Origin of the sequence: Psychrobacillus sp. MER TA 171, from assembly GCF_023713305.1 — a bacterium.
In the GTDB taxonomy this organism is placed as follows: domain Bacteria; phylum Bacillota; class Bacilli; order Bacillales_A; family Planococcaceae; genus Psychrobacillus.
On record NZ_JAMAWN010000002.1, the window covers coordinates 57,672 to 288,357 of the forward strand.

General features: G+C 37.6%; 225 protein-coding genes, 2 pseudogenes and 1 other annotated feature (2 of these 228 only partly in view). Of the genes and pseudogenes, 19 read left to right on the forward strand and 208 right to left on the reverse strand.

Annotation, left to right across the window (positions count from 1 at the left end):
* The 20 genes from M3627_RS02410 to dapA all read right to left on the reverse strand — a co-directional run.
* Window positions 1-644, reverse strand: the start of a protein-coding gene (locus M3627_RS02410; RefSeq protein ID WP_169358658.1) for a 2-oxoacid:acceptor oxidoreductase subunit alpha. It extends 1,111 nt beyond the left edge of the window; the window shows 644 of its 1,755 coding nt (coding positions 1-644); it begins with the start codon at window positions 642-644; its stop codon lies off the left edge, out of view.
* Between the two features lie 251 nt (window positions 645-895).
* The gene (locus M3627_RS02415) at window positions 896-1,162 is read right to left on the reverse strand and encodes a stage V sporulation protein S (RefSeq protein WP_169358657.1); all 267 of its coding nucleotides are present in this window, start codon (window positions 1,160-1,162) and stop codon (window positions 896-898) included.
* Between the two features lie 86 nt (window positions 1,163-1,248).
* A complete protein-coding gene (locus tag M3627_RS02420; protein WP_169358656.1) occupies window positions 1,249-2,046 on the reverse strand; it encodes a TIGR00282 family metallophosphoesterase in 798 nt (265 codons plus the stop codon).
* Window positions 2,047-2,124: 78 nt separating this feature from the next.
* Window positions 2,125-3,684: a ribonuclease Y gene (gene rny / locus M3627_RS02425; protein ID WP_169358655.1), complete on the reverse strand. Its 1,560-nt coding sequence runs from the start codon at window positions 3,682-3,684 to the stop codon at window positions 2,125-2,127.
* Between the two features lie 576 nt (window positions 3,685-4,260).
* A complete protein-coding gene (recA, locus tag M3627_RS02430; protein ID WP_277347068.1) occupies window positions 4,261-5,325 on the reverse strand; it encodes a recombinase RecA in 1,065 nt (354 codons plus the stop codon).
* A gap of 172 nt (window positions 5,326-5,497) precedes the next feature.
* Complete coding sequence (locus M3627_RS02435) at window positions 5,498-6,754, reverse strand: competence/damage-inducible protein A (RefSeq protein WP_251552871.1); 1,257 nt, start codon at window positions 6,752-6,754, stop codon at window positions 5,498-5,500.
* 15 nt (window positions 6,755-6,769) lie between these two features.
* A complete protein-coding gene (pgsA, locus tag M3627_RS02440) occupies window positions 6,770-7,348 on the reverse strand; it encodes a CDP-diacylglycerol--glycerol-3-phosphate 3-phosphatidyltransferase (RefSeq protein WP_169358719.1) in 579 nt (192 codons plus the stop codon).
* Between the two features lie 56 nt (window positions 7,349-7,404).
* Complete coding sequence (locus M3627_RS02445; protein ID WP_251552872.1) at window positions 7,405-8,259, reverse strand: helix-turn-helix domain-containing protein; 855 nt, start codon at window positions 8,257-8,259, stop codon at window positions 7,405-7,407.
* Between the two features lie 17 nt (window positions 8,260-8,276).
* Window positions 8,277-9,083 carry a DUF3388 domain-containing protein gene (locus M3627_RS02450; protein ID WP_169358718.1) on the reverse strand — a complete coding sequence of 269 codons (807 nt, stop codon included), beginning with the start codon at window positions 9,081-9,083 and terminating at the stop codon, window positions 8,277-8,279.
* A gap of 119 nt (window positions 9,084-9,202) precedes the next feature.
* Entirely contained in the window at window positions 9,203-9,934 is a 732-nt protein-coding gene (gene ymfI / locus M3627_RS02455; protein WP_251552873.1) for an elongation factor P 5-aminopentanone reductase, read from the reverse strand.
* Window positions 9,927-11,231 carry an EF-P 5-aminopentanol modification-associated protein YfmH gene (gene yfmH / locus M3627_RS02460; RefSeq protein ID WP_251552874.1) on the reverse strand — a complete coding sequence of 435 codons (1,305 nt, stop codon included), beginning with the start codon at window positions 11,229-11,231 and terminating at the stop codon, window positions 9,927-9,929. Before yfmH ends, ymfI begins: the two co-directional genes overlap by 8 nt.
* Window positions 11,224-12,501: an EF-P 5-aminopentanol modification-associated protein YfmF gene (gene yfmF, locus M3627_RS02465; protein ID WP_251552875.1), complete on the reverse strand. Its 1,278-nt coding sequence runs from the start codon at window positions 12,499-12,501 to the stop codon at window positions 11,224-11,226. The genes yfmH and yfmF overlap by 8 nt, the downstream gene beginning before the upstream one ends.
* A 157-nt stretch (window positions 12,502-12,658) precedes the next feature.
* Window positions 12,659-13,618: an ABC transporter permease gene (locus M3627_RS02470; RefSeq protein WP_169358649.1), complete on the reverse strand. Its 960-nt coding sequence runs from the start codon at window positions 13,616-13,618 to the stop codon at window positions 12,659-12,661.
* The gene (locus M3627_RS02475; RefSeq protein ID WP_169358648.1) at window positions 13,619-14,665 is read right to left on the reverse strand and encodes an ABC transporter permease; all 1,047 of its coding nucleotides are present in this window, start codon (window positions 14,663-14,665) and stop codon (window positions 13,619-13,621) included. It lies immediately after the preceding gene.
* Window positions 14,655-16,202 carry an ABC transporter ATP-binding protein gene (locus M3627_RS02480; RefSeq protein ID WP_169358647.1) on the reverse strand — a complete coding sequence of 516 codons (1,548 nt, stop codon included), beginning with the start codon at window positions 16,200-16,202 and terminating at the stop codon, window positions 14,655-14,657. Before M3627_RS02480 ends, M3627_RS02475 begins: the two co-directional genes overlap by 11 nt.
* A 133-nt stretch (window positions 16,203-16,335) precedes the next feature.
* Window positions 16,336-17,415 (reverse strand): BMP family lipoprotein, encoded by a 1,080-nt coding sequence (locus M3627_RS02485; RefSeq protein WP_251552876.1) that lies wholly within the window; start codon window positions 17,413-17,415, stop codon window positions 16,336-16,338.
* A gap of 47 nt (window positions 17,416-17,462) precedes the next feature.
* A complete protein-coding gene (locus tag M3627_RS02490; RefSeq protein WP_251552877.1) occupies window positions 17,463-18,191 on the reverse strand; it encodes a GntR family transcriptional regulator in 729 nt (242 codons plus the stop codon).
* Between the two features lie 553 nt (window positions 18,192-18,744).
* Complete coding sequence (locus M3627_RS02495; protein ID WP_251552878.1) at window positions 18,745-21,051, reverse strand: DNA translocase FtsK; 2,307 nt, start codon at window positions 21,049-21,051, stop codon at window positions 18,745-18,747.
* A gap of 124 nt (window positions 21,052-21,175) precedes the next feature.
* Entirely contained in the window at window positions 21,176-22,843 is a 1,668-nt protein-coding gene (locus M3627_RS02500) for a ribonuclease J (RefSeq protein WP_251552879.1), read from the reverse strand.
* A 115-nt stretch (window positions 22,844-22,958) separates the two neighbouring features.
* Window positions 22,959-23,840, reverse strand: a complete 882-nt coding sequence (gene dapA / locus M3627_RS02505) for a 4-hydroxy-tetrahydrodipicolinate synthase (RefSeq protein WP_251552880.1) — start codon at window positions 23,838-23,840, stop codon at window positions 22,959-22,961.
* 82 nt (window positions 23,841-23,922) lie between these two features.
* Between dapA and M3627_RS02510 the strand changes: the two genes are divergently transcribed.
* Window positions 23,923-24,087, forward strand: coding sequence for a hypothetical protein (locus M3627_RS02510; RefSeq protein WP_251552881.1), 165 nt, complete (start codon window positions 23,923-23,925; stop codon window positions 24,085-24,087).
* Between the two features lie 258 nt (window positions 24,088-24,345).
* On the opposite strand, the gene M3627_RS02515 is transcribed toward M3627_RS02510, so the two are convergent.
* From M3627_RS02515 to M3627_RS02985, 96 genes are all read right to left on the reverse strand, one after another.
* The gene (locus tag M3627_RS02515) at window positions 24,346-25,383 is read right to left on the reverse strand and encodes an aspartate-semialdehyde dehydrogenase (protein ID WP_251552882.1); all 1,038 of its coding nucleotides are present in this window, start codon (window positions 25,381-25,383) and stop codon (window positions 24,346-24,348) included.
* Window positions 25,384-25,463: 80 nt separating this feature from the next.
* Window positions 25,464-26,051 (reverse strand): dipicolinate synthase subunit B, encoded by a 588-nt coding sequence (locus tag M3627_RS02520; protein WP_169358640.1) that lies wholly within the window; start codon window positions 26,049-26,051, stop codon window positions 25,464-25,466.
* A gap of 13 nt (window positions 26,052-26,064) precedes the next feature.
* Window positions 26,065-26,847: an NAD(P)-dependent oxidoreductase gene (locus M3627_RS02525; RefSeq protein ID WP_251552883.1), complete on the reverse strand. Its 783-nt coding sequence runs from the start codon at window positions 26,845-26,847 to the stop codon at window positions 26,065-26,067.
* Entirely contained in the window at window positions 26,844-27,116 is a 273-nt protein-coding gene (locus M3627_RS02530; RefSeq protein WP_169358638.1) for a YlmC/YmxH family sporulation protein, read from the reverse strand. Before M3627_RS02530 ends, M3627_RS02525 begins: the two co-directional genes overlap by 4 nt.
* Window positions 27,117-27,303: 187 nt before the next feature.
* Complete coding sequence (locus tag M3627_RS20745; RefSeq protein ID WP_285841620.1) at window positions 27,304-27,435, reverse strand: hypothetical protein; 132 nt, start codon at window positions 27,433-27,435, stop codon at window positions 27,304-27,306.
* A 103-nt stretch (window positions 27,436-27,538) separates the two neighbouring features.
* Complete coding sequence (locus M3627_RS02535; RefSeq protein WP_483315273.1) at window positions 27,539-28,795, reverse strand: M16 family metallopeptidase; 1,257 nt, start codon at window positions 28,793-28,795, stop codon at window positions 27,539-27,541.
* Window positions 28,796-28,844: 49 nt separating this feature from the next.
* The gene (locus M3627_RS02540; protein ID WP_251552884.1) at window positions 28,845-29,012 is read right to left on the reverse strand and encodes a hypothetical protein; all 168 of its coding nucleotides are present in this window, start codon (window positions 29,010-29,012) and stop codon (window positions 28,845-28,847) included.
* Between the two features lie 233 nt (window positions 29,013-29,245).
* A complete protein-coding gene (gene pnp, locus M3627_RS02545; RefSeq protein WP_169358636.1) occupies window positions 29,246-31,363 on the reverse strand; it encodes a polyribonucleotide nucleotidyltransferase in 2,118 nt (705 codons plus the stop codon).
* A gap of 338 nt (window positions 31,364-31,701) precedes the next feature.
* Window positions 31,702-31,971, reverse strand: a complete 270-nt coding sequence (gene rpsO, locus M3627_RS02550) for a 30S ribosomal protein S15 (protein WP_169358635.1) — start codon at window positions 31,969-31,971, stop codon at window positions 31,702-31,704.
* A gap of 190 nt (window positions 31,972-32,161) precedes the next feature.
* Window positions 32,162-33,106, reverse strand: coding sequence for a riboflavin biosynthesis protein RibF (gene ribF / locus M3627_RS02555; RefSeq protein WP_251552885.1), 945 nt, complete (start codon window positions 33,104-33,106; stop codon window positions 32,162-32,164).
* Between the two features lies 1 nt (window position 33,107).
* Window positions 33,108-34,028: a tRNA pseudouridine(55) synthase TruB gene (gene truB, locus M3627_RS02560; protein WP_251552886.1), complete on the reverse strand. Its 921-nt coding sequence runs from the start codon at window positions 34,026-34,028 to the stop codon at window positions 33,108-33,110.
* A 73-nt stretch (window positions 34,029-34,101) separates the two neighbouring features.
* Complete coding sequence (gene rbfA, locus M3627_RS02565) at window positions 34,102-34,452, reverse strand: 30S ribosome-binding factor RbfA (RefSeq protein WP_251552887.1); 351 nt, start codon at window positions 34,450-34,452, stop codon at window positions 34,102-34,104.
* Window positions 34,453-34,473: 21 nt separating this feature from the next.
* Window positions 34,474-34,752: a DUF503 domain-containing protein gene (locus M3627_RS02570; protein WP_251552888.1), complete on the reverse strand. Its 279-nt coding sequence runs from the start codon at window positions 34,750-34,752 to the stop codon at window positions 34,474-34,476.
* Window positions 34,752-37,181, reverse strand: coding sequence for a translation initiation factor IF-2 (gene infB / locus M3627_RS02575; RefSeq protein ID WP_169358631.1), 2,430 nt, complete (start codon window positions 37,179-37,181; stop codon window positions 34,752-34,754). Before infB ends, M3627_RS02570 begins: the two co-directional genes overlap by 1 nt.
* A gap of 4 nt (window positions 37,182-37,185) precedes the next feature.
* On the reverse strand, window positions 37,186-37,506 hold the full coding sequence (locus M3627_RS02580) for a YlxQ family RNA-binding protein (RefSeq protein WP_169358630.1): 321 nt from the start codon (window positions 37,504-37,506) through the stop codon (window positions 37,186-37,188).
* Complete coding sequence (rnpM, locus tag M3627_RS02585) at window positions 37,503-37,781, reverse strand: RNase P modulator RnpM (RefSeq protein WP_251552889.1); 279 nt, start codon at window positions 37,779-37,781, stop codon at window positions 37,503-37,505. Before rnpM ends, M3627_RS02580 begins: the two co-directional genes overlap by 4 nt.
* A 20-nt stretch (window positions 37,782-37,801) precedes the next feature.
* On the reverse strand, window positions 37,802-38,932 hold the full coding sequence (nusA, locus tag M3627_RS02590) for a transcription termination factor NusA (protein ID WP_169358628.1): 1,131 nt from the start codon (window positions 38,930-38,932) through the stop codon (window positions 37,802-37,804).
* A gap of 22 nt (window positions 38,933-38,954) precedes the next feature.
* Window positions 38,955-39,434 (reverse strand): ribosome maturation factor RimP, encoded by a 480-nt coding sequence (gene rimP, locus M3627_RS02595; RefSeq protein WP_169358627.1) that lies wholly within the window; start codon window positions 39,432-39,434, stop codon window positions 38,955-38,957.
* Between the two features lie 135 nt (window positions 39,435-39,569).
* Window positions 39,570-43,889 carry a PolC-type DNA polymerase III gene (locus M3627_RS02600; protein ID WP_251552964.1) on the reverse strand — a complete coding sequence of 1,440 codons (4,320 nt, stop codon included), beginning with the start codon at window positions 43,887-43,889 and terminating at the stop codon, window positions 39,570-39,572.
* 601 nt (window positions 43,890-44,490) lie between these two features.
* Window positions 44,491-45,750, reverse strand: coding sequence for an RIP metalloprotease RseP (gene rseP, locus M3627_RS02605; protein ID WP_251552890.1), 1,260 nt, complete (start codon window positions 45,748-45,750; stop codon window positions 44,491-44,493).
* Window positions 45,751-45,791: 41 nt separating this feature from the next.
* Window positions 45,792-46,940, reverse strand: a complete 1,149-nt coding sequence (gene dxr / locus M3627_RS02610) for a 1-deoxy-D-xylulose-5-phosphate reductoisomerase (RefSeq protein ID WP_251552891.1) — start codon at window positions 46,938-46,940, stop codon at window positions 45,792-45,794.
* Between the two features lie 18 nt (window positions 46,941-46,958).
* A complete protein-coding gene (locus M3627_RS02615; protein WP_169358624.1) occupies window positions 46,959-47,756 on the reverse strand; it encodes a phosphatidate cytidylyltransferase in 798 nt (265 codons plus the stop codon).
* Window positions 47,753-48,547 carry an undecaprenyl pyrophosphate synthase gene (locus M3627_RS02620; protein ID WP_169358623.1) on the reverse strand — a complete coding sequence of 265 codons (795 nt, stop codon included), beginning with the start codon at window positions 48,545-48,547 and terminating at the stop codon, window positions 47,753-47,755. The genes M3627_RS02615 and M3627_RS02620 overlap by 4 nt, the downstream gene beginning before the upstream one ends.
* Before the next feature lie 134 nt (window positions 48,548-48,681).
* Window positions 48,682-49,239: a ribosome recycling factor gene (gene frr, locus M3627_RS02625; RefSeq protein ID WP_169358622.1), complete on the reverse strand. Its 558-nt coding sequence runs from the start codon at window positions 49,237-49,239 to the stop codon at window positions 48,682-48,684.
* A complete protein-coding gene (pyrH, locus tag M3627_RS02630) occupies window positions 49,239-49,961 on the reverse strand; it encodes a UMP kinase (RefSeq protein WP_169358621.1) in 723 nt (240 codons plus the stop codon). Before pyrH ends, frr begins: the two co-directional genes overlap by 1 nt.
* Window positions 49,962-50,055: 94 nt before the next feature.
* On the reverse strand, window positions 50,056-50,943 hold the full coding sequence (gene tsf, locus M3627_RS02635) for a translation elongation factor Ts (RefSeq protein ID WP_251552892.1): 888 nt from the start codon (window positions 50,941-50,943) through the stop codon (window positions 50,056-50,058).
* An 88-nt stretch (window positions 50,944-51,031) separates the two neighbouring features.
* Window positions 51,032-51,754, reverse strand: coding sequence for a 30S ribosomal protein S2 (gene rpsB / locus M3627_RS02640; protein ID WP_169358619.1), 723 nt, complete (start codon window positions 51,752-51,754; stop codon window positions 51,032-51,034).
* Window positions 51,755-51,906: 152 nt separating this feature from the next.
* Window positions 51,907-52,398 (reverse strand): DUF6115 domain-containing protein, encoded by a 492-nt coding sequence (locus M3627_RS02645; RefSeq protein WP_251552893.1) that lies wholly within the window; start codon window positions 52,396-52,398, stop codon window positions 51,907-51,909.
* A gap of 8 nt (window positions 52,399-52,406) precedes the next feature.
* A complete protein-coding gene (locus tag M3627_RS02650; protein WP_169358617.1) occupies window positions 52,407-52,703 on the reverse strand; it encodes an RNA polymerase subunit sigma in 297 nt (98 codons plus the stop codon).
* An 18-nt stretch (window positions 52,704-52,721) separates the two neighbouring features.
* Entirely contained in the window at window positions 52,722-53,495 is a 774-nt protein-coding gene (locus M3627_RS02655; protein ID WP_169358616.1) for a FliA/WhiG family RNA polymerase sigma factor, read from the reverse strand.
* A 94-nt stretch (window positions 53,496-53,589) separates the two neighbouring features.
* Complete coding sequence (locus M3627_RS02660) at window positions 53,590-53,886, reverse strand: hypothetical protein (RefSeq protein ID WP_251552894.1); 297 nt, start codon at window positions 53,884-53,886, stop codon at window positions 53,590-53,592.
* Window positions 53,886-54,392, reverse strand: a complete 507-nt coding sequence (locus tag M3627_RS02665; protein ID WP_481900275.1) for a chemotaxis protein CheD — start codon at window positions 54,390-54,392, stop codon at window positions 53,886-53,888. Before M3627_RS02665 ends, M3627_RS02660 begins: the two co-directional genes overlap by 1 nt.
* 1 nt (window position 54,393) lies before the next feature.
* Window positions 54,394-55,023: a chemotaxis protein CheC gene (locus tag M3627_RS02670; protein ID WP_169358614.1), complete on the reverse strand. Its 630-nt coding sequence runs from the start codon at window positions 55,021-55,023 to the stop codon at window positions 54,394-54,396.
* 4 nt (window positions 55,024-55,027) lie between these two features.
* Window positions 55,028-55,483 carry a chemotaxis protein CheW gene (locus M3627_RS02675; protein ID WP_251552895.1) on the reverse strand — a complete coding sequence of 152 codons (456 nt, stop codon included), beginning with the start codon at window positions 55,481-55,483 and terminating at the stop codon, window positions 55,028-55,030.
* Window positions 55,484-55,494: 11 nt separating this feature from the next.
* Complete coding sequence (locus M3627_RS02680; protein WP_251552896.1) at window positions 55,495-57,534, reverse strand: chemotaxis protein CheA; 2,040 nt, start codon at window positions 57,532-57,534, stop codon at window positions 55,495-55,497.
* A 15-nt stretch (window positions 57,535-57,549) separates the two neighbouring features.
* Window positions 57,550-58,617: a protein-glutamate methylesterase/protein-glutamine glutaminase gene (locus M3627_RS02685; RefSeq protein ID WP_251552897.1), complete on the reverse strand. Its 1,068-nt coding sequence runs from the start codon at window positions 58,615-58,617 to the stop codon at window positions 57,550-57,552.
* Between the two features lies 1 nt (window position 58,618).
* Complete coding sequence (locus M3627_RS02690) at window positions 58,619-59,485, reverse strand: MinD/ParA family protein (protein ID WP_251552898.1); 867 nt, start codon at window positions 59,483-59,485, stop codon at window positions 58,619-58,621.
* On the reverse strand, window positions 59,469-60,569 hold the full coding sequence (flhF, locus tag M3627_RS02695) for a flagellar biosynthesis GTPase FlhF (protein WP_251552899.1): 1,101 nt from the start codon (window positions 60,567-60,569) through the stop codon (window positions 59,469-59,471). Before flhF ends, M3627_RS02690 begins: the two co-directional genes overlap by 17 nt.
* The gene (flhA, locus tag M3627_RS02700) at window positions 60,566-62,599 is read right to left on the reverse strand and encodes a flagellar biosynthesis protein FlhA (RefSeq protein ID WP_169358608.1); all 2,034 of its coding nucleotides are present in this window, start codon (window positions 62,597-62,599) and stop codon (window positions 60,566-60,568) included. The genes flhF and flhA overlap by 4 nt, the downstream gene beginning before the upstream one ends.
* Window positions 62,600-62,617: 18 nt before the next feature.
* A complete protein-coding gene (flhB, locus tag M3627_RS02705; RefSeq protein WP_251552900.1) occupies window positions 62,618-63,703 on the reverse strand; it encodes a flagellar biosynthesis protein FlhB in 1,086 nt (361 codons plus the stop codon).
* A gap of 1 nt (window position 63,704) precedes the next feature.
* Window positions 63,705-64,481 carry a flagellar biosynthetic protein FliR gene (gene fliR / locus M3627_RS02710; protein WP_251552965.1) on the reverse strand — a complete coding sequence of 259 codons (777 nt, stop codon included), beginning with the start codon at window positions 64,479-64,481 and terminating at the stop codon, window positions 63,705-63,707.
* A 4-nt stretch (window positions 64,482-64,485) separates the two neighbouring features.
* On the reverse strand, window positions 64,486-64,755 hold the full coding sequence (gene fliQ / locus M3627_RS02715) for a flagellar biosynthesis protein FliQ (RefSeq protein ID WP_144538065.1): 270 nt from the start codon (window positions 64,753-64,755) through the stop codon (window positions 64,486-64,488).
* 12 nt (window positions 64,756-64,767) lie between these two features.
* A complete protein-coding gene (fliP, locus tag M3627_RS02720; RefSeq protein ID WP_169358606.1) occupies window positions 64,768-65,433 on the reverse strand; it encodes a flagellar type III secretion system pore protein FliP in 666 nt (221 codons plus the stop codon).
* Complete coding sequence (locus M3627_RS02725) at window positions 65,426-66,088, reverse strand: flagellar biosynthetic protein FliO (RefSeq protein WP_251552901.1); 663 nt, start codon at window positions 66,086-66,088, stop codon at window positions 65,426-65,428. Before M3627_RS02725 ends, fliP begins: the two co-directional genes overlap by 8 nt.
* Window positions 66,089-66,121: 33 nt before the next feature.
* On the reverse strand, window positions 66,122-66,484 hold the full coding sequence (locus M3627_RS02730) for a response regulator (protein ID WP_251552902.1): 363 nt from the start codon (window positions 66,482-66,484) through the stop codon (window positions 66,122-66,124).
* A 19-nt stretch (window positions 66,485-66,503) separates the two neighbouring features.
* Window positions 66,504-67,688 (reverse strand): flagellar motor switch phosphatase FliY, encoded by a 1,185-nt coding sequence (fliY, locus tag M3627_RS02735; RefSeq protein WP_251552966.1) that lies wholly within the window; start codon window positions 67,686-67,688, stop codon window positions 66,504-66,506.
* On the reverse strand, window positions 67,681-68,679 hold the full coding sequence (gene fliM / locus M3627_RS02740) for a flagellar motor switch protein FliM (protein WP_169358603.1): 999 nt from the start codon (window positions 68,677-68,679) through the stop codon (window positions 67,681-67,683). The genes fliY and fliM overlap by 8 nt, the downstream gene beginning before the upstream one ends.
* Before the next feature lie 28 nt (window positions 68,680-68,707).
* A complete protein-coding gene (gene fliL, locus M3627_RS02745) occupies window positions 68,708-69,139 on the reverse strand; it encodes a flagellar basal body-associated protein FliL (RefSeq protein WP_251552903.1) in 432 nt (143 codons plus the stop codon).
* On the reverse strand, window positions 69,129-69,350 hold the full coding sequence (locus M3627_RS02750) for a flagellar FlbD family protein (RefSeq protein WP_251552904.1): 222 nt from the start codon (window positions 69,348-69,350) through the stop codon (window positions 69,129-69,131). The genes fliL and M3627_RS02750 overlap by 11 nt, the downstream gene beginning before the upstream one ends.
* Window positions 69,351-69,419: 69 nt before the next feature.
* Window positions 69,420-70,382, reverse strand: coding sequence for a flagellar hook-basal body complex protein (locus tag M3627_RS02755; protein ID WP_251552905.1), 963 nt, complete (start codon window positions 70,380-70,382; stop codon window positions 69,420-69,422).
* A 74-nt stretch (window positions 70,383-70,456) separates the two neighbouring features.
* Window positions 70,457-70,837, reverse strand: a complete 381-nt coding sequence (locus M3627_RS02760) for a TIGR02530 family flagellar biosynthesis protein (protein WP_251552906.1) — start codon at window positions 70,835-70,837, stop codon at window positions 70,457-70,459.
* 21 nt (window positions 70,838-70,858) lie between these two features.
* Window positions 70,859-71,497, reverse strand: a complete 639-nt coding sequence (gene flgD, locus M3627_RS02765; RefSeq protein WP_251552907.1) for a flagellar hook assembly protein FlgD — start codon at window positions 71,495-71,497, stop codon at window positions 70,859-70,861.
* Window positions 71,498-71,499: 2 nt separating this feature from the next.
* A complete protein-coding gene (locus M3627_RS02770) occupies window positions 71,500-72,708 on the reverse strand; it encodes a flagellar hook-length control protein FliK (protein ID WP_251552908.1) in 1,209 nt (402 codons plus the stop codon).
* Between the two features lie 33 nt (window positions 72,709-72,741).
* Entirely contained in the window at window positions 72,742-73,341 is a 600-nt protein-coding gene (locus M3627_RS02775) for a MotE family protein (protein ID WP_251552909.1), read from the reverse strand.
* Window positions 73,342-73,348: 7 nt separating this feature from the next.
* On the reverse strand, window positions 73,349-73,798 hold the full coding sequence (gene fliJ / locus M3627_RS02780; RefSeq protein ID WP_251552910.1) for a flagellar export protein FliJ: 450 nt from the start codon (window positions 73,796-73,798) through the stop codon (window positions 73,349-73,351).
* A 1-nt stretch (window position 73,799) separates the two neighbouring features.
* Window positions 73,800-75,122 carry a flagellar protein export ATPase FliI gene (fliI, locus tag M3627_RS02785; protein ID WP_251552911.1) on the reverse strand — a complete coding sequence of 441 codons (1,323 nt, stop codon included), beginning with the start codon at window positions 75,120-75,122 and terminating at the stop codon, window positions 73,800-73,802.
* Window positions 75,123-75,127: 5 nt separating this feature from the next.
* Window positions 75,128-75,907, reverse strand: coding sequence for a flagellar assembly protein FliH (gene fliH, locus M3627_RS02790; RefSeq protein WP_251552912.1), 780 nt, complete (start codon window positions 75,905-75,907; stop codon window positions 75,128-75,130).
* A complete protein-coding gene (gene fliG, locus M3627_RS02795; protein ID WP_169358592.1) occupies window positions 75,891-76,910 on the reverse strand; it encodes a flagellar motor switch protein FliG in 1,020 nt (339 codons plus the stop codon). Before fliG ends, fliH begins: the two co-directional genes overlap by 17 nt.
* 12 nt (window positions 76,911-76,922) lie before the next feature.
* Window positions 76,923-78,509 (reverse strand): flagellar basal-body MS-ring/collar protein FliF, encoded by a 1,587-nt coding sequence (gene fliF, locus M3627_RS02800; RefSeq protein ID WP_169358591.1) that lies wholly within the window; start codon window positions 78,507-78,509, stop codon window positions 76,923-76,925.
* Window positions 78,510-78,565: 56 nt separating this feature from the next.
* Window positions 78,566-78,871: a flagellar hook-basal body complex protein FliE gene (gene fliE / locus M3627_RS02805; RefSeq protein WP_169358590.1), complete on the reverse strand. Its 306-nt coding sequence runs from the start codon at window positions 78,869-78,871 to the stop codon at window positions 78,566-78,568.
* Window positions 78,872-78,890: 19 nt separating this feature from the next.
* Window positions 78,891-79,352, reverse strand: coding sequence for a flagellar basal body rod protein FlgC (gene flgC, locus M3627_RS02810; RefSeq protein WP_169358589.1), 462 nt, complete (start codon window positions 79,350-79,352; stop codon window positions 78,891-78,893).
* A 2-nt stretch (window positions 79,353-79,354) separates the two neighbouring features.
* Window positions 79,355-79,747, reverse strand: a complete 393-nt coding sequence (flgB, locus tag M3627_RS02815) for a flagellar basal body rod protein FlgB (RefSeq protein WP_169358588.1) — start codon at window positions 79,745-79,747, stop codon at window positions 79,355-79,357.
* 280 nt (window positions 79,748-80,027) lie between these two features.
* On the reverse strand, window positions 80,028-80,807 hold the full coding sequence (gene codY, locus M3627_RS02820) for a GTP-sensing pleiotropic transcriptional regulator CodY (protein WP_169358587.1): 780 nt from the start codon (window positions 80,805-80,807) through the stop codon (window positions 80,028-80,030).
* Between the two features lie 87 nt (window positions 80,808-80,894).
* Window positions 80,895-82,289, reverse strand: a complete 1,395-nt coding sequence (gene hslU, locus M3627_RS02825) for an ATP-dependent protease ATPase subunit HslU (protein ID WP_169358712.1) — start codon at window positions 82,287-82,289, stop codon at window positions 80,895-80,897.
* Window positions 82,276-82,836: an ATP-dependent protease subunit HslV gene (gene hslV / locus M3627_RS02830; protein WP_169358586.1), complete on the reverse strand. Its 561-nt coding sequence runs from the start codon at window positions 82,834-82,836 to the stop codon at window positions 82,276-82,278. Before hslV ends, hslU begins: the two co-directional genes overlap by 14 nt.
* 17 nt (window positions 82,837-82,853) lie before the next feature.
* Window positions 82,854-83,762, reverse strand: coding sequence for a tyrosine recombinase XerC (gene xerC, locus M3627_RS02835; RefSeq protein ID WP_251552913.1), 909 nt, complete (start codon window positions 83,760-83,762; stop codon window positions 82,854-82,856).
* Window positions 83,763-83,817: 55 nt separating this feature from the next.
* On the reverse strand, window positions 83,818-85,128 hold the full coding sequence (trmFO, locus tag M3627_RS02840; RefSeq protein WP_169358585.1) for an FADH(2)-oxidizing methylenetetrahydrofolate--tRNA-(uracil(54)-C(5))-methyltransferase TrmFO: 1,311 nt from the start codon (window positions 85,126-85,128) through the stop codon (window positions 83,818-83,820).
* Window positions 85,129-85,143: 15 nt separating this feature from the next.
* The gene (gene topA / locus M3627_RS02845; protein WP_251552914.1) at window positions 85,144-87,219 is read right to left on the reverse strand and encodes a type I DNA topoisomerase; all 2,076 of its coding nucleotides are present in this window, start codon (window positions 87,217-87,219) and stop codon (window positions 85,144-85,146) included.
* 124 nt (window positions 87,220-87,343) lie between these two features.
* Window positions 87,344-88,222, reverse strand: a complete 879-nt coding sequence (gene dprA / locus M3627_RS02850) for a DNA-processing protein DprA (RefSeq protein WP_251552915.1) — start codon at window positions 88,220-88,222, stop codon at window positions 87,344-87,346.
* A 118-nt stretch (window positions 88,223-88,340) separates the two neighbouring features.
* Complete coding sequence (gene sucD / locus M3627_RS02855) at window positions 88,341-89,243, reverse strand: succinate--CoA ligase subunit alpha (protein ID WP_169358582.1); 903 nt, start codon at window positions 89,241-89,243, stop codon at window positions 88,341-88,343.
* A gap of 18 nt (window positions 89,244-89,261) precedes the next feature.
* Window positions 89,262-90,422 (reverse strand): ADP-forming succinate--CoA ligase subunit beta, encoded by a 1,161-nt coding sequence (gene sucC, locus M3627_RS02860; RefSeq protein WP_169358581.1) that lies wholly within the window; start codon window positions 90,420-90,422, stop codon window positions 89,262-89,264.
* 277 nt (window positions 90,423-90,699) lie between these two features.
* The gene (locus M3627_RS02865; RefSeq protein WP_169358580.1) at window positions 90,700-90,981 is read right to left on the reverse strand and encodes an EscU/YscU/HrcU family type III secretion system export apparatus switch protein; all 282 of its coding nucleotides are present in this window, start codon (window positions 90,979-90,981) and stop codon (window positions 90,700-90,702) included.
* Window positions 90,978-92,816, reverse strand: coding sequence for a hypothetical protein (locus M3627_RS02870; protein WP_251552916.1), 1,839 nt, complete (start codon window positions 92,814-92,816; stop codon window positions 90,978-90,980). Before M3627_RS02870 ends, M3627_RS02865 begins: the two co-directional genes overlap by 4 nt.
* A complete protein-coding gene (locus M3627_RS02875) occupies window positions 92,813-93,592 on the reverse strand; it encodes a ribonuclease HII (protein WP_251552917.1) in 780 nt (259 codons plus the stop codon). Before M3627_RS02875 ends, M3627_RS02870 begins: the two co-directional genes overlap by 4 nt.
* 99 nt (window positions 93,593-93,691) lie before the next feature.
* On the reverse strand, window positions 93,692-94,546 hold the full coding sequence (gene ylqF, locus M3627_RS02880) for a ribosome biogenesis GTPase YlqF (RefSeq protein WP_169358577.1): 855 nt from the start codon (window positions 94,544-94,546) through the stop codon (window positions 93,692-93,694).
* A gap of 77 nt (window positions 94,547-94,623) precedes the next feature.
* On the reverse strand, window positions 94,624-95,184 hold the full coding sequence (gene lepB, locus M3627_RS02885) for a signal peptidase I (protein ID WP_169358576.1): 561 nt from the start codon (window positions 95,182-95,184) through the stop codon (window positions 94,624-94,626).
* Between the two features lie 704 nt (window positions 95,185-95,888).
* Window positions 95,889-96,233, reverse strand: a complete 345-nt coding sequence (rplS, locus tag M3627_RS02890) for a 50S ribosomal protein L19 (protein ID WP_169358710.1) — start codon at window positions 96,231-96,233, stop codon at window positions 95,889-95,891.
* Between the two features lie 127 nt (window positions 96,234-96,360).
* Window positions 96,361-97,089: a tRNA (guanosine(37)-N1)-methyltransferase TrmD gene (gene trmD / locus M3627_RS02895; protein ID WP_169358709.1), complete on the reverse strand. Its 729-nt coding sequence runs from the start codon at window positions 97,087-97,089 to the stop codon at window positions 96,361-96,363.
* Window positions 97,089-97,604, reverse strand: a complete 516-nt coding sequence (gene rimM, locus M3627_RS02900) for a ribosome maturation factor RimM (RefSeq protein ID WP_251552918.1) — start codon at window positions 97,602-97,604, stop codon at window positions 97,089-97,091. Before rimM ends, trmD begins: the two co-directional genes overlap by 1 nt.
* Window positions 97,605-97,714: 110 nt before the next feature.
* The gene (locus tag M3627_RS02905) at window positions 97,715-97,945 is read right to left on the reverse strand and encodes a KH domain-containing protein (RefSeq protein ID WP_169358574.1); all 231 of its coding nucleotides are present in this window, start codon (window positions 97,943-97,945) and stop codon (window positions 97,715-97,717) included.
* 14 nt (window positions 97,946-97,959) lie between these two features.
* Complete coding sequence (gene rpsP / locus M3627_RS02910; RefSeq protein WP_053590001.1) at window positions 97,960-98,232, reverse strand: 30S ribosomal protein S16; 273 nt, start codon at window positions 98,230-98,232, stop codon at window positions 97,960-97,962.
* Between the two features lie 102 nt (window positions 98,233-98,334).
* On the reverse strand, window positions 98,335-99,690 hold the full coding sequence (ffh, locus tag M3627_RS02915; RefSeq protein ID WP_169358573.1) for a signal recognition particle protein: 1,356 nt from the start codon (window positions 99,688-99,690) through the stop codon (window positions 98,335-98,337).
* Between the two features lie 13 nt (window positions 99,691-99,703).
* Window positions 99,704-100,030 (reverse strand): putative DNA-binding protein, encoded by a 327-nt coding sequence (locus tag M3627_RS02920; RefSeq protein WP_169358572.1) that lies wholly within the window; start codon window positions 100,028-100,030, stop codon window positions 99,704-99,706.
* Window positions 100,031-100,100: 70 nt separating this feature from the next.
* Entirely contained in the window at window positions 100,101-101,120 is a 1,020-nt protein-coding gene (gene ftsY / locus M3627_RS02925; protein ID WP_251552919.1) for a signal recognition particle-docking protein FtsY, read from the reverse strand.
* Between the two features lie 15 nt (window positions 101,121-101,135).
* Window positions 101,136-104,690: a chromosome segregation protein SMC gene (gene smc / locus M3627_RS02930; protein ID WP_169358570.1), complete on the reverse strand. Its 3,555-nt coding sequence runs from the start codon at window positions 104,688-104,690 to the stop codon at window positions 101,136-101,138.
* Between the two features lie 3 nt (window positions 104,691-104,693).
* Window positions 104,694-105,452, reverse strand: a complete 759-nt coding sequence (gene rnc / locus M3627_RS02935) for a ribonuclease III (RefSeq protein WP_169358569.1) — start codon at window positions 105,450-105,452, stop codon at window positions 104,694-104,696.
* Between the two features lie 180 nt (window positions 105,453-105,632).
* Complete coding sequence (gene acpP, locus M3627_RS02940; protein WP_169358568.1) at window positions 105,633-105,869, reverse strand: acyl carrier protein; 237 nt, start codon at window positions 105,867-105,869, stop codon at window positions 105,633-105,635.
* 113 nt (window positions 105,870-105,982) lie between these two features.
* Window positions 105,983-106,729 carry a 3-oxoacyl-[acyl-carrier-protein] reductase gene (fabG, locus tag M3627_RS02945; protein WP_169358567.1) on the reverse strand — a complete coding sequence of 249 codons (747 nt, stop codon included), beginning with the start codon at window positions 106,727-106,729 and terminating at the stop codon, window positions 105,983-105,985.
* On the reverse strand, window positions 106,722-107,672 hold the full coding sequence (fabD, locus tag M3627_RS02950; RefSeq protein WP_169358566.1) for an ACP S-malonyltransferase: 951 nt from the start codon (window positions 107,670-107,672) through the stop codon (window positions 106,722-106,724). Before fabD ends, fabG begins: the two co-directional genes overlap by 8 nt.
* Window positions 107,665-108,660: a phosphate acyltransferase PlsX gene (gene plsX, locus M3627_RS02955; RefSeq protein ID WP_169358565.1), complete on the reverse strand. Its 996-nt coding sequence runs from the start codon at window positions 108,658-108,660 to the stop codon at window positions 107,665-107,667. The genes fabD and plsX overlap by 8 nt, the downstream gene beginning before the upstream one ends.
* 14 nt (window positions 108,661-108,674) lie before the next feature.
* Window positions 108,675-109,241, reverse strand: a complete 567-nt coding sequence (gene fapR, locus M3627_RS02960; RefSeq protein WP_169358564.1) for a transcription factor FapR — start codon at window positions 109,239-109,241, stop codon at window positions 108,675-108,677.
* A gap of 96 nt (window positions 109,242-109,337) precedes the next feature.
* Entirely contained in the window at window positions 109,338-111,386 is a 2,049-nt protein-coding gene (gene recG, locus M3627_RS02965) for an ATP-dependent DNA helicase RecG (RefSeq protein WP_251552920.1), read from the reverse strand.
* Window positions 111,376-112,275, reverse strand: coding sequence for an L-serine ammonia-lyase, iron-sulfur-dependent, subunit alpha (sdaAA, locus tag M3627_RS02970; protein WP_169358562.1), 900 nt, complete (start codon window positions 112,273-112,275; stop codon window positions 111,376-111,378). Before sdaAA ends, recG begins: the two co-directional genes overlap by 11 nt.
* Window positions 112,276-112,286: 11 nt before the next feature.
* Entirely contained in the window at window positions 112,287-112,949 is a 663-nt protein-coding gene (gene sdaAB, locus M3627_RS02975; protein ID WP_251552921.1) for an L-serine ammonia-lyase, iron-sulfur-dependent subunit beta, read from the reverse strand.
* Window positions 112,950-113,099: 150 nt separating this feature from the next.
* Window positions 113,100-114,752, reverse strand: a complete 1,653-nt coding sequence (locus tag M3627_RS02980) for a DAK2 domain-containing protein (protein WP_251552922.1) — start codon at window positions 114,750-114,752, stop codon at window positions 113,100-113,102.
* A gap of 16 nt (window positions 114,753-114,768) precedes the next feature.
* Window positions 114,769-115,131, reverse strand: coding sequence for an Asp23/Gls24 family envelope stress response protein (locus tag M3627_RS02985; RefSeq protein ID WP_169358559.1), 363 nt, complete (start codon window positions 115,129-115,131; stop codon window positions 114,769-114,771).
* A 591-nt stretch (window positions 115,132-115,722) separates the two neighbouring features.
* Between M3627_RS02985 and rpmB the strand changes: the two genes are divergently transcribed.
* A complete protein-coding gene (rpmB, locus tag M3627_RS02990) occupies window positions 115,723-115,911 on the forward strand; it encodes a 50S ribosomal protein L28 (protein WP_142605779.1) in 189 nt (62 codons plus the stop codon).
* A 61-nt stretch (window positions 115,912-115,972) separates the two neighbouring features.
* Here rpmB and spoVM read toward each other — a convergent pair whose 3' ends face one another.
* The 13 genes from spoVM to gmk all read right to left on the reverse strand — a co-directional run bounded on the left by spoVM (window position 115,973) and on the right by gmk (window position 128,497).
* Complete coding sequence (gene spoVM, locus M3627_RS21020) at window positions 115,973-116,089, reverse strand: stage V sporulation protein SpoVM (protein ID WP_353056450.1); 117 nt, start codon at window positions 116,087-116,089, stop codon at window positions 115,973-115,975.
* Complete coding sequence (locus M3627_RS02995; protein ID WP_251552923.1) at window positions 116,082-116,738, reverse strand: thiamine diphosphokinase; 657 nt, start codon at window positions 116,736-116,738, stop codon at window positions 116,082-116,084. Before M3627_RS02995 ends, spoVM begins: the two co-directional genes overlap by 8 nt.
* On the reverse strand, window positions 116,735-117,403 hold the full coding sequence (rpe, locus tag M3627_RS03000; protein WP_169358556.1) for a ribulose-phosphate 3-epimerase: 669 nt from the start codon (window positions 117,401-117,403) through the stop codon (window positions 116,735-116,737). Before rpe ends, M3627_RS02995 begins: the two co-directional genes overlap by 4 nt.
* Before the next feature lie 3 nt (window positions 117,404-117,406).
* On the reverse strand, window positions 117,407-118,288 hold the full coding sequence (rsgA, locus tag M3627_RS03005) for a ribosome small subunit-dependent GTPase A (protein WP_169358555.1): 882 nt from the start codon (window positions 118,286-118,288) through the stop codon (window positions 117,407-117,409).
* 11 nt (window positions 118,289-118,299) lie between these two features.
* A complete protein-coding gene (gene pknB / locus M3627_RS03010; protein ID WP_251552924.1) occupies window positions 118,300-120,294 on the reverse strand; it encodes a Stk1 family PASTA domain-containing Ser/Thr kinase in 1,995 nt (664 codons plus the stop codon).
* Between the two features lie 2 nt (window positions 120,295-120,296).
* A complete protein-coding gene (locus M3627_RS03015) occupies window positions 120,297-121,034 on the reverse strand; it encodes a Stp1/IreP family PP2C-type Ser/Thr phosphatase (RefSeq protein ID WP_169358553.1) in 738 nt (245 codons plus the stop codon).
* A 38-nt stretch (window positions 121,035-121,072) separates the two neighbouring features.
* Window positions 121,073-122,425 carry a 16S rRNA (cytosine(967)-C(5))-methyltransferase RsmB gene (gene rsmB / locus M3627_RS03020; protein WP_169358552.1) on the reverse strand — a complete coding sequence of 451 codons (1,353 nt, stop codon included), beginning with the start codon at window positions 122,423-122,425 and terminating at the stop codon, window positions 121,073-121,075.
* Window positions 122,422-123,363: a methionyl-tRNA formyltransferase gene (gene fmt, locus M3627_RS03025; protein ID WP_169358551.1), complete on the reverse strand. Its 942-nt coding sequence runs from the start codon at window positions 123,361-123,363 to the stop codon at window positions 122,422-122,424. Before fmt ends, rsmB begins: the two co-directional genes overlap by 4 nt.
* On the reverse strand, window positions 123,360-123,851 hold the full coding sequence (gene def / locus M3627_RS03030) for a peptide deformylase (protein WP_251552925.1): 492 nt from the start codon (window positions 123,849-123,851) through the stop codon (window positions 123,360-123,362). Before def ends, fmt begins: the two co-directional genes overlap by 4 nt.
* Before the next feature lie 25 nt (window positions 123,852-123,876).
* Window positions 123,877-126,288: a primosomal protein N' gene (priA, locus tag M3627_RS03035; RefSeq protein ID WP_251552926.1), complete on the reverse strand. Its 2,412-nt coding sequence runs from the start codon at window positions 126,286-126,288 to the stop codon at window positions 123,877-123,879.
* The gene (gene coaBC, locus M3627_RS03040) at window positions 126,285-127,493 is read right to left on the reverse strand and encodes a bifunctional phosphopantothenoylcysteine decarboxylase/phosphopantothenate--cysteine ligase CoaBC (protein ID WP_169358548.1); all 1,209 of its coding nucleotides are present in this window, start codon (window positions 127,491-127,493) and stop codon (window positions 126,285-126,287) included. Before coaBC ends, priA begins: the two co-directional genes overlap by 4 nt.
* Window positions 127,494-127,650: 157 nt before the next feature.
* A complete protein-coding gene (gene rpoZ, locus M3627_RS03045; protein ID WP_169358547.1) occupies window positions 127,651-127,875 on the reverse strand; it encodes a DNA-directed RNA polymerase subunit omega in 225 nt (74 codons plus the stop codon).
* A gap of 1 nt (window position 127,876) precedes the next feature.
* Window positions 127,877-128,497 (reverse strand): guanylate kinase, encoded by a 621-nt coding sequence (gene gmk, locus M3627_RS03050; protein ID WP_169358546.1) that lies wholly within the window; start codon window positions 128,495-128,497, stop codon window positions 127,877-127,879.
* Window positions 128,498-128,876: 379 nt separating this feature from the next.
* On the opposite strand from gmk, the gene M3627_RS03055 reads away from it, so the two are divergent.
* The 3 genes from M3627_RS03055 to M3627_RS03065 all read left to right on the forward strand — a co-directional run bounded on the left by M3627_RS03055 (window position 128,877) and on the right by M3627_RS03065 (window position 132,485).
* On the forward strand, window positions 128,877-130,571 hold the full coding sequence (locus tag M3627_RS03055) for an Rqc2 family fibronectin-binding protein (RefSeq protein WP_169358545.1): 1,695 nt from the start codon (window positions 128,877-128,879) through the stop codon (window positions 130,569-130,571).
* Between the two features lie 134 nt (window positions 130,572-130,705).
* Window positions 130,706-131,188, forward strand: a complete 483-nt coding sequence (gene rraA, locus M3627_RS03060; RefSeq protein WP_169358544.1) for a ribonuclease E activity regulator RraA — start codon at window positions 130,706-130,708, stop codon at window positions 131,186-131,188.
* Between the two features lie 106 nt (window positions 131,189-131,294).
* Complete coding sequence (locus tag M3627_RS03065; RefSeq protein WP_169358543.1) at window positions 131,295-132,485, forward strand: M14 family metallopeptidase; 1,191 nt, start codon at window positions 131,295-131,297, stop codon at window positions 132,483-132,485.
* A gap of 297 nt (window positions 132,486-132,782) precedes the next feature.
* Here M3627_RS03065 and M3627_RS03070 read toward each other — a convergent pair whose 3' ends face one another.
* The 12 genes from M3627_RS03070 to M3627_RS03125 all read right to left on the reverse strand — a co-directional run bounded on the left by M3627_RS03070 (window position 132,783) and on the right by M3627_RS03125 (window position 148,931).
* Entirely contained in the window at window positions 132,783-133,721 is a 939-nt protein-coding gene (locus tag M3627_RS03070; RefSeq protein WP_251552927.1) for a Gfo/Idh/MocA family protein, read from the reverse strand.
* Window position 133,722: 1 nt separating this feature from the next.
* The gene (locus tag M3627_RS03075; RefSeq protein WP_169358541.1) at window positions 133,723-134,589 is read right to left on the reverse strand and encodes an alpha/beta fold hydrolase; all 867 of its coding nucleotides are present in this window, start codon (window positions 134,587-134,589) and stop codon (window positions 133,723-133,725) included.
* Between the two features lie 121 nt (window positions 134,590-134,710).
* Window positions 134,711-135,433, reverse strand: a complete 723-nt coding sequence (locus M3627_RS03080) for an exonuclease domain-containing protein (RefSeq protein ID WP_169358540.1) — start codon at window positions 135,431-135,433, stop codon at window positions 134,711-134,713.
* A gap of 16 nt (window positions 135,434-135,449) precedes the next feature.
* The gene (locus M3627_RS03085) at window positions 135,450-136,400 is read right to left on the reverse strand and encodes a DUF294 nucleotidyltransferase-like domain-containing protein (protein ID WP_169358539.1); all 951 of its coding nucleotides are present in this window, start codon (window positions 136,398-136,400) and stop codon (window positions 135,450-135,452) included.
* A gap of 65 nt (window positions 136,401-136,465) precedes the next feature.
* Entirely contained in the window at window positions 136,466-137,734 is a 1,269-nt protein-coding gene (locus M3627_RS03090) for an ammonium transporter (protein WP_169358538.1), read from the reverse strand.
* Between the two features lie 186 nt (window positions 137,735-137,920).
* Window positions 137,921-138,070, reverse strand: a complete 150-nt coding sequence (locus M3627_RS03095; protein WP_169358537.1) for a hypothetical protein — start codon at window positions 138,068-138,070, stop codon at window positions 137,921-137,923.
* A 100-nt stretch (window positions 138,071-138,170) separates the two neighbouring features.
* Window positions 138,171-140,093 (reverse strand): glycoside hydrolase family 68 protein, encoded by a 1,923-nt coding sequence (locus tag M3627_RS03100; RefSeq protein WP_169358536.1) that lies wholly within the window; start codon window positions 140,091-140,093, stop codon window positions 138,171-138,173.
* Between the two features lie 122 nt (window positions 140,094-140,215).
* Entirely contained in the window at window positions 140,216-141,772 is a 1,557-nt protein-coding gene (locus M3627_RS03105) for a glycoside hydrolase family 68 protein (protein WP_169358535.1), read from the reverse strand.
* 328 nt (window positions 141,773-142,100) lie between these two features.
* Window positions 142,101-142,850, reverse strand: coding sequence for a class I SAM-dependent methyltransferase (locus M3627_RS03110; protein WP_169358534.1), 750 nt, complete (start codon window positions 142,848-142,850; stop codon window positions 142,101-142,103).
* 173 nt (window positions 142,851-143,023) lie between these two features.
* Entirely contained in the window at window positions 143,024-144,247 is a 1,224-nt protein-coding gene (gene odhB, locus M3627_RS03115; protein WP_169358533.1) for a 2-oxoglutarate dehydrogenase complex dihydrolipoyllysine-residue succinyltransferase, read from the reverse strand.
* Between the two features lie 28 nt (window positions 144,248-144,275).
* Entirely contained in the window at window positions 144,276-147,071 is a 2,796-nt protein-coding gene (locus tag M3627_RS03120; RefSeq protein ID WP_169358532.1) for a 2-oxoglutarate dehydrogenase E1 component, read from the reverse strand.
* Between the two features lie 402 nt (window positions 147,072-147,473).
* On the reverse strand, window positions 147,474-148,931 hold the full coding sequence (locus tag M3627_RS03125; protein ID WP_169358531.1) for a DASS family sodium-coupled anion symporter: 1,458 nt from the start codon (window positions 148,929-148,931) through the stop codon (window positions 147,474-147,476).
* A 766-nt stretch (window positions 148,932-149,697) separates the two neighbouring features.
* Between M3627_RS03125 and M3627_RS03130 the strand changes: the two genes are divergently transcribed.
* A complete protein-coding gene (locus M3627_RS03130; protein WP_169358530.1) occupies window positions 149,698-151,407 on the forward strand; it encodes a transglutaminase domain-containing protein in 1,710 nt (569 codons plus the stop codon).
* A 307-nt stretch (window positions 151,408-151,714) separates the two neighbouring features.
* On the opposite strand, the gene M3627_RS03135 is transcribed toward M3627_RS03130, so the two are convergent.
* Together M3627_RS03135 and M3627_RS03140 are read right to left on the reverse strand one after the other, a co-directional pair.
* Complete coding sequence (locus M3627_RS03135; RefSeq protein WP_169358529.1) at window positions 151,715-152,188, reverse strand: phosphate-starvation-inducible protein PsiE; 474 nt, start codon at window positions 152,186-152,188, stop codon at window positions 151,715-151,717.
* A 191-nt stretch (window positions 152,189-152,379) separates the two neighbouring features.
* A complete protein-coding gene (locus M3627_RS03140) occupies window positions 152,380-153,258 on the reverse strand; it encodes a LysR family transcriptional regulator (protein WP_251552928.1) in 879 nt (292 codons plus the stop codon).
* Window positions 153,259-153,370: 112 nt separating this feature from the next.
* Here M3627_RS03140 and M3627_RS03145 point away from each other — a divergent pair, with 112 nt between their 5' ends.
* Window positions 153,371-154,561 (forward strand): coenzyme F420-0:L-glutamate ligase, encoded by a 1,191-nt coding sequence (locus M3627_RS03145; RefSeq protein ID WP_169361542.1) that lies wholly within the window; start codon window positions 153,371-153,373, stop codon window positions 154,559-154,561.
* 189 nt (window positions 154,562-154,750) lie between these two features.
* Here the strand turns inward: M3627_RS03145 and M3627_RS03150 are convergent, their stop codons facing one another.
* A complete protein-coding gene (locus M3627_RS03150) occupies window positions 154,751-155,071 on the reverse strand; it encodes a hypothetical protein (protein WP_169361541.1) in 321 nt (106 codons plus the stop codon).
* A gap of 347 nt (window positions 155,072-155,418) precedes the next feature.
* Between M3627_RS03150 and M3627_RS03155 the strand changes: the two genes are divergently transcribed.
* The gene (locus M3627_RS03155; RefSeq protein WP_169361246.1) at window positions 155,419-156,807 is read left to right on the forward strand and encodes a TldD/PmbA family protein; all 1,389 of its coding nucleotides are present in this window, start codon (window positions 155,419-155,421) and stop codon (window positions 156,805-156,807) included.
* A 2-nt stretch (window positions 156,808-156,809) separates the two neighbouring features.
* Entirely contained in the window at window positions 156,810-158,153 is a 1,344-nt protein-coding gene (locus M3627_RS03160; RefSeq protein WP_169361247.1) for a TldD/PmbA family protein, read from the forward strand.
* A gap of 304 nt (window positions 158,154-158,457) precedes the next feature.
* Here M3627_RS03160 and M3627_RS03165 read toward each other — a convergent pair.
* The 37 genes and pseudogenes from M3627_RS03165 to mraZ form a co-directional block, all read right to left on the reverse strand.
* Window positions 158,458-158,760: pseudogene (locus M3627_RS03165) on the reverse strand (transposase); the annotation flags it as partial.
* Between the two features lie 158 nt (window positions 158,761-158,918).
* A complete protein-coding gene (gene pyrE, locus M3627_RS03170) occupies window positions 158,919-159,551 on the reverse strand; it encodes an orotate phosphoribosyltransferase (protein WP_169361244.1) in 633 nt (210 codons plus the stop codon).
* A complete protein-coding gene (pyrF, locus tag M3627_RS03175) occupies window positions 159,548-160,258 on the reverse strand; it encodes an orotidine-5'-phosphate decarboxylase (protein WP_251552929.1) in 711 nt (236 codons plus the stop codon). The genes pyrE and pyrF overlap by 4 nt, the downstream gene beginning before the upstream one ends.
* On the reverse strand, window positions 160,255-161,169 hold the full coding sequence (locus tag M3627_RS03180; protein ID WP_251552930.1) for a dihydroorotate dehydrogenase: 915 nt from the start codon (window positions 161,167-161,169) through the stop codon (window positions 160,255-160,257). The genes pyrF and M3627_RS03180 overlap by 4 nt, the downstream gene beginning before the upstream one ends.
* A complete protein-coding gene (locus M3627_RS03185; protein WP_251552931.1) occupies window positions 161,166-161,942 on the reverse strand; it encodes a dihydroorotate dehydrogenase electron transfer subunit in 777 nt (258 codons plus the stop codon). Before M3627_RS03185 ends, M3627_RS03180 begins: the two co-directional genes overlap by 4 nt.
* A complete protein-coding gene (gene carB, locus M3627_RS03190) occupies window positions 161,939-165,136 on the reverse strand; it encodes a carbamoyl-phosphate synthase large subunit (RefSeq protein ID WP_251552932.1) in 3,198 nt (1,065 codons plus the stop codon). The genes M3627_RS03185 and carB overlap by 4 nt, the downstream gene beginning before the upstream one ends.
* Window positions 165,129-166,229 carry a carbamoyl phosphate synthase small subunit gene (locus tag M3627_RS03195; RefSeq protein WP_251552933.1) on the reverse strand — a complete coding sequence of 367 codons (1,101 nt, stop codon included), beginning with the start codon at window positions 166,227-166,229 and terminating at the stop codon, window positions 165,129-165,131. Before M3627_RS03195 ends, carB begins: the two co-directional genes overlap by 8 nt.
* Window positions 166,226-167,506 (reverse strand): dihydroorotase, encoded by a 1,281-nt coding sequence (locus tag M3627_RS03200; RefSeq protein WP_251552934.1) that lies wholly within the window; start codon window positions 167,504-167,506, stop codon window positions 166,226-166,228. The genes M3627_RS03195 and M3627_RS03200 overlap by 4 nt, the downstream gene beginning before the upstream one ends.
* 1 nt (window position 167,507) lies before the next feature.
* Window positions 167,508-168,386, reverse strand: a complete 879-nt coding sequence (locus M3627_RS03205) for an aspartate carbamoyltransferase catalytic subunit (protein WP_251552935.1) — start codon at window positions 168,384-168,386, stop codon at window positions 167,508-167,510.
* A 145-nt stretch (window positions 168,387-168,531) separates the two neighbouring features.
* Window positions 168,532-169,854 carry a uracil-xanthine permease family protein gene (locus M3627_RS03210; protein ID WP_251552936.1) on the reverse strand — a complete coding sequence of 441 codons (1,323 nt, stop codon included), beginning with the start codon at window positions 169,852-169,854 and terminating at the stop codon, window positions 168,532-168,534.
* A 22-nt stretch (window positions 169,855-169,876) separates the two neighbouring features.
* Complete coding sequence (gene pyrR / locus M3627_RS03215; protein WP_169361235.1) at window positions 169,877-170,416, reverse strand: bifunctional pyr operon transcriptional regulator/uracil phosphoribosyltransferase PyrR; 540 nt, start codon at window positions 170,414-170,416, stop codon at window positions 169,877-169,879.
* 198 nt (window positions 170,417-170,614) lie between these two features.
* Window positions 170,615-171,541 (reverse strand): RluA family pseudouridine synthase, encoded by a 927-nt coding sequence (locus tag M3627_RS03220; protein ID WP_169361234.1) that lies wholly within the window; start codon window positions 171,539-171,541, stop codon window positions 170,615-170,617.
* The gene (gene lspA, locus M3627_RS03225; protein ID WP_169361233.1) at window positions 171,541-172,017 is read right to left on the reverse strand and encodes a signal peptidase II; all 477 of its coding nucleotides are present in this window, start codon (window positions 172,015-172,017) and stop codon (window positions 171,541-171,543) included. The genes M3627_RS03220 and lspA overlap by 1 nt, the downstream gene beginning before the upstream one ends.
* A gap of 416 nt (window positions 172,018-172,433) precedes the next feature.
* Window positions 172,434-175,196: an isoleucine--tRNA ligase gene (gene ileS / locus M3627_RS03230; protein WP_251552937.1), complete on the reverse strand. Its 2,763-nt coding sequence runs from the start codon at window positions 175,194-175,196 to the stop codon at window positions 172,434-172,436.
* A gap of 66 nt (window positions 175,197-175,262) precedes the next feature.
* Window positions 175,263-175,480, reverse strand: a binding site (T-box leader).
* 52 nt (window positions 175,481-175,532) lie between these two features.
* Window positions 175,533-176,042, reverse strand: a complete 510-nt coding sequence (locus tag M3627_RS03235) for a DivIVA domain-containing protein (RefSeq protein WP_169361231.1) — start codon at window positions 176,040-176,042, stop codon at window positions 175,533-175,535.
* A 94-nt stretch (window positions 176,043-176,136) separates the two neighbouring features.
* On the reverse strand, window positions 176,137-176,925 hold the full coding sequence (locus tag M3627_RS03240; protein WP_169361230.1) for a YlmH family RNA-binding protein: 789 nt from the start codon (window positions 176,923-176,925) through the stop codon (window positions 176,137-176,139).
* An 827-nt stretch (window positions 176,926-177,752) separates the two neighbouring features.
* Entirely contained in the window at window positions 177,753-178,013 is a 261-nt protein-coding gene (locus tag M3627_RS03245) for a YggT family protein (protein WP_169358996.1), read from the reverse strand.
* 16 nt (window positions 178,014-178,029) lie between these two features.
* Window positions 178,030-178,512, reverse strand: a complete 483-nt coding sequence (locus M3627_RS03250; RefSeq protein WP_169358995.1) for a cell division protein SepF — start codon at window positions 178,510-178,512, stop codon at window positions 178,030-178,032.
* A complete protein-coding gene (locus M3627_RS03255) occupies window positions 178,509-179,198 on the reverse strand; it encodes a YggS family pyridoxal phosphate-dependent enzyme (protein WP_251552938.1) in 690 nt (229 codons plus the stop codon). Before M3627_RS03255 ends, M3627_RS03250 begins: the two co-directional genes overlap by 4 nt.
* Before the next feature lie 74 nt (window positions 179,199-179,272).
* A complete protein-coding gene (locus tag M3627_RS03260; RefSeq protein WP_169358993.1) occupies window positions 179,273-179,512 on the reverse strand; it encodes a YlmC/YmxH family sporulation protein in 240 nt (79 codons plus the stop codon).
* An 80-nt stretch (window positions 179,513-179,592) separates the two neighbouring features.
* Window positions 179,593-180,375 carry an RNA polymerase sporulation sigma factor SigG gene (sigG, locus tag M3627_RS03265; protein ID WP_169358992.1) on the reverse strand — a complete coding sequence of 261 codons (783 nt, stop codon included), beginning with the start codon at window positions 180,373-180,375 and terminating at the stop codon, window positions 179,593-179,595.
* An 89-nt stretch (window positions 180,376-180,464) separates the two neighbouring features.
* Complete coding sequence (gene sigE, locus M3627_RS03270; protein WP_240949634.1) at window positions 180,465-181,172, reverse strand: RNA polymerase sporulation sigma factor SigE; 708 nt, start codon at window positions 181,170-181,172, stop codon at window positions 180,465-180,467.
* Entirely contained in the window at window positions 181,172-182,014 is an 843-nt protein-coding gene (locus M3627_RS03275) for a sigma-E processing peptidase SpoIIGA (protein ID WP_251552939.1), read from the reverse strand. Before M3627_RS03275 ends, sigE begins: the two co-directional genes overlap by 1 nt.
* A 369-nt stretch (window positions 182,015-182,383) precedes the next feature.
* Complete coding sequence (gene ftsZ, locus M3627_RS03280; RefSeq protein WP_169358990.1) at window positions 182,384-183,547, reverse strand: cell division protein FtsZ; 1,164 nt, start codon at window positions 183,545-183,547, stop codon at window positions 182,384-182,386.
* A 41-nt stretch (window positions 183,548-183,588) separates the two neighbouring features.
* The gene (ftsA, locus tag M3627_RS03285; protein ID WP_169358989.1) at window positions 183,589-184,881 is read right to left on the reverse strand and encodes a cell division protein FtsA; all 1,293 of its coding nucleotides are present in this window, start codon (window positions 184,879-184,881) and stop codon (window positions 183,589-183,591) included.
* Between the two features lie 99 nt (window positions 184,882-184,980).
* Window positions 184,981-185,331, reverse strand: coding sequence for a small basic family protein (locus tag M3627_RS03290; RefSeq protein WP_169358988.1), 351 nt, complete (start codon window positions 185,329-185,331; stop codon window positions 184,981-184,983).
* Between the two features lie 2 nt (window positions 185,332-185,333).
* Window positions 185,334-186,053, reverse strand: coding sequence for a DUF881 domain-containing protein (locus M3627_RS03295; RefSeq protein ID WP_251552940.1), 720 nt, complete (start codon window positions 186,051-186,053; stop codon window positions 185,334-185,336).
* A gap of 24 nt (window positions 186,054-186,077) precedes the next feature.
* On the reverse strand, window positions 186,078-186,797 hold the full coding sequence (locus tag M3627_RS03300) for a DUF881 domain-containing protein (protein WP_169358986.1): 720 nt from the start codon (window positions 186,795-186,797) through the stop codon (window positions 186,078-186,080).
* The gene (locus tag M3627_RS03305; protein ID WP_169358985.1) at window positions 186,775-187,572 is read right to left on the reverse strand and encodes a cell division protein FtsQ/DivIB; all 798 of its coding nucleotides are present in this window, start codon (window positions 187,570-187,572) and stop codon (window positions 186,775-186,777) included. Before M3627_RS03305 ends, M3627_RS03300 begins: the two co-directional genes overlap by 23 nt.
* Window position 187,573: 1 nt before the next feature.
* A pseudogene (locus tag M3627_RS03310) lies at window positions 187,574-188,632 on the reverse strand (FtsW/RodA/SpoVE family cell cycle protein); the annotation flags it as partial.
* A gap of 49 nt (window positions 188,633-188,681) precedes the next feature.
* Window positions 188,682-190,040: a UDP-N-acetylmuramoyl-L-alanine--D-glutamate ligase gene (gene murD / locus M3627_RS03315; protein ID WP_169358984.1), complete on the reverse strand. Its 1,359-nt coding sequence runs from the start codon at window positions 190,038-190,040 to the stop codon at window positions 188,682-188,684.
* Between the two features lies 1 nt (window position 190,041).
* Window positions 190,042-191,013, reverse strand: a complete 972-nt coding sequence (gene mraY / locus M3627_RS03320) for a phospho-N-acetylmuramoyl-pentapeptide-transferase (RefSeq protein WP_169358983.1) — start codon at window positions 191,011-191,013, stop codon at window positions 190,042-190,044.
* A gap of 53 nt (window positions 191,014-191,066) precedes the next feature.
* Entirely contained in the window at window positions 191,067-192,932 is a 1,866-nt protein-coding gene (locus M3627_RS03325; RefSeq protein WP_169358982.1) for a penicillin-binding transpeptidase domain-containing protein, read from the reverse strand.
* Between the two features lie 102 nt (window positions 192,933-193,034).
* Window positions 193,035-195,200 carry a penicillin-binding transpeptidase domain-containing protein gene (locus M3627_RS03330; protein ID WP_251552941.1) on the reverse strand — a complete coding sequence of 722 codons (2,166 nt, stop codon included), beginning with the start codon at window positions 195,198-195,200 and terminating at the stop codon, window positions 193,035-193,037.
* 35 nt (window positions 195,201-195,235) lie between these two features.
* Window positions 195,236-195,607, reverse strand: a complete 372-nt coding sequence (gene ftsL, locus M3627_RS03335) for a cell division protein FtsL (RefSeq protein WP_251552942.1) — start codon at window positions 195,605-195,607, stop codon at window positions 195,236-195,238.
* The gene (gene rsmH, locus M3627_RS03340) at window positions 195,608-196,558 is read right to left on the reverse strand and encodes a 16S rRNA (cytosine(1402)-N(4))-methyltransferase RsmH (protein WP_251552943.1); all 951 of its coding nucleotides are present in this window, start codon (window positions 196,556-196,558) and stop codon (window positions 195,608-195,610) included.
* A gap of 17 nt (window positions 196,559-196,575) precedes the next feature.
* Window positions 196,576-197,007, reverse strand: a complete 432-nt coding sequence (gene mraZ, locus M3627_RS03345; protein WP_169358978.1) for a division/cell wall cluster transcriptional repressor MraZ — start codon at window positions 197,005-197,007, stop codon at window positions 196,576-196,578.
* Between the two features lie 518 nt (window positions 197,008-197,525).
* On the opposite strand from mraZ, the gene M3627_RS03350 reads away from it, so the two are divergent.
* Window positions 197,526-197,759 carry a hypothetical protein gene (locus M3627_RS03350; protein ID WP_251552945.1) on the forward strand — a complete coding sequence of 78 codons (234 nt, stop codon included), beginning with the start codon at window positions 197,526-197,528 and terminating at the stop codon, window positions 197,757-197,759.
* 114 nt (window positions 197,760-197,873) lie between these two features.
* Here M3627_RS03350 and bshC read toward each other — a convergent pair whose 3' ends face one another.
* The 11 genes from bshC to M3627_RS03405 form a co-directional block, all read right to left on the reverse strand.
* The gene (gene bshC, locus M3627_RS03355) at window positions 197,874-199,490 is read right to left on the reverse strand and encodes a bacillithiol biosynthesis cysteine-adding enzyme BshC (protein ID WP_251552946.1); all 1,617 of its coding nucleotides are present in this window, start codon (window positions 199,488-199,490) and stop codon (window positions 197,874-197,876) included.
* A gap of 66 nt (window positions 199,491-199,556) precedes the next feature.
* Window positions 199,557-199,934: a DUF3397 domain-containing protein gene (locus M3627_RS03360; protein ID WP_251552967.1), complete on the reverse strand. Its 378-nt coding sequence runs from the start codon at window positions 199,932-199,934 to the stop codon at window positions 199,557-199,559.
* Window position 199,935: 1 nt separating this feature from the next.
* On the reverse strand, window positions 199,936-200,811 hold the full coding sequence (locus tag M3627_RS03365) for a ketopantoate reductase family protein (protein ID WP_251552947.1): 876 nt from the start codon (window positions 200,809-200,811) through the stop codon (window positions 199,936-199,938).
* A 201-nt stretch (window positions 200,812-201,012) separates the two neighbouring features.
* On the reverse strand, window positions 201,013-201,192 hold the full coding sequence (locus M3627_RS03370; protein WP_251552948.1) for a hypothetical protein: 180 nt from the start codon (window positions 201,190-201,192) through the stop codon (window positions 201,013-201,015).
* Window positions 201,193-201,287: 95 nt separating this feature from the next.
* Window positions 201,288-202,829 carry an acyl-CoA carboxylase subunit beta gene (locus M3627_RS03375; RefSeq protein WP_251552949.1) on the reverse strand — a complete coding sequence of 514 codons (1,542 nt, stop codon included), beginning with the start codon at window positions 202,827-202,829 and terminating at the stop codon, window positions 201,288-201,290.
* Between the two features lie 200 nt (window positions 202,830-203,029).
* A complete protein-coding gene (locus M3627_RS03380) occupies window positions 203,030-203,242 on the reverse strand; it encodes an acyl-CoA carboxylase biotin carboxyl carrier protein subunit (protein ID WP_169358972.1) in 213 nt (70 codons plus the stop codon).
* Window positions 203,239-204,600, reverse strand: coding sequence for an acetyl-CoA carboxylase biotin carboxylase subunit (locus tag M3627_RS03385; RefSeq protein WP_251552950.1), 1,362 nt, complete (start codon window positions 204,598-204,600; stop codon window positions 203,239-203,241). Before M3627_RS03385 ends, M3627_RS03380 begins: the two co-directional genes overlap by 4 nt.
* A gap of 225 nt (window positions 204,601-204,825) precedes the next feature.
* Window positions 204,826-205,227, reverse strand: coding sequence for a hypothetical protein (locus M3627_RS03390; protein WP_169358970.1), 402 nt, complete (start codon window positions 205,225-205,227; stop codon window positions 204,826-204,828).
* Between the two features lie 59 nt (window positions 205,228-205,286).
* The gene (locus tag M3627_RS03395; RefSeq protein ID WP_169358969.1) at window positions 205,287-206,048 is read right to left on the reverse strand and encodes an enoyl-CoA hydratase/isomerase family protein; all 762 of its coding nucleotides are present in this window, start codon (window positions 206,046-206,048) and stop codon (window positions 205,287-205,289) included.
* 88 nt (window positions 206,049-206,136) lie between these two features.
* Window positions 206,137-206,310 carry a 50S ribosomal protein L32 gene (gene rpmF, locus M3627_RS03400; RefSeq protein WP_144537945.1) on the reverse strand — a complete coding sequence of 58 codons (174 nt, stop codon included), beginning with the start codon at window positions 206,308-206,310 and terminating at the stop codon, window positions 206,137-206,139.
* Window positions 206,311-206,334: 24 nt separating this feature from the next.
* Entirely contained in the window at window positions 206,335-206,874 is a 540-nt protein-coding gene (locus M3627_RS03405) for a YceD family protein (RefSeq protein ID WP_169358968.1), read from the reverse strand.
* A gap of 201 nt (window positions 206,875-207,075) precedes the next feature.
* Here M3627_RS03405 and M3627_RS03410 point away from each other — a divergent pair, with 201 nt between their 5' ends.
* On the forward strand, window positions 207,076-208,290 hold the full coding sequence (locus M3627_RS03410) for a nucleotidyltransferase (RefSeq protein ID WP_169358967.1): 1,215 nt from the start codon (window positions 207,076-207,078) through the stop codon (window positions 208,288-208,290).
* On the opposite strand, the gene M3627_RS03415 is transcribed toward M3627_RS03410, so the two are convergent.
* Window positions 208,291-209,337 (reverse strand): SepM family pheromone-processing serine protease, encoded by a 1,047-nt coding sequence (locus tag M3627_RS03415; RefSeq protein WP_169358966.1) that lies wholly within the window; start codon window positions 209,335-209,337, stop codon window positions 208,291-208,293. It abuts the gene before it with no gap.
* A 202-nt stretch (window positions 209,338-209,539) separates the two neighbouring features.
* On the opposite strand from M3627_RS03415, the gene M3627_RS03420 reads away from it, so the two are divergent.
* Complete coding sequence (locus tag M3627_RS03420; RefSeq protein ID WP_169358965.1) at window positions 209,540-210,418, forward strand: hypothetical protein; 879 nt, start codon at window positions 209,540-209,542, stop codon at window positions 210,416-210,418.
* 89 nt (window positions 210,419-210,507) lie between these two features.
* On the opposite strand, the gene coaD is transcribed toward M3627_RS03420, so the two are convergent.
* From coaD to M3627_RS03435, 3 genes are read right to left on the reverse strand one after another with little or no spacing between them, the layout of a single operon-like run.
* Complete coding sequence (gene coaD / locus M3627_RS03425; protein ID WP_169358964.1) at window positions 210,508-210,996, reverse strand: pantetheine-phosphate adenylyltransferase; 489 nt, start codon at window positions 210,994-210,996, stop codon at window positions 210,508-210,510.
* Window positions 210,989-211,564 carry a 16S rRNA (guanine(966)-N(2))-methyltransferase RsmD gene (rsmD, locus tag M3627_RS03430; protein ID WP_169358963.1) on the reverse strand — a complete coding sequence of 192 codons (576 nt, stop codon included), beginning with the start codon at window positions 211,562-211,564 and terminating at the stop codon, window positions 210,989-210,991. Before rsmD ends, coaD begins: the two co-directional genes overlap by 8 nt.
* 16 nt (window positions 211,565-211,580) lie before the next feature.
* Entirely contained in the window at window positions 211,581-212,996 is a 1,416-nt protein-coding gene (locus M3627_RS03435; protein ID WP_169358962.1) for a hypothetical protein, read from the reverse strand.
* Between the two features lie 43 nt (window positions 212,997-213,039).
* Between M3627_RS03435 and M3627_RS03440 the strand changes: the two genes are divergently transcribed.
* Window positions 213,040-213,435, forward strand: a complete 396-nt coding sequence (locus tag M3627_RS03440) for a DUF7147 family protein (RefSeq protein WP_340884320.1) — start codon at window positions 213,040-213,042, stop codon at window positions 213,433-213,435.
* A 4-nt stretch (window positions 213,436-213,439) separates the two neighbouring features.
* Here M3627_RS03440 and M3627_RS03445 read toward each other — a convergent pair whose 3' ends face one another.
* Window positions 213,440-213,712 (reverse strand): YlbG family protein, encoded by a 273-nt coding sequence (locus M3627_RS03445; RefSeq protein ID WP_169358960.1) that lies wholly within the window; start codon window positions 213,710-213,712, stop codon window positions 213,440-213,442.
* 178 nt (window positions 213,713-213,890) lie between these two features.
* Here M3627_RS03445 and M3627_RS03450 point away from each other — a divergent pair, with 178 nt between their 5' ends.
* The gene (locus M3627_RS03450) at window positions 213,891-214,793 is read left to right on the forward strand and encodes a glycerophosphodiester phosphodiesterase family protein (RefSeq protein WP_169358959.1); all 903 of its coding nucleotides are present in this window, start codon (window positions 213,891-213,893) and stop codon (window positions 214,791-214,793) included.
* A 111-nt stretch (window positions 214,794-214,904) separates the two neighbouring features.
* Here the strand turns inward: M3627_RS03450 and M3627_RS03455 are convergent, their stop codons facing one another.
* The gene (locus tag M3627_RS03455) at window positions 214,905-215,354 is read right to left on the reverse strand and encodes a YlbF/YmcA family competence regulator (RefSeq protein WP_169358958.1); all 450 of its coding nucleotides are present in this window, start codon (window positions 215,352-215,354) and stop codon (window positions 214,905-214,907) included.
* A gap of 84 nt (window positions 215,355-215,438) precedes the next feature.
* On the opposite strand from M3627_RS03455, the gene M3627_RS03460 reads away from it, so the two are divergent.
* Window positions 215,439-215,930, forward strand: a complete 492-nt coding sequence (locus M3627_RS03460; protein WP_169358957.1) for a PaaI family thioesterase — start codon at window positions 215,439-215,441, stop codon at window positions 215,928-215,930.
* Here the strand turns inward: M3627_RS03460 and M3627_RS03465 are convergent.
* A complete protein-coding gene (locus M3627_RS03465) occupies window positions 215,885-217,339 on the reverse strand; it encodes a UDP-N-acetylmuramoyl-L-alanyl-D-glutamate--2,6-diaminopimelate ligase (RefSeq protein WP_353056451.1) in 1,455 nt (484 codons plus the stop codon). The two genes, M3627_RS03460 and M3627_RS03465, sit on opposite strands and share 46 nt — an antisense overlap.
* A 108-nt stretch (window positions 217,340-217,447) precedes the next feature.
* Between M3627_RS03465 and M3627_RS03470 the strand changes: the two genes are divergently transcribed.
* Window positions 217,448-218,179 carry an amino acid kinase family protein gene (locus M3627_RS03470; protein ID WP_277347072.1) on the forward strand — a complete coding sequence of 244 codons (732 nt, stop codon included), beginning with the start codon at window positions 217,448-217,450 and terminating at the stop codon, window positions 218,177-218,179.
* Here M3627_RS03470 and M3627_RS03475 read toward each other — a convergent pair whose 3' ends face one another.
* On the reverse strand, window positions 218,180-219,247 hold the full coding sequence (locus M3627_RS03475) for a CAP domain-containing protein (protein WP_169358955.1): 1,068 nt from the start codon (window positions 219,245-219,247) through the stop codon (window positions 218,180-218,182).
* Window positions 219,248-219,400: 153 nt separating this feature from the next.
* Here M3627_RS03475 and M3627_RS03480 point away from each other — a divergent pair, with 153 nt between their 5' ends.
* A complete protein-coding gene (locus M3627_RS03480; RefSeq protein WP_169358954.1) occupies window positions 219,401-219,766 on the forward strand; it encodes a YugN family protein in 366 nt (121 codons plus the stop codon).
* Between the two features lie 104 nt (window positions 219,767-219,870).
* The gene (ytvI, locus tag M3627_RS03485; protein ID WP_169358953.1) at window positions 219,871-220,935 is read left to right on the forward strand and encodes a sporulation integral membrane protein YtvI; all 1,065 of its coding nucleotides are present in this window, start codon (window positions 219,871-219,873) and stop codon (window positions 220,933-220,935) included.
* Between the two features lie 161 nt (window positions 220,936-221,096).
* Here ytvI and M3627_RS03490 read toward each other — a convergent pair whose 3' ends face one another.
* The 7 genes from M3627_RS03490 to cyoE all read right to left on the reverse strand — a co-directional run bounded on the left by M3627_RS03490 (window position 221,097) and on the right by cyoE (window position 227,831).
* The gene (locus M3627_RS03490) at window positions 221,097-221,558 is read right to left on the reverse strand and encodes a DUF420 domain-containing protein (protein WP_169358952.1); all 462 of its coding nucleotides are present in this window, start codon (window positions 221,556-221,558) and stop codon (window positions 221,097-221,099) included.
* A 24-nt stretch (window positions 221,559-221,582) separates the two neighbouring features.
* Window positions 221,583-222,494 carry a cytochrome c oxidase assembly factor CtaG gene (ctaG, locus tag M3627_RS03495; protein ID WP_251552951.1) on the reverse strand — a complete coding sequence of 304 codons (912 nt, stop codon included), beginning with the start codon at window positions 222,492-222,494 and terminating at the stop codon, window positions 221,583-221,585.
* 371 nt (window positions 222,495-222,865) lie between these two features.
* Window positions 222,866-223,201, reverse strand: coding sequence for a cytochrome c oxidase subunit IVB (gene ctaF, locus M3627_RS03500; RefSeq protein WP_169358950.1), 336 nt, complete (start codon window positions 223,199-223,201; stop codon window positions 222,866-222,868).
* Window positions 223,201-223,827, reverse strand: a complete 627-nt coding sequence (locus M3627_RS03505; RefSeq protein WP_169358949.1) for a cytochrome c oxidase subunit 3 — start codon at window positions 223,825-223,827, stop codon at window positions 223,201-223,203. Before M3627_RS03505 ends, ctaF begins: the two co-directional genes overlap by 1 nt.
* 1 nt (window position 223,828) lies before the next feature.
* Window positions 223,829-225,691: a cbb3-type cytochrome c oxidase subunit I gene (locus M3627_RS03510; RefSeq protein ID WP_169358948.1), complete on the reverse strand. Its 1,863-nt coding sequence runs from the start codon at window positions 225,689-225,691 to the stop codon at window positions 223,829-223,831.
* 33 nt (window positions 225,692-225,724) lie between these two features.
* Window positions 225,725-226,810: a cytochrome c oxidase subunit II gene (gene coxB / locus M3627_RS03515; RefSeq protein ID WP_169358947.1), complete on the reverse strand. Its 1,086-nt coding sequence runs from the start codon at window positions 226,808-226,810 to the stop codon at window positions 225,725-225,727.
* A gap of 97 nt (window positions 226,811-226,907) precedes the next feature.
* Window positions 226,908-227,831: a heme o synthase gene (cyoE, locus tag M3627_RS03520; protein WP_169358946.1), complete on the reverse strand. Its 924-nt coding sequence runs from the start codon at window positions 227,829-227,831 to the stop codon at window positions 226,908-226,910.
* A 325-nt stretch (window positions 227,832-228,156) separates the two neighbouring features.
* Between cyoE and M3627_RS03525 the strand changes: the two genes are divergently transcribed.
* Window positions 228,157-229,068 carry a COX15/CtaA family protein gene (locus M3627_RS03525; protein WP_205964009.1) on the forward strand — a complete coding sequence of 304 codons (912 nt, stop codon included), beginning with the start codon at window positions 228,157-228,159 and terminating at the stop codon, window positions 229,066-229,068.
* A 311-nt stretch (window positions 229,069-229,379) separates the two neighbouring features.
* Here the strand turns inward: M3627_RS03525 and pyc are convergent, their stop codons facing one another.
* Window positions 229,380-230,686, reverse strand: partial view of a pyruvate carboxylase gene (gene pyc, locus M3627_RS03530; protein ID WP_251552952.1) — the 3' end only. The gene runs 2,131 nt beyond the window's last position; the window shows 1,307 of its 3,438 coding nt (coding positions 2,132-3,438); its start codon lies beyond the right edge, outside the window; it ends in the stop codon at window positions 229,380-229,382.

Genomic DNA, 230,686 nt, shown 5'->3' on the forward strand with positions numbered 1-230,686 from the left:
CCTGCAGTTAATGCGCCCATAGCTATTGCATCATTACCAATCATGAATAAACGCTGTTTGCCGTCAGCTGGAGCTATTTCCCACTCTCCAAGACGGTCCCCAAGCTGCTCAGCCATCGTGTCATATCCTTGTTGAATAGCCTGCATATTTTTTTCTACAACTTCTTCACCTTTTTTACCAAAGATTTCATCAACGACTCCTTGGAAAACGGCTTTGTCTAGGTTTAATAAAGCAGATGTAGCTCCAATTGCCACCATGTTCTTCATGAGAGAGGTTCCAAGGCTAGAAGCAATCTCTGTAAAAGGTACGATATACATTGGTGCTAAACAGTCCTCTGGTGCCTCTGGTGAAAATTTAGCATCTGCTAGTATGATACTTTTTTCTGTAAGCTCTTTATAATTGACTTCAATCGTTTCTTGATCGAATGCCACTAAAATATCTAAGTTATCTGGAATGGTACGTACTTGAGTAGGACGCACACAAATTTTATTATTAGTATGTCCGCCTTTAATTCGAGAAGAGAAATGACGGTATCCATATAAGTAGTACCCAAGGCGATTCATAGCCATAGAGAATATTTCGCCTGTACTCTCAATACCCTCTCCTTGCTGCCCTCCTACTTTCCAAGAAAGCTGTTGCAACATATAAACATCTCCTTACTGTTCTCTTTAAATGCTTTTTTCCTTCATTAGTTTATCACGAAGTAGCGATATACACTATGTATTACCTGTACTTTTATGGAATTTCAGACCTTTGACGGAACCCCTCCGTCACGATTTATTCAAAAAAGTATGGAAACGCAAATTATAAGCCGCTACTAAAGACAGTAGCGGCTTTTTGTGAAACTTTATATAGAGTACCAAGCCTTTTGTGAAGAAAGTCTTGCTGCTATATATTATTTTGATTTCTTTTCTACCAATAATTTCAAAGCAGTTCGATCTTCACCAGAAATAATAATATCTGTGAACGCCGGTGAGCAAGTTAGGTCTGTTCCACTAGGAGCAACAAATCCTCTTGCAATAGCAATAGCTTTTATAGCTTGGTTTAATGCTCCTGCGCCTACTGCCTGCATTTCTGCGTAACCTTGTTCTCTTATAACTGCAACTAATGCACCAGCAACTGAATTGGGGTTTGAACGAGAAGATACTTTTAAAGAATCCACTATCATTTCTCCTTTTATCGCTATATTTATGAACTTGCTTTCGTTCATAAACTAACTTATGCTCGGAAGAAATTTTTTAGACTTTTTTATGCTTCAAATGGATAATCTTCGTTAATATATATTCTCTCTTGATGTGTCGCTTTACCAGTTTGGTTATCCACCTCTACGAAAAATCCACTTAGCACAGAACGACCGCTCTTCGGTACTTCAAAGCGAGTTGGCATATTTGTTTGGAAACGGTATAGTACGTCCTCTTTTTTCATCCCTAATACTTCGTCATAAGGGCCTGTCATCCCAACATCTGTAATATAAGCAGTGCCGCCAGGAAGAATGCGAGAATCCGCTGTTTGTACATGCGTATGAGTGCCCACTACAACAGAGGCCTTGCCGTCTAAATGCCATCCAAAGGCAATTTTTTCACTTGTCGCTTCTGCATGAAAGTCTACAAATACAATTGGGGATAGCTGCTTAGCTTCTTCAACCATTTCAGTTGCCATTTTAAATGGATCATCGTGTGGCGGTAAGAATGTTCTACCATGCATATTGATGACAGAAATAGTGTGGCCGTTTTTCGTTACAGAGGTCATTCCTTTACCCGGAGCGTCTTCTGAAAAATTGGCAGGACGAATTAAATAATCTGTATCATCGATGAAGTCCATAATTTCTTTTTGATCCCATGTATGGTTTCCCATCGTCACTACGTCTACTCCCATATGTAAAAGAGAGTTAAATATAGTTTTCGTAATGCCTCTACCAGCAGCTGCATTCTCCCCATTGGCAATTACAACATCTGGCATATATTTTCTTTTTAGTCTTGGTAAGTAGCTTTCCAACGTATCTCTACCAATTGATCCTACAATATCACCGATAAATAGTATTTTCATTTTTACAATAACGTCCTTTCACGAAAAAAAGGCTTCATTTCGAAGCCTTTTGTTTTCAATGTTATGATTGCTTTTACTTTATTTTGCGTATTCTACGGCTCTAGTTTCTCTGATTACAGTTACTTTTATGTGACCAGGATAATCGAGCTCTTCTTCAATTCGCTTACGGATATCTCTTGCCAAGCGATGAGCTGTAATGTCATCAATTTGATCAGGACGAACCATAATGCGGATTTCTCTACCCGCTTGAATAGCAAAGGATTTTTCAACACCTTCATAGGATTCTGAAATTTCCTCTAGTTTTTCAAGGCGGCGAATGTAATTTTCTAATGTTTCACTTCTTGCACCAGGTCTAGCTGCAGATAAAGCATCTGCTGCTGCTACTAATACGGCAATGACAGAAGTAGCTTCTGTATCTCCGTGATGGGAAGCAATACTATTAATTACTACCGGATGTTCTTTATACTTTCTTGCAAGTTCTACACCTATTTCAACGTGACTTCCTTCCACTTCATGGTCAATTGCTTTTCCGATGTCGTGTAATAAGCCTGCACGTCTAGCAAGTGTTACGTCTTCTCCAAGCTCTGCAGCTAAGAGACCAGCTAAATAGGCAACTTCAGTAGAATGTTTTAATACGTTTTGACCATAACTTGTACGGTATCTTAAACGGCCTAAAATCTTCATCAAATCTGGATGTAGGTTATGAACACCTATATCAAAAGTAGTTTGTTCGCCAATTTCGCGAATTTGTTCATCTACTTCTCTTCTAGACTTCTCTACCATTTCTTCAATTCGAGCAGGATGGATACGTCCATCTTGCACTAATTTTTCAAGGGCTAATCGAGCAGTCTCTCTTCTAATCGGATCGAACCCGGAAAGAATTACAGCCTCTGGTGTGTCGTCAATGATAAGATCGATACCAGTCAATGTTTCGAGTGTACGAATGTTTCGTCCTTCACGTCCGATAATTCGTCCTTTCATCTCGTCATTCGGTAAGTTTACAACTGAAACGGTAGTTTCCGCAACGTGATCTGCTGCAAACCTTTGTAAAGCAAGTGAAAGTATTTCTCTCGATTTCTTGTCAGCTTCTTCTTTGGCTCTTGTTTCAGATTCTTTAGTCATTACAGCAATATCAGTAGCCAATTCATTTTCTACCTCTTGAAGAATGATAGTTTTTGCTTCTTCACGAGTAAGAGTAGAAATACGTTGTAGCTCTGTTTGTTGCTCTTCAACTAGTTCATCCACTTTACTTTCCTTTTGTTCGATATGCTGTTGTCTTTGTGTTAGAGCATCTTCTTTACGCTCAAGACTTACTTCTCTCTTGTTTAGAGCATCATCTTTACGATCTAGATTCTCTTCTCTTTGTAATAACCGATTTTCCTGTTTTTGCAGTTCCATGCGGCGTTCTCGGATGTCAGATTCAGCTTCATTTCGTAATTGGTGAGTTTCATCTTTGGCCTCTAAAAGTGCTTCTTTCTTTAATGCTTCTGCCTCTCGCTTTGCTTCCTCTATAATGAGTACAGAAGATTGTTTTGCACCAGTCACTTTTGAATCATTCACTTTTTTCAGATAACCGTAACCAACAGCGCCACCGATAATAAGACCAAGCAAAGCGGAGATGATAATTTCCCATGTCATTTCGAACACCCCCTCTTGCTATACTTTTAAGTTTCAGTCGGCACATATATGCTAATTGAATGCATATTTGTACTGCTTTTTAGTCATTTAATAAAGAAATTATACAATTTTAATTGTATAGATGTAGAAATACTCTGTCAAGGAAACGGAAGAATATTATTAGTTTTAGAGAGAGGATATCTATTACTTTAGGTATTGCCTAAATAATATGATTTCATAATTCCTATTTGAAACAATTTCATATTTTCTTTTATTATGTAAAACCACAAGGAACAATCAATAAAAAAATCATGATATTTATCTGCTCAGCAAAGAGAATTATAATTAGTTTCAGCTCTGGTTGTCCTTTTCTGAAGAATGATCAATGTTCATTCAACCGACTAGATTCATTGCCTGTCGTTTCAACGAACGCTTTTAATAGGTAAAGCTTCTAATTTTGAATTTAGATCATTCACAACTACTAAAGTTCAAGTAAAATGGACTTTGTGATAAGTTTAAACTACAAAAAATATTAGAAATAGATTTTAAAAAAAGATACCAAGAGAGAGTCTCTTGATATCTTTTTAACTTTACCTATTATTCATCTTCTAAAAGTAGCTCGAACTCGCCATCTTCGTCCTCTGGCTCATGCGCTGCAATAACAAGTGCACCAGCAGACATACCTAGAGATTGACGTATTTTTAATGCCACTTCTTCTTTAATAGCAGGGTTTTCTTTCAAGAATTGCTTAGCGTTTTCTCGCCCTTGGCCAATACGTTCTTCATTGTAAGCATACCAAGAACCACTTTTTTGGATAATATCGTATTCAGAACCTATATCAACGATTTCTCCTTCTTGAGAGATTCCTTCTCCGTACATAATATCTACTTCTGCAGTTTTAAATGGTGGAGCAACTTTGTTTTTTACTACTTTAATTTTCGTTTTGTTACCCATAATGTCTGTACCTTGTTTAATAGCTTCAGCACGTCTTACTTCTAAGCGGACAGAGCTGTAGAATTTAAGTGCGCGACCACCAGGCGTTACCTCCGGGTTACCAAACATTACTCCAACCTTTTCACGAATCTGGTTAATAAAGATTGCTATAGTGTTAGATTTGTTAATAACTCCTGATAGCTTACGTAATGCTTGAGACATTAAGCGAGCTTGAAGACCAATATGAGAGTCTCCCATTTCTCCTTCTATCTCTGCTTTTGGTACTAATGCTGCAACAGAGTCGATAACAATGATTTCAACCGCACCACTGCGGACTAGAGCTTCTGCGATTTCAAGGGCTTGCTCTCCAGTGTCGGGTTGAGATAATAATAATTCATCTATGTTAACGCCTAGTTTTTGTGCATATACAGGATCCAACGCATGCTCTGCATCAATAAATGCCGCTTGCCCACCTGTTTTTTGTATTTCTGCAATAGCGTGAAGCGCTACAGTTGTTTTACCTGAGCTCTCTGGGCCATAAATTTCAATAATACGACCTCTTGGATATCCGCCTATTCCAAGTGCTGCATCAAGAGCTAGGGAACCACTTGAAGAGGTAGAGATTTCACGGTCTGTTTTCTCTCCTAATTTCATTACGGAACCTTTACCAAATTGTTTCTCTATTTGTTTTAAAGCCATTTCTAACGCTGCTTTACGATCATTAGCCAAATGTATTTCCTCCTAGAAACTATCATTTTTTTTACTATCTTTAGTATACTCGGTCTTTGAGAAATTTACAAGAAAAAAGCGAACATCTATTCGTTTATTTTTTAACACTATTAGATTTTGATAGGAAAAAACAGCACAAAATGATAATTTGAGCCGTTTTCCTTTGTTAAAATTAAATTTTCGATAATCCTTCTTCTCTTAAAAGACGAATCAAATAATGAATAGTAAACTTAACTGTTCTTAAACGATTTGTGTTTCTCATACCGGATAGATTCAATTTATAAGAAATTGGAGCGACGTCTCCATACGCTATTCCAATCCACACCGTTCCTGCCGGTTGATCTCCGTGTCCATCTGGCCCAGCTGCTCCAGTAATACCTACACCTATCGTTGTTTCAAACTTTTCTTTGACTCGACTAGCCATTTCTTCTGCAACCTGACTAGAAACGACGCTATGTTCATCAATCGTTTCTCTCTTAACACCAAGCTGATTGATTTTCACTTCTTCTGTATAGGTGATAATGCCACCTACAAGTGCTACGCCCATTCCTGGGACTGCAGCCAACTCCGATTGAAAAAGTCCAGCAGTCATACTTTCTGCAGCAGAAATTGTTAGCTCATTGTCAATTAGTATATCTCTAAGCTTGGAGGCTAACGATTCGTTATTATATCCATACACATATTTGCCCACGCGGTTTAAGATTTCAGCTTGTAGCTTTTCAATCCTTTTCCAAGCTTCTTCCTCCGTATCTGCTTTCGCAGTAAGTCGTAAGGTTACCTCGCCGTCAGAAGCTAGCGGCGCAAGGGTCGGATTTGTTTGATTGTCCAATAAATCCTGGACCTCATTCTCCAACTCTGCTTCGCCAATACCATAAAAGCGAATGACATGGGACATAATTACATTTTCTTTGTAAAGCAGTTTAGGTAACAGCGGCTTAGCCTCAAATTGGAACATCGGCTCTAATTCTTTTGGAGGGCCAGGCAATAACATATATGTATGTTTCTCTGTGGAAAGCAGCATCCCCGGAGCCATCCCATGCTTGTTTTCAAGGACAGTACAGCCTTCTAAAACTAATGCTTGTTTTTTATTGTTCTCCGTCATTACTTTTCCAGCTCTTTTAAAGAAATCCTCTATATAAATGATTGCATGATCATCTAATACAAGATTTTTGTTAAGGTGTTTAGAAATTGTTTCTTTTGTAAGATCGTCTTTAGTAGGTCCTAAACCTCCTGAAAAAATAATGAGGTCAGCTCGATTTTCTGCGATTTTTATGGCTTCTAACAAACGATTAGGATTGTCTCCAACTACTGTGTGGTAATACACATCGATCCCTAATTCTGCCAGCTGGGAGGATATATATCTTGCGTTCGTATTGGAAATTTGCCCTAACAATAATTCTGATCCTACCGCAATAATCTCTGCTTTCATCCCAAAACTTCCTTCCTATTTTGAGTCAAGTAACACTTTGCGATTCAAATAGAAATAATCAAATCCCGACCATAAAGTAAAGAATAGACAAACGTATAGCATGATCATATCAAATGGGAAATTGAACATTTCAAAAAATACATTTCCTAAAAGTAATGATGAAATCGCGATAATTTGTGTCCACATTTTTATTTTACCGAGTTGGTTTGCTGCAACTACCTCTCCTGTATTCGCTAATATTAAGCGTAAACCAGTCACTGCAAATTCACGGCTGATAATTAATATAACTACCCACGCTGGTGCAACTCCAAACTGCACTAATATAATTAATGCTGCTGAAACTAGCAATTTGTCCGCTAGAGGATCTAAAAACTTACCCATATTGGTTACTAAATTATATTTACGAGCATAATAACCATCGATAAAATCAGTAATAGAGGCGATAATAAAAATAATAGCTCCAATTAGGTGATTTACTGGAATAGTTGCGCCTAAAAAACTAGCTTCCCCCCAGTTAAAATCAATTAGCATAAAAATCATAAATACTGGAATCAAAAATATGCGGAACATAGAAATTTGGTTTGGTATATTCATTTTCATCAAAAAATACTCCTTTCATATTTCAAACAAAATAGCCATCTAATCGATGACTATTTGCTGAATTTTATAACTAAATTTTGAGGACTCTTATCTGTTGGGAATTCCACTAGCTCATCATTAATAAAGACTTGCGTAACTGGAACGTTACCCACTCTCACGCGAATTTGATCCGTTGTAGTTACATCTAGCTCATATGGCGTTCCAGTGTTAACCCAGCTATCATATAAAGTTTTGTTTGCTTGGTCTTTTAAGTTTAACCATGTCTTGTCGCTGCTAGCCATTAACTTTAGCTGATAAGTTTCTGCACCAGATACAGTATATGTTGAAGTTTCCCCTTGAGTCCCCTCTAACGTGAAAGCTAGTTTAGGCACGGGTTCTTCCTCAATTTCTTCTTCCACAGCCTCTTCCTCTTCTTCATTATCTGTAGCTGTTTGATCCGAAGGTGGAGGTGTGATATCCATTGTCACTGGTTCTTCTGTTTCTACTGCAGGTGACTCTTCCGTCTCTGGAGAGTTCTGTCTAAGTGTCCATACAATCACAATTATCGCCACAACAAACAATGCCACTATAATCATCGGCATAATTTCCATAAATCTGTTCGATGCTCGGCCACCCAAAGTTCTTCTAGACGGTGTTGCAGGGATAGTTTTTGCAACATCCTCATTTGTAGGACTTGGAAGCTCTGATTTGTATGTCTCTAAAAGCTCATCCCCATTTAAGCCAACTGCCTCTGCGTATTGCTTGATAAAAGCTCGCACATAAAAAGCACCAGGAATTGTAGAATAATTCCCTTCCTCAATGTTAGCTAAATACCTTTTTTGGATTTTTGTTATTTCTTGCAAATCCTCGATACTATATCCTTTTGCTGTTCTCGCTTCTTTTAAACGAGTACCAAGTTCAGTCAATTAAAACACCTACTTCGTTAAAAATTAAATTCACCGAATCCGCCAAATCCACCCATGCCTTTGTCGGTCATCGCATGATTTTTTTCCATCATTTCGTACGTTATTTCTTCCTCTGGACTATGACGAAGCTCAATTATATAGTCAAAATCCTCTATAGAATATTCGGAATGCTTGATGAACATATCTGGGTGCTCCACTACTTTAATAGTAGGCATTCTCATCATTTCCCTAACAAGTTGTAGATGCTTTTCATCATTTGACTTTCTTGTAACAATTCCATCCAGAATAAAGATATTGCGATCGCTGAATTCATCCCCAGCGAGTTGATTTCTAATCGTTTGCTTAATCATTGTGGAAGAAAGGAAAATCCACTTTTTGTTCGCACAAACACTTGCGGCAACTACAGATTCTGTTTTCCCTACTCTAGGCATACCTCTGATACCGATTAGCTTATGTCCTTCCTGTTTAAAGATCTCAGCCATGAAATCTACTAGTAGACCAAGCTCATCTCTTACGAATCGAAAAGTCTTTCTGTCATCAGCATCTCTTTGTATGTATCTTCCGTGACGCACAGCTAAACGATCTCTTAGCTTCGGCTCACGAAACTTAGTTAAATGAATTGTTTCCATTGTGGAAATGATATGTTCAAAGCGTTCAATATTTTCTTTTTTTTCAGCTTTAATGAGCATACCACGTCTACCCTCATCTACTCCATTAATAGTGACTATATTTACTCGCAGCATACCCAATAGAGAAGAAATGTCTCCTAAAAGTCCAGGACGATTTACTTGAATTTCGTATTCAAAAAACCATTCACTTGCCATCATGTATTCCTCCCTTTATAGAATGACGTTCTCAATGCATTAATAGTTCTATCATATATGATTTTATAACCGAATAAAAGGGAAAAAGAAAAGAGAGTTAACTTCCCCCTTTTCTTTTCCTAAATATACCAACCACCATTAACTCGAATGACCTGACCAGTAATATAATATGCATGCTCACTTGCTAAAAAAACAACCACATTGGCTACATCCTGTGGTTTGCCAAATATACCTGCAGGAATCTCTTCTAATATAAACTCTCGAGATTCATCATCTAAATGAGCGTTCATTTTTGTATCGATAAAACCTGGCGCGACGACATTAACGTTTGTCTTTTGCATGGCAACCTCTTTCGCATAGGCTTTCACAAACGCATGCTGAGCCCCTTTAGCAGCAGAATAGGCTGCCTCATAGGAAGCACCTGTTTCTCCCCATATAGAGCCAATAAAGATAATAGAGCTATGCTCATGCTTACGTAGCTTAGACGCTAATCTTCCCGCTAAAAACATTGGATGCTCTACATGTACTTGAAAGAGATGTCGTATTTCTTCCAGAGAGGTCTCTTCTATACCTTTATAAAGACTTTGGCCTTGGGCAAAGACTATCGATTGAAGAGAGTAAATAGAATTCACAATGACTTCAATTGCACTTGTATCTAATAGGTCTGCTTGAATAGGTATAAATTCCTGTTCTGGATAGGCAAGATCGAGGGCAACTATAAGTTCATCCACTTTTTCTTTGTTACTCGCAAAATGAAGGTACAGGGACCATCCAGCCTCCGCCATACTTAGGCTAGTAGCAATCCCTATTTCTCCAGACGCACCTACCACTAGAGCAAACTTTTTAGCCATTATCTGTTTCCTTCGAAGGAATAATCTTAAATACAGTATGTGTATTCTCATCCTTAAAGGCTTCAAATGCCTTCTTGACTTGTTCCACACCTAAGTTCTCTAAGGCTGGTACTACATCAAATAAATTCATATCGTTAAACTTATAACGAGTAAATTGGTTTGCAATATATTCAATTGAATTTAAAGAACGTAAGAAATGACCAATTTTCTTTCTAGTAATTCGTTTCATGTCCTCTTCTTCTAATGTCCAATTTGTTGCAAATTTAGTGATAGTTTCTTTGATCTTCTGACCAAGCTCTTCTGGATTCCCTGTATCGGAGCCTATCATCGCAAAACCGTAGCCTTCTTCCATAGAGAAGTCTGCACTATAGGATTCATCGATCAACCCTTTTTCATAGACCTCTTGGAAAAACGAGGATGTTCTACCGAATATCAGTTCAACAGCCACTTGCATAGCCAACTCATAATTTAACATTTCTTCACCGGTAATATTAACATTGTTCGATTTAATGCCATATAAAAGCTTAGACTTTTGAACGTCCATTTTTAATGTTCGTTCTTTTTTATCTACTTGTGGCTGCTCTTCTGGGTAAAAACGAACAATTTCCTCTGGAGCCTTAAATTCTTTTTTAGCCTGATTTTCTTTTACAAAGTCCATCATTTCTTTAGGATTTACTGCCCCAACAACGAACAACACCATATTCGAAGGGTGGTAAAACGTGTTATAGCATTCGTAAAGATGCTCAGCTGTAATATGACTAATAGACTCTATTGTGCCCGCGATATCAATTTTCACTGGATGTTCTTTGTACATATTTTCAATCGTACCAAAGTATAACCTCCAGTCCGGCTGGTCGTCATACATGGTAATTTCTTGCCCAATAATACCCTTTTCCTTTTCAACAGTTTGTTCTGTGAAATATGGCTCCTGTACAAAATTAAGAAGAGTATTAGTGTTTTCTAATATATTATCTGTTGAGGAGAATAAATAAGAAGTTCTTGTAAATGACGTGAATGCATTGGCAGAAGCCCCATTTTCACTGAACTTCTGGAAAACATCTCCTTCTTCCTTTTCAAACATTTTATGCTCTAGAAAATGGGCGATCCCGTCTGGTACTGTAACAGGCTCTTTTTTACCTAGAGGAATAAATTCTCGGTCAATAGAACCGTATTTTGTAGTAAAGGTTACATATGTTTTGGAAAAGCCTTTTTTAGGCAAAATATAGACATTTAATCCATTGGAAAGTTCTTCGTGATATAGTGTTTCTTCTAGCTGTTCAAAGTAAGTTTCATTCATTGTCTGCACCGTCCTTACCAGATAAGAAATAGACAAATTCCTTTTCGATATTTGAAGCCATTTCTTGAATTTGCTCCTTCGTGACATCTTCCCATTTAGCGGTCCAGTTTTTCACTGTAAAGGATTCATCGAGTTCTTTATATTGATCGTAAATTTCTATTTGTCCTCTAGCAGAATCCAAAGATTCCTTAAGCTGGTTTTTAAGCATGGATTTTGTCTGATTGATCTCTAAATCAGATATATTTCCTTCTTGCATTTCCTTTAGCTGTTCGTCTATTAATGCAACAGCTTTTTCCTGTAGGTTGGCATCAATTCCCGCAAATACAAAAATGCGACCATAAAGGGAGGAAAAGCTACTTGAGGCATAGTATGCCATACTTTCTTTTTCACGAACATTCATGAAAATCTTGGAATGGGCAAAGCCACCAAGAATACCATTAGTAATTTGCATAATTGGGAATTCATTAGAGTAAAACGTGACTGGAGTTCGATAAGAGATATGTAATTTCCCTTGCTTCATGTCCTGTTTTTCATGTAAAAACTCGTTGTCGTTTGTTGAAACAGCACTTTCTGTTTCTTTTGGAATGTCTGCAGAACGAGCTTCAAACGGGAAAAATTCACTAATTTTAGCTTTCATTTCATCTACATCTACATCACCTACAATATAGATAGATAATGGTTCTTTTGTAAGCAGGTTTTGATGCATTTCTAATAACTGTTCGTTTGTTACTGCCTTCACTGTTTCCACCGTACCATTAGCGCTAATAGAAGCAGGATGATCGGGTAAAATATTTTCTAATAATCGTTGCTGTGCATAACGAGTTTTATCATCGTACATAGACTGAATACGTTCTATCACTTGTTCTTTTTCTCGCTTCACAACCGACTCAACAAATTTTCCATTTTCTAAGTTAGGTTGGAAAAGCACTGTTTGTAATAATGAAAGTACTTCATCTACCACAGTTTCATTAGACAGATAAGCATCGTTAACAGTTTCGGCATTTAAAGAAAAAATATGATTTAAACCCTTTTTAGATGTGTCAAAATATAATACCGCTCCGAATAATTCATCTAAACGTTTTCTAAAAGATGCATATGTTGGATATTTGGCATTGCTATATTGCTGTACATTGGAAAGTACCGCTCTTACTGCAGCAGACTCTACAGTTAATGGCTGCTTCCATTTAAATGAAATATTAATGGTTTTAAATTGTTCTGTAGGTCTTATATAAAGCTGGACACCTTTGGCTAATTCAAAATGTTGAAACATGAAAAGAATTCCCCCTTTTTCTTTCTAGTGTTACTCATATACCTTTTCACTATACATCTTCTAATTATATCAATACAAACAAAAGGGACCAAACTTAATTGGTCCCTTTTTAATCGCTATATTTTTTATTATTAATTGGTAAATTCTAAGCAAAAATTTATCTTTTTCCTTTAATATAAGGAATACCGCTCGCTTTAGGAGCATTTGCTTTCCCTATAAATCCTGCTACTGCAAGAATAGTTAATGCATATGGTAAAATGTGCAAGTAATAGCTTGGAATCTGATCAATGTATGGTATTTGTCCACCAACGATACTTAAAGCTTGCGCAAATCCGAAGAAAAGTGCTGCTCCAAGTGCTCCTAGCGGATGCCATTTACCAAAAATCATGGCTGCAAGAGCCATAAATCCTTGTCCATTAATTGTAGTGTGACTGAACTCTCCTGAAATCGATTGAGCATATACAGCTCCACCAATACCAGCCAGCATACCAGAAATAATTACTGCAATGTATCGCATTTTCTTTACATTAACTCCCATTGTATCTGCTGCCATAGGATGCTCACCTACTGCACGAAGGCGAAGACCAAATGGAGTTTTGTAAATAACAAACCATGCTAGAATAGCTACTGCAACAGCTAAAATAGAAGTAGAGTAGACATCCTTAAATAACATTGGTCCGATGATTGGTATTTCACTTAAACCAGGAATATCAAAGCGTATAAAACGTTCTTGAATATAATCTGTTTGTCCTTTGTCATAGATCATTTTTACTGTGAACAATGCAATAGCGACACCTAACATATTAATCGCTACCCCAGAAATGGTTTGGTCTGCTCTAAACGATACAGATGCTACCGCATGTAGCAAAGCAAATATACCTGAAACAATCATGGCTGCAATAACTGCAACCCATGGTGTCATAGCGCCAAACGTACTAACGAAAGTCAGGTTAAAAATGATGGAAATAAAGGCACCCATAACCATCATACCTTCTAGACCAATATTAATTACACCAGATCTTTCAGAGAAAACTCCACCTATAGCAGTGAAAACTAAAGGGGCTGCATAGAAAATTGCTGATGGAACGATGAAATATAATACATCTAAAAAGCTCATTTAATTCGCCTCCTTTTTCTTACTAATCTTTTCAAGGAAATAGCGAATGACATATCCACAGGCAACGAAGAAAATAATAATCGCAATAACAATCGATACAATTTCTATCGGAACTCCTGCAGCGTTAGGCATATTAGTTGCTCCATATTTTAGAGATCCAAATAGTGTAGCACCAAAAATTACTCCTAGAGGTGTATTCGCCCCCAGTAAAGCCACGGCGATTCCATCAAACCCGATACCTGTGAAGGCACCTTTAGAACTTGCGTAACCAAATGTACCTAATGCCTCCATAGCACCAGCTAGACCGGCAAAAGCACCTGAGATAACCATAGATAAGATGATATTCTTAGAGACATTCATACCAGCATACTCTGAAGCATGCTTGTTAAATCCTACTGACTTCAATTCATATCCAGTAGTTGTTTTCTCTAAAATGAACCACATTAATAAAACCATTGCTAACGCAATAAATATTCCATAATGTAAACGAGAATAGTCTGTCATGCTTTGGAAGAAAGCAGACGTCAGTGAAGCGGTTGGTTTAATAGATTCCGTACTGTCGCCACCATCAGCAACGATTTTAATAAGCGCATTCGTTGTATGAAGTGCAATGTAGTTCATCATGATCGTTACTATTACTTCATGCACCTGAAGTTTTGCTTTTAATAATCCTGGTAGGAAAGCCCACAATCCTCCTGCAACGGCTGCAGCAAGTATTGCTAGTGGTAGATGTATGTACATTGGCAGATCAAATGCAATACCGACGTAAGCCGCTGCAAACCAGCCTACAAGTAATTGCCCCTCCACTCCAATGTTAAACAGCCCAGTGCGGAAAGCAAACGCCACCGCAAGCCCTGATAATAGGTATGGTGTTATTTGACGTACAGTTTCACCCATTCTATAGGCATCTCCAAATATACCTTCCCATAGCGCAGCGTATCCCAAGATAGGATCGTATCCGCTTATTAGCATGACAATCGCACCCACGATTAACCCTAGTATTACGGAAATAACAGGGACAAGTATATTTACTACTCTATTCGACATGCTCTACATCCCCCTGCTTCTTATCTTTTTCTCTTGTTTGTCCTGCCATTAATAGACCAAGCTCTTGCTCTGTCGTTTCTTTAGGTAAAAGAGAATCAACAATTTGTCCATCATATATAACAGCAATTCGATCCGATACGTTCATAACTTCATCAAGTTCAAACGACAGAAGTAAAACAGCTTTCCCTTTGTCTCTTTGTTCTATTAAACGCTGATGAATAAATTCGATTGCCCCTACATCTAAACCACGAGTAGGAAGCGCCGCGATCAACAATTCAGGGTCACGTATAACCTCACGACCGATAATGGCCTTCTGTTGGTTACCTCCTGATAATGCTCGAGCCAATGTATGCTCACCTTGTGTACGTACATCATATTCTTTAATAATTTTTTGCGCTAAGTTAGATACTTTTTTGTAATTTATAATTCCTCTTTTAGAGATAGGCTCTAAATAATAGGTTTGAAGAGCAATATTGTGACCAATTGGAAAATCTAAAACTAAACCATGTCTATGTCTATCCTGTGGAATATGTCCAACTCCCGCCTCTGTCACTTTACGAGGTTTTTTGTTTGTAATATCTATTCCATTTAGATTTATAGATCCACTCTTAGACTTACGAAGACCAGTAATTGCCTCAATTAGCTCGCTTTGACCATTTCCGTCAATCCCTGCTAAACCGAGAATTTCACCTTTGCGAACAGTTAAGTTTAACCCTTTAACCTTTTCAATACCTCTATAGTCTGTCACTATTAAGTCTTTAATGATCAATGCTTCTTCCTTAGGTTTAGCTTCGCCCTTAACTGTTTTAAATTCAACCTGACGTCCAACCATAAGCGATGCCAATTCGTTTGGATTTGTTTCTGCTGTTATAACAGTACCAATTCCTTTACCTTTACGAATAACCGTGACTCTATCCGACACATCCATAATTTCTTTAAGTTTGTGCGTTATTAAAATGATAGATTTACCTTCTTTAATAAGACGCTTCATAATTTGAATAAGCTCATTAATCTCTTGAGGAGTTAAAGAGGCTGTCGGTTCATCAAAAATTAGTATTTCAGCACCACGATAAAGCGTTTTCAAAATTTCTACCCGCTGTTGCATTCCTACGGAAATGTCCTCTATTTTTGCATAAGGGTCTACATTTAATCCGTAAGTTTCTGACAGTTGCTCTATTTTACGTGCAGCATCCTTAATATTTACGACACCGCCATTAGTTGGTTCGTTACCTAAAATAATATTTTCCGTAACTGTAAAGTTTTCCACTAGCATGAAATGCTGATGAACCATTCCAATTCCCAGGTCATTGGCAACGTTTGGGTCCGTAATTTTCACAGACTTACCTCTTACTTTTATGTCGCCTGCTTCTGGTTGATACAGACCGAATAATACGTTCATGAGAGTGGACTTTCCTGCTCCATTCTCTCCTAAAAGAGCATGTATTTCTCCCTTTTTCAATTGAAGGGTTATATTATCATTTGCTACGAAAGTTCCAAACTCTTTCCGAATGCCTAGCATTTCTATTACATAATCCAATGAATTTCACTCCCTACTTGAATACTAGTACTAAATTAATACAGGAAAGACTTTAAATATTTAAAATCTTTCGTCCATTAATTTAAAATATCATAAAGACCGAGCAAGTCGGCCTTTATGATGTTAAGTCAAATTATTCTACAGTTTCAGGAACTACGATTTCACCAGAAGCGATTTTTTTAGAATATTCTTCAATTTTCGCTAAAACATCCTCAGGAATAGCTCCACGTGAATCAGCAAGCTGAACACCTTCTTCTGCTAAACCGTAAGTAACCGTTTTACCACCTGGGAATTTCCCTTCCATTGTTTCTTTTGCAATGTTTTGTACTGCTACATCAACACGTTTTTGCATAGAAGTAAGCGTTACATTAGTGTCGCCAACTGCTCCTTCTTCGTATTGGTCAGAGTCAACTCCAATAACCCATACGTTAGCATCTTTATCTTTTGTTTTACGTTCTTTAGCTTCTGCAAAAACACCATTACCAGTTCCACCAGCTGCGTGGAAAATAATGTCTACGCCTGAAGAGTACATACGATTTGCTGTTGTTTTACCAAGAGCTGCATCGTCAAATTTACCAGTATACTGAACATCTACTTCAATAGTGTCATCAACTGCTTTAACTCCTGCAAGGAAACCTGCTTCAAAGCGTTCAATAACAGGAATTTCCATTCCACCAACAAAACCAATTTGTTTTGATTCAGACATTAATGCTGCTGCTACTCCAGCAAGGTAAGAACCTTCTTGTTCTTTAAACATTACAGAAGCAACGTTTGGAGCATCAACTACTGCATCAATAATTGCTAATTGAGCATCTTTTTGCTGTTCAGCAATTGTAGTGATAGGCTTTTCCATCAAGAAACCAATACCATAAACTATGTCGAAGTCACGACGAACTAAGTTAGTAATATTGTTGATATAATCTGCATCTGATTGTGATTGTAAATAATCGTAACCGCCATCGCCTTTTTTAAGACCATGCTCTTTACCGAATGCTTCAATACCTTCCCAAGCTAATTGGTTGAATGATTTATCATCTACTCCACCGACGTCTGTAACCATTGCGATTGATATGTCTGCTGTTTCTTCAGTTCCAGTACCAGCATTAGAACCTTCGTCTTTTTTTGTTTCCTCATCTTTAGAACCACATGCTCCAAGAATAGTACCAGCAGCTAAAACAAGTGATAAGCCTAAACCAAATTTACGTTTCGTCAACTTGAAAACCCCCATTATTTTTCTTCTTCTTAGCAGGAACTACTTTTTTACACCCTTTTCCGAACTACATGAAAGCTAAATTTGTCTGCTCGAAAATAATTTTTCGAATATAAAACTACACGATCATTCTCATCATAATGCAATTGTTTTAAAATCAGCAATGAAGTCTCTGGATCACAATTTAAGGTTGGTGAAGCTACTTCATGATATCCCACTGGATCAATGAAGGTAACCGCATGCGAAATCCTTATATCACCTGATTCCTCCAATGCTGTAAAAATAGAGCCTTCTTTTCTTATAAGAAAATCTGCCGGTAAATAATATTGTGGAACTTTATCGATACAATATACCACTGGTTCACCATCTGCAGTTCGGACCCGCTCCATTGTAACAACGGTCGTATCCTCCTCACACTGGAATCGTTTTGCATCATCTTCAGATGCTTCTGATTCCATTGAACTAAGGTAAATAGTACCAGGATCCATCCCTGCGTTTCTAATCATCGTCGAAACACTTGAGAGTTGTTCAATCCCTGATGTAAAAACAGGCTTTGAGTTAACAAAGGTTCCTACACCATGTCTTCTTACGATAATATTTTCTTCTTCTAGCACTCGCAGAGCTTCTCGTAAAGTTGCTCTACTTACCCCAAGAAGCTTGGCCAATTCAAATTCAGAAGGTAATTTCTCCTTTTCTTTGAAAATCCCTTTTTCAATGTCTTGTTTAAGACGATCGATTACTTGTAGGTATAAATGCCTTTGATCCATTTTTATTGTCATTTAAAACACCACCATTATGAAGAGATCAGACCTCTGATGTAAAACTTTCCTACTAATCAGTACATACTATACCACTTTTAATCTTTTAAATAAATACTTTATTTACGAAATTCTTATTTGTTTTTACGTTGTTAATACATAAATGTAATCATTTTGTCATAATATATCTCTTAATGTGTGATACTAATTGATAAAAACCCTTGAAAACACTGAATTTTGTCAGTGTTTTAAATTGCTTCACATCGTAGTAAAAAAAAGGAATTATATATAAAAATTACATTCAAAATTTAGTAATAAATTTTATTTAGCCTTACTGTTTTAAATCTTTAAAAATCAAATTTTTCTTAGAAGCATTTTACATTTACCAACTTTTGGTAGTCACCTTCCAGGAATGCACGATAACCCCTCTGCTTTGCTTACGCATGTTTGTAATGTCTTGAAAAATAAATTATTTATTCTCTAGTAATTAAAAAAAGATAATCGAGTATAGAACTTCTCGATTATCTTTAGTATGTTTGCATATGTTAATTCTCATAAATGGTTAGCACATTTTTTACAATGGATCTTGGTCGTAATCTTGTTTTGATATTAACACTTGTCTTGGTTTACTTCCTTCGTATGGTCCTACGATTCCACCCATTTCAAGCTGATCAATAATACGTGCAGCCCTAGAATATCCAACACGGAAGCGTCTTTGGATCAATGAAACTGAAGCTGTTTGCATTTCCATGACTAGTTGGGCAGCGTCATCATACAGTTCATCTCGATCTAACTGCTCCTGCGATTCTTCCACTTCATCTGGAATCATTTCCTCTTGGTAGTTTGCCTTTTGCTGCTCAATTACAAAATCGACAATTCTCTCTACTTCGGCATCTGACAAATAGGCGCCTTGTACACGAACAGGCTTAGAGCTGCCAGCTGGTAGGAAGAGCATATCCCCTCTACCTAGAAGTTTTTCTGCTCCACCCATATCCAAAATAGTTCTCGAATCTATGGAAGAAGATACCGCAAATGCAATTCTTGAAGGTATATTAGCTTTAATGATTCCTGTAATAACATCCACACTTGGTCGTTGTGTCGCTATTATCAAATGGATTCCAGCTGCACGGGCCATTTGAGCGAGTCGTGTGATAGAATCCTCTACATCACTTGAAGCTACCATCATCAAATCAGCTAGCTCATCGACTATCACTACAATAAATGGAAGTTTAGGATGCTTCTCTTCATTTTCTTCATTCCATTTTTCTATATGGTCGTTGTAGCCTTGGATATTTCTCGTCCCTGTATGGGAAAATAAGTCATATCTTCTTTCCATTTCAGAAACAATTTTTTTCAATGCCTGGGATGCTTTTCTTGGATCCGTAACTACGGGTGCTAACAAATGGGGAATTCCATTATAGACGTTAAGCTCAACCATTTTTGGATCAATCATCATCATTTTAACTTCATGCGGTTTTGCTCGCATCATAATGCTTGTTATAATCCCGTTTATACAAACACTTTTCCCGCTACCTGTCGAACCGGCAACAAGTAAATGAGGCATTTTGTTTAATTCGGCTAATACTGCCTGTCCGGTAACATCACGACCAAAACCTATTAATAGTTTTTGGCTTGGCTTATTATTCTCTTTTGCCTCTAGTACTTCTCGTAAGCTTACGATTGCCACTTCTTTGTTTGGTACTTCTATCCCTATAGCAGACTTCCCTGGGATTGGAGCTTCAATTCGGATATCTCTAGCCGCTAAAGCAAGTGCTAAATCATCGTGAAGACTTACGATTCTACTAACCTTCACTCCTACGTCAGGAAGTACCTCATACTTAGTAACTGCAGGCCCTAAATGGACTTGCATGACTTTTGCCTTTACCCCAAAGCTTAAGAAGGTTTGCTCGAGCTTTTTAGCATTAGCTTGAATTGCATTTAACTCTCCACTTTGATCATTGTGCTCTGGAGAATCTAATAGATTAATACTCGGTAACTGATAATCTTCGTTTTCCAGTTCATCCGCATCCATATTAATCTCAATAGGTTCTGTTGGTTCTGTCGATTCATTTGTCTCATCTTTTCTTGTGATTCTCTCTGTAAAAGCAGAGATAATCGGAGAAGATGGGATTTCTGGTTCTTCTTGTGGCGGATGATTGGAGTCAAGTATGGTAACAGCTTGCTCCGACTCTTCTTGTACTGCATCTTTACGAGATCTGCGCGAAACCTTCTTCTGCTCCGTTGAAGGCTTTTTCTTTTCAGCTTTTGGTCGGTTCTTAAAGCTTTCAGCCATCTTAGGAGATACTTCTACCAAATAAGGTACAAGTGCTTTTCCTGTCAAAAGAACGATACCAATTAATAAGAGTAGCCAGCTAATAACTTTTGCACCAGCAGAGTCAAACAACACATGGAATGAGGCAAACAGAATAGCCCCAATCATACCTCCACCTAGAGAACTACTTCTATTCGTAATACCTCCACTTTCTACTAAGACCCTGTAGCTTTCCCTTAGAACAGAGTTCGTCATCAGTGCCTTGCCCTCAAACAGTTGCTCAAAAAGTGCTAAATGACTAAATATTAGTAAGCTGCTTAAAATAAAGGCTCCACTTAATAACAAGCGATGATTCCACGGTGGAAAGGATTGTTTGATCATTATAATAAGAGCATAAATAACGAACATAAATGGTATCGCGATATGCCAATTTCCAAATAAAAAATACCCAATATAAGCGAGTACTTCTCCAACTAAGCCATATTCAAAGAATGAAATAACTGCGATTCCCAATATGAGAAGCCCTATTATTTCAAACATTAAAGGATGAAGGGATTTCTTCTTACTTTTATTTTTGTTAACTTTTTTCTTTGTTTTCTTCTTTGCCAAGAATATCACCTGCTTTGCATTAAGTATTCTCTATTAGGATGTCCCTAACAGGTAAAATATAACAGCTTAAAAAGATAAAAAAGATTTCCTTCCACTGGGGAAAGGAAATCCTGATTTTTAGATATCAATATTCCATGATAATTGGAATAATCATCGGACGTCTCTTCGTTTGTTGGAATAAATATGAATTTAGCGTATCACGGATTTCTTGTTTAATGTTTGTCCATTCAAACGTTTCTTTATTCACATATTTTTCAACAATTGTTCTTACTAGTTTAGCTGACTCGTCCATCAACTCTTCTGATTCTCTTACATATACAAACCCTCTAGAAAGAATCTCAGGCCCTGATGCTATTTTCTTTTGTGCACGGTTAAGTGTAATTACTACAATGAATATTCCATCTTGAGATAATAGCTTACGATCTCTTAAAACAATATTCCCTACGTCTCCTACACCAATGCCATCGATCAGGACGTTACCTGCTTGTACTCTTCCACTCATTCTTATCTTCCCATTTTTATATTCCACGATGTCGCCTTTATCAGCAATAAAGATTTCTGACTTAGACATCCCGATATCTTGGGCTAACTTAGAGTGAGCAATAAGCATACGATATTCCCCTTGAATTGGGATAAAGTATTTAGGCTTTGTTAAATTTAACATCATTTTTAAATCTTCTTGACTTCCATGCCCAGATACATGGACATTTTTACTGGAAGTCAACACTTTGGCACCAGCCTTGGCAATCAGGTTCATCGTATTAAATACGCCAACCTCCATACCTGGTGATGGTGTAAATGTTATTAACACGGTATCTGTATCTTTAATCTTAATATCTTTATGATGCTTACGTACCATTTTCTCTAAAGCTTCTAAAGGTTCTCCTTGATTACCAGATACAATGATTACTATTTGTTCATCGTTATACTTAGAGATTTCCTTTATAGGTATGATTGTGTCCTCTGCCACCGTAAAGTAACCTAGGTCTAATCCTATAGCAAAGATATTTTCCAAGCTTTTACCTGCAATAGCTACTTTTTTTCCTGTTTCCGTTGCTTTGTCTAGCACTTGTTGAATTCTTATAAAGTTGGATGCATATAAAGATACTAGAATACGACCTTTAGCAGCGTGGAATGTTTCAGATAATTGGTTTTCGATTACTGCCTCTGATGTTGTGTGTCCGGGTCTTTCTGCTTCTGTTGAATCAGACATTAATATAAATACGCCTTCTTCACCCAGGCCAGCCATTTTAGCAATATCAGGACGGTACTTCCCTCTAGCAGACTGATCAAATTTAAATTCACCAGTATGCACAATTGCACCTTCAGATGTATGGAATACGATACCTAAAGAGTCTGGAATACTGTGTGTGGTATGAAAGAAAGTTACGTGTGTGTTTTGGAAGTTCATACGACTTTTGTTTGTAACTTCAAAGTACTTTATTTGTTGTTTAACTGGCATAGCCTTTACATGCGTTTTTGCTAAAGCAATCGTCAGCTTAGATCCATATACAGGCGCCTGAATCTTTTGCAGTAAGTAAGCAATAGAACCAATTGCGTCTTCATGTCCATGCGTCAAAAATATTCCTTTAACACGATCCTTGTTTTCTTCTAAATACGTAATATCTGGAATAACTATATCGATTCCTAACATTTCGTTTTCTGGGAACATAAGTCCACTATCTACTATAAATATTTCATCGTCTATTTCTACTACGTACATTGCTTTTCCTATTTCACCAACTCCGCCGAGCGGTATAATACGTATAAGTTCATTTTTAGCTTTTACCAATTCTTTTCCTCCTAATTGTTAACCCGACCAACATCCACTATTTTTTATTATATCGGACGTCACCGTTTCACACAAATAAAAAAAGCTGAAGTTAGAACTCCAGCTTCTCATATCATTATTTCGTTTCCAAAAATTTATCCCAAACACGATCATAATCTAGCTTTTCTTCCTTGTTCATCTCAACTAAAGGAAGTCTCAAGGAGCCAACCTCTACGCCAATTTTAGAAAGTGCATATTTTACAACTACAGGATTCGGATGTTGAAATAATGCCTTTATGACTGGCAAGATTTGTTGATGGATTTTAGCAGCTTTAGCATGTTCCCCTTGGTGAAACTGCTGTATCATTTCCTGCATTTCGTTACCAATAACATGAGAAGCGACTGAAATAATTCCTTTCCCCCCAATTGAAAGTAAAGGTAAGGTTAAGCCGTCGTCCCCGCTGTACACAAGGAAATCCTCATTTGTTCCAGCTAAGATTTTGGTCATCTGATCCAGGCTGCCACTAGCTTCTTTTACAATTTGAATGGATGGTATCTTACTAAGAGAAATAATCGACTCTGGCTCCAAATTGACTACTGATCGCCCAGGGATATTATAAACAACAATAGGAAGCGTAGTAGCTGAAGCAATAGCCTCAAAATGGGCAATCATTCCTCGTTGATTAGGCTTATTGTAATAAGGAGTCACTATCATCAAAGCATCTACTCCGAGCGATTCCGCCTTTTGCGAAAGCTCAATAGATGCAGCTGTATTATTGCTACCAGTACCAGCAATGATTGGTACTCTTTTATTAACCTTTTCCACTACAAATTGTATAAGTTCTAATTTCTCATTTGTTGATAATGTCGGAGATTCTCCAGTCGTACCACTAACTACAAGAGAATCAGTTCCATTCGAAAGCAAGTGCTCAATAAGTATTTCAGTATTATGATAGTCAATAGAACCGTCTGAACTAAACGGTGTAACCATTGCTGTAGAAACATTTCCTATATTCATTCAACCACACCTCTTATTTAATTCTCTATATTTAATAGAAAAGCGCAGGCGCCTATGTCTGCCCCGACAGGCAAATGGGGAAATGCGAGGAGGCAGTTCCTCAGCCACCGCAGTATTTTCCCATTTGATCCCGAGGGGCAAGGCGCCGGAGCTAGACAATAAGAAAAGCGCAGGCGCCTATGTTTGCCCCGACAGGCAAATGGGGAAATGCGAGGAGGCAGTTCCTCAGCCACCGCAAACGTTTTAGTTTGCGACGAGCAGCTTATATCCATTTGACCTGTGGAGCAAGGCTGCTAGCGCTTTTCCAAATGAATAGAGAAAAAACTCTCTCTAAAAATCTAAATATATTTAATGGAGTATATTTTATCATTATTAAAGGCAAGCGGTGCCACAAGTAGGGATAAGAGAAAGCTTAACACCACAACCACTTGGAAGTGATGGGTGGTTCCTTATCGATCCCCCCACAAACAAGCGACCTCTTAGATAAGCTAAAAACTATTCTTGCTTACAATATTTTCTCTTCGATTAATGCTTCAGCAATTTGAATGGAGTTTAGAGCAGCACCTTTTAATAGGTTGTCAGAAACAATCCACATATGGAAACCATATTCATTAGAAGGATCTTTTCTAATACGTCCAACGAAAACTGCATCTTCATCTTCTGAGAAATAAGGCATCGGGTATTGTTGCTCATTCGGATTATCTTGAAGAACAATTCCCTCTGCTTCAGATAACAATTGTTTAATATCAGAAACGGATACGTTCTCTTTATCTACCTCTATATACACCGATTCAGAGTGTCCTGTTACAACAGGCACCCTTACACAGGTAGCGGCAATCGAAAGTTCCGGAAGAGACATAATTTTTTTTGTTTCATTCATCATTTTGTGCTCTTCAAATGTAAAACCATCTTCATTAAAGACATCAATTTGAGGAATTACGTTACCTGCAATTGGATAATGCTTCTCCGCACTTTTTACAGGTAAAACTTCAGGATTTGGTTGTCTTTCTATTATTCTCTCACTTTGAGCTGTCAATTCTTGAATAGCTGCAGCCCCAGCTCCTGATACTGCTTGATAAGTCGAAACGATGACCTTTGATAGCCCATAATGCTTACGAATTGGTTCTAATGCAACAACCATCTGAATAGTAGAACAATTAGGATTAGCAATAATCCCTTGTTGCTCATTTAAAGCATATTTATTCACTTCTGGTACTACTAGCGGAACATCCGGATCCATTCGAAATGCGCTCGTATTATCTATTACTATAGCGCCTCTCTTACTAGCTTCCTTAGCCAATGCTTTTGAAATAGAGCCCCCCGCAGAAAAAAATGCTATATCAACACCTTCGAAAGCTTCTGGTGTAGCTTCTTCTATTGTATAAATTTTCCCGTCAATATCAATCTGTTTTCCTGCAGACTTTTTGGAAGCTAATAGCTTCAAGGTAGAAAAAGGAAAGCTTCTCTTAACTAGTTGCTCTATAATTTTTTGACCTACAGCACCTGTAGCTCCTACAATAGCTGTTGTATAATTTTTTGACATGCAAAGCTCTCCTCTCAAAAATCAAAACATATTGGCGATATTGTATCATAAATTAAATAATAATACACTATTTTTAATATTTATAATTGATAGGCAATGAGTAAAGGCTGAATTTGCTTTGCATTTATTGCGTGTTCAACAGTAGGTACAATTTTTGTGAAATCTGCAATTAAAGAATTAGGTTTTTTATATGGATTGTCTTGACCAAAGGGGATAAAATAAATATTTTTTGTAGTGAGCAGCTTCATAATATTCGTTCCATTTAAGCCTAATGCATCGTTTGTGGATATACCTAGCACCACAGGCTTACCATTACGCAAGGTGGCCTTTGCAGCCATTAATACAGGTGAGTCTGTTTGTGCATTAGCTAATTTACTTATGGAGTTACCCGTCATTGGTGCAATAACCATACAGTCTAGTGGATTAGTTGGACCAAAAGGCTCTGCCTCTACTATCTTGGAAACTACCTTATTGCCACTAGCTGCCTCTATTTTTTCTACCCACTCTTCTCCAGTACCGAAACGAGTAGCAGCTGTTAAAACTGAAAAAGTGATGATTGGCACAACTGTCGCACCAACATCCGTAAATTGCTTAATCATTGGTATCACTTCCTCATACGTACAATGAGAAGCGGTGATTCCTAGACCAATACGTAGACCTTCTAACACTATTTTTCCTCCTCTAAAAAGCAAGATGCTTCAAAACAGACCTGGCAAGTAATTGTCCTGCATCTTGCGGAAAGTACATACCTGGCAAGCTGGTGGAGAGACTGTAATTCAGAGGGATGTTATTTTCGTTATCCAAGAGACAGCCTGGATTGGAGGCGAGGTCAAAAACTCGATTGAAAGAGGCTGCATTTTCATTCTTTAACCATTTGGTAGGGATTGTATTAACCAGATAGGTGTCCTCACCTTGCTGGTCCAAAACATTATCTAGGGTTACTATTTGATAGCCAGAGCTTTTAGCTTCGTAAAGTTGAAGCTCCGATCTAACAGAGATAATAACCTCGGCTCCCAAATGATGCAAAGCAAGTGCTAATCTTTTACCTACCCTTCCGTATCCGGTAATGATGAATTTTTTGTTATAAATTGCTTGTTTTTCATATAAGTAAAAATAATTGATAAAGCCCTCAGCAGTGAGGTTGGCATTTTCCCAAATCCATTCTTCGTCCTCTAAATAATAAAAGGGCTGAATAGTATCTTTTCTAGATTCCCTATCAATGCTTTCGTTTGTTTTACCTATAAAAAGGGTTTGACAACTGGGAGGCAATTCCAAGGAGCAATCTGTTTGGATTGGTTGAATCGGTAAAAAAATAACCTCTGGTTCATATGCAAAAATAGTTTCTCTGAGTTCTGTATCCCATGTCATCGTTGGATACAATTGAGTATCTAAATAGTCAGACACAGATTGTTGCAAAAAATTTAAGCGTGGGTCTGTTCCGATAATAGCAATTTTTTTCTTCATGGGTATACACTTGTTTCTATCGAAGAGTCAGTTTCATTGAACAAAATTCGATCTTTACCAATAAGAATTATTTCTTCCCAGGATATAAACTCTTTTCTCCTAGGAGCTTTATTGGATTGAAAAAAAGATGAAGATTTTTGATATAATTCAAACCCAAGTATTTTACCCGTTTGTGGATTAAATAATAATTCAGTGTCTGCCAGCCTTCCATATCTCGATCCATCTTTCACTTGAATAAGCTCTTTTTCTGCAAGTTCCGAAAGTAACAATCTGTCCCCTCCTCATTTAATCTCTACTTATGTATATGCCATCTTTAAAACAAAGTGAATTAAAAACCCATTAAAATAATGGGCTACTAGCGTAACTACAGGGGAGGATATAAAAATTCTTAAATCAGAGAGTAGAATTGATTTTTCGCACCATCCGGACGCTTTCCTCGGGGTGAGCGATAAGCCATCACCCATCCCATAGGAGTCGCCGTATGGCGCTCCAATCAATAAATGGAACAGCTTTAGCATCGATCGTTAAATAACCTGAATAACTGTCACCAACCCCAATTTCATAACTATTTATGTTCTTAATAGCCATTTGAAAGTTCCTGTGTTTATGTTTACAGTCACTTATAAAAAATTGTTAATCTAAACAACCAATAACTTTAACAAAGCTTTTAAAAAAATAAAAAAGACGTCGATTAACACTCGACGTCTTTAGGCATAATTACAGAAATAGCAGGCTTATGAGAGAATATTTCTTTTGTAAGGTCCATTACGGACTCCAAAGTAACTTCATCAATTGAATCGCTTACTTCATCTAATGAGCGATGCTTGCCATATAATAATTCATTTTTACCGTTTCTGTTCATCCTAGAGTTTGAGCTTTCCAGTCCTAACAAAAGGTTTCCTTTAAGCTGTTCTTTAGCGTTTGAAACTTCTGTCTCCGTAAAGCCGTGCTCCAAGACAGTTTGAATCGTTTCATTAATAGAGCTCTTTAATTCTTCTAATTGATTGCAAGAGGTTCCGCCATAAATGGCAACAACTCCCGTATCTTCATATGACGAATGATATGAGTAAATAGAATAGGCTAGCCCTTTTTCTTCTCGAATTTCTTGGAAAAGTCTTGAGGACATGCTTCCACCAAGTATATTATTCAACACTACAAGACTGTATATATTGTCCGCCTTCACACTAAGCCCAGGATAAGCTAAACATAAGTGGGCTTGCTCTGTATCCTTATGGCTTTCCGTATACACAGGTTTAATAACAGGTGTGCTAAATTGTGCCACCTCTAAGATTGGTTGCTTAAAATCACCAAACAATGACTCTATATAGCCTAATAGATCCTCAGAAATGTTTCCTGCTACTGAAATTACAATATTTCTCGGTGTGTAGTGTTTTTCCATATAAGATATGATGGATTCCCTTGTAAATGTATTTAATGTATCTTCGGTTCCTAATATAGGAGCACCTAAAGGATCATTTGGGAACATAGCCTGCCATAGATACTCATGTACGATATCATCAGGGGTATCTTCTACCATTTTGATTTCCTCTAATACTACTTGTCGTTCTTTATCTAATTCGATTGGATCGAATGTGGAGTTAAAAAACATATCTGAAAGTATTTCAACAGCATATTTTGCATGGTGATCGAGAACCTTTGCATAGTAGCAAGTATTTTCTTTTGAAGTAAAGGCGTTAATATTTCCACCAATTCGATCGAACTCTTCAGCGATTTGTCTTGCTGTTCTAGTATTAGTGCCTTTAAATAACATATGCTCAATAAAATGAGTTAACCCATTTTCCTCTGGCAATTCATATCTTGATCCAGCCTGAACCCATATGCCTACTGCAACAGATCGCACATGTGGAATATGCTCATGCACTATACGCAACCCATTCTTACACGTTTTCTTCTTTATCAATATAGCACCTCTATCTAATCTATTCATTTATTTTTTATTTGTAGCGCAAGCAGCCTTGCCCCTCGGGGTCAAATGGTTAAAAGCTCCGGTGGCTGAGAACTGCCTCCTCGCTTTTTTCCATTTGCCTGTCGGGGCAGAGACAGGCGGTTGCGCTTTTCTTAATGGCTAGCTCCACCGCCTTGCCCTCGGGGTCAAATGGGAAAATACTGCGGTGGCTGTAGAGCTGCCTCCTCGCATTTTCCATTTGCCTGTCGGGGCAGTAATAGGCGCCTGCGCTTTTCTATTATGTCTAGCTCCACCGCCTTGCCCCTCGGGGTCAAATGGTTAAAAGCTGTGGTGGCTGTGGAGCTGCCTCCTCGCTTTTCTCCATTTGCCTGTCGGGGCAGTGATAGGCGGTTGCGCTTTTCTTTGGTTATTTAAAAAAGTTGCCGTAGATTGGATCTACGGACAACCTTTTGTTTACGTATATTTTAATTATTAGTTATCTTGTTGTTCTGCGCGTTCTTTTTCTTCTTTAATTACTACTTTACGAGATAAGTTAACGCGGCCTTGGTTGTCAATTTCAATAACTTTTACTAAAAGCTCGTCGCCAAGTTTCAGAACGTCTTCTACGTTTTTCGTACGTTCTTCTTGAATTTCAGAGATATGAAGCAAGCCATCTTTACCGTTGAAGATTTCAACAAATGCACCGAATTTTTCAATACGTTTCACTTTTCCTAAGTAGTATTCTCCTACTTTAGCTACACGCACGATGTCTTCAATAATTTGTTTTGCACGAGCAATCATTTCTTCATCTGCTGAAGCGATATAAATTGTACCATCTTGCTCTGTATCAATTTTTACGCCAGTTTCATCAATGATTTTGTTGATTTGTTTACCACCCGGTCCGATAACATCGCGGATTTTGTCTGGATTAATCTTAATAACTGTAATTTTTGGTGCATATTTAGATAAGCTTTGGCGTGGCTCACCAATAGTAGCAAGCATACTTTCTAAAATTTGCATACGTCCAATTTTAGCTTGCTCAAGAGCTTCCTCTAAAATCGTTTTAGATAATCCGTCTATTTTGATATCCATTTGAAGTGCTGTAATCCCTTTAGAAGTACCTGCTACTTTAAAGTCCATATCCCCAAGGTGATCTTCCATTCCTTGAATATCAGTTAGGATTGTGTAATGCTCTCCTTTTTTAACAAGTCCCATTGCTATACCAGCAACTGGAGCTTTAAGTGGAACACCTGCATCCATCATAGCAAGGGTAGAAGCACAAATACTCGCTTGTGAAGTAGAACCATTTGATTCTAACACCTCAGCAACTAAGCGAAGTGTATACGGGAAATCATTTTCGTCTGGAATAACTGCTTCTAATGCACGTTCACCTAAGGCACCATGACCAATTTCACGACGACCAGGAGCACGGATTGGACCAGTTTCACCCACACTGAATTGTGGGAAATTATAATGGTGCATAAAGCGTTTAGATTCCTCTAAGCCAATACCATCAATAATTTGCACATCACCAAGCGGTCCTAATGTACAAATACTCAAAGCTTGAGTTTGTCCACGTGTGAATAGACCAGAACCATGCGTACGAGGTAAAACGCCTACTTCAGAAGATAATGGACGAATTTCAGCTACACCACGACCATCCGGACGTACTTTTTCTTCTGTGATCAAGCGACGCACTTCTTCTTTAACCATAGCATCCAGAATTTCACGCACTTGTTTCAACGTTTCATCTGTTGCTTCTTTTTCTTTATATTGCTCTAACACTTCATTTTTCACTTCAGATATTGCATCTTCACGAGCATGCTTTTCTTGTACTTGGATAGCTTGTACTAGCTTAGCTTCGCATAGTTCTTTAATTTCACCAAAAAGTTCTTTGTCTAGTTCAAATAAAGGAATGTCTTTTTTCTCTTTGCCGATTTCTGCAACAATTTTTTCTTGGAATTCAATCAATTTTACGATTTCACTATGACCAAACATAATTGCTTCTAAAACGACTTCCTCAGAAACCTCTTTAGCTCCTGCTTCTACCATGTTAATCGCATCTTTTGTTCCAGCTACAGTTAAATCTAAAATACTCTTTTCCATTTGGTCTACCGTTGGGTTAATGATGAACTCATCCCCTATTAGGCCTACCTGAACACCTGCAATCGGTCCATCAAACGGAATGTCGGATACACTTAGTGCTAAAGAAGAACCTAGCATTGCAGCCATCTCAGAAGAACAGTTTTGGTCTACTGACATAACAATAGAGATTACCTGAACTTCATTACGGAAGCCATCCGGGAATAATGGGCGAATTGGACGGTCGATTAAACGGCTTGTTAAAATCGCTCTTTCAGAAGGACGACCTTCACGCTTAATAAACCCACCAGGAATTTTACCAACGGCATATAATTTCTCTTCATAGTTCACTGTTAATGGAAAGAAATCTAAATTCTTTGGTTGTTTAGATGCAGTCGCTACGGATAATACGCTAGTATCACCATATCTTACTAGAACTGCCCCATTCGCTTGTTTTGCAAGTTGTCCAATTTCTACTTGCAATGGACGGCCTGCCCATTCGTGTGTAAATACTTTCTTTTCACTCATTAATCTGGACTCCTCTCAACTTCAAAAAACTTCTTTTTAATTAGCTATAATAAATTTTTCGACAATCCTAAGAAAGATTCCTTCTCATTAGAAGTGCACACTTTCACAAATCATCTACTATTTCTATACAACTTGAAATATAACGCAGTCTAATGTTTAGCGCGCTATAGTGGTTATATGTATCATAAGTAGTGTATCAAAAATATCGGAACTATGCGAAATATTTTACTAAAAAAACAGAAATTACTTGCTAATACTAATATATAATATTTTCCCTAATATATTAAAATTTATACCAATAGAAAAAGCGGGATAAATCCCGCTTTCCTAGGTGTATCTTATCGACGTAAACCAAGTTTTGCGATTAGTTCACGGTAACGTTGTACTTCGTTTTCACGTAAGTATTTTAATAAGTTACGACGACGTCCAACCATTTTGAATAGACCACGACGTGAGTGATGATCTTTCTTATGTGTACGTAAATGTTCGTTTAAAGAGTTAATCTCTTCTGTAAGGATTGCGATTTGAATATCTGCAGATCCTGTATCGCTTTCGTGAGTTCTGTACTCAGCGATTAGTTCATTTTTGCGTTCTTGTGTAATTGCCATGTAGGTTTCCTCCTAATATTCTTAATATCCCCTGTTCCTGAGCAATCGTTGGAGAATCGAAAAAGCCAAGGAAAGGTTAAGTACATTTTGTACTTATAAAGAATAGCATAATCTGTTAAGTGAAGCAACTTTTATAGACGCTTCTTCTCCAAACATAGTAGCAGTTTGTCTGAAACATTTGGTTCAAAAATTATAATTTGAAGTAATCAATAGCAACTTGCTTATCCTTGCCGATTTGTTCTTTAAGCTCTACAATTCCACTGAATTTTTGCTCCGCACGTATGCGCTTGTACCAATGGACTGCCACTTCTTCACCATAAATAGATTGGTCAAAGTTAATGATATGTACTTCAATAGACAATTTTTTTTCATCCGGATTATTGAATGTAGGCTTATATCCTACATTACACACTCCCTCATACCATTGTTCCTGCACGCGTATCTTCACTGCGTAAACACCTATAGCCGGTATAAACTGACCTTCTTTTGGTTGTATATTAGCAGTAGGAAAATCAATCGTTCTTCCGCGCTTATCACCATGTACCACGACGCCTGTAAGCATAAATGGGCGACCTAAAAGTTCTTTTGCGTCTTCCACGTTACCTTCTTTAAGTGCTCCACGTATTCTGGTAGAACTAATTTTATCGCCTTCCATTTCTTGTTTACCTACTACAGAAACAGAGTACTCTCCAGCAGAAAGATCCGCCATATCCTTCATTGTCCCTTTACCAAAAGCACCAAAAGAAAAATCAAAGCCAGCAGTAACATGCTTTACATTAGCTCGTTTAATGAAAGATTCTATAAATTCAACTGGAGTTAGCTTTGCAAAGTCAGATGTAAATCTCACTACAAACAGTGTATCTACGTTCATTTGTTCCAAAATATCGATTTTCTGCTCCAAGGGAGTTATATAAAATACCTGTTCCTTCCTTCCACCTAAAACAAGAGAAGGATGTGGATCAAATGTCATTACAGCTGTTTTTAAATTCATTTCATTCCCTTTGACCAAGGCTTCTTGAATGACAGCTCGATGACCTAAATGAACACCATCAAAAAAGCCGATTGCTAGGGAAAATCCTTCATTGTTCTTTATGTTATATAAATGGTTTGGATAAGATAAATGATAAACGTTCATATTATACTCCTTTTTCTGATGAAAACATTTTTTCTGGTTTCATCATACCATTTTTTGTTGGATGTTTAATATAAACTGCAACTGGTTGCCCTTCCTCTGTAAAAACAACTTTGTCATTGGTATCGAGGAGAGGATGTAACTCTAAGACGGCTCCATTCGCAATCCATTTCTTTAACGACTCATCCATTTCTTCAGATGGCCATTTCGCGAGTGCATGCTTAATAGGTAATATATTGTTATCCAATACATCCTCTTCCAAAGCTTCTTGTACCTCTTGAAGGGTTAAACAATGTGACTTAGTAAAATTCCCTGATGCTGTACGAACAAGTGAAGACATATGTGCAGGATAACCTAAAAGTTCACCTATTTGTACTGCAAGTGTACGTATATATGTACCTTTACTGCAACCAATTTCTATTTGAAAGGAAATTTCTTGACCTGAAAAAAGATCATCTTCATCTAAAAGATTTAAATAATGTATAGTCACCTGTCTACTAGGTCGCTCTACCTCTTTACCTTCGCGGGCATATTCATATAACTTTTTACCATTCACTTTAACCGCAGAATACATTGGAGGAGTTTGAGTAATCTGTCCAGTCAGCTGTTGAAGGACACTTTTTATTTGATCAATAGAGAATTGTTTTTCACTTGAATCTACCTTTACTACGTCACCATCTGCATCCTCAGTAGTTGTAGATGATCCTATCGTTACAGTAGCTACATAGGTTTTTCCTTCATTCATTATATACTCGGATACTTTAGTAGCTTGACCAAGACAAATTGGCAATACACCTTCTACACTTGGATCTAATGTTCCTGTATGGCCAATCCGTTTCATCTTCAATATTTTGCGTAATTTAAAAACGCAGTCATGTGAGGTCATTCCTTTTTCTTTCCATAAAGGCAATATTCCTTCATACATCATGCTCACCCCATTTTTCAAAAATACACGAAAGAAGTCTGCTCAATTTAAGCAGACTTCTTTGTATTATGTGTTATTCCTCATTTGAAGAAGATTGGTTAATCTGTCTTAATAGATTATCGATACGATTTCCATATGCTGCAGATTCATCAAACTCAAATAATAATTCTGGCGTTACACGTAATCTAATACGCTGTCCTATTTCCGAACGTATGAAGCCTTTAGCTTTTTCTAAAGCTCTTAAGGTATCGTTACGGTCTCCATCTAGTACGGTAATATAAATAGTCGCTTGTTGCAGGTCTCCTGTAACTGCTACATCTGTAACTGTTACAAATCCTATACGAGGATCCTTTAATTTACGTCCTATGATTTCACCTAACTCTTTTTTCATTTGTTCGGCAACTCGGTTCGCACGCATTGACATAATTGCTACACCTCATTTTCATCATAAATATTCTTTGTTGATTTCAATACATTCCCATTCAGGGTTAGATTCTAAAAACCTAATGGCCATCACTAGCTCGCGTTCGACCGCACGCTTGTCAGAAGCAATGGCAACTATTCCAACTTTGGTACGTTGCCACACATCCTGGTGATCTAACTCTGAAACAGAAACATTAAATTTTTGTTTGGTTCTAGTGAGCATACGTTGTAAAACTGCTCTTTTTTCTTTCAATGAATGTGCAGTAGGAATAAGAAATTCACACTCTGCATAGACAATCATTAGCGTTTAATTTCTTCCATAATGTAAGCTTCGATAATATCGTTTTCTTTTACATCATTAAAGTTTTTAATCGTTATCCCACACTCGTAGCCTTTTGCAACTTCTTTTGCATCGTCTTTAAAGCGTTTTAACGTATCTAATTCACCTTCAAAAATAACGATACCATCACGAATTACTCGCACTCCGCTATCACGTGTAATTTTACCTTCTGTTACATAGGATCCTGCGATAGTTCCTACTTTAGAAACTTTAAAGGTTTCACGAATCTCTGCTTGACCAATGATTTTCTCTTGGAATTCTGGATCCAATAGGCCTGTCATTGCAGCTTCGATTTCTTCAATTACTTTGTAGATAATACGGTGAAGACGAATATCAACACCCTCTTGTTCTGCTGCACGTTTAGCATTTGTATCTGGACGAACGTTAAATCCAATTACAATTGCATTGGAAGCAGCTGCAAGACTAATGTCTGATTCAGTAATTGCTCCTGCACCCGTGTGGATAATACGTACATTTACACCCTCAACTTCGATTTTCATAAGTGAAGCTGCCATCGCTTCCACAGTACCTTGAACGTCTGCTTTAACAATTAGGTTAAGTTCTTTCATTTCACCTTGTTTCATTTGATCAAACAAGTTATCTAATGTTACTCGTGATTTTTCAGAGCGTTGGCTCACTTGAGCATGAGAAGCACGCGTTTCCCCTACTTGACGAGCAGTTTTTTCATCTTCAAATACAACGAAACGGTCTCCTGCTTGTGGTACTTCGTTTAATCCTGTAATTTCCACAGGAGTAGAAGGACCTGCCTCTTTCACACGACGACCTAAATCATTGACCATTGCACGAACACGCCCAAAAGCATGCCCTACTACAATTGGATCTCCAACTTTTAATGTACCATCTTGAACTAATAACGTTGCAACAGAACCTCTACCTTTGTCTAATTGAGCTTCAATTACTGTTCCTAAAGCAAGACGTTTTGGGTTAGCTTTAAGCTCAGCAACCTCAGAAACAAGTAGAACCATTTCAAGTAGGTTGTCGATACCATCACCTTTTAAAGCAGAAATTGGTACGAAGATTGTGTCTCCACCCCATGCTTCTGGTACTAAACCGTGCTCTGTAAGCTCTTGCATTACGCGATCAGGATTAGCAGATGGTTTATCCATTTTGTTAACTGCTACGATAATTGGAACTTCAGCTGCTTTTGCATGGTTAATAGCTTCTACTGTTTGAGGCATTACACCATCATCAGCTGCTACTACTAAAATGGTCAAATCAGTTATTTTCGCTCCACGTGCGCGCATCGTTGTAAATGCAGCATGTCCTGGAGTATCTAAGAAAGTAATCTTTTTGCCATTGTCTACCACTTGGTATGCACCGATATGCTGAGTGATACCGCCGGCTTCTCCAGCAGTTACTTTTGTGTGTCTAATTGAATCTAGAAGAGTTGTTTTACCATGGTCAACGTGTCCCATGATTGTAACTACTGGTGGGCGTTCACCCATGTTAGCAGCATCTTCTTCAACAGGAGCTTCGAAATGAACTTCTAAATCGGTAATATCGATTTTAATTTCTTCTTCCACTTCTACACCGTAGTCTGCACAAATAAGTTCAATAGCATCCTTATCAAGTTCCTGGTTAATTGTTGCCATTACACCAAGTAAGAACAATTTTTTAATGATTTCTGCAGGCTCACGACCTAATTTTTTCGCTAGCTCTGTAACTGTAAGAGATTCCGTAAAGGTAATTCTTTCTGGAAGTTCTCTTTCTTTTCTAGGAACTGGTGGTTGAACAGGTGTAGTTGGTCCTTTTCTACGCTTGTTGAATCGGCCACCTGGTCTGTTTTGTCCACCTGGTCTGTTTTGGTTTTGGCCACCTGGACGATTTTGTCCACCTGGCTTGTTATTATTAGTAAAGGTTTTCTTTGGTTGATTGTTTGAACCTTGAGTATTAGAACCTTGAGTATTTGACTGACTTCCTGGTCTTTGCTGAGATTGACCAGCATTTGATGGACGTGATTGCCCTTGTGATGATGGTCTAGATTGATTTTGGTTATTTGGTCTTTGTTGACCTTGGGAAGCTGGTCTAGATTGGTTCTGATTACTTGGTCTTTGCTGTCCTTGTTGACCTTGTGAAGACGGTCTAGACTGGTTTTGGTTATTTGGTCTTTGCTGTCCTTGTGAAGCTGGTCTAGACTGGTTCTGATTACTTGGTCTTTGTCCTTGGTTAGCAGGTTTAGACTGTTGTGAATTAGAGTTGTTTCCAGCTCCACCTTTTTTATAAATGCCGTCTAATTTACTAACAGCATCTCCTTCAAGCGTAGACATATGATTCGTTACTGTTATATTCAACTTTCCTAGTTGCTCTATAACTTCTTTACTCGATTTATTAATTTGTTTCGCGTATTCATGAACTCTGATTTTAGTCATTAGCTCACCCCCGGTTATATTCGTTGAGAAGGCCGGACAGTTTTTTAGCGAAACCGTCATCCATAATGGCTATTGCCACTCTGGCCTCTTTTCCCGTCGCATGTCCGAGATCGTGCCGGTCTCCAAAGACATGCAGCTCAACGTTAAAAGATGCACATTTATCATTCAATTTTTTAGCAGTATTATGTGAAGCATCGTTAGCTAATATAACTAGCTTTGCTTTCTTACTTCTAATTTCTTTTACGACTAACTCTTCACCAGAAATCGTTTTTCTAGCTCTAGTGGCGAGTCCTAATAGTTGCGTAATTTGTTGTTCTATATTCATTTCAATTTTTCTCTTTCAATCATGACGATTAACTCGTCATATATTTCATTTGGAATGCTCGCTTCTAAATGATTACCTAAAGAATTCTTTTTCTTCGCTTGGTTAACAGCTTCTACGGTTTTAGAGACGTACGCACCACGACCAGATTTTTTTCCTGTCGGGTCCACGCTAACCTCGCCTTCCTTAGAACGAACTACTCGAATCATTTCTTTTTTAGGAAACATTTCTCCAGTAGCAACACATTTTCGTAATGGGATTTTTTTTTGAGTGGCCATACTAAATCAGCCTCCTATTCTTACTCTTCGTCTTTGTAAAAATCAAAATCATCCATATCATTTTCTAATTCTTCTACAATTAGCTGCGGAGAATTCTCGTTAGGATAAATTCCTAGCTCTCTAGCATCAGTTTCACTTTTAATATCAATTTTCCAGCCAGTTAGCTTAGCTGCAAGTCTTGCATTTTGGCCTCTTTTACCAATAGCTAGGGATAATTGATAATCTGGTACTACTACAGTAGTGGATTTTTCTTCTTCATTTACTTGAACATCTAAAACTTTCGAAGGACTAAGTGCATTTGCAACGAAAACAATAGGATCTTCTGACCATTCAACAATGTCAATTTTTTCTCCACTTAGTTCGTTTACAATCGTTTGAACACGAGCACCTTTCGCACCTACACATGAGCCAACCGGATCAATTTCTTCGTTATGTGCAAACACAGATATTTTTGAACGATCTCCAGCTTCACGAGCGATAGATTTAATCTCTACAATACCTTCGAAAATTTCAGGTACTTCCATTTCAAATAAGCGACGAAGTAATCCTGGATGTGTTCTTGAAACAAACACCTGTGGTCCACGAGTTGTTCGTTCAACCTTTGTAATATACACTTTGATACGATCATGGGGACGATATGTTTCAGTTGGAATTTGTTCGTTTACTGGTAAAACAGCTTCCACTTTCCCTAATCCTACATATATATTACGCGCATCTAGTCGTTCAACGATACCATTTACTATATCATCTTCACGATCAACATACTCTTCGTATATTAATCCTCGTTCAGCCTCACGGACTCTTTGCGTTACAACTTGTTTCGCTGTTTGTGCAGCAATGCGACCGAAATTACGTGGAGTAACCTCTTCTTCCACTACATCTCCAATTGCATAATGTGGATTAATAGCTTGTGCATCCTCTAAAGAGATCTCTAAACGACCATCTCCTACTTCTTCCACTACATCTTTTCTTGAATAAACGATCATCGAACCATTTGCTAAATTAATGTCGACGCGAACATTCTGAGCTTGATTGAAATTTCTTTTATAAGCCGTAACTAAAGCAGCCTCGATTGCCTCGATTAATACATCTCTTGAAATCCCTTTTTGTTTCTCTAGCGCTGTTAACGCATCTAATAACTCACTACTCACAGCCACCACTCCTCAATATACATTATGCAGAGAAATCGATTGCTAAACGAGCTAGCGCAATTTTCTCTTTTTCAATTTGAATTTTTACTCTTCTTGTTTTGATGCGAATTTCTATTAAAGCGCCTTCTTCTGCAGTATAAGAAAGTAATGTTCCTTCAAACTCTTTTGCACCATTAATCTGCTCATAAGTTTTAATAAAAACATATTTCCCTACAGCTGCAATAAAATCAGCTTCTTTTTTCAATGGACGCTCTGCCCCTGGAGAGGAAACTTCTAAAAAGTAATTTTCCTTAATAGGATCTTCTTCATCCAGCTTTTCGCTTAGTTTGTTGCTTACTTGTGCACATTGCTCAATATCGATTCCACCAGTTGGTGTATCGACATACACACGTAAAAACCAATCGCGACCTTCTTTTACATATTCAATATCAACGAGCTCTAAGTTCATTTCTTGTAAAATCGGTAAAACAAGCTCTTCCATTTTACTAGTTATATTACTCATAAAGGCCTCCTTACAAAACCGTGATTTTCTATATAACAACAGAAAAGAGCGGGAAATCCCACTCTTTCGTCACAGAACTATGAAACATTGGTAGATTTATCTTACCATACCATAGGTTTGTTTGCAAATTAGTGACTAAAACAACGAAAGCTGATTTGCTTCAGGAAGCCCTTCTAGGCAACCCATTGCATCTAAATAATCAATGATTGTTTTGGATACTTTTCCTCTTTGCTGTAAATCCTCTTTAGAGAGAAATTCACCATTTTTGCGAGCATTAACAATTTGAACTGCTACATTTGTCCCTAACCCTGGTACTGCATCAAAAGGTGGTATTAATGTATTACCTTCTATAGTAAACTCATGCGCCTTGGATTTATAAAGATCAATCTTTTGCATCTTAATTCCACGCTCTGACATTTCTAGGGAAAGCTCTAGCACAGTAGCTAAACTTTTTTCTTTGTTAGATGCTTCTAATCCCTTAGCATTAATCTCATCTAACTTAGCTCTTATCGTATGAGAGCCATTTACAATAGAGATCAAATCAAAGTCTGACGCTCGTACTGTAAAATATGCCGCATAATATAGTATTGGGAAATGAACTTTAAAATATGCAATACGAACAGCCATTAAAACATAGGCAGAGGCATGCGCTTTTGGGAACATGTATTTAATCTTTTTACACGATTCAATATACCAGTTGGCTACGCCTTTCGATTTCATCTCTGCTTCAAACTCAGGTGTTAAACCTTTCCCTTTACGCACAGATTCCATAATTTTAAAAGCAAGTGATGGCTCAAGTCCCTGATAAATCAAATAGACCATAATGTCGTCACGACAACCGATAACATCAGAAAGCTGACAGGTGCCTGCTTGTATAAGCTCTTGAGCATTGCCTAACCAAACATCCGTCCCATGGGACAACCCGGAAATCTGAACAAGCTCGGAAAAAGTAGATGGCTTTGTTTCTTCAAGCATTTGTCTAACGAAACGGGTCCCAAATTCCGGGATACCAAGTGTTCCAGTTTTACAATCGATTTGTTCTGCTGTGACACCAAGTGACTCTGGCCCACTAAATATTTTCATCACTTCAGGATCATCTGTTGGAATTGTTTTAGGATCAATTCCAGATAAATCTTGGAGCATACGAATGACCGTTGGATCATCGTGACCTAATATATCCAGCTTAAGTAGATTATCGTGAATGGAATGGAAGTCAAAGTGTGTTGTTTTCCATTCAGAATCTTGAGCATCTGCTGGGAACTGGATTGGTGAAAAATCATAAATATCCATATAGTCAGGTACAACAATAATACCGCCGGGATGTTGTCCTGTAGTTCGTTTTACTCCTGTACATCCTTGTACGAGGCGATCGATTTCAGCTCCACGTAAATTTATATTGTTATCATTCATGTAGCCTCTGACGTACCCATAAGCAGTTTTCTCTGCAACAGTTCCTATCGTTCCCGCTCTAAAAACATATTCTTCCCCAAACAGTTCCTTCGTATAATTATGTGCGATTGGTTGATATTCTCCACTAAAGTTTAAGTCGATATCTGGTACCTTATCGCCTTTAAATCCTAAGAATGTTTCGAATGGAATATCTTGTCCTTCTTTTACATAAGGTGTATCACATTTTTCACAGTTGGCATTTGGTAAATCGAATCCAGAGCCGACTGAGCCGTCTTGGAAGAACACCGAATGCTTACAGTTTGGGCAGACATAATGAGGAGGCATAGGATTGACCTCTGTTATATCCATTAATGTTGCTACAAGGGACGAGCCTACAGAACCACGAGAACCAACTAAGTAACCATCATCTAAAGATTTCTTTACTAGCTTATGAGAGATTAGATAGATAACGGCAAAGCCATGTCCGATAATTGAGGTAAGTTCTTTTTCTATACGAGCTTCCACAATCTCAGGTATATTCTCTCCATAAATTTCTTTTGCTTTGGTATAGGTCAGTTCTCTAACCTCTTCATCCGCACCTTCAATTTTTGGAGTATATAAATCGTCTTTAATCGGTTTTATGTCTTCGATTGAGTCCGCAATTTTATTAGGGTTTGTTATAACTATCTCTTTTGCTAGCTCTTCCCCTAAGAAGGAGAAGGCATCAAGCATTTCATTTGTCGTTCTAAAATGTACTTTAGGAAGCTCATGCCTATTAAGCGGGTTTGCCCCCCCTTGTGAATTGACAAGGATTTTTCGGAACATTGCATCATTCTCATGTAAATAATGTACGTTACCTGTCGCTACTACTGGTTTTCCCAGCTTTTTCCCTACTTTAATTAATTTACGAATAATATCTTCTAGATTCCACTCATCTCTTACTAGTTCCATTTCTATTAAATGAGCATAGACTTCTTTCGGATGAACCTCCAGATAATCATAGAAACTCGCAATCTCCTCAACCTTTTCTAACGGCTTTTGCATGAGTCCCTCAAATACCTCACCTCTATCGCAGCCAGAGCCAATGATCAATCCAGCTCTATGCTTTTGTAGTACTGAACGCTTAATACGTGGAACTCGATAGAATGTTGTTGTATGTGACAAGGACACTAGCTTAAATAGATTTTTAAGCCCCTCATCATTAACAGCTAAAATTGTGCAGTGAGATGGTCTAGCTCTTTTGTATGAATCACCTTGGCCGATGTGCTTGTTAAAGTCATCATGATAATGAATATTCTTTTCTTCAGCTTCTTTTAGTAGGTGAAGAAGTAAATAGCCAGTTGCTTCACAGTCAAAAATTGCTCGGTGGGCCTGTGTTAATTCAATATTAAACTTTTTGGCTAGAGTACCTAGTTTATGTGTTTTCATCTCTGGATGTAAAAACCTAGCCAGCTCTAACGTATCAATTACTGGATGATCAAAGTGATCAATGCCACACTTTCTATACCCCTCGTATAAAAAGCCCATATCAAACGATGCGTTATGGGCAACAATTATGCCGTCTCCAATAAACTCATGAAAATCCCGTATAACGTCTTCTATTTCTGGTGCATTGCGAACCATATCATCTGTGATACCTGTAAGCTCAATTGTTGTAGCTGATAAAGCATGATGTGGATTCGCAAATCTTTCAAACTTATCTATAATATTGCCATTTTGCATTTTAACTGCAGCAAGCTCAATGATTTTGTCATATGTGGCGGATAAACCGGTTGTTTCTACGTCAAAAACTATATAAATTGCATCCTCAAGTGGGATATGCTGCTCGTCATAAGCTATTGGAACACCGTCATGAATTAGATTAGCTTCTAGTCCATATAAAATTTTAATGCCATTCTTTTTACCAGCAGCATACGCTTCCGGAAATGATTGCACATTCGCATGGTCCGTTATGGCTACTGCCTGGTGGCCCCACTTTGCTGCTTGAGAAACTAACGCCGATACAGAAGAAACCGCATCCATTTGACTCATCGGAGTGTGCATATGTAACTCGACTCTTTTTTCTTTTGCAGTATCATATCTTAGTACAGGGTTAATCTCACACATATCTTGAGCCATAATGATTAAATCACGCACAAATGTATCGTTTTGAACTGATCCTCTTACCTTTATCCACATTCCTTTTTTAAGGCGCTCCATCATTCCAGCGTCTTCTTTGTCGCGAGAGAACATTTTTACAAGAATAGAATCTGTGTAGTCAGTGACCTTAGCCGTCAATAGAGATCTACCACTTCTCAGCTCTTTCACCTCGACATCAAACACAAAGCCTTCAATCGTTACACGGCGCTCTTCATCTTGTATAGAACGTATCTCCACACTTGCCTCTTCTTTTTTCAGTGGAGTACCTAGCTGGAATGGACCATCTTCGCTGGCTTCACCACTATCCTGACGAGAGTCTCTCTTTTGCATATCTTCTAAAGCCTTTTTCCCAAGTTGCTCTTCTTCCATTCTTCGTTGTTCTAAAAAAGCTACCTGTGCTTCAGCTAAAGCCTCTGTATCCTCGACTAACTTAAAATCTATCGCAAGTTTAGGAAAACCAAAGCTCTCATATACACTTGCAATTTGATCAATATATTTCTTTTTAAAAGTACGTTGTTGTAATTCTTGTCCGCATGTCAGCTGAATCATCTGACCATTCCACTCGGGCTCTTGACCAAGTAGACAATCTTTTAAAGGAGGAGCCATGTCGCTCAATTCTTTAAGTACACTTGTCCAATAAGCTTTTATGAGCGATTCTGTTACTTCTGGATGCTCACAATTGATTTCTAAATATATTGTAGCAATCCCTTGAAATTTTTCTTCTAGTCTTGATTGGAATTGGTTATAGACATCGATAGGAAGAACGGCAGCTATATTGATTTGAAAATGCCATTGTCTTTGTTTTTTATGAACTGTAAATCTTGTAATAGAAGCATTTTCGAAATGCTTAACAACAGTGTCTTCGGTCAACTCTAGCTGTTGCAACAATAGATGCATTCTCATTTTGCCATCTTGCATATTACCTATCCCCCCTTATTTTAAAAGTTATTCTATATATTTTATTTGTTATGTTGAATGAGATTATTCTTTTAGACATCATATACATTAACGATTGTTATGGTACCCCAACGAAAAAGCATTTCGGGAGAGCGGAAATCAATTCTATTTCCTTTGAATTGCATTTAGATTTCATTAATTATTCTTTTTCTTAATTGAGTTACTTTTATAAAAAGTACCTTACTACTTAAACCAGATTACTTTCTCCGTGTTGATTGGAGCGACAGACGGCGACTCCTGTGGGATGAGTGAGACAGATAAGACATCACAACCACGCGCGTAAGCGATGGGTGATGGCTTATCGATCACCCCACGGAAAGCGTCCGGCTGGCGCGGAAATCAATTCTACACTCTGGTTTAGAGATTTCTTTGCATCATAAATCAACACTAACCTTTAACATAGCCTTCTTAAATAAGATTCTTTTATATAAAGTACCATATTAAACATTATTATAGATTAAACTGAACCATTAACAGAAAAAGAAAGGAAGTTCAGCTACTCGAACTCCCCCTCTTACATATTCTATCAAATCTATAAACAAAAAGATTACCCAGTATTCACCAAGTTATTTTACAGGAAGAATCTTTGTATATCATTCCAGGTAACTACTACCATTAACACCATCAGGAGCATGATTCCGACAAAATGAACCATTCCTTCCTTCTGTTTATCAATTGGTTTTCCTCTTACCGCTTCAAATAGGAAGAACAATAACCTACCGCCATCCAAAGCAGGTAGTGGTAACAAATTCATAATCCCTAGATTTATACTTAATACTGCCGCCCATTGCATTAAGTTAAATACGCCTCTTTGTGCTACTGTATCTGTCGCTTGATATATTCCAACAGGACCAGATAGATCATCTATACTGAAGGAGCCAGTTATTAATGTACCTAAAATAGTAAATATTTGTTTCGTCCACTCATAGGTTTGTTCAGCTCCAAAGGCTATTGCTCCGATTGGATTTTTCTCTAAAGGACTTTTATACGTAACGCCGATTTGTGTGACTTTCCCTTTTTTTGTAGATACTTCTTTTGGAGTAATCATCAGTTCTTCCGTCATACCATCTCGTTCTACGACGAAAGTCATCGGCTCATTTGCACTTTCTCTCACAGCATTCGATAGCTGCTCCCATTCTGTAATTTGCACTCCGTCAATTTCTTTGACTAAATCGCCGTCTTTCATGCCTGCCATTTCAGCTGGGCTATCATCCACTACTGTCGTAATAATAGGCTCATTAGTTGGAATACCTTGTATCAGTCCTAGAGCTAAAAATATAAAGAAAGCTAATATAAAGTTAAACAAAGGTCCCGCAAAAATCGTTAGAGCACGTTGTCCAACTGTTTTTGAACCAAATTGTCGATCGTAAGGGGCTATAAATGTTTCTGTATTATTCTCAATGATAACAGCGTTTCTTGCCACTTGATAACGAACTAAACGCTCTTCCTCATCATAGCCTTCAATATACATGTCCTTCATCAAATCTGATCTTTCTACTTCTAAAAAGAGCATATCAGGAAACTGTTTATTTTGGTTAAGTACGATTTGATCGATTTTGTTATCCTTGTTTACGCGAATACCTAGACGATAACCAGGCTGCAATTCTACGGAATCTAAATCTTCTCCAGCCATCCGTACATATCCACCCATTGGTAATAAACGGATTGTGTACAGAGTTTCGCCTTTAGTCATACCAAATATTTTAGGACCAAAGCCAATAGCAAACTCTCGAACCATTATTCCAGCTCTTTTGGCAAATATAAAATGCCCTAGCTCATGAAAAAAAACAATACTTCCAAATATGATTATAAACGCAATGGCTGTTTCCATTATACCCCACCTTTTTCTCCTGCTTATCTTTCCTCAATACATTATTTTACCATGTTTTGAACAGTTTTTCTCGTTTGGCTATCAACAAATAATATAGTATCTAAATCTGGTGAAGAAATATTAGAATGCTCGTCCATTGCTCGTTCGATTAATTCGTCAATTTCAAGGAATTTAATCTTTTCTTGTAAAAATAGACTTACAGCAGCTTCGTTAGCAGCATTTAAGACAGTCGTCATTGTACCTCCTGCTCGGCCTGCGTCTATCGCAAGCTTCAAGGCGTGGTATCTCTTATAATCCATCTCTTGAAAATGAAGTTTTCCAATTTCTGCTAAATTTAATCGTTGAGCACTTGAACGCTCCAATCGATCTGGATATGACAAGGCATATTGAATTGGTACTCGCATGTCTGGTGTTCCTAATTGAGCAATCACACTGGTATCTTTGAATTCAATCATAGAGTGTATGATGCTTTCTCTATGTAATAAAACTTCAATGTCATCATAAGAGATATCAAAAAGAACGTGCGCTTCAATTACTTCCAGGCCTTTGTTCATCATCGTAGCTGAGTCAATTGTGATCTTAGAACCCATAGACCAGTTTGGATGGTTCAATGCTTCTTTTACAGTGACGTTTTTTAAATCTTCGCGTGTACGGTCTCTAAAGCTACCACCAGATGCAGTAATGATTAGTCTAGATACTTCAGATTTTTTCTCTCCATTCATTGCTTGAAAAAGTGCTGAATGCTCGCTATCCACTGGTAATATCGGCACATTATGTTCTTTAGCGGCCTGCATTACTAAATGACCAGCAGTAACTAATGTTTCTTTATTAGCGATCGCTATAGTAATACCTTTATTAATCGCTTCTAAAGTAGGTCTTAAACCTACGCTTCCTAGAACAGCGTTCACTAGAACATCTGCTTTCGTATGAGCAGCCACTTGTATTAAACCTTCATCGCCAAAAACAACTTCTACTTTTGGAAACTCATGTTGAAGTAAAATAGCATCCTCCTCTTTTTGGACAGACACAACCTCTACCTTGAACTCTTTTAGAATCTTTTTTGTTTCTTCTATATTTTTACCAACAGAAAATGCAACTAATTGAAATCTATTTGGATGCTCCCTTATTATATCTAATGTTTGTATCCCGATAGAACCTGTTGCACCTAATAAACTTATTCTTTTACTCATGAAATAATGTCGTCTCCCTTATATAAAATGTAAAAAATGCAATAATGGCAAGACAAAAAGAAGACTGTCGAAACGGTCTAATATACCACCATGCCCAGGAAGAAGATTACCTGAATCTTTTACATTAAAATGTCTTTTAATACCTGACTCTACTAAATCCCCAAGTTGCCCGAATATAGAGGCTACGATTGTAATCCCTATCAATATTATGTATGAAGATGTAAGCGGGCTGATCGATTGGATAATTAGTGCTGTTACTATTGCCCAAACTATACCCCCAACAAAACCTTCAACCGTCTTATTTGGAGATATTTCTGGCCAAAGCTTTCGTTTACCTAACTTTCTCCCTGTAAAATAAGCTCCAGAATCCGTGGTCCAAACGATTAATAAGGCAAAAATGACATATGCCAAACCACCTTCTATTGCTCGTGTTTCAATAAAGTAATAAAAGCCAATCCCAACATATAACGTACTTAATAGCACAAATGATGCATTTTCGAATGTAAATTTATTTTTCGTTAATACGGTAAATATTAATAAAATGAATACTGCTACGAATATCCATTCGAGCTTTGTATGCCCAGTAAGATTAACTATTTTCTCTGTATATACGGAAGGGAATAATAGTAAGAATAAAAGAAGAATTGATATAATACCTGGAAAACTAATTAAGCTTATACCCTTCATTTTTAATATTTCATATAATCCTATTGCAGCAATCGCATAAATTAGAACAGTAAATACAGGTCCTCCTAGCAGAACAATAGGAAGAAAGAGCGCTAAAGCCACCGCACCCGTGATGATTCTTGTTTTCAATTTGTTTCTTCCTCCTTAATTCCACCATATCTTCTATTACGTTTTTGAAAAGTTTCAATCGCATCTAGTAAACAGCCTTCATCAAAGTCTGGCCATAATGTGTCTGTAAACCAAAATTCAGTATAAGCAAGCTGCCAAAGCATGAAGTTGCTTAATCTAACCTCTCCACTTGTTCTAATAAGTAAGTCCGGTTCGGTCAGGTCCTTTGTCATTAGATAATCATTGAACTTACTTTCTGATATATCTTCTACTGTCATGTTTCCTTTTTGCACATCACTAGCTATTTTCTTTATAGCTTGAACAATTTCATCTCTACTTCCATAATTTAAAGCAAAATTTAATATTAGGCCATTATTATTCGCTGTTTTTTCCATAGCCTTAGTTACTGCCTTTTTAGTATGCTCTGGCAGTAGTTCAATATTACCCATCATTCGTACTTGAACATTTTGTTCAATCAATTCTGGTAAATACGTATTAAGAAATTCCTCAGGCAACCGCATTAAAAATTCAACTTCGACTTTCGGTCTTTTCCAGTTTTCTGTCGAAAATGCATATAGAGTGAGCGTTTTTATTCCAACATCGTTTGCAAACCTCGTTATTTTCTTAACCGTTTGCATTCCTTCATGATGACCCGCGATTCGTGGTAGAGCTCTTTTTTTAGCCCATCTACCATTCCCATCCATTATAATGGCTATATGGTCTGGCAATTGTTCTTTTCGGACATTTTCAATCCGTTCATTTAAACAGTTACTTATCGCTTGATCATTTTTACGCATAAGTTTTTTTAGCATGCATTAACCTCCACTTTAAACCTTCTCGAAGCATATATCTTATCATAACAAATAAAGACGAATATAAAAAGGCGTCCTACTAAAAGGACGCCTTCCTCGAATAAAAGTTCAACTGTAAGACTGGCTAGAAGCGCTTAAACTTCTAGAATTTCTTTTTCTTTGTCTTTCGTGATTGCATCAATTTTTTCAATATTTGCATCTGTGATTTTTTGAATTTCTTCAGTATAGCTTCTTAAATCATCTTCTGTGATTTCTCCGGCTTTCTCCAACTTTTTCAAGTCGTCATTTCCATCACGTCGTACGTTACGAATATTTACTTTAGCTTCTTCTGCTTCTTTTTTCACTTGTTTCACTAAGTCTTTACGACGTTCCTCTGTAAGTGCAGGAATAGCGATACGAATTAGGTTACCATCGTTTGTTGGCGTAATCCCTAAATCTGACTTCATAATCGCTTTTTCGATATCTCCTAAAATGGATTTATCATATGGCTGAATCGTTAGTAAACGAGCTTCAGGTGTTGAAATACCAGCCATTTGGTTAATTGGAGTTGGAGCACCGTAATAATCTACAGTTATTTTGTCTAATAATGCTGCACTTGCACGACCAGCACGGATAGAAGCCAATTCTCTTGTATACACTTGAATAGTTTTAGCCATTTTATCTTTTGTTTGCTCTATTACTTGTTTCGGCATTATGAATTCCTCCTAACGACTGTACCGATAGATTCACCTAGGACAGCCTTTTTAATATTTCCGTTCTCCATAATTGAGAATACAATAAGTGCAATATCATTGTCCATACATAGCGTGGACGCTGTTGAGTCCATTACTTGCAGACCTTGTTGAATTACTTCCAAGAAAGACAATTCATCATATTTCACTGCTGTTTTATCCGTCTTAGGATCAGCAGAATACACACCATCTACATTATTCTTAGCCATTAAGATTACATCTGCTTCAATTTCTGCCGCTCTTAAGGCTGCTGTAGTATCAGTCGAGAAGTATGGATTTCCTGTTCCCGCTGCAAAGATTACTACACGTTTTTTCTCCAAATGACGAATAGCTCTTCTTCTTATGTACGGCTCTGCCACTTGACGCATTTCAATGGAAGACTGTACACGAGTTTCAACTCCACATTGCTCTAGAGAATCTTGTAGTGCCAATGAATTCATTACCGTAGCTAACATGCCCATATAGTCAGCATTCGCACGGTCCATACCCATCTCACTTCCAATTTTACCTCTCCAGATATTGCCTCCACCAACTACAACAGCAACCTCTACACCAAGATCCACTACCTCTTTCACTTGCTCAGCTACTGATTTGATAATTTCAGGTGACAATCCGAATCCTTTTTCTCCAGCTAATGCTTCGCCACTTAGTTTTAAAACGATTCTTTTATATGGTGTGCTCATAGATATCCTCCATCTCTTTTCTTGAAAAATAGGGAACACAAATTACGTGCTCCCTAGAGTTTTTCTATAAAATAAGAACTTAAAGTTCTTATTATTAGTTATTTCCTTTAACTTGGCTCATTACTTCTTCAGCAAAGTTGTCTTCACGTTTTTCGATTCCTTCACCAACAGCATAGCGAGTGAATGAAACTAGTTTACCACCAGTTGATTCAACAAAAGCACGTACTTTTTGGTCTGGATTTTTAACGAAAGATTGGTCTAATAAACACACTTCTTCAAAGTATTTACCAAGGCGACCTTCTACCATTTTTGCAACGATATTTTCAGGTTTACCTTCGTTTAATGCTTGTTCAGTTAAAATTTTACGCTCATGCTCTACTTCTTCAGCAGATACTTCATCACGAGAGATATATGATGGGCTTAATGCAGCAATGTGCATAGCAACATCTTTAGCTGCTTGATCATCAGTAGATCCTTCAAGAACAGTTAGAACACCAATGCGTCCTCCCATGTGTAGGTACGGTCCAAAAGCGTCTGCATCTGTTTTTGTTTCAATAACAAAACGACGTAGAGTAATTTTTTCTCCGATTTTTGCTACTGCATTAGAGATAGCATTTTCAACTGTAACGCCTTCTTGAATGTTAGAAGCTAATGCTTCTTCAACTGAAGCAGGTTCAGTAGCTAATAAGTGAGAAGCTACGTCTTTAACTAATGTTTGGAATCCTTCGTTTTTAGCAACGAAATCCGTTTCTGCATTCATTTCTAATAATACAGCTTTGTTTCCATCAATATGGATGTAAGTTGTACCTTCCGCTGCGATACGGTCAGCTTTTTTAGCTGCAGAAGAAAGACCTTTTTCACGTAAGAAGTCAATTGCTGCTTCTAGGTTTCCGTCTGTTTCAACTAAAGCTTTTTTACAATCCATCATACCTGCGCCAGTTTTTTCACGCAATTCTTTTACCATTTGTGCTGTAACTGCCATTATAAATTCCTCCTAGTACGAATCATGTCGTTTCTCAAAAAAAGGTGATAAGTGGTTTGGCCGCTTATCACCTGTACTTACATGTGTCTTACTCAGCAGCAACTTCAGCTGAAGCTACTTCTGCATCTTCACCTTGTCTTGCTTCAAGTAATGCATCCGCCATTTTAGCAGTTAATAATTTTACTGCACGGATTGCATCGTCATTTGCAGGGATTACATAGTCGATTTCATCTGGATCACAGTTAGTATCAACAATTCCTACTAATGGAATGTTCAATTTACGAGCTTCTGCTACTGCAATACGCTCTTTACGTGGGTCAACTACGAACATTACATCTGGAACAGCTTTCATATCACGGATACCGCCTAAGAATTTAACTAGACGTTCGTGTTGTTTTTTAAGTTGAACAACTTCTTTTTTAGGAAGTACAGCGAAAGTACCGTCTTCTTCCATTTTTTCGATTGCTTTTAAGCGTGCAACACGTTTTTGAATAGTACCGAAGTTTGTTAAAGTACCACCTAACCAACGTTGGTTGATGTAGTAGTTACCTGAACGTTCAGCTTCTTCTTTAATAGCTTCTTGAGCTTGTTTTTTAGTTCCAACGAAAAGAACTTTCCCGCCATCTTGACCTACTTGGCGCATGAAATCATAAGCTTCTTCTAATTTTTTCACCGTTTTTTGAAGATCGATGATATAGATTCCGTTACGTTCAACAAAAATGTATTTTTTCATTTTTGGATTCCAACGGCGAGTTTGATGACCGAAGTGTACACCGGCCTCAAGTAGTTGTTTCATAGAGATTACTGACATTTTATTTCCTCCTGGTTTGGTTTAGTCTTCCGCATCCATCATCTGTCATTGGCTACTCTATTTCTAGAGCACCTGCCAAGTTCATCCGTAATGCGTGTGTATTCATACCGTATTGTAATATACCATAGTTATTTTATACTTTCAACTATTTATTACTTAAACTTTAAGAAAAGTTCTACTTCCGTCTTTCCTATTTGAAGTAATTTGGCTATTTCCATTGGACTTTTTCCTTCTTCACTATAATATAGTACCTTCTCTTTCATCGTAACTGGCTGTTTTTTTTCTGGCAAACTAGCTGCCTGGACATAACTATTTGCTACCTTATGTTTGGATACGAGTGGTCTTGAAAGCACAAAGGACGGATCTATATCATTTTTTATAGTAGTAGAAACTTCTTCTTGTGCGGAAGCATGTTCCTTTAGAGGAGGAACAAAACTGTTTTCCTTTAATTCATATAGAAGGCGATCATTTTCATCCTTCATGTCTGCTAGATAAGCACTAAATGAATCTTCTATTTCTTTCATAGTTTGTTCTTGTCTGTCTTCCAAATCTTTATATTTTGATAATTTCATATTCAATAATGCAATGAAATAAAAGCTAATAATTTGGAGAAGAAACAGTGCTATTATAATAATTGTTGTCATTTTTTCTCCTATCCATTATAGTCCACAAAGTTCCCTTTAAAAGGATGCTTTATACTGTTGTTCTCTTGTCCTTTTTTCCTATCTTTCTTCTCTTGCTCATCCTGCTCCTGTTGGTTTCCCTTTGCGTCTGCTTCTATATGATTAGATTTTATAACAGTTTCCCTGTTTTTTTCTATTTGCCTTTCTGTCGCAGCTTGGGCGTTGGCTTGGTTAACTAGGCTTTGCTGCTGCATCTGATCAGCCATTTTCCCTGCGTCCACGGTCTTTGGGATAGCTATTTGTAATTCCAAACCTTTAAGACTCATCTGTCCGCCCTCCACCCTTTAGGTATTCATCATTTCATTTACTAATAGCTTCCGAAGCTTAAAAAGTGCCTTAGAATGTATTTGAGATATTCTCGAGGTGGATAAGCCGAGCATCTCCCCGATAACAGTTAGGGTTAATTCTTCTGTATAAAATAAACTTAATACTAATTGCTCATTTTCATTTAAATGTTGGATTTGATTGACAAGGTCATTAATTAGCTCGTCCTTTACCAGCTTTTGTTCAGGCGTAGTTTGTGTATCGTCTCGAATCACAAAGGATTTGCTATCCATTTCATCCTGATCATGTAATTGCTCATCTATAGACAAAACATTAGAAAAGAAGTGTTCTTGGACAGTCTGATATACATCCTCTAAAGGGATTTCTGCAAAATCGGCCAGTTCTTCTGGTGTCGCATGTCGCATTAGTTTTTGCTCTAATTCTTCTATTTTCTGATCTAGTTTTTTAGCTTTTTCACGAGATGATCTAGGGAGCCAGTCTTCTTTTCTTAGCCCATCTATTATAGCCCCTCTTACCCGGAAGGATGCATACGTATCAAACTTCAAATCTCTAGAAGGGTCAAACTTATTTAATGCATCAAATAAGCCCATCATACCAAGGCTCTTGAGCTCATCTCTCGAAACATTTTGAGGTATACCCGCACCGATCCGTTGCACATGATACGTAACTAGTGGAGTATATTTTTTTAGAAGTAAATCGCCCGCTTGAGGATCCTTGCTTTCAGTCCATCTTCTCCAAAGGAGCTGCTCCTCTGTCAAGTTTTGTTTTGACACAAATATCCTCCTTTCGACACTGCATTCTATTATTTATGGATATTATACCAAAATTTCGTATAAAAAGGGGAGACGAAGAAAAATCGCCCCCCACTTAAGATTCCTCATTTATCATATCTTTTATAATTTCAGCGTATTCTTTTGATCCGACAACCGTAGTTTGAGAACTATCCTGGGTAAAAGGAACCTCGACTTCTATTTTTTTCATTCTATCGTCTAGTACATAAGATAAAATTGCACGTCCCCCATAAGTTATAAAGAAAGATAGGATAGCCCACAAAATAATCGGTATAAGAATAATTGCCCCTTCTATAAATGGGTAAGAGAAGAGAAAAAGAATGCTAAATGTTAGCAACGCTATCCAAAAATTAGACATAATCGTTCCAACCATTAAATATTTTTCACCCCTTGGTTAACCGTCCGTACATTTAACAGCTTGGTTAGAGGATCAAACTCAATTGTTCTCCCGCTATTCCCTCCAGTATCTTCTGAAATTATTCGGATGGAGTATTTTTTTAAATATTCTTTTACTGCTTCTACGTTTCTAGGACCTATTCTCATGGTGTCTCTACTGGACGAAAATTGAAACATTTGTGCACCGCCAGCTATTTTAGCTCGTAGTCTATCACTACTTACCCCTTCAAGCTTTAAGAGGTTAATAAGCGCTTGAATACCCGTATCAGCAAACTTGGCCGCATTAATGTTTTCACCTCTACCTAAAGAAGAGTTAGGAAGCATTATATGAACCATACCAGCTATCTGAGATTTATCATCATATAAAACTACTCCAACACAAGACCCCAAGCCTGTGGTCCTTATAATTTGAGGAGCCTTTACAATGTTCATATCAGCAATTCCTACCTTCACCACCGCTGCCATTTGAGCTTGTTCCATCATATTATTCTACTCCTAAGGCTTGAAAGATCGTCTGAAATGATTCTGGATCTGGAAGTAAGAAGAAATGTCCGTGGACACTTTTTCCATTTTCCATTTCTTCCTCATTAATAGCTGTATCAATGACAATAACATAATCACTTATTTGTGAAAGCTCTACAAGACCAAAACTGATGATTGCTCCTACCATATCTACACACAATGCAGGAACAGATGGATATATATTTAGCTTTGTAAAATCAGAGAGAGCGGATAAATAAGAGCCTGATAATATGTTACCTAGTTCTTGAAGAGCAGATGCGCCAATCTCAGTTACTTGAGCCTTTTCGAAATCTATTTGGTCATCTTGAACTAATCTTCGAATAAATTGATTTGCTTGCTCCACAGGTAATACAAAGAACATACTCCCATTGACATCTCCAGCAATTCGAAGATATATACCTGCCACAACACTTTCTGCTCCGCCAGCTAGCTCCATCATTTCATCGAAGGTCACCATTTCTACCTTAGGAACATTCATGTCTATTTTTTTGTTTAATAGCATGGAGAGTGCAGTAGCAGCATGAGCTGCTCCAATATTCCCAATTTCTCGTAGGACATCCAGATGGACGGAAGTAATTTGCTTTTCAAACATTAGACTAAGCTCCTGTCTTAATAGGGTTTAAAACTAAATCTAGATGCAGCAATATTAATAGACGCTTGTCAATTTTAGTAACACCTGCTATAAAGTCTTGTTCTAATCCTCCAACTACTTCTGGCTGTGGTTCAATGGAATCCTTCGGAATATCTAATACATCATTTGCAGAGTCTACGATGACCCCTACATTCATATCATCTAATGAAATTATAATAATTCGAGAGGAATCATTTAAATTACTTTCACCTAAACCAAATCTGCTTTTCAAATCGATAATAGGTGTAACTACACCACGTAAATTTATGACACACTTTACAAAAGAAGGAGTCTTGGGAACTCTTGTTATATGAATCAGTTTCTCAATTCCTTGTACTTGGCTTACTGGTATTACGTATTCTTTGTCTGCTAATTGAAAAACAACTACTTTTAAGTTTTCTGTTTCTAAAGCCTCTGTCATTATTTTTCCCCCTACCTTATTAAAGCGTTACAATCAATTATTAAGGCTACTTTCCCATTTCCTAGAATAGTTGCTCCTGAAATAGCAAAGACACTAGACAAGTATGTTCCAAGAGTTTTTAATACAATCTCTTGTTGGCCAATAAATGAATCAACAACTAAGCCAGCCATTTTATCTCCTTTTCTTACAAGCACTACGGAATGAAATTCTTCCTCTAGACGCTCATTAGGAACTTCAAATACTTCTTCTAAAAATACAAGCGGCACAACTTTGCCACGGAAATCGATGACCTTCTGATTGTGAGCATTTAAAATATCGGAAGAACGAATGATTGCGGTCTCAATAATAGAAGAAAGAGGGACAGCGAAAATTTCTTCTCCTAGTTCCACTAACATGACTGAAATAATAGACAGCGTTAAAGGTAACTGAATAGAAAACAAGGACCCTTGTCCTTCAGTAGAAGAAATCTCAATAGATCCTCCCAATGATTCAATCGTTGTTTTTACTACATCAAGACCTACGCCACGTCCTGATACATCAGAAATAACTTCCGCCGTCGAAAAACCAGATGATAATATTAACTCCGCCACCTGTTTATCACTCATTGCCGTTGCGGCCTCTGGTGTAACAATGTTTTTAGCTATTGCTTTTTTCAATACTCTTTCACGACTAATCCCTGCACCATCGTCCTCGATTTCAATAAAGACGTGATTACCACTATGATAAGCTCGAAGTATAACAGTACCCTCTTCCGGTTTACCTTTTGCTTTTCGAATTTCAGGACTTTCAATGCCGTGATCTAAAGAGTTTCTAATAAGATGAACAAGTGGATCTCCAATTTCATCTATTACCGTACGATCTAATTCTGTGTCTGCACCGATAACTTGTAGATTAATCTTTTTGTTCAAGTCTCTTGCCAGCTGTCTAACCATTTTAGGAAATCTATTGAATACTGTATCTACTGGTACCATACGCATTGTGAGAATAATATTCTGTAAATCACCCGTAATTCTTGCCATACGTTCTACCGTTTCCTCTAATTCACTATCATGAAGATTTTCAGAAATCGATTGAAGCCTACCTCTATCAATTACTAACTCTTCAAACAAGTTCATTAAAATGTCTAATCTCTCGATGTTAACCCGAATTGTTTTGTTGCCGTGGGTCTGGTTATTCTTTGTAGCTACTTGTTTTTCGCTGGAAGCCTTGACTTCTGTTGTTGGTTTCTCTTCTGTCTGTAGTTCTATGACAGTGCTTCCTTCTTTTTCAAATGCTTCACTTTGTCGTTTCTTTAATTGTTCCAGACTAACCGTGTTTACGATTACCTCCGTAACCTCTGATACTTTCATCAGCTTCTTCTGTACATCAGCTTGCGTCTCCGTCGTAACGAAGGCTACATAGAACTGCTCATCAAAATCCTCATCTTCGAGCTTTTCAACTGAAGGAGAAGATTTAATAACATCCCCCATTTTTTCAAGTAGCTCAAAAACCATATACACGCGGGCAGCTTTAAGCAAGCAATCTTCACGAAGTTTGATAGATATCTCATATGAAAAATAATTTTGTTCTGCTGATTGCTGTATGACAGTCATTTCATAATCGTCATAAGTTAAATAATTTTCTAGAGAGGTTGAAGAAACATTATTTACAACAGTAGCAGCAACTTCTATTTCTCCGGTTTCAATCTCATGAAGCTTTCTTACAGTCTCTTCTACATTCAGTTTTCCATCTCCGCCTTCAGCAATGTTAAAGACCATTTCTTCTAGCTGGTCCACCGCTACGAAAACTACGTCAAGAAGCTCTGGAGTAACATTTAAACGGCTATTTCGTATTTCGTCTAGAACGTTCTCCATCTTATGAGTAAGATTAGCTATGTCCTCGTACCCCATAGTTGCAGACATACCTTTTAATGTGTGAGCAGAACGAAATACTTCATTAACAATAGAAAGATCCTGGGGATTTTTCTCTAGTTCTAGTAAATGATCATTACATGCCTGTAAATGCTCCTTACTTTCTTCTATAAACATCTCTAAATATTGATTGATATCCATGAACTTAACTCCCCTTTAAGGTAAATACCGTGTGATTGTGTTTGCAATTCTCTCTAAATCTACGACTTCGTTCACTAATTTTGTCTCTACTGCTGCTTTAGGCATGCCATAAACAATACATGTATTCGAGGATTCAGCAATTGTTACTACATTACCAGCCTCAACTAACCGCTTCAGGCCTTTAGAGCCGTCCGAACCCATACCAGTCATAATGATTACGATTTTATCAAAGTCATTATAGCTGCTATTGTCTTCCAATAGAACGTCCACAGACGGTCTATGTCCTCCTCTAGGGGGCTCTACGTCATCTAGTTTTATCGTATAAGCGGTTCCTACTTTTTTTATGCGCATATGATATCCACCTGGAGCTATATAGGCATGTCCATTCCGAATAATATCTCCTTCACTTGCTTCCTTTACCTCTATCTCGGATAGTTGGTTTAAACTATCCGCAAGTGATTTAGTAAACCCAGGAGGCATATGCTGGACTATTAGAACAGGAGCCTTTAAATCTCCTGGTAAATTGGGTAGAACCTCTTGTAAAGCTCGTGGTCCCCCTGTAGAAGTACCAATCAATACCATCTTTTTTTTGTTTAGCAGCCTATGTGTAACAGATTGGTTCACCGCTACCTTTGGCTCTTCTCTTGTTGGTAGTTTTACTTTTTTTAATTTACTTATAGTGATTCTTGAAGCATGTTCTACTTTTTCAACTAATTCATCTTTAATCTTATGTAAATCTAAAGATATGGTGCCGCTAGGTTTAGCTACAAAGTCTACTGCACCATATTCCATAGCTAGTAAAGTACTTTCCGTACCCCGTTGAGTAGTACTAGAAAGCATAATGATTGGAACAGGAGAATCAATCATTATTTGTTTTAGTGCTTCTATCCCATTCATCTCTGGCATTTCTACATCCATCGTAATAACATCAGGACGTAGTGTTTTAATTTTTCTGAGGGCATCTGATCCATTTCGGGCTATACCTACTACTTCTATTGTTTTGCTTTCCTTAAAGAAGTCTCCGATTAATTTACGCATAAAAGCTGAATCATCCACGATAAGTAATTTTTTCTTTGGTCCCATCCTACTTACCGCCTCCTTTAAATAAGCTTTTCAATTTATCAATAAACTTACTCGGATTAGAAGGAACTGCTTCCAACTGTTCTTCAGTAAACTTGCTAACAATAAAGGAAAGCTTTTTAGAGATTTCACTTTGCGGATACAAAATGGAAAAAGGAACCTGCTGTTGGACTGCTTTACGTACGGTGGGATCCTCTGGTAAGCTCCCTAGAACAACAACATCCTTTGAAAGGAATTTGGACATAGCCAACTTCAATCTAGCCGTCGTATCTTCTCCCTCTTCTTTTGAAAAAGCTCGATTGCATAAAAGAAAGAAGCTTTTCTGTGGATCTTTAAGATATATATATTTCATCATAGAGTAGGCATCCGTAATTGATGTTGGCTCTGCCGTTGTTATGACGATAATGTCATCTAATGCAACTAACAAGTCTAATGTTTGAGATGTTGCCCCAGCACCCATATCGAAGATAATATAATCATAGGACTTTTGAAGGAATTCAAACGCTTCAATTAACCGTTCAAACATACTGTCCGACCACTCTAAGACTCCATTTAGCCCTGAACCTCCAGATATATATTTCAGTCCATTTGGTCCATCAAACATGACACTTTCTAATAATTTTTCTCCCACTAAATAATCTTTTAAATTATGAGGTGCCGATTTTCCAAGTAAAATGTGAATATTACCCATTCCAATGTCCATATCGATTAAGACTACTTTTTTCCCTTGCGCACTTAGCATCGATGTGAAGTTTGTAGAAAAATTACTTTTCCCTACACCACCCTTTCCACTAACTACTGCAATTGAACGGCCTAACTGACTATGATTGCTAAGCATTCTCAATCGTAATTCCTCAGCTTGATCTCTCATTATGAATCCCCTTTAATAGCAACTCGACTATTCCATCTTGACTAGCCTCTACAATATCTTCCGGTACTTCTTGCCCATCTGTATAGTAAGCAAGTCCCTTGTTATATTTAACCATTAAATTAATCATCGAGCCAATAGAATTTGTTTCATCGATTTTAGTAAATATCAGTTTTTCAATTGGAAACTCTGTAAATTGTTCTATTATTACTTCCATATCTCTTTCTTTAGAGGTAGAAGAAAGTACAAGAAAAGTTTCCGTGTTGTCCTTAAAATCAATTAACTTTTGTAAGTCCTCTACAAATTTAACTTCTTTATAGTTTCTACCTGCCGTATCGATAAAGACCAGGTCCAATTTCTCAAACTGATGAACAGCTTGTTGGAAGTCTTTTTGACTGTAGACAATTTCGATAGGTGCCTGTAGAAGCCCCGCATATGTTTTTAATTGTTCTATTGCAGCAATTCGGTAAGTATCTGTTGTGATAAAACCAACTTTTTTCTTCTTTTCAAGAACTGCACGGGCCGCCATTTTCGCAATAGTCGTTGTTTTACCAACCCCTGTTGGCCCTAGTACATTAATAAATTTTCTCTCGTAGGAGATTCCCCCAAATGAAAGGTCATTTAGGAGATTATTCAAATAGTTTTTTGTGAAGTCTAATTGTTCATCAATCGTTTTTTTACCATGCACAAAAAGCTCATCACTTACTCGCGTGATAAGCTCCTCTACTAGTTCCTGTTGCTTAAGGTGGTGAATAAGTGTATGAAGTTCTTCCGAATATTGTTGTTCCAACTGTGGACGTTGCATCGATTTAACCATATTCTTTATATCTTCTAATTCTTTTTTTATCTCGGATGTTTGATTAGAATCTGGATCAAGTTGAACAGTCGGTAAATTTGGTGCTTTATTTGGAAGTTCTATACTATCCATTCCAGCTAAAACCTCAATGGATTTCTTTTTAAACATCCCTAGAAAACCCTTTGAGTATACAACCTTAGAACTTAAGATTACTGCTTCGTCTCCTAATTCTTTTCGAATAGCCTTCATTGCTTCAGGCATAGTGGCTGCGATATATTTTTTCATTTTCATTCAACATTCACCACCCCAACGCTTTGTACCTCAATAGATGATTCTAGTTCGTTATACGAAAGAATCGGGATTTGAGGGAAATATCTTTCGGTCATTTGTCTTAAGTACATTCTTACTGCTGGTGAACATAATATTATCGGCGACTGCTCCATCAGAGAAGCTCGTTCCACCTCTCTTGCCATAGATTCCAATATAGCTTGCGAATCAGTAGGATCAATTGAAAGGTAGTTACCATGCTCAGTTTGTTGAATACTATCAGCAACCATTTTCTCTACCTTCCCAGACACCGTTAAAACTTTGAGTGTATTACTGCTCCCAGCATATTGAGAAGTTATTTGTTTTGCTAAAGCTTGTCTAGTGTATTCAGTTAATATATCGACATCGGATGTCATTTTTGAATAATCTGCAAGTGTTTCGAAAATAATTGGCAGGTTTCTGATTGAAACATGCTCTCTTAGTAAGTTTCCTAGTACCTTTTGAATCTCTCCTATCGTCATCGGAGTTGGAGTCAATTCGTCCACTAGAATTGGTGATGTTTCACGAATGTGATCAATGAGCTGCTTCGTCTCTTGTCTACCAAGTAACTCATGGGCATGGTTTCTGATAATTTCTGTCATATGAGTAGAAACAACGCTAGGTGGGTCTACGACTGTATATCCCATAATCTCTGCTTCTTCCTTGACCGCTTCAGTTATCCATTTAGCCGGCAATCCAAAAGAAGGTTCAATCGTATCAATCCCTTCGATCGTATCATCGTCTCCAGGGCTCATAGCAAGATAGTGATCTAACAGCAATTCTCCTCGAGCCATTTCATTTCCTTTTATTTTAATCCGGTACTCATTTGGCTGTAGCTGAATATTATCTCGTATACGTACGACAGGAATTACTATACCGAGCTCTAGTGCAAGTTGTCTTCGGATCATTACTACGCGATCTAGTAAATCTCCGCCCTGTGCTGTATCAACAAGTGGAATTAAACCATAGCCAAATTCAAATTCTATAGGATCTACATTTAATAGATTAATAACATTCTCTGGGCTCTTCATATTATCTGTAGCTGCTTCCTCCTGAAACTCCTCTAACTCTTCTGGATCCTCTTTTTCTGTTTTACCCATCATATAAGCCCCAATAACTAAAATAGCCGAGATAGGAAAAGTAAGAATTACTCCTATAGGAGTCACAATTCCCAAAAGTGCAATTGAGGCAGCTGCTACATAAAGTAGCTTAGGCTGACTTAATAACTGCCCTGTAATATCTCCACCTAAATTACCTTTAGATGCAGCTCTTGTAACAACAATACCAGTAGCAGTCGATATTAGGAGAGCTGGAATCTGGGACACAAGTCCATCCCCAACAGTCATTGTGGAGAATAAAACTGCAGCCTCACCAAAAGGTAGTCCAAATTGAACTACACCGATGATAATACCAAATAGTAAGTTAATAATTACGATAATAATACCAGCGATCGCATCACCCTTTACAAATTTGGTTGCACCATCCATTGCTCCATAAAAGTCGGCTTCTCCACTTACCTTTTCACGTCTCTCTCTTGCTTCCTTTTCCGAAATCATTCCGGCATTTAAGTCAGCGTCAATACTCATTTGTTTACCAGGCATGGCATCTAAGGTAAAACGGGCAGCAACCTCTGATACACGTTCCGCCCCCTTAGTAATTACGATAAATTGGATTATAACTAAAATTGCAAAAACTACTAACCCAACTAACATATTCCCACCTGTAACAAAAGTTCCAAACGTTTCTACTACTTTCCCCGCATCCCCTTCAGCCAAAATCGCGCGTGTAGTGGAAACATTAAGCGCAAGTCTAAATAAGGTTACTAATAATAATAATGTTGGGAAGACAGAAAATTGTAATGCCTCTTGCATATTCATTGCCGTCATTAAAATTAAAAGAGCAATAGTAATATTAACAATGATTAAAAAACTCAATAACCAATGAGGAAGAGGTATCACGAGCATAGCCACAATAGAAATTACTGCTGCTAAAACGGATATATCGCGGACTTGCATATACTTCCACCTCAATCTTTAAATTTTTTGTTTAATGCGGTACACATAAGCTAATACCTCAGCTACCGCCTTAAAGAATTCATCGGGAATTCGTTGACCAATTTCAACCTGGTCATACATTCCTCTAGCCAGTGGCCGATTTTCAACCATTACCACGTCATTTTCCTTAGCAATCATTTTAATCTTTTGAGCAACGTAATCGGCACCTTTCGCCGCTACGATTGGGGCTTCCATTGATTGGTCATCGTACTTTAGTGCAATAGCATAATGAGTAGGATTCGTAATAACAACATCAGCTGTAGGAATTTCCTGCATCATTCGACGCATGGCCATTTCTCTTTGTCTCTGCCGAATACGTGATTTAATAATAGGATCTCCCTCTGAGTTCTTATGTTCGTCCTTTATATCCTGCTTAGACATCTTCAAATTTTTCTCGTAATCAAAGCGCTGATAGAAGAAATCTAAGATCGATATAAACAACAAGACAAGGGAAGCAACAATACCCATCATTCCTGTAAGCCAGCCTATTGTTGACAAGGTGTCCCAAGCAGTTTTGAAGGATAGAGAGAGCACTTGCTCAAGGTTCATCCATAAAATCATCGTTGTAACAGATCCTATAAATGTAATCTTAAGAATGGATTTTAATAGTTCAATTATTGCCCTCATCGAAAAGATTCGCTTAAGTCCCTTTATCGGGTCTATTTTCTTCAAATCAAATTTCAAAGGCTCCGTCGTAAACAGCAAGCCAAACTGAAAGAAGTTTGCCGCAACAGCAGCGACTACCGCTACTAACATGATAGGGAGCAAAATCATCGCCATTTCCATTAGCATATCCTTATAAATCTCAATAGCTATGGGGATGGAAATTGAATCCATTAACATATACTTTGTAAAAGTAACATTGAAAAAAGTAAAAATCTCATTTCGTAAAAATCCTGCAAAGAAAAACATAAAGACGAAAACTGCTAGTAACACAATGGCACTTGTGACATCCTGACTTTTTAGCACTTGTCCTTTTTTTCGAGAATCCTGTCTTTTTTTAGGAGTAGCCTTTTCTGTCTTTTCTCCTGCAAAGTACTGTAAATCCAATCGGAGCATCAACATATTAGCCACCACCTAAAATTATCATTAAATCTCGCATAGCGATGATCATCATCTCGAATACTTTCTGCATAACAGCCAGTAAGACTCCCATCATGACTAATAACACAATAAATGTAACCCCAATTTTTATAGGGAATCCCACTACAAAAATATTTAATTGAGGAACAGTACGAGCTGTTATACCTAATGCGATATCCACTAGAAATAGAGTCGCCACGATAGGAATAGACATCTGGAAGGCAACTGCAAAAACTCCTGCAAATGTTTTCATAATGAATTCCACATAATTTTCTTGTCCAAAAGCAAGCCAAGTCGTTTCCATTGGGATAAACTGATAGCTATAAAAAATTCCATCTAAGATCAAATGATGGCCATTTAAAGCTAACAGTAATAAAAGTGCAATTATATTTAAAAATTGTCCTATCAACGGACTTTGTGCTCCAGTTTGAGGGTCTATTACATTGGCGATTGCAAACCCCATTTGGAAGTCGATAAATCCGCCGGCAATTTGAATTGCAGAAAGAATGATATAAGCTAGTAATCCTACAAATAAACCTACCATTACTTCCTTGATGATTAATAGTATGTATTCTCCGTTAATATCAAAAGGACTCACATCCATCGTGTAATACATCATCCACGAAAGAATTACTGCAAAGGCAATTTTATGCGTAGCTGGAATAGTACGATGTGAAAACAGTGGCAATGTAATCATGAACGCTGAAACTCTTGCAATAATTAATAGTAATACAGTTAGGCTAGGTATGATCTCTTCCATTGAACTAACCAATATATCTCACTAAGTTTTCAAAAATATCTGCAGCATAGGAGGTCACTTGCGATAGCATCCATGGTCCAAAAAAGACGATAGCCACTAAAACTGCAATAATTTTAGGAACAAATGCAAGAGTCTGCTCTTGAATTTGTGTTGTTGCTTGAAAGATAGATACTGCAAGACCTGTTATTAAAGCCACTAACAAAAGAGGACCTGATGCAAGAAGAATGACCCAAATGGCTCTTTCTGCAATTGATATTACCATTTCGTTACTCAATACAATCAGCTCCTAAAAACTTTGTAGGATGGACTTCATAACTAAATACCATCCGTCCACTAACACAAACAATAAAATCTTAAATGGTAAGGATATCATTACCGGTGGTAACATCATCATCCCCATCGACATCAGGACACTTGCCACAATCATGTCAATTACTAAGAAGGGGATAAAGATCATAAAGCCTATTTGAAAGGCTGTTTTAATTTCACTTAAAGCAAAAGCAGGTACCATCACTGTCAATGGAATATCATCAATCGATTCTGGTCGTTCTGCTTCGGTATATCTTAGAAATAGCTCTAAATCCTTTTGCCTTGTATGCTCACTCATGAAATCCTTAAATGGTCCACTAGCATTTTCATAAGCCTGTTCTAACGTAATCTCCTCATCAAAGAGAGGAGTCAAGGCCGTTTCATTCACTTCCTGGAGTGTTGGTGCCATGATAAAAAATGTTAAGAATAAGGCTAAACCAACTAATACTTGGTTAGGTGGCATTTGTTGGGTTGCTAAAGCTGTACGAACGAAAGACAAAATAATCATGATTCTAGCAAAGGAAGTCATTAATATTAAAATACTCGGTGCCAAAGATAAAACCGTTAGTAAAAGCATTAATTTGATAGAAGTGGAGACATTTGACGGATCACTGTCCGAGAAGAATTGGACGAAATCATTCATTGTTTTTGCGCTCCTTTGTCTTCCAATCCTTTAATACTTCACTACGGTCTCTTTTTATATCATCTAGCTTCTTTTGAAACGTTTCATTAAATGAAGGATTTTCGTTATTTTTTGCCTTATGAGTCTTGTTTTTGGTTAGTTTATTCATTAACTCCATAATATAAGGAAGCGTTTGAACAGTTCCAAGCTTATCCTCATATAGTTTTGTTAACTCTTCTATTTCTTGAGGATCTGTGATTTCTTTCAGTAAATTTATATTTTCTCCAATTCCTACTAGATAGAGAGAGTTGCCAATTTGCATTAACTGAATTGACTTGCCTTGACCAACCCCAACTCCTCCAAGATTATGGATGAGTTGGTTATGCTGAAAGCTTCTATTTCGTTTATTTAAAAAACGTAATAACCCATACAACAAAGCAATGACAAATAACAAGGCAAATATCATTTTAATGTAATCCCAGGCTGTAATAAATACTCCACTTGAACTTGCTTCTTGTGGAGTATTCTTTTCTTGTTCACCTATTGTATTACTATCGGTTTCTTTAGATGGATCAGAGTCGTTCTTTTCTCGTTCTAAATAATCCTTAATACTTTCATTTGAATCTACAGATGCCTCAGTACCTAACGGAAAAGATATCAATAGAAAACATGCCATACAAATATTTAGGTAAAGCTTCCACATCATTTCTTACCCTATCGCTTTAGAGATTGCTTCAATTACTCGATCAGCTTGGAATGGTTTTACGATAAAGTCATTTGCTCCTGCTTGAATGGCATCTATAACCATAGCTTGTTGCCCCATGGCAGAACACATTATAATTGTTGCACTCGGATCTTTTTCTTTAATTTTTTTTAAAGCTTCGATACCGTCCATTTCGGGCATCGTGATATCCATCGTCACTAAATCTGGTTTTAATTCAGCGTACTTTTCTACAGCTTGTACACCATCTGCCGCTTCACCCACTACTTCAAAACCATTTTTTGATAAAATATCTTTAATCATCATGCGCATGAACGCAGCATCGTCTACTATTAAAATTCTTTTCGACATAATATGTCTCCTCCATTACTTATCGTAAATTATTAATACGTTCTGCCTGACTTAGTATATCTGTAATTCGAACACCAAAGTTCTCGTCAATTACAACGACTTCCCCTTTGGCAATATGACGATTATTTACAAGGATGTCTACAGGCTCTCCAGCTAATTTATCCAATTCTAGAATAGAACCGCTGGTAAGTTCTAAAATTTCCTTCACAGTTCTTCTAGTACGACCTAATTCTACTGTTACTTGTAGCGGAATATCAAGGAGTAAATTTAAATTTCTCGACTCATTAGGTGTTAAATTTGTTGCTTCAAAGCTAGCAAATTGAGCTTGTTGCACCTCTACAGGTGGTGTATTACTTTGTCTTGTTTGATGCTGTGGTGCTCCTAGCTGTTGGACTGGTGGTACAACTGACGGTTGAATTGTTGGTGCTTCATAATAGTCTGGCACTGGAGTAGATGCGTGATTGCTTTCAACTCTTTCTTCATACACTGTTGCCGCTGCCTCTGGTTCACTTTCACTCTCGCCCAATAGTGATTTAACTAGGCTCAGTCCAAACTCTAATGGTATAAGCTGCATAATATTAGAATCTATTAAGCTTCCTACTCGTAGTCTAAAAGATATTTTAATAAGTAAATCATCATTAGGGATCGCTTCCTCGCCTTCCCCTTCGATAAGATTTAAAATATCTATGGATGGTGGAGAGATATCTACCTTTTTATTGAACACAGTGGACATTGAAGTAGCGGCAGAGCCCATCATTTGGTTCATAGCTTCTTGTACGGCACTTAATTGAATTTCACTTAGCTGAGGACTTGGATCTATTCCATCTCCACCTAGCATTAAGTCTGCAATTACAGCAGCGTCTGATTGCTTAATAACTAGTAGATTCATACCTATTAGTCCAGCAGTATATTTGACTTGTACCGCCACATAAGGATGTGGAAACTCCTCCACTAATCTACTTCTATTAATCATGCTAATATGTGGAGTAGTTATATCCACTTTTTGACCTAATAATGAAGATAGAGCGGTAGCAGAGCTTCCAAAGGAAATATTACCGATTTCTCCTAAAGTATCTATAGCAAAAGAGTCTAAGTAATCTTCAATATTCGATGTACCCTTGTTTGCTTTTTCATCCTTCACATTGTCAACCGTTCCACGTAGGAGGGCTTCAATTTCTTCTTGGGAGAGCATATCATCACTCATCATCATCCTCTCCTCCTTTCAAAGTTTCAATTATTTGTACTGCCATTTTCTTTTTAAGCTTACCAGGCTGGGCTTTAAACTTAGGTATATCTCCTACTTTGATCGTAAGAGCATCTTCAACTTTTGCATTTAACTGAATCACATCGCCCAACTGAAGATATAAAAGATCTTCCATCGTGATTTCAGTAGAACCTAATTCAGCCACAACTGGTATTTCTGCTGATTTAACACGTTTTTTAAGGACTGCTAATTGTTCCGGAGACACTTCTTTTTTATTTGTTTGCATCCAGTAACGCACAGATAGGTTCGGTACGATTGGTTCTAATACTACATGAGGAATACAAATATTAATCATTCCACTTGTTTCTCCAATAACCGTATTAAAAGATATGACAACTACAGTCTCATTTGGAGAAATCATTTGTAAAAATTGCGGATTTATCTCTAATTCCGTTAAGATTGGATCGATATCCGCTATATTACTCCATGCTTCTCTTAAATTATCAAAGGATTTTTCAAAGAGATTAGTCATTATCTTTGTTTCTATTTCAGTTAAATTATCTACCTTTGTATGCGTCTGACCCTTCCCTCCCATTAATAAATCCAGCATGGAATATGCGATATTGGGGTTTATCTCCATTAGAATATTACCTTCTAGAGGCGGAACCTCAAACACATTAATGAGTGTCATATGAGGTACCGAGCGTATAAACTCTTCAAAAGGAATTTGGTCTACGGACACTACAGATATTTGAACATATGATCTTAACTGGGCAGAAAAAAATGTGGTTAAAAGACGTGCGAAATTTTCGTGTATACGTGTCAAACTTCGTATTTGGTCTTTCGAGAAACGCAGAGCTCTCTTAAAATCATAAGTACGAATTTTCTTTGATTCCTGTTCGCTCTTCATTTCGTCCGCTGTCATTTCACCTGTCGAAAGGGCACTTAACAATGCATCTATTTCTGATTGAGATAATATATCTCCTGCCAATCTGCCCACCTCCATTCAAAAAATTACTTTACTGAATAATATAGGAAGTAATATACACCTGCTGTACTTCCCCATCATGCATTAATTCATTTATTTTTGTTTTTAAAGAGGACTCTAAGCTTATCTTACCTTGCTTACCTTCTAAATCCTCTGGCGTCATTTCCGAAAGTTCCGTGATCAAAATATTTTTCACTTGGAAATCTCGTTTTGTAAGTTCCTCTGCCGACTTTGTACTGTCTGTTTGAACTTTCATAGAAATCCGGATAAATTTGTCGCCTGCTAAATTAGTTGTAATTTCTTGAATGTCCACAGAAGACTCGACAATCTCATCAATTGTAGGTTCGTTGGCTTCTTCACCTTTATTAAATTGGAAGTAGAGTAAAATTGCAACCACACCTACCAAAGTAAGAGAAACCAAAATAATTAGCATCATAGTTACTAGCTTATTGTTATTCTTCATCCTGTTCACCTCTTAAATAAGGATTCGATAAAATATGTATTTCCTTGTAGAACTGAGCGATTTTTTCATACACATCTTCTCGTGTTTCTAACGCCACATATTTATGACCGTTCGTTAGCGTTATCGTAGTATCTGGAAAAGATTCAATCGTCTCTATGTATAATGCATTTAACGAAAACTCTTTACCGTTTAAACGAGTTAAACTAATCATTTATTTAAGGGCCGGGCCATTCAAGGAACGGCCCACCCCTCCCTTACTGTCAAGCTGTTAAACTATTCTTTATCGTTTTAAGTTAACTAATTCCTCTAAGATTTGGTCTGAAGTCGTGATAATACGAGTATTAGCTTGGAATCCACGTTGCGCTACAATCATGTCCGTAAACTCTTCAGATAAGTCAACGTTAGACATTTCTAGGAAGCCAGAGTTGACTGTTCCAAGACCATCTTGAGTTCCTACTGAGTTTAACGGAGTACCTGAGTTTGGTGAGGATTTAAAATAATTGTTCCCCGCCTTTTCTAAACCTCCTGCATTTGGAAATTTGGCTAAAACCAATTGCCCCGACCATCTAAGTTCTCCACCTTTGTCTACAAATGTCACAGTACCATCTTGACTAATACTCATACTTTGAGCGTCAGTAGGAATTTGAATTGGTTTATAAGTAGTAGTAGCTCCGGTTATAAATGTTTTATCAGGAATTCCATCATTACCAGTTGCATCTAAATTCCCGCTATTAGGTGTTACAGAAACTAAATTGGCCAATGGGAACTGCGCCGGCGCACCAGTAGTAACTGCTGAGGCACCAACTAAGTATTTCCCGTCAGAATTAACTAAGTATCCTTCTTTATCCATATAAAAGTTCCCAGCACGTGTATATAAATAATTTTCAAATCCATTTGGACCAGCTGTGGCAGTTGCTCCTTTTCCATCTGCTACTTGAAAAAACCCATCTCCAGATATAGCAAGATCTAATGTATTACCTGTAGATTGCAATGAACCTCCAGAGTGGATAGTATCAATTGCAGATAACTGGGAGCCTAACCCTACTTGTTTAGCGTTTACTCCACCTCGTGTTCCTGTAGGTGCAGAAGCACCTGAAGTCGTTTGTGAGATTAAATCTTTAAAAACTGTACGACCCTTTTTAAAACCATAAGTATTTACGTTAGAGATGTTGTTACCTATTACGTCTAATTTTGTTTGAAAGTTTTTAAGTCCTGAGATACCTGAGTACATTGAACGAATCATTGATGAATTTCTCCCTTCGATTTGTGTGCTAGCTTCAATCAGTCCACTGCACGTAGCATCCTTTAAAGGTCCTGCTATCCTAGCACTATTGTGCCGTCTATATTGGTAAACAATTGATTGTTTGCTTCCGTACGATCCATTGCAGTAATAACCGTGGCATTTTTTGCACTTACGATTAAAGCTGCTTGTTCCATCAATACTAATGAGTCCTTTACACCTTTGGAGCGCGCTTCTGATACTTTGTCACTTACAAGCTGCCACTGCGCATCTGAAATATGAATATTTCTTTCTAGTAATCGCTGATTGGCATGTTTGCTTACCTTTAGTTCTGTTTTTACCGTGGCTTCATGTAAATGCTGTAAAAACGCCTGTTTAGGAGGTGTGACTTGCTTAGTTGTTATTGGTTGACGGATACCTGGTTGCAGGGAGACACGGTTAATAGTAACATGGTCCATTGCAAGTCTCCGTTCTATTCTTTATTGGATAGAATTAATTTTATCTGCTGTTATCGTAGTACCACCAGAAAGATTCAATAAAATCACACCATCTTTTTTAGAGACAGATTCAACAACACCTTTTGTTTCTACGGTATTATCAGTGTATCCAATAGTTTTTCCAATCATCATACTTGCCTCTACTAAACTGTTAGAGTTCCCATTGCTTGATAATACTTCCGAAATGTTACCTGGTGTAATTTTCTTTCCATCAGACAGTGTAAATTCTACGCTCCCATTTACGAATTTAACTCCAACAATTTGGCCAGTTCCTTCGTTAGTGATAGGCTTACCATCTACACCATTTTTGTCTGTCAGCTCGTGCCATTTCACTTGCTTACCAACAAAATTGCTGTATTCAATCATTTGGGTTTGTTCTTGTGCCTGCGCAAACTTTTCAAAGGCATTCGTTAAGTTCGTCATTTGCTCTAAGGAAGAAAACTGTGCCATTTGAGCAATGAATTCGTTATCCTTCATTGGATTAGTAGGATCCTGATTTTGAAGTTGTGTCATCAATATTTTTAAAAATTCATCTTTTCCAAGCGTACTATTACCCGTTGTTTTAGTCGTTTTTTTAGATGACAGGTACATATTGCTTGTAATTGGTGTTAAATCAGCCATTTTTATACCTCTATTTCACTTAGAAATTCTTGGAACGTGGTTTGTATATCTGAAACTGAAACATCTGAATCTTCTTCTTGTTGATCATGCTGTCTATGTTGTTTAAAAGTAGAGTCTTGGAAACCTTGGTTTTTCTCCTGTTTTGCTGTGTCTTGCAATGCTTGGGTAATCTCTAGCTTCTCTATTTGTATATTTTGATTTGCCAGTCCTTGTCTTAATTGACCAGAATGCGTATCTAGCATTTCTTTACCTAAGGCAGTTGATGCAAGCATTTTGGCAGTTAAGATTCCATCCTTTTGTATCAACTCAATGCGGATCGTTCCAAGCTGTTCAGGATATAGCTTAATCACTAATCTATTAGCCCCTGCTGCTTGTCCAAATTGAACCCGGTTCATCAACTTTTGAAGTTCTTTTATAAACTCCTCTGACTGAGCTGATTTTTGTGTAGGGAGAGTCATGGACACTGTCTCTACTTTTGTTTGTACAGTGATTGTCTGACCTTGATTTACAGAAGTGGTTTCTTTACTTTCTGTTACTACTTCTGTACTCATTCCTTTAGTAACTGATTGATTCATTACCACTTGTTGTATAAATGCTTTAGTTACGGGAGTAGAGTTTCTACCTTGTATCAATGATAAATTTGTTAAGTTTTCCTTTAAAGTTTCCAATGTTTGTTTTAGATCAAAAAGTGTCGTTTCTTGTTTGAAGGTCAAATCACTTTTGTTTCCTATAAGTTGGACTACCTTTAAAAGCTCTACTGCTTGTTTTGCTTCCACTGGACTTGTAATCTTATTCGATGCTTGTCCATTTAATGTTAAAAGGATAGAGTCAACAAGCTTTTGAGGCTGTTCCATTACATTCGCAAGAATTTCCCAAACATCCTGTTTCTGATCTGGGTTCTCCTGTAAATCTTCAAGCTTGCTTAGCAATTTATTTAACAATTGATGTAAGTCATTTGAATCTACTAGTAGTTCATCCGTTTGAAGTAAATTCTGTGCATCCTCTATGGATTCGGCATCTAATAGAGAAAGTAAATCTTGTATAAGATTTTGCTCTGTTTTCACAGGGCTTTCAACATTAACAGATGGTACAGACTGACTGGAAAGAATTTGTCCAAATACATTTCCAAATCCTTGACTGTTACCTGTTGGCAACTCTGTTTTAGGTTGCACAGCTACTGGAGGTCTCATGTTAACTAATGCTATGTTCATTTTTCTTTCACCCCCCTTCAATAATGAATGATACTACTGCTTGGTCATTAGCTCAGTATATTTAGCGGCATCCTGAGGTGACATTTTTTCATAAATTTTTGCAACAGTATCTGGTTTTAAACTCGCCAAAATTCTCAATGCCTCTGCATCACTCATATTCGAGATAACAGGAGCTGCTGATTTTGCAGACATTTTTTCGAAGGTAGAAACTACCTCTGCATAATCCCTTTTTGATTGTTCATTTTGTCTCTTCAGTTCTTCAATTTCCTGTAATAGGCTTTCCTGTTCTGACAACAAGGATTCTTCAGACTTCACAGAGTTTTCTATTTCACCCTGAAGCTGATTAATTTGTACTTCTTTTTGCTGAATCTCTGCTTGCAATGAAACAACTCTCTCTTCTAAGCGATTTGATTTTGCATTGTCATCCAATGGCTTATTCTCACTAAACGAGGTAAGTTCTTTAGCTTTTTCAAATACATTAATATTTGTTATTTGGGCAAAAGTTAAAAGGAGAGCCAAAGCAAAGAGAAGCGGTATGATAAACAAATATAATATTTTCTTGCCTAAGCCGATTTTTCTTGACCCGTTGTCCATCGTATGAAGGCTTTTCTTTTGATTATTCTTTTTTGCCATGCTTTACTCACCTAATCTCTTTGTTTTGAAACTTTAAGGAAGAAATCTCATCTAAAACAATCGCTTCTAAGCGATACTGTTCTTGTTGAAAACTTTCAAAATCCTTTTCTTGCATTTTTTCGAACTTCCGAACCTCTAAGCTTTTTTCCAACAGTTTTTCCTCATACCAGTTCATCTTGGACCTAGCCTGTATAACCTCTTTTTGTACAACTTCAATTCTTTTTTGTAGGCTCTCTAGAAAATTAGAATAATGATGTATTCCATCAATACTTAATCCATTGGACAGCAAATCGTTTTGAGTGTCTAGAGTAGACTCTCTTTTTTTCAAAAGATTGTATAGTTCAGTAGCAACCTGTTCAAAGGCATTAACTGACTCTTTGTACGCTATTTCTGTCTCTGACTTCTCCTGTTCACGAACCGTAAGCACCTTAGCAAATTTATATTGATAAGCAACCATCTTAAGCTCCTCCGCCTGATAACATCACTAATTCATGAACACTATTGTCCAAAGAAACTTTATCCAAATATCCTTGCTTTAAAAAAGCAGTAATTAAAGGTTCATATTGAATGGCCTCATCAATCTCTTTGGAAGTTCCTCTTTTATATGCCCCTATATTGATCAAATCCTCTGATTTATTGTAAGTAAAGTAAAGCTCACGTAGCCTTTCAGCAGCCTTTACATGCTGTTCATCTGAAATATGATTCATTAGACGACTAATACTTTTTAACACATTGATAGCAGGAAACTGCCCCTTGTTGGCTAGCGCTCTATCAAGCACTATATGTCCGTCAAGTATCCCACGGACTGTATCAGCAATAGGCTCATTCATATCATCTCCATCTACGAGTACCGTATAGAACGCTGTAATGCTTCCATTTTCATTTGTACCCGTTCGTTCTAACAGCTTAGGTAAAATAGAAAATACGGAGGGAGTATACCCTCTTGTAGCTGGTGGTTCACCAACTGCTAATCCTATTTCCCGTTGAGCCATCGCTACACGGGTAACGGAATCCATCATTAGCATGACATTTAAGCCTTTGTCTCGAAAATACTCCGCAATAGCAGTAGCAGTAAATGCTCCCTTAATACGCATAAGAGCTGGCTGGTCAGAAGTCGCTGCTATTACGATTGACCTTTCCAATCCTTCTTTGCCAAGATCACGTTCAATAAACTCTCGAACCTCTCTGCCACGTTCTCCAATAAGGGCAATCACGTTTAAGTCAGCATTCGTATTTCTTGCAATCATTCCTAACAGGGTACTTTTACCTACACCTGAACCAGCAAAAATACCAACCCTTTGTCCCTTTCCGACTGTAAGCATACCATCAATCGCCTTCACTCCCACCTCAATTTGCTCATGAATAGGTGGTCTAGTTAAAGGATTTGGAGGATCTTGTTCTGTACCAACTGTACTCAAGCCTTTCGGTAACACCGTCCCATCAATTGGATTGCCCATGGAATCAAGTACTTTCCCAATTAGCTCAGGACCTACTTTTATTTCTAAAGGACTGTTTGTTCCTTCTACTAAACACCCTGTGGAAATTTCACGTATATTTGTATAAGGCATCAAGACTACAGTTTCTTCTTTAAAGCCTACTACTTCAGCAAGAATGACAGATGGACCATTTTTAGCAGAATTAATATGGATTTTGCATACATCTCCAATAGAGCTCTCGGGGCCTTGCGACTCAATCATTAATCCAACTACACGATTTACACGGCCGTACTTTTTAAAAGTAGAGACTTTTGGTATTTGTTGGATTAAATCGATTGCTTTCATTACTCTCACTCCATGCTTTCAAGAATATCAACTAGCTTACGTCTTAATTCTTTTACTTGTTCATCAATACTTACAACAATTCGACCATGATTTGTTTCAATATAACAATCTGTATCATTCATTTCCTCGTCTACGAAAATCATAAATGGCACATCTATCGGAAAAATAGAAGCAAGCTCTTCTCGATTTTTAGATACTAGATTGAAGTAATATGGGGAAACATATATTTTTATTTCTTTCATTTCACGAGCTTCTTTTAAGCCCCTTTGAACAATAGACAAAAACAAATCGAAATCTTCCTCTAATTTAACCCCAATGATTCGCTCTGCATTTCGAATACTCAATTCAAGAATTACTTGTTCTTGTTGCTGTAAATAGGCAGCAGCATTTTCATATGCTGTTTGCATCGCTTCATTGGCTGTTTTTAGGGAACTTTGCATGTCAGCCAGTGCCTTTTGTCTTCCTTCTTCTACACCTTGTGCAAATCCTTCTTCGTAAGCACTTTGTTGATAGCTAAGCTTTTGGTTATTCCATTCATTTAGTTCCTGTTGTATTTGTTGCCGAGTATTTTCCACTTCTAATTGCAGCTGTTTCTGTTTATTCGTTATTTCTTGGTTGACCTCTTCCAACATTTTGCTACGCTCTATATTGAAGTTTTCCTTTATAGCGAGCGGTGTTTCATCACTTGTCTCTTCTACAGTGAGATTTCTTATATGAATCGGACGAAATTTTTCAGCATTTCCATCCATTTGTACGTTTCGGAAAATTTTAGACAATAATGTCATCTCCTCCACCACGGGCAATGATAATTTCACCTGCGTCTTCTAAACGTCTAATAACCGATACAATTCTACTTTGAGCTTCTTCTACATCACGTAATCGAACAGGACCCATGACTTCCATTTCTTCTTTGAACGTTTCTGCCATACGCGTAGACATATTACGGAAGATAATATCCTTCACTTCCTCGCTCGATACCTTCATAGAAAGAATTAGATCTTCATTTTCACAATCACGTATAACTCTTTGAATAGAACGGTTGTCCAACGTAACGATATCTTCGAATACAAACATTCTCTTTTTAATCTCTTCTGCAAGCTCTGGATCTTGAATCTCTAGAGCATCCAAAATGGTTTTTTCAGTAGTTCGATCAACACCATTTAGTACTTCTACAACTGCATCTACACCGCCAGTTTCTGTAAAATCCTGAGTTACAGTAGAGGAAAGTTTTCTCTCAAGCACTGATTCTATTTCACTAATCACTTCCGGTGAAGTAGAATCCATTGTTGCAATCCTTCTAGCGATATCTGCTTGTACTTCTTGAGGCAGGGAAGATAAAATAATCCCCGCCTGCTGTGGTTCAAGATAAGATAAGATTAAAGCAATCGTTTGAGGATGCTCATTTTGTATAAAGTTAAACAGCTGCGTTGGCTCTGCTCTTCTAGCAAAATCAAAAGGACGGACTTGTAAGGAGGACGTCAAACGGTTGATAATGGCTTGAGCATGCTCACTACCAAGTGCCTTTTCAAGAACTGTCCTTGCGTAGCCAATACCACCCTGTGATATATAATCCTGTGCTAGAGCAATATGATGAAATTCCTCTATAATACCTTCTTTTATTTCTGGCTCTACTTTTTTCACTCCAGATATTTCTAGAGTTAATCGTTCAATTTCTTCTTCATTTAAATGCTTATAAATGGAAGCAGACACTTCTGGTCCTAGAGAAATTAATAGGAGCGCGGCTTTTTGCTTACCTGTTAATTCTTTTTCTTTCTCTTTTTTACTCATAGCCGTCCCTCCTTAATCCTCTGCTATCCAAGTACGTAATAACTTTGCAAATTCCTCTGGCTTGTCTTTTGCCATTTTTTCTAGCTGCTTACGTCTTAAAGTAGATTCTGTTTCTTTTTCATTATTAATATCATCAACTTTTGGTATCTCTCTTGCCTCTTCAACAATTAGTAATTCTTCCTCTTCATCACTTCTTCTTGAACGAAGTAAACTAATGACTAGAAGAATAATGGAGACTAATAATATTCCACCAATTACATATATCCACCAAGGGATTGTTGGAGAAGATACTTCAGCAACCGAGGTTTTCCCTCTCAGCTCTTGAACCGAAACTACAATCTTGTCTTCGACTTGTTCCTCTGTTAGTTCTCCTACGCCCTTGTCAATAGAAGTTCTTACAATCGTAGCAAGCATCTGTTCGATGTCTCCTCGTATATCGTCCGGTAAGGATGCAACATCTTCTGCATCTGGTGGTTCAACCATTACTTGTATACCTATGTCTCTAATTTTATATGGGCTTTCGACAATTTCTTTTCTGATCCGATTTACTTCATTGTTTATTGTATCTTCCGATCTTTCGTAATCCCCATCAGCAGTAGTGCCTTCTACATAGTTGGTGAAGTTATCAGTAGCATCCTCTCCTTGAGGAGTACCGCCAGCTACTGGATTATTACCGGTAAACGTTTCAGAAATACGCTGAGCACTAATTTCAATTCCAGCCATATTTTCTACATCGACTGGCTCTACGAGATTCTCTTCCCGATTTTCTTGTTTAAAATCGATATCTGTAGTAATGGATACTACTACTTTATCTTGCCCCATTAAGGTACCTAGCATGGTTTGGACTTGTCGTTGCAAGTCTCGCTCAATGGTCTTCTTCAATGTCATTTGATCTGTGACAGTTGTACCGCCAGAACCATTTGCCTGCTGAAGGTCGAAATATTCTAGGAATTGGTTTCTTATAACGATATCTTCAGTAGATAAGTTCGGTATAGATTTAGAAACTAAATTGTATAAGGACGCTATTTGTGTCTCTGAAAATTGATAGCCTGGTTCTGTATTTAGCACGATAGAGGCACTTGCTGTTTCATTGCTTTGAGATAAAAATACCCCTTCTTCAGGTAAGGTAATCATTACCTTTGCTTCCTTAACACCTTCCACGCTTTTAATCAAATTGGCTAGTTCAGTTTGAGTAGTAGCCAGCTTTAATACATTAAACTCGTTATCTGTCATCCCAAAGCCTGCATTTTGAGAGAAGAAGCTATAATCAATCATTCCTGATTGCGGAAATCCTTCTGCAGCCATTTGCACCAATAAAGTATCCTTCTGTTCCTTTGGAACTAATATAGAAGTTCCTCCAACAGCAATTTCATTTGGTATACCTTTAGAATCTAAATTTTCTTTTATGCGTCCTACTTCAGAAGGTGTTACCTCTGAATATAAAGGAACCATTTCCGTTCTTGTTAGAAAAAAGGTCAGGACCGCAGCAAGAACTATTACACCTAGAAATCCGCCAATTATAGTCCCTTTTTGACCTTTAGTCCGACTCTTCCAAAAGGTTGTTATATCATTTTTAATTTTTGTTATACGCTCATTCATTTTTATCCTCCGGTTATGGTGAATATTTTAGCTCGATATATTACAATAACCGAGGTCTAAACCTGCATACGCATTATTTCTTGATATGCTTCTACGACTTTATTACGAACCTCTAATGTTGCATTTAATGCGATACTTGCCTTCTGTGATGCAATCATTACTTCATGAAGTTCAATGTTTCCACCACTTATTAGTTTGTTTGTTGCTACATCTGAAGCCTTCTGTGTATCATTTACCGAGTTAATAGCACTTTGAAGGAAATCACCAAAGTTTTCTTGTGCTTGAGATGGACTCAACTTATTTGTTGCCAAAGGTGCATTTACTTGGCCAACATTAAACATAGATACTGATTCAATAGCCATTAAGCGTTAAACCTTCTTTCTATTTTCCTATTTCAAGTGCCTTTGAAAGCATTGCCTTATTTGCATTAAAAACAGTGACATTCGCCTCATATGAACGAGTAGCAGAGATAAGATCAACCATCTCTCTTAAAGGATCGACATTAGGCATTGCTACATATCCTTCCTCGTTAGCATCAATATGTGTTGGATCATATACAAGTTTAAAAGGTGTTTCTGCATCCTCTTTAACTCCCGACACCTTAACTCCATTGCCTACCCCACTTTTACTAGAAGTTCCTCTTGCTACATTTAAAATGCTAGAAAAAGAACCTTCGATTGGTTGTAGAGTTACCGTTTTCCTTCTATATGCCTGCCATTCCCCATCGACCATTTTCGCTCGTGTCGTTTCTGCATTAGCCATATTAGAAGAAATAACATCCATTCGTAAACGTTGAGCTGTAAGTGCCGACGCAGTAGTGTTCATCCCATGAAATATAGACACTATCAACCGCCTCCTTTAATAACTGTTTGTAGACTATTTAACTTACCGCTAACACGATCGACTAAAGCATTATAGTATAGCTGGTTCGTCGCTAAATTAGCCTGCTCCTTATCCATGTCTACCCCATTCCCATTACTGCTATATCTTAAATTGGAATAATCAAATGCTCCAGGTGAGGCTTGACTAGCTTGAAAGTTAAAATGCTTTTCTTCCGTGCGGTAGGCAGATATTGAAGACTTCTTAGCATTTTCTAAAAATTCATTAAAGTTAACACTTTTGGCTTTGTAATTTGGTGTGTCAACATTCGCTATATTTTGCGCTATAGTCTTTTGTTTCATAGATGCGAAATTCAAACCTCGTTCTAAATTCTCAATAGTACCGTTAAAAATTCCCAATTCTTTATCCCCCCTATCTATTTTTTATGAGTCATTTTTATTAATTTTCTATTAAAATCACAATAATCTTATTGTAAAGAAAATGTAACACAGTGTCTATTCTATTTCTTGAAATTTCATAGGACTTTTATCCTTTTTTTATAGACAATCGACAAAACAACTGTCACATTTGTAGAAATGTGTCTTATCCTGGAAAAAATATATCCATCTAAATCCATTTTTAGAATAAAAAAAGAGCCTACTCTAGAATTTTCTAGAGTAGGCTCCATTTATTAGGTTATTATCGCATTTTAAGTTGTGCAAGTTCTGCTAAAAATTTATCATTAAGAACTTTTATATAAGTTCCTTTCATACCAAGAGATCTTGATTCGATAACTCCAGCACTTTCCAGTTTACGAAGAGCGTTAACAATTACAGAACGAGTGATTCCTACACGGTCAGCAATTTTAGATGCTACTAAAAGTCCTTCGTTTCCGTCTAATTCTTCAAAGATATGCTCAATAGCTTCTAATTCACTATATGATAATGAGTTAATAGCCATTTGTACTACTGCTTTGCTTCTAGCTTCTTCTTCAATTTCTTCTGATTTTTCACGTAGGATTTCCATACCAACTACAGTAGCACCATACTCACCTAAGATTAAATCATCGTTTTGGAACTCATCTTTAAGACGTCCTAGAATAAGTGTACCAAGACGTTCTCCACCACCGATAATAGGAACAATTGTAGTTAAACCATCTTTAAACAATTCTCTATTTTCCTCAGGGAATACAGAGTGTTCACTATATACATCTAAGTTAGATGACGTTTCACTAACGTGGAAAAGATTTTTTGTATATTCCTCAGGGAATTGACGTTCTTCCATCATTTTAATGATACGATCATTTTCGATTTGTTGGTGTACTTCGTGTCCTAATAGCTTTCCTTTTCTGCTAACGATAAATGCGTTACATTCTATTACATCACTTAATGTTGCAGCCATTTCTTTAAAGTTAACTGGTTTCCCAGCAGATGCCTGTAACATCGAGTTAATTTTGCGTGTTTTGTCTAATAAATTCATTTAAATAAAGCCTCCATTGTAATTTTCCTATTTATTTTAATATTCTAAAGGTTTTTAATTGTTTTTGAAAGTAATAAGAATCGGATTTTAAAGTATAAATTGTGATAAATCTTTGTTTTTCACAATATTGTCAAGTTTAGAGTCAATATAAGCAGGAGTGATCTGTATTTGAGCAGGTGAAATATCTGAAGCCTCGTAAGATAGGTCTTCTAAAATTTTCTCCAAAATCGTGTGAAGACGTCTTGCTCCGATATTATCGGTTTCTTGGTTTACCTGATATGCTATATCCCCAATTCTTTCAATTGCCTCATCTGAAAAAGAAATAGTTACTTCTTCAGTTAATAACAAAGCCTCATACTGCTTTATTAGCGACTGATGAGGTTCCTTTAGAATTCGGACAAAGTCTTCCTTCGTAAGCTTCTCAAGCTCTACACGAATTGGAAAGCGTCCTTGAAGTTCAGGGATTAAATCAGAAGGCTTAGACATATGGAAAGCACCAGCAGCAATAAACAATATATAATCTGTTTTTACTGCTCCATATTTTGTCGTAACTGTTGAACCTTCTACAATTGGTAATATATCTCTTTGTACCCCTTCACGAGATACATCAGCAGAAGAGCTTCCACCATTTTTGCTAGCGATTTTATCCATTTCATCTATAAAAATAATACCTGTTTGCTCCGTCTTTTCAATGGCAATTTGTGACAACTCATCGTTATCTATTAATTTACCCGCTTCTTCTTGAATTAATACTTTTCTAGCGTCTCTTACTTTCATTTTTCTTTTTTTCTTTTTCTTAGGCATTAAGTTAGAAAGAGCATCCTGCATATTCATGCCCATGCTTTCCATTCCTCCACCTTGTAGTGCGTCGAATAAAGATGGTGACTGTTCTGTCACTTCTACCGTTACTATTTCATCCTCTAACTTGCCATCTCGTAAATCTTCGGCAATTTGTGAACGTTTTATACGTACATCTGTATCCTCAGTGTCTGATGAATCATCTTCAGGCTTTCCACCAAATAAAGCTTCAAATGGATTTTGTCCCGCATTCTTCTTTTTAAGAGAAGGTACAAGAAGCTTTACAATAGCATCATTGGCTAAACGTATAGCCTGATCCTTAACTTCTTCCATTTTTTCTTCTCTTACAATACGAATAGCAGCTTCTACTAAGTCTCTAACCATAGACTCTACATCTCTACCTACATACCCTACTTCTGTAAATTTAGTCGCTTCTACCTTTACAAAAGGGGCTTTTGTTAGCTTGGCAATCCTTCTTGCAATTTCAGTTTTCCCTACACCTGTAGGTCCAATCATCAAAATATTCTTCGGGATTACTTCTGCTTTCATTTCTTCGTTTAACATTTGTCTTCTATAACGATTGCGTAAAGCAACTGCTACAGCCTTCTTTGCTGTTTCTTGGCCTACAATATATTTATTTAAGTGCTCTGTTATTTGTTTAGGGGTTAAGTTAGTTTCCTTCATGTTCACCTAATACCTCCACAATTATTTGATGGTTTGTAAACACACAAATGTCTGCAGCTGTGTTCAAAGCAGCCTCTGCAATTTCCTTTGCAGTCAACTTGTCTCCAGCGTATTGTTTTAATGCTCTTCCTGCTGCTAATGCATAATTACCACCTGAGCCTATTGCCAAAACACCGTCATCAGGTTCTATAACCTCTCCGGTACCAGAGACAAGCAACAAGTGCTTTTTATCCATTACTAAAAGCATCGCTTCTAATTGGCGAAGCATTTTATCTCCACGCCATTGTTTAGCTAACTCTACTGCTGCTCGTTGAAGATTACCATTGTACTCTAACAATTTTCCTTCAAACATCTCGAAAAGCGTAAAAGCATCTGCAACAGAACCTGCAAAACCTGCTATAACCTGACCATTGAATAATCTTCTAACTTTTTTTGCTGTATGCTTCATTACCACTTGATTTCCTAAAGTAACTTGACCATCGCCTGCCATTGCATAGCTTCCATTATGACTAACTGCAAATATAGTAGTTGCATGAATTGAACCCATTGTATGACCTCCTGTAGTTACGCCCTTGGGTGGGCATTCATATATGTCTTTCTTAAATGCTCTTTCGTTACGTGAGTATAAACCTGAGTCGAGGAGAGATGAGCGTGCCCTAGCAGCTCTTGGACACTTCTTAAATCAGCACCATTGTTAAGTAGGTGAGTAGCAAATGTATGGCGAAGCATATGGGGATATATAGTTGTATGCATAGAAGCTTTTTTAATCATACTATTCAAGATATAACGCACCCCATCAGTAGTGAGATGCTCACCTCGATTGTTCACAAATAAGTATGGATGAGAAGTTTTTTTCATCAGCTTAGGTCGGCTATCGTGCATATACTCTTCAACTGCAGCAAGTGCATAGTCTCCCACTGGTATGTATCTCTCTTTTCTTCCTTTACCCATAACCCGCACTACACCATAACTACTATCTATATGACTGTTTTCAATGGAAATAAGTTCGCTCACACGCATCCCAGTTGCATATAATAATTCAAGTATGGCAATATTTCGAACAGACAATAGATCTGTCCCTTTATTTTTCTCGAATAACTTTTCCATTTCCTCTTCATAGAAAAATTGTGGTAATCTCGTTTCTTTTTTCGGATGATACAAAGACTGAAAAGCATCGTCTCGAATACTATATTCCTTGTTTAAAAATTTGTAATAAGATCGGATTGACGAGATTTTCCTAGAAATAGACGTTCTTGCTAATTTTTCATCATACAACTTAGTAATATACAACCGAGCATGAATATATTCAACGTCATTTAATTCTTGGACACCCTCCGCCTCTATAAACTTTAAAAATTGAATAATATCTTTTTCGTACTCTCGAACTGTTAGATTAGAATAATTTTTTTCTAATTGTATATGTGCAATAAAAGAATGAAGTTCCTCTTTACCAATCACAAGTAACCACTCCAATTCATCTATTGTAAAAGCCTCTAAAAGTATACAACTTTTTAGAGGCTTTTAGCAATTATATCGATGTACTTTTCATAAAATTTTGAATCGTTGTTAGCGCTCGATTAGCCATCTGCTCTGTGCGTACTTTCTTATCTCTTACTTTAGGTTGTAGCTCTGGGAACAAGCCAAAGTTAATATTCATTGGCTGGAAATTTTTCGGATTGGCTTCTGTTATATAACGGGCCATGCTCCCTAGAGCCGTCTCGGCTGGGAATACAACTAGTTCTTCACCTTTTGCCAATTTCGCAGCGTTTATGCCAGCTAATAACCCACTTCCAGCTGATTCAACATAGCCTTCAACACCTGTCATTTGACCAGCAAAAAAGATTTGTTCGTTAGCTTTTAGCTGATATGTTGGCTTTAAAACATATGGCGAATTAATGAACGTATTGCGATGCATTACTCCATATCTTACTATCTCCACATTTTCTAATCCAGGAATTAGCTTTAATACTTCTTTTTGTGGGCCCCATTTTAGATGTGTTTGAAACCCTACGATATTGTAAAGTGTGCCTGCAGCGTCATCCTGTCTCAGTTGGACTACAGCATATGGTCTTTTGCCTGTTTTAGGATCTTCTAGGCCAACCGGCTTCATAGGACCAAATAGCAACGTCTTTCTGCCTCTTGCAGCCATGACCTCTACTGGCATACAGCCCTCGAAATAAATTTCCTTTTCGAATTCCTTCAATGGTACAACCTCTGCCTCAATAAGAGCATCATAGAAGCGATTAAACTCTTCCTCAGTCATTGGGCAGTTTAAATAAGCTGCTTCCCCTTTGTCATATCTAGATTTCAAGTATACTTTGTCCATATCGATACTATCTTTTTCTACGATAGGTGCAGCGGCATCATAGAAGTATAGATAATCCTGACCTGTAACCACTTTTACCTTCTCTGCAAGAGCTGGCGATGTTAAAGGACCTGTAGCGATCACTGTAATACCCTCTGGTATTTCAGTTACTTCTTCATTTACAATCTCAATTAATGGATGGCTTCTAATAGAATCAGTAACTCTACCCGCAAAATCATGTCTGTCTACGGCAAGTGCACCACCTGCAGGAACACTACTATTGTCCGCTGAGGAGATGATTAGAGAATCCAACATACGCATTTCCTCTTTAATAACCCCAACAGCATTTGTTAAGTTGTTTGCTCTAAGAGAGTTTGAGCAAACAAGCTCAGCAAACTTATCTGTATGGTGAGCTGGCGTCTGTTTAACAGGTCGCATTTCAAAGAGACGTACTTTAACTCCTCTGCTAGCTATTTGCCAAGCAGCCTCACTTCCAGCTAAACCTGCTCCAATAACGTTTACTATTTCAGTCATGTCGTATCCTTCTTTCTAGCTTTGCGGATCTTCCTTATAATCACACGCAACACATTGTATTTGTATTCCTTTTTTCAGCTTCTTCTCTACTAGCATTTCATTACATTTTGGACACTGTCTACTAATTGGCTTATCCCAAGAAAGAAACTCACATGTAGGATACTGATTGCAGCCATAGAATAAGCGTTTTGTTTTACTTTTACGCTCAACAATTTGCCCTTCCTCACATGATGGACATTTCACGCCAATTTCTTTAACAATTGCTTTTGTATTTCTACAGTCCGGGAAATTACTACATGCCATGAATTTTCCGTAGCGACCAAGCTTGTACACCATCGGAGAACCACATTCTTCACAATCCTCACCGGTAGGTTCATCTTTTATTACGATTTTTTCCATCTCTGCTTCCGCATGTTCCAAGTGTTTTTCAAACTCTACATAGAAAGCATCGATTATTTTCTTCCACTCTACTTGACCTTCTTCTACACTATCCAAATCTCGTTCCATTTGAGCAGTAAACTCAATATCTACTATTTTGGGGAAGAATTCTGATACAAGCTGATGGATAATTGTTCCTAACTCGGTTGGAACGAACCTCTTTGTTTCTAGAGCAACATAGCCTCTTTTTTGAATTGTATCTAAAGTTGGAGCATATGTAGATGGTCTACCTATGCCTAGTTCCTCTAACGTTTTAACAAGTCTCGCCTCTGAGTAACGTGGTGGTGGCTGTGTGAAATGCTGCTTAGGCTCTATTTCTGTAGCGCTTACTTTATCTCCTACTTCCATTGCAGGCAACAATTTATCTTTGTCATCTGTTTGGTCGTCCGAGCCTTCTACATAGACCTTCATAAAACCAGCAAATTTCACCTGAGAACCATTAGCTCTAAAAATGACTTCTCCATTTTTCAAATCTACTGCAACTGTATCCAAAGTTGCTGGAGCCATTTGACTTGCAACGAATCTTTCCCATATAAGTTTATACAAGCGGAAAAGATCTCGAGATAATATTGCCTTTAACGAATCAGGTGTTCTTAGTATGTTTGTAGGTCGAACAGCTTCATGAGCATCTTGGGCCTTTTTATCTTGCTTCTCCGCTTTCTTAGTCGAAAGAAACTCTGAGCCATATTCACTTTTTATAAATTCAGCAGCGTCTGCCTTCGCTGTATCCGAAATTCTAGTAGAATCCGTACGCATATAAGTTATAAGACCAACAGTGCCTTCTTTTTTACCAAGGTCAATTCCTTCGTAAAGCTGTTGAGCAAGCATCATTGTTTTTCTAGCTCTAAAGTTTAATTTTCTAGCTGCCTCTTGCTGTAGTGAGGAGGTAGTGAATGAAGGCGCAGGATTACGCTTTCTTTCTTTTTTAGTAACATTAGTAACATCAAACTTTTTACCCTTCATGAGATTTAATACAGCCTTAACCTCATCTTCATTGGTAAGCTTTGCTTTTTCTTTTTCTTTGCCAAAGTAAAGAGCTTCGAATGCTTTTTTACCTTTTTCAAATTTACCCTCGATAGACCAATATTCCTCTGGGATAAATTTTTCGATTTCTCGTTCACGATCAATTATTAGACGCAGAGCAACGGATTGTACACGACCTGCTGAAAGACCTTTTTTAACTTTCTTCCATAGAATAGGACTGATATTATATCCTACTAGACGATCTAGAACTCGTCTTGCCTGTTGGGCATCTACTAAATCCTTATCAAGCGGTCTAGGATGCTTAAATGATTCTAGTATAGCATCTTTTGTTATTTCGTTAAATACAACACGACAGTCTGACTCTAAATCTACGTTTAGAGATTTTGCTAAATGCCAGGCGATTGCTTCCCCTTCTCTGTCGGGGTCAGCCGCGAGATAAACTTTCTTTGCTTTTTTGGCCGCATTTTTTAAATCCTGTAGGACTGGCCCTTTACCACGTATTGTAATATATTTTGGCTCGTAATTATTTTCTACATCGACACCCATTTGACTTTTTGGTAAATCTATAACATGTCCTATCGATGCTTTTACTTTATATTTCTTTCCTAAATATCGCTCAATCGTTTTTGCCTTCGCTGGCGATTCTACTATAACTAAATAATCCGACATAGATGTGCCTCCTTATAGAAGGTAACTCGCTTCAATCTGCAAAACAAATACCTGTTGCAAAATGTATAACAGTTTCTTAGTAATTGCAAGACTTTTCAATTCTAAATTTAAAATTTTATACTTTTTATCTCATTTCCTCGAGAATTTGGTGGCCATCCCAAATAGGCTTTGCCCCTTCTAGTATCAAGTGATGTGGGCCTTCTGATAGGTCTGAATGAATAGATCCTGGAACTGCGAAAATTTCTTTTCCATTTTCTAAGGCATGCTCCATTGTAGAAACTGTACCACTCTTCTTATGTGCCTCTGTAATAACGACACCTAACGACAAACCACTAATAATCCGGTTTCTCATGGGGAAATTCCACTTTTTTGGAGTAATATAGGGAGGGTATTCAGTTACTAGTAGGTGACTCTTCGACATAAAGTTCGCTAAATCCTCGTTTTCTTTTGGATAAATATTAGAAAAACCTGCGCCTAATACCCCAATAGTTTTTCCGCCCATTTCTATTGTTTTTCTATGGGCCAGCGTGTCCGCACCTCTCGCGAGACCACTTACAATAACATAATTTTGTTGAATTAGAGGGGGTAGTATTTTTTCTATACTTTTTTCTGAATAGGAAGTTGCCTTTCTAGAACCAATTATAGCAATCTTTTTAATGTTAGCTAGTAAGCTTACATCTCCTTTAGTATATAAAATCACTGGAGGATCATATAATTTCAAAAGACTTTCTGGGTAATAATTATCATTATAAACGATTGGGAGAATATTATGTTTCTCATAGGTTTCAAGAAGAGGGTGATAAACTAACTCTTTATACATATTTTTCAAGTGAATAGCTCTTTCAATGGGAATGTTACACAATTTAGCAAGAAGGGTTGGTTGGATGTTTTCTAGTTGGGATAGGTCGGGATCTATTTTTAGAAGTGGAATTACTTTAGGGAGAGGTACAGGAAACACATAATGTAGAGCGAGTAATCTTCTTTGGAAAGTTTGTTCTATCATCAATTAACCCCTTTTATGAATTTTTTTATAAGAAAAGTATGAGCATGTGTATGCCCTATGGGTAATTATTAGTTTATAAAAAGTACGACCCATCATTCGATGAGCCGCACTTTTTTAATTAATGTGTTTTACAAGCGTCGTAAATTCCTGCTTCTTTAATAGCTTCGATTAACGTTTCGCCAATTACAGATGGAGTAGCAGCCACTTTCATACCAGCAGCTTCCATTGCTTGAATTTTGCCTTCTGCCGTACCTTGGCCACCAGAGATAATTGCTCCAGCGTGACCCATACGTTTTCCAGGAGGTGCAGTTTGTCCACCAATAAATCCTACTACTGGTTTCTTCATGTTAGCTTTGATCCATTCAGCAGCCTCTTCTTCAGCAGTACCACCGATTTCTCCGATCATTACTACAGCGTAAGTATCTTCATCTTCGTTAAATTCTTTTAACACGTCGATAAAGTTTGTACCATTTACAGGGTCTCCACCAATACCTACAGCAGTCGTTTGACCGATGCCTGCTTGAGTCAATTGATGAACCGCCTCATATGTTAACGTACCAGAACGTGAAACTACGCCTACATGTCCTTTTGTATGGATATATCCAGGCATGATTCCGATTTTACACTCATCAGCTGTAATAACACCTGGGCAGTTTGGTCCCACTAAACGTGTTTTCTTGCCTTCCATATAGCGCTTAACCTTTACCATATCCAATACAGGAATATGCTCAGTAATACAAATAGCCATATCTAGCTCAGCGTCAACAGCTTCCATGATTGCATCAGCAGCAAATGGAGCAGGTACGTAGATTACAGATACATTAGCCCCTGTGTCTTTAACAGCATCCGCTACTGTATTGAATACAGGTACGCCTTCTACTTCTGTTCCACCCTTACCAGGAGTAACCCCAGCAACGATTTTAGTGCCGTATTCTAGCATTTGTTTTGTATGGAAAAGAGCAGTTGAGCCCGTAATTCCTTGAACAATTACTTTAGTATCTTTATTAATATATACGCTCATTTTATGTCCCTGCCTTTCTTATCCTACAAGATTAACGATTTTTTGAGCACCGTCTGCCATTGAATCTGCTGCAACAATATTGATGCCTGATTCATTTAATAATTTCTTACCTAAATCTACGTTTGTACCCTCTAAGCGAACAACTAATGGCACTTGAAGTCCAACTTCTTTTGCAGCAATGATAACACCTTCTGCAATTACGTCACATTTCATAATACCACCAAAGATATTAACAAAAATACCTTTTACATTTTTGTCAGCTAAGATAATTTTGAATGCTTCTGTAACCTTTTCAGCTGTAGCACCGCCCCCAACGTCCAGGAAGTTAGCGGGTGAGCCGCCGTAGTAGCTAATTGTATCCATTGTTGCCATAGCTAGACCTGCTCCATTAACCATACATCCGATGTTTCCATCTAGTGAAATATAACTTAGGTCATATTTAGATGCTTCGATTTCTTTTGGATCTTCTTCATCATAGTCACGTAACTCTAAGATGTCCTTGTGTTTGTATAAAGCATTACTGTCAAAGTTAAACTTAGCGTCTAATGCTAATACATTGTCATCCTCAGTTACTACTAATGGATTGATTTCAACGATAGAAGCATCTTTTTCATTGTAAACTTGGTAAAGACCAAGCATAAATTTAGCTGCTTTATTTACAAGTTTAGCCGGAATGTTCATATTGAAAGCCATTCTACGAGCTTGGAAACCAGTTAATCCTACTACAGGATCAATTTCCTCATAGAATAATTTTTCTGGAGAATTTGCTGCTACTTCCTCAATGTCCATACCGCCTTCTTCAGAGCCCATTAATGTTACACGAGATGTTGAGCGGTCTAAAACTAAACCTACATAATATTCTTTTTTAATTTTACTACCTTCTTCGATAAGTAGACGCTTGATCTCTTTACCTTCTGGTCCTGTTTGGTGAGTTACTAAAACTTTACCTAAAAGCTCTTTTGCATATTCACGTACTTCGTCTAAATTCTTTGCAATTTTTACCCCACCAGCTTTACCGCGTCCACCTGCGTGAATTTGGGCTTTAACAACAATAACGTCAGAACCTAATTCCTTAGCGGCCTCCACTGCTTCTTCTGGTGAAAAAGCAACGATTCCGTTAGAAACTGCTACGCCATATTGTCTAAGGAGCTGTTTACCTTGATATTCATGGATATTCATTTATACATCCTCCCTCAAACTTATGTCACTATTTGCTACCTTTATCATTGTAATAAAGCTGTCACAAATTGTCCATAAAAGTATTATAACTACAAAAAACATAGAATATTCAATCTTTAGAAATCGACAATGCACTTCCTATTTTGCTAAAATATTTGTTCAAAATAAGCTTATACGACACCGATTTACAAAAAAGATTATTTTCTATCCGTAGCTTCTAAATCTTTTATAGAACTTTCTCTAGCATAATCTATTCTGTGATAAAAAGGACAAAATATTACTTCTCTCCTCTTTCTTTATCTACCCTATACACAAATGCAAAAACCTCTGCAACCGCCTGATAAAGTTCTTCGGGTATGGATTGGTTAATATCTAGCTTTCCTAGCAGTTCTACTAGACTAGCATCCTCTTGTATCGGTACAGAATGCTCCAATGCCTTTTCTAATATATTCTCTGCTATTTTCCCTTTCCCCTTAGCTACTACAGTAGGAGCATCCGATTGACCAGGCTTATATGTTAAGGCAATAGCTTCTTTCCTTTTAAACTTACCTTCTGTCATATCCTAATATCCACTCCTTGCTCTTTGGAGGAAGATGAGTTATTTGGCCATAAGCTCGACATTTTTTGTTGTGCAAAGGTTTTTATAAAAATCCCAGACAATTGATAACCAGCAGTTGCCAATCCCTCCTTTAATGTAGGCTTAAGTTTGTTAGCTATCGTTTCAATCGTCTGATCATCATTAAAGAGGTTAATCGTCACTATTTTATTTTGGACTTGCATATCTACTACAGTTTCTTTAAGTGAATCTAATTGAAGGTAAAACATTATTCGAGCAAAATCCGAATCTATTTTCCCATCTTCCTTCATTCTCCCATTCCATTCAAGAGTTGCATCCATTCGCTTACCTAAAAATTCTAAAGGAACTTGCATTAATAATTGATGTTGGGGACCATTTTCTCCCGACAAGAGCTGCAAACCATTCATTCGACTAATAATCGATTCGGCTCCATCTCTGACAATAGCCGATATATTAGGCATTTGTAGCAATTCTACAAGTTGCGGTTTTAGCTGGCTTGCTAGTTGACGCACTTCATCTTTCCCGCTTGCTAACTTTCCCTCATAGCTATATCCAAGCATTTTTAGCGTTTCTTTCATTGCCATTTCAAAAGCTTTACCATCTAGTTGACTTAGTACTGTTTGCTCTGCTTGGTTTCTAAACTGGATAAGAGGAGAGTCCTTATTAAGATTGGTTAATTGCTCTAAAGTTTGATTAATGGAATTAATAGTCATTCCTTTTCCCAATATAGACACTAAATGATCTTTTGGTGTAAGACCGTTTGAGTCGATTTTAAAAACTGCTTGCTGGCTTTGCTCAGAGAAGACCTTAACTAATGAATGAGCTACTAGATTAGGTTTTGCTTCTCCTTCTTTAATATTCATTAAAACTTGTTCCTTTTGAGATGATGATAGCAAAGGCTGATTTTGAATCCAGCTTCGCAACTGCTCAACAACCAGTTTATTTTCTATATTTGGCTGCATTAATTTGCTAATGATTTCTCCTGCCGTTTGTTTTAATGCTGGGTTATTTGAAATTGGCACTGGATTATTCAATGTCGCCTCAGAAGGTAAGATAGAAGCGTTTATAAGCTGTTGTAATATAGGTAAACGAACAGCAGATGGAAGCTGTGTATTTAGAAGAGTTTGTAATTGTTTACCTAATAGAGCACCTGCTACAGGAAGATGAAAAGGTTCCCCTATCTTCTGTAGGTTTTGGACAATAGCTTCTTTTTGTGATGGAGAAAGTTGTTGTTCCTGCTGTAATGCAGTTTTCAAATTAGTTATAAGTGAAGGAAAACCAGTAGTAGTTTTACCACTCAATAAAGTATCAAACATTTTAGACGTCATTGGAATTTTTAACTCTATCATTTTTTGAATTGCTTCTAGTCCTCCTTTTAAGGTGGCATTAGGAGGTAAATTCTTAATCAGCTGTTCAGCCTGTATAAGTATTTCCTTAGAGATAGGTAATTGTTCTTTTATAAAAAATTGAATGATTGCCTGCATCTCACTTGATTTACTTAAATTCATTGCCTGGAGCAATTGCTGAGACTGATGGGCAAGTGAATTTCCTCCACTTAAGGGACCAGTCACAACTTTGAGCTGAATTTCAGGTGCTGCCTTTGTTACTTGAAAGAAATGAGCATCCCCAGTTTTTAAAGGCGTTTCAAGTTTTGCGATTATCTTTTGGTTCCCTATTTGAATTTCTGCTGTTTGATTTGGGAATAGGTTTTTAATTGTTCCATGTATGACTTGTCCTTCTTTCATAGGAACTGATACCTTCGATGAAATAACATTTGGTGCGTTCAATTGGATGGACGAAAAAGAAGGTCCACTCATACTTTCACCTCGCTTTTTAATATAGATTTAATCGGTTCAAAAGTTTTTCGATGATGCTCACTTGGACCATGCTGCATAATCATTGCTATATGCTCCTTTGTACCATAGCCTGCGTGTTTATTGAAAAGATAGACAGGATACTTCTCGTGAAGTTTATCCATATATTCATCTCTTGCTGTTTTTGCCAAAATAGAAGCAGCTGCAATTGCTAAACTTTTAGCATCTCCTTTAATAAGGGAGTGATTTTCTATATCTATTGGTAGTTTCATAGCATCTACCAATACAACACTCGGTTGGATTTTTAAGCTAAGCACAGCTTCTGACATCGATTGTTTTGTTGCTTCATATATATTTAGCGTATCAATTTTTTCAACTGATTGAAAATGTATGAAGTAACTAATAGCATTCTCTTTTATTTTCATAGCTAATTCATTTCTTTTTGCTCTGGATATTTGTTTAGAGTCATTTAATCCTATTAAGTTATTTGTATCTTCTCTTAAAATAACCGCGGCAGTTACAACTGGACCTGCTAGCGGCCCCCTTCCGGCCTCATCTACGCCCGCTATTAGTCCACTTCGATTAACAACAAAATTTTTATCAAACATTACCTTCTCAATATGAGCTTCTTTTTCTAGTTTTTGGACTTGTTGTTTTCTCTTCCAGCTTTCCAATAATTTCTTTGCTCCAGCCCGTTGATCTTCTTCAAGTTCTTTAAACCAGTCTTCTGTGCCATCTGCAACTATTAATTTTTCTTTTATTTCTTGTAAACGTAACATTAAAATCACTTCAGCTTTCTTTTGCTTTCTGTATGTATCGGTTAAAAATATTATAAATCGAGAAAACCCTCTTTACCAGAAGGTAAAAAGGGAATTTTTTCACTCATATTCATCTACAAAATCGAAGGTCAGCTTACCTAATTGCTGATTTCTTATATCACGAACAATTAGCTCAGCCACTTGATCATAGTCAATTTCACCGCCGGATGCAAAGCATCTTCTGAGTTTACCAATATGATCAAAAGTGTCTACTAAATCCTCACTGATTTTTGTAATATTATATCGCTCTTCCATTCTCTTTGGATAATGTTCTTCTAAAAAACGTAGCCCATATACTGCTAAGTCTTCCATGTTGATAACAGCATCCTTAATGGCGCCAGTTAAAGCAAGTTTATAGCCTATTATTTGGTCTTCAAATCTAGGCCATAAAATACCCGGCGTATCTAATAGCTCTATTTCCTTTTCTACTTTAATCCATTGCTGTCTTTTGGTTACACCTGGAGTGTTTCCGGTTTTAGCAATATTCTTTTTGGCAAAGCGATTAATTAAAGTAGATTTTCCAACATTCGGAATGCCTACAATCATAGCTCTAATTGGTCTAGGTTTAATCCCACGTTCTTTCATACGGTCCCATTTAGGCTTTAAAAGCTCTTTAGAGGCTTTAAAAACCGCTTGGAGTCCTTTCCCTTCCAAAGAGTTTATTGCAACAGTAGGGTGCCCTTTTGACTCGAAATAAGCTATCCATTTTTTGGTTTGCATATCATCAGCCATATCCACTTTGTTTAGAATAAGTAGTCTCGTTTTTTGATGGACTACCTCGTCTAACATAGGATTTCTTGAAGACAATGGTAAACGTGCATCTATCAGTTCAAAAATAATGTCTACAAGCTTTAGATTCTCGGTAACTTCTCTTCTTGCTTTGGCCATATGACCTGGAAACCATTGTATTGTCATATTGCACCTCCTTCTTAAAGCACTAGCTATTTTCTAATAGCCGGGAAGAAGAATCACCTTCTTACGCACTACTTTGGTTATTTTACAAAACCAGCCTCACCAATTGGCCAAAATACTAAATTTGTTTTCCCTATAATTTCATCGATTTCAATTAAACCGATCATTCGGCTGTCTTTACTGTATAAGCGGTTGTCTCCCATAACGAAAACATATCCTTCTGGGATTTTCTTGTCTCCAGTAATACTTTCAAGCGTAAAGTCCCCAGTTAATGTTCCTTCTGTTAACTCGCTCTTTTTTTGTTCTAAATAAGGCTCAGCAACTTCTTTTCCGTTAATGTAGAGCTGGTCGTTTTTATACTCGACATGATCGCCAGGAAGCCCTATTACACGTTTTATATAGTTTTTCTGCTCAGGAGCATGAAAAACTACGATATCAAATCGTTTTGGTTCACCGACCACGTAACCAATTTTATTCACTAACATACTATCCCCATTTTCTAAGGTCGGCATCATAGATTCTCCGTCCACAATTATAGGGGTAAATAAAAAGAGTCGAATTAATGCTGCAAGTCCAAAAGCTATTAATAAAGCTTTCGACCATTCCCATAACTCATTCTTTTCTTTTTGTGCTTGTCCCATTCACTTGCCCCCTTTATATACTCTTATATTGTACAAGGAAAATGTAAGAGTGGCAAAATAAAATCGTCTAAATTCCGTATATATAGAGAAAATATCTAAAATAAAAGGATATGTTAAAGGGTAGGGTTGATTTATGATGCAAAGAAATATTTAAATCATAAATTAGAATTGATTTCCGCACCAGCCGGACGCTTTCCACGGGGGGAGCGATAAATGGGAACAGCTTTAGCATCGATAAAGCGCTAATAAATTTTACTCGCATAAACAAAGCTGAAAAACTGTCACCAACCCCAATTTCATAATATGTTCTTAATAGCCATTTGAATTTTACTTTTTTAATGTTTACAGTCACTATAAAAAAGAATTGTTAGTCAAAATCAAACAATAACAAAGCTAAATAAAATGATCGATGGAGATGATTTCTTAATTCCTTTTATAAAAATCACAATCAATCTCAAAGATAACTTTGAATATGCTTCCCAATTAGTATATGTATTAAATTGCTACTCTTGGCCGATACGTTCTGCTAGTTACCTCACTTTGAAAACACTGACGGGTTATCTTAACAACTACTTTAAAAATAGATAATCTATATTCTTCTCTTAAATACAATAATTATCCACAAAGAAAAAAATGTTGCAGCAAAAGTGAGATCACTTTTTCCTGCAACATTCACATCAGGCAATTTTGCCTTACTTACACTATTAGCGACGCTCTTTAATACGAGCAGCTTTACCGCGTAGTTCACGTAGGTAGTACAATTTAGCACGACGAACTTTACCACGACGAATAACTTCTAGGTTAGCAATTTTTGGTGTGTGTACTGGGAAAGTACGTTCTACACCAACACCGGAAGAGATTTTACGAACTGTAAAAGTTTCGCTAATTCCGCCTCCACGACGTTTAATTACAACACCTTCGTACATTTGGATACGTTCGCGAGTTCCCTCAACAACCTTAACGTGTACACGAACTGTGTCACCTGGGCGGAATGTAGGAAGATCTGTACGTAATTGATCTTTTGTGATTTCTGAAATAATGTTTTGCATCATTTTCTCTCCTTATATAGAATGCTCTTACACACATAGCTGTTGCAGCGGAACACCCAAAATCAGTACTTCACATAAAAGTACATAGTAAAATATATCATATTGACTGGCTATATGCAATTATAAATTATAACTCTTTTAATTGAAGCATTCTTTTTTCAGTATCTGTTAGTTCTGCATTTTCTAGAAGGTCTTTCCTTCTTTCGAACGTTCGTTTTAGAGACTGCTCTCTTCTCCATTGGTCGATAGCTGCATGGTTTCCAGACAGCAACACATCTGGAACCTTGTAGCCGCGATATTCTACTGGTCGAGTATAATGTGGATGCTCTAGCAAGCCCGTAGAAAAAGAATCTTGCTCATGGGAAGCAGCCTTGCCAAGAACATTGGGGAGTAATCTCACAACACTATCTACTACAGTCATAGCAGCTAATTCTCCACCGGTTAAAACAAAATCTCCAATTGAAATTTCGTCTGTAACTAAATGCTCCCTAATTCGCTCATCGTAGCCCTCGTAATGACCACATATAAAAACAAGCTCCTCTTCCTTCGCTAATTCCTCTGCTTTTTGCTGATTAAAGCGTTCTCCTTGGGGGCAGAGCAATATAATCCGTCTGTTCCCACTAGAGCTTGGAGGAAGAGCCTCAATGGCGTTAAAAATAGGTTCTGGCTTTAATACCATCCCTGCCCCACCACCATAGGGATAATCATCAACCTGATGATGCTTGTTACCAGAATAGTCTCGGAAGTTTACTACATCAATCGATACCTCATTTTTATCCTGCGCTTTTTTCAAAATAGATGAGTTGAACACTCCCGTGAACATCTCTGGAAAAAGCGAAAGAATATGAATTTTCATCATGACAATAAACCTTCCAGTACCTCAATCGTGATTTCTTTTTTATCCACATCTATTTTTTTCACTACATCCTCAATATATGGAATATAGTGTGTCTTCCCTTTGACCGGCTGCACAGTCCATACGTCATTTGCTCCAGTTTGAAGTATTTCAGTAACGGTTCCAATTGTCTCACCCTCGGTAGAAACAATCGTACAGCCAATAATTTCATGATAGTAGTATTCATTTTCTTCTAACTCTGTTAGATACTTCTCAGATACTTTTAACGTTGCATCACGAAAGCCTTCTACATCTTTCAGTAAGGTATAACCGTCAAAAGTTAACAAATCAAAATTTTTATGCTTACGGTAGCTGGTAATTTTAACGATGATTGGTTTAGATCCATCTTTTTTAAAAAGACCAAGCTCATTTCCTACCTGATAACGCTCATCTGGAAAGTCAGTAGTAGAAATGACACGAACCTCTCCCCAAATTCCGTGGGTATTGACGATTTTTCCAACATTGTACCATTCCATTGAATAAATTCCTCCTATCAAAAAAGGAAGAACAAAGTGTTCTCCCTCTTCTCATATTACATTTACCTCTTTAGAATTTCTTCCCTGAGGTATTAGCTTCACAAGTGAAGTTAATCTAATATATCGACATATGTTTTCTTTTGGTGACTGCCTGCTGCTGAGTAAACAATTGTACGAATAGATTTAGCTACTCGGCCTTGTTTGCCAATTACTTTTCCCATATCTTCAGGATGAACAGAAAGTTTGTAAACTATACGGTTTGCACTTTCGTCCTTTACCACCTGAACTTTGTCTGGATAATCAACTAATGGTTTAACGATTGCTTCGATCAGCTGCTTCACAATGTCCCCTCCGATTATTTGCCGAGTTTTGCGTTATGGAATTTTTCCATGATTCCTTGTTCAGAGAACAAGTTACGTACTGTATCAGATGGTTTCGCACCATCTTGAAGCCATTTTAACGCTAATTCTTCGTTAATTTTAACTTCTGCTGGTTTAGTAAGTGGGTTGTAAGTACCTACTGTTTCAATTTGACGACCGTCACGTGGTGAGCGAGAGTCTGCTACTACAATACGATAGAAAGGAGATTTTTTAGCTCCCATACGTTTTAAACGAATTTTAACTGCCATTTTTATTGCACCTCCGAATAGTTTCACACAAGATAGTATATTATCAAGGTTTTAAATGTTTGTAAAGTGTTTTTTCTTAACACCTTATTTTTTTAAGGAAAATTACTTAAAAAGAGAATCAAATCCTGGCATTTTCATCTTTTTCTTTCCTTTTTGTTGCATATTTGTCATTTGCTTCATCATCTTTTTCATCTCTTCAAATTGCTTTAGAAGTCTATTAATGTCTTGAATAGATGTTCCTGATCCTTTAGCAATTCTCTTTTTTCGAGCTCCGTTAATAATTTCAGGGTTAGTTTTCTCCTGCGTAGTCATTGAATAAATAATGGCTTCGACACGATCCATTTGCTTCTCATCAACTTTCGCATTTTCCAATCCCTTAATTTTATTTGCTCCTGGAAGCATTTTTAAAATCTCGTCAAGAGGTCCCATTTGCTTCACTTGGCTTAGCTGCTCCAGGAAATCATCGAACGTAAAAGATTGCGTACGGAACTTTTCTTCCAGTTCCTTCGCTTTTTCTTCGTCAACATTAGCTTGAGCCTTTTCGATTAAGGACATCATGTCTCCCATGCCTAAAATACGGGATGCCATGCGTTCTGGATGGAAAGTCTCTAAAGCATCCATTTTTTCACCCATACCTACAAATTTAATAGGTTTTTGAGTAATGGAACGGATGGAAAGGGCTGCCCCACCGCGTGTATCACCATCTAATTTCGTAAGTACGACCCCTGTTATACCAATAGAGTCATTAAAATTGTTAGCTACATTGACCGCATCCTGCCCTGTCATTGCATCTACAACCAAGAACACTTCGTCAGGCTCTTTTAATGCACGAATATCTTTAAGCTCTTGCATCAAAGTTTCATCAATGTGTAAACGCCCTGCTGTATCGACAATCACTACATCATAATGTTCTTCCTTTGCATGCTCAAGACCCTGCTTCACTATTTCCACAGGAGAAATGTCCGTACCCATTTGGAATACTGGTAAGGAGAGTTGTTTTCCAATCGTTTCAAGCTGTTTCACTGCTGCCGGACGATAAATATCCGCAGCAATTAACAAAGGCTTCTTGTTATACTTTTTTCGAAGTACATTTGCAAGTTTACCAGTAGTGGTGGTTTTACCAGCACCCTGTAATCCGACCATCATAATAACAGTAGGGGGTCTTGAAGAGAATGCGATCTGGCTCTGCTCGCCTCCCATTAGCTGGGTCAATTCATCTTTTACGATTTTAATGACCTGCTGACCTGGAGTTAAGCTTTTCATCACTTCTTGCCCAACAGCCCGTTCAGAGACGTTTTTAACAAATTCTTTTACCACTTTTAAGTTAACGTCTGCTTCCAGTAGTGCATAACGAACTTCACGCATCATTTCTTTAACATCAGCCTCAGAAATTTTGCCTTTACCTTTGATTTTCTGAATCGTCCCTTGGAGACGCTCAGCTAAACCTTCAAATGCCATGCAAGCTCGCCTCCTAATCCCATTCTTTTAATTGCTCAATGAGTTGAGTCAGTTCTTCTGATGATTGTTCATTTGCTATTTGCATAAGCTGTTTAGTCGTTTCTTGTCTCTTTTCGAATTTGGAAAAAAGATTTAACTTTTCTTCATACTCTTCCAGCATCATTTCAGTGCGACGTATATTGTCATAAACAGCCTGTCTGGATATATTATATTCCTCTGCAATTTCGCCGAGTGATAAATCATCTAAATAATAAAGCTGCATATAGCTTCGTTGTTTATCTGTCAATAAAGCCTGGTAAAAATCGAAGAGAAAATTCATACGAGTCGTTTTTTCAATCATTCCCATCTCTCCTTACCATGAATGGTTCATCTAATAGTTTATAAAGACTAGCTTTAACTGTCAAGTAAAATTACTTGTCTTCTGATGTTTCTTCTAGTTCTAACCCTTCAGCAAATAATCCATAAACATATTTTTCTGCATCAAATGGCTGTAGGTCATCCATTTGCTCTCCGAGACCAACAAATTTAACTGGTATATGTAGCTTATTGCGGATAGCAAGGACTATACCGCCTTTTGCAGTACCGTCAAGCTTTGTTAACACAATTCCAGTAACATTGGTCACTTCTTTAAATGTCTGTGCCTGAACAAGCGCATTTTGTCCTGTAGTGGCGTCTAATGCTAACAATACTTCATGCGGAGCATTAGGCACTTCTCTAGTAATAACTCGGTGAATTTTTTCCAACTCATTCATCAGGTTTACTTTATTTTGCAAACGACCTGCTGTATCACAAATAAGCACATCAGCTTTTCTGTTTTTGGCAGCACGAATAGCATCATACATAACAGCAGCCGGATCAGAGCCCTCTGCCTGTTTTATAACCTCAGCACCTACACGATCGCCCCACACTTGAAGTTGATCAATAGCACCTGCTCGGAAAGTGTCCCCAGCAGCAAGTATTACTTTTTTTCCTTCTCCATTTAGACGATGTGCAAGTTTACCGATAGTAGTTGTTTTACCAACTCCATTAACACCGACAAATAAGATAACTGTTAGTCCTTCTTCTTCGATGTGAAGCTCTGTTAGATCCTCATCACCAGCCTCATATATCTCAACAAGTTTTTCAGAAATAACAGATTGGATTCCGGCAGTATCTTTAATATTTTTACGCTGAACCTCAAAACGCAATTTGTCCATTAACTCCACTACGGTTTCAAATCCAACATCTGCTTGAAGCAAAATTTCTTCAAGCTCCTCAAAGAAATCCTCATCTACCTTACGATATTTTGCTACTAAATCATTTACTTTAGAAGTAAATTGATTGCGTGTTTTCGATAGTCCTTCTTTAAATTTATTGGTAATCGAAACTGTTTCTTCAGCCTCTGGTGTAGAGCCCAACATTTTTTCTTTCATTTTTTTAAAAAAGCTCACAGTAGAACCTCCTGTTTAAGTGACTAATTCTTCTTCTAATTTTACAGATACAAGCTTGGAAATCCCAGATTCCTGCATAGTGATACCATACAGTACATCTGCCCCCTCCATCGTACCCTTACGGTGGGTAATGACGATAAACTGCGTATCATGACTAAATTTCTTTAAATAGTCGCTATAACGCGTAACGTTTGCCTCGTCTAAAGCAGCTTCCACTTCATCCAGGATACAAAAAGGTACAGGACGAGTATGTAGAATTGAAAATAACAAGGCAATAGCAGTTAGTGCTCGTTCTCCACCCGACAATAAAGAAAGATTCTGTAGCTTTTTGCCTGGAGGCTGTGCCACTATATCTATCCCCGTATCCAACATGGAGGTAGGATCAGTTAAAATTAAGTCTGCCTGTCCGCCACCAAATAACTGTCTAAACACTACCTTAAAGTTTCTTTGAATGTCATTAAACGTAGATTCAAAGCGTATAGTCATTTCTTCGTCCATCTCTTTAATAACCTCATGCAATGTATCTTGAGCAGAAAGCAAATCCTCTCTTTGTTCTGTTAAGAACGAGTGACGTTCGCTGACTTGCTCGTATTCCTGTATAGACCCTAAGTTAATAGGTCCAAGCTCTTCTATAGAACGTTTTAATAGTTTTACTTTTTTGCGAGCAAGCTCCTCATCCATGTCAAAAGGATAGTCTCGCTTTGCTTCATCCAGGGACATTTCATACGTCTCTTCTAGATGTGTTTGAAGTGAATTAGTTTCCACCTCCAGCTTGCTCAACCTTAGTTCTAATGCACGCTCGTCGTTAGAAAAGATACTTAAATGTTGCTGTAGCATCTTTAATTGGCCTTCAGATTCGTTTACTCTTTGAGAAAGTCCAATTCTTTTCTCTTTGTCCTTCGTTATTTGCCCCTGTAAATAATCTTTTTTCTGTTTGTTAGTAGCAATCATTTGGTCAATTTGTTCTGGAGATGGACCTGTTTGGTCATCATTCTCAAACCAGCTGATCTCTTTTTCTAAAGTACCAACTTTTTGAACACAATATTGAATATCCTGTTCCAGCTGTTTCTTTTCTTTCTCTTGTTGCGTCACTTGCTCATTTACTACAGCAATAGAGGACAGCAGTTCGCCAAGTTCATTTTGTACTTTATCTTTTTCTTGCATAGACTGCTGCTTTAACAGTTGCAGTTGATCGATAGTTTTTTGAATGGAAGCTAACGATTCATTAATCTCCGCACTACGCTTAGCTGTTTGTTCTTTTTTACGAACTAGATTCTCATGCAGGTTATTCTTTTCAGTTTGAACCTCATCAAATTCAAGCAAGCGATTGGTTAAACGAGAAATTATAGCTCCACATTCTCTGTCTTCTGACAATAGTTTATGCTCTTCTTCTCGCAAAGCTTCCCCAGAGAGACGCGCTTCCTCTAATGCAATTTTAATCTGTTGAACTTGCTGTTTTTTATGAGCAACTGATTTTTCTGCTTGAAGTACGGATTGTTCTAGTTCTACAAGCTTATCATTTAATTGCTCTAACTCAGCTTTTCGTGTAAAGACAGATGACTGTTGTTTTACAGACCCCCCTGTCAAGGAGCCTCCTGCATTTACAACATCACCGTCAAGTGTTACGAAACGGTATCTAAATTGAAGACGTGCCGCCATTTCGTTTGCGCCCTTTAAATCTTTTGCAATAATAATATTACCTAGTAAACTTTCAATGATTATTTTATAGTCTGTATTGTAATTGACAAGCATATCTGCCGTATTCACAAAAGATGGATGCTCCTTGATTGGAGCCAGCGTCTGCTCGTTCAATTTACGCGACTTCATAACCTGAAGTGGAAGGAAGGTAGCTCTTCCAACTCTTTTCTTTTTCAGCCAATCAATAGCCATCCGTGCATCCTGACTAGTATCAGTAATAATATGCTGAGACTGCTGGCCAATAGCTGTGTCAATTGCATTCATATAGTTAGATGGAATTTGGATTAGTTCAGCTACTGCGCCATGAATCCCTTTGAGCTCTTTTTTATCACGAGCAACTAATACTTCCTTAACTCCCTGGAAATACCCTGAAAACTCGGATTCGAGCTCTGTTAAAGAATCCTTTCTAGCCTGCATTTGATGCTTCATTTGATAGGCTTTTTGAAGCAACGTTTGCTGTTCTTCATAAGAGGCTTCTAAATGCTCCGATGATTCTCGCTTTGTTTTAAAGTCCTGCACCTTTTGTGCCAAATCTTTCTGACATGCTTCCAGCTGCTTCTCTATCTCTTTTTTTCGATTTGTAAGCTTTTCTAACTCGTCTTTGATCTCCCGATAATCTTCAATAATTTTCTCAGAAGACACTAGTTCAAATTGAAGCTGCTGTTCCATATGCTTCATTTCATTTTTCATTGTTGCTTCTTCATTTAACAAATCAATGTAAGTGCCCTTCAAAGTTTCGATTTCCTCTTCAACCTCTGAAGCTGACCTACTAAGAACATGATCGATTTGTAATTTTTTTGCTCGAAGTTCTTTTAAAGACAGTTTCTTTTTAGAGCTAGAAGAAATATTTTCTTCTAGCTGTTTTTCAAGTACTTGAAGTCTCGTCTTTTCTTCTTCCAAAGCTCTTCTTAGCTGCGATATTTGCTGACTAGCATTTTGTTTTTTCTCAGCAAGCAACAGTTTTCTTCCCTCAAGACGTTCTAATTCAGAACTTACCTCAAGTAACTCAGTCTGTTCCTTGTCTAGCTTTTCATCTGTGGAGCTAATGGTTCTTCTTATAGATAAAATATCTGACTCTGCATTACTAATCTTTGTCAAAAGCGCCGTTTTTTGCTCTTCTATTTGTTGAAGCTGATTATGTAGCTCTTTACTTTCTTGTACAAAAAGATTCAAGTCGTGAGCAATCACTGCTATTTCAATATCCTTTAGTTCTGTAGACATCTCTAAATAATCTGTAGCAAGAGATGATTGAATTTTGAGTGGCTCCATTCGACCATCTAGTTCATGGAGAATATCAAGCACTCGATTTAAGTTATCATCAGTTTCTATCAGCTTAAATTCTGCTTTTTTCTTACGTTGTTTATACTTAAGGACGCCGGCGGTCTCCTCAAATATCGTTCTTCTATCTTCAGGTCTGCTATTTAGTATTTCATCAACACGTCCCTGTGAAATAATAGAGAACGCTTCTTTTCCAAGACCGGAATCCATAAATAAATCTATAATATCTTTCAATCTACACGTTTGCTTGTTTAGAAGATATTCACTATCTCCTGATCGGTAAACCCTTCTCGTAACACTTATTTCAGTAAAATCTAATGGAACACGACGATCAGAATTGTCTAATATTAAAGTAACCTCTGCAAAGTTTAACGCCTTTCTTGAATCGCTCCCTGCAAAGATAACATCTTCCATCTTTGTTCCACGGAGTGATTTGGCAGATTGCTCACCTAGCACCCATCTGATTGCATCTGTAACATTACTCTTCCCACTACCATTCGGACCTACCACTGCAGTTACTCCTGGGACAAAATCTATCCCAACTCGATCTGCAAATGATTTAAATCCTATAATTTCTAATCTCTTAAGGAACAACGATTATTCCCCCTGTTCTTGATCCTTTATTGCGAGTATCGCTAGTCTAGCTGCTTGTTGCTCTGCTTCTTTTTTAGAACGTCCTATTCCGACGCCAAGTTCCGTTGTATTTAAAATAACACGCGAAACAAAGGTACGGTTATGTGCCGGACCCTTTTCTTCTACAATTTCATAGCTAAGTGCACCATTGTTTTTTTGTTGAATGACTTCTTGTAGTTGGCTTTTATAATCCATCACATGCGAAAAAGCACCGACTTCGATTTTAGGGAAGACAATCTTTTCCAAAAAGGAAACGACTACCTCTAATCCTTGATCCAAATATAATGCACCGATAAATGCTTCGAATACGTCCGCTAAAAGTGCCGGTCTTTCACGTCCGCCAGTTAACTCTTCTCCTTTTCCAAGGAGCACATACTTACCAAATCCTAATTCGTTTGCAAACACAACTAAAGAAGGCTCACAAACAATCGCTGCTCGAAGCTTTGTAAGCTGCCCCTCACTCATAACCTCGTATTGCTGGAATAAGTATTGAGAAACAGATAATTCTAATACGGCATCTCCTAGAAACTCTAAACGCTCATTATCGGTGAAAAATTTACGTCGATGCTCATTCACATAAGATGAATGGGTAAAGGCTTGATACAATAATGTTGGATTATTGAACTCGATTTCAAAATGACTTTGAAATTTTTGAAACTGTTGTTTAACACTCTCTGGGAACCCTGTTTTTTTAGGGTGGTTGCTTTTTCTATTTACTTTCATCCTGATCTGCCTTTCTTACTTAACATCTATCTGTTTAAGTTTACCTGTTTCTATAGCAATGTGCAAAAAGAAATAGAGACGCTTTTAATTATTCATACGAATAGTAAAAACGTCTCTGTTGCTATTTAACTTAATTCACCTTTATATAAAGAATATATATATAAAGGTGACTATTTAATATTAGCCTTGCTTGCTTTCAATATAGCTAACTGCGTTACCCACAGTAGAAATATTCTCCGCATCCTCATCCGAAATTTCCATATCGAACTCATCTTCAAGCTCCATCACTAACTCCACTACATCTAGTGAGTCAGCACCTAAATCATCACGGAAAGATGCTTCTAATTTTACTTCGCTCTCGTCTACACCTAGACGATCAACGATCACTTTAGTTACACGTTCTAAAACTGTTGACAAATTTGTCACCTCCCCTCAATGATTATACAAAAAACTTTTAGTCTATGAAAGGCTAATTCACATGAAATATAAATACTTACATCAGATCGTGCTTATTAAGTTACAGATGGTCATTACATATACATACCGCCATTAACATGAAGCGTTTGCCCAGTAATATAATTAGCATCCTCTGATGCCAAAAATGCTACTGCTTTTGCTATGTCTTCTGGATTCCCAAACTTCGCTAAAGGAATTTGGCTCAACATTTGACTTTTAACTTCTTCAGGAAGAGCATCTGTCATATCAGTAGTTATAAATCCAGGTGCAACCGAGTTAACAGTTATATTACGACTCGCTAATTCTTTTGCAGAAGATTTCGTTAGACCAATGACACCAGCCTTAGCCGCAACATAATTAGCCTGTCCAGCATTTCCAGAAACTCCAACAATAGAAGTTATATTAATAATACGACCATTTCGTTGTTTCATCATTTGTCTCGTAACAGCTTTTGTGCAGAGAAATACCCCTTTTAGGTTCGTATTCAATACATCGTCCCATTCCTGTTCCTTCATGCGCATAATTAGATTATCACGTGTGATACCAGCGTTGTTAACTAAAATATCAATAGATCCGAAGACTTCTAAAGTTTGCTTAACTAAACGTTGAACATCATCGGCTTGGTCAATATTAGCTTGAGCTGCAAAGGCAATTCCTCCGCGCGCTTTTATTTCTTCTACAACGGCTTCTGCTTTCTCTTTGCTGCCACTATAATTGACTACTACCTTAGCTCCCTCGTTTGCTAAGTAAATAGCTATATCCTTACCGATTCCACGAGAAGCACCTGTTACAATTGCAGATTTGCCTTCTAATTTACCCATTGATAACCTCTCCTATTTCCGTAATGGCTTGCTGGAAGGAAGCCTCGTCATATACACAATAAGTTGTAACAGATCGATCTATTTTTTTAACTAAGCCACTCAGCACTTTACCTGGACCACATTCAATAAAGACGTTGACACCAAGATCAAGCATTTGTTGAATCGATTCTTCCCAACGAACGGGCGAATATAATTGTTCGACCAATAGGGACTTCACGTCCGCTGCATCCTCTACAGGAAGCGCCGTAACATTAGAAATTACTGGAGGTTTTGCAGTTGAAAGTTTAATAGAATTGATTGCCTCATCTAATTTATGTGCAGCAGGTCTCATTAATTCAGAATGGAAGGGACCACTCACAGTTAAAGGAATTGCTCTTTTAGCCCCTGCTTCTTTCGCTTGTTCAGAAGCTTTTTTGACTCCTTCTGCTGTACCAGAAATAACAATTTGACCAGGACAATTAAGATTAGCAATTTGCACAATGTCACCAGCTTGCGTAACCTTTTGAGTTACCTCAGCTAAAGAAGTAGCATCTAATCCTAATATGGCTGCCATTGTTCCTTCTCCTGCCGGTACAGCTTCATTCATGAAAAGACCACGTCTATGAACTAATAATACCGCATCCTCAAAACTAATTGCCCCAGAGGCAACTAAAGCAGAATATTCTCCCAGGCTATGCCCAGCTGTATAATCTGGAGTAATTCCAGCCTCGATTAATAATTTTGCAATCATTGTACTGGTTGTAAGTAAAGCAGGCTGTGCATGGTAGGTTTTAGTCAACTCCTCAGCCGGTCCATTCAACATAATATCTGATAAAGAAAAACCTAATTTTTGATCTGCTGATTCATAAATCTTTTTACTTTCACTGTTGTTTTCTATTAGCTGTTGCCCCATCCCTACTGATTGAGACCCCTGTCCAGGAAATATAAAAGCAATTTTAGTCATCGGAAGATTCCTTTCGTAATGTAGTGTAAATAATCTCAGAAACATTATTTTCTACCATTGTCCGTGCTTGTCTGATCGCATGAAAAATCGCTCTGCTATTAGAGGAACCATGTGCTTTAATAACTGGAGCCTTTAATCCAAATAGCCCAGCTCCACCGTACTCAGAGTAATCCAATTTATTTTTAATACCTTTTAACTGATCTTTTACTAGCAACGCTGATATTTTTGTTTTTGTCGATGTATTAAAAGCTTCTTTCAGCAAGGTAAACATCGCCGCGGCCGTACCTTCAATCGTTTTTAATACCATATTGCCTGTAAACCCATCTGTTACTACTACATCAGCTACGCCATTTAAAAGATCTCTAGATTCAACATTTCCTATAAAATTCACAGGTGTCTCTTTCAACAGTAAAAACGCGGCTTTAGTAAGCTCATTTCCTTTTTTGTCTTCGGTTCCTATATTCAGTAGGCCAACTCGAGGGTTTTGAATACCACGCACTTTTTCTGCATACACACTTCCCATTACAGCAAATTGCTGTAAATGTTCCGGTTTGGCATCTGAATTTGCACCAAGGTCAAGCATTACAAACCCTTTCCCGTCTATTGTTGGGAGGGTGGGAGCAAGCGCTGGACGATCTACTTGATCTATCCTACCAACTACAAAAAGTCCCGCTGCCATTAGAGCCCCTGTGTTACCCGCAGAAACACATGCATCTGCCTCACCATTTTTCACCGATTCAGCCATTTTAACCATCGAGGAATTTTTCTTTCTACGAATAGCTCTAACAGGCTCATCAGTTCCTTCAATCACTTCATCGGTATGAACTACGGTCAAGCGGTCATGCTTAGTTACAAGTGATTCTAATTTACTTTCATCACCATATAAGATAATGTTCAAATCGTCAAAAGCTTCTAGAGCCTCATAGGCTCCCTTTACTATTTCATGAGGGGCGTTGTCTCCGCCCATTGCATCTATCGATATTTTCATTTTTACACACCTTTTTACTTCATAGTTTCTCTATACATATTGAATTCTCCAACAAAAACAGTCTCATTTTCTACCTTACTTGTCACTTGAATAACTGTATTTTTCTTCTCAGTGTCATTAGATAGGACAACTGCTTTTGCAATAACACGATCACCGGCTTTTACAGGCTTCACAAATGTAATATTAGATTTTCTAGTTAAGGCCAGTTCATCATTAATAACAGCTACAGCCAATGAGTTTGCTTGTGCAAAAAGATGATGTCCCCGTGCAATACCGTTCCTTGCAAACACATGGTCCTGCTTAATATCTAATAGTGATATTGCCTGTTTGTCTAAATCTATATCTATAATTTCTCCAATAACCTCATCAATTGGGAGAGACTTTACCTCTTCTTCAAAATTATGAGCTGCAACTGATTTAATCCTCTCACGCAATTCTGGGATGGATAACTCCATTCGATCTAATCGTATGGTTTGCACGCTTACATGAAAAGTTGCCGCCAGGTTTTCGTCTGTTATAAAAGGGTTTTTATCTAGCGTTTCTAGTAAAAGCCTTTGTCTTTCTTTTTTCGTATATTTCAAGCTATTCACCACCATTTTAGCACTTGGTACTAATATCAGTATATAAACAATAAAAAAAGAATGCAAGAAATGATTTAGTTCATCCTTGCATTCTTTTTAATCAATTCTTTCCCCATCTAGTGCTTTAGAGTCAACCAAGGCATTCCGTAGACCTTCCATTTCATCGGAATTCCAAAAGTGCTCAGATTCCAATAAACGCTCGGCATCTATTTTCGCTGTATTTAATGCACGATAATCATGAACTAAATCTGCTATTTTAAACTCAGGTAATCCACTTTGTTTTTTCCCAAAGAAGTCACCAGGTCCTCGTAGCTCTAAATCTTTCTCCGCCAAGACAAAACCATCATTCGTCTCCGTCATGGACATCATTCGTTCCTTCCCTTCTTCTGTCTTAGGATCAGCAAGAAGGATACAGTACGATTGGTGTTCTCCACGCCCAACCCTACCACGTAGTTGGTGTAGCTGCGCTAGTCCAAAGCGCTCTGCATCAAATATAATCATAAAGGATGCATTAGGAACGTTTACTCCGACCTCAACTACCGTTGTCGAGACTAATACTTGAATATGCCCCTCAGTAAAATTCCTCATCACTTCATCTTTTTCGTCAGGATGAAGCCGTCCGTGCATCAAGCCAACCGAGTAATCTTTTCCGAGCTCATAAGACATCATATTATAAACATCCACCGCATTTTGGACGTCTAGTTTCTCGGACTCCTCAATTAGAGGGCAAATGATGTAGGCTTGTCTGCCATTAGCCAACTCTTTCTTAAGACGACCTATAAGTTTAGGAAGCTGATCTTCCTTCATCCAATGAGTATCAATGGATTTTCTTCCTGCCGGCATCTGATCAATGACAGAAACATCCATTTCCCCAAAAGCTGTTATGGCTAAGGTGCGCGGAATAGGTGTAGCTGTCATAAAAAGTACATCTGGATTTTCTCCTTTTTCCTTTAAAACTCTTCTTTGAGCCACACCAAAACGATGCTGTTCGTCAGTAATAACTAAACCAAGATTCTTAAATGAAACATCAGGTTGAATCAACGCATGTGTACCTATGAGTAAATCAATATTACCCGCCGCTAAATTTTCTAGCACGATTCTTCTTGCCTTTTGTCTAGTAGAGCCAGTTAATAGCGCTATTCTTACACCAATAGGTGAGAGCCACTCATCTAAGGAAGCTGCATGTTGCTCCGCCAAAATTTCCGTCGGAGCCATCAAAGCACCTTGATAACCTGCCGTTATGACAGCATATAAACAGATTGCAGCAACTACAGTTTTCCCTGAGCCTACATCTCCCTGCAAAAGTCTGTTCATTCGATTAGGTGCTTTCAAGTCACGACAAATCTCATTAACTACTCTCTTTTGTGCATCAGTCAACTCATAAGGTAAGGATTCAATTAGCTTTTTCACTCGTTCATTATCAAAGGAAACGCCATTTCCAACATTTTGGTCTTTGCGTACCTTTTTAATGGCCTGCATTTTCAACTGGAAGTTAAGTAATTCCTCGTAAACAAACCGTCTTCTAGCATTTTTGGAATGTTCAGCATCCAGTGGGAAGTGAATTCCCTCAAGAGCCTCCACCATTTCAGGCAATTTATACATGGAGCGGATAGACTCCGGCAAAGGATCCATGATATCCCCTTTTAACTCATCTAACGCCTGTCGCATAAATCTTCTAAAAACTTTCTGGCTTATGGAGCCTTTTAACGAATAGACAGGTTCAAAATCCTGTTGGTCTGTCTTTGGTCCTACTGAGAACGTCGAAACATTAATAACTTGTCGTCCTCTATCCCATTTACCAGTAACTGTAATGACAGAACCTGGAGTTATTTTAGATTTCAAATAAGCTTGATTGAAAAAAACAGCCTTGATCAAATGCTGGCCTGCCAACAATCGAACCTGCAACCTCGATTTATTTTTTCCTAAAAAAAGAAGAGAAGGTTCACTTTCGACCCTTCCTTCTACAGTTACTCTCTCATTATGGGCAGTTTCTGCTAGGTTTTTTAACCGAAAATCCTCATGCCTATAAGGAAAGGTCATTACTAAATCATCTAGCGTAACTATTCCTAGTTCTTCCAAGGCTTTAGCAGTTCCTGCACCTACACCCTTTAGAGAAGTAACTAAACTGCTTCTCTTATTTTCCACTGCTGACCACAGCCCCACCAAAGATTTTAGCTTCTAGCCATTTTCCTGTTGGTGTAGCAGCTAAGCCTCCTTGAGCAGTTTCTTTTAATGCTGTTGGCATCGTTTGGCCTATTTTATACATAGCATCGATTACTTCATCACAAGGAATACGACTTGTTACCCCCGCGAGTGCCATATCTGCTGCCACTAAGGAATTAGAGGCTCCCATCGCATTTCTCTTCACACATGGTACTTCTACTAGCCCTGCAACTGGATCGCAAACTAATCCAAGCATATTTTTTAAAGTTATAGCAAATGCCTCAGAGCTTTGGGCAGGAGTCCCTCCAGCCATCTCTACTATCGCCGCGGCAGCCATACCAGCCGCTGATCCAACTTCTGCCTGGCAGCCTCCTGCAGCGCCAGATATAGAAGCGTTGTTTGCTACAACAAATCCAAATGCCCCTGCTGTAAATAAATATCTAATCATTTGCTCACGAGTCGGGTTCAGCTTGTTTTTTACCGCAAATAGAGTTCCTGGGACTACTCCTGCCGAGCCCGCTGTAGGTGTAGCACAAATAGTTCCCATCGCCGCATTTACTTCATTCGTAGCTACAGCTTTACTTACAGCATCTAGCATCAGTTCTCCAGAAAGGGAATTCCCCTTTTTCATATAAGCTTGCAAAAGAACAGCGTCTCCACCAGTTAATCCAGAAGTAGAACGAACTCCCTTTAGTCCCTTTTCTACTGCTTCTTCCATAACTGTCAGATTACGATCCATTTGTGACATGATTTCTTCACGAGTGCGTTCTGTTATAAGAATTTCTTGTTCTATCATAATCTCAGATATAAGCTTATTTTCTTTTTCAGCTTTTTCTACTAATTCTCGCACATTGCGAAATAAGACTTCCATCATAACCCTCCTTAATCTACAATTCTCGTAACCTTCGTTATGTTAGGTAGAGTTGTAATTTCATCTAAAATATCTTTACTCACATTTTGATCCACTTCAATTACCATCAATGCCATATTTCCTTTCTCTTTTCGAGAAACCTCCATATGACCGATATTAATATTGTGCTTAGCTAAACAATTGGCAACGCTTGCAATACATCCCGAACGGTCATTGTGAACAACTAATATCGCTGCCAAGTTGCCTGACAATCTTAACGGAAAACCATTTAGCTCTGTTATTTCTGTTTTCCCGCCACCAATAGAAATACCAACCACCGACATTTCACGTTCGTCGTCTCCTAATACAATTCTAGCTGTATTCGGATGCTCAGTATGTCCTGTCTCAGGTATAAACTCATAGGATAGACCGAGCTTTTCTGCTTCACTAAACGACGTTTTAATACGCTCATCAAAGGTATCATAGTCCAATAAGCCACCGATGATCGCCACATCTGTACCATGGCCTTTATATGTTTCGGCAAAAGAGCCATAAAGATGGATTTTTGCCCAAGTAGGTTGCTTTCCAAATAAATCTCTTGCTACCCTTCCTATTCGTGCTGCTCCAGCAGTATGGGAAGAGGACGGTCCAATCATAACGGGTCCAATAATGTCAAAAACAGACTTAAATTTCATTTGACAGACCTCACTTTCATGTTGATATTTCTATTTTACACTTTTAGGGAACTTTAAACAAAAGTATTGTACGAAAGGATTATAAAGAACTCTGAAATTTCTTGCTAAAAAAAAAGCGTGGGATTTCTCCCACGCGGAGTATTACTAGTTTTATTCTACTGATAAAATATATGGGTACAATGGTTGTTTACCATTATAAAGCTCTACTTCCACATCTTCGAAGGTCTCTTCAATAAACGAAGCAAATTTCCCAGCTTCCTCTTCCGTGACATCTTCTCCGTAAATAACTGTCACAATTTCAGAATCCTCGTCAATCAATTCTGTTGCTAGCTTTGTTGCAGCTTCCACTCTAGATGGCTGTGAAAGTATAATTTTCCCTTCAGCTAAAGACATAAAATCATCTTTTTTAATCTCTACACCGTCAATTGACGTATCACGTACAGCAAAAGTAACTTGACCAGTTTTAACGTGAGCAAAAGCATCGGTCATATTCTTTTGGTTTTCTTGAACAGTCGCTTGAGCGTTAAACGCTAAAATCGCTGCCATTCCTTGAGGAATTGTTTTTGTAGGCACAACCGCAGCCTCAATCCCTAGAACCTCTGCAGCTTGTTCAGCAGCCATTACGATGTTTTTGTTATTAGGAAGGATTAGTACACGCTCAGCTCCTACAGACTCAATCGCCTTTACAATGTCTTCAGTAGAAGGATTCATTGTCTGACCACCTTCTATCACTGCTGAAGCTCCAAGACTCTTCAATAATTCAGCGACACCTGTTCCCATTGCAACTGTTACTACTGCATAAGGATGAACTTCTGCTTTCTTAGCAGTATTAGAAGAATGGCCTTCACCTACGATATCTGTATGCTGTTGACGCATATTTTCAATTTTAATTTTAATTAAGTCCCCATATTGTTGACCATAAGTTAAGACTTCACCTGGTGTTTCAGAATGGATATGAATTTTAGCAATCTCATCATCCGAGATAACTAAAAGTGAGTCACCATATTCGCTTAAATCATTACGGAAGTCATTTTCGATAAAGGCTTTCTTGCCCTCTTCAAAACGGACCATGAACTCTGTACAGAAACCAAATTCAATGTCAGCAGTATCCATATATCCTTGAACACTTTTATGATGCTCAGCACTAACCAAATCGTCCATAGAGGAACTAATTGTTCTCTCAGGAAGAGCTTCTCCCTTTAAGCTTGCAAGGAAACCTTCATAAACAAATACTAAGCCTTGTCCGCCACTATCAACTACGCCTACTTCTTTCAAAACAGGTAATAGATCTGGAGTTCTGTTTAGTGATAGTTTAGACTCTTCTACAACAACTGCCATTAGTTCTGATATATCTGTAATTGTTTCACTAGCTTCCACTGCTTTTTTAGCTGAATCTTTTGCTACAGTTAAAATAGTGCCCTCAACTGGTTTCATAACAGCTTTGTAAGCTGTTTCTACTCCATACTGTAAAGCTTGGGCAAATTGTTTTGCATCTAAGGTTGCATGCTGCTCAATCGACTTTCCAAAGCCTCTAAAAAGTTGCGATAAAATAACTCCAGAGTTTCCTCGAGCACCCATTAGCAAACCTTTGGACAATGCTTGAGCTGTTTTGCCAATATGCTCACTAGTATGAGCAGCTGTCTCTTTAGCCCCTGAAGTCATTGAAAGATTCATGTTTGTGCCTGTATCACCATCGGGTACAGGGAATACGTTTAATGCGTCGACATAGTCAGCGTTTTGGAAAAGATGATGTGCTCCCATCTTGACCATATCCGCAAATTGATTACCATTGATTGATTTCATTGTTTTCTCTCCTTAATCACACGTTTGCCACGCGAACTCCTTGTACGTAAACATTTACGGATTTCACCGACATACCAAGAGATTTATTTAGCGTGTATTTAACTTTAGACTGGACTTGATAAGCGATCTCAGAAATTTTTGTTCCGTAACTTACAACTATATACATATCGATATGTAAATCATCTTTTTCCTGTCTAACAATTACACCTTTTGTAAAGTTCTCTTTTCTTAATATATCTGTTAAACCATCTCTGATTTGATGCTTTGATGCCATACCAACAATTCCATAGCATTCAATCGCTGCTCCGCCTGCAATTTGAGCAATAGTATCTTGTGATATATCAATGTGCCCAAATTCATTTGTTAATTCTATTGACATGTTGAAACCTCCCAAGTCCTTTTTGACTATCCCTTATTGTACTACACCCTTTAAAATTATAAAAGACACGTTTCTATTCGTCTACTTTTTGCAAAAGTGGTTTTTATTTAGCGCTTCCTTTTCAAAAAAAAGATGGTTTGATTTATACATTATACGTTATTTTCTATACAACCTGTAATTATAGCAATAAGGTGCTCTATGACTTGAATAAAAATAATTCAGAATTGCTTTCGAGTATGCTAATGACGGGCATCCATATTGCTCATCAAGCAGAAAGTGAAAATCAGCAATTTCTTCTCCTGCTTTTTTATCTTATTTTTCAAGTAACCTGAAACCTCTTAGTTTCTTAAATTCATTTATGAAGTTATTTTTTAGTAAAATATTTTTCCAGTATAAACGCCATCTGTTACTATAGTAACTATGTAAACCCCGACACTGCAAGTAACTACTGAACCTAAACTGTTATTTTATAGTGTAAAGGTTTTTTTCTTGATATACTTGCTTATCAAAAGAGTCTGTGGTAAATTATTAAAGTATGTGAAATATCGAACTGAAAATCTTTCAGCTTCTTTTTTAAAGGAGGAAATTATAATGCCAAAAGTATGTGCAATCACTGGGCGTAAAGCTCGTTCTGGTAATGCTCGTTCTCACGCAATGAACGCTACTAAGCGTACATGGGGGGCAAACCTTCAAAAGGTCCGTATTCTTGTAGACGGTAAACCTAAACGCGTATGGGTTTCTGCTAGAGCTTTAAAATCAGGAAAAATTGAGCGCGTATAATCGCTCTCATAATTAATGCCAGGCCGACAAATTGTCGACCTGGCATTATTTCTTTTTAAAACTATTTTTTTTCCTCATCCTTTTTAAAAAGACGAATACAAACCTTCATTAAACTACTAACAGATTTAGGTAATTTAAATGTGTAGACCTTCACACGAATTTCCTCCCTTTTAGTCACTGCTTCTTATCATTAAACATATGCCTGACTTAAAGGAGATAGTACTTGTTCGCTCTACTTGTTCATTACTAGTAAACTTTGCATGGCCATAACTTATTGGTTCTTCTTCCACATTATACAAAAATCCGTCTAGTGTAACGTCTTCCAGTCCTTCACCAAAAGGATAAAAAGATATATATTTATATTCTTCTTGTTGATCTATTTTATGTGTTCCAGGAAGTAGAAATTGAAGCTTATTTTTATGGTTCTGGATATAAAAGGAGACTTCAGGATGCAATCGTTGAAAGTGGTATACATCATGAAGAGCTGCTTGATAGTGATCCAAACGAGAACCACTTACACCGGTTAAAATAACTTCGTTTGGTTTATATTTCATTGCTTCTAATAAAGCCAAACGCGTATCAGTCTCATCCTTCTCAGAAGGCATTATAGATACATGTGTCACGTGTTTACGTAGTGTATCCAACTCTTTATAACTAATAGAATCAAAATCTCCAATAATCTCAGTTGGAATAATATCAGCATTCAGCAAATGATAGGCACCTCTATCAGCCCCAATAAAGATTGTTTCCTCTTGTAAAAAAGGAAGCTGTCTAAGATCAACAACCTCCTCTACAGGACCACCTGCGCAGATGAAGACACGCTTCATTTTGAAGCCACACTCAATCCTGCAGCTTTTATTCTTTGAAGTGCCTTCCCTTTGTCAGGTGCATTATAAACAGCGGATCCAGCGACTAAAATAGTTGCTCCTGCTTCCACACAAGGAATAATTGTCTCCTCGTTGACTCCTCCATCAATCTCAATTTCAATAGAAAGATTTCTTTCCTGTATAATTTGAGAAAGTTGTTTTACTTTAGGAATAACCGAATGTATAAATTTCTGACCACCAAATCCAGGGTTGACAGTCATAAATAAAACCATATCAACATCCTCTAATACATGCATAATTGATTCGACAGGTGTATGTGGATTTAACACAACTCCTGGCTTCACTCCAAATGAACGAATCAGCTGAATTGTACGGTGAAGATGTGGTGAAGCCTCTACGTGAACTGTTATATAATCAGCTCCAGCTTTAGCAAATGCCTCAATGTATTGATCTGCATTTTCAATCATAAGATGTACATCCAATGGAAGGCTCGTAAGTGGTCGCAAAGCCTCTACGACAATCGGTCCCATCGTTATGTTTGGAACAAAATGACCATCCATCACATCTATATGAATAAGCTCAGCTCCAGCTTTTTCTACCTCTAATACTTCTTCTCCAAGTTTTGCAAAATTTGCTGCTAAAATAGAAGGTGCAATCTTTACCATAAGTTAGTACCTCGGCTTTCTATCTACTATTTCTTCATAAAATTGTAAATAATGTTTGTATCGGTATTCTTTAATTTCTCCAAGCTCTACTGCTTTTTTTACAGCGCATTTTGGCTCATTAACATGTAGGCACCCACGGTACTTACATTCGTCCTGTCGTTTTACAAAGTCAGGAAAGCAACTAGAGAGCTCTTCTTTTTCCATTAAATCAAATTCAAAAGAACTAAAACCAGGGGTATCAGCTAGAAGCCCATCACAAACCTCGATTAGTTCTACATGTCTGGTTGTATGCTTCCCACGTCCTAAAGCATCCGATATGACTCCTGTTTTTAAATCTAAGGAAGGGAGAATTGTATTTAATAAAGTAGATTTCCCTACCCCTGATTGTCCTGCTAGTACAGTAGTTTTCCCTTTTAAAATAGGGGTTATTTTATCGTTAAAATCTGGATCATCCTTGTAGGTCATTAATATTTCATAACCAATATTTTCATAATCATTGATATAATCCTTCATTGTTTGTTCCATCTTAGTATCCATCAAATCACTTTTCGTCAAGCATATGATTGGCTCAATGTAAAAGGATTCTAGCACTACTAGAAAACGGTCTAATAATATCGTATTGAAGTCTGGTTCTTTAATAGAAAAAACTAAAATGGCCTGATCAATATTCGATATCGGTGGACGAACCAAGTTATTTTTTCTTTCGTGGATGACAGTTATAGTACCATCGTTCTCTCCCTCGACTGTATAGTCAACAAAATCACCAACTAGAGGAGATTCGCCTCTATTTCTAAAGACCCCTCTCCCTCTACATTGAATCACTTTACCATTATCATATACATAATAGAAACCACTAAGTGCTTTTCTTATTTGACCATTTGGCATTCTATGCCTCCCTAATCTATATCTTCATATTTTATTGTTTTCTGTTCGAGTACCTCTTGATTTCTTTTAATAAGATATCCGCCAGCCTCGCCTTCCACAATTTCTAGTGAAATCTTTTTCTCTACTGCCGATGTAATTTCAAACTCTTCAACTGGAGGGTCAGTAAATTTATGCGTTTTGTCTTGAATATAAATTTGAATTATTTGAGGAACAACTTCCTTCTCAGGATTTTCCTCATCTTCTCCTTCTTCCCATTCACTATCAGGCTCTTGCTCCAAATAAGGTATTGGCACAATTCTTACATACGTCTTAGTTGGCTTAGCTTTTGGTCCAGAAGAAATCACTACCTCAACCGTACTTCCCTTTGCGAGTTTCTGGTTTGGCCCCGGAGATTGTTCTACAACTGCTCCTTTTGGAATTGTATCGTGGTTCACTTCTTTTGTTTTAACGATCTTTAATCCCGAGTTTGTTGCATATTCGTTTAAATTCTTTTCATTGTATTCCCTTAAGTCTCTCAAAGTAATCATTTCTGGTCCAATACTTACTTGAAAACGGACAACGGTTTCTTCAGGAATAATTTCTTGTCCAGCTTCAGGCTCCTGCTTTAAAATGGTACCCGCTGTTGCAGAAGAGTATATTTTATCTTCCTCAATTTTATAGCCTTGTTTTTCAAGCAAAGCTATAACCTGGGTGATATCCTGATTTTCGTAGTCACCCATTACAGAAGTTTCCTTCCCTTGGGATACAATTATATCTACCTCAGTTTCTACGTCACGCATTTTACCTTCTTCTGGTGTTGTACCTATGACATGATCTTTTTCGACCTCATCATCAAATTCTAAAATTTGTTCTCCAATGATAAAGCCTTCTGACTCAAGTAGCTTTATAGCATCCTCGACAGCTAATCCAGCTACAGGAGGAACTTCTATCTTATCCGGTTTAAACAACCCAGGGAAAGCTATGATTATGATTAACGCTAGCAAGATCAGGCCAGCTATTACACCTGCCATTATTTTCCATTTACTTCTTTTCTTCTTTGGTTTTGTTTGTTCAGGAGGCTTATCCTCTGTTTGTAATTTTTTAGTTTCTGCAACATCTTCAAAAGAAACAGGCTCTTTAATAACCGGAAGAACCTTCGTAGCTCCATCGTCTACAGGAACAACAAATTTTGGTTCATTGGACCTTTCTGGTGACATGGCAGTTGATAAGTCTCTTTCCATTTCCTCTGCAGAACGGTACCTGTTTCTAGGATCTTTTGCAGTTGCCTTTAGGACAACATTTTCTAGGCTTTGTGGTATGACTGGATTGATAGCTCTAACCGATGGAGTTTCCGCCTGTAAATGCTTCAATGCAATGGATACAGCTGACTCTCCTGAAAAAGGAAGCTGTCCAGTTAATAACTCAAACAACACAATTCCTAGCGCATAAATATCCGATTCTCTAGTAGCAGTACCACCACGGGCTTGTTCTGGAGACAAATAATGCACGGTTCCTAAAACGGAGTTAGTTTGTGTATAGGAAGTCGCACTTAAAGCCATCGCTATGCCGAAATCAGTTATTTTCACGTTTTCTTGCTCATCCAATAAAATATTTTGCGGTTTTATATCCCGATGAATAATATGATTATTGTGTGCATTAGAAATAGCCGAAGTTAGCTGCTTCATAATCGTAATTGTTTTAACGGGCGAAACCGGGGCATTATGCTGTATGTATTGTTTTAATGTTTCACCTTTAACATGTTCCATAACTATATAGTGAATATCTTCATCTTCTCCTACGTCGTAGATATTAACTATATTAGGGTGAGTAAGGCTTGTGGCAGAAAGTGCTTCTCGCTGAAAGCGACGACGCAGTTCTTCTTCATTAGAAAAATCATATCGCAAAACCTTAATTGCGACGTCTCTGTCTAAGATCATATCATGTCCCAAATATACGTTGGACATGCCGCCTCCACCAATCATCTCTAGCAACTTATACCTGCCACTAATTCTTTTGCCGATTAACATCCTTACACCTCCTCATCCTTATTCGTTAACAAGATCAGGGATATATTATCTTCTCCGCCTGACTTATTAGCTTCCTCTACTAATTCATCTCCCATTTCGTAAAGAGATTTCTTTGAGTATAGCAAGTGCTGTATATAGGATTCACTTATTTTGTTACTTAAACCATCTGTGCAAAAAAGAAAATATGAATTCGCTGCAAATTCTACTTCAAAAAAATCAGGGTGAATAGTTCGTTCGGTTCCGACTGCTTTCATAATTGCATTCTTCATAGGGTGTGTTTTTGCTTGTTCTTCATTTATCTCCCCAGAGTCGAGTAAGACATTTACAAAAGAATGGTCTCTTGTAATTTGCCGAACCAAGTTTTGTGTAATTTGATAAACGCGACTGTCCCCAATATGAGCTATAATCCCTTTGCTGTTTTCAAACAAACCTGCAATTAAAGTTGTTCCCATACCCTCACACCCTGTATTAGAGGATGAATGTTGGGCGATTAGTTGGTTAATGGTTTGAAACGTGTACATTAACCAATCTTTTGCTGGAACAACAGAAGGATTGTAAGCATGAAAATACTTTTCGAACTCAGTAATAGCCATCTCACTAGCTACATCTCCAGCATTATGACCACCCATTCCGTCCGCTACAACAGCTAAAATACGACCATCCTCACGTTTAAATACACCTACACGATCCTCATTAATGGTTCTTTTCAAGCCTACATCAGTTTTAACAACGAACCTCATTTATCCCTTCACCTCTTCATAGATAGAGCCCGTTGCAATCAGCTCTTTTTTTGAAAAACTGCCACAAAAAATCCATCACTTCTCAGGTCTTGAGGAAACAGCTGTAACATACCATCCTCTTCTTGTTGCTTTATATTCTTTACAACGTCTGGAAAACTTTTTAGTTCCATATCTGGATGTTTTTCCATAAATAACTTGGCCGTACCTTCATTTTCCTCACGGTCCACTGTACACGTACTATAAACTATTAAACCATTTGGCTTTAAAAGTGTATATGCTTCGTCTAATAGTTTTAGTTGTATCGGCTTCAGTGAATCGAAATCCTTTTCACTTTTCGTATATTTAATGTCAGGCTTTCTTTTCATGACCCCTAGACCACTACAAGGAGCATCAACTAAAATACGGTCAAACGTTTGCTCTGGAAATAACTCTGACGCTTGGCGTGCATCTTTTTCAACTGTTTCAATAAAACTAAAGCCTAGTCTTTCAGCATTTTCTTTTACTAATTTCAATTTATGCTGGTGAATATCCATCGCTACAAGCTTTCCAGTATTTTTCATTTTTTCAGCTATATGTGTCGTTTTTCCGCCTGGTGCAGAGCACATGTCTAATACGGTCATTCCTGGTTCTGCTTGAAGAGCATAGGCCGGGATCATAGAGCTTTCGTCTTGAATGGTAACAAAACCTTTTTGAAAAGCTGTCGTTTTAGCTGCTTGGCCATTGAACAAATAAATACACTCTGGAATAACTTCGCTCTTTGCCACGACATATCCTTCTTGAGTCATTAAATGCATAACTTGTTCTACTGTTCGCTTGAATAAATTAACACGTAAAGTAGTCACAGGAGGCTCGTTATTTTCTTTAAGCATTTGCTCAGTTGTTTCAAAACCATATTCGGAAATAAATCGTTTCACCATCCACATTGGGTGACTAGTCTCGATAGAAAGTCTCTCTACCTTGTCTTGAATCTCTTCCGTGGAACGGACGCCTTCTCGAAGGATCGAGCGTAAAATACCATTAATTACACCGGAAATTCCCTTATGTCCTCTTCGCTTAGCAATGTTAACCGCTTCATTTACAGCTGCATGGTCTGGAATTCTCGATAAATAGTGTATTTGATATAAGGACAATCGAAGAAGTTGTCTAACCCAGTCATCCAGCTTACCTTTTATAAAGGGCTGAAGGTAGTAATCTAATGTCATTTTATGTTGAAGCGTTCCATAAGTTAACTCGGTTAATAATGCTCGATCTTTTGGTTCAATGTCATACTTTTCAATTGTTTGATGTAGCAACAAGTTACTATAAGCTTGTTGTTTTTCAACAGCCATTAGTATAGTTAATGCTGCATCTCTTACATTACCTGTCCATATTTTTTCATTCTTTTTTGTCATTCAAATTTGTCTCCTATTCGCAATTTAGAACCTACGCCTCGCAAATAGTCATTTGCAGACATTTTTTTCTTCCCAGCCGGCTGTATCTCATCAATTCGGATAGCTTCTCCCAAACCAGTTTGAACAACAAAATAATCTGTTTCAATTTTTACGACTGTCCCTGGTAATTCCATTGTATCTGTATCAATCGTATCTGCTTTCCAAAGCTTCACTGTTTGTCCATCTAATGTGGTATATGCTACAGGCCACGGATGAAGACCACGGATTTGATTGTGAATTTCTATTGCAGACTTAGTCCAATCTACTCTTTCCTGTTCGCGTGAAATATTTCTTGCATAGGTAACTAGAGACTCATCTTGGACAATTCGTTCATTTCTGCCCGTAATGATTAATGGCAATGTTTCCTTTAAAAGGAGAGTTCCTACTTCACTTAGTTTGTTAAACAGAATTCCAGTATCATCTAGATGTGTAATAGGAATTTCACGCTGAGAAATGATATCCCCTGCATCGAGTTTTTCCTCCATATACATAATAGTGACACCTGTTTTTTCTTGTCCATCTATAATTGCTTGGTGTATTGGGGCTCCTCCACGATAGGCTGGAAGTAAGGATGCATGCACATTGATACAACCGTATTTAGGTGCTTCTAGTAATTCTTTCGGTAAAATTTGACCAAAGGCAGCAGTGACAATCAAATCTGGCGCCAGGTTAAGGATTTGATTGAGTTCCTCAGATCCCTTTAGCTTGTTTGGCTGAATGATTGGTAATCCAAGCTCTAAAGCCTCTTCCTTTACCGGAGGAGGAGTTAACACTTTTTTTCTACCTACTGGTCGATCAGGCTGAGTCACAACAGCACTAATCTCGTAGCCTTCCTCAACTAGCATGCGTAAGATTGGTGCTGAGAAAGCAGGTGTGCCCATGAATACGATAGAAGTCATAGCTCATCCTCCTGTTCATTCTCCAACTCTTCCATATCAACATAACGAATTATTTTAGAGGTAAATAAAATACCGTGTAAATGATCAATTTCATGTAAAATTGCTCTTGCTTCGTAGTCCTCTGCCTCTAACTCATATAAAGAGCCATCACGATCTTGAGCCTCTACCTTCACATAAAATGGACGCTCAACCTCTCCATAAATGTCAGGAAAACTTAGGCATCCTTCCACTTCCACTTCTAATCCACCTATTTCGACTACTTCGGGATTAATCATTTCAATTACCTCTTGACCTTCTCCTAAGTCTACAATCGCCACTTGGATGGCTTCTCCAACCTGGGGCGCAGCAAGACCGATACCATCTGAAGCAATCATTGTGTCATACATATCGTCTAGTAGCTTACCGAGTTTCTCATCAAATGCATGAACTTCTTTACATTTTTGGGTTAATAATTCATTAGGGTGTGTAACGATTGATCGAATTGCCATTTCTAAATTCCTCTTTTCAAACAGCCTATAAAATTGTGGAGGGATCTAAGTCTACTGTAAGTATAACCCCTTTTTTTATCCACTCCGTACGGTAAATTTTAATCAGTTGCTGTAGTTTTTCTATTAATAGTGGTTCTTGTTTGTATTTTATCAAACATTGGTAGCGATATCTATTTTGTATCTTGCTAATTGCGCTTGCAGTCGGCCCTATTACCATACTCGAGCTCGATAGATTACCTCGTAACCAATCGGTAGCAAGCTTCGCATATTCTGCTGCAAGAAGAACATTTTCATGCGTAACTTGCACTAATGTCACGTAATAGAATGGTGGATATTCATATTGCTTACGCATAATCATTTCATTATGATAGAAGGGCTCGTACAGTTGGTCCTTAGAGTACTCTATCGCATAGTGCTCAGGGGTATACGTTTGGATGAATACAATACCTTCCTTATCGTGTCTTCCTGCTCGACCACTTACCTGTGTCATTAGCTGAAATGTTTTTTCAGCAGCTCTAAAATCCGCAAGGTGGAGAGTAGTATCGGCATTCAAGACACCTACCAGTGTAATATTAGGAAAGTCCAGTCCTTTTGCTATCATCTGTGTTCCTAATAGAATGTCTGCCTCGCCATCTCCAAACTGTTTCAGAATGCGTTCATGCGATCCCTTAGTTCTAGTAGTATCAACATCCATTCGTAAAACTCTGGCATAAGGAAATAATTTAGTAATTTCCTCTTCTACCTTTTGCGTACCTGTGCCAAAAAAACGGATATGTTCACTCTGACATTCCGGACACTGATGAGGCACTGGCTCCTCATGTCCGCAATAATGACATTTTAATCGTTCGCCTTCTCGGTGATACGTTAAAGAAATATCACACTGGTCGCATTCTACAACTGTTCCACAATCTCTACAAAGAACAAAAGAAGAGAAACCTCTCTTATTTAAAAAGAGGACAATTTGTTCTTTCTTTTCTAGTTTTTCTCGAATGGCATCTGCTAAAGGAACACTAAACATAGAACGGTTCCCACTTTTTAGCTCTGCACGCATATCCACTATATTGACGGTTGGTAAAGCTTGCTCTTTTGCCCTCATTGTTAAAGTTAGTAAAGTGTATACCCCTTTTGATGCACGTGCATAGGATTCTAATGAGGGGGTGGCACTGCCTAAAATAACCGGGCATTTATGATACTCACTTCTCCAAATTGCAACATCTCTGGCATGGTAGCGCGGTGTATCCTCTTGCTTATAGGAGGACTCATGTTCCTCATCTAAAATAATGACACCTAAATCCTTAAATGGAGCAAATACTGCTGATCTAGCTCCAACAACAACCATTACTTCACCACGCCAAATTTTACGCCACTCATCAAACTTCTCGCCGGTTGATAGGCCACTATGCATTACTGCCACCTGGTCCCCGAAGCGCAGCTTGAAACGTCGTGTCATTTGGGGTGTCAATGAAATCTCAGGTACCAGCATTATTGCTTGTTTTCCTTCTGCTATAGATTTTTCTATTGCATGAAGATAGATTTCTGTTTTACCGCTGCCCGTTATACCGTGCAATAAAAAGGTAGTGTTTTCTCTATTATTTTGAGCATTTGTAATTTTAGATAATGCGGCCGTCTGTTCATTAGTTAGCTGTACTCGGTTATCACGATCTTGATAGTCAAGTGAAGTAACCTCCCGATACACCTCTTCTTGCTCTTTCACTAATATCTTTTTATTAATAAGTGCATGAACAGTAGCATTACTAACAGCGGCAGTCTGAATTATTTCTTGCATAGTGAAAGAGTTTTGTTCTTGTGCTAGAAGCCACTCAATCAATTCTTTTTGTTTTACTGCTTGTTTGGTGAGTTTATTTAGTTGATCTATTATAAATTCTTTATCTTCAACTAGCGTATATTTAGTAACTGTTTTAACTCTTGTTTGCTGCTTAATAATATTTTCGAGCAATAGACTACCTTCTGTTAAATGCCTTTTCATCACACGTAGCATTCCTGCTTTTTCAAAAGCTTCATAAGGAAGAACTTCTTTCTTTCCAAAAAGCGCTAGAATCTCTTCTTCTAATTGGGTAGAGTCAACTATCTTAATATTTTTTTTATAGGATGCTCGTAAGGCAGCTGGAAGCATTACTTGAAGAGCGTCAATTTCATAGCAGAGAGTTTTCTTTGTCATCCATTTAGACAACTCTAGCAATTCTTCCGTAATAACCGGCTCAACATCTATAATCGATAGAACTTCCTTAAGTTTTGTTCGATCTGTATCTGTTTCTCCTTTGATATTGGTAATAAACCCTTGCACTTTTCGATTACCGAAAGGAACATGAACCCGGCTACCTCGTTCTACTAAATCTTCCAAATGTTCAGGTACTACATAATCAAACGGGCGGTCAATCGGATATGCGGCTACATCAACAATAACCTCTACAATCATAGAGTTTCATCTTTCTCTAGCTCGATTATCATGCGAAATAACTGAAGGGCTAGCTCCTTCTTACTGGTTTGTGGAAAGTGAATATCGATATCATTCTTTCCAACAAGAGTTACGGCATTCGTTTCTGTCCCAAAACCAGAACCCTCTTCTGTCACATCATTAGCTATTATATAATCTGCATTTTTCTTTTTTAACTTACCTTTAGCATAATGCACCACATCATTAGTTTCAGCTGCAAAGCCAACTAATATTTGACTTTTTTTACGTTTTCCCAACTCTGATAATATGTCCGTAGTTTTTTCCAAAGCGATTGTAACTTCCCCCTCTTTTTTCTTCATCTTTTGAGGGTGTATTTCTTTCGCCTTATAATCAGCTACTGCTGCTGTTTTCACTACTATAGAGGCTGTTTCAAAATGATCAAGGACTGCAAGAAACATATCCTCTGTGCTCTCGACGTTTACAAGCTTTACATTTTGAGGAGCATCTATTGCAACTGGACCTGAAATGAGAATAGTCTCTGCTCCTAACTTAGAAGCAGCCTCTGCCATAGCATATCCCATTTTACCGCTTGAAAAATTAGTTAAAAATCGAACAGGATCTAGCTTTTCTCTTGTAGGACCTGCAGTTACGACTACCTTTTTCCCTTTTAGAGGTAAGTCTTTCGGAGAAAAATGTGTTTCGACTAACTGTACAATTTTTTCTGGTTCTTCCAATCTTCCCTTTCCAACATAACCACATGCTAAAAAGCCTTCAGATGGCTCGATAAATGAATATCCGTCTTTTGAAAGCTGTTCAATATTTCGTTTTACTGCTGGATGGTCGTACATATGTACATTCATAGCAGGCGCAATCCAGACATCTGCCGTTGTTGCTAAAAGAGTAGTGGTAACCATATTATCCGCTATCCCATTAGCAAGCTTGGCAATAGTATTAGCTGTTGCAGGAGCAACGAGCACCAAATCCGCCCAATCTGCTAAATCTATGTGTGCAATAACCTGCGAATTTTTTTCATCAAACGTGTCATAGTATACATCATTTCTTGACATCGCTTGAAAACTTAATGGTGTCACAAATTCCATAGCGGATGGTGTCATCATTACCTTCACTTCTGCGCCAGCCTGCGTTAGCTTACTTACTAGCGCAACTGCTTTATAAACTGCAATCCCGCCTGTCACACAAACAAGAATTTTCTTAGAAGTTATCATTTATTAATCCCCTCTCTAAACAACAACCTCCCAAAGAACAGATACATTCTTTGGGAGGTGTCTTTTCATCCGATTCGCCTTGGCGTTTACTCCTAAGGTATCCGTTGAGGCATTTAACTATTTTAGCTGATGTCTAACGCAAGCTAAATAGAGTTACTTATACTTCATCCTCGTATACAGCATTTTCGTTAGTGGATTCGATTTTAAGCTCTCCAGCAGCTACTTCCTCAAGTGCTTTACCAACTTGCTTCGCTGAAACGTAAATACCTAGGCGCTCTCCGCCTTCTTCTTGTAACTGGCGTGCTCTTTTAGAAGCAACGCTTACTAATGAATACTTTGAATCGATTTGGTTTTTTAATGAATCTACTGATGGATATAACATTTTAAAATTCCCCTTCCAACATGGCTAAATATCTTTTTTCCACACGTTCACGGCGGCAATGCTCCGCTGCTACAATTGCATTAATCTTTGCGCAAGCTTTTGTAACTTCATCATTTTCTACAACATAATCATATAAGTGCATCATTTCTAGTTCCTGCCTAGCAGCTAGTATACGGGAATTGATGACATCCTCTGTCTCCGTCCCTCTACCTATCAATCGTTGCTCGAGCTCGCTTAAACTAGGAGGCGCAAGGAAAATAAATAAGGCATTTGGAGCTTTTTCGCGTACTAAAGCAGCTCCTTGAACTTCAATTTCTAAAAAAACGTCTCGACCGGAGTCTAACGTTTCATTCACATAGTCAATTGGAGTACCGTAGTAGTTTCCTACATAAGATGCATACTCTAACAATTTACCTTGCTCGATCAAGGCTTCAAACTCTTCCTTCTTTTTAAAGAAATAATCCACACCATCTACTTCACCCTCGCGTGGGAGCCTTGTAGTCATGGATATGGAGTACTCATAGTTCGTTCCCGGTTCAGAGAACAACTCTTTTCTTACAGTTCCTTTACCCACTCCGGATGGACCTGATAAAACGATTAATATCCCTTTTTCTCTTCGCATAACTTCTCCTTCAATTACATGCTATCTCCGAATACTAACTTTAATACATACTTTACTGATTATAACACAAGTCCTCTATAAAATGATAAGATTAAAAGAAAAGCAAGGACTTGTTTATTACTTTAGCTATATTAACAATTTTTAGATTTTAACATTTGAGATAGTTTTGCTTAAAGATATACAAGTTTAAGCTATAATTGAGTTCTCATGATAGAGAGACTAATCGGTGAGAGGATAAACTCGCCTATGCAGGTAGTTTTTTAGTCCACTCTTCTTATTCCAATTGTAAAAAAATCATATTCTCTGCATTTTTACCAAACTAACATAGTTTAATCAATTTTAAATGAATATAAAAAACTGTTTTGAAAGAGGAATTATTATGGCTTTTGATGGATTATTTACCATTTCGATGAAAACTGAATTACAACAAATTGTAACAGGTCGTATTTCTAAAATACACCAACCAAATGCACAAGAAATACTTATGCAAATACGAGCTCAAGGGAAAAACTTTAAACTATTGTTTTCTGTACATCCTTCTTATTCTCGAATACAACTTACTCATGAATCAATCGATAACCCAGCTACTCCACCACTGTTTTGTATGGTACTTCGCAAGCATCTAGAGGGCGGAATCATTACTGAGGTTCGCCAACATGAAACGGATCGAATTATTATACTAGAAGTACTAAGCAAAAATGAAATCGGGGACGATATTACCCGCGAGGTCCATATGGAAATAATGGGCCGTCATAGTAACCTGTTATTAGTAGACCCTAGCAGAAACTTGATCCTAGAAAGCATTAAACACTTATCTCCTTCGATGAATAGCTATCGAACCATTTTGCCTGGTCAGCCCTATATTGCACCACCTACACAGAACAAGCTGAACCCACTAGTATATTCCGAGGATTTAACAAATGTGATTTTGAATGCATCCGACCCTAAAGAAATAGTAGAGAAGATTTCAGGGTTTTCTCCACTTCATGCGAAGGAATTGATATATCGCATGAACGAAATTACTAATACTACTGAAAAGCTGGATGTTTATAAATCCTATATAAGTGAATTTATGCAAGGTGGTACCTCAAAGCAAATCGTAGAGATAAACGGTAAAACTTATTATTCACCTAATGCTTTAAATCATTTAGATGGCACTAAGTTTGACGAACAAAATTTAGGCAGCTTGTTAGACCGTGTTTATTTTGCCAAAGCTGAACGTGATCGAGTGAAGCAGCAAGCTGGCGATTTAGAACGATGGCTACAAAATGAACTAAATAAGCTAAAGTTAAAAATGAAGAAATTGAAAAAGGATTTCGAACAGGCTGAAAAGCTAGATACATTCCAATTGTACGGAGAATTGCTAATGGCAAATGCTTACGCAATTGATAAAGGTTTGTCAGAAGTGGAATTAGTTAACTATTATGATGAAAATGAAAAAACGGTTGTCATTCCATTAAATGATAGAAAGACAGCTACCCAAAACGCTCAAAGTTACTACAACCGCTATACAAAAGCAAAAACTGCCTTATTAAAGATTGAACAGCAGCTAGAAATAACCCAAGATGACATCGCTTATTTTGAGCTATTGCAACAACAAGTTATGCAGGCATCTCCTACTGACATCGAGGAGATTCGAGAAGAGTTAATGGAGCAAGGCTTGCTGAAAATGCGCGCTTCGAAAAAGAAGAAAAAGCCTGTAAAACCAACACCTGAAAAGTATATTGCCTCTGACGGCACAGAAATTTCAGTTGGTAAGAACAACAAGCAAAATGATTATGTGACATTTAAGCTAGCAAAGAAAACGGATACTTGGCTGCATACGAAGGATATACCTGGTTCTCATGTTGTTATACATTCAGATAACCCATCTGAAACAGCCCTATCAGAAGCAGCAAACCTGGCAGCTTATTTTAGTAAAGCCCGTGAATCTTCTTCGGTGCCGGTTGACTATACAGTAGTCAAACAAGTGAAAAAACCAAATGGATCGAAGCCTGGCTTTGTCATTTACTTCGAACAAACTACTTTGTTCGTTACACCAGATGAAGAAAAAATTAGACATATGAAAAAATAAACAAAGTGACTGGTAGGATAACTCTATCAGTCGCTTTTTTGTCTTGAAAACTATTCCTTTTAAATTTTTGCAAATATTTCAAATAAGTAGTAAATTGGTAGAAATATATTTTTTAAAACCAGGAGGTTATATGAATGACATTTAGCACAGCAGATTTATGTGATGAATATTCAGGCGAGATCCAAGTCCTAGGTTCTGAATTTAAATCCTACGGTAAAAAAACTAGCTTTTCTGGTCCCATTTGTACTGTTAAAGTTTTTGAAGATAATATTTTAATAAATCAAGCATTAGAAGACATTCCAGTGGGAAGCGTTCTAGTCGTGGACGGTGGAGGATCTAAAAAGTGCGCCCTAATGGGAGACCGTTTAGCTGGAATAGCCGAAAGTAGAAACCTTTCCGGGATCGTGATTAATGGATGCGTGAGAGATTCAAAGGAACTAGCTGGGCTTAACATAGCCATTCTAGCCCTCGGAAGTAATCCTTTAAAAAGTAAAAAAGAAGGAACAGGTGAAGTGGATATACCACTGTTTTTCTTAGGCATCGATTGGCATCCAGGAGATTATTTATATGCAGACGAAGACGGAATAGTAATAGCAAAAAGAAAATTGGTAGACTAAAGGTTTGCGTGCGAAATAAATTTCGCACGTTTTTCTTTTGAAGTCATATCTTTCCTTTTCTTTTACATATAATTTTAAGATGAACCGAAAGAAGTGGAGGAAGTGCATGGATGTATTTGTAAGACAAGGAGATTCCCTCTATTACTTTAGTCAGTTGTTTGATATTCCCCTACAACTAATTCTCGATTCCAACCAGAATATATCCCCCCAAAACCTTTTCATTGGACAACAAATTCAAATACCAGGGTATGTAGGATTAGCTTATCAAATTAGAAGAGGAGAATCACTTTGGGCTATTGCACAGAGTAGAAAAATATCAGTAGAGGGCATTCTTTTAGCTAACCCCAATATTACCCCAACCTCATTACAAGTCGGACAAACGATTAAAATCCCTTTGCGAATTACTTGGAGAGTAGTCACCGGTAAAAGAAATTATGATTACAATTCCTTAGTCATTGATATTCGACGCCTTCAAACCGTGTATCCATTTTTAAAAATTTCTTCTATTGGCAGCTCTGTTATGGGCAAAGACCTCCAGGAAATAGTAGTTGGGAATGGAAACAAGCGAGTCCATTTTGATGGTTCCTTTCATGCCAACGAATGGATTACAACTCCTATCATCATGACCTTCTTAGATGACTATTTACTTTCACTGACTAATGGGAACACCATTAGAGGAATTCAAACTACACCTTTGTACGAACAAACTTTTCTTTCCATAGTGCCGATGGTTAATCCAGACGGAGTGGATTTAGTAATTAATGGTCCACCATCCGACGAGCCTTATCGAAGTAATGTGATTGAATGGAATAAGGGAAGTACTAACTTCTCAGGTTGGAAGGCCAATATAAACGGTGTAGATTTAAATGATCAATTTCCTGCGTTATGGGAGCTAGAAAGAGATCGGAATCCTAAATCTCCAGGACCAAGAGATTATGGCGGGGAAGCTCCATTAACACAGCCCGAAGCTATCGCAATGGCAGATTTAACGAGAAGAAGAGATTTCGCTCGAGTACTCCCTTTTCATACACAGGGTCAAGTCATTTACTGGGGATTTGAAAATCTTCAGCCTCCCGAAAATGAAGTTCTAGCCATACAATTCGGTGAAGCGAGCGGCTACATTCCAATAGAAACTACCAATAGCTATGCTGGCTATAAAGACTGGTTTATCCAAGACTGGAGAAGGCCTGGTTTTACTATCGAGCTAGGCATTGGTACGAACCCCCTACCACTAACCCAATTTGATGAAATTTATGAAGATGCATTAGGCATTTTTCTTGCAGCATTGTATTTGTGAGGAGCAACATAAGAGGATTGGACATAACTCTCCTTAAAACAACATGTAGTAATGGAGAGACGTACTACAAGAAATCAGTGTCTTTTCAAAGAAATAAAATCGTGAAATCTTGTTGCAGATTTCACGGTTTTTTAATTTAATAGTTACGTCCTAAACTCTTAAAACAATAAAGTAGCTCTTTATCGTAAATAGCAGTAGCATCCGACTAGAGTGGAAACAATAATAATTAAAGACGTACAAGTTTTGTTATTTCTTAGAGGATGTGCATCTGCTTCCATAGAAATAGCAATTTTGCTATCACTTTAATAATTCATCAATCCATCCCTGTACCTGCAAACCCTCTTCAAAGGAAACTAATGTAGACTTTTCACCGCCCCTCCATTGATGACATGCTTCAATTAATCCATCCGGCACTGTAGTTGGAGTGATTTGTACTGCCTCTTTATCCAATTCACTTTCCCATAACTCGGACCAGTTTCTAATCGTGATAACCTTTTTCGTTCCAAATACTTTAAACTCTAGTCGTTCTTCCTGCCCTATCCCTGATAAGCCATTCAAAACAATAGGAATATCACTATCCGTTTTTGCCAAGGCAGAGACACCAAGTTCGCAAAGCTCTGCATCCTGAGGATATGTCGTATGATGTGCTGTTATCGTGAAATTCCCAAATAAACGATATAAGAGTTGTAAATAATGTGGAAATACCTCTCTTATAAAACCACCTTGCGCACGAGATGCGATCCATGCATTTTGTTGCCACTTTCTAGGCCAATGAGGGAAGTATGTATGTAGCTCAATTTTAAGGATATCCCCTAACGAACCATCTGAAATCGATTGTTGTAGACTATGTATAACTGGACTGTACATTAAAGGAAAATGCATTGCTGTATGTACGTTTGCCTTGGTCACGGCTTTAACCATTCTTTCTCCATCTTGCGCATCGTGTGCTAGTGGCTTTTCAGAAAGAATATTTAATCCATAGGCTGTTGCCTTTTCTGTAATCGGTGCGTGGCTAACTGGGGGTGTTCCTATATAAATCCAATCAGGCTTTGTTTCTAGTAGTTCTTCTAGCGTTGAGGCTTCCGGTAGCGTATACCTTTCAGCAACTTCTCTCAGCCTTTTTTTATTTTCATCAAAAACAGATAAAATTTCACAATTAGGATTAGTTTTTATTTGGTTAATGATACGTTCTCCAACTATCCCCGTTCCGATTAGTGCAAAAGTAGTCTTTGTCATCCTAATAACTCCTCTTCATTTTTTGTTGTATAACCCATTTTTTAATTTCGAGTGCTGTTTGTTCTGGCTGATCCCATTGAATCATATGTCCGGCGTTCTCCATAGCTATTATTGCCACTTCACTTATTGACTCTTCTAGCTGCTTAAATCCTAGACTTCGGGCATTATCAAGAGTTCTCGGCAAAGTTGCATGCAAAAGTAAAAGTGGCACTCGAATGTATGGGTAGGCACTTGTGAAAGGCTCAGAGAAAAAGGCTTTAATAATAGAAAGAATTGTAAACTTAGAGGGAATTAAAGTGAAAAGGTTGTTCTCCTCATAAAATAGCGTTCGAACATATTTTTCTTTTCGGTTATCCCATTTGCTTGTGTATTCCTTATATTCTTTTAAAACTGTTTCCCATTCTACTAAAGTAGATTGATCCATATATGTATTCCAACCGGAAAGTGCAACTTCAAATGTCATCTCTGGTTGATTGACAGGAAAGGTATATCCTCCATCCAACAATATTACACCTAATATACTCTCCGGGAAAACCTTACTGTAGTGCAGTGCAATATCAGCTCCCCAGGAATGTCCCAGTATATAAAAAGACTTATCAGTTACTTGTCTAATTATTTTTTGAAGCCACTGAGCCAGTGATGAGAATAAATAGTCACTTTCCTTCCTTAGTGGACTTGTAAGACCATGACCAGGTTGATCGATCATAATAAGATGAAAATCCTTCTCCAATAATATAGAAAGCTGATCAAATGTATATGGTGCATTTCCAGCTAGGCCATGTAAACAAACAATTAAGGGATTTCGTCGATCACCGACTTCATAGTAATTAATCGTATTACAACCATCCGATAATAGTATATTTTCCACTAAACAATCCACCCCCACAACTATATATTCGATTTACCTATGTAGATATCCTTTTCTCATATAATAAAAATAAGCCTGACAGTTAATAGTCTGTCAGGCTTATTTTTATACCACTACACTTTTAGAGTCTGGCGAGACGGTGATAGACGTCACTTAACGTTTCGCAGCCGATTTCTTTGGCTTTTTTAACATAAATACTCCATAGCTTAGCTGTCATTTTGGCATCTCCTAGAGCATGATGTCGTCCAATAATAGGAATTTCGTTATGAACACATATGTCTTCCAGCGTCACAAAATTTAAATTAGGCTCTATCACCTTTAAAAGGAAAGAAGTATCTACAATCCGATGCTTAAAAGGCTTACGAAACAAGGTTGAACTTGCGTGCTCCATAAAATTTCGTTCATGAGTAGCATGATGTGCTACTAATGTGCAATCTTGTTTGAATTGAAGGAATTTGATGAATACATCCGAAAGCGGCATGGCATTGCTTACCTGTTCATTTGTAATTCCTGTCAATTGAACAATAGCATCAGGTATTTTTTGATTCGTGTGGATGAGCGAATAAAACACATCATCCTCGATTATTTGCTCTCCTCGCATCTTAATTGCCCCTAGAGAAATAATGGTATCTCCTTTTTCAGGAGAAAACCCCGTCGTTTCGATGTCAAAAACTACTACCTTTAAATCCATAAGCGGAACATCAAGTACATATTGTTGATTCATTTCCTTTTCCAAGTTACGTAAATAGGCCATTTGCTGAGCATTTTGAATATCACCAATTCCAACATTGTTACGTTTTCCTTGTAGCCCTCTTAATATTTGCATAAATGGTTCAAATGCCATCGCCAACACCCTTTTTTTAACTAGTTAAAGCAATTACTTCTTCATGAAGCCTTTTTCCATCCTTCAGTATTCGCTTAATCTCCTTGCGCTCTTCCTTAGACAAATTATGAATCCTTAAGTAATGAGTGTCCGTATAATTCTCTATTTGAATTAAAGAAATCCGATACTTTAATAAATCCAAGAAATTTTTCTCACAGTTTTGTAGCATTTTATCGTATTTACTTGAATGCTTTAATTGAACAATCCTACTTAACGTAGAAGTCTCATAGATGCCTTCCTTTATGGATAATAGACGCACTGCATTTACATACGGCAAAAAGGCGGCATATTTCAAGTTGACACATCCCTGATATTTACCATGCTGCTCCACTAAAATCTGCCCCACTGGTCCTATAACATTTTTGACATGTTCAATATTGGCAGAAAACCGTCTTAATAAAGAAGAATGACCTAGCTGAAATTGATAGATAAAAAGTTTTAATTCATTAATATAGCATTGATCTCCACACAAAGTACGAGCATCAAAAAAAATCTGAAGATGTCTAATAGCCTCCCAGCTTTCTTCTCTCATCCATTCCTCAAGCTGACTTTTCCAGTGCCCCGCAGACTTGCACCATAATGGGTTAGAACTCATAACGTTCCCTTGACAATATGGATACCCTACAGCATGCAACCCGAATGCTAGCTCCTCTCCCAGCACTTTAAAATATTCCTCATATTCTTTGTCCGACTTTTCATATATAATTCCATGGTCCTGATCACTGATTAAGCCTTGCTCTCTTCTGCCTCCACTGCCCGTTATAAACCATGTGAAGTTACAGGGCGGTTCCTCTTTTAGTTTACTTTTAGCAATATGCATCACATGTTGCATGACTTGATCATGAAAATCATTGAGAGAGATGGTATCTTTCAAATAGGACATGATATTTTGGTCCTTCCATTCTCTTAAGAATTCATAGGTTTCCATGACCACACTCCCTTTTATACAAAAAGCCTCTGAAGCAGAGGCTTTTTGACGTTTATTTATTTGTTTTAGTTAGTACCTTTCGCTTCCTCTAAAACCATTTGTTCTGGATAGCCATAATTCCCGTGCTCACTCATATCCAGACCCATTATTTCCTCTTCTTCTGTCACTCGGATACCACCCATGACTTTCTTCATTATAAACAGAATAGCATATGATACGGCGAAAGCGAATGCTCCGCAAGCTGCAACTCCCATTAATTGAACTAACAGCTGATCTACGCCACCACCATAAAACAAACCAGGTTTCCCTGTCGTCGCAAGCTCGGTTGTAGCAAAGAAGCCGGTAGATAAAGTACCCCAAATACCAGCAGTTCCATGAACAGAAAGTGCATAAATTGGATCATCAATTTTTCTCTTTTCAAAGAATCGTGCACTATAAAATACAAGTACCCCAGCTATTAAACCAATCACAACTGACGCCCATACGTCTACAAATGCACACGATGCCGTAATAGCAACTAAACCTGCTAATGCTCCATTTAAAATAGTAGGAATATCTGATTTCCCTAAAGCTACCCAGGAGATAAATGTTGCCGCAACCGCTCCTGCTCCTGCTGCTAAAGCAGTATTTAATGCTACATACCCAAAGAATGCTGCATCAACGGAAACCGTACTACCCGCGTTAAAACCAAACCAACCAACCCACAAAATCAGTACACCTAATGCAGTATAAACTTGGTTATGACCCGCTAAGTTATTAGAAGAACCATCTTTGTTAAATTTCCCTATTCTAGGTTTTAGTATCATCGTTGCCGCTAGAGCTGCTGCTGCACCAGTTAAATGAACTACTGTAGACCCTGCAAAATCTTGTTTTCCATGTTCAGCTAACCAACCGCCTCCCCACACCCAATGAGCGATTACTGGATAAACGATTATGCCGAAAAGAATAGTGAAAATTACGTAAGCAGACAGTTTAGCACGTTCGGCAAACCCGCCAAGAGCAATCGTTATTGCAATACCAGCAAATGCTAATTGGAAAACAAAAAACACGGTAGGAGAAACACTTGCTCCATCCTCTCCTCCACCAGCATAGAAGAAGTCTGTCATTCCTACGAAGAAGTTAGCATTCCCTCCAAATATAAAACCATATCCTACTGCCCAAAATACTAATGATGCCAACCCAAAAGTAAAAATGGTTTTACCGGCAACGTGCCCAGCATTCTTCATTCTTGTTGAACCAGCCTCTAAAAGTATAAATCCACCAATCATAAAAATAACTAAAATTGCAGCAACCATGGTCCATAAGCTGTTCATCAAATACATTACATCTTCCATTTTGACCCCTCCTATTTCTTTATGTTACATCCCTTAACATTAAATGTTAGGAAACATAACATCATTTATTTATATCCTTATTTTACTTAATACAAATTGAATGTCAATACATTTTTCTGAATTTATTTTATTTTATGTTAACTTTCATTACATAATTGTGTTTATCGGCAATAACAGGCTTGTTAGCTACATTTCTTCATACTTTGTACTTTTTGGAATTATGAATAGCTTACATGTATTTAGAGTAACTTGTACCAGCTTGATGTCTTCTAGCAATCCCATTCTCTTATGTTCGCTTTGGCCATTTTCTATCGGGCAGATGATGCAAGAATTCATACCTTCTCTCCATCTATTAGTTTTAGAAAGATGTCTCATATAAAAAAATCCGACTCCATAAAGGAGCCGGACTGAAGATTAAATTTTATATTTAATTTTTTTACCTGTTTCTACATCCACAGTTGGGATCATTGTAAAATCTTTTTCTATCTGGCTTAGGGAAGCTGATGCAATCATAATCATTATGCTGATGATTCTTGTCCTTGCATGCACAATCATCTACTGAGTCGCAGTCATCCTTGTGTTTATGCTTGGAATCCTTCCAATGGTTATCTTCCTTCCAAGACTTATGACTTCTTGGATAGGACGGGTTACTATGTTTTTTTCCACATCTATAACATTGCCCATTAGAATCGTAATTATCATAATCACACTCATCACTTCTATCATGGTTGCAATCCTCATTATCTCTGTCTTTCCCGTGTTGATGGTTACATTGACAATCGTAATTGTCTTTGCCTCTATTACGATGATGGTTACAATTATAATCACCATGATCTTTACAGTGGCAATCATGATCGTGTTCGTTTCCACCATTACCGTTTTCTGCACCATTTCGGCAACACTTCGGACTTTCCGTTTCAGATACCATAACCAAGCCGTACTCGTATTCAGCTACAATTTCTGTTGTTCTACCTGAAACTCTTAATTGAAGAGTAGGCGCAAGAGTTCCACCAAAATGTGCTCTTCGGAAAGATTCAGGTAAATTAGTAAGCTCATCTGTCGTTATTCCCTGTAAATCGAAAGTATCGATGAAGCTTAGTACAGAGAAATCCGGTAACACTAACCAAGAATAAGCCTGGTTCGGTTCAGAAACTGGGTTTGCTATAACTAAGCCTCCAGAGTTTAATGGTTGATAATTTCCTCTTAATGACCCTGCCACAAAACCATATAAACCATCTGGTCCAGGTCCATTAGTTAAACCAGGAGCAAACGTAAATCTATGACTATCTGTAAATAAATAGTATAAACCGTTCCTTACAATAAGGTGTGGACGTTCCGTCTGCTGATTTGTACAGCCCGCCTCTAAGAGAGCCGGTAGTAATTGCCAAGAAGTGTACTCATTGTTTCGTAGTAGGGCAATTCCAATATTTCCAGTGTAAAGCCTTGCTTCCTCTGGCACTCCAGGTCCACAATCAATGTCTAAGTTGTTTCCCGCGATATTACCTTCAAACAATAAATACTCGCAGCCTGTTGCTGGATCTTTAAAGAACCAAGGATCACGGAATGCGTAAATAATACTACTTCCACCCGATTCAGATTGTTCTTGCGTTTGATAAAGCACTCCGTCTGGCTCTAAAATTATTTCATGTGGCGCGAAGTTAACTAGCTCGACACCATCTAAATTGGATCTAAAGTTACTGCTTGTTAATGCAATGCGTTGTTCAAAAGTTACTTGAGCTTCACCACGTCTACCGGAGGCTGTATAGAAGTAATAGATTCTTCCTCCATCGATGATTGCAGATCCTGCCCATTGTCTTGATCCAAATGCAGTACCCTCTTCAAAAACTAGTCCACCTTGTATCCAATTTAAGCCATCTCTAGAATAGAAGTATGCGATTCTCGCTACGTCATGTCTGTTATCTGGTAATACGCTTCTAGGTGCTGATAAGGCAAACAGAACTCTCCATCCACCCGGAAGTACAGCTATAGAACCATCTTTTTCTTGAAGTGGCCACATATCCCATATCCACAAATCATCTGAAATTCGTGGGAATGGTTCTTGTATAACAGGAGCGCTATTAGAAGCAGTAATTCTAATTTGCTCTGCTTGCGCCCTCGTCCAAGCCGAAGGAACTGCGTCAATGCTTTGGTTTAAGCATCTTTTAAAATCTCTTTGTGGGTTGTAATCACAAAATCTTTTAATATCATTGTTGTTAAATGATCTGTACTGAGTAGTTCCAGAATTAGTTGCAGCACTTGGGAAATTTCTATTAGATGAACCTCCAGTTATTGGAGATAGCATTTCATTACCTGACCCAGCGATTGGAACTCTCTGACCCATATCTCTTTTTTTTGACATATATTTTCACCTTTTCTTATTTTCAATTCAATCAAATGAATGGTTTGTACGAAAATCTAATTTAATCTAATTTAAAAAATTTACCACTCATATAATCAAATGTTATTTATAATTCTTCTTACTTAACGTCTGTGATGATTCTCAGAAGAATAATCATCATTACATGCTCTGCATTTAGGACTTTCTGTTTCTGATACCATCATTAGTCCATACTCATAAACATCTATAATCTCCGTATTTCTGCCACTTACACCTAGCTGTAATGTTTGAGCTAATGTCCCACCAAAATGTTCAAATTGAAATTGTTCTGGTAAAAAACCAACTTCTTCAATTGGAATACCTTGCAAATCAAAATTATCTATAAAGCTCAAGACTGAAAAATCGGGTAAAACGAGCCAGGAATATGCCTGGAAAGGTTCGGAAGGAGGATTAGACACTACAAGTCCACTTCCATTTAGCGGCATATAATTCCCACGTAGGGAACCTGCTACAAATCCATACAACCCGTCTGGACCAACCAACCCCGGAGCAAATGTTGAAGCATGCGTATCTGTAAACAGATAGTATAGTCCGTCACTTACTACAATGTGAGGACGTTCTGTTTGTTGGTTCGTACATCCTGCTTCTAAAAGTGCAGGGAGTAGTTCCCAACTGGAAAAGCTGTTATTACGAAGTAATGCTATTCCTATATTGCCTGTATATTCTGCAGCGTCTGCTGGAACTCCAGGTCCACAGTCTACATCTGCTGACGTACCGGCTATATTTCCTTCAAACAATAAATATTCACACCCTGTCGCAGGGTCTTTGAAGAAGAAGGGATCACGGAAGGCATAAATTATTCCTCCACTAGATTGTTCTTCTGTCTGGTAGAGAATACCGTCTGGTTCTAGGATTACTTGATGAGGGGCAAAGTTTACTAATTGCACACCATCTAAGTTAGAAATATAATCACTGCTCGATAATGCAATTCGCTGCTCGTAAGTGATTTGAGCTTCTCCTCTTCTACCAGTAGCTGTATAGAAGTAATAAATACGACCATCTTCATCAAGCATTGCTGAGCCTGCCCACTGTCTAGACCCTATAGCTGTACCTTCTTCGAATACGTAACCTCCCTGGATCCAGTCAAGTCCGTTTCTCGAATAAAAGTAACTGATTCTTGCAACATCATGTCTTTTTCCTGGTAGAACACTACGAGGGACAGATAAAGCAAATAACACTCGCCAACCACCAGGTAACACTGCGATTGAACCGTCTTTTTCTATTAACGGCCACATATCCCATATCCATAAATCGGCTGATATACGAGGGAATGGGGCTTCAATTAGCGGTGCAACATTAGTAGAATTAATTCGAATTTGTTCTACTTGGCTCCTTGTCCAAACAGATGGAATCGCGTCGCGGTTATATTCAAGGCAACGTCCGAAATCTCTTCTAGGGTTATAGTTACAAAACTGACTAATTTGTTTGCCATTAAAAGTTCGATAACGAACATTGTTATTTCCAGTGGCTCCAGAAGGAGAGTTCCGATTAACAGAAGCACTCGGCATTATATTTGCGGATTCTGTTCTCGAGCTTCTAACAGGAAATTGTTGCGAAGTTAGTTTATACCTATTTTTATTTGAGCGATGTTCATGTTCCCCAAGTCTATTAAAATGTTTTTCATCATTTTCTTTTGTCATAACTTACACACCTTTAATAGATTTTCGTACATTGCTATCATATGTAGAGCCAAAAGAAAGGTTTGAGTAAAATTATTAAACCGTAAGAAAATTGTGTATCTAGTTTTTATAGGTGATTACCACGAAAAAAGGGCAATCTCATGAGAGATTGCCCTTTTTTAAGGTATATAAATTAGGTTTAATCATTAGTTTAGATAAATTTAATATAAGAAAAAAATAATTTAGAAGGATTATTAGTTATCACTATGTCCAGCGACAGTCTCCCCACTACACAACTCGTTAAACTGTTCTAGCTTAGCTTTGAAAAATCTATTCTACTTAATTAACATCACTTTTTCAGTCGAAAAACAATGAAGTCGGGACTTCTAAAATCCTCACGAAATGATGGGTACTTCTTCAACATTTCCTCAGATGGGGTAGGCTCTACTATCTCTTCTATTAAAAATCCAGCTTCACAGATGGCTTTTACATAGCTTGTTAATGTGCGGTGATAGAAGATTACCTGGTCCATCCCTCTTTGCTCATAGGCTCCCTCATAAAAATAGTTATCTACTTTCCAATATAATTTTTTACCGTCATCCCCTTTCTCCCATCCACTTTCTGGAGTTTGAAAACAAGGATGTAAAATAGAAAAGACAAAAATCCCACCCTCTCGAAGAACACGATAAATCTCATTAAATGCTTGCTGATAACCTTCTAAATCCTGGATCACCATATTAGAAACAACTACGTCATAAGTTCCTTCCATTATAAAATGTAAATTTTCACAGTTAGATTGTTTAAATTCTATATTGAGTTCTGATGTTGTTCTACTTTTTGCTATTTCAATCATCTTTGATGAATAGTCAATAGCTGTTACAGCTGCTCCTGCCTTCTCCATCAGTCTACTTAAATACCCTTCTCCACAACCAGCATCTAGTACTTTTTTGTTGTTTAAATTTCCCATAAGACTAAACAAGGTTGGATTTAAATATACCTCTTTATGTGGATCTCCATGCTCCAGATGATTGGCTGCATATTTTTCAGCAAACTTGTCCCACCTCTTAATAGAATCTTCAGAAGTCATATTTTTTACCATAATAACGCCACTCCCATTCTAATGTAATAACTAGTAATTCGACTTACATAAAAGAGTTCCCGCTAATAGTATTTCCCAGAAAATAATTAAGAATAAAAAAAGGCTTACTGGAATAATCCAGTAAGCCTCTAACAAACTTAAAATGTAAATATTAATACTCCGCCTGAACTCTCTTAAGATTCCAGCATAAGATCCTCTGGATTTTCGAGCAATTCTTTTACCATTTTCAGAAAGCCTACTGAATCTTTTCCGTCTATTACACGGTGATCATAAGAAAGAGCTACATACATCATAGGTCTTATTTGAATTTCACTTCCAACCGCTATCGGTCGTTTTTGAATGGTATGCATTCCAAGGATACCAACTTGTGTTCCATTTAATATCGGGGTAGACATTAAGGAACCAAATACGCCCCCGTTTGTAATTGTGAAGGAACCACCCGTCATATCCGAAAGTGCTAGCTTGTTATCACGTGCCTTTTTAGCCAGTTCTCCAATATCCCCTTCAATTTCTGCAAAGTTTTTGCGATCCGCATCACGAACGATTGGCACTACTAGACCCCCTTCTGTTGATACAGCAATACCAATATCAAAGAAGTTATTTTTAACAATGTATTCTCCATCCAGCTGTGAATTAACATAAGGATATTTTTTCAAAGCAGCTACGACTGCCTTAGTGAAGAACGACATGAAACCTAGACGTACCTGGTTGTCTTCGAAAAATTTATCTTTTTTACGAGAACGCAAAGCCATCACATTCGTCATATCTATCTCATTAAACGTCGTTAACATTGCAGTGCTTTGTTTAACCTCTAATAAACGTGATGCGATTGTTTGTCGTCTACGAGACATTTTTTCGCGAGTCGTACGACCATCATCTGTTGGAGCAGAGACAATTTTAGCTGGCTCTGCTATTTGTTTTGAGCCATGGGCTGATACATCTTGAACACGAACACGCCCCATTGGATCAACAGGAGACACTTCATTTAAATCAATACCTTTTTCCCTTGCCATCTTACGCGCGGCAGGGCTAGCAATAGGTCTACTTGTGTCTGAGGTAGTTTCAACCTTTGTAATTGGTGCATTGTCTGTCTTTGGTATATCTGGAGCCTTTTCCTCAACCTTTACTTCCTCTGCCTGAGGTTGGGCAGCAGAAGTTCCAGATCCTGCACCGACGATGGCAATAACCTCTCCTACCTGAACTGTATCTCCTTCACCAAATAACAGCTCACTCACTACTCCCGCTTCCTCGGATATAACTTCAACGTTTACTTTATCTGTTTCGAGCTCAACTATAAACTCGCCTTTTTCAATGGTATCACCTGGTTTTTTTAACCACTGGGCAATCGTGCCTTCTGTAATAGACTCTGCCAATTCCGGAACTATAATTTCTGCCACTTAAACTTCCTCCTTTTAGTTCTATTGCTCACAAACTTTTTAATGCTTCTTCAATAATTCTTCCTTGTTCTACTTTATAAGTATCTGCGTCGCCTTCAGCCGGACTTGAGCGATGCACTCGTCCTGTATAAGCAATGCTTCTTCCATCTGCCATCTCTAATAAATACGGGAGAGCATAATTCCAAGAACCCATATTTTGAGGTTCTTCTTGAGCCCATGTCAATAACTCTACGTTTGGGTAACGTCCTAATATATCCAAGATTTCATCCTTAGGGAATGGATAAAGCTGTTCCACACGAATGATATGCAAATAATTAAAATCAGTGCCGCTTTTTACTTTTTCCGCTAAATCAATTGCCATTTTCCCACTAGCAAAAACAATTTTCTTTACCTCGTCTGGTTGGCCACCAAGATTCGGTTGTTCAATCACCGCTTGGAATTTACCATCCACCAATTCAGAGACATCAGCACCAACCAAAGGATTCCGTAAAAGTGATTTAGGAGAGACGATTAGTAGCGGACGCACAAATTCTTCATTCAAAGATTCTGCTTGTCTGCGTAATATATGGAAGTAATTTGCTGCGCTTGAAAGGTTAGCTACAGTCCAGTTATTTTCTGCTGAAAGCTGTAGGTACCTCTCTAATCTAGCACTTGTGTGCTCTGGGCCCTGCCCCTCGGCCCCGTGTGGAAGCAGCATTACTAGACCTGACTTCAATCCCCACTTCGCTCGAGCAGAACTGATAAAGTTATCAAACATTACCTGTGCCATGTTAGCAAAATCCCCATACTGTGCTTCCCAAATCGTTAACGTATTCTTATCCTCTAGTGTATATCCGAATTCATAGCCTAAAATAGCAGCTTCTGTTAATGGGCTGTTATGAACAACAAAAGAGGCAGCAGAATCGCTAATAAAATGCATTGGTATAAGTTCTTCTCCTGTTTTCTCATCATGTAGTACTAAATGTCTGTGAGAGAACGTCCCGCGTTGGGCATCCTGTCCACTTAAGCGAATCGAATGTCCATCTTGCAAAATAGTTGCAAACGCAAGTGTTTCGGCGTGTCCCCAGTCTATCTTTCCGCTTCCGGTAAAAGGCTCTTCCCTACGTCTAAGTATCTTCTCTAATTTTTTGAATGGAGTGAACTCCTTGGCCCAGGTTAAAAGTTCTGCGTTAGCCTTGCTTAACTTTTCTTCCTCAACACCAGTCGGTATATCAGGATATCCGTCTAATACAACCTGCGGAATCACTACCTCGTTTGCAGTTGTCTGCGGAAGTTCTTTGACCCTGTCATATGCCTCCTGCATTTCCTTTAATATTGTCTCATCTAACATCTCAACTTGGGACTGGTTAAGTACCTTTTCTTCTACAAGTTGGTCACCATAAATTTGCCTTACAGTTGGGTGTTTATGGACAATATGATACATCAATGGATTAGTAATGGATGGTTCGTCCATTTCATTATGACCATATCGACGGTAGCCAATAAGATCAATAACTATATCCTTACTAAATTGTCGACGATACTCAAAAGCAAGCCTTGCTACTTCTAACACAGCTTCCGGCTTGTCAGCATTTACGTGGATGACTGGTACCTCAAATCCCTTTGCAGGATCCGAGGAATAATTCGTAGAACGAGAGTCGAATTGCTCTGTAGTGAATCCAATCATATTGTTAGCGATAATATGAATGGATCCACCTGTTTGAAAACCACGCACTCGGCTGTAGTTTAACACCTCTGTTACCACACCTTGCCCTGGAAAAGCGGCATCTCCATGAACTAAAATTGCAAATGCTGCATTCTTATCTTGCTTTGGATAACCAGGTATGTCTTTTACCTCTTGTGCTGCTCTAGTTTGACCAGTCACTACAGGACTCACCACCTCAAGATGGGATGGATTATAGGCCAGCTGTACTGTGACGCCATTATTTGAACGATAGGTAGCCCCTTTATGATATTTCACATCACCAAACCAGCCTTCTGCAATCTCTAAAGATCCGTCCTTAGGTAAGAATGCCTTAGACGGTACATGAGCGAACTCAGCAAACATCATCTCATACGGTTTATTTAATACATGCGTCAAAACGTTTAATCGGCCACGGTGGGCCATTCCGATATTCACCTGTTTAGTTTTTGTTATCCCAGCCTGATTAACTAATTCATCGATTAAAACAACTAATGCATCAAGCCCTTCTATAGAAAAGCGCTTAGCTCCTACAAACGTACGATGAATAAACTTTTCAAATCCTTCAATTTTAGTTAAACGTTCTAGTAACTCTTTCTTTTCTTCTAATGAATGGCTTTGATTTAAAGCATTTCCTTCAATTTTATCTTGAAGCCATTGTCTCTCCTTGGAGTCTGTGATATGTGTAATTTCAAAAGCAATACTTTCCGTGTAAACAGACCTTAGATAATTGATAGCCTCAAGTCCATTACGTATGTCTTTAGGAGGATTATTAATTATAAGAGCTGCCGGTACATCTACCAAGTCCTGTTCAGAGAGGCCATAGAACTCCATACTAATTTTCGACGGGTCCTGTTTCCCATTGTTAAGGGGGTAAATGTTAGCATTTTGGTGTCCATGTATACGAATAGCATCTGCGAGCCGAATAGCTCGAAGAATTTTATCTAAGTTGTTGTTTATATTACCTGATATCGATTTAGTCTCACTTTGACTCAAAGAATCAACTGGTGAACCATATTGTTGAAACAATGCTGCTATTTCCTCTTCTACGTGATCAGGTGATTGTACATATAAATCGTATTGCTCTAACAGATATGCTAAATTGGGTCCTTGAAATTGATTCCATGGATAATTGTTATTCATTATTACACATCCTTATATTTTTAAGCTTTGTTAAAGTTATGGTTGATTTTGACTAACAATTCTTTTTTATAGTGACTGTAAACATACACAAGGAAATTTCAAATGGCTATTGGTGACAGTTTTTTAGCTTTGTTTATGCGAGTAAACTGATTAGATTTATAGATGCTAAAGCTTTTCCATTTATTGATTGGAGCACCAGACGGCGACTCCTACGGGATGAGGGAGACAGATAAGACATCACAACCACGCGCGTAAGCGATGGGTGATGGCTTATCGCTCACCCCGAGGAAAGCGTCCGGCTGGGGCTGAAATCAATTCTACTCTCTGATTTAAGATTTCTTTGTATCATAAATCAACCCTACCCTTCAACATAGCCTATTTTTATAACTAATCCCACTTGTCTTAAAGAAGACCAACCCATTGCCAATAAGTCATGCTGAAGACAATGATTAATAAGTATCCTACTATAGTTATTGGAAGACCAGATTTCAAAAGGTCCTTTGTTGTGAAGGCACCGGTACCATATGCAAGCATATTTTGGGGTGCGCTTACAGGTAGCAAGAAACCGAAGCAAACAACAAACTGTTGGATTAATACAAGACCAGGACCGTTAAAAGAAGTTGGCTGCATGGAGACCACTAAAGCGATAACAATAGGTATAAAAGCGGAAGCCAAGCTCGTAGCACTTGCAAATCCTAAGTGAATCAAAATATTAAATAACGAAAGAACCATGATAATAAAAATAAGAGGCATTTCTGTCAAACCGACTGCTTCTAAAGTATTTTGCGATAACCAAGCAGCTCCTTGCGTTTGTAAAAGCACTGTACCCATTGATATCCCAACTCCAAATACTACAAGAGTTCCCCATGGAATCTTATTTTGCACTTCTTTCCAAGAAAAAATACCAATTCCAGGTAAGAGCATAACCATGACCGCTATAAAAGTCACTGTCGTTGAATCTAGTGGGTGAAGTATACCTTCTGTTGCCCAAAGAATTAGTAATGCGACCGAAATAATAATTAATCTTTTTTCTTTCCCTGTTATAGGACCCAAATCTCTTAATTGATCTTTAATAACTACGTCACCGTTTTCTAATTCCGATAGCTCTGGTTTGATAAGCTTATTCATTAGAAAAAATAGTAAGACAGACATCAGTATGGACCAGGGACCAGCATATATAAACCATTGCCCCCAGGTAATATTAATGCCAAAAGTTTCTTCAATAAATCCAAGAGCAACCATGTTTTGGGCTGCAGCTGTTTTAATACCAACATTCCAAATAGATATAGACTGCACTGCCGTAACTATTAATAAAGCGGAAAGCCTACTTGTTTTAGGTAAATTAAAAGCAGCTACTATTCCTAAAAGAATAGGAAGAATTGTACCCGCCCGAGCTGTAGCACTAGGAACAAATAGAGCTAATACAATACTTACAACAATTGTCCCAAAAACTAAGCTCTTTGTTTTTGTACCAACCTTGGACATGATGAAAAGGGCTAACCTTTTGTGTAATCCCGTAAGCTCCATCGCTGCTGCGATAAATGTAGCACCGGCTACTAATCCGACTGCAGAAGAACTAAACCCACCTAACGCAAGCTTTAATGCACCTGATGTCGTGTAATCTACTGTAGGATCATCAATAGTTGGAGCAAGACCTATAAATACGGAAATTAGCACAATTATTATGGAGGCACTTACAGGAAACGATACAGCCTCTGTAACCCACAGAATTACTGCTAACGCAAGTATTGCCAGAGCTCTCTGCCCAGCAACAGGAAGTCCTTCAGGATTTGGTAACAAAATAATGATAAGAAATACTGCAAAAGCCAGAAGAACAAATAACATTTTATTTTTTTTCATCTTTTCTTCTCCTCTACTTCTATAAATTTACAAATAGACTAACTAAGAATGAATCTTTACTTTGCGATTAAACATACTTGTGGATAAAATAATAGGTGAACTTAAAGCACCTCTGTATACTTATCTGCTGTATTTTGTCCTAATTTATCCTTATTAATCATTCCATCTTCTTCTATTGTCATACACGATATTTTAACTTTTAAGTTTTGGAAATCGCCTCTTTCTCTTAACTACTCTCTTACTTGGACTTCACTTTTAGGACCTTAATAATTTGTTCATACAAGTTTCTAAATTATCTTGTAATAAAAAAAACTTTTTATACCTGAAATTCCCAAGTAAAGTTTCATAAATTGCAGGAGTTTTGATACTGTTTCATTTAAAAGAATAGGTTTAATATTATTAATTGTGAATAATTTCACAATAACGTAAGTATAACTCTTTTGTATTTTTTTGTTATACTATTATTCTTTTTTTCACTATTAATTCATAAATTATTAATCGATTGTTCATAATTTTGTCATTTTTTATTATTTGTATATAATTTAATTTTATTTTAAATTTAGTAAGCAGCTGGCAGTTGGATGCGTAAATTTCTAAGTTATCCCTTGTATTAAGCGTTCGCGCTGTCATCGGTTATACAGCTCACGTCTCCTACTGGATACACCTGCTACTGATATCAATACATGTAAAAAATAATCCACTATTTTTCCAAATTTATGAGAGAATAAATAGAAGAGTTTTATGCGGATAAAAAGGAGGATGTTCAATGGAGTTATTTAAACGTGGATTCCCTATATTGTGTTTTTTAAGTCTTCTCTCTGCATGTGGTAATGATTCCGAAACATTGAATAATCCAATACCAACAGAACCTAACATTCCTGTTCCAATAGAAAAAGTTGAAGCTGATCCTTATGAAATTTTAGTTCAGGAAAAAAATAAAAGCTTAAACCTTACTCCGCTGGATCTCACTTCCTCTTATGCAAGTGAACTAGGGCTCACCTTTTATGAACCAAAATATGAGAAGTTTTCTGCTAACGGTGAAGTTACTATTGCAGGTGAGATAAAGAAGACTGACGAACTAAAATCTAACTACATATGGATTAATGTCCAAACAGAAAAAGAAAATAGTTATATTCAGGAACAGGACTATTTTGTTCCAATTAGTGATGGTAAATTTAAAAAAATCATTCATTTTTTTAACGGTGAGGGAACGTATAAGATTAAAGTACAGATACCGAGCACAGAACGAGAAAACCATTACTATGATACAGCAAACTTTGAAGTTCTAAATGTAAACCCAAATAGAATTAGAGATGTTGCCTATACACCTATTGGTTTAGAAGCCGGACTGACCCTTAATACAGAGGTCGGCTATGTAGAAGAAGACGGTATTTATACATTGCAAGGGAACTTACAGAATGGTGGATTATACGAGGATATTATGGTTCGGCTATCAAAAGACGGTCAAACGTGGAGTAATGTTATTCCAATAAAAAAAGGTCAATTTACTGCCAATATTCCACTTTTGTTTGGCGAAGGCTTGCATAAGCTAGAAGTTATGATTCCCGATTTAGAGAAAGATAACTTTTACAAGACTGCAACTGATTTGCTTATAGAAAATACATCGTTAGAGATATTGGAACCAATTTCTTATTCTTCCCTATATGCTGAACGCGGGATAAATCTGGTTGAGCCTGTCAGTGGAGAAAAGACAACAGGACACACGTTTCACATTAAGGGTTTTATAGATCCAGAAGCTTCACTATCAAAACAAACTACCCATCTCTATGTGCAAACTCAAAAAGGTGAAGATCATGCTCTAGAGGTCATTCCCATCCAAGACTTTACATTTAACGATTATTTTCATTTAAGATTTGGCCCTGGAGAATATGAAGTATCTATTAGCGTCCCTGAGATTACTGAAACTAAAAATGATTTCTTTAGATATTATGAGGTTGCTAAGTTCGATATAATTTCTTCAGCTGAACAGGATAAACGAGATATTCTTCCTTCAAGAGGCATTGAATCTGATGCACCGCAAATTAGTGACCTAGCAAACAGCCTTACAAAAGGAAAAACTTCCGAATTAGAAAAGTCAAAAGCTATTTATGACTTTGTAGCTAGCACCATCTCTTATGACGTAGTTAAATTCCAAAATGACGACTTCAAATGGGATGACAGTGCCTTAAAAACTTTAAATTCTCAAACTGGGGTATGTCAGGACTACGCCTACCTTACGATTGCACTCTTACGTGCAAGCAATATCGAAGCCCGATTTGTAGAAGGATACACGACAGATCGACATGCATGGGTAGAGGCTAAGGTCGATGATCGGTGGGTCACAATGGATCCTACATGGGGTGCAGGCTACCTAAATGACAACAAGGAATTTATAGCTAGTTTTAGTGAAGATTATTTTGACCCTGATGAAGAGTTTTTCCAAAAAACGCATACTCGCATTGGTTTAGTATATTAGTATGAGCGGAGCTGCCTCCTCGCTTTTTTCATTTGCCTGTCGGGGCAAACACAGGGGCTTACGCTTTTCTATTTGGCTAGCTTCAGCCCCTTGCCCCTCGGGGTCAAATGGATAAAAGCTCCGGTGGCTGTGAGGCTGCCTCCTCGCTTTTTCCATTTGCCTGTCGGCGCAAGCACAGGGGCTTACGCTTTTCTATATATAAATAAAGAGGATGGTTGTGGTTTATTCACAACCATCCTCTTTGCAACATTTATAGAGGTTTTATTTATTTTTTTAGGAATAATTTCACGACTTAAATAGGTATTTTTCATGCATTCGTTTCTCCCAAGTTTGATGGATTTTCTCTTTCCCTTCCTTTTATAAACCATGGGTTACTAGGTCTTTCAAGTGGTGTAATATTCATAATAAAATAACCAACAATTAAAATTAGAATAACGAGTGAGTAAAAAAGAGTATCAATTGGATGGTCATGCTCTACGATGATTAGACGGATCATTGCTGTGATACCTACATATAAAAAATATCTAAGCGGAAAGTGGTAGTCTTCTTTGAAGTACTTCACGATCATAGTGATGAATTCAAAATACAAAAAGAATATGAGGATATTAGCAAGGAACATTTTATAATCGCTCGGACCTACTGTGAGCAGCACCTTTATAAAAATAGTCAGCTCCTTCACTAACAAAAAGGCCAGTATAAAGGCCAAGAAGACTAAGCAGAGGTTTAAAAACATTTGCAAGGCTTTTGGGATGATCGATAACACAGCTGTAAATTTAACCATTCAATTCCCCCTTTTTTATAATATATTATTATAATGTAAGGTTACCTAACATGTCTACAATGAAATTTCAAAATATATTTTTAAAATCACACTACGTATCCCTACATACTGTATTTTGGAAGAAAAAGAAGTGCTACCCCGATATGACAAAGCGTAGCACTTCTTAGAAATAGTTGTGGAAAATCAAGCCTTTACTCGATTAATTCTACAAATTTAGTGGCGGCAGTTGATAATGGAACCCTTTTTAGAAAGCACACCCCTATATTTCTTGGCGGTATACTCTCTTTTAACTTCACCTCTTTAAGCATCCCTTTTCTTAAATAATCTCCCGCAAATTGCTTAGTAACACAAGCAATACCTAAGTTAATTTTTGCGAACTCCAATAGTAAATCATGAGAACCTAACTCAAATTCAGGTGATATTTTTACACCCTTTGAAAGCATATATTCTTCCACATATCTTCTTGAGACTGATTTTTGTTCAAGGAATATTAATGGAAATTTTACAAGCTTGTCCAAACTAAGTGGCTTTGACAAGACTTTATCAAACTTTTCCCCATATACAAAGATGTCTTGTACCTCTAGACAAGGCCGTTGTCCCAAGCTATCATCATCTATCGGAAAATTACAAAGAGCAATGTCTACTCCTCCACTCTTTAAAATATTGCAAAGCTCTATGGTCGTACCATTTACAATGGTGAATTTAATACTAGGATATTTATTATGGAACTCCTCTAAATAAGGGAGCAAGAAAAATCTTGAAATTGTATCTCCCACTCCAATTTTAAGTTCCCCTGCAGTAAGGTTTTTAAATTCTAAAATTTTCTCCTCACCAGTATCAATGAGCTTTAAAGCAGAGCTAGCATATTCAAAAAGCACAGAGCCTTCTGTTGTTAAAGTAACTCCTTTTGTCGTTCTGTAGAATAATCTGGTATCTAGTTCTTTCTCCAGTTGCATTATGGCCTGACTAACTGCGGATTGACTCATAAAGAGATCTTTTGCAGCCTTCGAAAAGCTATTATTTTTACTTACCATGCAAAATATTTTATATAAATCCAATTTCCCTGACATATAAGCACCTCTTATATCTATTATAATATATATTAATTTTACTTATATCACTGTATTACGTAGAATTACAAGTGGTAATAATATATTTATAATAGTTGAAGGAGCGTTCAATTTGGAAAGAGTAGTGGGAACAGTTGTAAGAGGTCTTCGTGGCCCAATTATAAATAATGGTGATAATATTGAAGAAATAGTAGTAAATAGTGTATTAAAAGCATCAGAAGTAGAAGGCTTTTCTATCAACGATCAGGACATTGTGACCGTAACTGAATCTATCGTTGCCCGCGCTCAAGGAAACTACGCTAGTATAGACCAGATTGCCACTGACGTTCATACGAAGTTTGGAGATGACACACTAGGTGTTATTTTTCCAATCCTAAGTCGTAATAGATTTGCAGTAGTACTCCGTGGAATAGCAAAAGGTGCAAAGAAAATAGTCTTAATGCTAAGCTATCCTTCTGATGAAGTCGGCAATCATCTTGTAGAAATTGACGAGTTAGATGATAAAGGCGTAAACCCTTGGACAGATGTCCTTACAGAGAAACAATTCCGCGACTACTTTGGCTATAAGCTACATCCTTTTACCGGAGTAGACTACATTGCATACTATAAATCGTTAATAGAAGAATACGGAGTGGAATGTGAAGTCATTTTCTCTAACAACCCAAAATCTATTCTAGACTATACAAAAAATGTACTTGCTTGTGATATTCACTCAAGATTTAGAACGAAGAAAATATTAAAAGCAAATGGTGGCGAAAAAATTTATAGTCTAGACAACATATTATCGGAGTCCATTGATGGAAGTGGTTTTAACGAGGAATATGGTTTACTTGGATCGAACAAATCGACAGAAGACACGGTGAAGCTTTTCCCTCGCGATTGCCAACCAATCGTTGATAACATTCAAGAAATTATAAAAGAAAAAACAGGGAAAAATGTAGAAGTAATGGTATATGGAGATGGAGCATTTAAAGATCCTGTAGGACATATTTGGGAGCTAGCTGATCCCGTTGTTTCACCAGCCTTCACATCTGGATTAGCTGGAACTCCAAATGAAGTAAAATTAAAATATCTTGCAGATAATAACTTCGCTCACTTAAGAGGAGAAGAATTAAAGCAAGCAATTACTGAGCATATTAATAACAAAGAAGACAATCTTGTTGGAGCAATGGAAGCTCAAGGTACAACTCCACGTAGATTAACTGATCTTATTGGTTCTCTGTCAGATCTTACTTCCGGTAGCGGAGACAAAGGTACACCAATGATTTATATTCAAGGATACTTTGATAACTACACTAAATAATAAAAAATTAATAAACGAGGCGGGTGTAAAACTCTCCTCAAAATAAGAAGCCATGAAAATTCTACGGATGTAAAATTTTCATGGCTTCTTTTTATTATCTGGAGTTATTTACGGTTACAGCGAGTTGTGAAAAAACTGTACTTAGCTAATGTCTCTGATAAGTGCAGTTTTTGATTTCTTTAAGTCTATTTAAAACTCTTCATTAAAGACGTCTTTTGGAATCTCTGGCTTAGAAGCTTCTATCATTAAAATAACAGCAGTAATGATATGCATAATCATTCCTACAATAGGTATGAAGCCAATACAAGAGGTTACTATTCCTAGTATACTCCCTGTCGTAGTTCCTCCGCCTTCTTTTTTTGTAATTACTAGAGTAACTATATGCAGTGCCAGCATAATTAGCAAAGGAATCCAGGCCAAGCTCAGAATTATGATTCCTCCAAGAACTGGTATACCTAGTACAGCCTCTAATCCTCCTGTAACCCATTTCAATATTTTTGAATTTGACATATTCTCTACATCCTCTATTTTCATTTTTTTATAATTATTAAGAATATAACATAACCAGAGAGGGATGTCTTAACTTTCTTATGATTTATTACCCATTTAATCCAATACAGATTTTTAGTTTTTTATTTATTTAGTCGAAATAATACTATATGAGAAAGGAAATATCCATTCTATTTCTCCAAAGCCCATGTCAATGCACGTAATACTATTAGAATGCCCAACTCTAACACACTTATTATTGCGTAAATATTACCCTCTAAAAACATTTTTAAATTTACTAAATTATCAAAATAAACAGTATTAAGTAATAGTTTATTACTATATAATTCTATTAAGGGGGGAATTATATGTTAAAACAGTCCATTATAGAAAACGTATTGGAAGCAGCACTTTCTACCGGAGGAGATTTTTCAGAAATTTTTGTAGAAGATAAATACGTAAATCAATTAGTACTACAAAGCAACAAACTAGAAAAAAGTAATTCGGGTAGAGATTTTGGTATTGGTATTCGTATATTTTTAGGGTTACAAAGTATTTATACGTATACTACTGATTTTTCAGAAGAAGGTTTAATACAAGCAGCCAAGCGAGCAGCCCATGCCATCCAAGGTGGTTCTGCTGGAATCATTCATCCACTTCAAAAAGAAATTATTCAGCCACTACATACTATTGCTTTAAAGCCTCGTAGTGTAGAAAATCTTAGAAAAGTATCTGTCATGAGACAAGCAAATGATATTGCAAGAGGCTTTGATCCTCGTATTAAACAGGTAGGAATACGCTATATAGACGAGGAACAGAATGTTTTAATCGCAAATTCAGAAGGAAAGTTCGTAGAAGACACTCGTGTATATAGCAGGCTATCTATTCAAGCCACTGCTTCTGATGGTATTGAAATGCAGACTGGCTTTTATGGTCCAGGGGCTCATGCTGGGTTTGAATTCATAGAAAATCTTAACTTAGAACATTATGCCGGAGAGGCGGCTCGTATCGCAGTAAATATGCTTGGTGCTGAGGAATGTCCTAGCGGAAAGTTCCCAGTTATTATTGACAACGAATTTGGAGGAGTTATTTTTCATGAGGCATGCGGTCATGGCCTAGAGGCTACATCGGTTGCCAAAAACAATTCTGTTTTTGCTAATCGAATAGGTGAAAGAGTTGCTCCTGACATTGTATCCTATATAGACGATGGTACATTACCTAACGAATGGGGTTCATTAAATATTGATGATGAAGGTGAAAAAACTCAAAAGAACGTATTAATTGAAAATGGTATTTTAAAGGGCTATCTGATTGATAAATTTAATGCTAGAAGAATGAATGCAAAGCCAACGGGTTCTTCACGTCGACAATCATATAGATACAACCCTACGTCACGAATGACTAACACATTTATTGCACCTGGATCTTCTACTCCGGAAGAAATAATAGCTTCTACAGAATATGGAATCTATGCTAAATATATGGGCGGTGGGCAAGTTAACCCTGCCACTGGAGACTACAACTTCGCAGTTATGGAAGGTTATATAGTTAAGAATGGAGAAATAGCTCAACCAATCCGTGGTGCTACGCTAATTGGAAATGGAGCAAAGACATTACAACTAGTAGATCGTGTCGGAAATAATCTTGCTCACGGTGCTGGAATGTGCGGTTCCATTAGTGGAAGCCTTCCAGTTAACGTAGGACAGCCCATGATTCGTGTAAGTGAAATCACTGTTGGTGGAACAAAGGGGGAATAATGATGAATACAACAGACTTTCAAAAAGAGCTGCTTAAACAAGCAAAAGCCACTGGATTTTCTGAAGCAGAAGCTTACTACGAAAGATCAGATTCGTTTAAATGTATGATTTTTAATGGAGAAGTAGATAGTTATGAAACTTCTGAAGAAGCTGGCATAGGGTTTAGAGGTCTGTATAACGGAAACATGGGCTATGCTTATACAGAAAAAATAGATGAGAGCTCGATTGCCTTCTTAGTAGAAAACGCTAAGGCTAACGCTGATATCTTAGATGAAAGTGATAATTCTTCTATTTTCGAGGGAAGTAAAGAATATGTCCAACATAGCTTTTATAATCCTGAATTAAAGAAGATAGGAATTCCTGATAAAATTGAGTTTATAAAAGCCATTGAACAAAAAGTACTGGCATACGACCCAAGAATAACTACTTTAAACTATTGCATGCTAGAAGATTTTAATTCTGAACGATTAATGATTAATAATAAAGGCCTCTCTTTGCAGGATGAACGAAACGGACTTTATATTTTTGTATCTGCAGTTGTAAAAGCTGATAATGAAATGAAAACTGGACACGTTATTAAAATGACTCGTGATTTTCATACTTTAAATGCTGATGAAATTGCTACTGAGCTAGCAAAAGAAGCATTATCTTATTTGGGTGGTAAAACCATCCCTAGCGGTAAATACCCGGTCGTATTCAGACATGATTCCGCTGCTTCTCTCTTAGCTATCTTTTCTGAAATTTTCTCGGCTGAAAATACTCAAAAGGATCAATCCCTTTTAAAAGGAAAAGTTGGAGAGAAAATAGGATCAGATTTGCTGACTCTTGTAGATGACCCCTTCCACCCTGATGCTTTTTCTGGATCTTCGTTTGATGGCGAAGGAGTAGCTACCAAAAAACAAACAATTATCTCTAATGGAACATTGGAAACTATTCTACACAATCGGAAGACTGCTAAGATTGATGGCTGCGAGTCCACTGGAAATGCATATAAGTCCTCTTACAAAGGTACTTTAACTATTGCACCTCAAAATTTATATATTGCTCCTGGGGAGCAAAACAGAGAGCAGATATTAAGTAAGCTTTCAAATGGTGTTTATATAACTAATTTATCCGGGCTACACTCTGGAACAAATACGATATCAGGTGACTTTTCAGTGGAGGCAACAGGTTATCATATAAAAGACGGTAATATCGCATCACCTATCAAACAAATGACTATCGCCGGAAATTTCTATCACGTCCTGAAAACTATAGATGACATTGCATCAGATCTTACCTTTCAACCTGGAGGTTATGGATCACCCTCTATATTAGTAAAAGAGCTTGCTGTAACAGTAGACTAATAAATCTAGCATTCTTTGACTAAATAGGGAAAGAAGTAATCTCACTTCTTTCTCTTTTACTTATGGTACAAAAATCTGTAAGCATCTTTAGAGGTTGCTTTGATTCAAGGACAGCTCAACTAGGATAAATGAGGCAAATGATTATGAAATTGATTCATCCATTTAAAAATCGCCTCTCCATTAAAAATGAGAGGCGATCCAGAGTGAAGACAAAAGGGTTGGAAATCGAAACGATTTCCAACCCTTTTGCTATTATCACAGTTTACATTCTGGAAAAAGAGCTAATTCAGCTCTCGATTTTGGTTTACGCCATTGTTGGCGTTTTCCAGGTCCAGCTGGCCAACTTCTTAAGATTTAAGGCAGCAAAAGTAAGCATCACCTGCATAGACAATATTTTAAGACCCTTTAAGGTTGTCCATCGCATACCATGCTTTTCTTTGGCATCGGCAAAGACATGCTCGATCGTCTCTTTACACTTCTCGTAAATTCCTTTCATTTCATAGTTATGAAATAAGTCCTCAGCTACATCCAAATAGTCTTGCCAGATAGGACGCTGAATCATCTTTTGTTTATTCATACTCTGCGTGCATTGGTCAATCACTTGACACGTGCCCACGGAAAGCGTCCGTTCGTAGCGGAAATCAACTCTTCCTCGCGTTACTTCTATTTTAAAAGAAAAAAGACTGTAGGCGAAATCCAAAATTTTTGGAGTTTGTCTACAGTCTGAATCGCTTCTCCATTAAAAATGAGAAGGCGATCACTTCCTTATTTTAATAACCCTTGCTTCAAATCATTGTGCCACTTAGTAAGCATCGGAATATCCGCTTCTGTAATAGTTCCTACTTCCTGCGCCGCATTGACCAAAGTCTCAAAGTTAGTTAGGCTGACAAAGTTTATCTCTGCTTCTTTAAAAGACTCCTCTGCTTTCGGAAGTCCATATGTAAAAATACTTACTACTCCAAGTACTTCTAACCCAGCTTTTTGAAGCGCTTCAACTGCTGTTAAGCTACTTCCTCCAGTGGAAATTAGATCTTCGACGACTACTACCTTCTGGCCTGTCACTATTTTTCCTTCGATTTGATTTCCTCTACCATGCTCCTTTGCCTTAGAGCGTACATACATCATAGGAAGCTCTAATACATCACTTACCCATGCTGCATGAGGAATACCTGCTGTTGCCGTTCCCGCCAAGGCTTCCGTTTCTGGAAAATTCTTTTGGATTGCTTCAGCAAGACCTTTTGCAATATCCTTACGAATGACCGGAGAAGACATCGTTATGCGATTATCACAATAAATTGGTGATTCTATTCCCGATGCCCACGTGAAAGGATCATTTGGTTTTAGTTCTACTGCCCCTATTTCAAGAAGTGCTTTTGCAATTTTATGTTCAAATGTCATGCTTGTTCCTCCCACATTTTTAGAATAGTTTTATAAGCCTCTACGGGATTTTCTGCTTCTGTGATTGCACGTCCGACCACAATGTGAGAAGAGCCTAGCTTTTTAGCATTAGAAGGAGTTGCTACTCGTACTTGGTCGTGTGCCTCTCCAGTAGATAGTCGTATACCTGGAGTAACTCTTAAAAAGTCTTCCCCACACGCTTCTGCTATTTTCTTTGCCTCTAGTACAGAACATACTACACCATCTAATCCTGCTTTTTGGGAAAGCCTAGCATAATGAAGAACAGATTCCTCTAGAGTTTGTTTAATCAACTGTTCCTCTTGCATTTGCTTCTCAGAAGTGGAAGTTAATTGCGTAACGCCTATAATAGCAGGTCTTACTTTACCGGCCGAAGTTCCGGCTTCTAAGCCTTCACGAGCTTTTGCCATCATATTCTCTCCTCCAGCTGCGTGGACATTGATCAGATCTACTCCTAAACGTGCTAATCCTTTCATCGCCTGTCCAACTGTATTTGGAATATCATGTAGCTTCAAATCTAGAAAGACATCATGTCCTTTTTCCTTAAGCTTATAAACGATGGCTGGACCTTCCTGCATAAATAGTTCCATTCCAACCTTCACAAAAAGAGATTCCTCAAAAGGTGTTAAAAAACGGTAAACTTCTTCTGCTGAAGAAAAGTCTAATGCGATAATGGGGCTGTTTTTCATAATCGATGGCTCCTTCCAACTAAATCGTTTACTGTTTTATACCCGAGCTCATCTAACTTTTCTGGTAATTGATCGATTAAAGTCGGACAAATAAATGGATCAACAAAGTTAGCCGTGCCTACAGCAACTGCACTTGCTCCTGCAGATAGGAAGTCTATGACATCATCTATATTCGACACCCCACCCATACCGATAATTGGTAAAGATACTTGTTTAGCTACTTCATATACCATGCGAAGGGCAACAGGTTTGATGGCGGGTCCTGACAGACCACCAGTTACATTAGCGATGATAGGGCGTCCAGTTCGAGTGTCTAGACGTAAACCAAGTAACGTATTAATCATAGTTATTCCATCTGCACCGCCAGCTTCTACTGCTTTTGCAATTTCTACTACGTTTGTTACATTTGGAGACAATTTTACATAGACGGGAACGCTTGAAACTTCCTTGACAGCTCTTGTTAATTCTTCTGCTATTAGGGGGTCTGTGCCAAACGTAATTCCACCTTGTTTAACGTTTGGACAGGAAATGTTTAGCTCTAGAGCGTATACGTTTGGTGCCTTTGAAATAGCCTCAGCAACACCAACATAGTCCTCTTTTAATGTCCCAGCCACGTTTGCAATGATCGGCACATCATATTGTTCTAGCCACGGCAGCTCGTTTGCCATGACCTTAGCTAGTCCTGGATTTTGTAGCCCAATCGCATTCAGCATCCCTGCAGGCGTTTCAGCTACTCGAGGAGTTGGGTTACCTAGTCGTGTTTCTAAGGTTGTTGCTTTAATCATGATAGCTCCTAATTTGGATAAATCATAGAGTTGAGCATATTCCTTTCCAAACCCAAAACACCCAGAAGCAGGCATAATCGGGTTCTTTAATGACAGTCCTGGTAATTCGACAGCTAATCTATTCATAATCGAATCACTCCTGACTCGAAGACTGGACCATCTGAACAAACCTTCAGATAGTCAGCATCCATTTTTTCCGTTGTCTCACATACACATGCAAAACATGCACCAATCCCACAGCCCATTCGTTGTTCAAAGGAGAGATAGCCTTCTTTATGCGGATACATTTTTTCCACAGCAGCAAGCATAGGCGTTGGACCACAGCTATAGTACACAGCAAAGTCATCCGTCATCGTCTCTAAAACATTTGTTACAAATCCCTTATGACCATAGCTTCCATCTGCTGTAACAATATGTGTTTCGCCAAGCTGGTTAAATAGCTCCTCATAGAAAACAACATTTTCCGATTGGAAGCCTAGAACATGAATCGGTTCAACACCTTTTTCTACTAATCTTTTAGATAACTCGTAGAGAGGAGGAACTCCAATTCCTCCACCTACTAGTAATGCCTTGTCGCCTGAAGCAGCTTTTTCGATTGGAAAACCCTGACCTAATGGACCGAGTACATCTATATAGTCCCCTGCTTTTTTCTCTGAGAGTAGCGCAGTTCCTCTACCATCTGCTCGGTAAATCATCGTGAATTCTGATGCTTCACTATCGATAGAACAAATACTAATCGGTCTTCGTAGTAGTGGCTCCATTTGATTTGCCACACGTACATGAACAAATTGGCCAGGTTGTTTCATCTCCTGTACGAGCTGTCCCTTTGTCGTAAGCCTAAAAATGTTCGTCGCAATTTTATGTTGAGATACAACAATCATCTGCTCCTGTTTAATCATGCACGGACCTCCTGTAACTTCATCGTATCCGTAGAGAAGCTCATCGATTCAATTACTCGAACCATTGCCTCTGCTGTATCTAGAGAAGTTAAGCAAGGAATTCCATTTTCAACAGACTCTCTACGAATTCGGAAGCCGTCACGCTCGGGCTGCATGCCTTTTGTTAAAGTATTAATAACAAATTGCGCTTCCCCTTTTTGAATAACATCAAGTAAAGTAGTTCCCTTAGAACCAATTTTGTCAACAATATCTACTGGAATACCTGCCTCTTGAATTGCTTTAGCTGTACCCTCAGTTGCAATTATACGGAAGCCAATTGCGTGGAAACGCTTAGCGATATCTGTTGCTTCTTCTTTGTCTTTATCAGAAATCGTCATTAGCACTGAGCCATGATCCTTAATTTCCATTCCTGCAGCTACTAGGCCTTTATAGAGGGCTTTTTCTAATGTTATGTCTTTACCCATAACCTCTCCAGTCGATTTCATCTCTGGCCCTAGGGTAATATCTACACGGCGCAGCTTAGCAAAGCTGAATACAGGGACCTTTACATATACTCCTGGACTATTTGGTGCAAGCCCTGTTTTAAAGCCTTGCTCTACAATGGATTTTCCTAAAATTGCCTTTGTTGCAATATTTGCCATTGGAATCGATGTAATTTTACTTAAGAAAGGTACCGTACGGCTTGAGCGTGGGTTTACTTCAATTACATAAACCTCGTCTTTGGAAATTACATATTGAATATTCATCAGACCTACTATTTTTAAGCCTCTTGCCAGTCTCGTTGTATAATCTACCAATGTGTCTATATGTTTTTGTGATAGCTTTTGTGGTGGATATACAGCGATTGAATCACCTGAGTGCACTCCTGCTCGCTCAATATGCTCCATGATACCTGGTATTAGAACATTCTCTCCATCACAGATTGCATCGACTTCTACCTCTGTACCAGTTAAGTAACGGTCAATTAAAACGGGCTTTTCGGGGCTAGCTTCAACCGCGTTTTCCATATAGTGTTTAATTTCATCTTCATTGTAAACGATTTGCATTGCTCGACCACCTAAAACATAAGAAGGTCTAACTAATACCGGATAACTAATTTCATTAGCTATTTCAATAGCTTCTTCTACAGATACTGCTGTCTTACCTAGCGGCTGAGGAATTCCTATTTCGTGAAGAGCAGCCTCAAATTTATTGCGATTTTCTGCTCGATCGATATCTTCTAGAGTAGTGCCTAATATTTTTACGCCTCGTTCTTCTAACGCTTCCGCTAGGTTGATCGCTGTTTGACCGCCAAACTGTACAACTACTCCTTTTGGCTTTTCAAGGTCCACGATGTGCATGACGTCTTCTACCGTTAATGGCTCAAAGTACAATTTATCTGAGATGGAGAAATCGGTAGAAACTGTTTCTGGATTATTATTAATAATAATCGCTTCATAGCCTGCTTCTTTGATGGCCCATACAGAGTGAACTGTTGCATAATCAAATTCAACTCCTTGCCCGATTCTAATTGGACCAGAACCAAGTACGATGACACTTTCTTTATCCGTTCGAATGGATTCGTTTTCCTCTTCATATGTCCCGTAGAAATAAGGAGTTTCTGATTCAAACTCTCCTGCACAAGTATCTACCATTTTGTAAACTGGTGTAATTCCATGTTCCTTTTTAAAGTTATATACTTCTATTTCTTTCACGTTCCAGTACTTTGCTATTGTTTTATCAGCAAAGCCCATTCTTTTTGCTTTATAAAGAATTTCTTGATTAAACGGATTCTCTTGTATTACCTTTTCATATTGCACGATGTTCTGTAATTTGTTTAAGAAAAACAGATCTATTTGAGACCATTCATGTATTTGCTCGATGCTCACACCACGGCGAAGTGCCTCTCCTATAAAGAATAAGCGCTCATCTCCTGCGCGACGAATTCTTTTGGCAATCCATTCGTCTGTTATGGATTCGCTGTTCTTCATTTCCAAATGGAAGTGACCTGTTTCTAATGAACGAACAGATTTTAAGATTGCCTCTTCAAATGTACGTCCTAGCGACATTACTTCTCCGGTTGCCTTCATTTGTGTTCCAAGGTTACGTTTTGCTGATTCGAATTTATCGAACGGCCATCTAGGAATTTTTGCAACAATATAGTCTAAAGCTGGCTCGAAGCAAGCGTATGTCTTTCCAGTTACAGGATTCATCATTTCATCTAGTGTAAGTCCTACTGCAATTTTTGCTGCAAGCTTCGCGATGGGGTAGCCAGTTGCCTTTGATGCAAGTGCTGATGAACGACTTACACGTGGGTTAACTTCAATAATATAGTACTGGAAGCTATATGGATCTAAAGCAAGCTGCACATTACATCCACCTTCGATTTTTAGCGCACGGATAATCTTTAAGGAAACATTTCGAAGCATTTGGTTTTCACGGTCCGACAAAGTTTGGGTAGGAGCTACTACAATCGAGTCCCCCGTATGAATGCCTACTGGGTCAACATTTTCCATATTACAAACAACGATTGCATTGTCAGCTGAATCTCGCATTACTTCATATTCAATCTCTTTGAAGCCAGCAATCGATTTTTCTAGTAGACATTGAGTTACAGGGCTATACTTTAACCCACTAGTTACGATTTCCACTAAATCTGTATCATTGTGACAAATACCTCCCCCAGTTCCTCCTAAGGTAAAGGCAGGTCTTACGATTACTGGGTATCCGATTCGCTCTACAAACGCCTTTGCTTCCTCGAGGTTGTGGATAATATCACTTTCCGGTACTGGTTCGTTCAATTCATTCATCAACGTACGGAATAAGTCACGATCCTCTGCTTTATGAATCGCCTCTAGTTTTGTACCAAGAATTTCAATTCCTAACTCATCTAATATGCCTGATTCATCTAATTGAATCGCCATGTTCAAACCTGTCTGTCCTCCTAAAGTTGGAAGGATTGCATCTGGACGCTCTTTGCGGATGATCTTACTCACAAATGGAAGAGTAATAGGTTCAATATATACTTTGTCTGCAATTTCTGTATCTGTCATAATAGTTGCTGGATTGGAGTTTACTAATATTACTTTGTAGCCTTCTTCTTTAAGGGAAATACATGCTTGTGTCCCCGCATAGTCAAACTCTGCAGCTTGACCGATTACAATTGGACCAGATCCGATTACTAAAATAGTTTCTATATCTTTACGTTTAGGCATGTGAAGTCTCCTTTTTGCTTTCTTTATTCATTAGTTCAATAAATTGATCAAATAAGTGGGTTGAGTCTTCTGGACCGCATGACCCTTCTGGATGAAACTGTACACAAAACACGGGATGTTTTTTATGTCTTACACCTTCAATTGTCCCATCATTTAATGCTAGATGAGTAATTTCTAAATCCGTGTTAGAGATTGAATCTGCATCAATCGCATAGCCATGATTTTGTGAAGTTAGCTCTGTTCTTCCAGTAGTTAAATCTTTTACTGGATGATTTCCACCTCGGTGACCAAATTTTAGTTTGAAGGACGTTGCACCACTTGCTAGTGAAATTAACTGATGACCTAGACAAACTCCGAAGATTGGAACATTTCCGATTAGACCTTTTACCATTTCAATAGACTCTGGTATATCTGTCGGATCCCCAGGGCCATTAGAAAGCATCACTCCATCAGGGCGCATAGCTAAAATCTCTTCAGCAGATGTATTAAAGGGTACTACAATAACGTCACAATCACGTTTATTTAACTCTCTTAGTATTCCATGCTTCATACCGAAGTCTACTAATACAACTCGTTTACCTCGCCCTGGACTTGGATAAGGTCTCGTAATAGAAACCTGCTCCACTACGTTTTTAGGAATATCAGTAGATTTTAACGTTGCCACGGTTTCTTCCACATTCACTTCTTCTCCAGCAGCTGTTAGCGTTCCTTTTAGAGATCCGTGCTTACGAATAATGCGTGTCAGCTTTCGAGTATCTATTCCTTCAATTCCTGGAATATTTTTTAAAGTTAAAAATTCATTCAATGTACTTTGGTTACGGAAGTTAGATGGGTTCTCTGCTAGCTCCCGAACTACAACTCCAGACAAGGCGATCTCTATTGCTTCAAAATCATCTGGATTAATCCCGTAATTACCTACCATCGGATACGTAAAAGTAAGTATTTGACTACAGTTGGATGGATCTGATATAGACTCCTGGTAACCGGTCATAGCAGTTGTAAAAATTACTTCTCCAATAGTCCCTAATTCACTACCAAATGCATTTCCTTTAAAAACAGTACCGTCTTCTAATATTAAATATCTTGTTTTCATGCCTGTTCCTCCTGCCATACTATTTCTCCGTTATAAATCGTTACTTGTGGCCAACCTGTACAAACCCATCCATCAAACGGAGTATTTTTTCCTTTAGAAAGGAATGCTTCTTTATCTATTTTTTGTTCTTCTTTTAAATCTACTAATACTAAATCAGCTGGAGCTCCTACTTCTAGCTTGCCAAATTCAAACCCAAATACGTTTGCTGGCTTGATGGTCAAATAATCTAGCAGTTGCTTTAATGACCACTCCCCGGTTTTTACGAAATGAGTATACAGTAATGGAAATGCCGTCTCTAATCCAACTATTCCAAAGGGAGCCTTTTCGAAACCATGTGCTTTTTCTTCATCTGTGTGAGGGGCATGGTCTGTTGCTATAAAATCTAAAGTTCCATCTAACAATCCCTCACGTAAAGCCATCATGTCGTCTCTACCTCTTAGCGGAGGATTCATCTTCCAAATTGCATCATTTGCTGGAATATCCTCCTCGCAAAGTAATAAATGATGTGGACTTACTTCTGCAGTAACATGGATGCCGGCTTTCTTAGCGTCTCGAATCACTCGAACAGATTCCTTTGTACTTACATGGCAAACATGATAATGTGCTCCTGCTGCTTCAGCTAATAATATATCTCTCGCAATATGTACCGATTCTGAAACCGAATGGATTCCTTTTAATCCAAGCTCTTCATTTCGCTTTCCTTTATGCATTACCCCACCGTACAAAAGGGAATTATCCTCACAGTGAGCTACAACAGGAATAGTATGTTTTGCTGCCTCTTGCATCGCTTCCAGCATAGTTCCAGCTGTTTGTACACCGACCCCATCATCTGTTAAAGCAAATGCACCCAGTCCTTTTAGTGCAGCTATATCTGTACGTTCTTTACCTGCTTGACGTATGGTAATAGATGCATAAGGAAGTACTCGAACTAGTGCATTTTGATCTACTAAATCTAATACATGAGAGAAGTTTTCTACTGTATCTGGAACTGGACGAGTATTTGGCATCGCACAAATCGTAGTATATCCCCCTTTTGCAGCAGCCTTAGTTCCTGTTTCTATTGTTTCTTTATGCTCTCCACCTGGCTCACGTAAATGAACGTGTACATCGATAAAGCCAGCGGATAGTAACATTCCTTTACCATCAATCACTTGCGCATCTTCTAAAGTAGGAGTAGGCGTAATTTCAGCTATTTTTCCGTCTTTTACTACAACTGAGGTAGTTTCTAATTCACCTGATTTGTTTACTAGTTGGACGTTTTGAATAATTTTTGTCATGTTATTCTCTCCCTTTTAAGATCATCTCGATAACAGCCATTCGGATATAAACACCATTTTCCATTTGCTTAAAAATTCTAGAACGCTCACACTCTACTAATTCACTAGCTATTTCCACGTCACGGTTAAAAGGTGCAGGGTGCATAATGATTGCTCCATCTTTCATCCTTCGTTCCCGATCTACTGTAAGGCCATATGACTTGTTATACGCTTCCTTTGAAAAAGAAGCCAAACCATCGTGACGTTCATGTTGTACGCGGAGCATCATTAATACATCACTTGTTTCTATCGCTTCCTCAAAACTATTAATAGTTTCAAATTCTCCTTGCCATTCAGGAGGACAGACAAATTGAACGGTGGCTCCTAGTCTTGTAAGAGCTTGAGCATTAGACCTTGCTACCCTGCTATGCACTATGTCCCCTACTATAGTGACAATTTTATCCTCTAAAGTACCAAACTCCTGCCAGATCGTAAAAATGTCTAACAGACTTTGAGTCGGATGATTGCCAGTGCCATCTCCACCGTTAATGATTGCAGGCTTTACATTACCTATCAGCTCTTCAAAATAGTTATTTTGCTCATGTCTTATAACTAGTGCATCAAGTCCTATAGCTTCTAGTACCTTTACCGTGTCATATAGCGTTTCACCTTTTAACGTGCTTGAAAATCCAGCTTCAAACGGCAGCACATCGATTGGCAGCCTTCTTTCTGCCATTTCAAAGCTCATCTTAGTTCTAGTGCTCGGCTCAAAAAATAGATTTGCCATTGTATATTTATTTTTTAAATTAGAGACTGCGCCTGTTCGGAATGCTTCGGCTTGTTCTAATATTGCAATTATTTGTTCTACAGATAATTCCTTCATTGAGACTAAATTTTTCATGATTATCCGCCTTTCTATAAGAAAACCCTCTTGAAAAAGCTCAAGAGGGTTCGTTAAAGCATGATCAAAGAAGAGATTTTTCACGAAAATTCTCTTATCAATCTGAACCCTTCGTTGACTCTCTGTTCAACTTTTTAAAAGGTCATTATTCTATTGTCTTGTTACCTGATGCTTGTGCTTCTTTTTTACCTGGTAGTATCCAGTTTAAAACTACACCAACGATTGCTGCTAGTGCCATACCTTCCACACTCAAAGCCTCTGTAACTATAAATTTAGCTCCACCTATACCAATTACAAGGATTACCGATGCAATGACTAGATTTCGGCTATTCCCAAAATCAATATTTGCTTCTACGAGCATTCGTAATCCGCTTGAAGCGATAATTCCGAAAAGAAGGATAGATACTCCACCGAGTACTGCAGTAGGTATCGTTGTAATTAGAGCCATACCTTTACCAAAGAAAGAAAGTAATATGGCGATCACAGCTGCTCCCATTATTACATAAACACTATATACGCGAGTAATTGCCAATACCCCAATATTCTCACCATAGGTTGTCTTTGGAGGTCCACCGATTAAGGCACTAGCAAATGTACCAAGACCATCCCCTAGAAGTGATCGATGTAAACCTGGTTCTTTAATGTAGTCTCTATTAACTACCTTCCCTAATACTAATTGGTGACCAATATGTTCCGAAATAGTAACAATGACAATTGGTACCATAATGAGCAAGATTCTAGAAGTAACTTCAAAGTCATAATGAACACCTGGTATTAAGAAATCAGGTAACGCTAGCAAGCTAGCCTCTTTAACTGGTGTAAAATCTACAATACCAATGAGGATAGAGTAGAGATATCCAACTACTAAGCCTATTAAAATTGGCATTGTGCTTATAATATTTTTAAAGAATATTGTACAAATGATTGCTGTAAACAATGTCACTAGCGCTGCTGAAAAATGTAAAAAGCTATATTCTTTTAAACCAGTTTCTACATTTGTAATATTCATGGCCATGTCCACTGCTACTCCTGCTAATCCAAGACCAATAACCATAATTACCGGACCAACAACGATTGGTGGTAATAGCTTCATAATCCACTTATAGCCACTCTTCCAAATGATCAGTGACACTACACCATATACCAAACCGACGAATACTGCTCCAATCATGGCATTTCCCGGGTCTATAGCTTTGCCTGTTGATTCATTTAATCCATTTGAAGCAACTAGTATAGGCGCTATAAAAGCAAAGGAGGAACCAAGATACGCTGGTACTTGAAATCTGGTTATCATTAAAAAAATGATAGTTGCTATACCACTAGTTAGCAATGCGATAGCGGGACTTAACCCTACAAGCTGAGGTACTAATATTGTTGAGCCAAACATTGCAAACATGTGCTGAAAGCTTAAAGTAATCAGCTGTCCACCTGTAGGCTTGTCATTTACATCTAATATTGCCTTTGACATTTAAGTCGCCACCTTTTTTGGTTTATTCAAAGATTGTTACAGCATCTATTTTGTCTGTCTCTGTAACTTTAACTACTATTTTTTCACTGCTAGAGGTAGGAATGTTCTTGCCAACATAATCCGCTCGAATTGGTAGCTCTCTATGTCCTCTATCGATCAAAACAGCCAGCTGTATTTGAGAGGGGCGACCAATATCCATTACTGCATCCATTGCTGCTCGAACTGTTCTTCCCGTAAATAGCACATCATCTACTAAAATTACTTTTTTGTTCGTTACATCATGGGAAATATCTACTTGCTGTACTAAAGGCTCATTAGAAGCGCTTTTGATTGATAAATCGTCTCGATATAATGTAATATCCAATTCACCCGTTTTGATTGGTTTGCCTTCAATCTTTTCGATTCTCTCAGCCAGCCTTTGTGCTAGATATGTACCTCTAGTTTTTATGCCTACTAATATACATTCTTCAATTCCTTTGTTACGTTCAATTATTTCATGTGCAATTCGAGTAAGTGCCCTGTTAATGGCTTGTTCATCTAGAATGCTTGCTTTTTCTTCCATAATTATCTCCTCCTTTTCGGAAATGTAAAAAACCTCTTGAGCTAGAAGAGCCCAAGAGGTTGTATGTGCGCGTTTAAAATATAGTGATCCTATTAATCCGCAGAATAATAGTGAGTCACTTTCACATGTACCTTCTCAGCCTCTCTGGACTGTTATTAAAGGTGAAACTATTCAATTTATTGTAATCAGTATATCTGACTATTCTTCTTTTGGCAATGCTGTTTTTCTCAAATCTTGCAATAAATCCGTGAAATCCGCTGGTAGTGGGTATGAGAATTCTAAGTATTCCCCGGTTCTAGGCTGTATAAAACCAAGAACTCCCGCATGTAAAACCTGTCCATTAAAGTTTAATGTTTTCTTTGGACCATATTTTGGATCTCCAGCTAAAGGATAACCAATATACTTCATATGAACACGGATTTGGTGTGTTCTACCAGTTTCTAACTGACATTCCACTAAAGTATATTTGTTAAAGCGTTCTAATACACGGAAATGAGTTACAGCATGCTTACCATTATCAACGACTGCCATGTTTTGACGTTCTTTTTTGTCTCGGCCAATCGGTGCATCAATTGTACCTTTGTCATGGGCAATGTGGCCATGAACAAGTGCTGTATATTTACGAGTAACAGTTTTCTTTACAAGTTGGTCTACTAAAGAAACATGGGCAACATCGTTTTTAGCTACCATTAAAAGGCCTGTCGTATCCTTGTCAATACGGTGGACAATTCCCGGTCGTAATACTCCGTTAATACCAGAAAGGTCCTTAATTTGATGCATAAGACCATTAACAAGCGTACCGCTAAGATGTCCGGGAGCCGGATGAACTACCATACCTCTTGGCTTATACACTACTAATACATCCTCGTCTTCATAAACGATTTCAAGGTTTAAGTTTTCTGCCACTATGTCTAGCTCAACTACTTCAGGAGGTGTGACAATAATAACATCGCCTTCTTTTACCTTGTAGCTTGTTTTGGCAGGCTCGTTATTAACTAATACACTACCATCTTTTATAAAATTTTGAATTTGTGTACGAGACCAGTCTGTATCAAAAGAAGCAATTGCTTTATCAATTCTCTCTTTTTCTTGTTCCTTTTCAATAATAAACGTTAATTCTTCCATTATTTCACCTTTTTCTTTTCAGCTCGTTCTTCTTGTAGTATAAAAATAATTACTACTACAACTCCTATAGTCAGGGCAGCATCTGCAATATTAAAAATCGGAAAATCATAGTTAACAATTGGAATGAGCACATCTACAAAATCAACTACTTCGCCTTTCCAAAGTCGATCTATAAAGTTACCAATTGCTCCACCTAGTAAAAGCATTAATCCTACTTGAAAAACAGGTTTCCCTTTTGCTTCCTTATGGAAGTAATAAATAATTGCAGCGATTACAATTATAGTAACTACCGCAAAAAACCCTATTTGTCCTTGGAGCATACCCCACGCGGCACCACGGTTACGATGTGAAAGCAGTGCAAAGTAAGGGTCCCAAATCATAATTTGCTCACCAAGCGTCATATTTTTAACAACAAGCCATTTTGTCCATTGATCTAAGGCAATAACAAATACTGCTAGTCCATAAAATTTCCACACATTAATTCCCCCGATAATCAAATAAGCCTTAACGACCTCTCTCGTCTGTAGTAATGAATATTACATCCAACTTATAATTATTAAAAAGATTTTTGCTGAATAATATTAAACAATCTACAATAGTTTACCATAGAAACCTATCTTACGTAAAAGAGCATCTATAGATTATACAAAGAAAAGTTAGGCTTCTCTTTAAACGTCCTGGGAAACTCTGTGTTATATAATACTTTGCTGTTTATGTAAATACTATACTAGCTCCTATAAAAAGTGCCCTAATTAACAGGTTCGCTATATAATCAATCTCGTTATAAAAAAAGCGAGTACGTAAACGATAATCGTTCACGTACTCGCCTTTATTCTTTTTGACTGTGGTTTTCGGTGCCTATGAATTTACATAAAGGACATCTATAAATTTATTATACGTAATGTTTTTCTACAACTTCTGCACAACGAGTACATAAAGTCGGGTGAGCTTCGCTTTCTCCTACTGTTTCAGCAATAGTCCAGCAGCGTTCACATTTTTCACCATCTGCTTTTTCTATTACAACAGATGAATGTTCAAGCACTAAACTGTTTGCTGGAGCCTCAGATTGGGAGCCTCCCAGAACAAACTTAGATACGATAAATAGTTGTGCAAAGTCAATTGCATCAGTATCGAACAATACTTTATATTCATCACTAACATATAACGTAACTTTTGCTTCTAATGATTTACCAATTGTCTTCGCATTACGAGATTCCTCAAGCGCTTTAAGAACATCATCACGTAGCTCCATGATTTTTTCCCACTTAGGAGCAAGCGCTTCGAAAGCTGGATATTCAACAGCATCTGGCATGTCTGTTAATTGGACACTTTCTTCCTTCTCATGCTCCAAATAAGCCCAAAGCTCATCTGTTGTATGGGGAAGAATTGGAGTTAACAGTTTCAATAAAGCTGAAAGTGTATCATACATGACGGATTGCATTGCACGACGATCTTTGTCATCTGCTCCATAAATATATACAACATCTTTTGCAATATCTAAGTAGAACGAGCTTAACTCTCCAGATACGAAGTTATTTACTGTGTGATAAACGGTCGCAAAATCATAGCGTTCATAAGCTGCTCTAACAGTCTTAATAACTTCTTGTAATTTCATGTACATGTATTGATCTACTTCACGTAAATCTTCAAATGCTACACGATTGCTTGCTGGATTGAAATCACTGATGTTCCCATGTAAGAAGCGAAGGGTATTACGGATTTTACGATATACCTCTGTCACTTGCTTAATAATTGCATCTGAAACTCGAACGTCAGCAGTATAGTCTACTGAAGCAACCCATAATCGTAAAATGTCAGCACCTAATTGGTTCATTACTTTTGCAGGAACAATTACATTTCCTAGTGATTTACTCATTTTACGACCATTTCCGTCTAAAATAAATCCGTGACTTAGTAGCCCTTTGTATGGAGCATGACCATGCATAGCTGTACTTGTGATTAAAGAAGAGTTAAACCAGCCACGATATTGGTCAGAACCTTCTAGGTATAAGTCTGCTGGGAATACTAAATCATCACGTTCTTCTAAAACACCATGGTATGAAGATCCAGAGTCAAACCAAACGTCCATAATATCTGTCTCTTTTGTAAAGATACCATTTGGACTATGTGGATGTGTGAATCCTTCAGGAAGCAAGTCTTTCGCTTCTCTTTCAAACCAAATATTCGAACCATGCTCACGGAAAAGATTTGATACATGAGCAATTGTTTCCTCTGTTAAAATCGGTTCTCCATCCTCTGCGTAAAATACTGGAATTGGAACGCCCCATACGCGCTGACGAGATATACACCAATCTCCACGGTCACGAATCATATTATATAAACGCGTTTCGCCCCATGCTGGTGTAAATTTAGTGTTACGGATAGATTGTAATAATTCATCTCTAAAAGCCTCAATTGAAGCAAACCATTGTGGTGTTGCACGATAGATGACAGGCTTTTTCGTACGCCAGTCATGTGGATATGAGTGAGTAAAGAATGTAAGCTTTTCTAAAGCTCCTGCTTCTTCTAAAGCTTCTGTAATCGCTTTGTTGGCTGTATCATAGAATAACCCTTCAAAGCCTGGCGCTTCTGCTGTCATTACTCCACGCTCATCTACTGGACAAAGCACATCTAGACCATAAGCTTTCCCTACGTAAAAGTCATCTTCCCCGTGTCCTGGTGCCGTATGAACACAACCAGTACCAGACTCAGTAGTTACGTGTTCACCTAGGATTATTAAAGAATCACGGTCATACAATGGATGCTTAGCAACTAGACGATCCATTTCTTGACCAAGAATTGTACGTTCAATAGAATACGCTTCCCAGCCTAGCTCAGCTGCCACCGCTTCTACCAAGTCTTTCGCTACGACATATTTATTTTCATTTGCTTGCACTACAACATACTCCACTCGTGGATGCAATGAAATAGCAAGGTTTGCTGGAATTGTCCATGGTGTTGTAGTCCAAATAATAAACTTGGTACCTTCTTCTAATACCCCTTTACCATCTGTAACAGCAAAGCTTACATAAATGGATGGAGATTTTTTATCTTGATATTCAATTTCAGCCTCTGCTAACGCTGATTCACTTGAAGGTGACCAGTAAACAGGCTTCAATCCTTTATAAATGTATCCCTTTTTAGCCATCGCTCCAAATACCTCGATTTGGCGAGATTCAAATTCAGGCTTTAATGTCACATAAGGATTTTCCCAATCTCCACGCACACCTAAACGTTTAAACTGGGTGCGTTGGTTGTCAATTTGTTGATAGGCATAATCCTCACATAGCTTTCTAAATTCAGCCAATGATAATTCTTTACGCTTAACACCTTTGTTTGTTAAAGCCTGTTCAATTGGAAGTCCGTGAGTATCCCAGCCTGGCACATAAGGAGCATGATAGCCAGTCATTGATTTGTGACGAACGATCATATCTTTTAGAACTTTGTTTAAAGCATGCCCAATATGAATATCACCGTTTGCATACGGAGGACCATCATGCAGGACGAAAAATGGACGATCTTTCGTTCTTTCTAAAACCTTCTTGTAGATGTCCTGTTCTTCCCATTTTGCTTGGATATCTACTTCTTTGACCGGTAGGTTTCCTCGCATAGGAAAGTCTGTTTTTGGCATTAATAATGTGTCTTTGTACTCCATTTGTTCTTCCTCCTTCATTTTTCGCAGGTATTGGTATATTTACAAATAAAAAAACCCCTCATCCCAAAAAGGGACGAGAAGTTATGCTCGCGGTACCACCCTACTTGCGATTACCAAAAGTAATCGCCGCTTAGTATGTCATAACGGGACATATCCGAAGACACTTAAAAATTCAGTGTCCTTGCTCCAAAGTGATCTTCTAAAACGCTTCATTGCTTGAGCTTCCACCATCCCCAAGTCGCTTGACTGAAATCATTTTTAGACGTCTTTTTCAATGCATGTATATATGATATGAAATTATTATAGGAAATGTACGGCCAGCCGTCAAGAAATCTCTTATTCCTCTGTAGCAGAAATACGATCGACAGCAGTAGAATCTACATCATACTCCATCAAATGATTCCAATCGTCTGTATTAATAAGATCTAATTGAGCCTCTACTAGCATTTTAAAGCGATTTCTAAACACTTTAGACTGTTTCTTCAATTCCTCTATTTCTAAAGCAATTCTCCGAGCTTTAGATAGAGCTTCATTGACAATACGGTCTGCATTTTTTTCTGCCTCTTTTACAATAAGCTTTGCTTCTTTTTGAGAGTTTCGTCTTACTTCCTCAGCAGCCTCTTGGGCAACAACTATGGATTTATGTAAGGTTTCTTCTATAGTGGTGAAATGGCCAACCTTTTCACTAGATGACTTCAATTTAAGCTCTAACTCTTTTTTTTCTTTGATGAGTATCTCTAAGTCTTTCATGATTTGATCCAGAAATTCGTTTACTTCATCTTCGTTATAACCTCTGAATCCTTTACTGAACTCTTTGTTATGTATATCAAGTGGTGTTAGTGGCATCCTATCCATCTCCTTTACATACTAATCTTCTTCCCTCTATTATACATTTCCGGCAGGTTGAAAACATCTAAATTTCAAATTTAATTTAAGGAAATCACTTTTTTGGCTCTAATCTACCAATTTGCAGTCTAATTTTGTCTTTTTTTGTTCTTCCTTCAATCATCAATAACTTTAATCGACCAAATCCTCTTACAGAGATGAGATCTAACTCCTGTAACTCTAAGGATGTTTGTTCTTTTACAGTGAAATTGACCTTTACTTTTCCACCTTGAATGATAGAAGCAGACTTTTGCCGAGAAATATTGAAAATAGATGAGATAACTGTATCCAGCCTTAAAGAGCTAACCGTATGATTTTCAGAAGTCCATATTTCCTGCTGTCTAAAATAATTAGCCGGATCTTCTACTACTTCCATATGAACTTTAACCTTACCAATACTGACGAAATTTGCTCTAACGTAGTCAAGAACCTCTGTAGCAACTACAAACTGAATTGATCCTTCCTCCACACGAATATCACCAAACTTACTTCGATCAATCCCTAAGGACATCATCGAACCGAGTACATCTTGATGCTTTAATGTTACAAATTTTTGTGGATATTTTACTTCCACTACGGTCATATTATAATCAGATTCCGCTGGTTCGAAATACGAGGGATAAAGTAGTATCCTTTTTCTCTCCGCGTCCTCTAAAGCACCAGCAGAGCTAGACTCAATTATTTCATATTGCCCACGTATAGACTCCACGATAAATTGTTGTCTTGGGTCTAAGAAATCCGTTAGCTTTGGCGCATAACGATCCTCAACCTCTCTCATCATACTAACCGTTTGCTCGATAAAAGGTTGCTCTTCTTTCCTAAAATGCTGTAATAAATGTTCCATATAATCAAGACCTCACTGAAATTTATAATTAGAAAAGCACAATCGCCTATTTCTGCCCCGACAGGCAAATGGAAAAAAGCGAGGAGGCAGCTCTTCAGCCACCGCAGTATTTTCCCATTTGACCCCGAGGGGCAAGGCGATGGAGCTAGACATCAAGAAAAGCACAATCGCCTGTCTCTGCCCCGACAGGCAAATGGAGAAAAGCGAGGAGGCAGCTCTTCAGCCACCGGAGCTTTTATCCATTTGACCCCGAGGGGCAAGGCGATGGAGCTAGACAATAAGAAAAGCACAATCGCCTGTCTCTGCCCCGACAGGCAAATGGAGAAAAGCACAGAAAAACTTTTTTTAGTTAGCTTTGTTAAAGTTATTGGTTGATTTAGACTAACAATTCTTTTTTATAGTGACTGTAAACATTGAAAAAGGAACTTTCAAATGGCTATTAAGAACATAAATAGATGATGAAATGGGGGTTGGTGAGAGCTTTCAGCTTTGTTTATATGAGTAAACTTATTAGCACTTTATCGATGCTCAAGCTGTTCCTATTTATTGATTGGAGCGACAGACGGCGACTCCAGTGGGATGAGTGAGACAGATAAGACATCACAACCGCGCGCGTTAGCGACGGGTGATGGCTTATCGCTCACCCCACGGAAAGCGTCCGGCTGGGGCGGAAATCAATTCTACTCTCTGATTTAAGATTTCTTTGCATCGTAAATCAACCATAACCTTTAACATAGCCTTTTAGTTTAGTTAAATTGCTTGCCTTTGTTTAACCCGAGGGGACAAGAATAAATAATATATTTTAAAAAAACCTCACAAATGTGAGGTTAAATGTAATGACCTAGAGATATAATCCCTCTCATAGCTATATTAAGAACAAATATAGCAACAATCGGTGAAATATCAATCATACCTATTGGTGGGATAATCTTACGAAAGGGCTCTAAGTAGGGCTCACATATTCTCCCTAAAAATTGTCCTACCGTAGATTCTTTCACATTAGGTACCCATGACATAAAGATATAAATAATCAACGCAAATGAGTAAATTTGTACTAATTGTGCCAATAAAAATAAAATCAAATCCATTATAATAACTCCTCTATTAATCTAGATCGTTGTAGTAGTAATCCGATATTGAGCCCGCTACTTCTACCGAATCAGGGGCACATAAGAATATATCTGTTCCTATTCTTTGAATGTCTCCACCTAAAGCATATACTGTTCCACTTAAAAAGTCGATTATTCTAATTCCTTGTTCCTTGTCAATACGTTGTAAATTAACTATAACTGCTTTTTTGTTCTTTAAATGCTCTGAAATGTCTTGTGCCTCAGCATAGACTCTCGGTTCAATTAAAATTACCTTTGAGGACTTTTGCATATTTTGAATACTGACAAGATTCGTAGCAGCAGTTTCCTTAGGAGCAGCATTAAATTTGCGTTCTTTAGGATATGATGATTTTACTGGCTGTTGTCGTACTTGTTCTGGTTCTACTGCACGATTTTGTGTTCTAGGTTGCTGAGGTGTTGTAGTATCTTCATCCTCTTCTAAATAGAAGAAGTTTTTTACCCAATTCTTCATACTCATTCATCCTCCTTGTCTTTGCCGACTAATGCTGTTCCTATTCGTATAAATGTAGCTCCCTCTTCAATAGCTATTTCGTAATCTCCGGACATACCCATGGATAGCTCCTTACATGGGGCGTGTGGAAGTTGTTTTGCAGCAATTCTTAGTTGAAGCTCTTTTAAGCTACGGAAAACGTTTCGTATTAAAGTCTTATCTTCCGTATTCGGTGCCATTGTCATTAGACCGACTACACGTATATGTGAATAATCCTTAAGAGTGTCAATAAACAATTCAGCTTCTTCCATAGATAGACCATGCTTGGATTGTTCCTCAGAAACATTCACTTGAACAAAGCAATTTTTAACATTGTCTGCTCTTTTTTCAATTTCCTCGGCCAAGCTTTTACGATCTAAGGAGTGCAAATAATCTATCTCATTGATTACCGATTTTACTTTCCTAGTTTGCAATGAGCCTATGTAGTGCCATTTTACGTTAGCTGAAATAGCTTCTAATTTTCTTTTAAGTCCTTCAGGTCTGTTTTCTCCAAGATGCAATATTTCATTTTGAATAACTTCCTCCGTACGTTCTACTGAAACTTCCTTTGTAACAGCAATAAGTGTTACATCGTCAAAATTTCGATTAGAGCGTACACAGGCTTCTTCAATATGCTTTTGAATGTTAATTAAATTATTATGAACATTTGACATTTTAAACCAACTCTTCATCTAGTGTTTTGTTCATTGTATCAATGAAATGGCGTTTTATCAATAAAGAACAGTACCTATTCTCTGTTTTTAGCAACAATTATTACATCTTTTCCAATAACAGCTATATTTTGTACGCTAATTTTTTTCGTTTCCCTTTTTTTATTGAAAAATGTGGGGTATGCCCCATTAGTTTCTACAATAAAGGAAATGATATGACCTGTTTCTTTATCTATTTCTGCATCCACTATAAAGCCCAGTAATTGCCCTGAATTAGCCTCAATGACTTCTTTTTGTTGCGCATCTGAAAACTTCAACAGTTTCCCTCCTTTTTAATAGTATATTCATGAAAATAGAAAAAAACGCTTTTTCTGACGAGAAAAAGCGTTAAGGATTGTTATTTAGGATTTAACTGATTTTGAATAGTAGATAAAGCACTTTTCTCTAGTCTTGAGATTTGAGCCTGCGAGAGACCCAGGTCGGTAGCTATTTCGGTTTGTGTCGCACCAAAGTATATTCTTTTCGTTAATATTTTCTTTTGTCGCGAGTCTAAGTTTTGAAAACTCTCTTTTACCGTAAAATAAGTAACCCATTGATCTTCTGATACATCATTATCACATAATTGATCCATCATATAAATAGCATCTCCTCCATCACTGAAAATTGGTTCTTGAAGAGAGACAGGATCTTGAATTGCATCTAGCGATAATAATATATCTTCTACTGGTATCTCAAGTATTTTAGACAAATCCTCTAATGTCGGTTCTTCCAAATGTTCGTTAATATATTGTTCCTTGGCTTTCATAGCCTTATAAGCAATATCTCTTAATGATCTAGAAACTCTTACAGAATGGTGGTCACGCAAATGTCTTTTTATCTCACCAATGATCATAGGCACTGCATATGTGGAAAAACGCACATTATGTTTTAAATCAAAATTTTCAATGGACTTTATAAGCCCTATGCAACCTACCTGGAATAAGTCATCTGCTTGCTCGCCTCTATAAGCGAAGCGCTGTACTAGACTTAAAACTAATCTTAAATTACCCATTACCAATTCATCTTTAACCGAATCTTCGCCAGCTTGTAAGCGAATAAATAATGCTTTCATTTCTTCGTGGGTTAGTAAAGGAAGCTTTGATGTGTCAATGCCGCATAATTCAACTTTTGTTCTCGTCATAGATCTTCCTCCGGACTTTTTAATAGTTCTTAGTCAGTTTATCCGCCGGTTAAAAGATTATTCGGAGCATAGCTATCCAATTTCACCCATTAGGCAATCGGTTCATTCAGTACTTCTTTTAAATCTAAAATTATTTTTTTCTCTAATCTTGAGATATAAGATTGGGAAATTCCAAGATGATCAGCTACCTCTTTTTGAGTCATTTCCTCTTGTCCGTTAAGCCCAAAACGACATTGCATAATATATTTTTCTCTATTTCCCAATAAATTTATAGCTTCAAAAACATGCTGACGTTCTAGCTTTTTTTCGACATCCTCTATTATTAGATCTTCACTTGTACCCAGAATATCGGAAAGCAGTAATTCATTACCATCTGAATCAGAATTTAAAGGCTCATCAAATGAAACTTCTGATTTCATGCGGTTCGTTTTTCTCAAATGCATAAGAATTTCGTTTTCAATACATCTTGAAGCATAGGTTGCTAACTTAATGCCTTTATCTAAATTGAACGTTTCTACCGCTTTTATAAGTCCGATGGATCCAATACTAATTAAATCTTCTATGTTTGTATTCGTTTGATCGAATCTTCTTGCAATGTATACTACAAGTCTTAAATTTCTTTCGATTAACACATCTCTTGCGTACTCATCTCCATCCATAAAAGCTAGTAGCATTTCTCGTTCCTCATCTCTCGTCAATGGTTTTGGTAATGATTCACTTCCACCAATATAATGGACTCCTTTTCTTCTAAATGAGAGAATCCAATAATAAAATCGACGTAGCATATTTAATATCATTATTTAGCACTCCTTTTTTTCAAATGATAGTACGAGGAACTATGTAAGATACCGTCTGCCTCGTGTGGAAATTTGTCCTTACCTCTCGTTAGTACGATGTAACCTTTTGGTAAAGGTTGATCATTTACGACCCATTCATCGAATTTAATGCCTATTACCCATGACTTTTCCTTTTGAACGGTTGCAATTGGTATTAGACGAACCTTACTCGCATACTCTTTTAGAAGCATATCCAAACCTTTATAATGTGTGCTATCCCAGCTATTTATCACATCATAAAGAAGTTCTGGAAGAATGGGACGAAGAGCTTCTGCTGCTATAAAGTGTACAGGATCATTAGAAAGTGGTTCTGTACAGACGTTCCCAGAATCAATAAATAGTGTAAGTTCCTTTGTTTGATTGAATAATTTAATGCTAGAAGGATAAATAAGTTCTCTTTCCGATTGTGAAATATGCAGACTAAGTACGTGTTTCGTGAGGAGGTATAAACCACCAGTAGCAATTAATGCATAATTGATAATCATGAATGAATTACTCGCATTATGGTACATTGGGGCAATTGCTGTAAGTAGTCCACCAGCAAAGATGCTTGCTAGTAATGTTAATGAAATGGCTTTGACGATTTGTGTCCTTTTTTTCCAAAACGCTATTCCAATCATGAGAAAGAAAGTCAAAAATAGCGTAATGAAATGATTAGAAAAAACGACGGTTATCAATCCCGCAACAAATGCAGACAGAAGCAGGTATCTTTTTTTGTTTTCAATCCAACCAATTCTGTTTGCAAACGCTAAAACGGTATAGTTGAAAAAGGTGTTTGTTGCAATCATAACTTCTGCGTACATAGCTCTCCTCCTTTTGATAAAAGCTTAACATCCGATTTATAAGAAATTTGTCAAAGGAGCGTTCAAAAGTAAATTTTTTAAACGACAAAATTATAGAAAGAATTATGGTATGAGTTTTTTTCGTTACTAGTTGAATCGATTTCATAAACCTTTGATGAGACGAAGACTAAGAACAAAAAGATGAAAAATAATGAGACAATTATTGATTGGAGCTCCAGCGGGATGAGTGACAGGCAAATGGGAAATCGAGGAGGCAGTTCCTCAGCCTTCCTAAACAATAAAAAAAGACTATAGACATTTCAAATTTCTTTGAAAGTCTATAGCCTGAGCAATCGCTATTAACCAGATTACTTTTTATCTATTAACCTATTAGTTTCTGCGATTACGATTTCTTAAAAATGTTGGTATATCTAAAGCATCATCTTGGTGATTATGAGTTGGAGCAGGACGTTCCTGCTGATAAGAAGGCTGCGGTTGAGACTGTGGCTCTTCTTTTCTAGTTTCACGCTGTGTAGTAGCTGCTTGCTGAGCACGTGCAGTTCCAAAGCCTGTCCCTCTAGGTTGTTTTTGCATAATTACTTCTTCATTAAAACCGGTTGCAATTACTGTTACTACAATCTCATCTTTCAAGTTATCATTGATAACCGAACCAAAGATCATGTTAACTTCTTCATCTGAAGCAGATGCTACGATGTCTGCAGCTTCTTGTACTTCAAATAAGGAAAGATTTGAGCCACCAGTGATATTCATTAATACACCTGTCGCTCCATCAATCGAAGTTTCAAGTAACGGACTAGAAATAGCCTTTTTAGCTGCTTCTGCTGCTCGATTTTCTCCTGCAGAAATACCAATCCCCATTAGTGCTGCTCCTTTGTTAGACATAATTGTCTTAACATCAGCAAAGTCTAAGTTAATAAGACCAGGAACTGCGATTAAATCAGAGATACCTTGGACACCTTGACGAAGAACGTTATCAGCTTCTCTAAATGCTTCTAGCATTGGAGTATTTTTGTCTACAATCTCCAATAGGCGATCATTAGGAATAACAATTAGTGTATCAACGGCTTCCTTCATCATGCCAATCCCGCCTACAGCCTGTGTAGAGCGCTTGCGACCTTCAAAAGTAAATGGACGTGTTACTACTCCGACAGTCAAAGCACCTAAGTCACGAGCGATTTGAGCTATTACAGGAGCTGCTCCTGTACCAGTTCCGCCACCCATTCCCGCGGTTACGAAAACCATGTCTGCACCTCTTAGTGCTTCTTCTATTAATTCTTTACTTTCTTCAGCTGCTTTTTTACCTACCTCTGGGTTAGCTCCTGCTCCTAAACCACGAGTTAGTTTACCACCAATTTGAAGTTTTACTTCAGCTTTTGACATGTTAAGGGCTTGTGCATCTGTATTTACAGCGATAAAGTCTACCCCTTGGACGCCATGTTCAATCATACGATTTACTGCGTTATTTCCGCCGCCACCGACTCCAATAACTTTAATAATTGCTAATTGATCTTCGTTTGTTTCAAATTCTAACATGCTATTGCCTCCTATATTCTTTCAACTATGATAAAGTTTTCTCATTCAAAGAACTTGTCAAAAAGTTTCTTCGCCTTACTCATTGCACTCTCTTTGTTTTCATTGTTTGAATTTTTTTGTGGTTGTTTTTGTTTTTTAGTGCTTGCTACTACTTCATTGTGTGCCATTTGAGATAATGCATGGCTATTGCCAATTTTACCATAGAAAAGATCTTCTTTATAGGCATATCTTATAAGGCCAACAGCTGTTGTATATTGTGGTTCTCTAACGCCGATATAATCTGGTGTGTACAGTCGAACACGCGATTGTAATATGTGTCTCGCCAATTGTCCGATACCCTCAAGTTTAGCAACTCCACCTGTGATTACTACTCCACCTGGGAGATCTTGTAATCCCATACGGTAAAATTCCTCAAGAATTAACTCAAATAGTTCTTCTAGACGTACGCCAATAATCTCTGCTATATATCGTTGAGAATATTGCTCTTTCATATCAGCACCAATTACTGGTACTTCGAATAACTCATCATCCGACGCATCATCGTAAAAGGCATGTCCATATTTTAATTTTATCATTTCTGCTTGTTCTGTAGGGGTTTTTAAAACGATAGATAAATCTTTAGTGATATGGTCCCCACCTACAGGAATAACAGCAGTATTGACTAAATGACCTTCTCTGAATATTGCTATGGTTGTAGAGCCTCCACCAATATCAATATAGGCAGTACCATGATTTTTTTCATCCTCAGTTAAGGCAAAATGTCCTGCTGCCAATGGTTGAAGATAAATCTCTCTAATTTGAAGGCCTGCTCTTTCCACACATCGTAACACGTTATGTAAAATCGTTTTGGATGTCGTCATCATTAAACCGTCTAATTCTAGACGAGTTCCAATCATTCCGCGAGGATCTTTTATCTCTTCTAAATGATCCACGATAAATTGTTTGGGAGCAATGTTAATTAGCTCTCTTTCAGGAGGAATAGACATTACTTGAGCAGACTCTAATACGCGGTCCAAGTCTGCGTCTGTTATTTCTCTGTCCTCTCGATTGACAGCGACAACACCTTTAACGTTTTGTATATTCGCTAAATTAGCGGGTATACCTAACACTATTTCATGTATAGACATTCCTATCATTCTTTCAGCCTCACCAACGGCTTTTTTAATCGATTGAACAGTTGCATCTATATCAACAATGGTGCCTTTTCTAATACCGTTTGATTTAACATTTCCTACTCCTATTACATGCAGCGAGTCATCACTCATTTCACCTATTAATACTTTAATGGAAGACGACCCAATATCTAATGATACGTACATTTCTGATTGATTCACCCGTGGCACCTCCTAATAACTCTTTATTTATTATTCTATTGTAAAAAACCTATAAAGTCTAAAATTTTCTAAAGAAATAGTAAATTATAGCACAAAACATTATCTTTTTGTTCTCTCAGGCCATTTTGTTAATATTATTCGACGAATCACAGCTATATTTTGAAAGAGTCGAACACCGAAAGCAAAGATGGCCGCTAGATATAAATCTACCCCTAAATGGACCCCCAGAAAGGCAAGACCAGCAGCTAAAGCAATATTAAAGAAGAAACCGGAAACAAATACTTTATCATCGTAAACTTGTTGAAGTTGTGCCCTAATTCCTCCAAACAAAGTATCTAGTGCAGCTAAAACAGCAATGGATAAATAGCTTTCATAAACCTCTGGAATTTGAATATCAGTCATTAAGCCAAGTGATATTCCAAGTATTAATCCTAAAAACGGCAACCACATAACTATTCTCCCCCTGGCACTTCTTGTAAAAATTCCATATTTACTGATTGATCAAAGGCTTGTATTGTAACCTCATCTTCCGGTTCACCTATAGTTAGTCTTAGATTATCAATGTAAAAATTATCTCCGATAGGAGATGCTTGTAGCTGGTTATACATTTTCTTAGCGTCTTCTAATGTTAAGGTGCCAATTTTAATAGTGAAGGGGGCCTTTTTTATTGTCAGGTTATTAACCGTCGTCCTGCCGTTTACATCCCGTATAGCAGAGGAATATACAATCCTTTTGCCATCCACTTCTACTGCCTCCGCTTTAAAGCGATTAATCTCATTAATTAATCGAATTAATAAATCAGGAGATATTTCTTCTATTTGCTCCCCCACCATCATACTCTCTAAAGAGGGTTCAATTGTTATGGTTAGTCCTGGACCTTTAAAATCAGCTATACCAATATCCTGTTTTAATTGTTTAACGGTTTCATTTAAAGCTATTTCAGGGCTTTCATTGACCATATTGTCATACTTGCCAACTGTCTCCTCTAACAGGCGCACTTCCGACAACAATTCGGAATGCAGCTGTGTTTCCGTGGCAAGCTCTTGGCGAATCTCCCATACATCACGCGTATCGCGAGTTTCTGGTTGTTTTACTGTATTGTATTGAATGGCAATCATGAAACCAACGATCAACAAAATTATAGTAAACCGAATATAGACGGTTTTTTTCATGTATTCGGCCCTCCTTTGCCTTTGTTAATTTTGGTCCCCACGCAAGGCAGGCATCATGATGTTACTCTTTTCTTCAACGGTGACTACGATATTATCGTTTGTTAGCTGATCTACAATACCGCCACCTAAGTTAACAGATGCTAGTAATACCTTGGGATCACCTACGGCTTCAACTGTGAAAGGCGCGGGAAAAGCTCGTCCATCGACGGTTATCACTGGGCCAGTACACGATATGTAAGATTGAGCATGAAGCCTTTGTCCATTAATAGTAATTGCTTCTGCTCCTGATATTTTTAGCTCATTTATCACTTTAAATACATGACTTTCGTGAACAATGTAATCATTTGGGTTTTCCTGAGAAGGATTATACTCACCATCCTGCAAAGCTATTGAAATGCCTTTCCCCTCAGATGGAATGTCTCCCATTAGTAACCGAAGCATTTCAGCCTCCTTTACTAACTCTTCCACGCTTTCTTCGCTATCCACAAATGACTTTTCAAAAACTCTAATAGCCTGTTGTTTTTTATTTATCTCTTCTGTTAATTCCTTATTCATTTCCTTCTGTTCTATTAGCTGCTCTCTGTACTTTTGTATTTCCAACGAATAGCTATCATTACCCTCTATTTCTTTATCTGCAGATGCCATGCTATAGGAATAAGCTAAAATGAACCCTAACACTAAACTAACCAGCGAGATAAGAATACGTCCACGAAAAGGAACATTAAGACGACTCCTCTTCTTCATCCTCAATGGCCTCCTCACCCTCAGTTTCATTTAAAACCTTTTGATAGGGTTCAAAATATGACCCTACCTCCATATCGATTACTCCTTTTTGATCTGGGTTTATTTGTGAAATAATCGACGGATAATAATTCATTTTACTTGAAAATGACGGGATTAGAGCTTGTACCTCATTACCATCATTCATAAAAACTTGAATAGAGTATATATCATTCTCTGTAGGGACGTAGTTTATTTGAGAGATAGTTAATAACACTTCACTATTCAACTTTTTAAGTTCTTTTATAAGACGTAATCGAATTTTTTCATCTTCAAAATCTGCGATGATTGGCCCTTCGACAGGAACAATCTCATCTTCTGGAATTATAGTCTTACCATTTTCCAAAATTATTTGAAGTGCATTTTCCTTTTCTACATATCCAACTTGTTTAAATTCTTTAACTTCGATATGAACACTGGATAGCCATTTTCTTTTAACTTGAACTGATTCTACCCAATCGCTTTTCTCCAATGAATTTTCTATGTCTTTTTCCTTAAAGCTCCACATGGAATCTCCAATTTTTAGACCACTTTGTTCAATGTAATGATTCACGGAGAAAAGCTTAGCCCCATCTAGCTCTATTTTTTGTACCTGACTATAAGACGATTGAAAATAAAGCAAGACCAATAGAGTAAAGACAAAGAGAAAAAGTAGAATGGAAAATTTTTTGTTTGTTCTACGTCTTCTTTTTTCTTTTAAGGTAGGTATTCGATCTTCGATATCGATGACTTTTTCCATTCTACCGCCTCCCTTCTGTACTAGATGTATTAGCCAAGTTTAAAATGATTCCGATAATCCCCCAGGTCATTACTAAGGATGACCCGCCATAGCTAATAAATGGTAAGGTTACCCCTGTAACAGGTAACAAGCCAGTTACTACTCCCATATTTAAAAACGTTTGTACAACAAGTAAGGAGGTTAAGGCTACTATCATTAATTGGGCCTCTCTTGTCTTCGCACGGGAAGCCATCATATAGCTAGTAGTGAAAAAAACAACAAAGGCAGAGATTACAACTATCCCACCGATAAATCCCGTTTCCTCCAATAAAATGGAGAAGATAAAATCATTCTGTGGCTCTGGCAAATATAAAAACTTTTGGCGACTATTTCCGTAGCCGAAACCGAATAGACCAGCTGGACCAATGGCTAATAGTGATTGAATTGCTTGGAATCCAGAACCTAAAGGGTCTTTCCAAGGGTCCAAGAAAGCTTGGATCCTAACTAACCTATACGGTGCAGAAATGATTAGTGCTGCTAAACCTATTACCCCAGATAATCCAATGGCGAAAAAAAACTTTAAAGGAAGTCCTGCAACAAATAACAGCATAAATACTGCTACAACTAATACAAAAGCAGATCCAAAATCTGGTTGAACCATTATTAACCCTATTGGAAGCAAGAGTAGAAGTGCGCTACGCATATATAGTTTACCTTTGTTTTTTTGTTCCTTTGCTAAAGCTAAAGCCAACACGCCTAATACAGCAATTTTAGACAGCTCTGCAGGCTGAAAGTTGGTAAAACCAAGAGATATCCAACTCTGTGAACCATTCCGTACGACACCGATACCAGGAATCAATACCCCTATAAGCAATACCACCGATATGATATATAAAACGTGCCAAAATGTGGGAAGGCGGAGAAATGATTTATTTTGTATAAAAAATGCTCCTGCCACCCCAACTATTAAATACAAGCTCTGTTTCAAAGCGAAAGGTGTTTGCCCTTGATAATGAACCTCGCTCCAATACGATCCGGCTGAATGCACAAACAAAATTCCAATAATTGATAAAAATAATACAGACGATAAGAATAGTAACTTACGTTTATCTTTCGATTATTTCATCCTTTCAATTATTCGTTAAAGATTCAACAACCTTGATGAATTCATCCCCTCGAATTTCAAAGCTCTCATATTGATCCCAGCTTGCACAAGCGGGAGAAAGAAGAATAATGTCTCCTTTTTCTGATACCTCCACAGCTAAACGAGTGGCTTCCTCTAAATTAGAGACTCTTTTCACGAAGGGTATATGGTTCTCTTCTCCAAATTTCTGTAGTCTTTCCGCTGTTTCACCATAGTGTACAAGTGCTCTTACATTAGGTAAATAAGGAATAAGCTGATCAAACGAATGTCCTCGATCAACTCCACCCGCTATCCACACGACAGGCTCAGTAAACCCTTCTAACGCACTTTTGGTAGCCAGCGTATTAGTAGCTTTAGAATCATTGTAGAACTTACGTCCATCTGACTCTAACACAAACTGAGTGCGATGCCTTACACCTTGGAAGGTTTGTAATACAAATTTAATACTCTCTAACGAGCAGTCTGACAAAATAGCCACAGCAGTTGCAGCTAATACATTCTCCAAGTTATGCTTACCTCGTAGTGCAATAAGGGAGCGTTCAAAAAGTTGTTCACCATTCCAATATACAAATTGATCGTCGGCACTTATACCATTAGCTGTCTTTTTGCTAACATAAAAAGGAACCTTTTGTGCTTGGCTTTTATCAGCATAATCTTGAACTAACTGTTGCTCAGCATTATAGACAAACCAATCATTTTCATCCTGCATTTTGGTAATATTAAATTTTGCGTCTGTATATTCTTGATAATCCTTATGATAGTCCAAGTGAGCCTCATATAAATTCATTAAAACTGAAATTTTAGGCTTTAATTGTTCTGTTCCCATCAACTGGAAGGAGGATAACTCCATAACAATTGTATTGTCTGCAGTTGCCTTTTCTGCAACCCCAGAGGCAACAGTACCTATATTACCCGCAATTAACGGTTGCTTAGAAGCATGATTCAACATTTCGTATATAAGAGTCGTTGTAGTAGTTTTACCATTTGACCCAGTAATTCCGATCATGGGAGCATCACTAATACGATACGCAAGCTCTACTTCTGTCCATACAGGAATACCTCTTTTAATAGCTTCTGCAACTACACTATTCGTATAAGGAATTCCAGGATTTTTTACGATTAAATTAAACCCTTCATCCAGCAAGTCTTCTGGATGACTACCGCAAATGACTGTCAATCCTTTGGTCAAAAGATATTGAGCATTTTCATTTTGCTCAAATGGCTTGGAATCATTAACTGTGACAAATGCTCCTAAGTCATGCAAGAGCTCAGCAGCAACTGTACCGCTTTTGGCTAAGCCTAAAACAAGTATTTTTTTATGATATACAAAAGGTAGCTGTTTCAATTTACATAACCTCCATAATCACTACAAACATTGCTGCCGCAAAGTTAATAGCCCAAAATACGGTGACAACTTTACGTTCACTCCAGCCAGAAAGTTCAAAATGATGGTGAATCGGACTCATTTTAAATATTCTCTTACCAGTAGTTTTGAAGCTAATGACCTGTAATATAACCGATAATGTTTCTATTACAAAGATAATCCCAACGATCAATAGAAGCACTTCTTGTTGAACAAGAATTGAAACCATAGCTAGTGCTCCACCTAAAGCTAGTGATCCAGTGTCTCCCATAAAAACTTGAGCAGGATTTTTATTGAACAATAGAAAACCTAACAAGGCTCCAGCAACACTAAAGGCAAAAATTGCAATATCCGTTTGTTCGTATATTAAAGCAAGCACTCCAAAAGTAGCGAAGGATACTGATGCTGTACCAGATACAAGACCATCTAACCCATCTGATAGGTTTACTGCATTGGAGAAGCCAACTAGCCAAAACACTAAAAAGGCAACATAGAACTGACCTAAAGAAAGCGTAATATCAGTCCATGGAATGGAAATTGAAGTATCAAATGGACCTAGCTTTAACAAGAAAAAGGCAATAATCGCAATAATTATTTGTCCGATTAGTTTTTGTAGAGAAGTTAAACCTAAATTTCTCTTTAAAACTACTTTTATAAAATCATCCAAGAACCCAATTAACCCAAAGCCCACTAATACTAACAACAATACGATTGACTGTGTCGTAAGCTTGTCAAATATAAACGAAATAGCAAGTGTTGTCACAATGATTGAGGTTAAAAATATTAAACCACCCATGGTAGGTGTTCCAGCTTTTTTCTGATGGGATTCTGGCCCCTCTTCTCTTATACTTTGCCCAAATTTCATCCTTCTTAAATAGGGGATAATAATCGGGGCAAGTATAACAGATACTAAAAAACTAGCAATAAGTGTAATTAACGTTGTAGACAATGTCATAAAAAAATCTCCTTAAATACGCACAACTAATCATGAATGTACTATAGTTATTTTTATTTTGTGTAAACATGTATAGTCCCATCTAACGGAATAAGACTGTTTTCTTTCGGTAATTGAGTTAAGATTTCATCTCCATCGCCGTGCCAAACAATTTGAAACGGATACATGTACGATGTAATTTCTTTTCTTTTAGTTCCTACAAGATTTGGGACGCGGACGGTTTGAACGTCTCCCCATCTATAATCTTTCTCTAATTGTTTACCTCCACCGGTAACCTCAAGTGAATCTTCAATAATTTGACCTACTATTGGTGCGGCAATTACTCCACCAAACTGAGTACTATGCTTTGGATTATCAATTGCTACATATACTATAAGTTCTGGTTTATCCGCAGGAGCAAAGCCGATGAAAGAAACAATGTACTCTCCATCCATATATCGGCCGTTCTGAACCTTTTGTGCAGTCCCAGTTTTTCCACCTATCCGTAATTGGTCTCTATAGGCGTTTCTACCGGAACCATGAGCAACCACGTGTTCAAGTGCCTCACGTACTTTTTGAGAAGTTGCTTCTGATACTACTTGCGTTTTCATTTCTGGTTCTGCTGTAGATAGAATTTTATTTGTTTCTCCATCCACAATGTTCTTAACAATATAAGGCTTATACAAATAGCCGCCGTTAATAGCCGCTGCTACTGCTTGAACTTGTTGAATCGGTGTGACAGAAATACCTTGGCCAAATGAAGTGGTTGCATGTTCAACTGGCCCATAAGCATCTTTACTAAATAGAATGCCCGAAGATTCTCCAGCCATTCCAGAACCTGTGGATTGACCAAATCCAAACTTCTTTATGTACTCTGAAAGCTTGTCAGGTCCAACTCTCCTGCCTAATTCTATAAATCCCGGGTTACAGGAATTTTCTACAACTTCCAGAAACGTTTGGCTACCATGCCCTTGTCGTTTCCAGCATCGCAGTCTTGCTCCTTCTACAATTGTGTAACCAGCATCATGAAAATGGTCATTATCTAAGTTAACAACATTTTCTTCGAGTGCTGCGCTAAGCGTAATAATTTTAAACGTGGATCCAGGTTCGAATGTCATCCAAACTGGTAAGTTACGATTGTAAATAGTAGAATCAACTTCTTGATAAGAAGAAGGGTCAAAATTTGGAGCCGAAGCTAGTGCTAGTATCTCTCCATTATTAGGATTCATTACGATTGCAATGCCTTGCGTTGCCTCATATTTATCCATTGCTTGTGACAATTCTCTCTCTACTACGGTTTGAATTTTCATATCGATTGTTAATTGGACATGGTTACCATTTTGTCCATTTTTCCAACTGTCATCCACATGTGGAAGTGGAATGCCTTTAGCATCAGTAAACATTCGAATGGCTGATTCTTTGCCCTTCAAGACAGAATCGTATTGATATTCGATTCCAGCAAGCCCCTGGGCATCATATCCGGTAAAGCCTAACAATCTCGAAAGCATTTTACCATGCGGGTAATCTCTGACATAGTCAATACCAGCATACAGACCCTTTACATTTTTATCTTGAATCTGCATAGCTAAGTCAGACGTAATGTTCTTCCCTGCTGGAGCAATTTTAACAAGATAAGCTCTCTTGTTAATCTGTTCGTATAGCTTACTCTCTTCCACTTCTAACAATGGTGCAATTTCTTTTGCAACCTTCTCTGGTTCTTTATTTTGGGAAGGCATATAGAAAAGGGTAGGAGATAGTCTGTTACCAACTATTACCTCCCCATTTCGATCAAGAATATTGCCCCTTTCAGAAGCATAAGGCAGCTCTCGGTCCCAGCTTTCCTTAGCTTTAGTAGTCAATTCACTGAACTGAAAAAACTGAAGCTGAATAAGCTTTCCCGCTACCGCCAGAAACAACAGCAGCGTAATAACCCATATCATCCGTAGCCGAATAACTTGTTTAAGTTTAGATATTACGTTTTCTCCTTTATGTCCGTTTTAGATAGCTTATGAGAAAACGTCCTTAACTATTCTAGTACTCTTCTAGTCTTGCGGTAGTTCTTCCAATTCTTCTTCCACTACGCTGTTTTCAGCAATTTCCTTTGGACTCGACAATTGAACTACAATTGGTGAGTCACTAGTAACAACTGAGCCAGCTGTTAAACTTTGCTTCGACACAAAGCCATCTCCTATTATTTCAATAGGCAACCCAGAAAGTGACTTATAAATCATAAGATTTCTTTTTGACCACCCTGCAAAGTTCGGAAGTACTATTTCCCCACTCCCTTTTATAAACGCAGTTCCTTGAGAAATAACAGAGGTGCCAGCCTTAGGATATTGCTCTAACACCTGATCCAACTGTCCAATTATAACAGTTTTTAATCCTTGAGTTTCTAACGCCATTTGGCTGTCTAACACATTTTTACCAATTAAATCAGGCATTTTTATCGGTTTAGATAATTCAAGGTTTTCAGGTTCTATATTTAAATATTTCAAGCTATTTTCAGTAACAGAGTTAAATATTTCCGATACAGGCTGTGATCCTACCTCTGTCGCTTTAATTTTCGGTTTCTGTACGGCAACATACACGATGAGCTGTGGATCTTCTACAGGAGCCATCCCTAAAAAGGAATATAGGAATAGCTGTCTTCCCCAAAAGTAGCTTCCATCCCCTTTTGGAATTTGCGCTGTACCCGTCTTTCCAGCTGAAGTATACCCATTTAGCTTAAATCGTTGTGCTGTACCATGATCAGATGTAACAGTACTAGCAAGAACTTCCTTTACCTGATTTGCAGTACTTGCCGAAATAGGAGATTTCTTTTCCACTGGTTCGTTGTCATCTACAACTTCTCCAGTATTAGGATTAACGATTTTATCAATTACAAAAGGCTGTAACATGGTACCCTCGTTTGCAATAGCTGTCATTCCTTGTATTAATTGAATAGGAGTGACAGTAACACCTTGCCCATAAGTAGTTGTGTATATATTAATCGGATACCTATCATTTACAATACCACTTGCTTCATTCGGAAGGTCTATACCAGTGGGCTCCCCAAAACCAAATCGACGAATATATTCAATAAAGGTTTCGTCTCCAATTTTATTTAGTAAAAAAGCCATGGAAACGTTAGAAGATCTTTGGAAACCTTCTAGATAAGATATAGTGCCCCAACCTACCCCATCGTTATGGTCTCTAATCTTTCTATCATAGACTTTATAAGTACCCGATTTAAATTGATCATTTGGATTCCAAACACCCTCTTCAATAGCAGATGCTAAAGTAAAGATTTTCATCGTAGAACCCGGTTCTATCGTTTGCTCAATGGCTTCATTCAACCAATTGGTCGAAAGTCCTTCTCTCGTATTCGGTTCGAATGTCGGTCGTTGAGCCATTGCTAATATCTCACCTGTTTTAGCATTTGCAACAATGGCTGTCATTTTTTCAGGATTATACTTTTCTTCTGCTTTATTCATAGCATCTTCTAAAAAGTTTTCTATTGTTTTGTCGAGCGTCAAGTGAATGTCATAGCCATCTTGTGCTTCTGTGACCATCTTGCTTGCATTAGGAAGTAAGAAGCCTTTTGTATCGCTATGATATTCCACTTTACCTGGCACACCAGTAAGCTTTTTATCATAAATGTACTCCAGTCCCATTTTCCCCACTGCAATGGCTTCCCCATCCTTGTTCTCTTCCTTGAGAGCAAATCCTATTAAATGAGATGCAAATGTCCCATTAGGATATAACCTTTTTAAATCTTGGCTAAACTGAATTCCAGGAAGTTCTAAACTCTTAATCTCTAACATTTTCTTATGACTAATATCTCTTCCAGCTTTGCCAAACTCGACTTGATACTTGTCCTTTTCAATACCTTTATTTAATATCTCTAGAATCTCTTGCTCTGACATATCAATATATTCTGCAAGTATTCTAGCAGTATCCTCTGGATCCACAACATGTCGAGGGACTTTACTATTACCTGAAACCTCTGCTCTCGTAATTGCAATCATCTTATAGCTTAAGGTATCTTCTGCAATTACCTCGCCATTACGATCTACAATATTGCCTCGATTTGCTGGTATTTCTTGAACACGTCCATACTTATCGTCTGCTTTTGAAGCTAAAACTTCCCCTTCTGCTGTACCTGTAACCTGAATGAATACAAAGCGGCTTAGCAATACAAAAAAGAGCCCTCCATAAAGTAAAAACATTAGAAAGGCTCCCCATTGAAAACGAAATTTTTTATTCATTGTCCTGGTACTACCTTTACGTTTTGCTCATTTAGTTTCAAGCCGAGTTCCTCTGCCTTTTTCCAAATTCGATCATAGGTAGATAATTCACGTACTTGTATGGACAAGTCAGTATTTTCTTTTGAAGTAGTATCTATTTGTTGTTCAAGTAAAGAAATCTCTTTTGTAGTTGCTCTAACGTCTGTTTGAGTTTGAACAATCATTAACGAAAGCACAGTTACAACGATTAATAATCCTACAAATAAAACCTTTTCACCTTTAGATAGTATTTTACTCTTTATTTTTGCCGGCTTCTTTGGCTGTGGTGGTTGCTCTGGAAAAGAAGGCCTAGCTATGTATGTCTCTGACTGATAGTTACGTAAAGCCATTTAAACACTTCCCTTTTCGATTAGTTTTTCCACAATGCGCAGCTTGGCAGATCTTGAACGGTTATTTACTTCTAGCTCTTCTTTCGAAGGTAAAATTGGCTTCCTAGTTATTAACTTCAGCATAGGTTCCATTCCAGCCGGGATAACTGGTAAGTTTGGCGGTAACTCTGGTAATGAGGACGCCTCCTTAAAAATAGTCTTTGTCAGCCTATCTTCTAAAGAATGGAAAGTAATAACGCTAACTCGTCCCCCCACCTTTATAAGCTGTATTGCATCCTCGAGTGAATCCTCAGCTGCTCCCAGCTCATCGTTTACTGCTATTCGGACAGCTTGAAAAATACGCTTGGCTGGATGCCCGCCTGTCCTTCTTGCTGCAGCCGGAATTCCTGCTTTGATTAACTCAACTAACTGGAAGGTAGTTTCGATAGGTACAGTTTCCCTTGCCTGCTCTATTTTCCTTGCAATCTGCTTGGAAAATTTCTCTTCTCCATAACGGAAAAAGATTTTCACTAACTTTTCATAAGGCCATTCATTGATAACATGGAAAGCTGTTAATTCACTTGTTTGATCCATCCGCATATCAAGAGGAGCATCGTAGTTATAGCTAAAACCACGCTCAGGGGTATCTAGCTGAGGCGAGGAAACGCCTAAGTCATATAAAATCCCATCAACCTTTTCAATCCCTAAATCATTTAAGGATTTTTTTAAATATCGAAAATTGGAGTGAACAAAAGTGACTTGGTCCAAGTAAGGAGCTAACTTTACTTTTGCATTTTCGATAGCTGTTATATCCTGATCGAAGCAGATTAACCTACCATTTTCATTGAGCTGTTTGATTAAGTATTCGCTGTGACCGGCACCACCTAGTGTGCAGTCAACGTAAATTCCATCGGGACGAATAGCTAGCCCATCTACCGTCTCGTGGAGTAGTACTGTTGTATGATGAAACAAGCTCTTCCCTCCATTTCTTATATATCAAAGCCGATCATATTCTCCGCAATGTCGTTAAATGAATCCTCAGAGTCTTCAAAGTATGTTTCCCAAGCTTCCTTCGCCCATATTTCCAGACGGTTGGACACCCCAAGAACAATACACTCCTTGTCCATTTTTGCATATGCCCTCAGATTACTTGGTATATTGATTCGGCCTTGTTTATCGATTTCTACCTCTGTAGCACCAGAAAAGAAAAAACGAGTAAATGCTCGTGCATCTTTTTTAGTTACAGGTAGTTCTTTTAATTTTTCTTCGAGCTTTCGCCATTCATTCATAGGATAACCAAATAAGCAATTATCAAGACCACGAGTTAAAACAAAACAATCCTCCAAATGCTCTCTAAATTTAGAAGGTATGATTATTCTCCCTTTAGGATCTACGTTATGCTGGTATTCGCCCATGAACATGCTACTCACCCCACTTTATGTCAATAACATACCACATCCCCCCACTTTCCTCCACAATTTTTTCGTAAATTAGTGGAGAAAATTTGAAAATGCGTAATTAGTACTTGTTAAAACACATTTAGAGCAAATATGACAAGGGTTCGGAAGAAAAAAGAGCTACCCATTTTTCTGAAGCTTAAACCTATATTTCATTAAATTTGTATTAAATTTAACTAACAATCGATGTAATAGATAAACAACATTTAATATTTCTAAAGAAGAGAAAATTAACAAAAAAACAAATACATCTTAAAATCTCTTGTTTTTCGATTTTTAATATGATTTTACAAGTCATAATTTACATCCAATAGATTATAAAAAACGACTTAATTATTTCCCTTTCATCAAATTCAACTAATATAAATAAAACAAGAAAAGCACAACCGCCTATCCCTGCCCCGACAGGCATTGGAGAAAAGCGAGGAGGCAGTTCCTCAGCCACCGGAGCTTTTATCCATTTGACCCCGAGGGGCAAGGCGGTGGAGCTAAGACAACAAGAAAAGCGCAAGCGCCTATCCCTGCCCCGACAGGCAAATGGAGAAAAGCGAGGAGGCAGTTCTTCAGCCACCGGAGCTTTTATCCATTTGACCCCGAGGGGCAAGGCGGTGGAGCTAGACATCAAGAAAAGCGCAAGCGCCTATGTCTGCCCCGACAGGCAAATGGAGAAAAGCGAGGAGGCAGTTCCTCAGCCACCAGAGCTTTTCTCCATTTGACCCCGAGGGGCAAGGCGGTGGAGCTAGACATCAATTGATCCAAAGGTTCAAAACTTATAATTTCCTAAACAAACGAAAAACTCCTCTCCCATTAAGGGAGAGGAGCAAGATACATTATATAGACACTACATGATGCTTACCATTAAATTCATATGGAACCTGAAGTAATTCTACAAGGAGGTCCTGTCCTTTTTCATTTAGTAATTGAATAGGAGAGTAAGTTCTTTCCTGTAGACCACCATTAGGCATAAGCTGAATGATTAATTGGTCATAACGATAAATAGAAGAATCTAGCTTGGTTAAAATAGTATCCTCTACTGCATTCTCCATGAAGGTAAGCTGCTTCGTATGAAAATCCAAGTTTTTTTCTACTAAAGATGTAAGCTTAATATCATTTCGTTTTAGTAATTGATCAAGTTCTTCATACTTACTTGCTAAATCATCTTTAATTGACTGGATGAACAAGGAGACATCCTTATTTTGATTTTCCTCAATCATCCTAGCTTTTGAAAGCTCGACCTCTCCACTCCAAACATCAGGAATCGAGAATTCCAGCTTATCTAGTAGCGATTGCACCTTAGGAGTGACTAAAGATATGCTAAGTCGCGGCGTGATAACCGGCATTTTCATATTAAATAATTGGAAGGCATTTTTTAATGTAGCCCAATAAGCTATCTCGCCTGGGCCACCAATAAAACTTAATACCGGAAAAACCATTTCTTGCATTAATGGTCGTGTAACAACGTTATTACTAAGTTTCTCAGGTTGATCTTTAGCAATCGCAATAAGCTCTTCTTTGGTGAAAGATATTCCCTTAGCTTCATGCACAAAAGAATTGCTCTCTCTTTCTAGAAGAAAACGTTCGCCATCCTCTACATAAAACAAATTAGCAGCTGTTTCTTTCGCTTGAATTGGAGACCCATACCCTAGTTGGTCAAGCTGTTGTTCCTTTTGGAATACTAAACTTGCCAAATCCGAGGACTGTTCAATCATTTGAACAAAATAGTCAGATTCCAACTGGCGAAGAGGCTGATAGGCTGCATCAACCATAAGCAGTCCTTCTTCGTAAAATAATTCGTTCATAATTGCCGAAAAAAACGTAGTGAAGTTGGAATGTTCCCCTACAAAATGAGTGAACTTTGAGTATAGTTTTTTCGTATGGGATGTTTCAGGCAAGCTTTTGAAAATCTCTTCTAAATAGGCTAGCATCGTTTCTTTCGTAAATGTTGTCTCTGAAGCAATTTTCTTTAACCTCGATCTTTCGGGGAAAACGAGTTTTTGGAGCTTTCTGCTTTTCTCTATGTAAACATGGTTGATTTCATCGATATCATGATCTTCACCTGCTATCCAAAATACAGGAATTACCGGTATACCTTGTATTTCTCTTTGACGTTTCGCAAGAACGATCACTGAAATGGCTTTATGGATGGAATACATAGGACCGGTCAATATGCCTGCCTGCTGTCCACCAATTACAACCACGCCGTTATCTTTCAATTCCTCTATATGTTTTCTACTTTTCTCAGAAATACCAAACTGGTCCATATAGCTAGTAATAACGCCAGCCAGCTCAACTCTTTTATGTTTTGAGTAATCGGTCTCTTGAAGTCTTTTATTTAAATCCTCTTGGTTCCATTCATAATGAAAAAAAGAGGAAAGACTTGCAGAGTCCTCTAAATATGCTTTATAGAATGGGGAAACAAATGGTTGTGTGTATTGCTCTAATCGCACGATTTTCCACCTCTTTAATATAATCCTTTTAGAGTATATCATTTCATCAGAAAGAGATGAAAATTATTAGCTTATATACTTTAAAACATATCGGATTACTCCGATTATCCATAAAAGAGCGTACATGAAGCAGAGTAGGATGAAAAACAATCTCCACACTTTCCGAAGCAGAGGCTTTATTTCTATCTCTTTTTTCATTCTCCATTCTAGAATGGTCATAATAGTTGCAATAAAAATAGCAAAAATAATAATAATAAATCCTATTTCTTTTCCAAAAATAACATTAAACACATGAGAAACTGAAAAGAATAACAAAAACGTAGTAATATCTGCAGCTATACCAATAGATTTTTTTCTTTTGCGAAACGCATATTTGGCAATCACAAAAGAAATGATAAATAGAATTGCTGGAACTAATACAATGATAGAAACAAGGCTGATCATATCAATCACCTACTTTATTCATTTCTTTTAATAATAAATAAAAAGTATTTAGAATGGGCAATGACTTTTTACGACTCTCTGCTTCCGCTAGGATAGCCCCTACTATAGTATCGACTTCCATTACGCGATTGCTCTGAAAATCCTTAAGCATGGATGAGTAGTTATACTCTGTATTTTGGCAAAGCGACACAACTTCTTCCCATGCCAATAAGTCGTTCCAATCTTCAAAGGCTTCTATAATTTCCTCATACAGGCTTCGCAATATTTTTTTATATGATTCATTTTTAATTAGTTCACCATTCTGTACACTAGCAATGGTAGTTAAGGGATTTATCAAGCAATTAAGTAATGCTTTTTTAAACAAGATTTGTCTAATATTTTCAGTAAGTTGAAATGGGAATTGCTCTGACTTAGATCTCAGTAGCTGTTCAAGACGCTGCCACTTTCCTTTATAAAATCCAATTGAAGTCGTTCCAATTCCTAAGTGTTGTACCGTTTCCCGATTTATTTTGGTCGCTCCGTGCAAAACAGAACCTAATAATATATTCGATTGTTTTAAAGTATCGATAAACTGTAAATGTAGTAGACCATTTTGTATAAACAGTAGAGGAGTTTCTTTTGGTAAGGAATCTAAATTATTTTTTAATGAAGAGAGATCGTGATACTTAACTGCCACAATAATTATATCCATTGGATGTAGTGCTTCTATAGAATTGACTATCTGACATTCAATTCGATCCGTAATGTCATTTGTTTTTATGTATAGTTCTTTTAAGCTCTTATTCCTTACTAAAAAGGATATGTCATGAGCTGCTTTAGATAAATAGGCGCCAAATAGCATACCGACTGCTCCAGCTCCTATAATTCCTATTCGCATACTTCTTAACCTCCTACAAAATATTATATGGGGGAATAATCTACCATCCAGGGAGGTCGTCCACCAAACGTTATATTAGGTCGTATTTCCAGGCTATGTTAAAGGTTAGGGCTGATTTATGATGCAAAGAAATCTAGATCAGAGAGTAGAATTGATTTTTCGCACCAGCCGGACGCTTTCCTCGGGGTGAGCGATAAGCCATCACCCATCCCGTAGGAGTCGCCGTCTGGCACTCCAATCAATAAACGGGAACAGCTTATCGATTGCTAAAATATTTACTCGCATAAACAAAGCTGAAAAACTGACACCAACCCCAATTTCATCATCTATATTTGTTCTTAATAGCCATTTGAAAGTTCCTTTGTTTATGTTTACAGTCACTATAAAAAGAATTGTTAGTCTAAATCAACCAATAACTTTAACAAAGCTTATTTTTAAAAAGGCCTACCTTTAAGGTAGACCTAAGTTTAAAAATATTATACAGGAAGGACTGGGTGTTTTCGAGGTGCAATTGCAATTTCTTTATCTTCATAGTATCTCAAACGATTAGCAAGCTCGTTACGCAGATCGCTCGGCTTCACAATTTCATCGATAATCATTTCAGATGCCAGCTTATAAATATCTATTTCTTCCTTATATTCTGCATGCTTTTCTTGAACGAATTTCAATCGTTCTTTTGGATCCTCGATTGCTTCAATCTTATTGGAATATACAGCGTTTACCGCTGCCTCAGGTCCCATAACAGCAATTTGAGCGGTAGGAAGTGCGATACACACATCAGGTTCAAAAGCTGGTCCAGCCATAGCATAAAGACCTGCGCCATAAGCTTTTCGTACAATAACAGAAAGCTTTGGTACAGTTGCTGAGCTCATAGCAGCGATAAGCTTAGCTCCATGGCGGATAATTCCTGCCCTTTCCACTTTTGTCCCTATCATGAAGCCCGGAACATCTGCTAAGAATAATAATGGAATGGAGAAAGCATCACAAAGAGAAATGAACTTAGCAGCCTTGTCTGCAGAATCTACGAACAGGACTCCACCTTTTGCCTTCGGTTGGTTCGCTATGATTCCTACCGGCTTCCCTTCGATTCGAGCAAATCCTGTTATTAGCTCCGGAGCAAACAGTTTTTTTATATCAAAGAAAGTACCTTCATCGATTAATGCATCAATTGCTTCATACATATCGAAAGGTGCGTTTTGGTTTTCAGGAATAATTTCCTCTAACGTTCTACCTTCTTTGGTTTGCTTCGGTTCAACCGTTTTTGGCTTTTCAGTGTAATTGGCAGGGAAGTAGCTTAAATACTTCTTCGCTTCTTCTATAGCTTCTTCTTCCGAGGAAACAAGCACGTCGCCGACTCCACTAACTGTACAGTGCATGCGCGCCCCCCCCATTTCCTCTAAGCTCACCTTTTCTCCAATTACTTTTTCAGCCATACGTGGAGATCCAAGGTACATCGAGGCATTTCCTTCCACCATAAATACAACATCACAAAAAGCCGGTATGTACGCCCCTCCTGCAGCTGATGGTCCAAATAACAAACATATTTGAGGAATAAAACCGGATAATCTCACTTGATTGTGAAAAATTCTACCAGCTCCTCGACGATTAGGGAACATTGCTAATTGGTCTGTAATACGTGCCCCAGCAGAGTCTACTAAATACAATAGTGGCACACGATTTTTTTCAGCAATTTCTTGGATTCGAATTATTTTTTCAACTGTTCTAAATCCCCATGATCCAGCTTTTACTGTAGAGTCATTTGCCATTACGCAAACTGTTTGTCCATTTACTTTTCCAGTTGCAGTAACAACACCATCAGCAGGTAAGTCACCTGCTTCTACATTTGCAAATCGACCGTCTTCTACGTATTCCCCATTATCAAATAACAGGTTTAAACGATCACGAACAAACAGCTTCCCCTGCTCCTTCATTTTCTCATGATACTTTGAATGTCCACCTGCATAAATAGATGATAATTTTTCTTCTAACTTATCGTTATACCCCTTTGTTTCTCCCACTTTGTAAAACCCCCGTTTCAAGTAGCAGCAGCCGAGCCCTGTATGTAGGGCACACTCCGACTGATACAAATGCTTGATAGAATAAAATAAACAATTATTTTAATTGATAAATACATTTATTGAACGATTCGTAAAACCTACTTAAATTTTCTAATAGAATTTTAAATACGCGACTTACATTTTTTGTGTTGGAGGTGTTTTTATTCGAACGTTACTAATACGTCTCCCTCATTTACGAAGTCTCCAACTTGCGCCTTTATTTCAAGAACTTTACCTGCGACATTAGATTCTACAGGAATTTCCATTTTCATCGATTCAAGTACCATAACCACTTGGCCTTCTTGCACTTCGTCCCCCACTGCAACGTTAACCGTAAATACTGTACCTGCCATAGTTGATTCTAAATTTTTCATTTTGAAATTTCCTCCCTTTGTTTGTCCATCCATTCCCCTAAAACGGATGTTGAATATACTCCACTTTCAAAAGTACTGTCATGTAAAAACTGGTCAAATAGTGAAATATTAGTTCTTACACCTTCTATTTTAGCAGAAGAAAATAATTTTTGTGCTTTCTCAATTGCTAATCTTCTGTTTTCTGCATGTATAATTACTTTGGAAATCATTGGATCATAAAAAGGAGTCACCTTATTTCCTTCCTCATACCCTGCATCTATTCTTACATCCGAATCATTTCCCCATGTAAGAGTAGATATTGTTCCTGGAGAAGGGAAAAACGTTTTTGGATCCTCTGCGTAAATTCTAAATTCAAACGCGTGCCCATTAGTTGTAATTTTGTCTTGCTCCTTAACTGGCAACTCCTCACCTTGCGCAACCTTTAGCTGCCATTCTACTAAATCAAAGCCTGTTACCGCTTCTGTTACTGGATGCTCTACCTGTAAACGAGTATTCATCTCTAAAAAGTAAAATTGGTGATTTTGGTCTACGATAAATTCCACCGTGCCAGCATTTACATAATCGACCGCCTTTGCCGCGTTAACTGCCGCCTCAAACAGCTTCTTCTTGGCTTCTTCTGGGAAGTTAGGAGATGGAGATTCTTCAAGAACCTTTTGATTTCTTCTTTGTACGGAACAATTACGTTCGAACAAATGCACGATGTTTCCTTTTGTATCCCCAAAGATTTGTACTTCAATGTGGCGAGAGTCTTCAATAAATTTTTCTAAAAATACTATATCACTACCAAAATAAGATTTGGCTCTAGTTTTAATCGATTCAAAGTGCTTGGTAAGGGTTGCTTCATCGTCACATTTAATCATGCCGATGCCGCCTCCACCCGCGCTTGCCTTAAGCATAATTGGGTAGCCAATCTGTTTGGCTGCTTGAAGTGCCTCGTCCAAAGAATTAAGCCCATCCTCAGTTCCCGGTACCACAGGCACGTTTGCATAAATCATTGTTATACGGGATTCAATTTTATCTCCCATCTTTTCAATCGTTTCTGCTTTAGGGCCAATAAACGTAATTCCAGCTGCCTCTGCTTTTCTAGCAAACTCTGCATTTTCTGACAAAAAACCATAGCCTGGATGAATTGCATCTACACCTTCTCGTATAGCAAGCTCAATTATGTCATCAGCCTTTAAATAAGACTGTTGGACCTGACTCGGCCCAATAAGAAAAGCATAATCCGCTTCTTTTACATAAGGAAGCTGTTCGTCCGCTTCACTATAAATTGCTACCGTCTCAATATTTAAGCGTTTACATGTCTTGATAATCCGTCGTGCTATTTCTCCCCGATTTGCTATTAACAGCTTTTTCATATGTATCTCCCCTTTGTCAAAATATTCTCCCCTCTATTAGTCTATACGAAAGTTGAAAGTGAATTCAACTTTCACATAATAATTGATTAAATTCATCTACATAACCTAGGGCCAAATAACCAACAAAAAATTACAAAATCGTTACAGGTGCCAGGCACCTGTAACGATTCTGATATAAAATTATTTCCCATTAAAAAAAGTCTCTATTTTTTAGAGACTTCCTTGCTAATTTCTTTCTATGTGTTGAACACCTTGTTTGGCCCAGTTCACTAGTACCTCGTAATCTCTTTTTAGTAAATTATATGCATTTGCTATTTCATCATAGGAATTTTTCATTTCATCATAACTTTGCATGGCAAGTTGCAAATGGTTTTGAAGGGAAGTGGAATCGTTTACAGTCTCCTTGAAACTTTCTACCTTCGGGGAATCCTCTTTTGGGAAAAGTTGTGGGCGAAGATTTTTATTCCATCTAAATGCACAAGCTTGTTTGGACCGCCCTAACAACACGCTGGCTTCCTGAAACCCTGAGATTTGGGTGTGGCCTTGTTCGATTTTCTTTAGTACTATCTCTTTTAGTAGATTGTCTTCGTCGAGGGTCCAGCTATCTTTTCTCAATTTAACATTCACATTTATCACCCTTTGCTTTTTTATTAATATATGCAAAGTGGGTATAAATAGACTCTATTTTATTTCTTTTTTGATAAAAAAGAATTCACTGCCTCATGGTGTACATCAGCTTCCCAAAGTATAGAGCATTCTTTCACTTCTTCCATTATTCTCTCAAATAATTTAGATTGCTCCCATTTTCGTATGATCTGTTTTTTGTAGGCCTTCAAAACTGTCGAATGGGGAAGAATCATTTTGGAGATGAAGTCTTGTAGAGCAATCACTTTATCACCCTCAAACACTTCGGTAGCCCAACCCATCTCTAATAGCTCCGATGAATGATAAGGTGTGGCTTCTGTTAACATCTTTAGCGCTTTATCATACCTCATACCCTTTTCAAAAAGGTATGTTCCCCCACCCCAACCACTGGTAATAGCAAGTTTACCTTGGATAAAACCACATTTCGCTTCCTTTTTGACAAGTCGGAAATCGCATAATGTGGCTATTTCACATCCCCCACCAACTGCGGTCCCATTAATTAAAGCGATTGTTGGTACCTCTAGAGTAGCTACCTTGTAAAGTTCTTTAGCTACTTCGCTTAGCATTGCGTAAGATTCCTCCGCCGTTTTTAGCTCATGAAAAACTGATAAATCTCCTCCTGAACAGAAAGACTTATCTCCTGCTCCTGTGATTACTACAAGCTTAATTTCTTTATTTGAATTAACCTCAGTCACAAGCTGCCTAAATCCAGCCAAAACATCAAAGTTAATAGCATTATGTATGTCAGGTCGATCAATCTCAAATATTAGGATGTTATCCTGTTCTTTTATTGTGTAAGCCAAAGTATGTACCTCCTAAAATGAATATAGAGAAAAAGGCTACCGAAGAGCCATGGTCTCTTTGGTAGCCTTTTAAGGAACAAATACTGTATTATTTGCTCACTACTTCTTTCCCTTTGTATTGACCGCATGATTTACAAACTCGGTGAGCCAATTTCATTTCACCACAATTTGAACAAGCAACCATACCAGGTACGGATAATTTAAAATGTGTACGACGTTTTCTTTTTACAGTTTTAGAAGTTCTTCTAGCTGGTACTGCCATTGGTGGCACCTCCTTACAGATCTATTATTCGTCTGTTTGATCAAAATACTTAGCTAAATCAGCAAGTCTTGGATCCAATTTTGGTTGGTCATCTTCTTGCAATTCTTTAAGATCTTCATCAGTAGTAAAGCTCCAACCTGTCCCACCCTCGTGTTTAAATTGGTCTGCACCTTCTTTATACACTTGCAATGGTATTTCTAAAAGAATTAATTCTTCCAGAACAGGATCGACATCAATGACATCCCCTTCTACGATATGATAATTATCATACGCTTTAGCAGAAGCGAGTGCAGTGTCGGACCAGGTGAATACTTCATCCGAATCAATCTCAAATGGAAATTCTACATCTTCCCAAGTGCGTGCACATGGTAAGGTTAAAACTCCAGAAAGCTGAAAATGACAAGTCATTTGCGCTGCACCAAATGTGCAGTGCCCTTTTACATGAACGGGTGAAATCTTTCGAACGTCTTGATTTCGCTTCTTCACATTTTCGAGTTCCACGAATTCATCTATATCTAGACCATTCTCACGATATTTAGAAAGCTGACTAATTGCCCATTTCATACGATTATCACCTCAAGACAACAAAGTTGATTATATAATGCTTAGTTTTAGATGTCAAGATAATTTCTTGTCACTACTTTATTTTAACATTATACTTTCAGTAAGGAAAGTATTTAAGATTGGTCCAGATTTAACAGACAAAACAACGATAGCAAAGACTACCAGCTAGAAGATCAGAAAATTTAAGGGGGATTAATTATAATGAAAGCCACAGGAATTGTTGTAGAATACAATCCATTTCATAATGGTCATCTACACCATTTACAACAGTCCATTAAACAGACGAATAGCGAACTTTCAATCGCTGTCATGTCCGGCAACTTCTTGCAGCGTGGAGAGCCAGCGCTTGTAGATAAATGGACTAGAGCTAAAATGGCAGTAGATGCTGGTGTCGATTTAGTTATAGAGTTACCATATGCATTTGCAACTGCACAGGCAAGTGATTTTGCTAAGGGAGCTATTTTTTTATTGGATGCATTAAAATGCGACAGCTTTTGTTTTGGAAGTGAGGAAGGGTCAATAGAGTCTTTTAATCATACAGTTAAGTTGTTAACCTTCAAAAAGAACGAATACAACGAGGCTATCTCTCAGTTTATAAAAAGAGGGATTAGTTATCCAAAAGCACTGAACGAGGCATATCTTTTATTGGCAAAAGAAGCAACTGAACCTCTAGTGGATTTGTCTAAACCAAATAACATCTTAGGCTACCACTACATGGAGGCTGCACGTCAAATAAATTCATCCATCAAGCCAACTACAATTCAACGCATTGTGGCTAACTACCACGATGATGCTAAAAAAACAGAATCGATAGCGAGTGCCACTGGAATTAGAAAGGTGCTCTTCGAAGAAAAAGAGCTTTCTAAAATTCATCCATATTTACCCGACACAAGTCTTCTGGGTCTAACCAAATGGATTGACCAGGCAGAAAGTTTCGGTAGCTGGGAGCGTTTTTATCCTATTTTGCGCCTAATTATTTTGCGCCAGGATAAACATAGCATTGCAAAGTATGCAGAGGTGACGGAAGGCATTGAAAATGCTATTTGGAACGCTGCTGCAAAGCATGACAGTTTCTTCCCATTTATGGAGCAAATAAAATCCAAACGATTTACCTGGACAAGAATACAAAGAATGTTGACCCATATTTATAATGCATTTACATGGGAAGATTTAAGAGCTATTGAGTACCCTACCTATATCCGACCACTTGCAATGAGTCAAAAAGGACAGACCTACCTCCAATCCATAAAAAAAGACTTGCAGCTCCCTCTAGTTAGTAGGGTGGCTGCAAGCAAGGATAATATACTACTGCAGCTTGATATTAAAGCCGCAAATCTATATTATTTAGGACTTCAAACTAAATTTGGTTCATCCATGGTTGGGAGCGAATATAGAAAGATACCAATTAGAATTTAATCATTTAGGTTCTAGGTTATCTAAATATTCCATTGCATCGTCAATGGTTTTCACTGGCACAATTTTCATCTTTGTGCCAATTTTTTTTGCCGTTTTTAAAGCTTCTTCATAGTTAGAGGTAAGATCTGGGTTTTTAGCAACAATTTCTTCAGGTATATCATCGTCGGGTGCAAACATGAAATCTACCCCTTTTTTATCTGCAGCAATTACTTTTAAGTCGATTCCGCCTATCCTTCCAACAGTACCATCTTGTAGCATTTCACCAGTCCCTGCAATATCGTAGCCCTTTGTTATGTCCTCTGGAAGCAGTTGGTTTAATAACTCAAGGGTAAACATTAGACCTGCCGATGGACCTCCAATATCGTCGGATTTAATCTCTACAGACGGGGTGGTTTCTACTACCTTGTTTTCAGTATAGGAAATACCAATACCAGCCTTTTCAAGGACCCCTGGGACCGATTTAAGGGTTACCTCTTTAGTAAGCACCTTTTCTTCCCGCTCGACCTTTAAACGAACGGTATCTCCCTCTTTTTTATCTGCTAAGTACTTAGCAATCACGTCTCCAGTCAGATCAGACAAATCATCCATTTCTAAAATTTTGTCTCCTGGTTTTAGAATATTGTGAGCGCCCCCTCCATCCACTACATTAAAAATAAATATTCCGTGATTAATAACGGTGTATGGTTTTTTCGCTCGATCGAAAGCCACCGTAATAGCATTAAACTGAGAATCAGACATAAGCTTTAATTGACGTACATTATATTCCTCTTCATCTTCGTCCTCTTGGCGAATTTGATCGGCAGGATAAATCTTTTGACTATCTGTTACTTTCGCGTACGCATACGTGAGAGGAGTCGCCTTTGATAGAGCAATAGTTAGAAGACTTAATGTACCCTCGTCATCCTCATCTCCATTTTCAACATGTACCAATGGTGAAAGCTCATAAGCTCCGCCTGGTCTTGAAATGTAGGATTCCATTGGATAGAAGCCTAATGCCAAAATAATTACAACAATAAAAAGAAGGACGATTGGTTTTATCTTCTTCATAAGTTATCCCTCTCTTTCATAAATAATTAAATATAAATATAAGTTTATCACTTCCAATTTTGACTGACAAAACATATTAAGAAAATATTGCTAACTCTGGAAGATTTAAAAGAATGAGTAACTCTGTTCAAGAAAGAAATCTTACAAAAACTACGCTTTGAGGAAAAAATGTTTTCCTTTAAGAGATAAGGAATGACGCAAAATGCATATTATTGTTACAGTTGGCAGTTGGGCACTTATTATTCTCTTATTTTTACAGCCTGGAGTTTCACATAAAGGTGCATTAGAAGGGATGCGCATCTTCACTACCTCTCTCATGCCTTACCTATTACCTTATTTGGTGATCACTCAAATGTTTATTCGCACTCAGAAAAAATTTTTATCTACCAGTAACAAATTTAAACTTTATTTTAATATTTACCTCCTGACAGCTCTTGGGGGCTTCCCTAGTGGAGCAGCCATTATATCCTCCTTAAAGGAAATAGGCACCTTAAACGCCCGGAATGCAAGCTGGCTATTAGCTATTTGCCACGCACCTAGCCCAATGTTTGTGATCGGATTTGTGGGAATTGAAATATTTAACGCAGAAATAGCGGGGCTTAAATTATTAATCATCATTCATGTAGTCAACCTTATTTTCCTACTAGTATTCATTATTTTCTCCAAGCCTATTCAAATGAATACATACAAAAAAGAAGCTAACACCTCTCCCTTCCAAGAGAGCATAAAAGAAACCTATCAAATCCTTTTACTTATTGGGACGACCGTTATCTTCTTTACTACAATTAGCTATATCGTATTTGAATCTTTAAAAGAAATCATCCCAACTATTTCACCAACTGTCCTAGTTTTTGTATCCTCACTTTTTGAAATGACGGGTGGGATTAGCCTTGCCGGACAAATACTATCAGGATCCTACTACCTTCCTTTTATCATTGCTCTTATTATTGCTTTTAGCGGTTTAAGTATTCATATGCAAATAATTGTTCTTGCTCAAAAAGCAGGCATACCCATTCGGAAATACCTCATGTTCCGTTTGCTCAACATGCTCATCATTCCACTATTTTTCATACTTGGCTAAATGACAGAAGTGTTACTGGTGCCAGGCACCAGTAACACTTCTGTCATATATTGATCGGAGGCAAAAAAATACCTTGCCCGAGGGCAAGGTTATGGTTGATGCTTATACTTTTCTTTAAGTGCTATTTCCACTTGTGGTGGTACTAGCTCTCCAATGTTGCCTCCGTACTTAGCAACTTCTTTTACTATACTAGAGCTTAAAAATGAATATTGATTTTTGGTCATGATAAAAAATGTTTCTATTTCATCATTCAAAACTCGATTCATAGAGGTGATTTGCATCTCATATTCAAAGTCAGAGACTGCTCTAAGACCTCTAATGATTGCACTTGCTCCTACGTTCTGAGCATAGTCCATAAGTAAACCTGAGAAGGTTTCTACCTTTACATTGGGCAAGTGGGCAGTTACTTCCTGAATAAGCTTTACTCGTTCTTCTACAGAAAATAGAGGATTTTTAGAGGAGTTATTTAAAACAACTACATAAACCTCTGAAAAAATAGAAGCTCCTCGAGTAATAATATCAAGATGTCCATAAGTGATTGGATCGAAACTTCCTGGAACAACTGCCATTTTACTCATGTGATTTCCCCTCTTCTTCTTGGTAACGATAAATGGAAATAACCGTCCCACCATAATTTTCTCTGCGTGAAAGCTGGAACTCTCCATAAGCATCCGGTAGATCCACCATCTTTTCATGCTCACAGACGATTGTTCCTGTTTCAGACATTAGACCCTTTTCCACTATCTCCCCAACCAGATTATAAAAAGGAGTTTTACTATAGGGAGGATCAACGAATAATAGCTCTATACTCAACGCTCTTTTTTCAAATGCCTTTACTGCACGAGATGCATCTATTTTGTATATCTCGCTTGCATCTTCTAAGCGACATTTTTTTAGATTTTCGTTAATGGTTTGAATCGCTTTATAATCTTTTTCAATAAAAATACATGTTTCTATACCTCTACTTAAAGACTCAATCCCTAGTCCACCACTGCCTGCAAATAAGTCCACAGCCGTTCCGCCATTAAAGTACGGCCCAATCATATTAAAAATAGACTCTTTCACCTTATCTGTAGTAGGTCTTGTATTAGTTCCTGGTACTGCCTTCAATGGTAATCCTTTTCTAGTTCCTGAAATAACTCTCATACTATTTCTCCCAGCATTAATTAGACGTTTCTTCTTGTAAATGAATTCGTCCGTCCTCTTTATCTATGTTCAACAAAAACAAACGAATCATCCACGTCTCTTCTATATAAAATTTTGAACCGATTTTTTCAAAGGGCTCGGACATGGCATCATATCTTTTTTGATTATAAACATAAAATGGTTCTTGAATAGGAAATCTAAATGCCCTAGTTTCATTTTGGACGTATAAACCTTTATCTGTGTCGTCATACGTATAGCCCAACACATCTAATAATGGTTCTGCTGCATACAAAACCTTTCCATCCTTAAATAGGACGTCGATGTCCTTTTGTATGCCATCGTTAATATATACAGGTCGTGAATCTTCAAACAACAATGGGAACTTGTCGTTTTGCAGATCATTCCATTCGAAAAATGAAGTTTTGGAATCCAGAAGAGATGACAATAGCTTATCCAACTTCTCCGCACTTAACTCCTTCTGATTTTCCAACAAGGACTTCCATTCGGACAATTGACTATTAGTCAAATAATTAGTTAAGGTCTCATACATCCATATTGACTTTTCAGCCCCCACAGGAGACTCCATTAGAAAGCTGCTTACTACTTCTGCTAGCAAAAGATTTTCGGTCGGTAAATTATAGCCATCCTGAATATTTTTAACAGCTATATCTCTCTGTATAGAAGGCAAGTCCTCATTTTCCAAAAATAAAATATTGGATGCGTTCACTTTGTACTTATTATCCTCAACTAAAATAGAAGAATGTCTAGTGTTAGGTAATTGTAATTCATCTAAAAGCTTTTGTAGACCAGCCGCTACCGGCTCCTTGGAATAGACCGAATAATGATCATTTTGGTATTGAATCGGTAAAGCTTCTTGTTGCCAATATAACTCTTGTACAGTACCTTCTCCAATAGAAAGTGAGTAGTCAATTAAGTCTAAAGAAGAGTTACCAATCTTAGGTAGTCCACTTACCCACATTCCGCCTCTTTTTAAAGAGTCTGTTATATGTAATGTTGTATAGGTTACATCACCATTTTCTAGCTTTAAGAGAAAATCAGAAAGAACGACTCCTTCTTTTAAGCCATTTGGCAAAGGAAAAGTATAGGATACACTTTGACTGGAGACTTCATCTTCAAGAAAGCTACTCAAGTCTTCTGCAAAACGTTTACAGCTGTTTCCAGCACCGTTTAAACAGCTCCTATTTTCACTAGCAATTGGCCATAAAATAGAGACTTTCTCCTTTGGTAAGTTAAAAAAGTGATGATTTACTTGTATACTATTTTCAAATAATTGGATATCTACTTCTTGCTCATATGAAAAGTCCTGTACTTCTTCATCTATATTGGAGGAGTACACCTCATATTGAAATAATAATAAAACGCAATTTGTTACTACTAAAAGCATAGATATAAAGCCTACAATAATTTTCATGGAATTGTCCTCCAACATAGTGGTAAGATGAATTGGAAAGGAAGTGTTTTCATTGATCCAACGTTTTATAGAACTTGGCGAAGGTTACGGAGATACATTTGAGCTATGTGAATTAGCACGTGTAAACAAGGAACGTATTTACAGAGCATTTATCTTCTCTTCACCCAAAAATGGGAAGGACTATATTTCTATAGCAATTGCTCTAAAACCCATAAATGATACCAAATTTTTCCCAATTTACATTTGCCGTGAGGGCATTCCCCAGTCACAGCCAGAATCCAAAAGACTAAGTACATTTAAAGAAACTTTAAACGAGTTACAGGTTGAACCAATACAAATATCTATTAAGCATTCCTCGACGTTTGCAGATACGCATTTATTTTATCAGTATATCATTGGAATCCTAAGATTAAACCATTATATACCACCATTCCAATAAAATGCTATAGACCGATTTTATAATCATACTCTTTAGCTTTATCTGGTTTACTATTTTCAAATTCTGTTTTTACAAACGGACGATAGGACTCTAATATTTCTTTTACAAAAGGAAGTTTATTCATCTTTTGTTTAGCCGCTTCTATCTGATCCTGATCACAATATAAAACGACATATTTCATTTTTTTAGAAATATAATGGACATGCCCGTATTTTCTTAAAGATTTAGCCTGCTTTAAATGATGCACATAGACAATTAGTCCTTGTCTTTCTGTCATACGCTTCCCCTCATTTCTTCCTTCAAGAATAACATATGGAGGATTTTGATAGCAACAACAACTAGCTGACAGCTAAATATCAATTGGCTATAATTAAAGAAATCGTCGCAAACATAAGTGAGTTAAGTTCTTATTATCTTGCTACAATTTGAATAAGTCCAAAAAGGGGGATTAAAATATGGGGAAAAAATCTAATGTAGCTCTTGCAATTGCTGCTGCTGCAGGTGCCGCTTGGGCTAGTACAAAAGCTTTATCAAAGCCTGATAGCCGCCCTTCAAAGGAAGCATTAAAGTATGAACATCCCATTATTCTTGCACATCGAGGAGGACTAGCCCTTGCTCCTGAAGGCTCCATGGCTGCTTTTGATAATGCTGCAAAATTAGGAGTCCATGGCTTTGAAATTGATTTGAGATTAACTAAAGACGAAGAAATCATTGTATTTCATGACGAAACATTAGAAAGAACAACAGATCTTACAGGCAAGGTTGCAGACTACACGTTGTCTGAGCTTAGAGATGCAGATATAGGGTATCATTTTAAAGATATAAAAGATGGCTTTTCTTATAGAGGCAAAGGTGAACGAGTGGTAACACTTGGTGAGTTAATCGATGCTTATCCACAAATGCTCATTAATATGGACATAAAGGACAACCCCGCAACTTATGAAGGTAGTCTGATGCCATCTAAGCTATGGAGATTGATAGAAGAAAAACAAGCCTTTGATCGGGTAGTTGTAACAAGCTTCTTTGATGAACAAATTGATCGGTTCAACCTCTACGCTCAAAACAGAGTTGCTTTAGGTGCCGGAGAAAAAGAAGTCAAAAAAGCATACACAGCTTACACTTCACAATTTAGACATTTATATCATCCCAAGGCGGACATTTTTCAGTTACCGCTAAGAGCCAAAATGGTTTCTCTAGACAGTCCTGGATTTATAAAATTTTTATCTACTTTAAATATCCCAGTACATTATTGGACCATCAATGATCCAGAGGTAATGAAAAAGCTTATTCAAAATGGAGCAAAAGGGATTATTACAGATAGACCTGACCTAGCAATTGATGTATTAAAGTTGAACTAGAATTTTATGAGTAAAAAAAGGATGTGCACAATTAATGTACACATCCTTCCTAATTTATTTGGTGCAGCTATCCATTTGTTTGATTAGCTGACTTTTAATTTTGTGATTTTCTTAAGCTGAGCAAGAGCACGACCCGCCGGTTCCACAGCCACTACCGCAGCTTGAACCGCTAGAAGCGAAAAATGGATTACTTACAGGTACTTTGACTCCTTCTGAGACTGTTTTACCAATAATCAAGCTTACCTCATCGAGGAGGTCCTGTAACTCGTTTTCAGCCACCTTAAGAGCTGCTATTTCATCTACCATATCAAGATTACGTTTAGTTACACGAATGTCTTTCATGACTCTTGAGTAATCTGGATGGTATTTTCCAAAGCGTTGAACCTCTTCATATTGGTCCTTCAGTCGGGTAAAGCTGTTGATTTCCCGCACTAGTTCAGGTTTTGTATATACAGCACGATGTGCATTTAAGTAAAGGTAAAATGGTTCAGAGGATAAAATCATTGTACATAATAGGTCTGAGTGATCCATTATATCCACCCATTCATCAGTCATAATCATAAATAAAACCTCCAATCCTGTTTATCATAACAGAAAACTGGAGACAATTGTTAAACTAATAACTTAAGTGTTAGGAGACTTTCTATGGAAAATTTACAAACTCTATTTGAACAAGTTACAAAAGAAGCCTCAGAAACGGAAAAAGGCTTACTGACAGACTTCCTTACCGGATTAAAAAAGAAACAAGAAGGACTTGCCCCTACATACCTAAATGCGACGTTTCAAATGGACACTCGTTTTGAGGACAACCAATGTATTGTAACACTTCCTGTTACCCCACTAATTCATAACAGCTTTGATATGCCTCATGGTGGTGTCATTGCAACTTTGGTCGATAATGCTATGGGATTTTTAGTGAACAAAGACCTTCATCCAGAAGGAAAAGGTGCCGTTACAACTAATATGACGATTAACTACATAAAAGCTTCATCCGAAAAGCAACTGATTGCTACATCTACGTACTTACATAAAGGAAGACAAACGCTAGTAATGGAATGCACGGTTACCCAACCGGATGGGAAAAAGATTGCTCATGCAACCGGATCATTTTTTGTTATTACACCTTCATCAAAATAAGACTGAACTACTTCAAGATCAGAAAAGGGTAAAACAACTTCTTTAATAATTTGTTCTTTTTCATGCCCTTTTCCCGCTATTAGAACGACGTCTCCTTCTTGAGCGGTAGCTAATGCCAAGCGAATTGCATTTCTTCGATTAGCTTCCACCATTACCTTGCTAGGGTCTATCCCTTGAATAATCTCTGCGATAATTGCTTCTGGTTCCTCATTTCGTGGGTTATCAGAAGTGATAATTGCCTTAGTAGCATATTTGGAAGCAACCTCTCCCATCCATTTTCTCTTTTGCTTATCACGATTTCCTCCACACCCAAAGACAACGAATATATTTTTCTTCGCATAAACTGTAATAGAAGACAAACAAGCTTCTAATGCATCAGGTGTATGTGCGTAGTCTATCAATACTTCAATCCCCTTATTATTCTGTACCCTTTGTAGCCTTCCAGCCGGTAAATTTACTGGATAGATCATCTCACATGGGAGGCCAAGCCCTAACATTGCACCAAGTGCAGCAGCTAAATTCATCCCATTATGATATCCACTATTCCTCATGATGACAGACGTCTCTTTTCCATTTACTTCATATTCATACTTAACTTCTTCATTTAAATATTTTTCATTACTAAAAATTACATCGTTACCTTTCTGATTTCCGAATCGAATTGTTGGTATATATGCTTTTTGTGCAACTGAACGACACCATTCATCATTATTATTAACTACTAGCTTTCTCGCTAATGGAATGAGTAGCTCCTTAGATTTTTTATATGGCACCATCCCGCCATGAAACTCTAGATGGTCTTTTCCAATATTTAAAAATACAGCTACGTCCATTGGATAACTTCCTAATCGGTTATCCAACAAGCCTTGAGAAGAGGCTTCTAATACGATGTATTCCACATCATGGTCATAACAATACCTCACTACCTGGATGAAATCATAAAAAGGTAGAGTGGTATTGTTTCTAAATTGTCTTTCCAATTTTTCACCATTCACATAGACCCCTAGAGTACCAATTACACATACTGACTTCTGTTGTTGCTTCAATAGCTGCCCAATAAAAGAAGCAACGGTAGTTTTGCCATTGGTACCTGTAATGCCTACTGTCTTTATTTTTTGTCCATATTTTTTATAGGTTAAATACGCAATCTTGTCTTTTAGCAAAAACATATCTGATGGAAGAACGATTTGTGGAACACTACAGTCTGGAATATAATGCTGAGTAATGACTAGATTAGCCCCTCTTTGGATTGCTTCTTCTACAAAGGTACGATTGTTGGATTCCCAGACAAATACATCTCCAAGCTGTATTTGTTTGGAATGATCTATAAAACGATGAACCGTTATACCATTTAAATCTCCAAATATCTTATATTCCAGACCCTCTAATAGCTCTTTTATTGGATAAATAGTAGCTCACTCCCTACACCATTCTTGTTAAATCGCATACAGTAAAATGAATTCCTTGTATTTTATGAACGGAGTGTTTGAAATGTCACGAAAAGAGTGGTTGAAAATATGATTGTGCAAAAATATGGAGGAATTGCGATGCAGGATACTTCGAATAGACAATTAGTCATCGAAAGAATCCAAAAAGCAATCACTGCCCATAAGAAAGTGTTAGTTGTTGTATCCGCCATGGGAAGAAGAGGTCAGCATTACTCTACCGATACATTGCTTGACCTTATACCAAGCTCGCCACACAGTGTAGAGACAGATTTACTTTCTGCATGTGGAGAGCTCATTAGTGCATCTGTACTAGTAGCAGAATTGAAACAAAACGGTGTTCAATCAACTATTTTGTATGGTAAAAATGCTGGGATTATTACTAACGAAGAATTTGGCAATGCAAATATAGATAATGTAGACACCACACAAATTTTAAAAACATTTGAGGACTACCCATGTATCGTAGTTCCTGGGTTTCAAGGAGTTACAGAAGGTAGTAACAATTTTACTACCCTTGGAAGAGGAGGAAGTGATTTAACGGCTGTCGTATATGGCTATTATTTAAAAGCAGATGTTGTAGAATTTTACAAGAATGTGCCAGGAGTGATGTCAGCAGATCCTTCTACTAATAGCGAAGTGGAGTTAATATCCCATATGACGTATGATGAGCTCCAACTTAAAATAAATGAACCTGTAGAAGTCATACAAAAAAGAGCAGCAAATTTTGCTGCCCTTCATAGTGTCCCACTTCATATTCGCTCTTTGTACGAAGAAACAAATGGTACTTTTGTTCATCTATAATCATTCTAGATTATCTTTTTTCTCAATAAAGTTTTGCGTATAGTAATTACTGTAAACTCCTACACCGGTATGAGTATATGACCTACCTAATAAAGTTTGTCGATGGTCTGGGGAATTCAACCAACCATTCACAGCTTCTCCAGCATCAAAATAAAAAGCTGCAGTATTACCACCAGCGCGATTAAAATCCAGTGATGCTTCTTTAAGCTTATCTTTAAACCTTGGTATCTCAAAGTTATCATTTGTAACAATATTATTCTTTGCCATCTCTTCACTGTGCATATCAGCCAAGTTCTGGAGGTTAACGTCTGATTCTAAAACACGTAACCCATGTCGAAGCCTTAAAATATTTGTTATCTCCACAACTTGGATAGCAGTAGCTCTATCCGCCTTTACTTGAAGATTGGAAGATGGTGTTTTAGATTCAATGACTTCCCCACTATATAAAATATCATACGGTTTATGCATGAGAAGAGTTTGTGAGTCACTAAATCTGACAGCCTCTAGCTGTTGATCCTTTTGATCAATATAGAGCATCGCGAACAAATCATCAAATTGAACCAGCAGTCTAGTTTTAATATCATTTTCGTTTAAGGAAAATATATATGTGTTGTCGCCAATATTCATCGTTACTTCGGATTGCACTAGTGTGAACCGGTAGATGTCTTCAAGAGACTGACCAATCTTGTAAGGGGAAGTATCAACATGATTTCCTATTGCAAATGCTTGTGTTACTTTGTCTTCTTTAACTCCTATTAACATATAGTCGGAGAAAGTCTTATTATATACCCACCATTCATATCCATAAATGGAAGGGTCTATTCTAGCAGGATTTCCATAAAGGGCCCTCACTTCCTTTACTGACTTACCTATTAAAGTGGAGATTCCCTCCTTCGGCCTTGTGAATATACTAACGGTTTCGACTACTTCTTCTCTTTCAACTGGAATTAGCTGGCCGTTATTATTTGAACCTGTTATTAAATCATTTTCTCGAACTGGTGAATCAAAATATATGAATATTAATAATATAATAGCCATGCCAACTAAAATATGAAATAAAGTTTTCAACTTTTTTGGCTCCTTCGAAGTTCCTTCATTTTCATTAGTATATCAAGGATATGTACAAATACACAATGTTGTCATTGCAACATTTTTGAATTTGAATTAATATTAATAAGAACAGATTCTTAGTATAACTTCAATGTGAAGGAGGACAATTCGATGTATTTTGAAAATACAGGTATAGAAGACAAAGTCTTAGACTTAAATGTATTAGACGACATAATGAAAAAACATGGTTTAATCCGCGCCGGACAATGGGATTATGAACGTGTGACTTACGATAAGAAATTCGAAATTAAAGAGGGTATATTCTACCTTCGTATATTCGGTTTTACAAAAGAAGGAGATGTTGGTGCACACGAAGCTAACATTACACTTTTAAAACCGGTTTTAGGAAAACACTATTATCCGCATGGTGTGGAATACGGTGAAGGTGAAGTATTCCCGAACCATTTAGTTAAATCTTGTGTAACTACTCTAACAGCTTTAAAAGCTGAATTAGATGAATTTGCTATCCAAGGTTAACTAATGAAACGTTAGAGAAAAATTTCTCTAACGTTTTTTTATCTGTTAAAACTGGTATTCCTTGTATATACTTAAAGGAACGATCTATAAAGGAGCAAAATAGAATGGTTTTCAAAGCGTTTAAAAAAGAAAACATTAAGTATATAATCCTATTTATTTTTATTCTGTTCATTTCTATTTTCATCCTACCAGTGTCAGTTCCGATTATTTTAGCGTTACTTACTGCGATAGTTATTGAACCAGTTGTAAAGTTTACTCAAAGGGTATTTAAATGGAAACGAAAACCTGCAGTTATTACCAACTTCATTTTTTTTCTAACCATCATTTCGGCCCTCTTATATTTCATTGTAACTAAGCTTATAAGCCAACTCCTTTATACTTCAAAAGTAATCCCTTATCATCTTAATAGTTTGACTGGGATATGGATAAATATTCAGAATAACGTCTTTCAGTATACCGAAGGACTACCTCTTGAAGTAGTACAGTCCATACAGGATAAGTTTAATGCTACCTTAACAAGTATGAAGGATGCGCTTCTAGATCTTTTAAGCTACTCAAATATTTCGGCCCTGCTAACTAATATTCCTGAGTTTCTTATAAACTTCATAGTTTTTATAATTGCTCTTTTTCTATTTATGTTAGACCTAGAAAACCTAAGCCAAAAATTCTTTTTCTTTCTGAAGGATGGGACTGCTGAAAAGGTACGCGTCATGACTTCTAGCGTAAAGAAAGTAACCATTGGCTTTATGAAGGCTCAAATATTAGCTAGCTTCATCATTTTAGGCGTTTCTTTAATAGGATTGTTATTTATTGTTCCATTTAAAATAGCCATCATAATGTCTCTAGTTATTTGGATCATAGATGTTATTCCTATTTTAGGTTCCATTGCAGTATTGGCTCCATGGGCAGGATATTTATTCCTTGTAGGTGATACTGTATTCGCCACAAAGCTTACGGTTCTTGCTATAATTTTACTTATAATTAGAAGAGCTGTAGAGCCTAAGTTAATGGGTAGTCAAATGGGTATATCCCCTTTAGCGATTCTTATCGCCATGTTTATAGGTGCTAAATTGTTTGGCTTCCTTGGGTTCCTAATCGGGCCACTTGTCGTCATATTATTTATAACCGCAAGAGAAGCGGGCATGATTCGATTAAATTTTAAATTATAATTTGATTACAAATATACAACACAAAAAAGGTGAAATTGCATGTCGCAATTTCACCTTTTTATGTTGCTGAGACTAATTTTACCCCAAGCCTTGTCATTCTATTTCTTATTGAAATTCCCTTGCTTAGAAATGAGTCTACTAACTACAAGGAATATAAGTTATTATCCACCGAGAATTGCTTTGAACACGGAGGTTGTGTCCCCACCTTTATAGAATATATAAAGCAATGAATACACTGCCACTCCTGTGATTGCGACAAAGAACCATATAACACTAGTAATAGGTCCAAGCTTACGGTGTTTCTTTATATTGTTCTTATATCCTAAATAAATTGTAACTAATCCAAATACTGCCCCAGTAGTGGCTAAAATAATATGGAATATTAAAAATACCGTATAGTAAATTTTAATATCATCCGGCCCACCAAAGGCTGTATTTCCTATAAATAATGTTCGAGACACATAAATTATGAAAAACGTAAGCGCTGAGATTGCGGCTGCAAACATTGTTTTTTTATGAGCTTCTATTTTTCTCTGCTTAACTAAAATCCAACCAACCGCAACAAGCACAGCACTTAAAACAATAAAAAATGTGCTGATTGTAGGTAATACTGGAACACTCATTCTCATTCTCCTCATATATAAAAATTATAGTTTAGCTTGTACCTTTAAGTCGTCTAATGCTTTTTGAGTTATTTGATCTGCATTATCCTGCTCATTTTTATACCATGCAAAGAAGATGGAGAATAAGAATGCAGCATATATAATTTCTTGAATAATTTTCATTACTATTCCGCCCAGCTGTTGATCCTCTAGTGGATCTAAGTTAGAGAACAACTCAGGACCAGATAGGTTTAGACCGGCTAATGTATCTGTAGGTACACATAACTCCATGTTCTTTAACCAAACATCAGAGTCTGTATATGTGTCATACATTGGACTATTTGAGAAAATGATTAGTGCACACGCTGGGGTGATTAATACTGCACTCGCAACGATAAAACCAATTTTCTTTAGGCCATGTAATTTTTTTTCCGACACCAGCACGTCCACAATGGACCACCACATAAAGACAGCCGTTAAAAATAGCATTAAAGTATAAGCCCCGTGAAGAACCTCGTTCATCTTAATAGCATCAAAAACCAAAGGAATATGATACAACGAGAAAGTCATAGTAAATAATACTAATGATAACAGCGGCTTTGTAAAGAAAGGAATGAGCTTTCTTAATACCGGTAACTCAAGAACCACTTTCCATACCCACCATGGAATCCCTTTCATAAGTAAGGGTGGTACTAGTAATAACAGAAGTGCCATCTGAACCATATGGAATGTAAACATGATATGTGCCATTAAATCCATAGGAGAGCCTTTTACAATATATAAAAGAACTAAACCAGAAATAAAATAAATTGCTTCTTTTCTTTTTAGTGGCTCGGAAACTTTAAAGTCATTTCTCCATTTGACAGTAATCAAGAAATATAAAATAGCTATACAAACTAATAATCCTAAAAGAATAGGACTCCATAAAGCTTGGAAGCCGAATATGCTAATAGACATACTTATACGCTCCTTTTTAAGTTGCTACCCCTATTATATAGGGCAGTTCAATTAACATCAAATGAACGAACTATGACAATTATTACTATTATAAAATTTGTGACAGACTGTCACACATTGATTTAGATATAAAGGCGATTATAATGAAATCAAATTTCATGAATCACTCTCTGCCGGTTAATTGCACGATCAGTTCTATTAATGATTCAGAGACAGGCGTCACCTCCATTGGTGCAGATAATATATCATAACGTGCACCTGGAAAGCATCCCAGAAGTTGAATTTAGTCCGTATTTTTATATTAAAACAGGAATTATGAAGTTATTTTATCTAAAAAAAAAGAGCTAAGAAAAATCTTAGCTCTTTTAGTATTACCACCAAACAATTGTTATGAAAGTTAGTAGGAATGTAAAACCAACCATTGCTGCAAAATAGATGAAATAAGCAGGAATGTTATGATTTTTTTCACTCATATGCATGAAGTAGTAAAGTTGTAACACTACTTGAACTGCAGCTAACAATAAAATGATTGGGATAATGTAGTATTTTGAGAAATCTGCTACTACTGCTGTAAATGAAATTAACGTCAAGAAAATCATGATAGAGAATGTCGTTACTTGTGTACGCATATTCTCTCTTCTTTTTCGCTTCAAATATTCAAATTCAGTTTGAGATCTAACGTAAACATGATTGTCATGTGAAGACATTAGTTCACCACTCCCATCAAGTATACTACTGTAAAGATGAATACCCACACAACGTCAATAAAGTGCCAGTATAAAGATGCAGTATAATATTTTGGTGCATTGTATAAGTTGAATCCACGTTTAGCATTACGTAGAAGTAATAAGATGATCCATCCTAAACCAATAACTACGTGAAGACCGTGAGTACCAACTAAAGTAAAGAAAGCTGTTGAGAAAGCACTTTGTCCATAGTGGAATCCTAAATGTACATAGTGATTGAACTCATAAATTTCTAATCCTAGGAAAACTAGACCTAACACTACAGTAATAGCCATCCAAGTTTGTGTACCGCGGAAATTATGGTTTTTCATATGGTACATAGCATAAACACTTGTTAACGATGAAGTTAACAGAATCATTGTCATGATAAAAACTAGAGGTAATTCAAATAACGTATTTGTACTGAATTCCATACCCTCTGGCCCTTTATTTTTAAGGGCTAAATAAGTAGCAAACAAACTAGAAAATAGTACAGTTTCACCGGCTAAGAACAACCAGAAACCTAAGAATTTATTCTTACCTTCCATTGTTGCTTGTTCTGGATGATCTGGCCAAGTTTGTGGGGTGTACTTTTTATTCACGTCCATCTTATTTACCCCCTTTGTCATTCATTAAATCTTCTTTATGAATGTGATATCCGTGGTCGTCTTTCAATGAACGAACAGCCATAGAAGCAACTGTAATTGCAAGTCCTAGTACTAATACTGGAACAGCCCAATCTTTTTCGCCATTGTAAAGTGCACCGAACGCTGCGATAAATAAACCTAATGTCATTACGAAAGGAATGAAAGAATTGTTAGGCATATGGATATCCGAAATTGGCTCTGCATATGTCATGCCTTCTTTGTTTCCTTCTTGTTTTTCAATCCAGAAAGTATCTAAACCACGAACTAGTGGAGTTTGTTTAAAGTTGTAGAATGGAATTGGTTGTGGAATAGCCCACTCCAATGTACGTCCATCTTCCCAAGGGTCATTTCCAACTTTTTCATTTTTAGCAATTGTCATAATGATATTAATTACAAGGATAATTACACCGATTGCCATAAATACGGCACCACCGGAACTGATTGCGTTGAATAAGTCCCAACCTTGATCTGCTCCAAAAGTGAATACACGACGTGGCATACCCATTAATCCTAAGAAATGTTGAACAAAGAATGTTAGATGGAAACCGATAAAGAAGAACCAGAAAGTCCACTTACCTAATTTTTCACTTAACATTTGGTTGAACATTAAAGGCCAATATAAATGTAATGCAGCTAAGATAGCTAGTACTACCCCACCAACGATTACATAATGGAAATGGGCAACGATAAAGTAAGAATCATGTACTTGGTAGTCAAGTGGAGCCGCGGCTTGCATGACACCAGTTACACCACCTGCTACGAATGAAGGGATAAATCCTAATGCGTAAAGCATCGGAACTGTAACTTTAATACTTCCTCCCCAAATTGTAAGCAGCCAGTTAAATATTTTCATACCAGTTGGTACAGCAATTGCCATTGTTGCAACTGCAAAAATTGCGTTAGCTGTTGGCCCTAATCCAACTGTAAACATGTGATGGGCCCAAACCATGAATCCTAAGAATCCAATCAATACTGTCGCAAATACCATGGATGAATATCCAAATAGACGTTTACGAGCAAATAATGAGAAGATTTCTGAGAAAATACCGAAAGCAGGTAAAATCAGAATATATACCTCAGGATGTCCAAATATCCAGAATAAATGCTCCCAGATAATTGTATTTCCTCCCATTTCATGGTTGAAGAATTGTCCTCCAAACATACGGTCGATGATAAGGAAGAAAAGACCGATTGTAAGTGGTGGGAATGCAAATAAAATTAATGCACTTGCCACAAATGTAGTCCAAGTGAACAATGGCATACGCATATAAGTCATACCAGGCGCACGCATATTAATAATTGTTACAAGGAAGTTAATCCCGGCAATATACGTACCAGCACCGGATATTTGTAGTCCGAGTGCATAGAAGTCAATACCGTGACCAGGGGATGCTAAGGACAGTGATGCATAAGAAGTCCAACCAGCATCAGGAGCTCCACCCATAAACCAAGAAAGGTTTAGGAAGATACCACCAAATAAGAATAACCAAAATCCAAGTGCGTTTAAGAACGGGAATGCTACGTCACGTGCACCGATTTGTAGTGGCACGACGGCATTCATATAACCAAATAATATCGGCATGGCTGCAAGGAAAATCATCGTTGTACCATGCATTGTTATAATTTCATTGAAAAGACCTGCACTTACAAAGTCGTTATCCGGTTTAGCCAATTGGATACGAATAAGCATTGCCTCGATACCACCGATTACGAAGAACAAACCACCGGCAGCGAGATACAGGACAGCAATCTTTTTATGGTCTACTGTTGTCAAATAGTCCCATAAAGTTGCGCCAAAGCCTTTTTTCTTAGCTATAGAACTCACAACTTTTTACCTCCCTCATTTTTATCTATGGAATTATTTTTCAATAGATAGTCCCATTAAGTATTCTGCAAGAGCATCTAATTGCTCGTCTGTAAATGGTTTACCGCCATTTAATTGTTCATCAGCAGGCATGATGTTACCTGGTTTATACTCTTGAGGATCACTGATCCATTTTTTTATATTTTCTTTATTGTGTTCCATGAAGCCTGCTACGCGGTTACGATCTCCAAATGTAGCTAAGCTTGGTCCCATTTGACCAGCCATACCTTCGCCACCAGTTGCGTGACATCCAATACAAGTAGCTGTTTGGAATAATTCTTCCCCTTGTTGAGCAAGATCCCCTTCTGCAGTATGTACAGTGGTTTTCATTGCTTCTGCCCACTCATTGAAATCTTCACGATTCATTGATTTTACTTTAAAGTCCATTAATGCATGGGATGGTCCACATAATTCAGCACATTTTCCGTAGAAAACTCCATCTTCTAATCCTGCAGATTCTTTATCGAATACAAGGTAGAATTTGTTTACGTTTTCAACGTTTGTATCTAATTTACCACCGATTGATGGAATCCAGAATGAGTGTTTTACATCAGCAGCCTTCAAATTGAAGAATACTTGCTCATCTGTAGGAACAACTAGTTCTTGTGCAGTTACTATTCCTAAGTCCGGATACTCAAATTCCCACCAGTATAACTTTGCAGTTACGTTTACTGTTAGGTTTGTTTTGTTTCCTTCTTCATCCACTTGATCCATAGCTGCAACATCTGCATGCTTATACGTGTAATAAACAGTTGGAATTGCAAGAATAACTAAAAGTATAATTGGAATAACTGTCCAAATAATTTCAAGTGTGTGACTTCCTTCAACCTGTTTAGGAATCACATCTTCTCCAACCTTTTTGCGACTATATCTCGTTAGAGCAATTACATAAATTATCACTACTACTATAATAACTAATGCCATAATAGCTGATGCTAGTAGTAATAGATTAAATTGATCTCTTCCGACTTCTCCCGCAGGTGATAGCGTTGATAAATATTCTTCGCCACAACCCGACAGAAAAATCGTAAGAGCTGCTAACAGTGAAAAAAGTCGCCATTTTTTAAGCCCTTTCATCATAGCTAAATCAAACCCCTCTTTCATTATTGTTTTCAAGTACATTTGGACTGTGGTTCTTTTATATGAATTCTTGTTGACTAAGAAAGAATCCCAAAAATTAAACAAACATAGAGAAGATAATCATTGATACAAATAGAATTGTCATGTAGTTCAATGAATAAACGAACATTTTAGTCGCCCATTTAATATCGTCTTCTACTTTAAATCCTTTAACAGCTAAAACTAGCCATCCAATGTTTAACGCTGTTGCAAGTACAACAAAAGCTGTTCCTAGTTCCATCAAAAATAGTGGAAGTGGGAATAGTAAAATCACCCACAGTAGCATAGAAACCTTTGTACGCTTGAAACCTTTGACTACAGGTAGCATTGGAATATTAGCTGCACGGTATTCTTCCACACGTTTCATAGCCAAAGCGTAGAAATGAGGTGGTTGCCAAGCAAACATAATGAAGAACAAGCCTAATGCTCCTAAACTTAAACCTGGCTCTACAGCCGCCCAGCCGATTACCGGTGGGATTGCACCAGAGATACTACCCACAATAGTATTACTGACATGCTTTCTTTTCGACCACATAGAGTACAAAACGACATAACTGATTATACCAGCTAATCCCCATATACCTGCGGAAGTAGATGCCATAAATAAGAAAGCCTCACCTACAACTAAAAACGTGAAAGAAGTAATGAGCACGGCTGTCGGGTTAAATCTACCTGTGACAGTTGGTCTACCCTTCTTACTCTTCATCACTGGGTCGATATCACGATCGATAAAATTGTTCATCGCAGCGGAACCTGCAATTATTAACGCGGAACCAAAAAGCGTGAAAAACAATAAATCTAGCTCGTGAAGAAAGTTTGTATTCGTAAACTGGAAAGCTAACCATAAACCTGTAAAAGTAGTAACTAAATTAGAATTGACAATTCCAATTTTAATCAATGAAAGGAAGTCTTTCAAAAAAGAAGAAGTTACCGGATCTCTGTCGGTTTTGGTCGTAGCGGTTATAGTATGACCATTTGACATGCTGCACCCTCCTTTCAAAGTTGTAAGCATATTCCGCTACCTTATACTATAGCGAAAACTATAACATATTTCTACACTGAAAAGAATTTTCGCATAATAGTACCTAGTAATTTATGTTTCTAAACTGAACATATCAATAGTAAATCATTTGCCCCCCTCATGTGTGAATACTAATTAACGATTTTATGAACAATTTGTGAATAGAGTTTGTCTTATTTAAGTGTTTCGTTGTTTTACATTGTATTTTTGCTCAGGTTTCGATATTATCTAGTAGCAGATACCGCTTTTATTAAGCGAGCAATATATACATAAAGTAGGTGACGTATTGCATATAAACAAATATTTAAAATGGCTAGCTGTAGCTTCAACAATTGGTATGCTCCTAATTCTTTTAGGTGGAGCACTTGTTACAAAGACTGACAGCGGCATGGGTTGTGGTAGACATTGGCCTGGCTGTAATGGACAGCTTATACCAGATGTAATTACCGCTGAAGTTTTAATTGAGTTTTCACATCGCCTAGTTACAGGGGCAGTTGGAATATTAATTGTAGCATTATCCGTATGGGCTTGGCGCGCATTGGGTCATGTTCGTGAGACTAAGTTCTTATCCTTTATGGCTTTCTTTTTCCTTGTGTTGCAAGCATTAATCGGAGCCGCTCAAGTTAAATGGGGACAGGGCGACTTTATCCTCGCACTTCATTTTGGAATTTCCCTAATTTCCTTTGCAGCAGTATTACTTTTGACACTTCTAATTTTCGAGGTAGACAGAAAATTTGATACTGATAAGATTAAAATCGGTAAGACACTGAGATTTCATACCATTGGCGTGGCCTTATATTCCTACATTGTTATATACACGGGGGCATTAGTTCGTCATACCGAGTCAAGTTTAATCTGTAATGACTGGCCACTATGTAACAATGATAGCTTTGCCTTACCAACCAATATGTATGAATGGGTTCAAATGGGGCACAGAGCAGCTGCCGGCCTAATCTTTATCTGGATTTTAATCATTGCTATTCATGTCATCAAGAACTATAAGGATCAACGTGCAATCTACTGGGGCTGGATTATTTCCCTCATACTTGTGTCCTGCCAGGTAGTTACAGGTATGGTTGTAGTATTAACTAAATTAAACCTTTATATCGCCTTACTTCATTCTTTATTTATTTCTCTTTTATTTGGTTTGTTATGTTATCTCATATTATTGTTATCGAGAAGTAAAACAAGCAACTAAATACAGAAGTAAAATAGACTTAGCAGTAAGATTCTTCTTTTCTTTTAAAAAAACGTAAGCAGACTAGTATCCTTCTAGCATGCTTACGTTTTTTTTCATTGGTCAACTCAATAAAGACATATATGGACTAAAGAATCCAATAGCTTACCAGCTTGCTTAATATCCTATAGAAGATTCGCTCGCATCTGGTAATCAACTTTATCTCCTTTTTAAAAGAAAAGACTGTAGGCAAAATCCATAAATCACGGTGTTTGCCTACAGTCTTAGATATCATATATTTTAACTCTGATACCTTTAAGCTATTTTACTTATTATTTTTCCATTTCAATTAATAAATCACCGGTTGCAATTGCTTCGCCTGCTCCTACATGGATAGCTTTTACAATGCCATCAAATGGAGCTTGGACGGTCGTCTCCATTTTCATTGCTTCTGTAATAATTAGATGCTGACCACGTCTTACTTCATCACCCGTGGCAACCTCTACTTTCAATACAGTTCCTGGCATAGTAGCACCAATGTGGCTTTCATTAGACGGTTCAGCTTTAAGCTTAGAAAAACTACTAACTTCCATGTTCATATCCTGGATAGTTATTTCCCGTGGCTGGCCGTTTAGCTCGAAATAGATAATTCTATTTCCTTCTTTGTCTGGTTTACTAATTGAAACTAGTTTAATGATCAAGGTTTTACCAACCTCTATTTCTACCTCAATCTCCTCACCCAGTCTCATTCCATACAAGAAAGTAGGCGTATCAAGAACCGAGACGTCACCGAAGTTTTTCTCAGTTGCACAGTACTCATCAAACACTTTTGGATATAAAGTATAAGCTAATATTTCCTGACTATTTACCGGACGCTCTAATTTGTTGAATAGAAGCTCTTTAACCGCATTAAAGTCTACTGGCTCTAATAGTTCACCTGGTCTCACTGTAATAGGTTCACGATCCTTTAAAACCACTTTTTGAAGCTCTTCAGGGAAACCACCATGAGGTTGTCCGATATATCCTTCAAAAAATTCGATAACAGAGTCTGGAAAGTCAATTTTCTTCCCTCTCGTAACAACGGATAGCTCATCTAGGTTATTTTGAACCATAAATAAAGCCATGTCTCCAACAATTTTAGACGAAGGGGTAACCTTTACGATGTCTCCAAATAAAAGATTCACTCGTGAATACATCGATTTTACTTCTTCCCATCTATCCCCTAGTCCTACAGCCTTCGCTTGCTGCTGAAGATTGCTATACTGACCTCCAGGCATCTCATGGACATATATTTCAGAATGCGGGCTAATCATGCCACTTTCAAAGTCTTGATAATATTTACGAACATCTTCCCAGTAGCTAGAAAGTTTTTCAAATGCTTCGACATTACCAATAACATTGCGACCAGATCCCTGCATGGCATAGCTTAAGCTACTAGCACTAGGTTGTGATGTTAATCCAGCCATAGTTCCCAATGCTGTATCAACAATATCTACTCCAGCATCAATTGCTTTAGCATAAGTATAAATACCATTTCCACTTGTATCATGTGTATGTAGATGGATTGGAATATCTACGCTTTCTTTTAATTCTGACACTAAACGATAGGCTGCTTCCGGTTTTAACAATCCTGCCATAT

Bases quoted from the DNA above. Each gene is read 5' to 3' on its own strand.
- dapA (WP_251552880.1), bottom strand. From the start codon at position 23,840: ATGAATATAGGAAATGTTTCTACAGCAATGGTTACACCGTTTAGTTCA.
- M3627_RS02685 (WP_251552897.1), bottom strand. From the start codon at position 58,617: ATGGGACCAAAGAAAAAATTACTTATCGTGGATGATTCAGCTTTTATG.
- M3627_RS03420 (WP_169358965.1), top strand. From the start codon at position 209,540: ATGCATATTATTGTTACAGTTGGCAGTTGGGCACTTATTATTCTCTTA.
- rnc (WP_169358569.1), bottom strand. From the start codon at position 105,452: ATGAAAGTAAATAGAAAAAGCAACCACCCTAAAAAAACAGGGTTCCCA.
- M3627_RS03380 (WP_169358972.1), bottom strand. From the start codon at position 203,242: ATGAAAAATTTAGAATCAACTATGGCAGGTACAGTATTTACGGTTAAC.
- M3627_RS03275 (WP_251552939.1), bottom strand. From the start codon at position 182,014: ATGTACGCAGAAGTTATGATTGCAACAAACACCTTTTTCAACTATACC.
- M3627_RS03235 (WP_169361231.1), bottom strand. From the start codon at position 176,042: ATGCCACTAACACCACTTGATATACATAACAAAGAGTTCAGTAAAGGA.
- fliJ (WP_251552910.1), bottom strand. From the start codon at position 73,798: ATGGTTGCTTATCAATATAAATTTGCTAAGGTGCTTACGGTTCGTGAA.
- pgsA (WP_169358719.1), bottom strand. From the start codon at position 7,348: ATGAATATACCAAACCAAATTTCTATGTTCCGCATATTTTTGATTCCA.
- M3627_RS02920 (WP_169358572.1), bottom strand. From the start codon at position 100,030: ATGATTGAAAAAACGACTCGTATGAATTTTCTCTTCGATTTTTACCAG.
- M3627_RS02660 (WP_251552894.1), bottom strand. From the start codon at position 53,886: ATGGTTGGAACGATTATGTCTAATTTTTGGATAGCGTTGCTAACATTT.
- M3627_RS03415 (WP_169358966.1), bottom strand. From the start codon at position 209,337: ATGAAGAAGATAAAACCAATCGTCCTTCTTTTTATTGTTGTAATTATT.
- M3627_RS03250 (WP_169358995.1), bottom strand. From the start codon at position 178,512: ATGAGTATGAAGAATTGGGTAAAAAACTTCTTCTATTTAGAAGAGGAT.
- M3627_RS03460 (WP_169358957.1), top strand. From the start codon at position 215,439: ATGGAAAATTTACAAACTCTATTTGAACAAGTTACAAAAGAAGCCTCA.
- M3627_RS02725 (WP_251552901.1), bottom strand. From the start codon at position 66,088: ATGGCATGTTTTCTATTGATATCTTTTCCGTTAGGTACTGAGGCATCT.
- rsmD (WP_169358963.1), bottom strand. From the start codon at position 211,564: ATGAGAGTTATTTCAGGAACTAGAAAAGGATTACCATTGAAGGCAGTA.
- cyoE (WP_169358946.1), bottom strand. From the start codon at position 227,831: ATGTCAAATGGTCATACTATAACCGCTACGACCAAAACCGACAGAGAT.
- carB (WP_251552932.1), bottom strand. From the start codon at position 165,136: ATGCCTAAACGTAAAGATATAGAAACTATTTTAGTAATCGGATCTGGT.
- M3627_RS03085 (WP_169358539.1), bottom strand. From the start codon at position 136,400: ATGGAAACCTATGAATTCTTAAGAGAATGGAAGGACCAAAATATCATG.
- M3627_RS03160 (WP_169361247.1), top strand. From the start codon at position 156,810: ATGAATACAACAGACTTTCAAAAAGAGCTGCTTAAACAAGCAAAAGCC.
- def (WP_251552925.1), bottom strand. From the start codon at position 123,851: ATGGCAATTCGATCAATCGTTACACACCCTAATGAATTATTAACCCAA.
- M3627_RS03130 (WP_169358530.1), top strand. From the start codon at position 149,698: ATGGAGTTATTTAAACGTGGATTCCCTATATTGTGTTTTTTAAGTCTT.
- M3627_RS02515 (WP_251552882.1), bottom strand. From the start codon at position 25,383: ATGTCAAAAAATTATACAACAGCTATTGTAGGAGCTACAGGTGCTGTA.
- M3627_RS03445 (WP_169358960.1), bottom strand. From the start codon at position 213,712: ATGACAGAAAGACAAGGACTAATTGTCTATGTGCATCATTTAAAGCAG.
- rbfA (WP_251552887.1), bottom strand. From the start codon at position 34,452: ATGTCAATGCGTGCGAACCGAGTTGCCGAACAAATGAAAAAAGAGTTA.
- M3627_RS03325 (WP_169358982.1), bottom strand. From the start codon at position 192,932: ATGATATGGGTTATTACGCTGCTGTTGTTTCTGGCGGTAGCGGGAAAG.
- M3627_RS03365 (WP_251552947.1), bottom strand. From the start codon at position 200,811: ATGCGAATAGGAATTATAGGAGCTGGAGCAGTCGGTATGCTATTTGGC.
- M3627_RS03360 (WP_251552967.1), bottom strand. From the start codon at position 199,934: ATGATCAGCCTTGTTTCTATCATTGTATTAGTTCCAGCAATTCTATTT.
- M3627_RS03480 (WP_169358954.1), top strand. From the start codon at position 219,401: ATGTATTTTGAAAATACAGGTATAGAAGACAAAGTCTTAGACTTAAAT.
- M3627_RS02435 (WP_251552871.1), bottom strand. From the start codon at position 6,754: ATGAAAGCAGAGATTATTGCGGTAGGATCAGAATTATTGTTAGGGCAA.
- M3627_RS03435 (WP_169358962.1), bottom strand. From the start codon at position 212,996: ATGAAAATTATTGTAGGCTTTATATCTATGCTTTTAGTAGTAACAAAT.
- M3627_RS02680 (WP_251552896.1), bottom strand. From the start codon at position 57,534: ATGGATATCAATCAATATTTAGAGATGTTTATAGAAGAAAGTAAGGAG.
- M3627_RS03015 (WP_169358553.1), bottom strand. From the start codon at position 121,034: ATGAGGTTCGTTGTTAAAACTGATGTAGGCTTGAAAAGAACCATTAAT.
- M3627_RS03200 (WP_251552934.1), bottom strand. From the start codon at position 167,506: ATGACAAAAATTATTCAAAACGTCCAACTAGTAAACAAATCAGGTGAA.
- pyrE (WP_169361244.1), bottom strand. From the start codon at position 159,551: ATGACATTTGAACATAAAATTGCAAAAGCACTTCTTGAAATAGGGGCA.
- mraZ (WP_169358978.1), bottom strand. From the start codon at position 197,007: ATGTTCATGGGCGAATACCAGCATAACGTAGATCCTAAAGGGAGAATA.
- rseP (WP_251552890.1), bottom strand. From the start codon at position 45,750: ATGGAAACAGCCATTGCGTTTATAATCATATTTGGAAGTATTGTTTTT.
- fliP (WP_169358606.1), bottom strand. From the start codon at position 65,433: ATGAATGATTTCGTCCAATTCTTCTCGGACAGTGATCCGTCAAATGTC.
- M3627_RS02470 (WP_169358649.1), bottom strand. From the start codon at position 13,618: ATGAGCTTTTTAGATGTATTATATTTCATCGTTCCATCAGCAATTTTC.
- M3627_RS02475 (WP_169358648.1), bottom strand. From the start codon at position 14,665: ATGTCGAATAGAGTAGTAAATATACTTGTCCCTGTTATTTCCGTAATA.
- M3627_RS03470 (WP_277347072.1), top strand. From the start codon at position 217,448: ATGATTGTGCAAAAATATGGAGGAATTGCGATGCAGGATACTTCGAAT.
- M3627_RS03210 (WP_251552936.1), bottom strand. From the start codon at position 169,854: ATGTCAAAGGCAATATTAGATGTAAATGACAAGCCTACAGGTGGACAG.
- yfmF (WP_251552875.1), bottom strand. From the start codon at position 12,501: ATGTTTCAACATTTTGAATTAGCCAAAGGTGTCCAGCTTTATATAAGA.
- priA (WP_251552926.1), bottom strand. From the start codon at position 126,288: ATGATTGTAGAGGTTATTGTTGATGTAGCCGCATATCCGATTGACCGC.
- M3627_RS20745 (WP_285841620.1), bottom strand. From the start codon at position 27,435: ATGGCTATTAAGAACATAAATAGTTATGAAATTGGGGTTGGTGACAGT.
- pyrF (WP_251552929.1), bottom strand. From the start codon at position 160,258: ATGAAAAACAGCCCCATTATCGCATTAGACTTTTCTTCAGCAGAAGAA.
- M3627_RS03290 (WP_169358988.1), bottom strand. From the start codon at position 185,331: ATGTGGTTGCCGTTTTTAGGATTAATACTTGGAATATCACTTGGCTTA.
- M3627_RS02985 (WP_169358559.1), bottom strand. From the start codon at position 115,131: ATGTCAATAGAATTAACAAATGAATTTGGGCACATTGATATATCACAA.
- M3627_RS03455 (WP_169358958.1), bottom strand. From the start codon at position 215,354: ATGATTATGACTGATGAATGGGTGGATATAATGGATCACTCAGACCTA.
- mraY (WP_169358983.1), bottom strand. From the start codon at position 191,013: ATGACATTGTCTACAACGTTAATTACACTTATTGCTAGTTTTTTAGTA.
- sdaAA (WP_169358562.1), bottom strand. From the start codon at position 112,275: ATGGAAGTCTTATTTCGCAATGTGCGAGAATTAGTAGAAAAAGCTGAA.
- frr (WP_169358622.1), bottom strand. From the start codon at position 49,239: ATGCCGAAACAAGTAATAGAGCAAACAAAAGATAAAATGGCTAAAACT.
- sdaAB (WP_251552921.1), bottom strand. From the start codon at position 112,949: ATGAAATTTAAGTCTGTTTTTGACATTATTGGACCCGTTATGATTGGA.
- trmFO (WP_169358585.1), bottom strand. From the start codon at position 85,128: ATGACTGAAATAGTAAACGTTATTGGAGCAGGTTTAGCTGGAAGTGAG.
- plsX (WP_169358565.1), bottom strand. From the start codon at position 108,660: ATGAAAATATCGATAGATGCAATGGGCGGAGACAACGCCCCTCATGAA.
- M3627_RS02570 (WP_251552888.1), bottom strand. From the start codon at position 34,752: ATGATTGTCTATGCAGAGTGTGAATTTCTTATTCCTACTGCACATTCA.
- dprA (WP_251552915.1), bottom strand. From the start codon at position 88,222: ATGATAGAACAAACTTTCCAAAGAAGATTACTCGCTCTACATTATGTG.
- flgD (WP_251552907.1), bottom strand. From the start codon at position 71,497: ATGGCTGATTTAACACCAATTACAAGCAATATGTACCTGTCATCTAAA.
- M3627_RS03410 (WP_169358967.1), top strand. From the start codon at position 207,076: ATGAAAGCCACAGGAATTGTTGTAGAATACAATCCATTTCATAATGGT.
- fliE (WP_169358590.1), bottom strand. From the start codon at position 78,871: ATGGCTATTGAATCAGTATCTATGTTTAATGTTGGCCAAGTAAATGCA.
- fmt (WP_169358551.1), bottom strand. From the start codon at position 123,363: ATGACTTCTATCGTATTCATGGGCACACCTGCTTTCTCAGCACCAATC.
- M3627_RS03150 (WP_169361541.1), bottom strand. From the start codon at position 155,071: ATGTCAAATTCAAAAATATTGAAATGGGTTACAGGAGGATTAGAGGCT.
- rpmB (WP_142605779.1), top strand. From the start codon at position 115,723: ATGCCAAAAGTATGTGCAATCACTGGGCGTAAAGCTCGTTCTGGTAAT.
- M3627_RS02650 (WP_169358617.1), bottom strand. From the start codon at position 52,703: ATGAGTCTTAAAGGTTTGGAATTACAAATAGCTATCCCAAAGACCGTG.
- trmD (WP_169358709.1), bottom strand. From the start codon at position 97,089: ATGAAAATTCATATTCTTTCGCTTTTTCCAGAGATGTTCACGGGAGTG.
- M3627_RS02690 (WP_251552898.1), bottom strand. From the start codon at position 59,485: ATGAGAGATCAAGCTGAGGAATTACGATTGAGAATGCTTAGCAATCAT.
- M3627_RS03450 (WP_169358959.1), top strand. From the start codon at position 213,891: ATGGGGAAAAAATCTAATGTAGCTCTTGCAATTGCTGCTGCTGCAGGT.
- yfmH (WP_251552874.1), bottom strand. From the start codon at position 11,231: ATGAATGAAACTTACTTTGAACAGCTAGAAGAAACACTATATCACGAA.
- M3627_RS02730 (WP_251552902.1), bottom strand. From the start codon at position 66,484: ATGTCGAAAAGAATTTTAATAGTAGACGATGCTGCGTTCATGCGCATG.
- flhB (WP_251552900.1), bottom strand. From the start codon at position 63,703: ATGTTGATGCTCCGATTGGATTTACAGTACTTTGCAGGAGAAAAGACA.
- rsmB (WP_169358552.1), bottom strand. From the start codon at position 122,425: ATGACAAAAAAGAATGAAAAAATATGGACAGGTAATGTAAGAGATGCA.
- infB (WP_169358631.1), bottom strand. From the start codon at position 37,181: ATGACTAAAATCAGAGTTCATGAATACGCGAAACAAATTAATAAATCG.
- M3627_RS03305 (WP_169358985.1), bottom strand. From the start codon at position 187,572: ATGGAAAAAGTCATCGATATCGAAGATCGAATACCTACCTTAAAAGAA.
- ymfI (WP_251552873.1), bottom strand. From the start codon at position 9,934: ATGGCTAAAAAGTTTGCTCTAGTGGTAGGTGCGTCTGGAGAAATAGGG.
- M3627_RS03140 (WP_251552928.1), bottom strand. From the start codon at position 153,258: ATGTCAGGGAAATTGGATTTATATAAAATATTTTGCATGGTAAGTAAA.
- truB (WP_251552886.1), bottom strand. From the start codon at position 34,028: ATGTATGAAGGAATATTGCCTTTATGGAAAGAAAAAGGAATGACCTCA.
- fliL (WP_251552903.1), bottom strand. From the start codon at position 69,139: ATGAAGAATAACAATAAGCTAGTAACTATGATGCTAATTATTTTGGTT.
- M3627_RS02580 (WP_169358630.1), bottom strand. From the start codon at position 37,506: ATGAATATAGAACAACAAATTACGCAACTATTAGGACTCGCCACTAGA.
- dxr (WP_251552891.1), bottom strand. From the start codon at position 46,940: ATGAGTAAAAGAATAAGTTTATTAGGTGCAACAGGTTCTATCGGGATA.
- rimP (WP_169358627.1), bottom strand. From the start codon at position 39,434: ATGAGTAATATAACTAGTAAAATGGAAGAGCTTGTTTTACCGATTTTA.
- rraA (WP_169358544.1), top strand. From the start codon at position 130,706: ATGACATTTAGCACAGCAGATTTATGTGATGAATATTCAGGCGAGATC.
- M3627_RS03110 (WP_169358534.1), bottom strand. From the start codon at position 142,850: ATGGTAAAAAATATGACTTCTGAAGATTCTATTAAGAGGTGGGACAAG.
- gmk (WP_169358546.1), bottom strand. From the start codon at position 128,497: ATGCGAAGAGAAAAAGGGATATTAATCGTTTTATCAGGTCCATCCGGA.
- coaBC (WP_169358548.1), bottom strand. From the start codon at position 127,493: ATGATAACTTCTAAGAAAATTCTTGTTTGTGTGACAGGCGGGATTGCA.
- M3627_RS03385 (WP_251552950.1), bottom strand. From the start codon at position 204,600: ATGAAAAAGCTGTTAATAGCAAATCGGGGAGAAATAGCACGACGGATT.
- M3627_RS02775 (WP_251552909.1), bottom strand. From the start codon at position 73,341: ATGGCAAAAAAGAATAATCAAAAGAAAAGCCTTCATACGATGGACAAC.
- ribF (WP_251552885.1), bottom strand. From the start codon at position 33,106: ATGAACGTTTATCATTTATCTTATCCAAACCATTTATATAACATAAAG.
- ytvI (WP_169358953.1), top strand. From the start codon at position 219,871: ATGGTTTTCAAAGCGTTTAAAAAAGAAAACATTAAGTATATAATCCTA.
- rpmF (WP_144537945.1), bottom strand. From the start codon at position 206,310: ATGGCAGTACCAGCTAGAAGAACTTCTAAAACTGTAAAAAGAAAACGT.
- M3627_RS02670 (WP_169358614.1), bottom strand. From the start codon at position 55,023: ATGTTTGAAAAGCAAATTACTTCCGTCCATCTGGATGTCCTACGAGAA.
- sucD (WP_169358582.1), bottom strand. From the start codon at position 89,243: ATGAGCGTATATATTAATAAAGATACTAAAGTAATTGTTCAAGGAATT.
- ffh (WP_169358573.1), bottom strand. From the start codon at position 99,690: ATGGCATTTGAAGGTTTAGCTGAGCGTCTCCAAGGGACGATTCAGAAA.
- pnp (WP_169358636.1), bottom strand. From the start codon at position 31,363: ATGAGTGAAAAGAAAGTATTTACACACGAATGGGCAGGCCGTCCATTG.
- M3627_RS03070 (WP_251552927.1), bottom strand. From the start codon at position 133,721: ATGACAAAGACTACTTTTGCACTAATCGGAACGGGGATAGTTGGAGAA.
- M3627_RS03505 (WP_169358949.1), bottom strand. From the start codon at position 223,827: ATGGACGTGAATAAAAAGTACACCCCACAAACTTGGCCAGATCATCCA.
- M3627_RS03245 (WP_169358996.1), bottom strand. From the start codon at position 178,013: ATGGATTTGATTTTATTTTTATTGGCACAATTAGTACAAATTTACTCA.
- pyrH (WP_169358621.1), bottom strand. From the start codon at position 49,961: ATGAGCACACCATATAAAAGAATCGTTTTAAAACTAAGTGGCGAAGCA.
- rpe (WP_169358556.1), bottom strand. From the start codon at position 117,403: ATGGTAAAGATTGCACCTTCTATTTTAGCAGCAAATTTTGCAAAACTT.
- fliF (WP_169358591.1), bottom strand. From the start codon at position 78,509: ATGAATGAGCGTATAACAAAAATTAAAAATGATATAACAACCTTTTGG.
- M3627_RS02980 (WP_251552922.1), bottom strand. From the start codon at position 114,752: ATGAAATCAATCAATGGTAATCAATTTGCGGATATGGTCAAGATGGGA.
- M3627_RS02490 (WP_251552877.1), bottom strand. From the start codon at position 18,191: ATGACAATAAAAATGGATCAAAGGCATTTATACCTACAAGTAATCGAT.
- M3627_RS03135 (WP_169358529.1), bottom strand. From the start codon at position 152,188: ATGGTTAAATTTACAGCTGTGTTATCGATCATCCCAAAAGCCTTGCAA.
- M3627_RS03195 (WP_251552933.1), bottom strand. From the start codon at position 166,229: ATGAAAACAAGATATTTAATATTAGAAGACGGTACTGTTTTTAAAGGA.
- ftsZ (WP_169358990.1), bottom strand. From the start codon at position 183,547: ATGTTAGAATTTGAAACAAACGAAGATCAATTAGCAATTATTAAAGTT.
- M3627_RS02760 (WP_251552906.1), bottom strand. From the start codon at position 70,837: ATGGACCATGTTACTATTAACCGTGTCTCCCTGCAACCAGGTATCCGT.
- M3627_RS03220 (WP_169361234.1), bottom strand. From the start codon at position 171,541: ATGGAAGAATTAACGTTTATTATTGAAAAGGAACAAGAAAAAGAGAGA.
- M3627_RS02875 (WP_251552917.1), bottom strand. From the start codon at position 93,592: ATGTTACGTTTACAAGAAATAAAAGAAAAATTAATAGTTGCAGATGGC.
- M3627_RS02675 (WP_251552895.1), bottom strand. From the start codon at position 55,483: ATGACAGAGGCTTTAGAAACAGAAAACTTAAAAGTAGTTGTTTTTCAA.
- pknB (WP_251552924.1), bottom strand. From the start codon at position 120,294: ATGTTAATCGGCAAAAGAATTAGTGGCAGGTATAAGTTGCTAGAGATG.
- M3627_RS03155 (WP_169361246.1), top strand. From the start codon at position 155,419: ATGTTAAAACAGTCCATTATAGAAAACGTATTGGAAGCAGCACTTTCT.
- M3627_RS02865 (WP_169358580.1), bottom strand. From the start codon at position 90,981: ATGACAGAAGGTAAGTTTAAAAGGAAAGAAGCTATTGCCTTAACATAT.
- M3627_RS03125 (WP_169358531.1), bottom strand. From the start codon at position 148,931: ATGAAAAAAAATAAAATGTTATTTGTTCTTCTGGCTTTTGCAGTATTT.
- M3627_RS03295 (WP_251552940.1), bottom strand. From the start codon at position 186,053: ATGAAAAAAACCGTCTATATTCGGTTTACTATAATTTTGTTGATCGTT.
- ftsL (WP_251552942.1), bottom strand. From the start codon at position 195,607: ATGGCTTTACGTAACTATCAGTCAGAGACATACATAGCTAGGCCTTCT.
- M3627_RS02870 (WP_251552916.1), bottom strand. From the start codon at position 92,816: ATGAGTGGACCTTCTTTTTCGTCCATCCAATTGAACGCACCAAATGTT.
- sigE (WP_240949634.1), bottom strand. From the start codon at position 181,172: ATGATATTAAATATGCTACGTCGATTTTATTATTGGATTCTCTCATTT.
- coaD (WP_169358964.1), bottom strand. From the start codon at position 210,996: ATGAGTAAAATGGCAGTTGTTCCAGGAAGTTTCGATCCAATCACTTAT.
- M3627_RS02665 (WP_481900275.1), bottom strand. From the start codon at position 54,392: ATGATGGAACAAGCTCAAATGGCAGCGGTGGTGAAGGTAGGAATTGCT.
- M3627_RS03240 (WP_169361230.1), bottom strand. From the start codon at position 176,925: ATGGAACATTTATTACAGCATTTTAGGAAAGAAGAGCAACCTTTTATC.
- M3627_RS03055 (WP_169358545.1), top strand. From the start codon at position 128,877: ATGGCTTTTGATGGATTATTTACCATTTCGATGAAAACTGAATTACAA.
- M3627_RS03330 (WP_251552941.1), bottom strand. From the start codon at position 195,200: ATGTTTTTACTTTATGGAGGGCTCTTTTTTGTATTGCTAAGCCGCTTT.
- M3627_RS03100 (WP_169358536.1), bottom strand. From the start codon at position 140,093: ATGTCAAAAAAAAGAGATATGGGTCAGAGAGTTCCAATCGCTGGGTCA.
- pyrR (WP_169361235.1), bottom strand. From the start codon at position 170,416: ATGGAAGAAAAAGCAAGCATTCTAGATGAACAAGCCATTAACAGGGCA.
- fabG (WP_169358567.1), bottom strand. From the start codon at position 106,729: ATGGGTAAATTAGAAGGCAAATCTGCAATTGTAACAGGTGCTTCTCGT.
- M3627_RS03105 (WP_169358535.1), bottom strand. From the start codon at position 141,772: ATGACAAAAGAAAATGATGAAAAACATTTTAATAGACTTGGGGAACAT.
- hslU (WP_169358712.1), bottom strand. From the start codon at position 82,289: ATGAAGGAAACTAACTTAACCCCTAAACAAATAACAGAGCACTTAAAT.
- fliY (WP_251552966.1), bottom strand. From the start codon at position 67,688: ATGAGTGATGATATGCTCTCCCAAGAAGAAATTGAAGCCCTCCTACGT.
- M3627_RS03095 (WP_169358537.1), bottom strand. From the start codon at position 138,070: ATGAATTCTTGCATCATCTGCCCGATAGAAAATGGCCAAAGCGAACAT.
- flhA (WP_169358608.1), bottom strand. From the start codon at position 62,599: ATGCAAGTCCGCGATATATCCGTTTTAGCAGCAGTAATTTCTATTGTG.
- ctaG (WP_251552951.1), bottom strand. From the start codon at position 222,494: ATGTCTATTAGCATATTCGGCTTCCAAGCTTTATGGAGTCCTATTCTT.
- topA (WP_251552914.1), bottom strand. From the start codon at position 87,219: ATGTCGGATTATTTAGTTATAGTAGAATCGCCAGCGAAGGCAAAAACG.
- rplS (WP_169358710.1), bottom strand. From the start codon at position 96,233: ATGCAAAACATTATTTCAGAAATCACAAAAGATCAATTACGTACAGAT.
- fliI (WP_251552911.1), bottom strand. From the start codon at position 75,122: ATGAAAGCAATCGATTTAATCCAACAAATACCAAAAGTCTCTACTTTT.
- M3627_RS03300 (WP_169358986.1), bottom strand. From the start codon at position 186,797: ATGAAGAAGAGGAGTCGTCTTAATGTTCCTTTTCGTGGACGTATTCTT.
- M3627_RS02770 (WP_251552908.1), bottom strand. From the start codon at position 72,708: ATGAACATAGCATTAGTTAACATGAGACCTCCAGTAGCTGTGCAACCT.
- sucC (WP_169358581.1), bottom strand. From the start codon at position 90,422: ATGAATATCCATGAATATCAAGGTAAACAGCTCCTTAGACAATATGGC.
- sigG (WP_169358992.1), bottom strand. From the start codon at position 180,375: ATGACGAGAACAAAAGTTGAATTATGCGGCATTGACACATCAAAGCTT.
- M3627_RS03090 (WP_169358538.1), bottom strand. From the start codon at position 137,734: ATGGAAGATGTAATGTATTTGATGAACAGCTTATGGACCATGGTTGCT.
- fabD (WP_169358566.1), bottom strand. From the start codon at position 107,672: ATGACTAAAATTGCTTTTATATTTCCTGGACAGGGGTCTCAATCAGTA.
- tsf (WP_251552892.1), bottom strand. From the start codon at position 50,943: ATGGCAGTTACAGCACAAATGGTAAAAGAATTGCGTGAAAAAACTGGC.
- rpoZ (WP_169358547.1), bottom strand. From the start codon at position 127,875: ATGTTATATCCATCAGTAGATTCATTAAAAAACCAAATCGATTCAAAG.
- rnpM (WP_251552889.1), bottom strand. From the start codon at position 37,781: ATGGCCACTCAAAAAAAAATCCCATTACGAAAATGTGTTGCTACTGGA.
- rimM (WP_251552918.1), bottom strand. From the start codon at position 97,604: ATGGAATGGTACAATGTTGGAAAAATCGTCAATACCCACGGAATTTGG.
- hslV (WP_169358586.1), bottom strand. From the start codon at position 82,836: ATGGGTTCAATTCATGCAACTACTATATTTGCAGTTAGTCATAATGGA.
- rpsO (WP_169358635.1), bottom strand. From the start codon at position 31,971: ATGGCAATTACACAAGAACGCAAAAATGAACTAATCGCTGAGTACAGA.
- M3627_RS03205 (WP_251552935.1), bottom strand. From the start codon at position 168,386: ATGAAAAATTTAGTCTCAATGAAGGAATTATCTGTAGAACAAATAATT.
- M3627_RS02755 (WP_251552905.1), bottom strand. From the start codon at position 70,382: ATGATTCGTTCAATGTACTCAGGTATCTCAGGACTTAAAAACTTTCAA.
- fliR (WP_251552965.1), bottom strand. From the start codon at position 64,481: ATGGAAGAGATCATACCTAGCCTAACTGTATTACTATTAATTATTGCA.
- M3627_RS03255 (WP_251552938.1), bottom strand. From the start codon at position 179,198: ATGTCAAATGTTCATAATAATTTAATTAACATTCAAAAGCATATTGAA.
- lepB (WP_169358576.1), bottom strand. From the start codon at position 95,184: ATGGGACAAGCACAAAAAGAAAAGAATGAGTTATGGGAATGGTCGAAA.
- rpsP (WP_053590001.1), bottom strand. From the start codon at position 98,232: ATGGCAGTTAAAATTCGTTTAAAACGTATGGGAGCTAAAAAATCTCCT.
- M3627_RS02750 (WP_251552904.1), bottom strand. From the start codon at position 69,350: ATGATTAGTTTAACTCGTTTAAACGGTAAAGAGTTTTCGTTAAATGCA.
- ileS (WP_251552937.1), bottom strand. From the start codon at position 175,196: ATGGAGTACAAAGACACATTATTAATGCCAAAAACAGACTTTCCTATG.
- fliH (WP_251552912.1), bottom strand. From the start codon at position 75,907: ATGACATTATTGTCTAAAATTTTCCGAAACGTACAAATGGATGGAAAT.
- M3627_RS02995 (WP_251552923.1), bottom strand. From the start codon at position 116,738: ATGAAGCGTGTCTTCATCTGCGCAGGTGGTCCTGTAGAGGAGGTTGTT.
- fliG (WP_169358592.1), bottom strand. From the start codon at position 76,910: ATGAGTAAAAAAGAGAAAGAAAAAGAATTAACAGGTAAGCAAAAAGCC.
- M3627_RS02525 (WP_251552883.1), bottom strand. From the start codon at position 26,847: ATGAAGAAAAAAATTGCTATTATCGGAACAGACCCACGCTTAAATTTT.
- M3627_RS02420 (WP_169358656.1), bottom strand. From the start codon at position 2,046: ATGAAAATACTATTTATCGGTGATATTGTAGGATCAATTGGTAGAGAT.
- coxB (WP_169358947.1), bottom strand. From the start codon at position 226,810: ATGATGAAAGGGCTTAAAAAATGGCGACTTTTTTCACTGTTAGCAGCT.
- M3627_RS02620 (WP_169358623.1), bottom strand. From the start codon at position 48,547: ATGCTAAAAAAACTTATGCGTAAAAATGATCAAGCGATAAGTAACTGT.
- M3627_RS02450 (WP_169358718.1), bottom strand. From the start codon at position 9,083: ATGGCAAGTGAATGGTTTTTTGAATACGAAATTCAAGTAAATCGTCCT.
- rpsB (WP_169358619.1), bottom strand. From the start codon at position 51,754: ATGTCAGTAATCTCTATGAAACAACTACTTGAGGCCGGTGTACACTTC.
- M3627_RS03490 (WP_169358952.1), bottom strand. From the start codon at position 221,558: ATGAGTGTTCCAGTATTACCTACAATCAGCACATTTTTTATTGTTTTA.
- M3627_RS03185 (WP_251552931.1), bottom strand. From the start codon at position 161,942: ATGATTAAACAGGAGCAGATGATTGTTGTATCTCAACATAAAATTGCG.
- rny (WP_169358655.1), bottom strand. From the start codon at position 3,684: ATGACATGGGAAATTATCATCTCCGCTTTGCTTGGTCTTATTATCGGT.
- M3627_RS03180 (WP_251552930.1), bottom strand. From the start codon at position 161,169: ATGAATAGATTAGCTGTCGAATTACCAGGACTGTCATTAAAGAACCCG.
- M3627_RS02510 (WP_251552881.1), top strand. From the start codon at position 23,923: ATGCGAGGAGGCAGTTCCTCAGCCACCGCAGTATTTTCCCATTTGATC.
- M3627_RS03405 (WP_169358968.1), bottom strand. From the start codon at position 206,874: ATGAAATGGGCAATTAGTCAGCTTTCTAAATATCGTGAGAATGGTCTA.
- M3627_RS03080 (WP_169358540.1), bottom strand. From the start codon at position 135,433: ATGGCATTTGAACCATTTATGCAAATATTAAGAGGGCTACAAGGAAAA.
- M3627_RS03120 (WP_169358532.1), bottom strand. From the start codon at position 147,071: ATGAATAACAATTATCCATGGAATCAATTTCAAGGACCCAATTTAGCA.
- flhF (WP_251552899.1), bottom strand. From the start codon at position 60,569: ATGAAAATGAAAAAATATATCGCAGCCACTATGCCTGAAGCAATGAAG.
- ctaF (WP_169358950.1), bottom strand. From the start codon at position 223,201: ATGTCTTCACATGACAATCATGTTTACGTTAGATCTCAAACTGAATTT.
- rsgA (WP_169358555.1), bottom strand. From the start codon at position 118,288: ATGCCAAATGGTCAAATAAGAAAAGCACTTAGTGGTTTCTATTATGTA.
- M3627_RS03065 (WP_169358543.1), top strand. From the start codon at position 131,295: ATGGATGTATTTGTAAGACAAGGAGATTCCCTCTATTACTTTAGTCAG.
- codY (WP_169358587.1), bottom strand. From the start codon at position 80,807: ATGAATTTATTAGACAAAACACGCAAAATTAACTCGATGTTACAGGCA.
- M3627_RS02535 (WP_483315273.1), bottom strand. From the start codon at position 28,795: ATGAATAGATTAGATAGAGGTGCTATATTGATAAAGAAGAAAACGTGT.
- M3627_RS02540 (WP_251552884.1), bottom strand. From the start codon at position 29,012: ATGGAAAATGCGAGGAGGCAGCTCTACAGCCACCGCAGTATTTTCCCA.
- M3627_RS02645 (WP_251552893.1), bottom strand. From the start codon at position 52,398: ATGACAACAATTATTATAATAGCACTGTTTCTTCTCCAAATTATTAGC.
- ylqF (WP_169358577.1), bottom strand. From the start codon at position 94,546: ATGACAATACAATGGTTTCCAGGTCATATGGCCAAAGCAAGAAGAGAA.